Origin of the sequence: Paenibacillus sp. CH40, assembly GCF_024213605.1 — a bacterium.
Classification (GTDB): domain Bacteria; phylum Bacillota; class Bacilli; order Paenibacillales; family Paenibacillaceae; genus Paenibacillus; species Paenibacillus polymyxa_B.
Genome location: NZ_JANAVQ010000001.1, coordinates 980,417 through 1,211,102 on the forward strand (window position 1 = coordinate 980,417; position 230,686 = coordinate 1,211,102).

A 230,686-nucleotide genomic window follows, 5' to 3' on the forward strand; every position below is an offset into this window, starting at 1 on the left:
CGGCTTGTTAATGCTCATGCATGCGCGTGGCGGCTTGGCCGTAGGTGCTGGGCAAGAACGTAAACGCAAAAAAAGTGGTCCGGACAAGCTGACTTTTGAGGAAATCGGTGGGCAGGAAAGCGCTAAGCAGGAGCTGCGTGAGGCCCTGGACTTTTTGAATCGACATGATGAAATTTCCAAGTTTGGTATCCGTCCATTAAAAGGCGTTCTACTCACAGGCCCTCCGGGAACAGGGAAAACACTGATGGCGAAAGCAGCCGCACACTATACTAATTCTGTATTTGTTGCAGCCTCAGGTAGTGAATTTGTTGAAATGTACGTTGGTGTTGGCGCGGGTCGTGTTCGTGAGTTGTTTCGGGAGGCACGTACTCGTGCAGCCAAGGAAAAGAAGGAAAATGCGATTGTTTTTATTGACGAGATCGACGTAATTGGTGGTAAACGTGAGGGTGGACAGCAACGAGAATATGATCAGACTTTGAATCAGTTGCTGACAGAAATGGATGGCATTTATTCGGCAGATACACCGCGGATTTTGATCATTGCAGCAACAAACCGTAAAGAAATGCTGGACAGTGCCTTAACACGTCCAGGGCGTTTTGACCGTCATATTCAAGTGGATTTGCCTGATAAGAAGGGCCGTCTTCATATTCTTAAAATTCATGCCAAAAACAAACCGATTCAGGAAGATGCGAATCTGGACAAAATTGCTGAGGAATCTTACGGGTTTTCCGGCGCACAGCTGGAGAGCGTGATGAATGAAGCGGCAATCTATGCGATGAGACAGGATCAGAAAATGATTGCGCAGAAGCATCTGTCGATGGCAATTGATAAAGTGATGATGGGTGAAAAGACAGACCGGGAATCGACGTTGGAAGAGAAAAAACGTGTAGCGATTCATGAACTAGGACATGCTATTATGGCCGAAATTGTTCGTCCCGGTAGCGTAAGCCAGGTAGCACTTAGCCCACGTGGGAAAGCGCTTGGCTATGTGCGCCACAATCCACAGCAAGAGCATTATTTATACACCAAGCAGTTCCTGGAGGAGCAGATCATGATCTCGCTCGCAGGGGCCACGGCGGAAGAAATGTACTATGGCGGTCGCAGTACCGGCTCAAGTAATGATTTTGAGCAGGCGCTGAACATCGTCCATACGATGATGACTTCCGGTTTGACTTCACTTGGCATTATTAACATGGAAATGGTAACCAAAGAAGAACTTATGCGGGAAAATGGCGAGATTATGGCAGACCTGCATACCCGGACTTTGGAGTTGCTGGAAAAGCATCGTCCTGTGTTCGACAACTCACTTGACATCCTGATGAAGGAAGAAACTCTGTCTGGAGACCAATTTAGATGTCAATTTAGTGAAAATGCTTTATTACCAGCATAATTTTTTATGCTGGTTATTTTTTTTTACTTTTAGTCCGTGCTAAGATATTATTATCTATTGGGACATAAACATGTATTTTTCGACAAAGAAGGATACAATATATGAGAGTGACCAGGAAAGGGTGGAGTAAAGAATCATGCAATTTAAAAAAATCGGCGTCATCGGCGGCGGCACCATGGGACAGGGGATTTCTGAAATGCTCGCGTCCAAAGGAATCGATGTGCTGCTGGTAGAGCAGACACCAGAGAAACTAGACTACGCCTACAATATGATTGAAACGAGTCTGGACAAACAACTGGAAAAATGGGCAATTACTCAAGCTGAGAAAAAATTGATCTTATCCCGTATTCAAAAAGTAATCCATTTGGCGGAGCTCGGAAGCTGCGATATGGTCATTGAGACTATTACAGAGAATCTGGACGAGAAGAAAGCAGTGTTCCAAGAGCTAGACTATGTGTGTCCAAGCAATATTATTCTTGCAAGTAATACATCCACGCTGAGCCTGACCGAGCTTGCTAGCTCGACCAAGTATCCTGAGCGTGTTATTGGTATGCACTTTATTTATCCAGTATCCCGTATTGATCTTGTAGAAATTATTCGTGGTTTGAAAACTTCGGACGATACATTTGAACACACTAAAATGTTCGTGGAAGAAATAGTGGAGAAAAAAGGAGTCATGATTTATGAATCTCCTGGATTCGTAACAAGCCGGATTATCTGTCTGCTGATTAACGAAGCGGCCCATGTACTTCAAGAGGGCGTGGCTTCCGCTGAAGATATTGATGATGCTATGCGAATCGGCTATAACTTCCAAAGCGGTCCTTTGGAAATGGCTGACCGCTTTGGTCTAGATTCCGTTTTGGCTGCTCTGGAGCGTATGTTCCGTGAATTCGGCGAATTGAAATATCGTCCGTCCATCGTACTGAAGAAAATGGTGCGTGCAGGTAATCTGGGCGTGAAATCGGGCGAAGGCTTCTTTATGTACGACAAGGATGGTGACCGGATATGAAAATTCTCGTAATCAATGCAGGGAGTTCTTCCCTGAAATACCAATTGTATGATATGACGGACGAGTCCGTTCTGGCAAAAGGATTGGTAGAGCGCATCGGTATGGATTCCTCCATTCTTACGCATAAGCCAACCAATAAAGAAGAATACACCGAAGTTAGCGAAATTTTGGAACATACTACAGCCATCCGTAAAGTGCTGAACGCACTCACAGATGCTGAACATGGTGTAATCTCCAGTACTAGTGAAATTCAGGCTGTAGGCCACCGTGTGGTTCATGGAGGCGAAATCTTCAAACAGTCTGCAGTTGTAACGCCTGAAGCGAAGAGTGAAATCCGCCGCTTGTTTGACCTGGCACCACTGCATAACCCTGCTTCCATGATGGGGATTAAAGCGGCTGAATTGAATATGCCAGATGTACCGCAGGTTGTGGTATTTGATACCTCGTTCCATCAAACCATGCCTGAAAAAGCTTATATGTACGCCATTCCAAGAGTGTTGTACAATAAGTATAAGGTTCGTCGTTACGGTGCCCACGGCACTTCCCATGATTTTGTAAGTAAGGAAGCCGCCAAATTCCTTGGTCGTCCTTTGGAAGACCTGAAGATTATCACTTGTCATATCGGTAATGGTGGTAGTGTAACAGCAGTTCAAGGCGGTTTGTCTGTTGATACTTCCATGGGTATGACTCCACTGGAAGGTCTTATGATGGGTACTCGTAGTGGTGATTTGGACCCAGCAATCGTACCTTATGTTATGAACAAAGAAGAATTGACTGTCAATGAAGTCAATTCCATGCTGAACAAGCATAGTGGACTTTTAGCTATCTCCGGTATCAGCAGTGACATGCGTGAAATCACAGAAGGTATGGAAAAAGGCGAAGCTAATTCTACATTGGCATTCGAAATGTATGAATACCGTCTGCGCAAATACATTGGATCGTATGCTGCCGCAATGAACGGGGTAGACGTAATTGCATTTACAGCAGGTGTAGGCGAGAACTCCATCGTTCTGCGTAAGAGAGTGTTGGAGCAATTGACATTCCTCGGTATCGAGCTGGATGAATCGTTGAATGCTATTCGTTCTGGCGAGCCTCGCCGGATTACAACTGCAAATTCAAAGGTAGAAGTACTGATCATTCCAACGAACGAAGAACTGGTTATTGCCCGTGACACGTTCCGTCTGGTTCAGTAGTTCTGTTCGAAAGTATAAACTTTATGCATGCGGACTTACGTTTGAGTTCCGCATGCACCAAACAGCGAGAGCAAACAGCCTGACCCAGGGGGAAGGGCTGTTTGATTTTCGGTTAAGAGGAGAGAGACGGTCATGACGAATAAAAGTACGATTGCCCAAGTGGGCCGCCATGTAGGGGAAACGGTTACAATCGGCGCTTGGGTAAACAATAAACGATCTAGTGGTAAAATTCAGTTCCTGCAACTGCGCGATGGTAGCGGGTATATTCAAGGGGTTATCGTGAAAAGCGAAGTGTCCGAGGATATTTGGAATGACGCTAAATCCTTGACTCAAGAGAGCTCCCTTTACGTTACTGGAGTGGTGCGTGAAGAACCGCGTAGCCAATCGGGCTTTGAATTAACGGTTACAGGCATTGAAATTATTCATTTGACCGAAAACTACCCGATTACACCCAAAGAGCATGGGGTAGATTTCCTGATGGATCATCGTCACTTGTGGCTGCGTTCCGCCAAGCAACGTGCTGTTCTGATCGTACGGGCGGAAATTATCCGTGCTGTACAGGAATTCTTTAACGGCAACGGTTTTACGAAGGTGGACCCACCCATTTTGACTCCTTCCTCTGCAGAAGGCACAACAGAATTGTTCCACATTAAATATTTTGATGAAGATGCGTATTTGACACAAAGCGGGCAGTTGTATATGGAAGCCGCGGCAATGGCGCTGGGCAAAGTATATTCCTTTGGTCCAACTTTCCGTGCGGAAAAGTCTAAAACACGTCGTCACCTGATTGAGTTCTGGATGATCGAGCCTGAGATGGCTTTTGTGGATCATGAAGAATCCTTGCGCGTTCAGGAGCAGTTTGTAAGTCATATCGTGCAATCTGTTCTGAAAAACTGTGCGAAGGAGCTTGAAACAATCGGACGCGATGTTTCGAAGCTGGAGCAAATTCAAGGCGAATTCCCACGTATTACGTATGATGAGGCGATTGCCTTCCTTCAAGGTGAAGGTTTCGATATTCCATGGGGAGAAGACTTTGGTGCTCCTCATGAAACGGCGATTGCTGAAAGATATAACAAGCCTGTGTTCATTACACATTGGCCGACTCACATTAAGGCATTCTATATGAAACCAGACCCGACCCGTCCAGAGGTTGTTTTGTGTGCCGATATGATCGCTCCTGAAGGCTACGGCGAAATTATCGGGGGTTCCCAACGGATTGATGATCCAGCATTGATGGAAGAACGTTTTAACGAGCATAACTTGGCTCGTGAAGCCTACCAATGGTATATGGATCTGCGCACCTATGGTACCGTTCCGCATTCCGGCTTTGGACTGGGCCTGGAGCGTACAGTAGCATGGATTTGTGGACTCGATCATGTACGTGAAACGATTCCGTTCCCACGTATGCTGTATCGTTTGTATCCGTAACCGATGACCGGATCATTCGACAAGACATCAGCGGCAGAATGGGCGGAGGGAGTAGCCTTTGCTATGGAAGCCGGAATGGTCCAGATTCCCTACGCCCTGCTCAAGCATTATCGGACACTTCGGCTGACGGATGGTGAAATGCTGCTACTGATGCAGTTGCTTGCCTTTAAACAAGCGGAACGTAATGAATTTCCGACATGGGAACAATTGCAGTCACGTATCGGATGCACTGCGAACGAAATCGCACTCTATTTCAGTAAGCTCATGAAAGAAGGATTTTTGAGAATCGATTCCGTAGAAGACCGCAGCTCATCCGTACAATTCGAACGTTACAATTTGACGGGGCTGTACCGTAAGTTGGCAGAATGTATGATCGCTGAGCGTAATGAGCAGCACGATGAAGATGACATTTTGTTTGCCGGAAAGCCGGATTTACTGAATGGAATATCAGAATCCCCGCTTACAGAAGAACGGAATTTGTTCACGATTTTTGAGAAAGAATTCGGGCGCCCATTGTCACCGATGGAATACGAGACGATCACCAGCTGGGTGGATCAGGATCGGTATCCCGAGGAGCTGATTTTGCTGGCTTTGAAGGAAGCGGTATTTGCAGGGAAAGTACATTTCCGGTATATAGACCGTATTTTGCTGGAGTGGAGCCGAAACCGTGTTCGTAATGCACAGGATGCCAAAGAATACGCCCAGCGATTCCGTGGTGGCGGACGCAATTGATATATCGGTCTAAATAGGCTTTAATGATAGAGGACACACCATTCCGTCAGGAGGGTGTGTCCTTTTTTAAATATTTTTTTTCGAAATATGCAGGGGAAGGAAATTTCCTGGCGTCTATAGTATTGGGAAGGGGGAGAGCGTCATTGATATAGAGAGAATCATTGAACGAATACGGTCCGGTGACCGGCAGGCGTTCCGTGAGATCGTAGAGCTGTACAGCAAGCATGTATTTCATATCGCCTATTCGGTACTGCATGACAGCAAGGAAGCCGAAGATGCCGCGCAGGAGGCGTTCGTTCAGGTGTACAAGTCTCTCCCCCAATACCGGAACGAAGGATTTAAAACGTGGCTGAGCCGAATTGCGCTCCACAAAGCGCTGGATATTAAGCGCAAACAGGACAGACGACCCGCAGAGCTTATAGACGTGGCACAATCCCTTGTACAGCTCCCTTCCCGGGATGAGGATGTGCTGGCCCGTCTCATCCGCGAGGAGCAAACTGTAGAACTATCGCAAAAAATTGCCCAGTTGCCCCAGCAACATCGGGATATTATTCAAGCCTATTATATGCAGGGCAAAACTTACGATCAAATTGCAGAAGAGACGCAGGTAGCTTTAAAAACAGTAGAGTCGAGACTCTATCGGGCGCGGCTATGGATTCGAAATCACTGGAAGGAGGAGGAATGGCAATGACTGACCAACAAGATAAACCGTGGATTGAAGGGAAATCGAATGACTGGCATGCTTACATTGCAGGAACTTGCACGATAGAAGAATCTGCCCGGCTGGAAAAGCTACTGCTGGAAGACGAACAGGCGCTGATGTTATATCTTGTTGCACTGGAGCAACTGGAGTCAACTTTAAAAGATTATTCTGCCTGGATGGATACGGAGCGCTTCACAGATCAGGTAATGGCCGTTCTTCCCGAGATAGAAGCTGAACCGAGTCAAGTTATGTTCAAAAAACGCCGCTGGTTTGAAAAACCTGTGTTTCATTATGTTGTCGCCGCAAGTCTAACGTTGATCTTGTTGTCCAGTGGAGCCTTTGACAAAATGATGCCGCAAACAGACGGAAAGCCGATTCCTCCAAAAGAACGCGTTTCTTACAGTGAAGAGGTCATGCGAGCTACAACAACCTGGCTCGATAAATTAAAGCCCTAAATCATCGGATAAAGGCTGAGATGAAAAAACTCAAAAATAGCAACCTTCAATTGGGAACTTTATCAAAATCCCATAAATAGAAAGGAAGTGTAGCGATGCCTTATACGGAAAGAAGCAAGCTCTTGGCATTTCTATTGAACATCATTCCCGGTGTGGGACACTATTACTGGACCCGAAAAGCCAATGTGTTTGTATACACCATTTTGTTTTTCGGATGTTTGGCAGGAGGATTATTTCTTGCATTCGTAGTAAGAGACGAATCGCCTTTATTATTCGGTATGTTTGTTGCCGCCCTTTTTTGGGGACTCAGCATGCTGCATATCATGATTAGCTTGTTGCGTTATGATCCTCGTGCAGTCGCTGCTCCATACCCCCCTCATGCAGGGCCCAATCCATATGATTTTTACTCGCAAAATGGACCTTATGGACAGGCTGGTTTAACAGGGGAGGTACCGGAGGGGGCAACACACGCAGATACGGATGTACCGGGAGCAGGAATGGGATATGGCCCGGGCTATAATAACCATTATCAACAAGGACACTATGGTATGGCAGGATCACCTGCTTTTCAAAGAGGATCGGAGAATGAGCGCTTTTTTACGATTTTGCTGTCGTTCATTCCTGGATTGGGACACCTCCATTTGGGGCTGATGCAGCGTGGTTTGTCTTTTTTACTGTCCTTCTTTGGCTTTGGTGCGATTCTTATCTTTATTACTAGCATTACTAACGAATCCGGATTTTTGGCCTTTGCGGGCGTGTTGCCGATTATTTGGCTGTATTGCATGTTTGATGCGGTGCAGCATGTACATCGCAAACAAGCTGGAGAAATTCTTCAGGACCGGACTTTGTTTGAGGAACTGGAGCATGGAAGAATCGAGGGACGCCGAAGTAAAATGCTGGCTACCATTTTATCGGTATTTCCCGGTGCCGGACATATGTATATAGGTTTGCAAAAGCGTGGACTCCAACTCATGCTTTTGTTTTTAGGAGGCATCTATGTACTGGACGTGCTGCATCTTTCACTCTTTTTGTTCCTGCTTCCGGTGGTTTGGTTTTACAGTTTTTTTGATGCATTGCAGCAAGTAAGCCGTTATGGACGGGAGCCGCTGATCGACAAACCTGTGATCGGTATGTTTGCACAATATCACCGCTGGGTAGGCTTGGGGTTACTATTGCTGGGCGCCTATTACATCTTAATCAACGTACTAGTTCCTACTCTGGATCGTCTGTTTCCAAACGGAGAGATTTATAATTTGGTTGACATGTATCTACGGACGATTATCGTATCCTTATTGTTGATCGGCGGTGGTATTTGGATGATGATCGGGAATTCCAAATCTAAACGAGTAAAGGAGAAGCAATAGAATGGATACTGAATTTTCAAAGAGTGAGGCTCCCTTAAAGGGAGTCCATCATCCTCATAGCGATGGAGGAGGTGCCACAGGTATATTGGGTACATCATCTAACAAAAATAGCTCCTCTAAAGCGTCAAACACTCCGGCAGGGGTGTGGAAAGTTGGAAGGCTGTCAATGGGACTTTTCCTTGTCCTGCTGGGGGGCGTAACGTTTGCCTCCAAGTTTTGGGGAGCGGGCATTCTGGACCAGGCGTTAACCTGGTGGCCTGTCGTTTTTGTTTTGCTGGGATTGGAAATTTTAATGTATACTGCTTGGAAAGGGACGCGTGAGCGCATTGGTTATGATTTGTTCAGTATGTTTATTACGGCGGTATTGGTTTTTTGCTGTATCGGATTTGCCTTGGTCAGTTCATTGGGAATCACTCCACAAGTCAGAGAAATAATGAGTTCGGTTCAGGAAACAAGGGTTCTCCCAGACTGGCATGAAAAACTACCTGCCGGAGTGAACAAGGTGATTGTACAGGGGGAAGATCCTTATGCGGTCAAAATTGACGCAACCACCTCACCGGAAGTGCATGTGTTCGGAAGTTATGTATACACAGGCAAAGAGGACGAATTAAAAGGACAAGATTTATATCAAACCAAGCAAATCGGCGATACCTTGTATGTATTACTGGGTCAAATTCCGACACGTTTTATGCAGACTCAGCAGCAGCTTGATGTTACGATTGCTGTACCTGAGGGAACTACGGTTACTGTGCGCGATAGCCGAGGAAATATAATTGAAAAATAGGGAGATCTTCCGGCTCCAACTTTACATTTCGTATCATTCACGCGATACTGGAAGGGAAGCCTGAGATGTCATCCATGTCGCTAGCTAATGGTGTATTTGCTTATCAGGCGAAACTTGATGATGTGCAATCGAATAGCGATTGTGATCGGAAATGAGGGAGAAAAATGATTTCGTTGAATCCTGATACGCTTACAGGGCGTGAAAATTATAAGCTGTTGACCGGAAGTATCATCCCAAGGCCGGTAGCCTTTGTAACGACTTTGAGCAGCGAAGGGGTGCTGAATGGTGCGCCGTTCAGTTATTTTTCCATCGTAGCCTCTGAACCGCCACTGCTGTCTGTATCCGTACAACGTGTCGATGGAGTATCCAAAGATACAGCACGTAATGCGATGGAGCATAAAGCATTTGTCGTACATATCACAGACGAGGACAATGTGGGAGCGGTGAATGTGACGGCTTCCCGTCTGTTGCCGCAGGAGAGTGAGGTTGCACTGGCAGGCCTTACCCCAGTCAAAAGTACAAAAATCGAAGTTCCCGGTGTGGCAGAAGCGAAAATACGCATGGAATGTATTCTGGAACAAGTTATACCGTTGGGAGGCAAGGAGGACTCACCTGCCTGTGATCTGTTAATCGGACGCGTAGTGCAGTATCATTTGTCCGAGGAAGCATACCAAAATACGTATGTGATTGCTAAGGAGTTGCGTCCAGTAAGTCGGTTGGCTGGGAACAACTATGCGAAGCTAGGAGAGCAATTCACGCTGGAGCGTCCCCAATAGGGGGCGTTTTTTTACAGCATGCCTAAGATTTTATGTGGCTAGTAGAATAGAATACCCTAATTATAAAAAAGAGAACGTTCCTGTGCTATCGCTTAGGCTCCGTTCTCGATATTCAATGGCCACTTTTACAAATAATGATAAGCATCTTTGATATTTATGAGTTTATTTACTTCAAAGTTTTCAGTAGCAGGGAGCGATAGGTCGTTTCAAACAAAAATTCAAACGCCTCCAAATGCTTTTTAGCCTCAAATACATCACGGCCCCACGCATAAATGCCGTGGTTACGCAATAAAATTCCAGGCACCTGATCATTCAGCACACCGGGCACCAGCTTGGCAATCGAGGCAATATCTGCGTAATTAGGCAGCACAGGAATATCAATCGCAGCATTTTCGTCCCAAATGTTAAAAGCCTTGATCAGCTCAATACCTTGGATAGGTACAGCGCCTTGCTCACCGTAATATTCGGAAATCAGATTATTAAACACGGTATGCACATGAAAAACGGCTCCGCAGCCTGTCAGGCGGTAAATTTCGCAATGTATAAGCGTCTCTGCGCTTGGCTTGAGGTTTGTCGCTTCTGCCGCTTTTCCGTACTGGTCTACGAACAGAAAATCTTCCGGAGTACGCTTGGTTTTATCCTTACCGCTGGCGGTGACTGCAAAATAAAATTGTTCGGGATGAAAGTCACCGATTCGGATCGACAAATTGCCGCTCGTGCCTGGGAACCAGTTGCGAGATGCGAATAGTTCTTTGACATCAGCGAGTTCTTCCAGTGCGCGGCGTTTTTCTTCCAATGAAATGTCTGCCAAGTTAAAACTCATTTACAGCACCCCTTGCTCCTGTTTTTGCTTTAAATCCTCGATAATGTCATCAAATGTTTCAAAGGGTACATGTGGTACGCCAAGCTCTTGACACTTTAAAGTCAGATGCGAACGGGAGTACACAAGATCGGCAATTTTAGCTCCTTCAAAATCGGTCAGGCTGTCGCCGATCAAAATCCGTTCGTATTGTCCGGAAGGATATTGACGAATCACAGTCGTTTTACACATGCCACAATCATTTGTACACGGTTCCTCACATGGATGCGGCCACGTAATCTGGATGCGCTCCCCGGAAAAATCCGCTCCGTTGCAATAGACGTGGTCGTGTGGAATGTCAAAAGGTTTTAGCAATGGATCAATAAAAAAATCAATGCCGCCACTGGTGACGAAAAATTGAATCTGCTGCTCTCGTACATAGTCCAAAAAGCGTGCAAAGCCCTCGCGTATACCAGCTTGTCCAAGTACATATGAGATAATTTCGTCCTTTTGCTCCGAAGGCATCAGGGCGAACATGGCACCTACGCCTTCACGAATGGATGTATGCCCATTTAAGATTTGATGCATGATGGGCTCACAGCCTGTAGGCTGAAAATGCTTCATAATGGCGACAATATTGTCGCTGTTCGTAATTGTCCCGTCAAAATCGCAAAAAATGACGGGCTTCTTTGCTGTGCTCATCGTTCGCCTCCCCATGTGTCGAGCGCAGATTGCAGCTCGGGGTGAGTACGGGCGTATTCTGCCAGCGGGACATTCTGCTGTACCGCTTCAATCGCCTGCACAAAGGCGCGCCCACCAGCTTCTGTACCCAGCGGATGTCCGTGAATGCCGCCCCCAGCGTTGACAACAACGTCAGTACCAAAATCACGTACAATGAGCGGCACGAGGCCCGGGTGAATCCCTGCGGAAGGGACAGGCATGCTGGCCTTCAGCGGTAGATCAGGGTTGATCAGCTCATCGCGGATTGCCATGTTTTCGTCACGCGGTATCGTCACTGAGCCGTAGGGAGAAGGGAAGAGCACGAGGTCAGCGCCAGCCAGCCGCATAAGCTGACCGAGCAGGACGGACGCCGATATACCATAATGCGGCGATGGATAAGCAGCACCCGCTAACGAAGGATGGGCTGCAATCGGCACCGAGACGGCGGGATCGCTGCTAAGTTCATGCAGCACATCATAACCGTAGGCCAACACGTTAAACAGTAACGCGTTGGCACCCGTATCAATGGCCTTGAGAGCTTGCGTCTTAAGATGCGAGGTTGGCCCCGTTAAATTAGCGGCATACAGCAGCTTTTTACCGGTTTCACGCTCAGCCGCTTCAGCGGCTTTGATGCAGGCTTCGACACGTTTTTCAATCGGCGTCAGCGCGTTTTCAAATAAGATCTCGTCGTCCTTGATCAGATCAACACCACCGAGAGCCTGCCGGGTAAACTGTTCACGAAGTTCGTCCAAATTGAGGCCAATTACAGATTTGAAAATGCTCATGAGCAGGGGGCGATCATACACGCCAAGCTGCTCGCGCAAGCCGCTGATACCGAATTTCGGTCCTGGAAAAGCAGAGCGGAATGCTTCCGAGAAACCCAGCTTCGTTAGCTTAATTCGGCCGTCCATTGAAATTTTGCCGAAGACCGTGACCAGCAGAGCGGGAATGTCTCGGCTGAAGTTGACATCCGGGTAAGCGATGGTCAGGTCCGCGTACCGTTCACCGGGACCTCCATCGTGAATATCCACAGAATGAACCGAGCCAAGATGCTTTTGCATCGCGTCTCGTTTGGCTTGCGGGAGCTCAGTCCAGCTGCCCACCGTCATGCCGATGGCAATAGATTGGCCCTTTTGGTTAAAATCGGCTTTGTCATCGTATACCCGGTAGGTCGCCAAGCAATAGCTCATTCAATTCCCTCCTTGAGTACAGCTCCCATCTCGCGGGATCGTTCAGCGCACCGCTGCACCGCCGCAATCACCGTTTCGTAGAAGTCACCTTTGTCCAGCATTTCCAATGCAGCTACCGTAGAGCCATTAGGAGACATAATTTTGTGGCGAAGGGCAGAAGGCTCCTCTCCGGTTTGCTGCACCATACGTGCCGCTCCAAGCGCGGTTTGCACCGTTAGTTCGTGCGCTTGCTCAGGGGTCAAGCCACCACGGATTCCTCCGGCAATCATGGCTTCCATCAGGTAGTAGACATACGCAGGGCCGCTTCCAGATATCCCGGTCAAAACATCCATTTTCTCTTCTTCTATAACCGTTACCGTACCTACAGATTCGAACATTGTAAGCACGTTTTTACGCTGGTTTTCGCTGATCTCCTTGGAAAAGCTAATACCTGTGGCTCCCAGCCCAATTGAGCTGGATGTATTGGGCATCGTCCGTGCGATCGGCTGCTTGCGACCCAGCAACGTTTGCATCGTACGAATAGACAATCCGGCGATTACCGAAATGATCAGCTGCTCATCAGACAGAAGTGGGCCGAGCTGTCCAAGTGCTTGTGCAGCATCCTTGGGCTTCATGGCAAGCACAATGACCGGAGAACGACGCAGAAGCTCGGTTTTGGCGGCATCCACGGTTTGGAACAAGACTCCATATTGCTTTTGAAGTTCCTCAAGGCGAGCCTGATTACTGCGGTTGATGACGGTAATACCACTAGGAATGACGACAGAACGAGCCGTCATTCCGCGAATAATAGCCTCTGCCATTGATCCTGCCCCGAAAAATGTAATTTGCTCATTAATTAAAACCTTTGTTTGTGATTCACACATAGATTCATAACCTCCAAGGATACAGATTGATTTAAGTTATTATTCCCTGATTTGTCCAGTACCGTACACGCGATATTTGGTTGAAGTCAAGGCAGGCAATCCCATTGGACCGCGGGCATGTAATTTTTGTGTGCTGATTCCGATCTCGGCACCAAACCCAAATTCGAAGCCATCCGTGAAGCGAGTGGATGCATTGTGGTACACGGCTGCCGCGTCCACTTCTTGCAGAAAACGCTCGACATGGGCTTTGTCCTCGGTGACAATACACTCTGAATGCATCGTACCGTAACGGGCAATATGCTCCAGTACTTCGTCCAGATTGTCCACGACCTTTACGTTCATAATGTAATCATTATACTCGGTGCCATAATCCTCTTCTGTAGCAGGAACAGCCCAAGGAACCAATTCTCGTGTGCGTGCACAGCCGCGTAGCTCAACCCCCGCATCACGAAAGCGTTTTGCCAATCCTGTTAAATGTGCTTTAGCATAATCCGAGTGTACGAGCAATGTTTCCATCGAGTTACACACGGACGGTCTTTGCACCTTGGCATTCAGTGTAATCGCTTCGGCCATTGCGGTATCCGCTGTAGCATCCAAAAAGGTATGGCATACACCAGCTCCGGTTTCGATGACAGGTACGGTAGCGTTCTGAACAACATTTTGAATGAGTGAACGCCCGCCGCGTGGAATAATTACATCCAGCAAGCCGTTCAAGGTGAGCATTTCGTTGACCGAGGCACGGTCTGAATCTTCAATAAGTTGAAGCGCCTCGCGTGGCACAGCTGTTGCGTCTAGTGCCTGCTGGAGTACTTCGATAATCTTGCGGTTGGAGAATAGGGCGGCCGAACCACCGCGTAGCACAACCGGATTGCCTGTTTTCAAGCACAGGCCCGCGGCATCCACGGTTACATTTGGACGCGCTTCATATATGATGCCGATGACACCCAGCGGTACACGTATCTTCTCAATTCGCAGGCCGTTTGGACGTTCAATTTGCTCAAGGGTGTCGCCGACCGGGTCAGGCAGTGCCACAATTTGGCGTAATCCTTCGGCAATAGCTCCGATTCGGTCCTCGGTCAGCTTGAGGCGGTCGAGCAGAGATTCTGATGTTCCCTGTTCCCGTCCACGTTTCAGGTCATTATGGTTTGCTGCAATCAGCTCTTCAGTATGATTTACTAGAGCTTCAGCCATAGCAAGCAATGCTTCGTTTTTCTGTGCTGTAGTCAGGCGGTTCATGACCCCGGCACTTTTTTTAGCAAGATTCGCTTTGGTTCGTACTTCGCTAAACTGGTTCTCCTCGGTTGCAGCTGTGTTAGTCGTTAAATCACTCATGTTACGGCCTCCCTACATACATAATGTAATCCATTCATCCCTGTGGATCACCTCAAGCCGGTGAATGGGACCAATTTTGCCCACAACCTCGCCGCTGGGTAATCCTTGTACATTTCGGAGCTGTTCATCGTCATAATTGACGATGCCGCGTCCTAACACTTTATTTTCCGGTCCGAGCACCTCAACGACATCTCCGGCATGAAAGCTGCCCTCGACACGACGTACGCCAACCGGAAGTAGACTGTGTCCTCCGTGAACCAACGCTTCCTCAGCCCCTTCATCTACATGCACCGCGCCCAGAGGGGTGGACATAAATCCAAGCCACTGTTTTTTCATCGGAAGTGAAGAGAGGTGGGTGTCAAAATAAGTTCCCGGTCCGTGTCCTTCGACGGCTGCGTCTAGATCACCATTCGCGCTTACGCGTCCCACATATACAGGTACACCGCCGCGTGTAGCGACTTTGGCAGCTTCGATCTTGGATCGCATGCCGCCAGTACCTACAGATGATCCAGAACCTCCAGCTAATGCATAAATCTCCTCTGTAATTTCTTCGATACGTTCAAAACGTACGGCATTCGGATGTTTGCGCGGATCTGCAGTATATACGCCATCGGTGTCCGTAATGATAATCAGATGCTGAGCTTTGACCAGATTGGCAACCAGCGCAGACAGCATATCGTTATCGCCGAATTTCAATTCGTCAATCGATACAGTATCATTTTCGTTAAAGATCGGGATAACCTGCTGACGCAGCAATTCTTCTACGGTCATTCCGGCATTATTCATCCGTTTGCGGCTCAAAAAGTCACTACGGGTTAGCAGAACCTGCGCGATCACTAGGTCAAAATCTTTAAAAGCCTGCTCATAGGCCTGCATGAGAAGAGCTTGGCCAACAGCTGCTGCCGCCTGCTTTTCATGCAGTAGCTTAGGGCGAAACGGGTACCCAATCTCCCTGAATCCGGCGGCTACTGCGCCTGATGTAACCAGCAGCACTTCATGACCTTTTGCACGAAGCAAGCTGATTTCCCGGGCAAAATAAGCGATGGCTTCCCGATTCAAGCCACCTTCCACTCCAGTCAGAGAGCTGCTTCCGATTTTAATGACGATTCGTGTTGACAAGACGTCCACTTCCTTAATTTTACTCTTTTTAATGCAAAAAAACTTCCATCCTTTGTATGCAAAGGACGAAAGTTTGTGCTTCCGCGGTACCACCTTCATTGATGATTCATGATCATCCCACTTGAAACCTGTTAACGGCAGGGACCGCCTGATTGCGCAGGGCGCTCGGGGATAGGAGTTGGGAGAGAGTCCAGGTAAATTCTTGCAGCCTATCGGAATTTACTCTCTGAACAGGACCGAGTCTCTCTTAATAGTCCCTTCAACGCGCTAAATGATATTGGATACAGAATACCACGAAAAGACCAGGTTTGGCAAAGAAGTTGTAGCTGGAAAATACGGCTTAACCAAACAGGTTTAGCTTGCCAATTCGATCAGCCGCCTCGGTCAGTCGAGCTTCTGAGCTCAGCAGCCCCGCTCGCACATATCCTTCGCCGCCGCTCCCGAAGCCGATCCCTGGAGCGACAGCCACCTTGGCTTCCCGCAACAGCAGATCGGCAAAAGAAGCCGAAGTATAGCCCTGCGGCACAGGCAGCCAACTGAAAAAGGAGCCGCTTGGGCGCGTCGCCTTCCAGCCTATTTGCCCAAGTGCATCATAAAAAGCGTTACGGCGTGATTCATAGCGGGCTACCAGCTCGCCTACGCAGATCTGCGAGGCCGTCAGGGCTGTCGCCGCTGCTGCCTGAATGCCGCCAAACAAGCTTACATAAATATGATCCTGTAGCAGATTAATCATCGAGATGATTTCGGCATTACCGAGCGCGAAACCAACACGCCAGCCCGCCATATTGTACGTTTTGGACAAGGTATAGAACTCAATCCCCACGTCTTTAGCACCCTCTGCCTGGAGGAAGCTCACCGGACGTTCGCCATCAAATCCAATAGCACCATAGGCGAAATCACTGGCAACCACAATACCGTTACGTTGCGCGAATTCAACCGTATCCTCGTAAAAAGAAAGTGGAGCCGTTGCCGAGGTTGGATTATTCGGATAGTTAAGGAACATTAACTTGGCGCGGCGGCGTTCTTCCTCGAAAATGGCTTCATAATCGGGCAGAAAACGGTTCTCCTCCTTTAATGGGAGAAAAGACATTTCCGCTTTAGCCAAGGCTACGCCAGACCAGTAGTCCGGGTAGCCGGGATCAGGTACGAGACACACATCGCCGGGATTGAGTAAGACTTGCGGCAGCTGAACCAAACCTGTTTTTCCGCCAAACAGGATGGCGACCTCGGTTTCAGGGTTGAGCATCACACCGTAATCCTCCTGATAGCGCTGGGCAACGGCTTCCTTGAGAAAGCTGTAACCGCGAAATGGCGAATATTTATGATACAGCGGGTTATCCGCTGATTCCTGCAAAGCTTTTACAATATGAGAAGGAGTGGGGGTGTCCGGGTTCCCTTGTCCGAGATTAATGACATCATGTCCCGCCGCAATTTCACGGTTTACATTTTGTACAAGTGTGGCAAAAAATTGAGTAGGTAACTGTTTCATGACGTCAGCGGAGGGAATAGAAAAATGAGTCATCAATACACACGACCTTTTGGAATAGTTTAAGAAATAATCTATCACGATTTTACCGAGTTGTATAGGGGGAATTAAGCTTGCATAGTTGCGTAATCCAGACTGATCGGGCTATGATGGGGGAAAATACCGGATAATGGGTCGCGGGAAGCTCCGGCTCACAAGGAGGATGAAGGATTTTGACGTATCAGGAAGCCCAGCCGTTCAGTGTTGCACTCATACAAGCTCATATAGAGATAGGAAATCCCCCGGAAAACCGCAGTCATATCCGAGCTTTAATGGAACAAGCGATGAAAACCGAACTAAAGCCGGATCTGATTGTCCTGCCGGAAATGTGGAATACGGGCTATGCCTTGGATCGCATTCATGAGCTGGCGGACAAGGAAGGGACGGAGACTCGGGCATGGATAGCAGCATTCGCCGCCACCCATCAAGTGAACGTAGTAGCTGGGTCAATCGCAGAGAAAAAGAGCGACGGTCATGTGTATAATACGATGCTCGTTTTTGACCGCACAGGCAGAGAGGTTGCTTCGTATTCCAAAATTCATCTATTCCGACTTATGGATGAAGAAAAATATTTGCAGCCTGGCGAAGAAAAGGTTTTATTCGCACTGGATGGCGGTATTCAGGCAGGTGCGTCAATCTGCTATGATATCCGTTTTCCTGAACTAGCCCGCAGTTTGGCCTTGTCGGGCGCAAATTTGCTGATCGTACCCGCGGAATGGCCTCATCCCCGGCTTCATCACTGGCGTACCTTGTTGACCGCACGTGCTATAGAAAATCAGATGTATGTCATTGCTTGTAATCGGGTAGGTCGTAGCGGAGATACTGATTTCTTCGGGCATTCGCTTATTATTGATCCATGGGGAGAAATCATTGCTGAGGGCGGAGAGCAGGAGGAGATTCTCACAGGAACAATTGAGTCTGTCTTGGTGCAGGACGTGCGTGGTCGTATTCCGGTGTTTGAAGATCGGCGTCCCTCACTGTATGACCGATAATCAGTGCAGAAAAGATTACTCCATGCTTAAGGAACGCATTGATTTTTTGTGTAAAAAGAAAAACTTGTCCCGTAAAGAGCTGGTAGACGGGCTGGTGACACCCCCACATTTTGCGAATATACTGGCTGACCGTTACCCGTTTGCAGAGGATCTGGCCGAGCAAATTGCTGGGCGTTTAGGTGTAAACCCATCCTACCTCTTGCGTGCAGCGGCAGAGGATGAGGGGACGCTGGCTACAGCGGATAAGATTTTCACAGAGCTGTCCAAGCTGGCTAATCCTGCCACGGAAAGCTATGTGGATCAGCTGAAGGATCGCAACGATTCGCTTGTGGTGGAAATGACGACTTATTTGATGAAGGCCGTATATTACCAGCAATTAAATGACCCAACGGCCTATGAATATTTACATCAGACAAAATTAAGCTTCAGTTTAAGCTGAGTGTAACGAAAAACAACGGCGATACATTTAATGTAACCACGCAAAAGGATGTTTTTTCTTCCCAACTATCCAAACTGCAGCAGGGAAGTATTATAGAGGTCATTTATTCACCTCAAGATCCTTCAAAATTAGTCTTTAAAACACAAGTGAGTGAAGCCGAGGTACAGCAAGCATTTGGTTCTTCTCGATAATAAAAAAGTTTTCCGATATCTGTTTCAGATACAGCCCATAGGTGTATTATAATAGTATCCCGACACCAGGAGGTTGATAACGATGGATAACCAAAGTAGATCCGAACTGGCGAATAGGGATGGCCTGTCACGGCCGAGAGGCTTAAATAGACAGGTTGTCGGAAACAATTATGAAATGGGCTATGATCAGGATAAAAGTCCACCAGATTTAGGGAGACCCTGATCACAAAAAGGCGAGGACAGGCACTTTGGGATCACACAGCACATTGGAACTGAGGTAGGACACTCTTGGGAGACCAAGGCTAGAGACCTTAAGGAAAGAAGTGATGCGAGATGGATAAAGTGGAGTTTCCGAGCAAGCGTAAAGTAATCAGGCGAGGCTGACATGAAATTCAAATGAACATGAAATGTGGTTCGTTGAAGACAGATGGAAGCAACATCGCAACCGTGTAATCGAACCTGTAAAGTAAATGAAGTATTGAAAGTATAGGGGTGAAGCCCCGGGACCGCCTTCTTCTCTGGCTTTGGCTAGGGAGGAAGACGGTCCTTTTCACATTGGAAGCTACTTTTGAGAAAGTTGCTCGACCGTTTCTCGGAAGGTATCAATAAAGGCTTCGGCAGCTTTGGACAAATAACGTCCGTTTCGGTAAGCAATGGCCAGGGTACGGCTAGGGGTAGGTTCGGCGAGTGGCAATAATGCTGGAACAAACTCGCTGCTGGCGGCCCGGGCGATAAAACGGGGGACGAGTGTCACTCCCATACCTGTCGCTACGAGCGATTGGAGCGTCTCCATATTAGTGCTCTCAAACACCACATTAGGTTCAAAGCCCGCTTGATGACACAAATCCATCGTCAGCTTGCGAAAGCCTTGCCCTTTTTTCAGCACGACAAAAGGCTCATCTTTCAGTTCTTCCATATGCACAGGCTGCGGATGGCCTCCTTTTTTACGCAGGGCTAGGGGGTGACCTGGAGGAACGGCAAGATCAATCCACTCTTCACCGATGGGCACATAGGAAAGTGTAGGTTCAACTAATGGAAGAGATAGCAGGCTGAGATCTGTATCCCCACTGGCAGTTTTTTTCTCCAGATTCATGGATGAATCCTCGACTAACACGATTTCAATGTCCGGATGAGCCTTCTTGAATACAGGCAGCACATGCGGCAGCAAATGAGAACCTGTGATAGGCATACTGCCAACCACAACCTTCCCTTTTCGCAGTTGAGAAATGTCGTCCATTTCCTGCCGGAGCTGCTCGACTGCATCGACTATTTTTTTTGCCTTTTCTACAAAGCTTGCTCCTGCATGTGTTAATTCCACCGTGCTGGTGTTGCGTTGAAATAAAAGTACCCCAAGTTCTTTTTCCAGTTTGGATAATTGTTGGCTCAAAGAGGGCTGAGCAATATGCAGTTTTTCTGCTGCACGTGAGAAGTTTTTTTCCGCTGCAATTTGCAGGGTGTACTGAAGCTGTCTGAATTCCATCGAATTTTGCGCCCCTTGTCTTATAAGTTTTACCTATTACATCATAGACTGATTATACAATAATAAAATGAAATTCCCAATCTTAACGAATCTCATGTGTCACAAGTTTTATATAGATGAAGCGTTTTTATACAAATAGAGTCTTTTAATACAGATAAGCAATCCATTTAACATTCTCCTGATAAAATGTGATTAATCTTAGTTCTGGTTGTACAAAAAAGTATCTGGGAGGAAAATGAATGCTAAAATGTTGGGGGATACATACGAAAAAATCGGTGGCTGCACTCGTAGCGACTATGATGCTAGCAGTAAGCGGTGGGACGGCGATGGCAGTCGAAAAGGACACGTCGATTAAAAACGTAATTATTTTGATTCCAGACGGTATGGCTAATGACGCCACTGCACTGGCTAGATGGTACAAAGGCTCCTCCTTAACTTTAGACAGTATGGCAAGCGGCATGGTGCGTACGCATTCTGCGGATGCTCCAATTGCTGATTCTGCTCCAGCGGGTACTGCTTTTGCAACAGGATATAAATCACATACTGGGTATGTAGGTGTCCTTCCTGATGAAGCGACAATGCCTGGACAACAACCCATTGCAGCGGGTGACGCCAAAAAGCCTGTAGCTTCCATTCTTGAGGCTTCCAAGCTGGCAGGAAAATCGACCGGAGTTATTGCGACTTCCGAGATTATGCATGCGACACCAGCTGATTTTACCGCACATTATCCTGATCGTAAAAATTATGATGCACTCAGCATGCAGCAAGCCTACAACGGGGTTGACGTAGTGTTAGGTGGAGGCGGCAAGTTTTTGGAGGCAGCAGGGCGTAAAGATGGCCAAGATTTGGTAGCCCAAATTAAAGACCAGGGTTATGACTTTGTCACGACACCTGAAGGGTTGAAAAAATCGACCTCCAGCAAGCTCTGGGGCAGCTTTTCTCCCGAAGCCCTTGCGTACAACCTGGATCGCGATGCATCCAAGGAACCTAGTCTGGCGGAAATGACATCGAAAGCAATTGATGTGTTGTCCAAAAACGATAAAGGCTTCTTCTTAATGGTAGAAGGCAGTAAAGTGGATTGGGCCGCCCATGCAAATGATCCAACCGGAATTATCAGTGACGTGCTTTCATTTGACGATGCAGTGAAAGTTGCTGTGGATTACGCCAAACAAAACCAAAATACAGTCGTCGTAGCAGTGACAGACCACGGAAATGGTGGATTGACGATTGGTAGCAGCGATACAACTAGCAATTATGATAAAACACCTTTAGCTTCTTTTATAGACCCGCTGAAAAAAGCGAAGCTGACGGGTGAAGGCTTGGAAGCCAAGCTGAATGCAGATCGCAGCAATATTAAAGAGGTGCTTTCCACATATTTTGGCATCACCGATTTGACAGACGAAGAAGTAAAAACCATTAAAGATGCCAAAGAAGGCAGCATGAACTATGCTGTCGGACCGATCATCAGCAAACGTGCGAATATTGGCTGGACTACAGGCGGACATACAGGAGGCGATGTCGTGTTGTACACGTATGCGCCGAACGGAGACCGTCCAACCGGTGTAATCGACAATACAGATGTCAATAAATATATGACACGTGTACTCGGACTGGATTTGGATACGGTCAGCAAGCAGCTGTTTGTTCCTGCAAAAGCCGCTTTTGAAGCTAAAGGAGCCAAGTTTACTGCGGATACGAAAGTCATTACAGTGACCAAAGGCAGTAACAAGCTGGAGCTTCCAGTATACAAAAATATAGCTACGCTGAATGGCAAAAATACCAAGCTCAACGGTGTAGTTGTATTTAACGGCGTTGATTATTTTGTACCCCAGCAGGCGATTGATTTGATTCAGTAGTAGGCAGAACCATCGACAAGGGCTGTTTCTTCCTTTAGAGGAAGAGACAGCTTTTTTGTGTGTTGATATAAATGTGTATTTTTTGGGGCAGAAGTTGGAGGTGGTTTTTATAAGATGGGATTTTTTGTGAAACTAATCACGTTACAACCTCTCCGATATTGCTAGAATAATACATGTACGGTACAAGCCGCTGATGATGTGAAGTCCGGATGGACGAGGGAAGAAGGGATGAGTCACGGACGAATTATTACTGCGTCTAGCTGACGGCAAGGAATGGACGCATACGGAAATGATGGAGCTGCTGACACGTCTGGATGATGAGCCGACGCTGCGGGCTCAACTGAGACACCTGGCAGCTCGCACCAAATTGGAGCGCTATGGCAAAGGTGTTTTTTTACGGGGATTAATTGAATTCTCCAGTATATGTCGTCAGGACTGCATGTACTGTGGGCTGCGCGCTTCGAATAAACAGGCAGATCGTTACCGTTTGCAGCCAGAAGAAATTCTGGCCTGTTGTGCGGAGGGGTATGAACTCGGTTATCGGACTTTTGTGCTGCAAAGTGGGGAAGATTACTGGTTTACAGCAGCCCGGCTGACGAAATTGATTCGGGAAATTAAAAGCCGTTTTGCGGATGTGGCGGTTACACTGTCCATCGGTGAACGGGATGATGAAACTTATGAGCAATTATACGAGGCTGGCGCGGACCGTTTTTTGCTGCGGCATGAGACAGCTTCTCCCCATTTGTACGCCAAGCTGCATCCGACGATGACGATGGAAAGCAGGCGCAGCCGTCTGCTGGCTTTGCAACGAATCGGTTTTCAGATCGGGGCCGGATGTATGGTGGGGTTACCAGGACAAACGAATAGTGAATTAGCAGACGATTTGGTCTATTTACACAGCCTGTCACCTGATATGATCGGGATTGGTCCCTTTTTACCGCATAGCAACACGCCGCTTCGGGATGCCAGTCAGGGGAGTATGGAAAAGGCACTCGATATTATTTCGTTATCCCGATTGGTCGTTCCAGATGCACTTATTCCGGCGTCTACGGCAATGGGAACGATTCATCCCCAAGGCAGGGAGAAGGCGCTTCAGGCGGGAGCGAATGTGGTGATGCCCAATTTGTCGCCACTGGCGGTGAGACCTAAGTACGCGATTTATGAGAATAAAATATGTTTGGGCGATGAGTCTGCCCAATGTCGACATTGCCTGGAACTGCGGATTCGCGGAGCGGGATTTGAAGTCGATATGGGGCGCGGCGATAGTTTGAGGGCGCAACGACAGCTTATGAGACAGGAAACTTTGTGAGGCCATAACGGAAACATTGCAGTAACCATAAATAAGGAGATGGGTATACGTGAGTGGAGTACGAGAGAAAGTGTCGGCGGATTTTATTAATGAAGCAGAGATTATGGCGGCAGTGGAGCAGGGGAAACAAGAGGCAACAGATCGACACCGTATTTTAGAAATTTTAGAAAAGGGGAGAGCCTGCCGGGGATTGAGTGCGAGTGAAGCGGCGGCTCTTTTGCATGTGGATGATCCTGAATTATTGGAAGAGATGTTCAAATCTTCGAGAGCAGTCAAAGAACAAATTTATGGCAACCGGATTGTGCTGTTCGCCCCTTTATATGTAAGCAACCACTGCGTGAATAACTGTGAATATTGTGGTTATAAACATACCAATGACAGCTTTACTCGTAGCCGTCTGACACCGGAGGAATTGGTGGAGGAGGTTAGAGTGCTTCAAGAACTGGGACACAAGCGGCTCGTGCTGGAAGCGGGGGAAGACCCAGTCCATTGTCCCATTGACTATATCGTCGATTGTCTGCGTCAGATCTATGAGGTCAAGGTAGATAACGGCAGCATACGGCGGATCAATGTGAATATTGCATCCACAACCGAGGAGGACTATCGGAAGCTGGCAGAGGTAGGCATTGGTACGTATATTTTATTTCAGGAAACGTATCATCGGGAAAGCTATCGTAAATTCCACCTACAGGGACCAAAGCGGGACTTTGATTGGCACACCACCGCAATGGACAGAGCCATGCGTGCGGGTATAGATGATGTGGGGATCGGTGTGTTGTACGGCTTGTATGATTTCCGCTATGAGACCGTAGCGATGCTGAAACATGCCGAACACTTGGAAGAAGCCTTTGGCTGTGGCCCTCATACGGTTTCAGTTCCACGATTGCGTCCGGCTGAAAATGTAGATCTGGAGCGATATCCGTACCTGGTCAACGATGAGGATTTTATGAAAATTGTATCCGTTCTTCGACTGGCTGTCCCTTATGCTGGTATGATCCTGTCCACTCGTGAGGAGCCGGAATATAGAGACCGCGTCATTGGTTTAGGCGTGTCGCAGATTAGTGCAGGTTCAGCTACAGGTGTAGGGGCATATGCAAAACAGGAAACTGATGATAAGCCTCAATTTGAGGTGGGGGATCATCGCTCACCATCGGAAATTATTAAAAGTTTGTGCCGTGGCGGATATATGCCGAGCTACTGCACAGCTTGCTACCGTGAGGGGCGAACAGGGGATCGCTTCATGGAGCTTGCCAAATCAGGACAAATTCATAATGTGTGCCAGCCGAATTCGCTGCTGACCTTCCAAGAATATCTGCTGGATTATGGGGATGAGGAGGCGCGTGAACTGGGAGCTGCCGCTCTGCGAGAGAATCTGGAGCGTATACCACGTGAATCGACGCGCCGTTTGACGCTTGACAGACTGGAACGACTGGAAGCAGGCGAACGTGATTTGTATTTTTAGCAATTTATATTATTCGTAGTATCATTTCACGCTATGAAAATTCTCATGATTTATAATAGAACTTGAAAATGAAAAGCAGTCGCGTTGGAATCAGCGCGACTGCTTTTGTGTGTCTGGAAAAAAATATTAATGATGTGATGAGGTCTTTTAGGAATAACTGCCGGCTTCTACAGCTTGCTCCCATGCCAGCATAGCAGATGGGAAGCATTCAATAGCACGGGGAAAGACCCCCTGTACATAAGCGATGAAAATACCATAGTTCACAATCGGCACCCCGGCAGCTTTTGTTTCCGACATTCGATGAAGCATCGTACGCCGATTGAGCATGCATGCACCGCAATGAATAACCAGTGCGTATTCGCTCAGATCATCAGGGAAGCTGGAGCCGGATGCATGCTCGATGATGAGACGTTTGCCTATCGTTTGGCGGAGCCAGCGGGGAATTTTCACTCGACCAATATCGTCAGATTGGCATTGGTGAGTGCAGGCTTCGGCAATGAGAACACGGTCTCCATCCTTGAGGCGATCAATAGCTCTTGCACCTCGTACCAGTTCGTCCAGATCGCCTTTATGACGGGCAAACAGGATGGAAAAAGAGGTAAGAGGCACATCCTTGGGTGTGTCGGCCGCTACTTTCATAAAAACCTGTGAATCGGTAATGACCAAGCGAGGCTTACGTCCCAATCTCTCCAGCGTCAATCGTAGTTCATGTTCTTTGGTCACTACAGCGATGGCATCACTCTCTAGTGTATCGCGGATTGTTTGCTGCTGTGGCAGGATCAATCGGCCTTTTGGTGCAGCTTTGTCGATGGGAACGACCAGCACAACAACATCGCCGGGTGACAACAGGTCACCGACGATACGGAAACGATCCTCGTTTTGAGGGAGCGTATTAGTAATAGCCTTTTTCAGTTCCGTGTCTCCCCAAAGCAAAGATACACTGAAAGGAATCAGGGTGAGATCCAGTTCAGTTGCCAGCTTTGTAGCCGTTTTATCTGAATCAGTAAGGGTATCTATTTTATTCAATACCCCAATAACAGGAATCTTTTTGTTGCGGAGCTTTTCGAGTAGTTCATGCTCGAATGGTCCGACACCAACGGTGGCGTCGATAACGAGCAGGGCTAAGTCTGTACTATTAAGTATTTCGAGCGTTTTGTTGCGGCGCAGCTCTCCGATCTCACCCTCATCGTCCAGTCCGGCGGTATCCACCAGAACAATGGGACCCGCAGGGAGCAGCTCCATTGGTTTGAAAACGGGGTCCGTGGTCGTACCACCTACAGGAGATACCACAGCGGCGGGCTGACCAGTCAGGGTGTTCAGAATGCTGGATTTGCCTGCGTTGCGGCGACCGAGCAGGACGATATGAGGTCGATTGCTACGAGGGGTATCATTCATTCCCATGGTGAGTTCCTTCTTCCTGTCCCGGAATTCCGGGCTTGGTTACTGTATAGGGATGGCATAATTGCTCAATCCGCGAACGGCTCAGTAGGCCGCGATCTTCTGCAATATCTTCTGGTGTGCGGCCTTGCACAATGGCTGCAGATGCAATGGAGGCAGCTTCATCATAGCCAAGCTCCGCGACCAGCGCAGAAGCCATCACGGCTGAGTCACGCAGATTTGTAATACAGCGTTCCTCATGCACGATCAGGCCGCGTACACATCGTTCCTCGAATAGTCGAACCGCGCTGTTCAGAATATGTAGCGATTCCAGCAGCGATTCGGCAATCAGCGGCAGGAATGCGTTTAGCTCCAACTGACCGGAGGCAGCGGCCATAGTGATAGCCGCATCTTCGGCTATCACACGCATGGCTGTGAGTCCTGCCATTTCAGCTATTACCGGATTGACCTTGCCAGGCATAATAGAGGATCCCGCCTGAACTGGAGGCAGCGTGTATTCGCCAAAACCACCGAAAGGACCAGAGGCCAGTAGGCGAAAATCGCCAGATATTTTGTACAGATTCACGGCGGCTGATTTGAGTAGACCGGACACCTCCACAAAGACATCCATATTTTGAATCGGGTCCATTGGGTGGTCACTGCGACTCAGTCCAAAGCCAGTCTCATCCGCCAGCTTTTCGACCATCCGATAGCTGTATGCGCGGGGCGCGTTCATACCTGTGCCAATCGCCGTGCCCCCAATAGGGATTTCCCGCAGCCGCTCTTCAGCTTTATAGAGACGCCAGCGGTCGCGCGCTATAGCCTTTGCGTAGGCACCAAAGCCCTGCCCGGCCATCATGGGCAGGGCATCCATTAGCTGAGTGCGGCCTAGCTTGAGCAAGTCGGCATATTCTGTTTCTTTGTGCTGTAAAGCATCCTGTAACGAAGACATCGTGTCACATAAAGGCCGAAGCAGCCGTATCGCTGCAATTCGTAGCGCTGTCGGATAGACATCATTCGTAGACTGGCAGCAGTTCACATCATCCAGCGGATGTAAAATCTCATACTGCCCTGGTCTGCCTCCTAGCTGTACGATGGCCAAATTAGCAATGACCTCATTTACATTCATATGGGTACTGGTGCCTGCGCCGCCTTGCATGGCATCCACAGTAAACATATGTTGATGCCTCCCGGCGAGTATTTCGTCGCAGGCATTTACAATGGCAGAGGCCCGTTGGGCAGGAATTCGTTTCTGCTCACCATTCACTTGAGCGGCTACTTTTTTTACCAACACAAGAGCGTGAATCAGGTTTTGGTTCACAGGCCTGCCACTGACCGAAAAATTGTTCATCGCGCGTGCGGTGTGAATGCCGTAAAAGGCATCTGCGGGAATTTCCATCTCTCCTAGCGCATCCCGCTCGGTTCGCGTATTTGTAGGCAGAGAAAGACCTTCAGTCATAGACCCGTTGCTGGAATGCGTGTCATATGCAGTAGCTGACGTGCACTTGCAGCGCGTTTTTCCTCAACACGGGCGTGAACCAGATCTGGTTCGACCAGCTTGAGGGCTTGTGTTGGACATTTACCAATACAGGCCGGACCGCCGTCCACGCCTTCGCACAAATCACATTTGCTGGCAATCATGCGTTCTTTGGGTTGCAAACGACCTGACATATTGGTATACAATCCGTCCTGCACCACAGGCTGCCCGTTTCGATACTCGGGTACCATGGTAATCGCACCGTAAGGGCAGGCGATCATGCAGGTTTTACAGCCAATGCAGCTTTCGCTATTAATGAGAATGCAGCCATCTGCATTCGTAATGGAGCCGTTCGGACAAGCGTTGGCGCATGGGGCATCCTCACAGTGACGACACTGAACGGGTGCAGTGACTCCAAATGATTTGATAACCTTCAGACGAGGGTGAAAATGAAACTCATCATCTGGCGAGATAAAAGGGTTCTCCGCTGAATGTGCGATGACACATGCGATTTCACAGGTACGACAGCCGATACACTGATCGGGATCAGCTAAAACAAAACGGTTCATACAATTCGACTCCTCTCTAACTAACGACAAATATAATGTATACAGCATAAAAATAACTTAACGTATTAATGAATGGAGTAACCCGTATCCCCTTTGGTGGAAATAGTGCTACTGCGGCTTTGCTTGCCGGGCCCCCGTTGTTGGAAGGTCGTGTGCAGCAGATGATGCGATACATGACTCAGCGGCTCACCTAGAAATTCATCATAAAGTTTGATGATGTGAGGGTTCTCATGCGATTTTCGTACCTGGTGTGCAGCATCATGTCCATAGATGGAGGATTTACGTGCCCGATAAGCTTCAATTCGATGCTTTTCTAACATGAGCTTGGGTTGTCCCCCTCCGCTGATACATCCAGCAGGGCAGCCCATCACCTCAATAAAATGATAATCACATTCGCCCGCCTGGACACGATCCAATAGCTGATAGGCATGTTGTAGCCCGGCGACGACCGCTACCTTGAGCTGCAGCTTGCCTACCTGAACCTCAGCAACTCGAATGCCTTCCTCACCACGAACAAAATCGAGTTGGAGCTTCGGCAGTTTTTCATTTGTCAGCAGCTCGTAACCTGTCCGGATGGCAGCTTCCATGACTCCTCCGGTGACTCCAAAAATGGAGCCTGCACCTGAATATTGTCCTAACGGTGAATCGAATTCTTCATCAGGCAGGTTCGCAAAATCAATTCCGCGCTGCTTGATCCAGTATGCAAGTTCACGCGTGGTCAGTACCTCATCCACATCACGGTAACCGTCAGATTCCATTTCGGGACGATCGCACTCAAATTGTTTACAGGTACATGGCATGATGGCAACACTGTATATATTCGCAGGTTCCACCTCGTCTAGTTGTGCGCCATAAGATTTGATTAGCGCTCCCAACATTTGCATCGGAGATTTGCAGCTGGATAGATGGTCTAGCAGATCGGGATATTCTATTTCTGCAAATCGGACCCATGCTGGACAGCAGGATGTGAACATGGGTAAGGGACCGCCTTCGGTCACGCGACGAATTAATTCAGTGCCTTCCTCCATGATGGTCACGTCAGCTCCAAAGTTGGTGTCGTATACTCGATCGAAGCCAAGGCGGCGCAAAGCAGCAGCCATTTTCCCAGGCGTCAAGGTGCCGAACGGCATTCCGAATTCCTCCGCGAGTGAAACACGAATGGCAGGAGCACATTGGACGATCCGAAACTGTCCAGGTTTGGTCATCATATCGGCTACCTTATTCAAGTTGTAGCTATAATAGGCAGCGAATAGCGGCTCTCTGATGTCGGCAGGCATATCGCGTTCTTGGATACGTTCCAGCCGTCTAGCGGCGCCTTCCTGTGAAGATGAACCTGCCCAGTCAGATGCGTATACGCTGCATATTTGTACACATTGACCGCAAATAACACATCGGTCTGCATTAACGGTTTGCGGTTCTCCGGGCAGTCCCTCTATGGCATCTACTGGACAAACCCCAGCACAACGTCTGCATCCCGTGCAGAGCGTAGGGTCAATATGAATGACAGGGTCTGTGCAATCAGTCGTCTTCATACAAGGAGGTGAAGAGATCTTGTCTATTGTGGTTGACATGTTTTTCTACCTTTCTGCGGCTGATTTTGACCTTATAGGCGTGGGAAAAAGACTTCCCGCCGAGGCTCTGGAGGTGAGTCGGATATACCTTTGGCCAGCCGTAGGACATGATTCGGGCAGGCCTCTACACATGCAGGCTGTCCGTTCTCTGTTTCCGCGCACAGATCGCATTTGCTTGCCGCGGTGCGGGGAAGGGCGACTCGATTTGCACGGTGAGTCAGGCCGGACTGCGTTACAACGTGTCCGGCCCGGTAGACCGGAGACACCTCAATTGCCCCGAAGGGGCAGGCCAAAACACAGGAGGTACAGCCGATACATCGTTCCTCATCTATCATAACGACGCCGTCCTCCTGACGAATGGCCTGTACCGGACAGGCATGTGCGCAGGGGGCATTTTCGCAATGCCGGCATTGCACCGGCACATACATCTCCCCTGTACGTACAACATACACCTTGGGTACAACAGGTACGCTGACGGTTCCGACCGAAGCTCCTATACCGTTAGCCTGACTGTGAACGGCGAAGCACGCCAGTTCACAGGCTTTGCAGCCGATGCACTGCCCGGCGTCTGCGACTACAAAAGAAGAAGCAACAGCTCTTGTTCTACTGGCTGCTCCCATTCTACTCGTCGAAGCTGACCGGTTATCTGTCGGACGGTGCATCATATTCCCTGTGCCGCTCATCTCGTCACCTTATCAGCCAAAACAGCTTCCTGGACGTTCATCTGTCTGCGAATCCGTTGGTACGATTCATGTACATCACGTTCGGCCTGCGCTTGGTCGGCGATCCGTTCCAGACGGATGGCACAGTATTTTAATTCCGGGGTTTTGGATACCGGATCGAGAAAATCAGCGGTCAGCTCGTTGCATGCTCCAACCCACCAGTGATAGGTCATGTAAGTCGCACCTTGTTGCACACGGTCACTGATTTGTGCCCGTGCCATGATGCGTCCCCGACGGGAGGATATGGCAACAATTTCGCCATCCAGAATATTCAGATCTGCTCCGTCTTCTGGGCTAATCTGAATAAAGCCAGGCTCATCAGACAACTGGCGCAGCGCGCGGCAATTGCCTGTCATAGTTCGCACGGAATAGTGACCTACCTCACGGACTGTGGACAAGACAAGCGGGTATTTTGCATCCGGTTGTTCTTGTGGCGGACGCCATTCGCAGGCGAATAATCTGCCTTTGCCACTAGGTGTCGAAAATTGATTTCCTTTATACAAATACGGTGTACCTGGATGATCCTCGCTAGGGCAAGGCCATTGAACGCCGCCTTGCTGCTCCATTTTTTGGTAGCTGGCACCCGAGAATAATGGGCTGAGGCTGCGCATTTCATCCCAAATTTCCTCTGTGTTTGCATAGGACATAGGGTAGCCCATGGCGGTAGCAACCTCGCTAATAATGGCCCAGTCTGGCTTAACATCACCCTGTGGCTCAACGGCTTTACGGATGCGCTGAAAGCCCCGATCTGCCGAAGAATATACACCGTCATGCTCGCCCCAAGCAGTAGAAGGGAGGATGACATCGGCGTGCAGCGCTGTTTTGTTCATGAAAATATCCTGAACCACGACAAATTCCAATTGGTCTAGGGCTTCACGCAACTCGGCGGCGTTCGGATCACTTTGTACAGGGTCCTCTCCGAAAATGTAATAAGCTTTCAGCTTGTTCTCCTTCAGGATGAGGTGCGGTACCTCTGTAAGTGGATAGCCTTTTTTACGCGGCAGCTCAACACCCCATGCTTTTTCAAACTTTTTGCGGACTGTGTTGTCTGTTACATCCTGATAGCCAGGATACACATTCGGCAAAGCGCCCATATCACAGGAACCCTGTACATTGTTTTGTCCGCGTACTGGTCCGATACCCACATTCGGCTTGCCCAGATTTCCCGTCAACAGTGCAAGAGAAGCGAGCCCCTTTACCACATCAACGGCCTGTGAAAATTGACATACGCCCATTCCGTACAAAATTGTAGCAGTAGGGGCCTTTGCATATTCCCTCATAGCCGCGCGGATATCGGCCGCCTTGACCCCCGTAATGCCTTCCGCATATTCGGGAGTATATTTTTTAATGCTGTCTACGTATTCGGCAAAGCCTTCTGTGTTTGCTTCCACATATCGTTTGTCGTACAGTCCTTCATGCACAAGTACATGACCAAAAGCGTTCACCAAAGCCATGTTTGAACCGCCCTTTAGGGGTAGCCACATATTCGAAATACGAGCTGTTTCGGTCATGCGCGGATCGCATACAATAATCTTGGCGCCTCTTTGCTTGGCAGCTACAATGCGTCTTGCGACGATCGGATGTGTTTCGGGTGCATTATATCCAAACACGAAAATGAGATCAGAGTGTTCAATTTCAGGAATAGAGTTGGACATAGCTCCATCTCCGAGCGAGTAAGTCAAACCTGCCACAGAAGGGCCGTGGCATACACGAGCGCAATGGTCAATATTGTTCGTGCCAATGACCGCCCGCATGAACTTTTGCATGACATAATTGGCTTCATTTCCCGGACCGCGTGCGGAGCCCGTTCCCATAATGGAGTCGGGTCCGTATTTTTCCTTAATTGCTGACAGCCGTTCGGCAGTATATTGAATGGCTTCCTTCCACTCCACTTCCTCCATAACTCCATTTTTGCGAATCATGGGCTTGCGCAAGCGTGCAGTCAGAATTTGTGGGTCATTCAAAAAATCCCATCCATAGTGTCCTTTCAGACACAACGTTCCTTCATTCGTACGACCACCAGCCGGCTCTGCGCCAATTACCTGTCCTTTTTCCACCAGCAAATGAAGCTGACAACCGCTCCCGCAGTAGGGACATACGGTCAATACCTTGTCTGCCATAAGTGCAGCACCTCTTTTATATGAAATAGATGAAACTCGTAACATAAAAAAAGCCAATACAAAAATGCCGCTTTACGCTGCATCCTGTACTGGCTTATCCGCGAGCGAGGAGACAAGCTCCTTCCCGCTAATCCAACCGGTGTATGTGTTGTAGTTCTAGAGAAATGATAATGTGTCCGTCTCCATGGACGGAGGGGCAGACCTCCCAAGTATAAGTGAAGGGACTGCCGAGTGTTTTTTCGGCTTCGTTCATAAACTCCTTTTCCAGATAGGGACGAAGGACGTTCCAATACTCCCTGACCTTGTCCTCGGCCCCTTCATGAACGAGAATTTCGGACAAATTAGACAATGTACCTCGAATTTCTACCGTAATCCGGAGCGGCGAATCCAGTGAAACCTTGACGTTGTCCGGTCCTTTTCCACGGTAGTGCTTGACAATACATACGGCCAACTTCCTGATGCGCTCACGGTATTCCAATTCGGTATTCAACATCTGGACACTCCGCTTCGAATCAAAATAAAGGCGTACTTGCCGCGCATGCCAGACAGCCTGTGTAGCTGGTTTTAGAACAAAACGTAACCGTCCCGACCCAAGTGGTCTGCCCAGCACGGCGTATCACCCTTCTATGGTAGAACAGGTTGACCCGGAAAGATGTGAAATTCATTACACTGAACCAAAAATTTACATAGATTAGACCGCTCTTGAAGTAGCTATACCTCTATGGTTTGTATGATGCTTCTCATTCCGTCGTATTGTTTGTACAGCTCCAATACAAAAGCAGTTGAATGACATACTATGGGCTGAGATTAGTAAATGGCATTCTCAAAGCCCTCTATACTGAAATAGCTCAGTGCGAATCTCAGAGATTTATAGTAAATTATTCATTTATATGATTTGCAATATCAATTTATTATTATTACATTGGACGGAAATGCTAGTCGAACTCCAGAAGGCATAGATATGGTATCCAAGATGGTGGTAAAGTACGGGTTCAAGATGTAGAATCTATGCGATATTCAGTTTGTAGAAGAGCAACGTCAAGGTCGCCAAATGAAGACTTAGTAGGAATTACTGCAACGTGTGGCTGAACATGAAGCCGCAAGTCAAGCCACGTTAGAATAAAGAGAAGAGGTCCGTGCTAAAATGCATGGACCTCTTCAAACCTGTAATAATTGATTTTTTATGAAACTTTACTGTTTAACCAGAACGGATAAATCGCCTTCAAAAACTTGCTCCTCTTTCTTGTTGAAAGTCGACAGCAATACAGTAACGAGTCCTGTTCCATTCCTCATCTCTTTTACTCCAATCACTTCAACAATGGTGTACAATTCGTCGCCTGGATATACTGGTTTAATAAATTTAATATTATTCATAGCAGTTCCAGCAATAACCTCATCACCGTAACTGCCTGTTTCAACCCAAAGCTTAAAAGAAACAGCTAATGTTTGAATTCCTGAAGCGATAATTCCATTAAATCTGCCTTGTAATGCTTTCTCTTCATCTAAATGCATATATTGCGGGTCAAACTCCCTTGCAAATCTGGTAATTTCCTCTTTAGTTAATTTTAAAGACTTGGTTTTAAATACTTGTCCGATATAAAATTCATGAAACCGCATTATTACACCTCTTGATTAAATTATTTGCTTATTTATAGAGTAGCATAATATCACCAATCAAGTTAAACTGCCCGTTAGCTTAATGACGTATTGTCCGTCTACAACTTTATATTCACCGAACAATATTTCCCTTTAAAACTCGTAGCGTTATAGCAGCAAATTAATTTAAGATACAAGTATGAAAAGCCTCTGATAATTCAGCGGATTTTTGTAGTCTCACTCAGCAAGTAACCCTCCGTACTTTTGTACAGTCAGATCAATGTAAGTGTCTGCTTTTTGAAGGATTATATTTCCATTAACATAAGTCTCACCGGTAACAGTTTGGCAGGGTTATTTGACTTCAATGCAGAGTGACTCTTTGGAACTGCTTATTTTATATACTTCGACATTCGATGCAAATAAATAAAAATTATTGACAACTGTTAAATTATGGACAACAATAGAATGCAATAATATATAAATATTGGTACTTCTGTATGGAGGGTGGTTTATCTATGAAAGTTACACCCACGATTAGAGCAGAATTAGACAGATTCCTACAACAAGAAGGATTGAGTTTAACACAATTTGGTCATATTGCGGATATGAATAGGGGAGCAGTAAGTGCTATCGTGACAGGAAACAAGCCTTTGTCTGTTAACCAACTGGATCGAATTACTGAGGCTATGGGTTTACCGGAAGGTCACTTTTATGACTTGTTCATAGAAAACTACATCATCGACCATCCTCCGAATATGAGACGAATCGAGCCATTTTTGTTTCGCTGTGCGGAGTTGGACAAGTTGGATGCAATCCGTCGAGTGGTGGGAGCCATCATGGACAATCTACTGTATTCACCCAAGCTATTTGAAATTGCAGAAGAATTGTTGGCGCAGGGAAGACATGCGGCTGCATTGCTGCTCTATGAGGGGGTAGCTGAAGCGGAGAAATATCAACATTCAGAACGATTGGCAGTCTGTCAATATCGTATATTCACGATTCAGATTGGTGACGACCAAAGCCGCAACCACAAGGCAGCTATACTATTTGAGCCTTATGTCGAGCGCCTAGATGATTTAGAACAACTTGACGCATTGAAGGATTTGGCTAATGTGTACAGGTCTTTGCGTAAATGGGACAAGGTTGATGAAATAGCGAGGGTGATGAGAGCTAAGGCTGAAATCCAATACAATTGGAAACATCAACAGAAGAACCAAGAACGCAATGAGGCTGCTAAGAAACTAAGTCGTCCGATGTTTGTGTACATCACGTATGCCGACTTACTATGTGCGAGTGTCTGTGATGCCCGAGGCGATTACCAACAAGCTCTACAATATACATACGCCTATGCGGACTTGGATTGGGTCAGAGAGACTGATGATGATACCCTCTATTGGGTAGAAATGTATCAAGATTGGGCACGATGCAATATTTATGTAAATAAGCTCCTGTCAGGAGATGTCAGCGTGCTCTCAGATTATGTTGAATACATAGCCGAAACAGCAGATACCATGGAAGGTGAGAAACTTTCAAAGCTGTTAAACGTTATGATAGCTGCTAATCAATATAATTTGGATGTTGATGATGTACTTTCAAGGTTTAAAAAAGAGATTGATACCTTTACTCAGCTCCCGACATCTACCGATATGTACAGCCAACAAGTAGTACCCGACTACATTGCATGGTTTGGTTACGAAATGGCCTACTATTATTTAAACAGAGAAAGGTACAGTGATGGTTTTAAACAATTGTTATTTGCAATGGTAAAGTCACATATAATAAATAATGAGACTTACTTTATAAATTGTATTGGCCTGTTTATGCGTTTCCAAGTCTATGCGACTCCTGAAATCAAAACAGAGTTCTCCAATCTAATTGAAAAGGTGTGGATAGGTAATGTTGAGAAAAATGGGACTGTTAATTGTTGCGAGTAGCTTTTTAGTTTTCATGACTGTACCTGGTATCCAGATCCTTGTGCAAGTTGGAGGTTCCTAAACGTCAGTACAGCAATCCCCGCTAACCTTAACTGGTGGGCGGGGATTTTTTTGTTGAAGGAATTACCACACCGTTCACCGAATGAATTATCGAGGTGATCAGCATGAACCATACATATAAAGTGTTAAAGTCGGATATGGAACTATTTGCAGCTGCATTAAGCCAGGTAAGAGTATATGTTGTTCAGTCGTTGGGCGAGGGTTGATAGATATTGTGGATTACGGTGGAGCAGAGAAGATTACACCGGAGTCGGTTAAGATTAACGGAACATTTTTCATGAGGAATCAGTTTGAATTTAGAGTAGATGTCAAGAAGGGCTCGACTGGTATTTGACCAGTATGAGCCCTTTTTCACCCCAATAAAAAATAAATATGCATATATATAGATTATATTTAAAGATTAGCAAGTTTATGTTTAGACATGTCATGAGGAATATATCACCTTATTAACTGTTCAATAGATTGCATATTACTAGGGGGATTAAAATGAATAGAATTTTTATGAAAACATTTTTATTTTGTGTCTTATTGTTTTTATTAGCGATACCTGTGGCTATGGCTGCTGATGAAAGCAATTTAAATACTGTTGAGGGTATGCAAGGGACAACACCGCCATCAGGTACAACAGTAACAGGCTCAAACACCTATACAAATTTTTCACCAGAAAAAGCAATTGACAGAGATTTAAATACACGTTGGCTATCAGCAGGATATTCAGGCACTTTTCAATTGGATTTTCCGGAAAATGTTAGTTTGAATTTCATTCAAATTGCAGCGCTTGCAGCACCTGAATCAAATTATTCCTTCACTGTTTACGGAAAGCAGGACGGAACTTGGAAAGCAATAAGTCCGAATGTGAGTAAACATGTTTATAATAAACCGACTATTACTGATCCTATAGCAGTAACTCAAGGCAGTTATTCTGGGTTGAAAATTGAAATTAATGGTGGATCTTCTTGGGTTGCTATATCTGAATTAACACTTGGAACAGCTGATGAAATAAAAGTTAACAACCTTGAGGCAATACCTGGAGATAGTCAGGTTACTCTAAAATGGTATCAAATTAAAAACGCAGAAAGCTACACAGTAAAATACGGAACAGAGCCAGGGAAATATACTGAAACCGCAACAGCTACTAAAGATGTATATGGAAACTTCGTTATTCCGGGACTGACCAATGGAATAAAATACTACTTTGTAGTAAATGCTAAGGTGAATGGCGTTGATTCTGAATACTCCAATGAAGCATCTGCCATTCCACAAGGAGAAGGCGGTCAACCTGATCCAGAGCCAACTACTGGAGATCGTGCAATTCTGGTGGTCACTATGACAACTGGCTTAGAAAAAGAATTTGACCTAAGCATGAAAGAGGTCAATGACTTTATCTCCTGGTACGAAGGCAAACAGGCTGGTTCTGGTTCGGCTTCATACGCCATTAACAAGCACGATAACAATAAAGGTCCATTCAGCAGCCGTAAAGATTATATGCTGTTTGATCGTATCCTTACGTTTGAAGTAAGTGAATACTCTAAATAAATCAAAAAGCTCAGCTGACCTTAATGGGTCGGCTGAGCTTTTTTTTGTTAAGAAGCCCTTCCTTTAATCAAGACCTCGCATAGCCTATGGAGTAGGAGTACCCTAAAATAAAGGAGGCGTTACGTGTGGGGGAAATGAAAAGAAACTACGAGGGAATCACCGGAAGAGTTTGGACATCGATAGCTGCTGTCTTGGCACTGTTCATATTGCTGGTAATCATCTTGAAATTAATTCATTTATAAAGATTCTTAAGCTCTACCGAGGGATTTAATTTCTAAAGCATAGCCCCATTAGTTCCTGAGGAACCTATAAGGTTCGCCGTTTGGCCCATTCCCGACCTTAAAGAAGTTGGTGAAACAACGTTTTAGACACACAAAAGGAACCTCAGCGGCTTTTCCGGAGAAGGTAGGGTAATAACCCCTTAACGAAGCCTGATCCACGTCGGAGCGGCTGAAATAAAGTAGACTGATTCATGAGGGTCGCCTCTTTTTGGAATGGTTGGTTTGTGCTTACCATTAGCTGAAAAGGCGACTCTTTTTATCCTATTTTTGGTTAATCAACAAGCCTGACTTTGCTTCAAGATCTTCTATAATTTCCAGTGCAACAAAATATCCGAAAAATAATGTTAAAATATCCTCGTATCGTTTTCCTGATCCTCTTGCTCTACTTAATAATATATTTTGACTTTCTTGTATTTTTTTTTTATGGAATGATAGAGAAACAACGGATGAATTGGAAGCGATCAAATCCATCATTAGAATTGACAACTTTTTCTGAAACTCTTCAATCGGAAAGTCATTATTTTCTTTCGAATACAGCTGCATCGTTTCAGGTGGATCTTTAAATGAAGTTTGATATTGAGTATTGAAAACACCTTCATTAGCTATTTTGTCAACAATTAATTTACCAAAAACGATCCCTGATGCGAATGCTTGCCCAGGAATTCTTCCTATACCAAGATCACCATTAAATTGAGCTTCTCCAGTAGCAAAAACACGATTCAAGTTTATAGCCTCAGCATTAGCATTGATTTCGATTCCTCCTGAAGAATAGTGCATCGTTGGTGTAATTTTAATTCTTTTATTTTTAACTATTTTAGGACTAAATCCATATGTTTTGAATTTTTCATTTAATACATTTTCATCAGCATGGCTCATATCTAAGTACATATCCTTTTTTTGTTTGATGCATTCTAGTTGGAATTTTAAAATCTCATCAATCATTTCGTGGTAATCATCCCGAGCAATTGCATCACAAATATATTCATCTTCTAATAATTGAACTCCTTCCTCATCTATTATTTTCCCTTGACTCAAAGATACAACCCCGCCCAATAAAATTTGTCTTCCGTTATATATAGACCAAGGATGACACATTACTGTAGACATCCCCTTTAATCTCGCACCTATTTTCTTAGCTAAGATTAGCGTTTCACCAGTTGAACCGGGCGAATTATCATTGAAACAGAATTGTCCTGCATATCCCCCCGTAGCTAATACCAAATAATTAGTATATATTCTGATAAATTGATCTGATTGTGTGTCATAAAATATTGCGATAATTCCGTGATCGTACTTTTCCAAATGTATCAAAATTTTATTACACATCGGTTGTTCAATATGTTGTAATAAACAATTGATTAATTTCTTTCCCCCATGTGATTTAATCATACATTCAGGCATGATACCAAAGGATGTTTTCTCATAAGTAATACCCAATTCTTCGAAGAAATTTATAATTATGTTGGAATTCCTATATAGCGATTCAATTACGGATCGATCTGCTCCACATTTATCAATAGTAAGATTAATAATATGATTAATTTCATTCTCTGAGGGAACACGTGTATTTGCTGCTGAAAGAAAGGAGTTGCTTTGTTTGGGTGCACTCTTTTTTGTTACAATCGTGTACTTGATATTGTTTTTTGACAAATAATAAGCAGCAGTAAGCCCTGAGATCCCCGTACCGACAATCAAAATTGGAGTGTAGTGTTCAACGGATATTCCATTTTGTTTCATCATTCCAACTCCTTTTTAGGATGTGAATGTTATCTTCGGCTGAATCTCGTAGTCGGTTTTCTATTTTTTTGCAACAAAACGCATCAGGATAATATTTATAAAATTCTTACTTTCTTGTTAATTACCTGTGATTTATATCAAATTATATAACTATATTTCGTTTTATACTTTATATAGTTATTAAGAGCTAACAAAATCAAATACAAACAGTTTTGCAAAAGTAGAGGAAAAAAAGAACCATTATAGCAATCGCTAAGATGATTCTTATTACGATTTACAATATCCTTGTTACCGACGAGGAATGGAATCTAAATAAAATATTTCCCTGATTGTACAAGTTTATTCCTTATTTTGTCAACAATATCTGAAAATATATAACTGATTCAGCTTTCACAGTATGAATATTCACACAAATTCTTATTGTAATAATTGGCAGTACCTTAGAAAAGGCGACAGAGTTCATCGTATTCATCCATTTGTATAACCCTTTTTTAACCTTCGACTTTTAGTCGAAGGTTTTTACTAATTAAGAGCTGATAGAGAAACAGTGCAATGAACCGCCTATATTCACCTTCTCCAGCCTTATAGCCTTAACCTATCACTTCTATAGATATCATATCTTAGACCAATCAAACATCCCGTGGTATATTGTTGACATTCAAGAGAGAGCCGTTAGCTTCTCTCCACTAGGTTCGAAAAACACAGGGGTGAATAATGATGAGTAAAAAGACCATGTTCGAGAAAATTTGGGATAACCATGTCATCTATCAGGAAGCGGGTAAGCCGAGTATTTTGTACATTGATCTTCACCTCGTACATGAGGTAACATCGCCACAGGCGTTTGAAGGATTACGTCTTAGCGGCCGTCAGGTGCGTCGTCCAGAGCTTACGTTTGCAACGATGGACCATAACGTACCGACTAAGGACCGTTACAATATTACGGACCCGATTTCCAAGCAGCAGATCGATACATTAACTCAAAATTGCCGTGATTTCGGTGTCACACTGTATGATCTGGATACGGTTGATCAAGGTGTCGTTCACGTTATGGGACCTGAACTTGGTCTGACTCATCCGGGCAAAACGATTGTTTGTGGTGATAGCCATACCTCCACACATGGGGCGTTCGGAGCGCTCGCTTTTGGTATCGGAACCAGTGAGGTAGAGCACGTAATGGCAACACAATGTCTCCAGCAAGCCAAAGCCAAAACGATGGAAGTTCGCTTTGTAGGCCGCCGCAAACCTGGTGTGACAGCAAAAGACATGATTTTGGGTGTCATCGCCAAATACGGTACAGATTTCGCTACAGGTTATGTTATTGAGTACACAGGTGAATCTATCCGCGAATTGAGCATGGAAGAGCGCATGACTGTGTGTAACATGTCCATTGAAGGCGGAGCCAGAGCAGGAATGATTGCACCGGACGAAACCACCTTCAACTACTTGCGTGGACGTCAACATGTAGCACAAGGAGCTGCTTTTGAGCAAGCGGTTGCTGAGTGGAAAGAGCTTGTCACAGATGAAGGTGCTGAGTTTGATGTCGTGCTGGAGTTTGACGTAGATGCTTTGATTCCGCAAGTAACCTGGGGCACCAGCCCGGGAATGGGTACAGATATTTCCTCAACCGTACCGATTCCGGCAGAACTGCCAACCGAAAACGAACGTAAAGCGGCTGAAAAAGCGCTTGAATATATGGATTTGAAGCCAGGTACTCCGATCACGGATATTGCGATTGATTATGTGTTTATCGGCTCCTGCACCAACGGGCGAATTGAAGATTTGCGTGCAGCCGCTGAAGTTGCCAAAGGTTACAAGGTTTCTGACAAAGTAACGGCCATCGTCGTACCAGGTTCGGGTCGTGTGAAAATTCAGGCTGAAGAAGAAGGACTGGACGTCATTTTTAAAGAAGCAGGATTTGAGTGGCGTGAAGCGGGATGCAGTATGTGTCTTGCGATGAATCCAGATGTACTGCAACCGGGACAGCGTTGTGCTTCAACTTCTAATCGTAACTTTGAAGGTCGTCAGGGACGCGGAGGACGGACTCATCTGGTATCTCCAGCAATGGCAGCCGCTGCGGCGATTCATGGACATTTTGTTGATGTACGGGATTGGAAATTCAAGCAGGAAGAAGTAGTCCGCTAGGATACAGAGGAGGAATTACGATGGAAGCTTTCACAACATTAAAAGGAATTGTAGCCCCTGTGGATCGGGTGAACGTGGACACAGATGCTATCATACCTAAGCAGTTTTTGAAACGAATTGAACGTACGGGCTTTGGACAGTTTCTGTTCTACGAGTGGCGGTTTGATGAAGCCGGCAATGTCAATCCTGAATTTGAACCCAACAAGCCTCGTTATGCAGGAGCGTCTGTGCTGATCTCTCGCGCTAACTTTGGCTGCGGCTCCTCACGTGAGCATGCGCCCTGGGCGATTATGGACTATGGGTTTCGTTGCGTAATTGCACCGTCTTATGCAGATATCTTCTATAATAACTGTTTCAAAAACGGTATATTGCCGATCAAGCTATCTGAAGAGCAAGTAGAGGAATTGTTTCAGCGTACGGCGCAGCATGATAACTACCAATTGAACGTAGACCTGAATGAAAAAACAATCACTGACGACTATGGTCTGAAAATTGAATTCGATCTGGATGAACATCGCCGTCAATTCTTGCTACAAGGCTTGGACGATATTGGCCTGACACTCCAGCATGAATCTGAAATTCTGGCGTATGAACAAAGACGCGCTGCGAAACAAGGCGCATAAGGTTAATTCCCAGTTCAGTATCAATACGAAGCCATATAGCTTGCTCATTTGTTAGACAGAAAGCCCGTACTGGCAATTCTTTTGCCTGCGGGCTTTTATTATGCTCAAACAATAAATTGGAAAATAAGGGGTTGACGGTTCGACTCAGCATGGTATTGTAAATGTAAATGGGTTGAAGGACTGTGCCTGTGAGAAATACCCAAAAATACATATATAAGTTAGGGGAATGAGGATGAAGAAATATGGTTGGGTGATACTAGCGGCTATCTTGATTTGGTTATGGCCGTCCTCCCCTCATGTGAATGCGGCTGGAGCAGATTTGTTTTTGGATGGCAAAAGAGTGGAAGCGCCTGCGGATGCCAAACCTGAAATGGTCAATGGAAAAATCATGGTACCGCTCCGGGTGGTTGGGGAGCAGCTGGGGTATCAGTTCAAGTGGGAACCACAAGCCTATAAAATCTCAATCCAAAAAAACAGTACCGATATGTCTATGTATGTAGGCCGTACATCGGCTGATGTGAATGGAAAAACAGTAAGTCTGGATGCGCCTCCTGTACTTCGGGGCAATTCGACCATGGTTCCATTGCGTTTTGTTGGGGAGCAAATGGGGCTGAAAGTAGATTGGAATAATAAAAGTAAATCCGTAAATCTCAGTCAGAAGGCTGCAACTCAACAAGCGAATAAACAGTCTCAATCCCAACCATCGTCGCAAACGTCAACACAGAGTACAACTAGCACCAATAAAACGTCTTCAGCAACAGCGACGACAATAACCCCAGTTGAAGCAGACAAGCATACTGAAGCTACATCTTCACTATCCAAGCAGCAGAATACAGAACAGACCGCAGCGAATGCGTTGCTTGTACAAAATATTACTTTTGAGGGTGAAACGTTAAAGATTTCTTTGAACAAAGATATTACCCCTAAAGTATCCAAAATGACGGGGAATGATCGTATTGTTGTAGATTTACCCGGGGCTTCACTGGCGACTGATTTTCTTCAGCCGTTCCCGATTCGCGCCGATGGCACGCGGGCGTTGACGAATAGTGACAGTGAGGATGTGCAGGAAATTAGATTTGCTCCCACAGATGGACAAAATGGGGGCGTACGCATTGTCATTGCTTTAAATCAAGCACGTGATTACGATCTTTCAACCAATGGCCTAGGCGATATCACCCTTCAATTGCGTGAGCATAGTGTGAATCCAGTAGCGGTAACACCAACGAATGTCGAAGGACGACGAATCGTCGTCATTGATCCCGGACATGGTGGCAAGGACCCTGGAGCAGGTAGTGTGACTGGGCGACATGAAAAGGAATTTACATTGGCGGTAGCCTTAAAGGTCGAGCAGCTTCTGCAAAATGATCCTGACATTCAAATCGTATTGACTCGCAATGGAGATACGTATCCCACGCTGGATGAACGACCACAACTCGCTAATAGTCAACAGGCAAGCGTGTTTGTATCCATTCATGGTAATAGTATGCTAGCTTCAGATAAAGGGAAAACCAATGGCTCTGAAACCTATTATGCACGCCAGGACAGTTTGGCACTGGCAAAGACGATGCATAAATATCTTGTAGCGGCTACCGGATTTAAGGATAATGGCATCAGGGTGGCAAACCATGTGGTGACGAGAAAATCACAAATGCCCGCTGTATTGCTGGAATGTGGCTATCTTAGTAATCTATCCAATGAAGCAGCCATGTTCACAGAAGAAACACAGGAGAAGATCGCTGAAGGTATTGTCGATGGGTTGAAGGAGTATCTCGGAACAGGCTCAGAAGCAACTGAATCACTTAACTAAGGATGTTTACAATAAAAGCTACTTTCCACCTTTTAATGAAAATTCATGGGGGTGAAAAGTAGCTTTTTTAGTTTTTTTGGCTGTGACTTTTGACGGAAAGCGAATGATCTATATTTTTAGTCAGAATTCGACAAAAATAGTTCTTTGGCACGTATATTTCTGTTATGATGGAATATATTCGCAACTTTTGGTGTGAGATAACGTCTAAAAGGTTGTCTGATATTACATAAGCGCGTATATCAGGTCGCCGCACCGGAGCATGTGGCAAAAAAATTATGAATGGAAGGGTGACGAATGAAGAAATTTGGTTTTTTGTTGTTATTATTTGTCTTCATGTGGGCGGTTCCGGGTTATGGACATGCGGCTTCGAGTGGAACACAAATCTATCTCGACGATCAACAGTTAAGTGTCCCTAGTGGTGCTAAGGCACAAGTAATTGGCGGAAGTACAATGGTCCCGCTACGCGTAATTTCTGAAAATTTGGGATATGACGTGACATGGAAGCAGCAGGCGCGAACCATAACGATTGAGAAAGACAGTACCTCGATCCGAATGATAATCGGAAGTAAGACGGCGACTGTCAATGGAAGCGACATTAGTCTGGATGCTTCGCCTCTGCTGCGTTCCAATTATGCCCTTGTACCGCTTCGTTTTATCGGCGAGCAAATGGGACTGGACGTAAAATGGGACAGCAGCTCCAAGTCCGTAAAATTATATACCCGCAGTAGCGGGTCTGGAAACGGGGAATTTACACCTCCCAAGTCTGGAAATAACAGTACAGGTACTGGAAGTGTTACTGCGCCAACGAATAATGCAAACTCAGGTGTTACACAGGTGCAGGGAGTTAGTTTCAGCCAAAACCGTTTAACCATCACAACAGCCAGTGCCGTCAAGCCGAAAGCGTTTACGATGACAGGCCCTGATCGGGTAGTTGTGGATTTGCCAGCGACTGCGTTTGCTGACAATTTTGGAGACCAGCAGAAGCTGGATAGCAACTTAAATGGTTCATTGGACATTGAGAATGAAGCGGATGTGTCCGGTATCCGGTATGCTTTGTTCCAAAAGGAACCTTCAACGGTACGCGTTGTTATTGATTTGAAACATGCCATGAATTATACCGCATATAATGATGGATCGAATCGTGTTATCGTCGATTTGGCTTCCAAGGATTCAGTGAATACCACGCCAGACGCAACGTTACCAGATGGCTCACAGCCGGATGACACGCAGACATCACCAACTAACAGCAATGGTAAAAAGGTCGTTGTTATTGATGCTGGTCATGGAGCAAAAGATTCAGGTGCAGTTGGTGTTTCGAGAAAAAATTATGAAAAGACCTTCAACCTAGCTATGGCTCTGAAAGTAGAAAGCATATTAAAGCAGAACCCCAATCTTGAGGTTGTGCTGACACGCAGTGATGATACATTCTTGGAGCTTAAACAGCGCGTAAAAGTAGCTGAAAACCTTAATGCTAACGTGTTCGTGTCCATTCATGCTAACAGCAGCGGTAGCTCAGCTTCCAACGGTACAGAGACGTATTACCAGCGTAGTGCAAGCAAAGCGTTCGCTAACGTTATGCATAAGTACTTTGCTCCTGCGACGGGTCTGACAGACCGAGGCATTCGTTATGGCAATTTCCATGTAATTCGGGAAACGACTATGCCAGCCGTATTGCTTGAAGTAGGATATCTGAGTAATGCAAAAGAGGAAGCCACACTGTTTGATGAAGATTTTCAAAACCGGGTAGCTCAAGGGATTGCAGATGGAATCACAGAGTATCTCGGCGTAAAATAAATCTTCAACAAATCGCTTGTCAACGTCAAGCAAGGAGGGGGACATATGAACAAGAAAATCGTAATTGCAGGTCTGCTGACACTGTTTGCCATTGCAGGTGCAGGGTGTGCCTCTAAGCAAACATCGGCTCCTGCGACTCCATCTCAGGAAACACAAACTTCTAATGCACAAAATAGTACACCTGAACAGACGACCCCTGATCCATCGGCTCAGTCTGCTGAGAATAACGGGGCGAGTCAAACACCTGCATCTCCGTCAACAGAGCCTACAAAGACCAAGACGGACACGGAAAATTCAGGAGATCGACAAACACAGCAGATTACGGTGTACTATACGGATACACAAGAGAACGGCTTGAAAGAACAGAAAAAGGAAATTACCTATCCAAGCGAGCTGGAAAAATTGCAAAAAGCGTTTGAAGCTCTGCAAAAGAGTGGGGATTCTGCTCTAATCCCGTTGTGGTCCGAGAAAATTTCCGTGCATAAGATCAAATTGGATAACGGTGCATTGACTTTTGATATTTCCCTGCCGGACGAGGCTCGATTGGGAGCTGGCGGCGAGGAATTGGCTATCGATGCCTTGAAGAAAACGATGTTCCAATTCAAGGAAGTTAAAACGCTGGATTTGCTCGTAGATGGGCAATCTCTGGAGTCCTTAATGGGACATGTAGATTTGGATCATCCCATGAGTCGCTAACCGATCAGACGGTATGAAAATTTCTTGGGGATTTACACACTTTTCACGTGCAATCTGTGACAGATAATGATAATATAGGAGTGTATTTCTCGCCTATGCAGGCAGTCATGCACAAATAGTATTCGTTTCTTTCCGGATGATTATTTAGAGTGACCGTCTTGATGCGGGCTATCCCGTATCAAGACGTTTTTTTTGGTAGGAGGTAGGATTTCCGTGAATGCAGCAACCGCACGTCATATATTGGACACCATCGGTACGATGTTTCCGGATGCCCATTGTGAGTTGAACCATGACAATGCTTTTGAATTAACGATCGCCGTGTTATTGTCTGCTCAATGCTCCGATCAGATGGTCAATAAAGTAACGGCAGACCTGTTTCAAAAATACAAGTCACCTGAGGATTATTTGGCTGTTCCTCTTGAGGAACTGGAGCAGGATATTCGCAGAATCGGCTTGTACCGAAACAAGGCCAAGCATATTCATAACCTCTGTCGTATTTTAATAGACCAGTACGGGGGAGAGATACCTTCAGAGCACGATCAACTGGTTAAGCTACCCGGTGTCGGCCGCAAGACGGCTAACGTCGTAGTATCTACTGCTTTTAATGTACCAGCTATTGCGGTAGATACGCATGTAGAGCGTATTTCCAAACGGCTCGGTTTTGCAGGGTGGGATGATTCAGTGCTTGAGGTGGAAAAAAAGCTGATGAAGAGGGTACCTAGGGATGAATGGTCTTTGACCCACCACAGGCTTATTTTTTTCGGACGCTACCATTGCAAAGCTCAAAATCCTCAATGTCAGGTATGTCCGTTGCTTGATGTGTGCAGGGAAGGCAAGAAACGTATGAAAACGTCTCTTATCAGGAAAGATAAGGAACGTAGAGCTTAAAGACCCACAGAGGTAACAAAGGGTTTAACCATTTATGTGTAGAAAAGGATGAAGAGTATGAAGTGCATTTCGGTATATACAGACAATTTTGAAGCGTTCTCTGATATTTTTGAGCAAATTGTAACAACAGAATTTGCTGAAAACGAAGAGCGCGAGCTTGAGGGAATCACGGTTAGTCATTCCGGTGATGTACCTGAGCATTATCTGGAGCGTATGTCACAAAAGCCAGAAGTGGTCGTAATGAAGGACAAATCCCGTGGGATTACGATTTTACAGCATGGTCAAGTATTTGAAATTTTGCTGCCAGTGCTTGAGACTGCAGCCAATTAAGTTCCATTAGCGGACGACATGCGTTGCATGTTCCGGTGTAGGCGGCTCGGCTGGTTTATCCAGCCCGAAGGCGCATTATACATGAACCTTGCAGACCATCCTGATATGGCTAGAGCCTATTCCAATGAAGTGTGCATACGTTTTGCACCTTGAATTATGGTATCGCGTTCCCCGTGTTCCAAAAGGTGAATGTACGTGATGAGTAGGCTCACCCGTTGTATACATATCTTGCTTCGTCGTTGTCCTTTAAGTGGGCTTTGATGAAATGCATTCGGTTGCCAAAATACTTATTCCTAATGATCCGTTTTGGACAGAATAAAATGAACTTATTATTATCATGTACAAAAACAGCGTTCCCCTAAAGCCAGGTACTGGCGGGGAGCGCTGTTTAGTTTTTTTGATGTGATGATTCTCACAACGGCTTAGGAATGCTACAATATAGCTATTTGGTGCAGACAAGTGATAAGGAGTGGAACCGTAGCTTATGATGCAAACGATTACAGGAGATGCGGGAAAGTGGTTGGATACGATAGAACAGATACAGAATACATTACGTAAAGCCGGGGACGAAGCGGGAGCGAAGGCGACAGGTGATCTGCTGGAAAAAGCATATGTGCAGGAGCTGACCATTGCCTTTTGTGGACATTTTTCAGCGGGTAAATCGAGCTTGATTAACAGCCTATGTGGTAAAACCGTGCTGCCATCTGGACCGGTGCCTACGAGCGCTAATGTAGTGTCCATACGTTATGGGCGTCCGAGAGCACTTATTCATCCAGCCAAATCAGCGGAAAATCCAGAGCCGGAAATCGTGGAGGCCTCCCTGTCCGAGCTTGCTGAGTATTGTAAAAATGGTGGAGCCTATGAATCGGTTCAAGTGTGGGAGGATGTTCCCATATTATCTAGCGGAGGAGTGTTGCTGGATACACCAGGCGTAGATTCCACAGACCACGGACATGCGCTGGCGACACATTCTGCTTTACATTGGGCAGATATTGTTTTTTATGTGATGGATTACAACCATGTCCAATCTGAAAATAATTTGTCCTTTGCCAAAAGTTTGTCGGATTGGGGCAAGCCGTTATATTTGATTATCAATCAAATCGATAAACACCGGGAGCGAGAGCTTTCATTTACACGTTATCGTAATGAGGTGGAGACTAGCTTTCATGCCTGGCAGGTTCATTATACGGATATCCTCTTTACTTCCTTGAAGGAGCAGAATCATCCATGGAACCAGTGGAAACAGTTGACGCACCTGATCCCGAAATTGCTGGAGCGAAAAACAGAGCTTTTGGCATACAGTTTAGTGTCCTCTATGCACCATTTGGTAGAGCAACATGTGGAGACTGTGCAGGCAGCTGAAGAAGAGGAACTGAACACACTGCTAAAAGAAGCAGGTGGAGAAGAAGCCATTTTGCGCCTGGATATAGAGCAGAAAAGCTTGCAGCAAGAAGATGAACACTGGAAGATGCTTCCGGAGCAGGAGCGTAAACGACTGCGTCAAGAGCTGGATCATCTACTGGAACACGCACATTTGACGCCAGCGGAGCTACGTGAAGCGGCAAGCGAATACTTAGAGAGCCGCAAGCCGGGCTTCAAAACAGGACTATGGTTTGCAGGAGGAAAGACTGAGCGAGAAAAGGAAAGCCGTTTGGAACGGCTGACAGGAATGCTGACTGATCAGGTGGAGGGACAATTGCTTCCTCATGTGCGGGAGCTACTGAGGTCTTGGGGTGACGGTCAGGGTTTGTGGTCCGCTGCGATGGAGCAGGAGCTGGATGACATCCGCCCTGTAACGGATCGGCAACTGGTAGAGCAAACGGTGAAGGAAAATGCGTTGTCGCCGGAGTATACGTTGAACTATTGCAAGGATCTACGTGCTGCTGTGACCGCCGATTGCCGCCGCAAGGCGCTTACGCTAGTAGACCGCCTGTTGGCCCAGCTTGCAGTGCGAGCTGAAGCCCGCCGCGCGGCTCTCGCGGATGCTCGCACTGCGCTGCTGGCGCAGGCGGAGGCGGCGAGCCGCTACAGCACCCGCGTGCAAGCTTCGGCTTCGCACGCCAGCCTGCTGCGCAGCTTGCTGCCGCAGGCATCCGCGCCAAGCGGGTTGCCCCGTGCGGACGCGCCTGCACCTGCGTCCGATACCTCCGCTGCTGCCTCGCAAGCTGCGACGCCAACGGGCGTTGCGCGTCCTGGTATCGCTGGCTCGCGGAACGCATCGGCGCAGCCGCTAGCAGGAACGGCGACAGCACAGCCTGCCGCCGGAGGCCGCCGCACGCGGCTGGATGCAGTAGCGGCCCGTTTGAAGGCTGCCGCTACCCTGGTAAGCCCATACCCTGCCATGCAAACGGCGGTACGGGATTTACATGCCCGCGCCGCTGCGCTGGAGGGTGGGCAGTTTACGCTGGCGCTGTTCGGAGCGTTCAGCGCTGGGAAATCTAGCTTCGCCAACGCTTTGCTGGGTGAAGCTGTGTTGCCCGTATCGCCGCATCCGACGACAGCGGCGATTAACCGCATAATGGCGCCTGCAAGTGCTGAGCGCCATGCCACGGCTGACGTCCATATGAAATCAGTGGACGCGCTGCGGGAAGATCTTAAATACTCATTTCGGCTATTAGGATTGGGGGAACCAGCGGCAGCGGGCTGGCAAGAAGCCGTTCATGCTTTATCTCCGGAAGGCATCCATCCTGCGGGTAGGCCTCATTATAGTTTTTTGAAGGCTGCCGCAGCGGGATGGGAAGAAGCTGAAAGCTTGCTGGGACAACAGCTTCAAGTGGATTTAGAGCAGTATCGGGATTTTGTTGCGTCTGAGCACAAATCATGCTTTGTGGAGCATATCGACCTTTATTATGATTGCGCTCTGACCCGTCAGGGCATCGTGCTAGTGGATACGCCTGGAGCGGATTCTGTGAATGCACGGCACACAGGCGTGACCTTCAACTATATGAAGCATGCGGACGCTCTTGTATTTGTCACCTATTATAACCATGCTTTTACGCAAGGCGACCGACAGTTCCTGAACCAACTAGGTCGAGTTAAAGAGACCTTGGCGCTCGATCAGACCTTTTTTATTGTGAATGCATCAGATCTGGCTTCTTCTGAAGAAGAACTTCATTCTGTTACCCGGCATGTACAGGAACAACTACAGGCGAATGGAATCCGAAAGCCACGCATTTATCCGCTTTCCAGTATGCTGGCGTTGGAAGCTGCCGAACAAGGAGAGGCTTCATTGCGTTCAGCTTCACGTTTTGATGCATTTGAAGATGATTTCTCGGCATTTGCAGCCGAAGAGCTGGCAGGTCTGTCCATTGCTTCTGCTATGCAGGAACTGAGCCGGCTGCGGAACCGCATAGAGCAACATGCAGCCGATGCCCGGTATAGCGTGGAAGAACGTGAGATCCGATTCGAGCGATTAACTCGCATCCGTGGGGAATTGGAGCATACGCTCCTAGACCTGACTGACAGCAACGGTGCATCTGTGTTATCGGGCGAAACCGATGAACTGCTGTATCATGTACGTCAAAGGCTATCCTATCGGACTGGAGAATTTATGGCAGAGGCGTTTCATCCATCTGTTCTGCGTGAAGGAGTAGGTGATCTTCGTTCGGCTTTTGCATCTTGTGGTCGTGAGCTGATGCGTTTAATCGAACTGGAGCTGTCTCAGGAATTACTGGCAACCACACTTCGGCTAGAAAAAACGGGACAAATTTTGGTGCACAAGGCTATACAACAATGCGTAGAACACATGAACCATCAATTGCCAGGACTAGATTGCACAATTCCTGAATCCAGAAAATGGGCTGTTCCCGAGCTAAATGAAATTTCCTTGCAAGAGTCCATTCATTGGAAGGATTATTGGAATAGCTTTAAAAATCCAAAGCTATTCTTTGAAGGAACTGGTCGAGCGAATCTACAAACCAAACTGGAGCCGATATTACGCGAGCGAATCGGGGGAGCTGTGGATCAGCAACGAGAACGAATGTCTTCTTTTTACGTTACGCTGATGCAGGAGGAACAAATGTGGCAGAAAGCTCAGCTTCGAGAGCAAATGCTGGAGACGACTCGTGGCATGGAGCATGCGCTTATGGGCGGTGAGCAGCCACAGGTTTGGGAAGAGCTTGCTGGCAAGATTGCGGCTTTGGAGTAAAGATAAATAAGTACACCATTTATTTAAGTTCAGGACACCGGGTTGTGGGACAACCCGGTGTTTTATGCATGCTCCAAAAAGAAAGCAATACTGAGTAAATAGCCATATTCAATAATAAGAAAGCGATTTAATTTGTCTAATCACCCACCAATTGATAACCTGCCTGAATACGGCTCGTTATCCTCTTTGCCGCCTTGGAACGCGAATGGTAAACTTCACTAAGCCATATAACAACGTCGTGCAACTAATGGAGGGACATTGACATGGAAGTGCTCGGGCAACTGCAAGTTTTTTTTCGCGAGAGGAGACACTATCTGTTTCTTTCTATTTTATGCCTTGCGATAGCGACGGCCCTGGGACTGGTGTATCCGAACCTGCTCCAAAGGCTTATTGATAACGCTATCATCCCTGGTGACTTCGGGAAAGTACCGGCGCTGGCTCTGACTGTGCTGGGAGTAGTCATCATCAAAGGGTTCATGCAATTTTTACATGGTTTTTTTGGTGGACGGCTAGGTAACTATCTGGCGTACCGACTCCGCAATGCTTGTTACGAAAAGTTACAATTTTTGTCCTTCAGATATTATGACACTGCCAAAACGGGTGATCTCATGTCCCGACTGACTGGTGATTTGGAGGCAATTCGTAACTTTATTGGGTTTGGTTTTGCCCAACTCCTCAATGTGCTACTGATGGTCGTATTCGGCTCTATGATGATGCTGTATATTAACTGGCAGCTCACCCTCATTACGATGATCAGCATGCCATTGCTGCTCTTCGTCACATTCAAGTTTGAATCCCGGATTCATCCCACCTTTCAGGAAATGCGGATTGCCCTTAGCGCCTTGACGACAGCGGTCCAAGAAAATATAACAGGTGTGCGAACCGTCAAATCTTTTGCCCGCGAATCCTATGAAGTTGAGAAATTTTCAGTACGTAATGAACAATACAAGAGTAATCAAATTCAGGCTGCTTCCTTATGGAGTCGGTTTTTCCCCGCTATGGAACTGATTGCTTCTGTCAGTGTGGTCCTTCTGTTGGGCATGGGGGGGTATCTGGTTATTCAGAAGTCAATGACCTTGGGGCAACTCGTCGCTTTCTTTAGCTTAATTTGGTATATTATCGGCCCCATCTGGAGCATTGGCTTTCATATCAATAACTATACGCAGTCCAAAGCTTCTGGTGAAAGGGTCTTGGAACTGCTAAATCAGTCCATAGATGTAACCGATGAAGCCGGAGCACTTACACTCGATGCCGATCAGGTGGAAGGACATGTTACGTTTGAACATGTTACCTTTGCTTACGGAAATAAGCTTCCTGCTGTTGTTGACATCAATTTAGACGCACCGCCAGGATCAGTCATTGGAATTTTAGGAGGAACGGGGTCAGGGAAGTCTACCATTATTCAATTACTCATGCGCGCTTATAATGTGAATGCAGGAAGTATCAAGTTGGATGGCAAGGATATACGTCACTTAAAGATTCGCGATTTGCGTGCTCAAATTTCTTCCGTGTTTCAGGAGACGTTTTTGTTTTCGTCCTCTATACGCAACAATATTTCATATGGTTTAAGTCATGTCAGTATGGATGACATCATACGCGTTTCCAAACTGGCTCAGGCGCATGAATTCATAACTGAACTACCGCTGGGATATGACACTGTCGTCGGAGAACGTGGATTGGGACTGTCCGGAGGACAGAAACAACGGATCGCCATCGCGCGCGCACTACTCAAAAATCCGAAGATTCTGGTTCTGGATGATGCTACCAGTGCGGTCGATATGGAAACAGAGCATGAAATACAGACCGGTTTTCAAGAGGTTATGCGTGGTCGAACAACATTCATAATCGCTCATCGAATCTCTTCGCTTCGTCATGCTAATGAAATTGTTGTGCTTGAGGAAGGACGAATCGTTCAGCGTGGAACACATGAACAGCTCATTGCTACTCCAGGTCCATATCAGGATGTGTATCATATTCAATACGCCGATTACATAGCTCAGGCTCCAGACGGTGTATCCGAAGGGCAGGTGAGACCATGAATATACCCGCAGAAAAAGTCAAACCGTTAAAAAAACCAACGAATGAGCGCTTTGTCTATCAAGATGATGATGTCATTGACAAACCGTTTAACTGGTCAGAATTCAAACGTTTGTTGGCATACATGAAGCCTTATGCCCGTCAGATTTTGCCGATCCTTCTCGTCATGATGATTCTCGGCACCATTACCAAACTGACGGTTCCTTATTTGATCAGTCTGGCCATTGATAAAGCAATTGCTCCCGCATGGCCTGCACTGCCCAGCGTAAAGTTGCTGTTGCTCATCACGGGTGCCGTGCTCTTGTTATATTTAATTCAATGGGCAGCCAGCACGTACCGCATTAAATTCACCAATATTATCGGTCAACGGGTTATTTACGATTTGCGTGAAGATTTGTTCAAGCATATTCAAAAGCTATCTTTTAACTTTTTTGATAAGAGACCGGCAGGTTCTGTATTAGTGCGCGTGACGAATGACATTAACTCGCTACAGGATCTATTTACGAACGGTGCAGTGAATGTCCTGATTGACTGCGTACAGCTTATCGGAATTATTGTCATTTTGCTGCTTATTAACTGGAAGCTCGGTTTAGCGGTAATTGTCACTGTTCCGATCATGTTTTTGATCTCGACCAAGCTGCGCGTACGCATCCGCCGCGCTTGGCAAGAAGTGCGTATGAAGAACTCGCGTATCAACTCTCATTTGAATGAGTCTATTCAGGGGATTCGTGTGACACAAGCATATACGCAGGAGCAGGAAAACATGGCTTATTTCGACGACATGAACAGCTCTAGCAAAAAATCGTGGGATAAGGCTTCTGCCATGAATCAGGTCTTTGGCCCACTTATTGATATTACCGGAGGATTTGGTACGCTTGTGCTATTCTGGTTTGGAGCGCATTTAATTCAGACAGACCAACTTACGGTGGGACTACTGGTTGCGTTTGCCAACTATGTTGGAAACTTTTGGGAGCCGATTAATCGGCTGGGCCAAATGTATAATCAGTTACTGGTTGCGATGGCTTCGTCAGAACGAATTTTTGAGTTTATGGATGAACAGCCGAATATTGCAAACAAACCGGGAGCAATAGCCTTGCCGCCCATTCGGGGAGACATCCAATTTGAAAAGGTCATTTTTGAGTATGAAAAGGGACGTCAGGCGCTTAAAGGTATTAATCTTTCTGTCGAGGCGGGTCAATCTATAGCGCTTGTGGGTCATACCGGATCAGGTAAAAGTACAATTATTAATCTGCTAAGCCGTTTTTATGACATTACGTCAGGGCGGCTTACGATTGACGGTCATGATGTGCGTGATGTCACGGTGGAGAGCTTGCGAAGCCAGATTAGCATCGTACTTCAGGATACATTTATTTTTTCGGGGACGATCCGTGATAATATTCGATTTGGCCGTTTGGATGCAACGGATGAGGAAATTGAAGCGGCTGCGAAGGCGGTCAATGCTCATGAATTCATTGTTCACTTGCCAGCTGGCTATGAAACAGAGGTAGAGGAGCGGGGGGGGATGCTGTCCATGGGCCAGCGACAGCTCTTATCCTTTGCTCGAGCCTTGCTGGCTAATCCGCGAATTCTTATCCTAGATGAGGCCACAGCTAGTATTGATACAGAAACGGAGTTGAAAATTCAGGAGGCTCTTCAGGTTTTACTAGAAGGCAGAACTTCTTTTATGGTCGCTCACCGTTTGTCCACCATCCGTAATGCTGATCATATCGTTGTACTGGATCATGGGGAAATCCAAGAAAGTGGTAATCATGAACAATTGATGAAAAAACATGGAATATATCGGGGGCTGGTGGAAGCACAGTTCAGATTTTTGTAAAAAAAAGATCAAAAAATCGCGTTTTTTGTAAATTTTAATGCCGAGCACTATTGCATTCTTGGAGCTAAACCCTGAAAATAAAGATGAAAAGAGATCAGAGCAATTTCGTCAGAGGGGGAAGAGTTCAAGATGTGGGGTGCTCCTTTTTCTGCCAAGGCTAAGAAGATGCTGCTGCTGGGTAGCGGCGAATTGGGAAAAGAAGTCATTATTGAAGCTCAGCGGCTTGGCGTGGAATGTATTGCTGTAGATCGCTATGAACTGGCTCCAGCAATGCAGGTGGCCCATCGCTCTCACTGTCTGGATATGCAGGATGCTGAGGCGTTGAAGGCACTAATTCGTAAGGAAAAGCCCGACATAATTGTACCTGAAATCGAAGCTATTGCTACGGGTGCTTTGGAAGAATTAGAGCAAGAAGGATTTCACGTAGTACCAACGGCCCGTGCCGCCCGTCTTACGATGGACCGGGAAGGTATCCGCAGGCTGGCTGCCGAGAAATTAGAGCTTCCGACTGCTGCCTATCGTTTTGCAGATAACTTTGAGCAGTTGCGGTCGGCGGTTCATGAGCTGGGCACGCCATGCGTGGTCAAGCCCTTGATGAGTTCGTCGGGTAAAGGGCAGTCTGTATGCCGGGCAATCGAAGATGCAGAATCCTGCTGGAATACGGCGCTGGAAGGCGCGCGTGCCAAAACAACACGTGTCATTGTTGAAGCTTTTGTCCCGTTTGAGAGCGAAATTACCTTATTGACCGTCAGATCGGTTTTGGGTACGACTTTTTGCCCACCGATTGGCCACATTCAGAAAGATGGGGATTATGTCGAATCCTGGCAGCCTCATGGCATGACGGACAAGCAGCTTTCGGAAGCGGAAGACATTGCCCGTAGGATAACGGATGAACTGGGTGGTTACGGATTATTTGGCGTAGAGCTATTTTTAACAGCTGATGGCGTCATATTCAGTGAAGTATCCCCTCGTCCGCATGATACAGGAATGGTGACCATGATTACGCAGGATTTGTCGGAATTTGCGCTTCACGTGCGGGCCATTCTCGGATTCCCGGTGCCATCCGTCACGCTGCTTACACCAGGAGCTTCAGCTACTTTGAAGGCAGAAGTGACTACGCGGGATTTTGTAATAAGCGGTCTGCATGATGCATTATTGCTACCCCGGACACAGGTGCGAGTGTTCGGGAAGCCTGAAACCAAGCCGGGACGCCGGATGGCTGTAGCGCTTAGCGCTGCAGAAGATGTGGAAACAGCACGGAAGACGGCCAAAGAAGCTGCTAATATGCTGAAAGTGGAGGTAAATCATGTCTAACAATGTGATGATTCCAGTACTGACAATTCGTTCCGTAGAGCTTGGCGATTGCGAAGCCGTAACTGGACTACTAAGAGAAGTCGGATATCCGATGACTTGTGGTGTAATGAAAGAAGTTATGGGAACAGCGCGGGAGGACAGTCAAGCGAATATGATGGTTGCAGAAATGGATGGTCGTGTTGTCGGAGTAATCGGCATGCATACGGCTCAAAGCTTGGCTTATCCTGATCCTGCCGTACAAATCACCATGCTGGTCGTGAGCGGGGAGTATCGCGGCGAGGGCATTGGCAAGCGCTTGGTGGCTTGTGGTGAGGAGTGGGGACGTGCGCAAGGATGCTATCATTTATTCATTACCGGAGCGAATAACCGCATCAAACAAGTAGAGGCCCGAGCTTTCTACAACCGAATCGGCTTTGAAAAGCAAGGCTACCGTTTCAGCAAAAAGCTTAGATAATCAGCCTATAACAAGACAATCTAATACTTAAAGCCTCACTACTTTTAACTCAGTTCCGCATGGTCTATTCCGAGCGGGGCTATTTTTTTTCCAACTTTTATACCATTGATCCTGCTATAAAACATGATATACTGCTAGAGTAAAGATTACAAAGTTGTAACCAGAATCGTTCACACCAAGGCATTTATACAACAAGGAGATGACGAAATGAAGAATATGTTGAAAAAAACACTGGTGATGGGAAGTCTTAGCGCCATTTTATCCGCAGGATTCATCGTTCCGGCATCAGCTTCACCAGCTGACGATTTGACTGCCCAACTGCAACAATGGTTTCAAAATAACGGATATACCGTCAATATGTCCAACGGGACGACTACGATAACAAAGACCGTAATTAAGGATGTTTCTGAAAAGGACAAGGCTAAAAACAAAACAGCAAATCCTTCATCCGGCAAACAAACAACAACCAAACAGGGTGGCCAAAAGGCTTCGCAGTCTGGTACCAAGCAACAGACTCAAAAACAAAACACAAACTCAGGCGCTGGTCAGTCTGCAGGTACGGATGCACAACTCAGCAAGTCCCAATTTGCAGCTGAGGTTGTAAAACTTGTAAATAACGAGCGCAGCCAAAAAGGTCTCAAGCCCCTCGCATCGAATGCGAAGCTTACAGAAGTAGCCTTAGTCAAGGCGAAGGATATGAGTACGAACAATTACTTTTCCCATACATCACCGACCTATGGTTCACCATTTGATATGATGAAAAAATTCGGTGTAACTTATACGTATGCGGGTGAGAATATTGCTATGGGACAACAAACACCACAAGAAGTGATGAAAGCCTGGATGAACAGTCAGGGACATCGTGAGAATATTTTGAAGGCAGAGTTTACACAAATCGGTGTGGCTTACTACAATGGGTATTGGGTACAAGAGTTCACACGTAACTAAGTTGATAGTAAATACGTTCCCAACGTTATGTCGCTGCTACGAAAAGATAGTGACGTGACGTTAATCTAGAGACCCGCTGACACGTTCAGCGGGTCTTTTGGTGTCTCTTAATCCTCCAGTGGTATAACCACTGCTTTATACCAGAAAAGACATAAGGGACGTTTTTATAGTATGATAGCAGCAAGTTGAATGGATAGCAGACTACTTATGGAAAGCCAGGTGAACAAATGAGCTACGAAATCGTGCATGAAGGTGCCTTTGCTATGCTCAAGGTGCAGTTGAAACCCGGGGAAATGATTAAAGCAGAAATGGGAGCGATGGTTTCCATGTCTTCCAGTGTAGATATAAAGGGGACGGTAGACGGTGGACTGTTACGTGGTTTAGGCAGAATGCTGAGCGGAGAAAAATTCTTTTTTCAAGAACTGAGGGCAGCCCGGGGACCGGCTGAGGTGTTGTTAGCCCCTGCTAGTATAGGTGATGTACAAGCGGTGGAACTGGATGGCACGTATAGGCTGTTCGTCCAAAAGGACGGTTTTCTGGCTTGCACAGAAGGCATTGAGGTTAGCACCAAAATGCAAAACCTGATGAAAGGTTTATTTTCCGGTGAAGGTTTTTTTATCGTAGAAATCAGTGGTCGAGGTACGGTATTCCTGTCCTCTTATGGAGCCATTCATCCCATTTATATTGCACCAGGAGAAGAGCGTATTATTGATAATGCTCATCTGGTGGCATGGCCGGATTATATGGATTATAAAATTGAAAAAGCATCTAAAGGCTGGTTGTCCAGCGTAACGAGTGGAGAAGCACTTGTATGCCGCTTTCGCGGTGAAGGAACGGTACTGATTCAAAGTCGAAATCCGGGCAGTTTTGGACAATGGATCAAAAGTTTTATCCCTGATAGCAAATAGTTTGATTCGTCTGATTAGAGATGAGAAGATCAACTGTTCGCACAAGAAAGTATAATATAAGGATGGTCATTTGCCATCCTTTTTTGCATGTTCATGGGAAATTATATGTGACTCTAAACATTTATTGAGCTTTTATTCCGAACGGTTTATTTGCAAAATGATATGAGAAGCTTTATGTTTATTTCACTAAGCTATCAGGAGGGAACACGAGTGAATTCATCAAAATGGATTTGGCGGTCTGTCGGTTCCGTTTCCATTGCCGCCACATTGCTATTATTGTACGGATTTATTACAGCAGTACAAAGTATCACGGCTCCAGAGCCAATGGTTAGCAATCAACCTGTACATTCCGGTTCATCGCAGACACAAACTGCGCCATCCGCTACTAATCAGACGGGAGAGTTTCGGGTAGCTGCCATTGGAGATTCGCTAGCCAAAGGTACAGGGGATGACTCCGGAAGTGGTTTTGTGCGTCGGTCGGTGAGCTTGTTAAATAATCAGGAAGGCCATAAGGCTCAGCTCATAAATAATCTGGGAATTAATGGACTGACGACTCAAGGACTATTGACCAAGCTGGATGAGCCTGGTGTTTCTTATGTGTTGAAAAAGGCTAACGTCATTATTGTCTCGATTGGCGGAAATGATTTATTTCAGGGAGCTCAGGCTGCCCAAACTGGCAAAGAGCCGCCTACACTTAGTGGTTTGCGTAAAGCTGTGCCTGATGCCGCCAAACGTCTGCAAAAAGTGCTGACAAAGGTAGGGAAGATCAATCCGAATGCTAAAATTATCTATGTCGGATTATATAATCCATTCAGTGATCTGCAGGAAATGAAAATTCCCGGTAATCTTGTAGTAACAGAATGGAATCTGGCTGCCATGGCAATTACCAACCAAAACAGCAATATGACTCTGGTTCCAACTTTCGATTTATTCCAGCAAAATTTGCCCGTCTATTTATCATCCGATCATTTTCATCCAAACGGACAGGGCTATCAGGCAATCGCTGAACGTATCGCGCAAGGGTTTGCAGTTGCAAACACGAAGGATGCCGATAAAGTGGATAACGAACAACAGTCTACAAGTAGCCAACCCGCTGAAGTGAAAAAGGGAGGAAACAAGCAATGAGCATCCAATCTGCTGACAAGACCGGGGCTGGAATAACCGAAAAATCGACATCAAGGGATGCATTGTCCAGTTTCCATTCCGCCAATCAGGTTGGCAGCGGAGGCAGAGACAGAAGCAATACCGAAACAGTTCTCTCTGTTCAGCACGTTAAGAAACGTATCAAACGCAAAATGATCATTCATGATGTCACATTCGACGTTCGTGCGGGTGAAATTTTCGGATTTCTTGGTCCTAATGGGGCTGGAAAAACGACGACTATTCGTATGCTGGTCGATTTAATTAAGCCTACGGAAGGGACGATTACCGTCTGTGGTCATAATGTAAATCGTGACCCTGAGCAGGCTTTACGGCATATTGGTTCTATTGTGGAAAATCCAGAGGTGTACAGCTACCTGACAGGGTGGGAGAATTTAGAGCATTTTGCCCGTATGCAGCCTGGTGTAGACGAGCAGCGTATCCGCGAAGTCGTTGAGCTGGTTCGGCTCGATCGCCGTATCCACGATAAAGTAAGTACGTATTCTCTGGGAATGCGCCAGCGCCTAGGTATAGCCCAAGCCTTGCTAGGTAGACCGAAATTACTCATTTTGGATGAACCGACGAACGGGTTAGACCCCAAGGGGATCAAGGAAATGAGAACTTTTATCCGTTTGCTAGCGGCAGAAGGCATGGCTGTATTTGTTTCCAGCCATTTGCTCAGCGAAATCCAGCTGCTATGTGATCGGGTGGCAATTATAAGTCGGGGAAAGGTGCTAGCTGTAGGTGGTGTGCGGGAACTGGTTGAAACGCACTCGCACATGGCCGTATGGCAACTGGAGCCTCGTGATCAGGGTCTCGCGATATTGCAAAATTCTCCCCATGTGCAAATGATTACGAACGCCGATGAATTAATTGATGACAGCATTGTTGCAGGCAGCGGAGCCGATGCAATTTTTACAGAAATGGATGAAGAGCATATTGCGGAGCTGGTGACACAAATGACGGCTTCCGGTATTTCCGTTAAAGGTGTAACCAAAATCAACCCTACACTGGAGCAGCTATTCCTGAAAATGACGGAAGGTGAGATACTTGAATAACATTTTACCGCTCGTACAAAATGAAACGCTCAAAATTATTAAGAAGAAACGATTTTATGTCATTTTACTTGTTTTACTTGTGCTTGTGCCGATTTTTACGTACGCTCAGATGAAAGTGGCAGAAAACAATCGCGAAAAATTCGGCAATGATTGGCGGCTTGAACTGCGTCAGGCAATTACCGATAATCAAAACTCGCTGGGAAGTGACCGGGTTCCCGAGGAATGGAAGACCTATCGTCGGGTCTTTGTGCAGCAGATGCAATATTATTTGGAGAATGATGTGAATCCCAATGAGCCGAGTGGCGTCACCTTTACCAGAGAGTTTATGGATAATTCCATAAATCTGTTCGTTCCGCTGTTGATTATGGCCATTGCCTCCGACTTGGTTTCTGGAGAACGGACGACAGGCACGATAAAAATGTTGCTGACTCGCCCAGTCAGGCGGTGGAAAATACTGCTGAGCAAGCTACTGACATTGTATATGTTCGTCTCGCTCATCATTTTGGCTGTATTTGTAATTAGCTATCTTATATCAGGCTTGTTTTTTGGTTTTCGCGGTTTTAATGTTCCGGTATTTACCGGATTTCAAATTGTTGGATCGACGGTGGATTTGTCTGCTGTACATGCGATTCCACAATGGCATTATCTGATGCTGCAAGCCGGATTGATCTGGTTTGTCAGTCTTGTGGTAGCTTCGTTAGCCTTTATGGTATCTGTCCTGGTACGAAGTACGGCGGCAAGTATCGTGGTCATGATGGCTGCGCTTATTTCGGGCACTATTTTGACAAACATGGCTTCATCTTGGCAGAGTGCTAAATATTTATTTATGGTTAACCTCCAATTAACCGATTATTTATCTGGAAGCCCCGCCCCGATTGAGGGAATGACCTTACCCTTTTCTTTAGCTGTACTGGGCATTTGGGGGGCTGCGGCATTGATTGTTTCATTCGCCGTCTTTACGAAACGGGATATATTGAATTAAAATGGACAAGGTAAAAGAAAACATCTGTTTGCATTTTTGGTGAAAATCATCAAGAATAAGGCAAAACACGGTTACGATTAGACAAAGGGGGAGCATGAATGGTCGACAAAATCGACTTGTCTGCGGGAGTGTCCGGCACACAAAGCGGAGCTTCAGAATATGGCGCGGACGACATTCAAGTGCTCGAAGGGCTTGTGGCAGTTCGCAAACGGCCGGGCATGTACATCGGGAGCACCAGTTCTTCGGGACTGCATCATTTGGTATGGGAAATTGTAGACAACGCGGTGGATGAACATCTCGCCAAGTTTTGCTCTCGCATTGACATTACAATGCATAAGGACGGTTCCGTTACAGTATCAGACAACGGGCGCGGTATTCCTACAGGAATGCACAAAACGGGAATTCCTACGCCTCAGGTTGTATTCACCATTTTGCACGCCGGAGGTAAGTTTGGCGGTTCGGGATATAAAAAGTCCGGGGGTCTGCACGGTGTAGGTGCGTCTGTAACGAACGCTCTTTCGGAATGGCTTGAAGTGGAAATTTACCGGGACGGCAAGATTCACCGTCAGCGGTTTGAATATTGGCAGGACAAGAAGGGCGTGGAGCATGTCGGGGAACCGACCACAGGCCTTGAAGTGCTGGGCAATACTAACAAGACGGGCTCGAAAATTACATTTAAACCGGATATTCGTGTTTTTCAGGCAGGCATTCATTTTAACTACGATACGTTGGCTGAGCGTCTTCAGGAAATTGCTTTTCTAAATTCGGGCCTTCGTATTCAACTTAAAGACGAACGCAGCGGAAAGTCAGATGAGTATTTTTATGAGGGTGGCGCAAGTCAGTTTGTTGCTTTTCTGAATGAGGGCAAGGATGTGCTGCATGATGTTATTCACTTTAATGCCGAGAAAGAAGACATTGAAGTAGAGATTGCCATCCAGTACAATGCGGGTTATACAGAGACGATTGCTTCGTTCGTTAACTCCATTCCGACACGTGGCGGAGGTACGCATGAAACGGGATTCAAAACCGCTTACACTCGTGTCATGAACGACTATGCGCGCAAAACGGTGATGTTGAAAGAAAAGGATAAAAACTTGGAGGGCAACGATCTACGTGAGGGCATGATGGCTGTAATCAGTGTCAAAATGGCTGAAGTTGAATTTGTCGGCCAGACAAAGGATCAGCTGGGTAGCGCTTCGGCACGGAGTACAGTGGATGCCATCGTATCTGAGCAGATGCAGCGTTTTTTGGAAGAAAATCCGCAGATAGCACAAACTTTGATCAAGAAGGCAGTTCAAGCATCCAGAGCGCGTGAAGCTGCACGTAAAGCTCGAGATGAGATGCGTTCCGGTAAAAAGCGCAGTGAAAGTTCCAATTTGAATGGTAAACTGTCGCCTGCGCAGTCCAAGGATTTTACACGTAATGAGTTGTTTATTGTGGAAGGCGATTCGGCTGGAGGATCAGCCAAGCAGGGACGGGATTCTAAAATTCAGGCCATATTGCCGCTTAAGGGCAAGCCGATGAATCCGGAAAAATCCAAACTGGCGGATATTATGAAGAATGATGAGTACCGTGCTATTACAGCAGCTATTGGTGCGGGGGTAGGAACAGAGTTTTCGCTGGAAGACAGCAATTATTCCAAAATCATCATTATGACCGATGCAGATACAGACGGTGCACACATTCAAGTGCTGTTGTTGACGTTCTTTTATAGGTACATGAAAGAGCTTATTGATGCAGGACGCATATTTATTGCTCAACCGCCATTGTATAAAATAACTCGAAAGTCGGGTAAGCTCGAAACGGTGCGTTATGCTTGGACTGACGAGCAGCTTGATAATTATTTAAAAGAATTTGGACGAAATTTTGAGCTTCAGCGCTATAAAGGACTTGGGGAAATGAACCCTGATCAGTTATGGGAAACAACGATGAATCCCGATTCACGCACCTTGTTACGCGTTCAGATAGAGGATGCAGCCAAGGCTGAACGCAGGGTGTCCACTTTGATGGGTGATAAGGTGGATCCGCGCAAGCGCTGGATCGTGGAAAACGTAGATTTCACGGAATACGTAGAGTAGTGCTATCAAAAGAGGTGTATACATGAGCTTATCGGAGCAGTTTTTGCCAGCTTTTCTGGAGGAAGTGGTCGGTGACCGCTTTGGCCGATATTCCAAATATATTATTCAGGATCGGGCGATACCCGACGTACGGGACGGATTAAAACCCGTACAACGTCGTATTCTGTATGCAATGTACGATTCGGGCAATACGCCGGATAAAGCATATCGTAAATCAGCCAAAACCGTTGGGGACGTTATGGGTAATTACCACCCCCACGGTGACTCGTCGATTTACGACGGCATGGTACGGATGGCGCAGCCTTGGAAAATGAGTCACGTGCTTGTGGATGGTCACGGTAACTGGGGCTCTCAGGATGATGATCCGGCGGCAGCTATGCGTTATACGGAGGCTCGCTTGTCTCCGATCGCAATGGAAATGCTGCGCGATATTGAAAAGCGTACGGTTTTGTTCAAGGACAATTTTGATAACTCGGCCAAAGAGCCTGTTGTGTTGCCGTCTCGTTATCCAAATTTGTTGGTGAACGGTTCCAGTGGGATCTCTGCGGGATTTGCGACAGAGATTCCTACACATAGTTTACGCGAAGTTATTGATGCCAGCATTGCGGTGATGGAAAAGCCCGAGATTGAGCTGGAAGAGATTATGACCTTTATTAAAGGTCCTGATTTCCCGACGGGCGGACTCATTATGGGTGGCGAAGGCATCAAGGACGCTTATCGCACGGGAAAAGGACGCATTTATATTCGTTCCAAAACGGAAATTCAGTCTTTGCGCGGAGGCAAGCAGCAGCTGGTCATTACCGAAATCCCATACCAGATCGTCAAATCAAGGCTCGTAACCGCCATGGAAAATATCCGTCTGGAGAAAAAGGTGGAAGGGATTGCCGAGGTTCGTGACGAAAGTGGACGAAATGGTTTGCGCATCGTTGTGGAACTGAAGAAGGAAGCCGATGCGGAAGGGATTTTAGCTTATTTGCTGAAAAAAACCGACCTACAGGTGGCATATAACTTCAACATGGTAGCCATTGTGAACAAGGCGCCACATCAGCTTGGGCTGAAGTCCATTTTGGAAGCGTATATCGCCCATCAACGCGAAGTTGTCACTCACCGTATCCAGTATGAACTGGAAAAGGCAGAGGATCGTGCCCATGTGCTGGAAGGTTTGGTCAAAGCACTGAACATTCTGGATGAGGTCATCGCAGCCATTAAAGCTTCCAAAAATCGTCAGGACGCACAAAATAATTTGCAATGGATGTTTGGTTTTAGCGAACGGCAGGCAGATTCTATTTTGACCTTGCAGTTGTACCGTCTCACCAATCTGGAAATCACAACGCTTGAAAAAGAACTGGGTGATATCCAGAAAAAAATCGCGCAATATCGTTCTATTCTGGAAAGTGATCGCAAGCTGATCAGCCTGATTCGCAAGGAACTGTTGGAAATTCGCGAAAAGTACGGCATTGACCGTCGTTCAGATATCCAGGGCGAGGTAGAAGAGATTAAGGTGAACCTGGAAGTCATGGTGGGAGCAGAGGATGTGTTGCTGACACTCTCAAAAGATGGCTATGTGAAACGTACAAGTATGTTGTCATTCACTCGTTCAGGCGGGGAACGTTCAAGTTCCGGTGTTAAAGAAGGGGATTACGTTACCCAATTGCTTGATGTGAATACGCTGGATGTATTGCTCGTCTTCACCCAGCGCGGACAATATTTTTTACTGCCTGTACATCAGGTGCCAGAGTATAAGTGGAAAGAGCCGGGCACACCAATTGTCAACGTCATTCCGTTATCGAAGGAAGATCGTATCGTAAGTGTTATTCCGCTCAAAAACATCGAGGAAATAGGAAAAAGCCTAGTATTTGTAACAAAGAAGGGCCAAGTAAAGCGTACAGAATTAAAAGAATATGCTACAAAACGTTCTAGTGCCGTAGCCGCCTGCAAAGTAGCAGGGGACGATGAGGTATTATCGGTAACGTTAAGCGAGGGTACCCGGGATATTATGCTGATTACCCGCGCGGGTATGAGTATACGCTTCAAGGAGCAAGAGGTTAATGCGATGGGTCGCGTCTCGGCTGGTGTCAAAGGTATACAGCTAGCGGAAGGCGATGAAATTATCGCGGCGTTATGGGTAGAAGAGGATGAAGGAGAAGTGTTGGTGCTGACCGAGTCTGGTTATGGTAAGCGTACGCTTCTGTTGGACTATCCTACACAGGGAAGAGGCGGCAAAGGTATCACTACCTTTGAGTTCAAGGAAGGCAAACGAGTACGTTCGAATGGAACTCGAATCGTGGCTGCCTTCTATTGCCGTGAAGCTGTTCAATTATTTGCAATCACAGCAGAAGGACAAACGATGTCCTTCCTTTCGGAAAAGGCTCCTTTGACCGACCGAAAGGATACAGGTAAGCTGCTGGCTCCAGTGGAGAAGAAGGACGAAATTGTGAATGTGCTGCTGCGTAGTGAGCCGCAAGCTTCTCAGTCCATAGAATAATAGGAAAGTCAAGCGCTTATTAGCTCGAAAAAGAGAGGTCCTCTCGTGCCATTCCGGCACGAATGAGGACCTTTTTGCCGTCATGCTGTCGAACTCTGACCAGTCTTCAAAACCGAGGTGAGACTTCCTTCCCCTTTTCATTTCGTGCTCCAAAAACGGCAGGAAACCAGGGCTGAATGGCGAAAATTTAATGTGATGAAATACAATCCGGACGGTGGCCCATACGGTAACTTTGATGCTTTTACTGACCCTGTTATTTAAAGGAGTGAGGCAAAATGCAAACGACCGAATTTGCTAAAATCTGGTCCAGAATGGCTAAGGATTATAAGGTTCATATGGAGCAGCAGCTGGCTCCATCACTAACCGAAGCTCAACTTACGGTGCTGGAGGTTTTGAACGAATACGGCCGTATGAAACCGTCTCAACTAATCCCATATCTCGCCACCACACCAGCCGCGGTTACGATGCTGCTGGATCGGATGGAACGGAATCGACTGGTCACCCGTTTCAGAGACGTAAAAGACCGTAGAATTGTATGGATTGTCATTTCGGATCAAGGGAGAGAAGAAGTAGAGCGTGGATTACGAATACGGGATGATTTTCTGGGTTCTGCACTAAACCGAATTTCTCAGCACAATCAAAATTTGCTGGTTTATTTGTTGGGGAAAATTACAACGAAGGCGAAGACTTCAGTAATGACAAGTGAGGCTGAGGGAGTAAAGGAACCAATAGAGCGAGCAGAATAACTAGAATGGTGGCTACTTGAAAAGTAGCTGTACGCAGCAGATTATCATTTTAAGGTAAGTAGGAGTGCGCGGATGTAAATACCTATCGTGGTATTCATACCGCGCCTTTTTTGTGTTGAAGTATAGGTGATATTTGGGTGAATGTTGACATTTACATAAGAGATGATAAAATAATAGTTATTAATAAATAACAATTCGCCTATAAATAGTTGCTTGTTTATGTATATGGATTGTGAATTGGGTATTAGAAAGAAGGATGGTTTCAGTGAGTGACAGAGAGGAAGACAGACTTGAGGTGTACCGGATTATTCAATCGGTAAGGGAGGTTAACAAAACGATATTTTATGCCTTCTGGAATGAGGAGCAGCATTTGGATCTGACGGCCATTCAGCATATGGCTTTGGCAATTCTGAATAAACGCCCCAACATCGGGTTATCCGAGTTGGCAGACATAGCGCATGTGGGAAGCAGCTCTATGAGTGGGGTGGTTGACCGCTTGACCAAGGCGGGATATATTGCTCGCGGACGGCATGAGCATGACCGTAGATCCTTAGTGTTGACGCTTACGCCGGAAGGAAAAGATATCATGCAAAAAGTAGACGCCATGTGGATGGAGCGAGTCTTGCCCATTCTGGACATCCCGAAGGAGCAGCTAGAGATGGTCCTGGATATCCATAAACAAATGATCATGAAATTAACACCGAAGGGAATGAATCAACTTGAGCAGTCCTCAAATGACACTACCAGGTAATGTACGCAGAGCACCCATTGTGGCCGCTCTGTTGATTGGCGCGATTGTAGCGATATTAAATCAGACGTTGATCAGTGTGGCTTTACCGAAAATGATGAGTGATCTGAATATAGATGCCAATATAGCTCAGTGGCTCAGCACGGGCTTTATGCTCGTGAATGGGGTATTGATCCCGGTGACCGCGTTCTTGATTGCCCGTTTCTCCACTCGTAAATTGTTTATTAGCGCGATGACTATTTTTTCAATCGGGACGCTGTTATGTGCTATAGCACCAAGCTTCAGCATATTGCTGATCGGTCGGCTTATTCAGGCCGCGGGGGCTGGTATCATGATGCCCTTAATGATGGTCGTTATCTTGAACATCTACCCAATAGAGCGTCGTGGCCGGGCGATGGGAACCCTGGGGATTGCGATGGGTTTTGCTCCAGCCATTGGGCCCACCTTATCCGGTTATATAGTACAGCATTATGACTGGCGGGTATTGTTCTGGATCATCCTGCCGATATCAGTAATTTCAATTGTGATCGGGTTTATTTTTCTGAAAAATGTAACGGAGCAGTCCAAGCCAAAGCTGGACATTCCCGGCATCATTTTGTCTACGCTCGGTTTCGGTGGACTGTTATACGGCTTTAGTGATGCAGGATCATCAGGTTGGGGAAGTATTCCAGTCCTGTCTACGCTTATCGTTGGGACAATTGCGCTTATTTTGTTTATTGTTCGCCAACTGAAGGCAGATGAGCCTATGCTGGAGTTCCGTATCTTTAAATACGATGTGTACAGCTTGACGACAATCATTAATGTGATTGTGACGATGGCTTTGTACGCCGGTATGATATTGCTTCCGATTTATTTGCAAAATATTCGGGGTTTTACACCGCTCCAGTCCGGTATGCTGATGTTACCAGGAGCGATTCTAATGGGGCTCATGTCTCCTGTAACGGGGGCTATTTTTGACCGAATTGGAGCACGCTGGTTGTCTGTAATTGGCTTGCTGATTATGGCTATAACGACTTGGGAATTTACGCGGTTAACCGAAACAACCACCTATATGACACTGTTAATTAATTATACGGTGCGGATGTTCGGGATGTCGTTGCTGATGATGCCGATCCAAACGGCCGGGTTGAATCAGCTTCCGCAACGATTGAATGCACATGGTACGGCGATGAGTAATACGCTGCGTATGATTTCCGGCTCGATTGGGACGGCAATTCTGGTGACAGTGATGTCCACACAAAGCAGCAACCGCTTGACATCGATTGTTACATCTGAGGGACTAAGCGTGACGGATAAAGCGGGGATGCTGGCTGCAGGTAATCAAGCTACGATTTATGGGATTAACTCGGCTTTTATCATTGCAACAGCGTTGAGTGTGGCCGCTCTGATTTTAGCATTTTTCATCAAAAATACGAATGCACAAAACGCCCATCCCCGTCAACAGCTGGTAAACAGCAAGAAGGGGCAGTCCGTGGCTTCCTCGTCATAAAAGAATGAGATGACGCATTAATTTAATTTTCTGCAAAAAAAGAACCTGGAATGCATGTTTGTTCACATGCGTTGCAGGTTCTTTGTGCAAATGGGGTTGAAGATCAATATTCAGATAGGGCAGGGCTTTCCGGTTCAAATTTCAGACGTAATCATATTCTCATAAAGCGACCTGGGCCATTCATTCCATGGAAATTGGACTGGAGGTAACGAGTGAAATCTCATATCTTCTTTGCTAACCGGATGCGGTGCTCCAGCCAGTAAAGACCAGAGCGCCAGCTGTTGACCGGGTCGGCTCAGATGACCGCCATATTTTTGGTCACCGTAGAGGGGACAGCCGATCGCCTGCATTTGCACACGAATTTGGTGTGAGCGTCCGGTGTGCAACTTAATCTGCACGAGACTGAGTCCATCTGCTTGTCCGATCACGCCGTACTCCAAAATGGCTTCTTTCGCACCAGCTGTGCCAGGTCGAACCGCTTGAACCGTGTTGGTTCGGCTATCCTTTAGCAAGTAATGGGTTAGACGGCCCTGTGGGTCCGTCGGAACGCCATTCAGAACTGCGGTATACAGTTTGTGAAAATGACGACTTCGTACCGACTCTGACAGGCGAGAAGCAGCTTTGGACGTCTTAGCAAAAATCATGGCCCCACCTACAGGCCGATCCAGTCTGTGAACTAAGCCCAAAAAAACGTTACCAGGCTTATTGTGTCTGATTTTTAGATCTTCCTTGAGCAAAGACAACAGATCAGGATCACCACTGGCATCCTCTTGTGTTGGAACATTGACAGGCTTTACAACTGCCAAAACATGATTGTCCTCATATAGGACAGGAATATTTGGCTGTGCATGCTCATGCCGGGTAAGTTCATTTTGAGTCATAAGAGGAATTTAAGCCTCCCAGCGTCCGAGAATACCACAAGGCAAATTCAATCCCGAGCGTGTGATCGGCAATCCGATTTCACCAGCGCTAATTTGACCGCCGTACTTTTGTTGCATGGTCATGCTCAGCATGTTGCGCAATACAGTAGGCGAAATGCCTGTAGTATAGGAGTTAATCAGCATGAACAGCGGTTGATCCGAAATGATGCTCATGCAGGATTCGAGAAACGGGTATAAGCTTTCTTCAAGCTTCCAAGTTTCTCCGTTCGGTCCGCGTCCGTAAGAAGGAGGGTCCATGATAATGGCATCATAACGGTTGCCCCGACGTTGTTCCCGTTGCACGAACTTGAATACGTCATCCGTAATGAAGCGTACCGGACGGTCAGCCAGACCAGACAATTGAACGTTTTCCTTTGCCCACTGTACCATGCCTTTGGCGGCATCCACGTGAACTACACTGGCTCCAGCATACGCAGCAGCAGTAGTGGCTCCTCCCGTGTATGCAAACAGGTTCAGTACGGAAATCGGTCTGCCTGCGCCTTTGATTTTATCCATCATCCAGCTCCAGTTCGCTGCTTGCTCCGGAAAAAGACCGGTATGCTTGAAGCTGGTCGGTTTAATGTGGAATTTAAGCGGTCCATAGCTAATTGTCCAGCGCTCGGGGATAGGTTTTTTCATATCCCAGTTGCCGCCACCGGAGGAACTACGGTGATAATGCCCATGAACATTACGCCATTCGGCTGTTTCCTGGGCCAAAGGCCATATGATTTGCGGATCGGGACGACGCAGGACAATATCACCCCAACGTTCCAGTTTTTCACCACCGCCTGTATCCATTACTTCATAGTCTTTCCATTCTTGTGCTACATACATGTACAATCCATCCTTCAGCAGTCAATTCAGGATTCAGGCAGCAAGCTGCACAGAAATCCCCATATGGAGTCTATTGTACAACAAACCTCAGCAACAATCGAATGATTACATAAATAAGTAAGTAGTCAAATGGTCTAAAATATTTTTTCTTGGATGTACTTGTAATTATAGCGCTTCCATATTAGAATGAAATCAATCCCACTTGTACGTACAACAATCCGTTTTTTATTATAATAATGAAAAACGGATTGGATTGTACGTACATAATATTTTTTATCAACACAGCTGAAATTCTACTTAATTAAACAAGCCTCTAATTTAATGTGCTTATCCATAGAGTTTATCAGCCAACAGTCGCATGTAATGCGGCTGTTTTGCGTATATCTCCCCAAGATTAAAGCTAGTTTTTGAAATTAATATTTGACAATGAGAATCATTATCAAATATTATTTGAGTAACAGGGAGTGAAAGCATCCCATATTTCAAATAAAGGTGAGGGATGAACTTGGGTAAAATCATGATTGCTTATGCCAGTTTGACCGGTAATACAGAGGAAATTGCGGAATTGATCGCCGAGGGCGTTCGTCAGGCAGGGCATGAGGCGGAGTTGAAGGCATCGTATGATTGCAGCGCGCAAGAACTGCTCGCATATGACGGGTTCCTACTGGGTGTATATACATGGGGAGATGGTGAGCTTCCTGATGAATTTTTGGATTTTTACGAGGAACTAGACGAACTTGATTTGTCTGGTAAAAAGACCGCAGTATTTGGCAGTGGAGATACATCTTATACGCAATTCTGTGGCGCAGTGGACTTGGTAGAGGAAAAAGTCAAAGAACGCGGTGCATCGGTCATTCAAGAGAGTCTGAAGATTGAATTCAATCCATTGGATGATGACAAGGAGAATTGCCGAGCTTACGGAAGACAATTTGCACAGGCTGGTATTGAAGTGTCCTGAGAAGAGAGTGAGGGATAGGTATGCGCAATAGCGATAGCTTAAGCAGCTTTCCTCTTCTGCACGACTATCATCTGGAGGAGATGTGGAGAACTCCACAGCCAATCCGTCAATCACAGAGGAAAAGAGGGCGTGAGGGCTGGAATTGGCGGCAACGGGTTCAATATGCAGTAGGGCATGCGCTCAACGAATACTTTGGAATGGAAGTAAAGGTACGGCGGGAAGTCCCTGTCCAGTATGTGCTGGAGAAATGGTGGCCCAAGCAGTCAGACAGCTTTGAATCTTTGTTCCATTATTGGGATGTCAAAAATAAAGTGTCAGGTGAGTTGTCAAAAATTTGTGGCTTAAATAATGACTTGATGGTGCCTGTGATGCTGTATGAACAATTTTGTACGTCTGTGCCTGAGTTAGAGGTCAATATTTCGCTTATTGTTCAGGCTGCTTGGCAACTATCAGCAGAAGCAGATTCCCTGCTCATTCAAAAGTACATCGTTGACTATAATCCTAACGTTGTCAGTACATTCCAACATATGACAAATGTATTTTGTTATTATGCATTTGGAGCTCTTCCTCAGCTTATTGAGGTATACTGTCTGCTGGAAGGCAAGAAGGTCCGTTTCATTCCGGGACCTGCTTCTTTACAGCAATCTCTGGATTACGTACGGCTATTACGGGATTCCCAAGAGGATGTACATGGGACGGCAGAACGCTGCCGTTGCGGGGGGTGCATAGGGGAGCAAGTTTCTCAGGGAAACAGAATGAATAAGAACACGAAGGAAGGGCAGGAGGCGAAAAACTGCAAACAACGGTCAGCTGTACCTACGCCTTTCTCTTAACGTTACTGTGTAACCCTTTAATTGTAAACTATCCCTTTTCGTGAAAGAACCTTGGAAACAAGGTTCTTTTTTATGAAAAAAAATTATGAAAAAACTGAAAATTTATGTTGCCTGAATAGATAAATATATCTATAATATTTCAATGTACAATAGTTATATGAAAATATTTAAATATAAAAGGCGGTTTGTGGACCATGGATCCGATTGTCCTATGTACATAAGATAGTCCTGTCTTTTGCATGGAATGATGCCATGTGTTTATTTACGTTCTCTATTTGGTTTAATGGCCTAATATTTCAATTTTAAAATATTAGCGTTGAATAATAAAAATTTTTTGGACAACAGGGGTGGAAGAAGTGAGTAAGAAAACTGTATTGCCAATCCTCATTGTACTGCTCATTCTGAGTGGTGGAGCTATTGGCTACTATTATTGGTATCAAGCAACACACTTTGTTAAAAGTGACGATGCGCGCATTCAAGCCGATCAATATAAGGTAATGCCGCAAATCTCTGGAGAAATTAGCCACATTGATGTGGAAGAAGGAGATGTTGTTCAGCGTAATGAACCGATTGCCGAGCAGGATGTATCGGGGCTGGATGCGAGCATGATCAGCAAGTCCGTACTGCGCGCGCCGATCAACGGAACCGTCATTAAGATTTATTCGAAAGAGCATGAAATCGGATCGCCGGGTAGTGCTGTTGCAACTATGGTGGATATGAACAGCTTGTACGTATCTACGAATATTGAAGAAACTGATATTAACCGTATTAAACCAGGACAGCTTGTTGATATTACGCTTGATGCAGCAGGTGATCAGGTGATTCAGGGTAAAGTTCGTAAAGTGGGCGAAGCCTCCAACGCCGTGTTCTCACTCGTTCCTGCAGTGAACACAAGTGGTAACTTTAACAAGGTGACTCAGCGTGTGCCTGTAGAGATTGCTGTGAACAAGCCGAAGGATCTGAGGCTTATTCCTGGAACGAACGTGGAAGTAAAAATTCATACACCTTAAAAAGGAGGGGTCCATGTGGCTGCCAATGATATTGCTGCTGCTCCTTCGACAGATTCTTCCAAAGAACGCTGGCTTGCCTTTTTCGCTATCGTTTTAGGCGCCTTTGTCGCCATTCTGAACAACAGTCTGATCAATGTCGCCATTCCTAGATTGACGACAGATTTAGGATCTACGACGACACGTATTCAGTGGGTTATTACAGGTTACACGCTTGCATCTGGTGTAATCGTACCGATTACCGGATATATGGAGCAGCGCCTCGGATACAAAAAGTTTTTGATTCTTGCGCTCAGCGTATTTTCGCTGGGAACGGGAATATGTATTTTTGCATGGAGTGATTCTTCCCTGATCGCAGCACGGGTGCTGGCTGGTCTGGGCGGTGGTGTTATTATGCCGCTGAGTATGACGATTATTTACAAAATTATGCCGCGTGAACAAATCGGTATGTCCCTTGGTATATGGGGGATCGCTGCAATGGCAGCGCCGGCTGTAGGGCCTACGCTCAGCGGATATTTAATTGAGTGGTTTAACTGGCGATTCTTGTTTATTGTCAGTGTGCCAGTTGCTTTATTTGCAATTTTAATGGTTATTCTTCTAATCAAAGAACCGCCTAAAGTAGAGCCGAAGCCGTTTGATCTACCGGGCTTTTTGCTGGCGGCAACTTGTGCGGGAACACTCTTGTACGCATTGACAAACGGCCAGCGTGATGGCTGGACTTCTTTTGGAATTGTATCCCTGCTTTTTATTGCTTTCTGGGCACTTGTTTTTCTGATCTATGTAGAAAGCGGCAAGGATAATGCTGTAATTGAAATCTCATTATTCAAGAATTCAAAGTATACGATTAGTGTTATTGCCTCTAGTCTGGTCATGATGGGGATGTACGGAGGAACGTTCCTAACACCGTTGTTTTTGCAAAATATCCAGCGTGTGTCACCGATTGATACCGGTATTATCCTCATTCCACAGGCCATTGCCATGGCGGCTATGATGCCTATTGCCGGGAAGCTGTTCGATAAGTTCGGCATTGTGCCTTTGGGACTTGTGGGCCTGACGCTAACCAGCTTTATGACCTATCATCTTCACCAGCTTACGCCAGATACTTCGCATGCCTGGTTGGAAACCGTAATGGCATTACGGGGTCTGGGAATTGGTATTTGCATGATGCCATTATCCACGGTCGGCATGAATGCCGTTCATCCGAGCAAGGTAGCCAATGCGTCTACAGCGTCCAATCTGGTACGTACTGTGGCTGCATCTATGGCGATTGCGGTGCTAACCGCCATTATGCAAAGCCGTTCGGCTGCTCATGCCCAGCAAATTTCGGAGTCTATTACACCAGACTCGGCTCATGCGCTACAAGCGACATTGGGCAGCTCATGGATGTCATCCATAAGTAGTTTAATAACACTGGATGCTACATCAAGAGGAATTGGGGATACGTTCCTCATTTCATCCATACCGCTGTTTTGCACAATTCCACTCATCTTTTTGTTTATTCAGAGGAAGAAAGCAAAGACACAGCCGGAAACTTAATAAGTGAAGTACAAAATATCGACTGGATGACTTACATTATTTCCACGGACAGAAAGAAAGGGAATTATCATGAAAATATTGAGAGTAGAAAGTACATTAGCGGCTTTAGTGCTCGGCGGCGCAGTGCTGGCAGGCTGCTCCAGTAATAGCGGGGCGGCTCAGGACATGGTCGTTCCGGTTAAAATCAGCCAAGCACAGCAAGGCATCATCGGACAGGGAAATATTTATACAGGAACGGTAACACCTTCGGAGACGGTGAACATTGTGCCTAAAGTGGGCGGTAAAGTGGTTGAGCTGCCTGTGGATATTGGCTCCGAGGTTAAAAAGGGCCAAGTACTGTTCAAGCTTGATGATAAAGACATGCGGAATAATGTTGCGAAAGCCCGCGCCGCAGCAGCTGCGGCAGCAGCCGGAGTAAGTACCGCTCAAGCATCCCACGAATCTACGATGGTTCAAGCAAACTCGGGCTTAGTGCAGTCCAAGAGCGGCGTGATTCAATCCCAAAGTGCAATCAATCAGGCACAGGGGGCTATTAATCAAGCCACTACAGCCGTAGAACAAGCAACACATGGTGTCTCCTCGGCAGCCAATACGGTGAAACAAACGCAGCAAGCTTTGGCAGATGCACAGAAGAATGTAACACGTACACAAAGTCTATTTGATGCAGGTGCGAGCACTCAAGCACAATTAGAACAAGCCAAAACAGCAGTTGTGAATGCGGAAGCGGCTTACAATAATGCACAAAATGCGCAGGCTAATGCACAAGATCAGTTGGTAGCTGCGCAGAAGGCCTTGACTACAGCTCGCAACAGCTATGATTCAGCAAAAAATAGCTACAGTAATGCCAATAGTGGCTACAGCAATGCGCAAAACCAACTCAAAGTATCTCAAAATACTGCGGTCATCGAGTCCAGCCAACAATCTCTTAAGCAGGCTCAGCTGAATGTAAACATTGCTCAGGATGCATTGGATGACACCGTTGTTACATCACCGATTAATGGTATTGTGGGTACGAAAAATGCAGAAGTGGGCGAAATGGTATCCGCTCAATCTCCTGCGTTGGTCATTGCGAATCTGAGTACGGTCAATACATTAATCTATGTTCCAGCGGAACAGATCAACAATGTAAAAGTAGGTGACAAGGTACAGGTTCGTGTTGCAGCGTCCAACATTGTAACAACAGGTACAGTTAAAAATGTAAGCCCGTTGGATGCAAGTGGAAAAGGCTATCCTGTAAAAATCTCAGTTGCGAATCCAGACACAAAATTGAAATCCGGCATGTTGGCTGATATCAGCTTTGTCGCTGCCAATGCACAAGAAGGCATTGTGGTTCCTACTGCGGCAGTTCAAAAGGATCAAGGTAAAGAATATGTATATGTTGTAAACGGAGACCATGCGAAACGTAAGGAAGTGAAGACTGTTCAGACGGCAGGTTCACAAACACTCGTTACCAGTGGCTTGAGCAATGAGGAGAATGTGATTGTGAATAATCTGGCATTGCTGTCCGATAACTCACCGATTACAATTAGCCAATAATTTGGTTCTAGAATTACTACTATATAATAGTAGTAATGTATTACAGACATATGCGCAAGACAGCCTGCTTAGTGGGCTGTCTTGTTTTGATTTCATTGAGCACATTTTACATAGGATTGATGTCGATATAGGACTATTTTTGACGAACATTGGTAGAATAGGATAGACTAAATTGGAAATAGATAGTTTTCAAGTTTTATTACATTCTCAGATAAGTGATCGGAGGAATTGTAAGATGGAAGTAAAATTGGTAGTAGATTTTGAAGCTTATGAGAGTGGCCAAACGATGGCTAAATTGCTTGAGGAACTGGCAGCCAAGCCGGAGAGCGCGGAAGTTACGGATCTGATCATTGGAGATTGGGGTGGAGCCTATGAGAGCTCACCAGATGATTTCATCCCAGTGTTAGTGAAGCTTAAAGATCATTTTCCTAAGTTACGCAAGCTGTTTATTGGTGATATGGAATATGATGAGTGTGAGGTTTCATGGATTAACCAGACGAATCTATCCCCATTATTAGAAGCGTTTCCAGCGTTGGAGTCCTTTCATATCAAAGGAAGCCAGGACCTGAGTCTGGAACCACTTCGTCATAACCACCTTCAGGAATTGGTTATTATTTGTGGCGGCCTGCCTGTGAGCGTTCTTCAGCAAATACACAATGCAGAACTGCCTGAACTGCGCAAGCTGGAACTGTATTTGGGTGTCGATAACTATGGTTTTGACGGTAACCTGAAAGATGTTTTGCCGTTTTTGAATAGCAATCCTTTTCCCAAACTTACATACTTGGGACTGAAAGATAGTGAAATACAGGATGAAATTGCAATTGCAGCAGCTAATGCCCCTGTGATTGGACAACTGGAAGTGCTGGATCTCTCACAAGGTACGTTGTCTGATAAAGGTGCAGAAGCGCTGCTGGCTAGTGAAAGTATAAAAGGACTGAAGCATCTGGATTTGAGCTATCATTATATGTCTAGTGAAATGATGCAACGTTGGAAAAGCTCGGGTCTATCTGTGAACGTGGAAGATCAACAAGAAGCGGATGAGGAAGATGATTGGCGTTATCCATCACTGACTGAGTAATTTGTACAAATGGACTTAAAACGGACTGTTTTCAAAAATTAAAATGATCTAAAGTGAGGCGGCTCTATGGTTAGAATGTCAGACTGTAATGTCAGCGAGCCGTTTATCTTGTTCGGTAATCCGGGGAATCGTCGAACTACCGGACTACAGGAGGCGCGAAGCAGATTAATGCTCCCACCCGCTCTGGAGGTCTCCTATAAGAATGTGCTGGAAGCTATTCGGCAGAAACAAGGTCTGAGCGAGCTGATGGCGCGAATAGCCGCGCGAGCTACGCATGATAGCGTGAATGGCAGTTCCTTTGTGCAAGAGAGCATTGATCAGTTACTGGCGGGGCAGATGAACAGTGGTCCGATGCTTCGTCTGGATGCACCGGGCGAAAGCTTTGAGGTAGAGCGTGAGTTGATTGCTCTGGGCGCCTCGGATGGTGAGGGAGACGATTCTCTGTTGCCATGGCCCGAATGGACACAAGGCACAAGTATATCGGCGGCAGAAGCGCGACGTCTACAGGAGCAGCACGGTCGTATTTGGCACCCGGCACAATGGTTCCGGGGCTATTGCCGTCTGCTGGCCTGGCTGCGGGATGAAGTGTCTCTGCTCTGGCCCTCATCATACTGGATGAACGATCCGGCAGAAGTGGCCGTGATGTTCGACAAACGGCGTTGCAGCGCCGATTTAAGCAAGGCAGATATAAGAGTCCCGCCAGTGCTTGCATCTTCAGGTGGTGCATTTCATGATGTTGTCGATCTGCACGCGGCAATCAAGGAGAGCGGGTTTCACCGCGTATTTGTGAAAATATTTTGTGGGTCTGGTGCTTCTGGTGTCATGGCCTATCAGGTACATCCCCATACACACGCGGAACTGGCGGTGACCACGATTGGAACGGAAATCATACGCGGACAGCGCGTGTATTATAATGCCGGACGACTGCGTCGTTATACGGATAAGCAGGACATTCATGCTATCCTTAACTGGCTATGCCTGGAAGGGGTACATGTGGAGCGCTGGATTCCCAAAGCGACCCTGAACGGGCGTGTTTATGATGTGCGCCAACTCGTGTGCGGATCAGAAGCTTGCCATGCGGTTTTACGTTTGAGCCACAGCCCCATTACGAATTTGCATTTGCGTAATGAGCGGCTCTCGCTGAAGGAAGCCGGATTACCACAGAATACGGTGGAATCGATCCAGCTTACGGCGAAAGCCGCTATGAGTGTTTTTCCAGCCTCCATGGTTGCTGGACTGGATGTGCTGGTTCCGGCTCATGGCGGTCGTCCCTATGTATTGGATGTTAATCCGTTCGGTGATTTGCTGTACCGGGTTGAGCATCAGGGTTGGAATCCGTATGAATGGGAAATGCAGCACCTCGCTAATAGGAGCGTGGGTACGGAAAGGAAAGACAGATATGATTAATATGAACCAAATTGTCGGCTCTCATGATATTGTCATGATTACGCTTGATACTCTGCGTTATGATGTAGCAAAGCTGGAGGAAGAGAACTGTCCGAATTTATGCGGCTCCGGGTCGTGGGAAAAGCGTCATACACCGGGTAGCTTTACCTATGCTGCACATCATGCTTTTTTTGGCGGATTTTTGCCGACTCCAGCGAATACGGATAAGACTTCACATATCCGTTTGTTTCACACAAAGGATACGGGACTGCGTACGCATCCACATACCTGGCTGTTCGATGCCCCGGATATTGTGTCCGGGCTAGAGGGTGAAGGTTATCGCACCATCTGTATCGGCGGCGTTATTTTTTTCACGAAGAAAAATAAGCTTGCCAAAGTGCTGCCAGGATATTTCCAAGAAAGCTACTGGCGTATGAACTTTGGCGTTACCAACCCCCGTTCGACGGAGCATCAGGTGAATCATGCTCTGAAACTGTTGGGGAATACAGACCCGTCACAGCGCTTGTTTTTGTTTCTGAATGTATCAGCGATCCATGGGCCTAATCATTATTTTGTGAAGGGCTCAGCTAAAGATTCAGTGGAGTCTCAACGAGCAGCCTTGCGGTATGTGGATGGTGAACTTGGACGTTTGTTTGATGCTTTACGAAATCGGGGCAAGACGTTTTGCATGGTTTTTTCCGATCATGGTACAGCTTATGGGGAAGACGGCTATGAAGGACATCGTCTGGCGCATGAGGTAGTCTGGAATGTGCCTTACCGCGAATTTATATTATAAAGCAAATAGAAATATAGATTGCACTAGTAAAATATTAAGAAATCAATCCAGCGCGAGGAAGGAGCAGAAATGAAAGCCATGAATCTGAATCACTCACATCCAACGGGTGCGGTAGCCCCGGCGATAGACACAAACTTAGCACCGTCTAGGTTTCAGTGGCCTGAAACTCCTGCTGAATGGGCACGCACGATCCGTGAAGCTCCCTATCGCTCCTATCTGTACTCTTACCCGCATAAAACGGCCTATCGTTCGTTTGATACACCGCTCTCATTGCAGGAGCTGTGGGAGAAGGAGGAGTTAGAAAGCTATTTTTTGTATATGCATATTCCGTTTTGCGCGGCTCGCTGTGGATTTTGTAACCTCTTCACTTTGCCGGACAAGCGTCTGGATGTACATAAGGAGTATGTGGATGCGCTAGAAAGACAAGCCAAGCAATGGGCACCCATTATGGGCCGTCGGCCTTTTTCGCGTTTTGCGATCGGCGGCGGTACACCAACCTTACTGGAGGCTCCTTTGGTGGAGCGTTTGTTTGACATAGCGGAAAATATAATGGGACTGGACCCTAAACGAGCTTCTATTTCGGTGGAAACCTCTCCCGATACTGTGACTGAGGATAGGTTGGAGGTGCTCAAGCGCCGCGGGACAGATCGTGTCAGCATGGGAATTCAGAGCTTTGTGGAATCAGAAAGTGCCGCCATTTACCGACCTCAGAAGCCCAAACTTGTTAGAGAAGCACTTGAGCGGCTGGTGGAATACAACTTTCCTTTGCTGAACGTGGATCTGATCTATGGCCTGCCTGGTCAAACGGTGGAAACCTGGCTGTATTCTTTAGAGGAAGCACTGTCTTACTCGCCAGGAGAGATTTTTCTTTATCCGCTATATATTCGAGAAAATACGATTTTAAAGCCAGGCTATACCGGGCTGGATCATGATATTCGTCTTAGCTTATATGAAGTGGCGCGCGAACGGCTCAAACAGGCAGGATATGTACAATATTCCATGCGCCGTTTTGCAAAAAATGATGGTTTATCCAGCAAAGAGCTTTTGCCCTACAGTTGTCAGGAGGAAGGTATGGCTGGTCTGGGGTGTGGTGCGCGATCCTATACACGTAATGTTCACTATGCCAGCCGGTACGGTGTTAGTGCAGCAGCTACGCGTAGTATTATCGCAGATTATGTTGCTGCGGAACGTCATGATCTGGCTGACTACGGCTTTATTTTAAATGTGGATGAGAGTAAGCGACGCTTTATCTTAAAGGCGCTTCTTCATCGGGAAGGTTTGGAGCTATCGGCCTATGCAGAGCGCTTCGGTGTATCCCTATCGGACGATTTTACGGGAATGTCATTGCTGCTGGAATCCGGTATGGCTGTCGTCGTGGAGGGTAGGCTGCGACTTACAGAGCAAGGAATGGCCTATTCCGATGCGATTGGGGACTGGATGATCTCCACGTCAGTACGTGAGCGCATGGAAGGATATGTAGGCGCATGAGAGCGACCTTATATTATCGTGGTTCGTTGACCTCGTGCAACTATGCCTGCCCATACTGTCCGTTCAGTAAAAACGTTGATAGTCGGGAAACGTTGAACAAGGATCGGGCCCAGTTGGAACGTTTTGCCGATTGGGTACGAGAACAGGGCGCTCTGGGGCATCGTCTCTCTATTTTTTTTAATCCGTATGGAGAAGCCTTGATTCATTCCTGGTATCGCAAGACCATGATTGAGTTTTCCCACATGGCGCATGTGGAAAAAGTGGCGGTACAGACGAATCTATCGACTAAGCTGGATTGGACGCAAGAACTGAACCCGGAGACTGCTGCGCTGTGGGCTACATATCACCCTGGAGAGACGAAAGAGCAAGTTTTTATATCGCAGGCTATGAAGCTATATGAACTTGGCATTTCCTATAGTGTCGGTACCGTCGGGTTAAGACAGGCATTTCCGGCTATTCGTTCCTTGCGATCGCAACTTCCAAGGGATGTTTATTTGTGGATCAACGCCTACAAGGATCGTCCACATTATTATACAGATGCTGAGGTTACTGAATTAACTGCGATAGACCCCTATTTTCAATGGAATTTAAAGGATTATAGCAGTCAGGGGCGGGCATGTCGCGCTGGTGAAGATGTATTTTATGTCCAGGGTGACGGAAGAGTAAAACACTGCTATCAGGATCGAAGGGTGCTAGGATACTTATACAGGGATGGTCTTGAGGGTCTGAGTGGCAAACGTCCGTGCCGTATGAAAGAATGCGGCTGCTATATCGGCTATATTCATATGGAGGAGCAGCCGTTTCGGGAAATGTACGGTAGTGGCTTACTCGAAAGGGTGCCGCAAAGGTAGATGAATTCAAACTTCTAATGGTAGCTAAAATACTGTAGTGTGGTATACCGATTTGACTAATGCAAATGAGCCCATCACCGATTGCTTGGAAGTTGATTTATTTCCAATTGGCATCGGGATGGGCTTTTGCTTAACGCCCCCCAAAGATATGACTCATCATAACACAATCGTATGCGGCTTAATGTCTGGGTCATGATTAGCGATCACTTCTATACAGTTAGGTTCATTACTCATATGTTTGACCCACTTCAACGATTCAATGGCCTGTTGTTTATTAACAAGTACACCCTGAAGAATCATTTCCTCCCAAGACTTTTTTGCATATCCTGTATCGCTAGTTAAGAGAACAAATTTCCCGTTATTTTTTACAATAGTAGCTGACAAACCATGGGAATGACCAGGAGTGTGCACAAAAATTAAAGATTCATCACCAAATAAGTCAAATGACTGATGTTGTGGACCATATTCTGATGGTTTAAAAGAGAAGGTCCTGATCGGGACTCCTTCCCACATATGTTGTAAGTAGCGATGTTTGCTTTTGGGCGCGGCTTCCCATTCAATGTCACTAGTCAAAATATTCTTAGCTTTGCTTACCAGTTTAATACCGCTCGCATGATCAATATCGAGATGGCTTAAAATGACATAATCTAAATTCTTTATTTTCACACCCAAATTCTGAAGTTGTTCATCAATTGCCTGACCTTCTGGAAGAATAGCTTTATTAATTTGGTAATGAATTCTACCCATGTATTTACGCTGATCTTTACGTACATCGGTGTGCCAACCGGTATCAATTAATATGAGGCCCTTAGGATGTTCGATTAAATAAGCGGAAACAGGCAGCTTATTCTGATATTTTTTTGACCTGAAAATCCCTGTAAAAGCAATAGGGTTGAGTGTGTTTTGGTTAAATGGCAGAGCCATGTCAGTTTGAACTTGGCCGCAGTGCAGTACATGAATTTTAATCGTTTCAGACATTATAATAACCTCAGCTTTCGTCAGGAATTTGAATTTCATTAACCGGTTGTTGAATTTAATTTCCTATTAAACCCCTTGACACGATTATGATGTCAAGGGGTTCCATAAATCGAGCATATGATCAATAATTTGTTCCCTGGTAATATCTCTGGAAAGGTCGCTTAATAATTCAATATTGATCAATTTGCTTACAATATCCTGTATACTCATAGACATGAACTGTCTAGCTGCGATTTCAAAGTTCATTTTACGTACTTCGCCTTTTTCATATCTTCTCTGCAAAAAACCTGCGAACCATTGGAGCCGCTCATGAAGTAAATTTGAAAGGTGAATGGTTTCAGAAAGCTCCATCACATCACTTTCTCTGAACAAAATACGCATGAGTTCTATGTCCCCCGTAAACAATTCATTTCCCAATTCATATATCTTTTTCAATGCTTCCTTTAATGGAAGGGATTCTAAATCTGAATTAGATGAATTAAGTTTTCCTAGTTGTTCTTCGAATCCTTCTTGAATAAGAACAGTCAGCAATTCTCTTTTCCCACCAGGAAAATAATGATACAAAATGCCATCTGCCATATTTAATGCTCTATGAATGCTTCTTACTGTAGTTTTATGATAGCCTTCCCTAAAAAACAGTATTTTAGCTTGTTGCAGAATTTTTCGACGTGTTTCTGCAGCTTGGATCTGTCGAGAGTTTTTTGGAGTATGCACTACATACATCATCTTCTTTCATATTCATTAACCGTCCGTTGAATGAAATATATAATAATTAAATTAAAGTGTCAACCGCATTAAGTGCCTGATCAATAAATAAGGATGTGGCTGGGCCTTTACTGGAGCTACGTACTTCACACTATATTTCCACATTTCGAAGAAGCTATAACAAAAAACAGTGTCAAAAAAGAACCGACCCTTGCATCAAGCAAAGGTCGGTTCTGATGTTGTATAGCGTGCTTAGCACGACTAATCTATGCGAAATGCAGAGTTAGTTCTGGACAATGGCTGTAATTTCTTCGTCCAGATCCAGTCTGACCTGCTCGCGATAGGCACGGATATTGTACTCGGAATGCAGGTATCTCAGGATGGCCTCAATCATGTTGGCTTCCACCAGATACTGACTGCGGCCCTGTACATGGACTTCTGCTGAATATCCTGTATCCTCTTCCCAGCTTAATTCTACTGTTACATCAGTGGGCTGGACACCTTTGCGTTCAGCCATATGCAAGCAAATAGCGTTGACAATCTCATCCATACTCAAAATCATAGCTTAGTAACGTCCTCTGCGGGAATCATCTGGTCTGCGACGATTTTTAATAGCACGGTAGATACCTACTCCGGCCATGATCAGGACGTAAATGGCGAGAACGTTAACGGCCAGACCAAGCAAGCTTCCCAATGCGCCCATGTTGCCGAACAATCCGCCGAAGAGCATACCTGCCAAACCGCCCAGCATCATACCTTTCAGGAATCCGCCGCCACCGCCAAGGAATCCACCAGTTCTGCTTGTATTACCGGCAGTTGCCCCTGACTTGGTTCCGCTATCTGACTTATTGATGCCACTGCTGTCATTCGCCTTGCTTGGTGTAGATTGGTATGATTTAGGCCCGGATTTAAACCCGCCGCCTCGCCTTGCATCAGCTGTAGATGGTGCGATCATAGCAATGAGTAGGGTAAAAGCCATCATCAGCATCATCATATTTTTCAAAGTAAATGTTTTTTTCATGTAAATATATCCCCCTTAGTAAATTTTTTTATAGGTCAAACAACCGCTAACCAGTAATACGAATGGCATGGAAAAGGGTTTCAAAGAATTTTAATTTTTAAAAATTAAATAATAACGTCCCATAAATCCTATGCATGGATTGGTAAAAGCATTCAGCTTTGCGGCTTAAGTAAAAACGGATTAGAATCCGTACTGACATCACCGGCAAGCAGCATGCGCAGAACCATTTGGCACCATTCCAGACCTGCTTTAGCATTCAAAAGTCCTTTTTGTACTAAAATATAGTCACCAAAGTTCTTACTGCCAAAATGTAAATTCTCTGCGGGAATGTCGTTCAGAATATCCTCAAGATGCTGGATTTTCTGAATAAAATGACGTTTGCGTTCTTCCAGCATACGATTGGCACTACTTTTGTCCGTCAACCAAAGACAGAACAGTCGAAGACTTAATTCATCCCGTGTAACCGGAGCAGCTAACGCTTCCTGGGACCATTGCTGAAGCATATGGATTCCCTTGTCGGTAATGGTATACATTTTCTTATCAGGCTTGTCGGACTGCTGAATCCAACGAGAGGCTAGCAGTTCCTTGCTCTCCATACGGGCCAGTAGCGGATAGATCTGACTGTGCTTAGCCTGCCAAAAAGGCTGAATACGCAACATCAGATCATAGCCGGAGGATTCCTCTCTTGCGAGAAGCCCCAACAGACCATACGATAGTAAATTCATAGATCTTATCTCCTTCATCCATCATAGTAACGGTTGTAACAGCACTGCGGCAGGTATTCTGCAGCTTCATGAAAAGTGTACACTGAAACTGTATGGTTTGACAACTTTCAGACAGGTCGTTCACAGGTTAGCCAAAATTGGCTCCTGTCATTCTCCACGTATATGCGCTTTTTTTCATAAAAAAGGGTAGTTTAGGCTCGTATGTACGAGCTTAAACTACCCTGGTAACTTTCTGCCGAAGCGTATCCTGTTTACTGTTCATTCCCGTCAACGACAAGCGTTAACGCTCCTGTATCTGGATGAATAACCATGCCGTGAACGGGGGCATTAGGGGGGAGAAGCGGGTGATTCTTAATAAGCTTCACGGTAGTTCTTACCCCTTCTTCAATGTTGTCAAATCCTTTTAACCATTTATTTAGCTTAATGCCTGAATTTTCTAATGTGTTCAGCACTTCCTGAGAAATTCCGCGATCGAGCATTTCATTGACCATGTGGTCTGCATTTAATGCAGCCATACCGCATTCATAATGGCCCACGACGACGACTTCGTCTGCTCCCAGCTCATACAGGGCGACTAGCACACTGCGCATTACGCTTCCAAAGGGCTGTGAAATAATCGCACCCGCATTTTTGATGATTTTCACATCACCGTTGCGCAGGTTCATAGCTTTTGGGAGTAATTCCGTTAGCCGTGTATCCATACAGGTGATAATGACCATTTTTTTATTGGGGAACTTGCCCGTTCTATAGGCCTCGTATTCTTTGTTTTCTACGAAAACACGATTGTACTCTAAAATTTCTTTGATGTGATCCACGATTGTTCCCTCCAGATTCTAATAAAGTTTGATATGTACAGTCCAACGTTTGTTTTAGGTCTTAGGAGCTGGTCGTACATGTTGTGTGTTGATTATACTTTTTAATATAAGTATCATCAAGTATAGGTATTGTAAAGTTTTAACCATTTTAAGTTAAAGAGGTGACCTCAAATATGACGCAACAGACGTTGGATCAATTGACGGCTTTAAAGGAGCTTGCACACAAAATTAGTAGTTATGGCGAAGCAGTAGGTCTGCTGCACTGGGATTTACGGACTGGCGCTCCGCGCAAGGGCGTTGATATTCGGTCGGAGACGTTGGGTATGCTGTCCACTGAAATGTTCAAGCTGATGATCTCGGATGAAATGGGACAATTGCTGCAATTTTTTGCTGTAGAAGACAAGCTGAAGCAACTGGAGGACAATGATCGCAGATTGGTGGAGGAATGCCGTAAAAATTATGAACTGAATCGTTCGGTTCCGGCAGACCGATACCGGGATTATAGCATTCTTGCAGCACAGGCAGAGAGCAAGTGGGAGGACGCAAAGGAACATAGCGATTTTGCCGGATTTGAACCGTACTTGTCTAAAATCGTAGACATGAAGCGTGAGTTTATCGGCTACTGGGGTGTTAAGGATACAGAGTATGACACGCTTTTGGATCAATATGAGCCGGGGATGACGGTTGAAAAGCTGGATGCTGTGTTTGATCGTCTCAAAAAGCGCCTTGTGCCCCTATTGTCTAAAATTCAGGCTTCATCGAACCAGCCGGATAAGAGCTTTTTAGATGGTGTGTTTGATGTGAAGCAGCAGGAGAAGTTCAGCCTATTCATTTTAGGACAGATGGGGTATGACTTTGACGCAGGTCGTTTGGATGAGAGTGTACATCCTTTCGCAACAGGATTAAATCCAGGTGATGTGCGTATAACAACTCATTATCTGCAAGATGATGTAACCAGTGCTATTTTCAGTTCGTTGCATGAAGGAGGTCATGCGCTGTACGAACAAAATATTGCTCCAGAGCTGGCAGGATCACTACTGTCTGGAGGAACCTCTATGGGGATTCATGAATCCCAGTCCCGCTTGTGGGAGAATAAAATCGGACGCAGTCGTGCTTTCTGGGATCGGTATTACGATGATTTGCAAAAGCATTTTCCTGATCGTTTGGCAAAGGTTACGGCAGAGCAATTCTACCGGGCAGTCAACCGTGTGGAAAATTCACTGATTCGTATTGAAGCGGATGAGCTAACATATAATTTACATATCATTATCCGTTATGAAATTGAAAAAATGCTGTTTAATGAAAAGCTGGATGTGAAGCGTCTCCCCGAGGTGTGGAATGCGAAATACAAGGAATACTTGGGACTTGTTCCACCGAATGACGGACTGGGCGTACTTCAAGACGTTCACTGGTCCGGCGGTGATTTTGGTTATTTTGCTTCCTACTCGCTTGGCAATATGTATGCAGCGCAAATTTTGGCGACATTACGCAAAGAGTTGCCAAATCTGGATGAATTAATTGCTGCTGGAGAGCTTGAGCCGATCAAGCAATGGCTGACCGAACGTATTTACCGTTACGGCAAGAGTCGGACGCCGTCCGAGTTGATTGTAGCCATTACAGGTGAGGAGCTGAACCCGGATTATCTCGCCGACTATCTGGAAGAGAAATATACCTCCATATACAAGCTGTAAATCATATAGCATCTACCCCGCGTTCCCGGGCGAACGTGGGGTTTTTTTTTGCAATTAACCAATATATCGACAACGGCATAACAATATATGAAGTCAACCGAAGTAAAAAGGTGGGGAGGGAATAAGGATGAAAAACGGCGCTCGTTTCAAAGCTGTGGTGGCTGCGGCACTACTCGGATTACTGTTGCTCAGTGGGTGCACCCCCAAAGGAGGGGAGCAGACGATTGAGATCAGATTAGGCGAGGTAGCCCGTACGGTCTTTTATGCGCCGCAGTATGTAGCCTTGAGCCAGGGTATGTTTGCTCAGGAGGGACTGGATGTCCAGCTGGCAACGATTCCCGGGGGTGACAAGGCAATGACGGCGTTGTTGTCCAATCAGGCGGATATCGCGCTCATCGGCGCGGAAACATCTATTTATGTGTATCAGCAAGGAGCAGAGGACCCTATCATTAATTTTGCCCAACTGACACAGACGGATGGAACCTTTTTGTTTGCCCGTCAAACGCAGGATAGCTTTGAATGGGAAAAGCTGAAAGGGCAAAATTTTTTAGGGCAACGCAAGGGCGGAATGCCGCAAATGTCACTTGAATTTACGCTTCGCAAACACGGCATTGATCCTCACAAGGATCTGAAGCTGATTCAAAATATTGATTTTGCTAATGTTGCCTCTGCTTTCGGCTCCGGTACAGGGGATTATGTGCAGCTGTTTGAGCCGCAGGCATCTATTTTTGAAAAGGAAGGTCGTGGGCGGGTTGTTGCCTCTATCGGTGTGGAGAGCGGCGAGTTGCCGTATACGGTATATATGGCTAAGCAAAGCTACCTGAACACAAATAGCGAGGCTGCACAGAAATTTACAAATGCTGTATATCGGGCACAACAGTGGATTGCTACGCATTCACCTGAACAGATTGCCGAAGCAATCACGCCCTATTTTAAAGATACAGATTTAGCTGTTTTAACGAGTAGTATCAAGCGATATAAGGAACAGAGTACCTATGCTTTGAACCCGATGATTGAAGAAAAGGAATGGAAGAACTTACAGGATGTCATGACCTCGGCAGGGGAGCTTAAAAGTCCGGTTGCACTAGATAAGCTAGTGAACCCAAGCTTTGCACAACGAGCGATTTCGTCAAGCTCTACCGGGAATACTGAACCGCCTGTGAAAAAGAGCACAACTGAATCTACGCATGCAGGCGTCGGTGCCGGAGGTTCGTCATGATGGAGGAACGGAGTGGCCTAACTTTGGACGCGACCATCCCGATGGTGAGACTGGAGCAAGTGACGCATGTCTATGTAACGGATCGTGAAGCTTCGCTGGCGGTTGAGAATATTGATTTTTCCGTAGAGACAGGGGAGTTTGTCAGCTTGGTTGGTCCAAGCGGCTGCGGCAAAACGACGATCCTGTCCATGATCGCGGGGCTACTGCGTCCAGCGGCAGGCCAAGTTATGTTGCAAGGTCAGCCGGTAAGTGGTCCGAGTCCAGAGGTCGGTTACATGTTGCAGCAGGATTATCTGTTCCCGTGGCGGACGATAATGGATAACGCATTGTTGGGTCTGGAACTAGGCAACAGAGTAGATGAAGCTGCGCGTGAGCGGACACGGCTGTTACTGGAAGGCATGGGTCTGGAAGGGAAGGAGCATCTGCATCCATCCCAGTTGTCTGGGGGAATGCGCCAGCGCGTGGCGCTGGTACGGACGCTGGCGACCAATCCGGGACTGCTGCTGCTGGATGAACCGTTCTCCGCGCTGGATTATCAAACCAAGCTACAGCTGGAAGATCTGATTGCGGAAACCTTGCGCGAGCGGAGGAAGACGGCTATTTTAGTCACACATGATTTGGCCGAGGCCATTGCGGTCAGTGACCGGATTATAGTGATGGGTCGAAATCCGGGTCATATCCGACGTACCTTCGAGGTTCCGGATTGCATCCGAGGGGCTCAGCCTTTTTATGCACGCGAGCAGCCGGGTTTTAATGAGCTTTTTCATGAAATATGGGGTGAACTGGAGGCTTCGGGAGCAAAGGAGTGAGTTAACGTATGAAGGACGAAGCGGATCAGCTTGAGCAACGTTGGATTCAAGGACTACATCAGGCGTATTTACGCAGCAGGCGTTCGCAACGATGGTTAGTGACAGGTGTGCAGACAGCTATTTTACTGCTTTTGTTTGTGCTATGGGAATTTGCAGGCCGTTTGAAGTGGATTGATGTACTACTGTTCAGCTATCCGAGCAAAATTTTTACCCAGATCGGCAAGGATGCGGTCAGTGGTGAATTATGGGGACATGTAGGTGTCACCGTGGGAGAGACGATGGCGGGTTTTTTACTCGGTACACTGTTAGGTACGTTGCTGGCTGTACTTATTTGGTGGTCACCGTTTTTGTCGAGGGTGCTTGATCCCTATATGGTCGTGTTCAACAGTATGCCTAAGGTGGCGCTAGGTCCAATTTTTATCGTCATGTTTGGGGCGGGATTTACTGCTATCCTAATGACAACCCTCTCCATTACGGTCATCATTACGACACTAGTCGTATACAACAGCTTTCAGGAAGTCGATTCGAATCTAATCAAAGTGGTTCGCACGTTTGGCGGATCACGCCGTGATACGTTTCAAAAGGTGATTTTACCTGCATCCTTTCCTGCAATCGTCTCTACGCTGAAAGTGAATGTCGGTATGGCATGGGTTGGTGTGATTGTTGGTGAATTTCTGGTGGCTAAAAACGGCTTAGGCTATTTGATTATCTATGGTTTTCAGGTGTTCAATTTCACGCTGGTTATGTCCAGTCTGTTGATCATTGCTGTCGTAGCTACACTGATGTATCAGGCAGTCGTGTATGTGGAGCATCGTCTGCTTTCGGGTCGTCCTCATCGCTAATAATAAAATTTCTGAACATTTGTGTAAAACGTGAAAATAAAGTACCATGAAAAATGAAAATACTTAAAATTTATGAAAATGAACATTTTGCATCGATCCGAATGAATTCGAATTATGCAAAACACTGAAACAGATTTCATCTAGAGAGGACAGAATTTTTTCATGGGCTTTCGTACGATTAAAACGGCTATTGCCGCATTAATGGCCGTACTTATTGCGGAGGGTTTTGGCATTCATGGAGCCACCTCAGCAGGGCTTTTAGCGATTTTGGGGGTGGATGTCACACGCAAGAGAAGTCTCCGTACCATTTCGGCGAGATTTTTTGCATCCGTCGTGGGGCTTCTTTTTGCTTGTGTTTTGTTTGTGGTATTCGGATTCCATGATTGGGTACTGGCATTATATATTTTAACGGCGTTTCCAGTCATTGTACGGGTGGGGTTTAAAGAAGGGATCGTCACCGGTTCGGTTGTTGTTTTTCGCGTATTCAGCGGCGGCGTGATTGATATGGAGGTACTGCTGACCCAGCTAGCTCTGCTAGTGATTGGACTGGGTTCCGCGATGATTGTCAATTTAGCCTATATGCCGGGTTCTGATAATACAATGCAGCAAATTCGGCAGGAGGTGGATCGGACATTTTCTGTTATATTCAGAAATATGGCCAATACGCTGCGTAGTCCAGCATACATATGGGATGGCAAGGAAGTTATTGAAGCGAACAGCGTGATAGCCAAAGGGGTTACTGAGGCGGGGCGTTCCTTGGAAAATCAGATGCTTCGTCCCCAAGAGGGCTGGAATGTGTATTTTTATATGCGAAAAGAACAGCTGGATTCGATCCAAAACATGATGCAGTTGATCGCACAAATGTATCAGCATATGCCGCAGGCCAAGCTTCTGGCCGAGCTGTTCGACCAGCTTAGCAATGACGTTTTGGCTGGACATTATACGGGACAGACCGAGAAGCTGCTAGAGCAGGTTCGTGAAGAATTTAAAGCCATGGAGCTTCCCGCAACCCGGGAGGAATTTGAGATTCGCTCGGCATTATTGCAGCTCACACATGAGCTTCATCAGTATTTGAAAATTGCGAAAAAGGACAAGGCCCCTACTCCAGTGAAAAACTAGAGTAAAGGCCTTGAGCGGCTACTATCCATGACGGACAGTAGCCTTTTCTTGTTCAGTAATGGTAGAAGTCGGAAGATTCAAAGTCCGTTTGTGCCGAATTCGGTCTGTGATCCATAAGACAGCGGTGATCAGGCAAGGGTACAGCATAGCCCATCCGACAAAGGGGAAAACGATCGCCGTAGAAATGAACGATATCCAACTAATGGAAACGCCCCAGCGACTACCACGCAGAAGCTTAATTCCTGCTGCACAACCTCCGAGATAGGTCAGAATAAAGGTGGCGTTCGGGAACTGGATCAGGTTAGTGAGTGAAACAGCGCCACTACCGTACAACACCATAATGATCACGAAGCAGACGCTAAGAAAAGCAATGCCTCCGATAGGGGTATGGAAACGTTGGGATAACCTGCCCATCCAGCGAAAGGCCTGTCCTTGCCGGGATAAAGCATAAGCGACACGTGAAGCGGCACCAACATAAGCAATAATAGTAGCGGTACAAATAAAGATACCCGTCAAGCCTGCAATTATCGCGCCCCATGGCCCGATAGCTCGACTAATCACCCATACGAGCGAAGCATCCGAATCCCCTGCAAGGTAACTTTGTGTGCCCACAGTAGCCAGCGCAGTTAAGAAATAAAGTAAACCGACAATGACGGCTGCAATGGTCACACCTCTAACGGCCGCCCGCTGGGGATTTGTGAATTCCTCTGACATATGGGACACGGCCTCCCAACCGATAAAGCACCAAAACAGAATCGCGGCCGCTTGACCGACGGAGAGCCAGCCATGTGGAACAAACGGGGTGAAGTGGACTGTTTTCATCTGAGGAAGTGCTGCGGCAATGGCGAATATAAGGACGGCAACGATAGCTATGACGACTGCGATCTGAATACGTCCCGCGACCTTCATGCCGATCCAGTTAATGATCAGGCCCACCGCCAGCATAGCAGCGGCTAACATCATGCGGCTTTCCTCTCCCCACCCCATGGCTGCGGTCATATAGCCGGCTCCGGTGAGTGCGGCAACAGGTGCCCCAATCGGAACCGACATGAGAAAAAACCACCCGATATAAGCACCGGCACGTGGTGAAAAGGCCAACGTGACAAAGTGCGATACCCCTCCCGCATTCGGAAATTTGGCGGATAGAAGACCCATGGAAAGTGCCATTGGCAAGATGAGCAGGGTCATAAAACCCCATGCCAGCAGCGATGCCGGCCCTGCCATTTGGGCTGCAAGACCAGGCACAATCAATATCCCCGAACCCAGTACAGCTCCGATATAGAGAGCAATGGCCTGTGGAAGACCAATGGTGGATTGAAGTTTACTTTCATTTGTCATGCAGAAAAGCCTTCTTTCTCTTGTTATTTTCTCCAGCTTATCAGATAATCAATCTATCGGAAAAACGGAATATAACGATTGCTTGCATCGGAAAAACCGATTGAAGGAGCGGATTATGGAATCGCGGCATTTGTTTACCTTTTTAAATGTAGTTGAGGCAGGCAGTTTTACGCGAGCAGCGCGTATACTGGATTATGCACAGTCGAGTATCACTGCTCAAATTCAAGCGCTAGAGACAGAGTTGGGTACGCCGCTTTTTGATCGCATTGGCAAAAAAATCATGCTTACGGATGCCGGACGACGTCTGCTGCCCTATGCGCAGGAAATTTCCAAGATGCATGCTATGGCTAAGGATGCACTTCGTTCAGAAACAGAATTGGCGGGCACGCTGAAAATAGGAGCACCAGAGTCTCTGGCCGCTTTTCGTCTACCGAGTCTAATCCGTGAATACAGGGAACGGTATCCGAAGGTTAAAATTGTCCTTAAACCCGGCGAATGCTGGGAATTACGCGATTTGATCCGTTCTGGTGAGCTGGATTTGGCTTTTTTGCTTCAGCCTGAGACGGAGGATAGAGAATTGAATGTCACCACGCTTATTCACGAGCCGATGGCCTTGGTAGCGCCACTTAAGCATTCGCTGGTTACCTATAGCCGGGTAGAGCCTGCCGACTTGAAGGACGAAACCATTTTGCATACGGAGGCAGGATGTACGTACCGTATCCTTTTTGAGCAGTATTTGAATAAACACGGAATTTTTTCAGACCCTAGCCTGGAATTTTGGAGTATTGAAGCCATCAAGCAGTGTGTCATGGCTGGATTGGGTATAGCGCTGCTTCCGCTGGTAACGGTACAAAATGAGCTGCGAGAAGGTAAAATGGCGCGTTTAGCCTGGGATGACAGTGAACAGCAGGTGGCTACTCAGGTCGCTTATCACACGAAAAAGTGGAAATCTCCGGCTCTTAGCGAATTTTTACAGATCGTTGAGCAGCATGTAACACATTGGCGTGCATGAGTTCAAGCCATCGCGGCATATGCTTATACAAATAATATTTTTTCCTTTTCGCCTATTCACTCAACATTCGCCCACAACCTGCATACATATGTATGGAATGATTGATTGTATGGAGGAGGTTCAAGAATGGCATTAAGTCATAAAAATCGTAGAGAGATTATTACCAAAGCGATCTGTGGTAAAGGTCGCAGATTCTCTACCGTAACCCATACCGTAACTCCGCCGAATAATCCGACGAGCATTTTAGGGGCATGGATTATTAACCACCAGTATGAAGCTGTGGCGGCGGGGGACGGCATTGAGGTCGTCGGGACGTATGATATCAATATTTGGTACTCATACGATAAAAACTCGCAGACCGATGTGGCCAAGGAAACGGTGTCGTACGTAGAAAATGTGCCGCTCTCGTATCTTGATCCGAAGCACCGGGCGTCTACAGTGGAAGTATCCGCCGAAGCTACACAGGAGCCGAGTTGCGTCGAGGCCAGTGTGTCTTCTGGAGGTGGCAGCGTAATGATCCGGGTCGAGCGGGAATTTGCGGTGGAGCTGGTGGCGGAAACGAAGATTGTTGTAGAAGTATTCCCGAATGGTAGCAGCGATGATTTTGAAAAAGACTTTGATTTTGGAGCGGAAGAGGGGGACTATGAGGAGCTCGACCCCGACCTCATTGACGACGAGCTCTGACAGAAGTAACCAAAAAGAGGGCCGCTTTACTCTTTGCGCCGGCTGATTCTGCGCAGGGGGCAAAGGCCCTCCTTTTTTATTGTTTGGGTTGAAATTGGGTGAAATCCGTACGTAGTCCGTAGGGGGGAACATGATGCAGCAGCCGGGACAGGCGCTCATACGCTTCAGACAGATGCCAAATGATGAAAAAAAGCGTAGACTGGAGCGTTCAGGCATAGCGGTGCAGTGGATGGATAGCAGCCTTGCAGATTTTGCGATAGGCTACGCGGTGCAAATCCATCAACTGCGAGTGTTGGAAATTCGTAGACGTGCCATCGAGGGACCTTCCAAAGTCCGCGCACACGATCTATCTGAGCTGGATCAACGTTCACTGCTCTATGTCCGGATGGAGCGGCTGGCTGTACGTGCGTTGTACACACTGGGTTTGGACAGTGGTGAGGTGGTACTGACGCCGCTGGGGGAGCGCAGCTGTCAGGTGCGCGAAGTCTCGGCACAGCCATGGCTGAATGATAGACGTTTGGCCACGCTATATGAAATTGCTGCGCGCGAAGGGGATATTGAGGGTGAGAATCTTTCAGCGGAACGAGGCAGAGATCGACTACTCATCGGAATGGACCCTGAATTTGTGCTGGTTCGTATGCCAGAGGGACGGGTCGTTCCGGCATCAAGATATTTGGGTCGTCTCGGCATAGTCGGCTGCGATGCTGTTACCCGCCGGGGACGAACACTGTATCCAGTCGCTGAGCTTCGTCCTGCGCCAAGTGGAGATCCGGCCCGTCTGCTGAAGCATCTGCGTCAAGCTTTTGCAACCGCAGCCCGGCGCATTGCTGACCGCACACTCATCTGGCAGGCGGGGGGGATGCCGCAACCGGGTTTTCCGCTGGGCGGACATCTGCATTTTAGCGGGGTTTCGCTAAACGGTGCCTTGCTCCGGGCACTGGATAACTATTTGGCACTGCCTTTGGCGCTACTGGAAGACAAGCGTGCGGTCCGGCGCAGACCGCATTATGGCAATTTGGGTGATTTTCGCCGTCAGTCGTATGGAGGCTTTGAATATCGTACACTGCCCAGTTTTCTTATTTCGCCACAGCTGGCGAAAGGTGTGATTGGAATGGCGTTTCTCATTGCTTCTCAATATCCGCGTTTGCAACGTAGGCCGCTGGGTCAGGAGGAGGTTCACAGAGCCTTTTATGAAGGAAATCAATCTGTGCTTAAGGAGTATATGGAACCTCTTATTTTGGATATGGTTTCACTGGAAATATACTCGCAATATGAAGCTTATGTAGCGCCATTGCTGGACAGCCTCCGCAAGGGGAAACAGTGGGATGAATCACGGGATTTGCGCCCATATTGGAAGCTTACGTAAAATCAAGTGTCGTCACCAGGAACGGTTTCATGTTATCGACTGTCATTTTTGATATAATGAGAGATAATTATAAGTTTAAACGGAACAAAGTGTGGGGGTTAGTGAACGGTATGTCCAAATATACACCGATGATTGAGCAGTATTTATCCATAAAAGAGCAGGCTAAAGATGCATTTTTGTTTTTCCGTCTGGGAGATTTTTACGAGATGTTTTTCGATGATGCAATTCTTGCATCCAAGGAGCTGGAAATTACACTTACGGGTCGTGAGGGTGGCGCCACGGAAAAAATTCCGATGTGCGGCGTGCCTTATCATTCAGCTGAAAATTACATACAGCGCCTCATTGAGAAGGGTTATAAGGTGGCCATCTGTGAGCAAATGGAGGAAGCCTCAGCTACGAAGGGGATGGTGCGGCGGGATATTGTCCGCGTTGTGACCCCGGGAACGGTAATGGAAGGCAAGGTGCTGGGTGACAAATCCAACAACTACATGGTATGTGTCACAGAGACGGACGGAATGCTGGCGCTTGCGGCGTGCGACTTGTCAACAGGTGAATTGTATGTGACCTCTGTGCCTGATTCAAAAGAATGGCTACTAGATGAAATTAACATTTATGAGCCTTCCGAAATGTTGGGGGATGGTCATCTGCTGGATTTTGTGACATCCCGTATGTCCCCCGTTGGACGGCGTGTTGTGTATACAGCTTGGGACAAATCCAAGGATGATCTGGTTCGGGATCAATTTGGGGAAGCCACGTGGGCAAGGCTTACGGAGGAACGCAGACGGTGCGTATCGCGCTTGATTTCCTATTTGAATGAAACACAAAAAAGATCGTTAGGCCAATTGACCCAAATCTCGGTATATGAGCCAAACCATTTTATGATTCTGGATCCATTTACCCGCAGGAATCTGGAACTGGTGGAGACGGTACGGGAACGCTCCAAGAAAGGCTCGCTGCTGTGGCTGTTGGACCGCACAGAGACTTCCATGGGAGCGCGTCTGTTGCGTCGTTGGATTGACAAGCCACTGTTGAGCAGCAGTCTTATTGAGGAACGCTTGGAGGCGGTGGACAAGCTATACCACCAGTTTATTTTCCGAGAGGATGTACGTGCTCAGCTTAAAGAGATTTACGATCTGGAGCGTCTAGTTGGGCGGATCGCCTTTGGTAGTGCTAATGCACGTGATCTGATCGCCCTCAAGCTGTCGCTGGCCCAAATTCCTTCTTTACGCGAGCTGTGCGCTGGATCTCCTTCGAAGACGCTGAGACGGATTGCACAAACGCTGGATAGCTGTACAGACCTGTGTGCGTTGATTGAGGAAGCGGTGGCGGATGAACCGCCAATTTCCGTAAGGGATGGAGGCCTTATTAAGGAAGGCTACCATCAGCGTCTGGACGAACTGCGCGAGGCGAGTGTGAACGGTAAACGTTGGATCGCTGAGCTAGAGGCCAAGGAACGTGCAGCAACCGGCATTCGGTCACTTAAAATTGGATACAACAAAGTATTTGGTTATTATATCGAGGTGACCAAATCCAATTTGGCTTCATTACCAGAAGGTCGATATGAACGCAAACAGACGTTGGCGAATGCGGAACGGTATATCACACCGGAGTTGAAGGAAAAGGAATCTCTAATTCTGGAAGCCGAGGATAAAATGGTTGATCTGGAGTACACGCTTTTTACCGAGCTTCGCAGTAAACTAAACGCTGAAATTCCCCGTTTGCAAAAGCTGGCAGAGCAAGTGGCTGAAATTGACGTGTATCAGTCGCTGGCATCGGTTAGTGCGGAACGGGGATTCGTGAAACCTGAGCTGACTACAGGATATGATTTCGTAGTGGAGCAGGGGCGCCATCCCGTGGTGGAAGCCGTAATGAAAGATGGCGGTTTTATCGCCAACAGCACGGTGTTGGAGGAAGGCGATGCGCATATTCTACTTATCACCGGGCCGAACATGGCTGGGAAAAGTACGTATATGCGTCAGGTTGCGCTTATTGCAATTATGGCTCAAATTGGCTGCTTTGTCCCAGCTGCACGTGCCAAGGTGCCAATGCTGGATCGCATTTTTACACGGATCGGCGCGGCGGATGATCTCATCGGCGGGCAGAGTACGTTTATGGTCGAAATGGCAGATATCCAAGTGATGACGGACAAGGCAACTCCGCGAAGCTTGATCATTATTGATGAACTGGGACGAGGTACGTCCACTAGTGAAGGGATGGCAATTGCACAGGCAGTCATCGAATTTGTCCATGACACGATCGGCTGTAAGGCGCTGGTATCCACGCATTTCCATGAGCTGGCGCATTTGGAGCAAGGCCTGTCTTCGCTGCGAAATTACTCTATGGCCGTGCAGGAAAGCGGCGACAAGGTGAATTTCCTACGCAAGCTCATACCGGGAGCGGCTAGCAGTAGCTATGGCATTTATTGTGCTCGGCTTGCAGGCTTGCCCAATAACATTATTGAGCGAGCGAATGGACTGCTGAATGGTTTTGAACAGGCAGCAGCTCAAGTAACGGCAGGTACCGAGATAGTAGTAGGAGGGAAGGAAGGGACTGATCTTCGTACAGTTTCAGGGACGGAAGATATTTCTTCTTTGACCGAATATAATTCAGGCCAGACATTGCGAGAAAGCGGAGAAACTGCATCATCAACTCAGTCTTTATCACAGCAGGCCACCCTTGTAAAAGAAGATACTCTGCAGACTGTGGAGGATTCCAGCAGGTTGGAGCAAGGAGCAACCGAAGTGGTACAGCTGTCCATTTTCGGAGAGCAGGAGCTTGCCGCCTCCAAGCCCCATGCAGAGACAGTAGAGGCTAATCCGATTGTGCGCCAAATTTTGCGCAAGGTGAAAAATGCTGATGTCATGAATATGACTCCTTTACAGGCAATGCAGCTGTTAAATGATCTTAAAAACAAGGCCAATGGCCTGTAGTTAAAATAAGTGACATTTATTCCTATTTTTCATCACACTTTGAAGTCAGGAGGAGGTTAAAAGGATGTCTAAAATTCGGGTACTGGATGAACATATTGCGAACCAGATTGCTGCCGGTGAGGTCGTGGAACGTCCAGCCTCCGTCGTGAAGGAGCTGGTGGAAAATGCGATTGATGCAGGCGGTACGCGGGTGGACGTATGGGTAGAAGAGGGCGGTCTGCAAAGTATCCGGGTGACGGATAATGGAAGTGGCATTGAGCCTGAGGATGTGGAGACGGCATTCTATCGGCACGCGACAAGCAAAATTGGACATGGTCGCGACCTGTTTCAGATCACAAGTCTCGGCTTTCGGGGAGAGGCGTTGCCAAGTATAGCGGCTGTATCGAAAGTAGAGCTGCTTACAGCAGCCGGAGATGACGGGCGTGCCCGTAAATTGGTGATTGAGGGCGGCAAGCTGGTGCTTCACGAGGATGCCGCTAGCAGGCAAGGGACGGATTTTACCGTACGGGAGCTGTTCTATAATACACCTGCACGGCTGAAATATATGAAAACAATCCAGACCGAGCTGGGACACATTTCGGATGTATTGTACCGAATGGCGCTTTCGCACCCTGAGGTTGCCTTCACATTGCGGCATAATGGCAATACATTGTTGCAAACGCTGGGTAATGGTGATTTGCTCCAGGTGATTGCCGCTATTTATGGAACTTCTGCGGCGAAGTCCATGCTGCTGCTGGAAGGAGAGAGCCTCGATTACCGAATTAGCGGCTATATCAGCCGCCCAGAGTGGACCAGATCGAATCGGAATGCGATATCGACGGTAGTGAATGGACGTTTTGTGCGTAGCTACGGGCTTAATCAGGCGTTGCTCAAGGCATATCATACCTTATTGCCGATCAATCGTTTTCCGCTGGCTGTGATCCAACTGGAAATGCATCCTTCTTTGGTGGATGTTAACGTTCATCCTGCCAAGCTGGAGGTAAGGTTCAGCAAAGAAGCTGAACTGTTTCAGTTGGTCGAGGATTCGGTAAAAGCTGTTTTAGGGCAGCAAGTGCTGATTCCGAAGGCAGTCAAGCGCGAGATCGGTGGCAAGGACAGTGGCTCGTTTGTGCAGGAGCAGTTTCACTTCTCAAAGGGAAATGCTACGGAAGGGGATGCTCCTTCCGGCAAAGACCGGGGGGGAGCACTGCCACTTTCCGTGACCTCGCCGGAGAACCAGGTACCGGGCCAATCCAATTACTTGAACAGAAACGAAGAGAATAACAGAGGTAGCCAGGAGCGTGAGCAACGTCCGAGCAGGGGTAGCCTCTCAGCCATTGGACGGGCAAACAACCTTTCAGGTAAAAGTATTAGTGATGATGAACTGGATGCAGATTTTGTGGAAGAAAACAACGGGAGTGAAGTTAGAGGGGACGTGCCGCTCCCTGATGGAGCGACTGTACAGTCGCCCGAAGGAGATAATGCTGCAATAGGCACATCTTCTTTATACAGTGAAGGGATAAAGGAAACGGCTGCTTCTGCTGCTTACCCATCTTCTGTGCCGCCGATTGTAGGACACGCTACGGATTCCCGTCATTTCACGGATCAGAAGCCTCGCCAGCAACGTCTGAATGTAGAGCAATTGGCAGTGGTGTCGGGAGAAGTTCCAGAGTTGCCCACTTTTCCTGAACTGAATTTAATCGGTCAGCACCACGGGACATATCTGATTGCACAGAACGACCAGGGCTTGTATTTAATTGATCAACATGCCGCACATGAACGAGTCAATTATGAATTTTATTATGAAAAATTCGGTAATCCCGAGTCAGTATCGCAGGAATTGCTACTGCCAATTACACTGGATTTTACGCCTTCCGAGACAGAAAAGTTGAAAACAAGGCTGCACTGGTTTGAGCAGGCGGGGGTGTATTTGGAGCATTTTGGCGGTCAAACTTTCCGTGTCAGCTCTTACCCGTACTGGCTTCCCCAAGGGGAAGAAGCGGATGTTATTGAGGAAATGGCCGGATGGGTGCTCGAGGAAAGAGCCATTGATCTTGCAAAGCTGCGGGAAGCAGCCTCGATCATGTGCTCCTGCCGGGCTTCGATTAAGGCAAACCAGAAGCTGACTGACCGACAGGCTAGCGTGCTGCTAGAGCGTTTGGCAGCGTGCAAACAACCATATACTTGCCCTCATGGGCGACCTATTGTGGTTTCCTTTTCCACATATGATTTAGAGAAGCTGTTTAAAAGAGTAATGTAAGGGAGTATATATATGTTACAGGATCGGGAAAACCGTGAAGAAGAGCGGTCGAGGCTACGGGAGAAGAAAGTCGAATTACTGGTCACGACAGGGGATTCCCCCTCGGCTGAGGTTGTGGAGCGAGCGAAGCTGCTTGCAGCCGAGTTAGAGGTGTTGTATGCCCCTCGTCGTGGCATATCGGTAGCTAAGCTAATCGCGGCTCACAGAGTCCGCCAAGCATTGGTTCTGGTGCAGGGCGGAGTGAGGCTGATTAGTCCAGAACAATCACCGATGGTTTTTCACCCGAGTATGGGCTTCATTCGCGCCAAACGGGTATTAAAGGGTGAACCTGACCCGATGTTGACGGCTACCCGGATCGTCCCGGGTGATACTGTGCTGGATTGCACCGCAGGACTTGGTACGGATTCTCTTCTATTTTCAATTGGAACGGGAAGCTCTGGACAAGTCACGGCTGTGGAGAGTTCTTTCCCCGTCTATGCTTTAATCAAGGATGGAATGAGGCATTACCGTTCCGGCAACGCTGAAGTAGATCAGGCCTTTTCCAACATTGATGTTCGTTTTGGTCATCATTTGGACTATTTGCGTAGTTTGCCGGATCGCAGTATAGATATTATTTACTTTGACCCTATGTTCCGTGATCCATTGCTCGATTCCAGCGCAATCGGTCCATTGAGAGGGTTGGCTAACCCAGACGCGTTGAGTGAGGAAAGTATTATTCATGCGAAACGGATTGCACGAAAAACAATTGTATTAAAAGAAAAACGGGGTAGCGGGGAATTTGCCCGCCTCGGCTTCCGTGTGGAGCAGCGGGGCACAACGAAAACAGTGTACGGAGTGATTGATATTGACAGTGGCACCTAAGCCTAAATTACTTGTTCTTGTTGGCCCGACTGCGGTTGGCAAGACGAAACTAAGCATCGAGATGGCTCGACAATTTGACGCGGAAATTATTTCCGGGGATTCCATGCAGGTATACCGTCATATGGACGTTGGAACTGCCAAAATTTCCGAACAGGAAATGGAAGGAATCAAGCACCATTTAATTGATATTCATGAGCCTGAATACCCATATTCAGTAGCCCAATTTCAGGAAGACTGTCGTCGTCTCATACCTGATATTCAATCTAGAGGAAAGCTACCGTTTATCGTAGGCGGAACAGGTTTATATGTAGAATCAGTCTGCTATGAATACCAGTTTTCCGAGGTGGGGGCTGACGAAGCTTTTCGTCAGGAACAGCTTGACTATGCCGAACAGTTTGGAGCTGACGCGCTTCATGCGCGACTACAGGCGGTTGATCCCGAAAGTGCACTTCGTCTGCATCCTAATGATCGTCGTCGTGTCGTTCGGGCACTGGAAATTTACCATGTTAGCGGAACGACACTTAGCTCTCAACTTGCCAGTCAAAAAAAGGAATCTCCCTACCAACTCTGCATCGTAGGTTTGACAATGGATAGGCAAATGCTATATAAACGTATTGAAGACCGAATTGACGGGATGCTCGATCAAGGGCTTGTTGCTGAGGTAACCTCCTTAATGGAACGGGGAGTGCGAAGCGATGCCATCTCCATGCAAGGTCTAGGCTATAAAGAGATATCCTCCTACCTGCGGGGAGAGGTGTCTTTGGAAGAGGCGGTGACTTGGCTAAAACGGGATACGCGTCATTTTGCGAAGCGACAGCTCTCGTGGTTTCGCCATATGAAGGATATCCAGTGGGTAGATGTCACTGATTTCGGAAATTTTTCTGCTCATGCAGCCCGAATACACGAAATTATAGCAGGAAAGTTCCGGACAGACCTTGAATATACTTCAAAACAATCCAAATGATTATTGGGGGTACGGCTAAAATGAACAAGTCCATTAATATCCAAGATACGTTTCTGAATCAATTGCGCAAGGATTCTATACCTGTAACGGTATACCTCATCAATGGATTTCAAGTGCGAGGGACGATTAAAGCATTTGACAATTTTACGATTGTTATCGACTCGGATGGAAAGCAACAGCTGATTTACAAGCATGCCATCTCCACCTTTACACCGCAACGCAATGTATCGCTTGTACAGCAACAGGATAACGCTAGCGATAACTGATTACGGCTTGACGGTCGCCCGGGTTCATGAAACTTTTCAGGCGTCCGTCTCGTCTAACTGTATAGGAATGTGACCGGGAGCAACCTGATCAGGGTTGTTCTTTTCATTCCGTTTACTTTCATGCTGCCGACAGCAAGCTTTTGGCTTATGTTAGGTATCATATGATTATTCGCGAAAGGGAGTCAGGGGAATGCCAAACGATTCATTGTCCAGATCCGGCAATCGCAATAGAAACACATCTAAAGAGAAGCCGAAGGGCAAGAAAAAGAAAATAACAGGTAAGCGAGTGGGGTGGACGCTATTTATTACAGCGGCCTTAGCCATATTCTGTGCACTTGGCGGGTATTTATTTGTCATGATAAATGGTGAAAAAATTTACGAAGCCAACAAGGACAAAATTACAGTGAACGAGACATCGAAGGTTTATGACCGCAACGGTGTGCTCATGGGTGAGTTGTCTGTGCAAAAAAGCGATCCTGTTAAAAGTGAAGAAATACCAGACCTGCTCAAAAAAGCATTTATCGCAACCGAGGATAAGCGTTTTATGGAGCATCAAGGGGTTGATATTTGGTCTATCGGCCGGGCAGCCGTTAAGGATATCGTGGCTCGTTCGGCAGTGGAGGGCGGCAGTACGCTGACTCAGCAGTTGGCCAAAAACTTGTTTTTGACACGTGACAAAACCTTTTTCCGTAAAGCGACCGAGGTATCCATCGCAATGGCGCTGGAGCGGAGGTTGACTAAAGATGAGATTATTACCCTTTATCTGAACCGGATTTGGTTTGGACGCTCGTATTCTGGAATTAAAGCAGCGTCGGAAGGCTATTTTGGGCAAACGAACTTAAAAGATTTAAAGTTGTGGCAGATTGCTACACTGGCAGCTATACCAAAAGGGCCATCCAAGTATAATCCGATCAGTAACCCGGAGAACTCAAAGGCACGACGTGCGGTGGTTCTCCAGCTGATGTTTGAGCAGGGGATGATTGGAAAGCAAGAGATGGAAGAGGCCAAAGCTGTAAATTACAATTATAAACAACCAGAAAAAGTTCAAAAGTATCAAAATTTTATGGAATACGTCATGGATGAGGCAGAGGATGCACTGCCAGGAGTTAGCGGCAATGATTTGATTATTGGTGGTTATAAGATTCATACGACAATGGATGCCCAGGCCCAAAATGCGCTGGATCAGGCGATGGCAGATGATGACATGTTCGAAAAAAGTCCTGACGATCAGCCTGTTCAAGCCTCGATGGTCATTATTAACAACCAAACAGGTGGAATTGCCGCGATGGCACCCGGACGGGATTATAAAAAGGGAACCTTCAATCGTGCGACACAGAGCCGCAGACAGCCTGGATCGGCTTTCAAGCCGATTGTAGCCTATGCGCCAGCTCTTGAATCCGGTAAATTTACGATGGATACCCCTTTGAGTAACGAACGCCAGAGTTTTAACGGATACAGTCCGAAAAACTTGCATGGTTACTCGTCGACCATCAGCATGCTCGATGCCATTACGAAGTCTGAAAATATTCCGCCTGTATGGTTGCTGAACCAAATCGGTGTGGAAAAAGGGGTTCAATTTGCCGAGAGCGTAGGCATTCCGATGGACAAAAATGATCACTCACTTGCTATCGCATTGGGTGGATTAAGCAAAGGAACGAATACCCTTGAAATGGCGCAGGCCTACAGCGCTTTTGCCAATAAAGGACAATTCCAAAAGGCTTATTCCATTAAACAAATTAATAATAGTGATGATCAGGTAGTTTATACTCATGAAGAGGAATCTAAATCTGTAATGAGTGAAAAAACGGCTTATGAAATGACACAAATGATGCAAAATGTAGTCAATAGCGGCACAGGTCGCAAAGCACGTATTGACTGGCCTGTAGCTGGTAAAACGGGTACGACCCAAAGTGGAATTAGCGGTAACAGTGGTAACCGGGACATCTGGTTTGTCGGTTATACGCCAGAATATACCGGAGCAGTATGGATGGGTTATGATAAGCCGGACAGCAAACATATGCTCAGAAACTACAGTGGGCAGTCGGCAGCCTTTTTCGGAAGAGTCATGGGTGAAGCTCTCAAGGGACACCCGGTTACGCAATTCAGCGAGCCGAAGGGATATGAACCACCAGTTGAGCAGAAGCCAGAAGAGCCGGTTCAGGCTACCGCTCCAAGCGGGCTGAGCGGGTCTTATAGTCAGGACACCCAAATTGTATCGTTGTCCTGGACTGCGGCGACGGGGGATAATGTACAATACCGTGTGTATCGCAAAGGGACTTCTGATGCAGGCTTTGCAACAATCATGGAGGCCATGAAGGGCACGAGTGGTGAAGATACGTCTCCTATAGCTGGAAACACGTATGAATATTATGTAGTGGCTTATGGAGCGGATGGTAAAGAATCCGAGGCTTCTAATACGATCCGTGTGGAAATTCCGGCAGAGACTACTCCGGTTGATCCACAACAAGGAACTGATCCAAACGAGAATGGAACCTTACCGGATAATGGCGGGGCTACAGACGGACAAAACGGTACAGATCAGGGAAATACCGCTCCTGGCGGTATCAACAACAATAATGGCTCAGGTCAGGTTCCGGCATCTCCTGGAGATACTGGTGGGAATGGTGCTGGAGGCACAGGCAACAATAATAGCAATTCCGGCAATGGAAACGATATAAATCAGGAAAATGGTCAGACTACTACACCGGATGCAGGTATTTCTGATGAAGATACTATGGTAAATCCAGAAAATACGGATGCATCTACGACTGAAGTCACAACGGATGGAACTCAAGAAGGCAATTCTAACGGTCATTCGAACTCCAATCGTGGACGTCACAATCGGGATTAGCAAGTATTGCTTTATGTAAGTTGAATTTGCTTCAAATCAAAGGTATTTTCGGACCGTTTCACGGTCTGAGAATACCTTTTTTTGCTTTGGTAAAGGGGGTCTTTTTGAGTGTACAGTTTAAATATGGTAAGCTGGTTTTACCAATGTTGGAGAGGAACATCATTTATGAAGCGCAAATTCGGAGACCGGGCCAACTGGCGCAGAATCACCAATCGCAAGTTTGCTTGCCGGTATGTAGAAAGTGACGCGTTTACAGGATATGTGACCCTGTATACAATTTTGAGTCTCAAGGAGCCGTTATGGAAAAGTTACGGTGGTCATACGTTTTGCATAGCCGATAAAGGGTATTCCTGGCTACAATATTATCCAAAAGGTGAGCACTATGTGGTGACTGCTATGTTTGACAACCGGGAGCAAATCGTTGAATGGTACATTGATACCTGCCGAAATCAGGGTGTGACCGATCAAGGAGTCCCATGGTTTGACGATTTGTATTTGGATGTTGTGGTGCTTAAAAACGGTGAAATCTTCCTAGTGGATGAGGATGAATTGGAGGAGGCGTTACAACGGGGGCATATCTCAACGCAAGAGGCAGAATTGGCTAACCGTACAGCGGCTGATGTGTTACATCAGATAGATGCCCACGTGTTCCCCTATTTTAAAATGTCGCTGAAACACCGGGCAGAATGGTTTCACAACGGTGATTTCAAGAGAGAACGGTGAAAGTTTTGCAGTGGATTAAAGACACTGGGCCCAAACGTCCTGAGTTGAAAAGCGAGCAGAGTCGCCTTAAGAAAATATCTATGGTATCCAAGCGTATTGTACTTTGTTTGATGATTTTCATTTTGGTCGGATTGGTATGGGCAGGTATCCGAGTGTGGGACATGAATACGGCCGCCTCTACCACTCCGCTCAAGCAAGTGCAAATTGGTATCGTACTAGGTGCTTCTATGTGGGGGGCTGAGCCCAGTCCTGGATTGAAGGAAAGGCTGGAAGAAGCCTTGCGCTTATACCGCAACGGGACGGTACAGCGTCTAATTGTAAGTGGGGGACTGGATAAACCAGATTTTCCGTATACGGAGGCTGAGGGCATGCAACGCTATTTGGTAGATAGGGGGGTCCCTGTACAGCATATTGTGTTGGAAAACCATGCGACCAGTACTTACGAAAATCTGCTCTATAGCCAGCGCATCATGAATGAATATGGATGGACCTCCACCGTGATCATCACACATAGCTATCATGGCCCTCGGGCGATGGAGATTGCTCAATTCTTGAAATTTGATCATCCTCAGATGGCACTGACGGAATCCAAAGTGCTGAATATGCCAATTCATCAATCAAGAGAAGTATTGGCATACGCTAAATGGACGCTGCAACGGTGGTGGATCAGCGTTCAAACTTGGGTTGCCTGAATTAAAGAAAAGGCTTTGTGCACGTTCCCGTTGCTTTTATGCTAATAAGGACATGCCAGACCGAATACATTAGTAGGGTAAGCTGTGCCTGAAGAAATGTTGAGGTGATGGATGCATGAACGGACGGGGAATCGCCGCGGGCAAGCGGTCGGAGGAGAGACCTTCCAGACAAATTAATGTCGTGCTGCGTAGCCCGGAGCCGATAGCTTCGGTGACTGTGGACGAGACGGAAGCAGTGGCTTCAACCAAGTCACAGGCGCTACCGCAGTATCTCAGTCTTTATCAGGAAATTCAGAAAGAACTCGATCATCTCGTCGGCTTGGATAACATCAAAGACCTGGTATTTGAGGTATATGCCTTTTTGCAAATCGCCCATATGCGCACGGATGCGGGATTATTGAGCAATGCACACGTATATCACATGATTTTCAAAGGAAATCCAGGTACAGGGAAAACGACAGTAGCCCGCATTATCGCTAAAATGCTGCAAAAAATGGGTGTACTGAGCAAAGGTCATCTGATTGAGGTAGAGAGGGCTGATCTGGTCGGTGAGTATATTGGCCATACGGCACAAAAAACGCGAGATCTGGTAAAGAAATCTCTTGGCGGCGTGTTGTTCATTGATGAGGCTTACAGTTTGGCACGCGGAGGGGAAAAGGATTTTGGAAAAGAAGCGATTGATACCTTGGTAAAGTCCATGGAAGACCAAAAAAATCAATTTATTTTGATTCTCGCTGGATACTCGGGGGAAATGGACTTTTTTCTACGAACAAATCCTGGTCTTCCTTCTCGCTTTCCAATCCAGTTGGATTTTCCTGATTATACTGTGGATCAGCTTATCCAAATTTCCGAGATGATGGCCAAGGAGCGGGATTATATTCTCATGCCTCAGTCCATAATTAAAATGAAGGAGCATTTGCTAAACGAGCGTAATGACAGTCTTCATGCATTTAGTAATGCACGATATGTTCGTAACGTGATTGAAAAAGCGATTCGGCACCAAGCTGTCAGGTTGCTCAATCAGTACCGGAGCGGGCAACCTGGCAAACAGGAATTGATGACGCTGCGTCCAGAGGATTTGAAAATGGACAAAAGATAGGCGATAATAGGAATCTGAATCATATCGAATGGTATGACATCGAGCGGGGGCCGGCCTGAACATCAGGTCGGTCTCTGTTCGAGAGTTGACATGAAAATAAAGGAGCAAACAATATGGCGAACTCCACTCATGATACACAAACCGAAATGCAGGACAAGGCGGTACTGGTTAGTCTAATTACGGATGAAGTCAAACGATCTGGCATCAATACGGAATACTCGTTGGATGAGCTGGTGAAACTGGCTGAGACAGCGGGAGTTGAAGTATTGAGCGTCCTGACACAGAATAAGGAAGCTAAGGATTCAAAATGGTTTATTGGCAAAGGAAAAGTAGAGGAATTGCGCGCAGTTGCTGAAGAATTGGGAGCGAATACAGCTATTTTTGATCAGGAGCTCTCGGGGGCCCAAGTACGGAATCTGGAAGAAAGTCTGGATCTCAAAATTATTGACCGGACACAATTGATTCTGGACATTTTTGCACAACGTGCAAAAACACGGGAAGGTATTATTCAGGTTGAACTGGCGCAGTTGTCATATTTACTCCCACGTTTGTCTGGACATGGAAAAAATCTCTCGCGTCTCGGTGGTGGAATCGGGACACGTGGTCCTGGTGAAAGCAAGCTGGAGACAGACCGCCGTCATATTCGTGATCGAATCAGTGATCTGAAACGCCAACTGGAGGAAGTGACCCGCCACCGGTATTTGCACAGGGAGCGCAGACAAAAGAGCGGCATTGTTCAGGTTGCACTTGTTGGCTATACCAATGCGGGCAAATCGACGCTGTTGAAGCAACTGACAGCAGCCGATGTATATATTGAGAATCAACTGTTTGCGACGCTGGATCCTACCTCCAGAACAATGGAGCTACCGAGTGGAAAAGAAGTTATTCTTACGGATACGGTCGGTTTTATCCAAAATCTCCCTCATGATTTGGTTGCTTCCTTCCGGGCTACTTTGGAGGAGGCGAATGAGGCTCATCTCATTTTGCATGTCGTAGACGCGTCTTCGGATATGCGAGACGAACAGATGAAAGTTGTAGAGACGATCTTACAACAGCTAGGGGCTGCGGACAAGCCTCAGATCGTATTATTTAACAAAAAAGATGCCTGTACCCCTGAGCAACTGGAAATGCTTCCTTCTGGGGAGGGCTATTTGAAAATTAGCGCTTTTGATGAAGGCGATTTGCTGCGCATTCGTGAACTGATTCAAGAGCATCTGAGCGGTGATACGCTGAGATTCCGCATTCCTGCGGAACGTGGGGATTTAACCTCGGTGCTTTATCGAATCGGAGATGTACTGCTGACAGAGTATGATGGAAATGATGTCATTTATGAGGTTGAAATTCAAAGAGGCGAGTACGAAAAGTATGGTCATGCACTCAGCGAGTTCACAGAAGGTTAACATGTAATGATGTTTTTGGGTCAATAAAATGATAATGCTCATCGTTCAAAGTGAACAATAATATAACATGAATAGCCTAAGGCTGCGTAAGAGAGAGGGTCAAGAAGGTAAATGGTAGTTTTTAGTCCAGAAATTCAGCAAATTCAGGAAACGGCAGAACATAAAATACAAGAACGTATACAGCACATAGATCATATGGTAGATTCAAATCAGTGGAAGGTAATTCAGGCATTCCAGCGGAAGCAAGTGAGTGATTTTCATTTTGCGGGTTCTACGGGATATGCTTACAATGACCGGGGACGTGAGGTGTTGGAAGAAGTCTATGCGGATGTGTTCGGTGCGGAGGCAGCGTTGGTGCGTCCGCATTTTGCCTCGGGTACTCATACAATTGCCACTGCTTTATTTGGTGTGCTGCGTCCAGGGGATGAACTGTTATACATTACCGGGAGGCCTTATGATACCCTGCACAAAGTGATTGGTAAGCCCGGCGACGGAACAGGATCATTGCAAGATTTTGGCGTTACTTATGGAGAAACCGCACTGACAGCGGAAGGTAAAGTGGACTGGGAAGCGGTGGAGGTTGCTATCCATGCCAAGACCAAAGTGATCGGTATTCAGCGTTCACGCGGTTATGATTGGAGAGCTTCGTTTAGTGTAGCAGATATTGAAGAAATGACAGCACGTGTGAAGGAAATAAAACCTGACGTCATTGTCTTTGTTGACAATTGCTACGGTGAATTTACCGAGAAGCTGGAACCTACTCAGGTCGGTGTCGATTTGATGGCAGGTTCGTTGATTAAAAATCCCGGTGGTGGCATTGCAGAAACGGGTGGATATATCTGCGGCAAACAAAAGTATGTAGAGCTGGCATCCTACCGATTAACTGCACCTGGAATCGGTGGAGAAGTAGGTGCCATGTTAGGTACTACACGAGGCATATTTCAGGGACTATTCCTTGCCCCAACACTGGTTGGGCAAGCGGTTAAAGGGAGTGTATTCGCAGCTGCGGTCTTTGAGGAGATGGGATTTGAGACCAAACCTGCCTGGCATGAAGAGCGTACGGATTTGATTCAGGCTATTTCTTTTAGCGGACCAGAACATCTAATTGCTTTTGTACAGGGTATTCAGCGTGCGGCTGCCGTGGATAGCCATGTGGTGCCGGAGCCGTGGGATATGCCTGGTTATGAGCATCCAGTTATCATGGCAGCAGGTACGTTTATACAAGGGGGAAGTTTGGAACTATCTGCAGATGCTCCGATTCGTGAGCCTTATATTGGTTACATGCAAGGGGGCTTAACCTACTCTCATGTTAAATTTGGAGTGCTTATGGCTCTGCAAACGATGAAAGAACGTAAATTATTGTGAGTTTTTCTAACATGTCATTGACACTTTGCATCAGCTAAATGTACAATAAGGTGAATAATAGATCACTGGAAGGTTGATGACAAATGGGCGACGAAATTCGCAGAAATATGGCCTTATTTCCAATAGGTATTGTCATGAAGCTAACGGACTTGTCAGCACGTCAGATTCGTTATTATGAACAGCATAACTTGATAGTTCCTGCCCGTACATCGGGAAACCAACGTCTTTTTTCTTTTAATGACGTAGAGCGTCTGCTTGAAATTAAGGCGTTGATCGAGAAGGGTGTTAACATTGCGGGAATTAAACAAGTCATGAATCCGGTTACCAAGGAATCGGAGGAAGCTACGGTTATTACTGCAGATACGGAAGTCAAACGCCGTGAAATGTCCGATACTCAGCTTCATCGCTTACTGAAACAACAACTTGTTGCAGGCAAAAGACCAGGACAGGTATCCCTAATCCAAGGCGAATTATCACGGTTCTTCAATAAGAGATAATGCTTTGACCTACCTCTTGGTACAAGGTCGCCTTACTTTAAAATCAGGTCTCATCATTTAAGTATTTATAGAACAACAGATTCGTATATAGTCGTTACAGAAAGGGAGAGGTTAGAGTGAGTTATAGCAGAGAAGATATCCTTCGGATTGCGAAAGAGGAAAATGTTCGTTTTATTCGTTTGCAATTTACAGATTTGCTGGGCACTATTAAGAACGTTGAAATTCCGGTTAGTCAACTGGAAAAGGCATTGGATAATAAAATGATGTTTGACGGTTCTTCCATAGAAGGTTATGTGCGTATTGAAGAATCTGATATGTATTTATATCCGGATTTGGACACTTGGGTGGTATTCCCTTGGGTAACCTCGGATCGTGTAGCTCGTTTAATCTGCGATATTTATAAGCCGGATGGAGTTCCGTTTGCAGGTGACCCGCGGGGCATCTTGAAACGTGTACTTAAGGAAGCAGAAGAGTTGGGATACACTTCGATGAATGTCGGACCAGAGCCTGAATTCTTCTTGTTCAAAACGGATGAAAAAGGCGAGCCAACTACAGAACTAAATGACCAAGGCGGGTATTTTGACCTGGCTCCGATGGATCTGGGTGAAAACTGCCGTCGTGAAATTGTACTTAAGCTTGAAGAGATGGGCTTCGAAATTGAAGCATCTCATCATGAAGTTGCACCTGGTCAGCATGAAATTGACTTTAAATATGCAGATGCGATTAAAGCTGCCGACCAGATTCAAACGTTCAAGCTCGTTGTTAAGACGATTGCTCGTCAGCATGGTTTGCATGCTACCTTTATGCCAAAACCTTTGTTTGGTGTAAATGGTTCCGGTATGCACTGCAATCAATCGTTGTTTAAGGACAATGAAAACGTATTTTATGATGAAACGGACGAACTCGGATTAAGCCAGACGGCCCGCCACTATATGGCTGGTATTCTTAAACATGCACGTGCAATGGCAGCGATCACGAATCCAACGGTAAATTCCTACAAACGTCTCGTACCAGGTTATGAAGCGCCTTGTTATGTGGCTTGGTCTGCAAGCAATCGCAGTCCAATGATTCGGATTCCTGCGTCCCGTGGTCTGAGCACTCGCGTCGAAGTTCGTAACCCTGACCCGGCAGCGAATCCTTATTTGGCCTTGGCAGTGATGCTGAGAGCAGGTTTGGATGGTATCAAACGTCAGTTGGCTCTGCCGGCTCCGATTGATCGTAACATTTACGTGATGTCTGAGGAAGAGCGGATTGAAGAAGGCATTCCAAGTCTGCCAGCAGACTTGAAAGAAGCTTTGTCTGAGCTTATTCGGAGCGAAGTTATCTCTGACGCACTGGGCGATCATGCTCTGGCCTACTTCTATGAGCTTAAGGAAATTGAATGGGATATGTACAGAACACAGGTTCATCAATGGGAACGCGATCAATATCTGACTCTTTACTAAAATGGGAAATCCCTTGGCGCTCTAAGCGTTGAGGGATTTTTTTGTTTGTGGTAGGTAAAAAAATTTATTAAGTTTATTTATAATTGCCCCCTAATTGCCCTCAAAAATTTTATTATCAGAATAAATTTTCAGTAACAGACTCATAGTTCTCCATGCTATTCATCTCTATTTTTTGGAGATGTGTGCATAAAGGTTGGCTGTTATTTTGATGCTACTATGTCCAAGTCTCTCCTGTACATACTTCATTGTAGCCCTAGCTTCAAGTAGCAATAGCGCATGATGTTATATATGCGTTTGCCCGAACAGAAAGCATAACGGCAATCGCTTTCAAGGGGGAAATTTTTAAACTAACGCTGAATGCAAAATATGTGTTGGATGTCTTGAAAGTCTTTGAAAACGAAGTGACTACACTCGGGTATACTAGTTCCTCTAAGTCGCTCGCTCTCCAGAGTGACGAGTCGAGTTTCTACATTGTTCTTCCTTATAGGGTGACTGGTTAGATGAGTAAATACAATGGGAGAAAAATGATCTTTACACTTATTACAGCGGCAGGCCGGTCTAAGATTAAGGAAGTTCGATTAGTGGAAACTATGGATAAGAGACAGATTTCTGTTTTTGAAAATATGCTAAATGATATTTTAGGAGCTTCAGCTAAACAGCAAGTGTCTTTTGGATAAGGGTATTTTGAGGATTGAAAACAGATAGTAGAATTTACAGGAATATAACTAAAAGTCCACATGTTAAAAAGAAGAACCCAAAGAGTATCGAAACAGAGCCTCTAAATTTCATGTCATCAATGTAAGCATCACTTGGTTCAGAGTCACCTTTGATCTTCCAGGCTTCGTTTGCACGCCATCCCCAAGTGGGATTTCGTTTACTTAAAATACCAAGTGAGAAAAAAATAATCGCAATAAAAATAAGCATGAATCCCATTTGATCAGCCCCTTTAAGTAAACTATACCAAAAAAGAACGACAGATGGAAAGTATCGTCTCTCAAGGACAGATAGAAGAAAAATAAGAGGGCTTTGCCCTCCATGGGATGGTTCAATTTTAATCTGAGTAGGCAACAGCATTAAAACTTTCTATTCCTATTCGGGTAGCATCTGCTGTGCAAAATAGATATAAGGTATACACCAATTCATTTGAAGGTGGTAGAGGGATATTGTAATCGGAAGATGGTGACGACCTGTACAGCGTTTGGGTTTGCTTCGGAGACGCTTACAGAGTAAAGGGCGTAAGCAACAAGCGAATCGAAATTGCCTCTAACAATGGAAAAAGAAATAACGGAGTCGAATGGTGGAGGGGTAGGAAATGCAAGCTCAGCTATCCCGGATAATTGTACACGCATGTTTTCCCCTGCGCCCGTTACATCTAAGCCAAGCTCAGCAATGGCAACGGGTGTATTGGCTGGCAAGGGAATAGAGATTGTATTACCGTAACTTGCGTTTTGAGATGTTCGAGCATCTAACAATCTAGTCATTATCTCATCTCCCTTTTTGGGTAAAGGATTTGCAAGCTGGAAATATAAAAATACAGACAGTGTAGGATTTGGACCGGTTGATTGAACTGGGTATTAAGCTTCAGAAGGATGAGCTGTAATAATGCTAACACGATAGGATCAGACCTATGCCTATTTTCCTGAAATGAAGTCAAAAGCCCAATCTTTTTGGTTAATTGCACAATAAGCTACTTTGACTAGACTTTGGAGGTGACCATTAATTATGTTTCGACATTATTGTTGGCAGAAGAATATGCATCGGAGAAAATTTAGAAGATGTGTAGTTAAAAAAGTCAAAGTGTTACCGAAAGTTATTGTTAAAGGGATCCGAGGACCTCAAGGACCTCAAGGACCTCAGGGACCTCAGGGACCGCAGGGACTGCCGGGTCCACAGGGAGTTCCAGGCGCTCAAGGCCAGCAAGGGCTACAAGGTTTTCAAGGAATTGTCGGACCAACAGGACCAGCAGGAGCAGTAGGACCAGCAGGACCAGTGGGACCGGCAGGAGCGGTAGGTCCAGCAGGTCCAGCGGGGGCGGTAGGACCAGCAGGAGCAACGGGGGCAGCAGGGCCTGCAGGCGCCGGGATAACAGACTTCTTAAGTGTTTTCCGAGCAGATCCTGGTACGGGAACTGACACAGTTCCGGGTAACTCACCAATTACCTTTACAGGAGTTTTAGCTAATGTTGGTGGTGCATTTACTTTCACTCCTCCATCTACAACGATAACAATCAACGAAACGGGGAGCTATCTAATAGATTTTACAATTCATAACCAAGGTGATGCTAACTTTAACCTTACCGTAAATGGAATCCCTGTTACCCCTGTTCCCTTCACGGGTAACGGTGGCGGACCAATTTCGGCAGAAGTCATTATTACTGTAGGAGTCGTTCCTACAACTATTCAATTGGTAAATGCAAGTGCAACCCCAGCCCAACTTCATAACTTTACCAATACCACTCTTACTATATTAAAGTTGACTGTTTAAGCCATTCTTAATGATATATAGAACATTATATGTAGCCGCCTTAGAAAAGACTGTACGATTTCCATCGTCAGTTTGTCTAATTACACTCATAGTAAGCAGACGCATTTATGAGGGGATTGTGTAGCATGGCAAGAGAACGTAGTGGCAGTAATAAGAACCATTAAACACTACCACTACTCCAAAGCCTATCTTCAAAGTTGAAATGGATAACATTGTAAAAAATATGATATTATTCAGACATAGAAATATGAATGCTAAGAAGGTCGGGAAACTTCTCCTACCTTCTTTTTTGTTGTGACAAATCGGAACTATTGCTTTGATCTGTCAGGTACGACAACTCATGAGCGGCAATCAATATAAATTTTCTTTTTTGATTAGGCGCGAAAAATGGGAAGCTACAGAAGAACGGGCCGAGGTCGATTGGCCTAAAGTTGAGCATTGCATAAGGAAGCCTTTAACCTTGTATTGGTAGAAGGACTGACGGAGGAAGAATACAAGAATGTAGACGAAGAGGGCATTAAGGAGTTGGATGGCCTCTTAGAACGATTTCTATAAGGAGTTGTTTCCACCTGATGAAGTTTATGAGCCTACGACGAAGAAGACCAAGAGGTTCCTGAGGATGATCGGAAAATAAACTGGATAGAACTTTGGGCTCTATGCGTGAGTAATGGTATTTCTGATTCAGAATGGACTAATATGACCATTCCAAAGATTAGAGCGCTCATGAAGGCCAAGAACAGAAACCGGGAATTCGAAATCATTCTCCACGCTGGTAAGGTGGAAAATAAAAAGCCGAAGAAGGTCAAGTCGCTATCTGATCTTGGTTTCTTCGCAAAGTAAATTAAGAAGCATCCGCAAACATGAAGTGACCCCTGTCAAGTAAACAGCTATCAAAAAGCAATAATTAAGCAGCCTGAGAAGGAGTCAGCTTGTTTAGTTTCTTTTGAAAGCGTTCATGGTTGTAGAAATGGATATACTTTTGAACGGCATGCTCCACCTGTTGAGCTAATGGAAGGAGTGGAGATAGAAACACTCGGTTTTAAAATGACTGAAGAAGTTCTCTATAGATGCCTTGTCCCTGCAGTTCCTTTTTCGGGACATGTCGGCCTGTATTCCGTCTCGCTTGAGCAGGTTGGTATATTGGCGAGAGGTATATTGAAATTCTTGGTCGCTATACAGTAGAACACCTCGAGCATCCTGTCGCTTCCTTACCTTTTTCACCGTATCTAACACCAGGCTCAAATCGTTTCTGCGGCTGATCTGTTAGGCAACAATTACGTTGTTAAAAAGATCCTGAATCGCGGAAGGGTAGAGTCTCTGTCCATTGAACATGAGGTAAATGATGTCTATTACCCACTTCTTATTCGGCAGGTCAGCCTTAAACTCCCAGTTCAGATGATTGCCAGAAATGACCTAGGGTTCTTTCTTGGCATAGTAGGGTCTTTTCCTACGAATGATCGCCTTGGTCCCCAGTTCACCCATAAGTCTCCGTACGCATTTATGATTCATATGTATGCTGTAGATTTGATTCAATTAAACCTTTATCCTGCGGTAACCGTGTATTCCCTTCAGTTCCTCGTCACATGCCATGATTTTTAGCTTCATTGCTTCATCTTCCCGCTGTTTGGGTGAAACAACATCTTCCATGTTATCCACTTATAAAAACCACTTTTGGACACTCGGTCCAGTTTACATAGTAGTACGAAGCTATGTCCCTTATTAAGCAATTCTTGGATCACCGCAAACTTTTTACTCTTGGGTACAGCCTCCATTCCTCCTTTGACATCTGCAAGAGCTTTTTAGCATTTCATTTTCTGCTTCGAGGCGTTTCAGCTTGACCTCCGGATCTTCGGGGTGTGTTCGAGGTCTGCCGATGCCAGGCCCTTTTGCTTTGTCTCGTTTTTCCTCTAGATCTTTCATTCCCTCGGCTTTGAAGTGTCTCGCCCATCGGCGAACCAGCGAAGCGTCAATCTCCATTTCTCGTGCCACGTTTTTATATCCGATTCCCTTTTTGAGGTACAGATCCACTGTCTTTTTCTTGAAGCTCACATCGTAAGTTTTTCTTATTTCTCCCATAGAAAAATCCCCTCCATAGTAGACAGATTAGATGGGTTGCTCTTTTCTGTCTACTATGAGAGGAACATATCACACTTGGAGAGGTTTTTACTTTTGTACGAATGAAAGGAGCCAATTGGGGGCCAGTGCAAGCCTATTATATGTATATCTCAGATTGCGAAAATGACATGAGAAAAGGAAATAATATGATGAAACGAATCGGAGTTTTTTTATTGATATCACTGCTGGCAGCACTCGCTAATTTATCCGTATGTGGTTTCCATATAAGCGGATTGGTTTTACTTTTTTCATTGATCTTACTGGCATACATGTATGTGCTTATAAATGAACAGATTCATTTTGCTCAATACGCAAAGTCCTCTATGGAAAGATTTAATCGTGACGTAGAATAATTTTCTTCTTGTAACTATAATAAGTGGTTTCAACAATGTTCCTAACTACCTCGGCTTGTTTAGAAATTACAATTTTCTCCGGGATATATACCTCCACCAGGGCCTAATAGTTTTGTCTGGCAGTTGAAATCATTTTACAGGTAAGACAGGTCGAAGAATTAAGGTTGATTCATTCGGACTTGTGGCTTATGCCTTAACAGGCAAGAGACCATTTCTTTAGGTCGAAGAGGTTCGGGTGGTAGCTTAATGCTCTTGGGTCGTAGAAGTCCTGTAGGTGGGGGTAGCAGTTCATGTTCAACATAATTGTTTACGACAATATCTTCCAATGGTAATATGAGAACGAATAAACCGTTAGCGGAGGCATTTAGATGAATAAAAAGATGTATATGTTTATAGGTGCTTTACTTGGAGTACTGCTAGTTACTTCTGGTGGAGCTGCGGCAGATCAAGTAAAATCACTAGTGGGGAAGACTGTTGCAGGGGAATACAATGTGAGAGTAAATGGAACAACATTGTCTGAAAACGCTATTGCCGTCGATGGTACAGCGTATGTACCTTTGCGTTCGATCTCAGAATCTTTGGGGGCGAACCTAGCGGTGAAGGGGAAAACTATTGAAATTGCAACAGGAACTCCTTCTTCTAATGTGGTTGTTAAAGAGCAGTCACAAGCAATAGCTTTGAAAGATAACCCATATACCAATTGGTCCAAGGAACTAATTGTAAAGCACATTGGAACTGTGGAGGAATTGATCGAAATACTTAATAATAATATTAAAAAACATGAAAAGTCATTGACTGATATCGATAGAAAAATAGGTACGGCGGGCCACGATCAAAGACTTATTGAGCGAATTGAAAAAAGCGCCACTAAGACAAAAAAGGAATTACAAGAATCCAAAGACAGTTTATTAGAGCATAAAAAAGAGCTAGAACAACTTAAAGCAGCATTAGCTACTAAATAAATATGTAGTAATCTAGTAGCAAACAAAAATTATATACTGTATACACAAAAGCCCTCTTAAACAGAGGGCTTTTACTCTTATATAAGGGAATTAGTATTAGACTGCACTCAAACAAAATAAACGGCAGCTATGGACGAGAAAATAAAATCCTAGACTGCCGTTTTTTTATTGAACTATTGTGTCCCTTTAGTCAATCTCTTCCCTTTTCATAAAGGTTGTTGTGCAAAGCTTTCTGTCGTTGAAATCATGTCTTACTCCAAGTCACTTTGTAAAATTCTAATCCTCACCGAGTTCAACCGTTTTCGTAGCGACACGGTCATGAAATTCCCGATCATGCTCCACGAATACAATGGTCGGCGTGTACTCAAGCAGCAGCTCTTCAATTTGCATCCGGGAAATCACGTCGACAAAGTTGAGCGGTTCGTCCCAAATATGCAGATGAGCCTCCTCACATAGGCTCCTCGCCATCAGAACCTTCTTCTTCTGACCGCCGCTAAACGCCGATATATCCTTCTCAAACTGGATGCGGGCGAAATCTAGCTTACGCAACACGGCCTTAAATAAGCTTTCGTCAATTCTGTGCTCTGCTGCATAATCGGAAAGCGTTCCTCGCAGATGAGAAGTATTCTGGGATACATAGGAAACGCGAAGCTGCGGCTCCCGCTGAAACGTTCCTGTATAGTGTAGCGCCTCATCGTTGAGCAGGCGGAGTAAGCTAGACTTACCTGAACCATTTGGACCTGAAATTGCAATCCGATCTCCTGATTCGATCGTCAGACTAACGTTCTTGCAAACCGCTCTTTCCCCATAGTAAATCGTGACGTGATCCAACATCGCCAGTTCCGATTTGGGATACACGAGCTGAGAGATCGCAAGGCTTTCTGACTGTTCGATATTTCGGAGCAGTTTCGATTTTTCCTCTAAAGCTGCGTGTTGCCGCTGTTCGATGGATTTCGAGCGTTTCATCATTTTTGCTGCCTTATGCCCGACGTATCCCTTGTCAAGCTTGGAACCGGAATTTCGTGTGCCGTTTTTTGATTTTTCGGTCTCGAAAGACCAGCCGCTAGTACGTTTAGCAGAAGCTGATAAACGTTGTATATCTTTGTACAGCTTTTCGTTTTGTGCCATTTCAAACGTATCCTGGCGAGTTTTGTTCGTCCACCAGCTCGAGAAGTTGCCTTTTTGGATTTCGATATTCGTTTTGTTGATCGATAGAATATGATCTACGCAGCGGTCGAGAAAAGCCCGGTCGTGTGAAACAAGAATAAAACCGCGCTTCGTATTCAGATAATCGGCGACAAGCTTGCGTGCGTGCAAGTCGAGATGATTGGTCGGCTCGTCGATGAGCAGAAATCGATTGTCTTGGATGAATAGCACGGCCAGCAATACCTTCGTCTGTTCTCCTTGGGACAGCGATTCGAATGGCCGGTACAACATGTCTTCTGAAACCTTAAGAAAGTTCAGTTCGCGCATCAACTTCCAGTTCTCATAGTTTGGCACGATCTCCTCGACGACGTCTAAGGTCAAATACTCAGGGTGTTCGACGGGAAACGGAAAATAATCAAAGGCGACTGGTGTGGAGATCGTACCGCTGTATTCGTACTTCCCCTGAAGCAGGTTTAAGAACGTAGTTTTCCCCCGACCGTTTCTCCCCGTAAAGCCCAACTTCCAGTCTGTATCAATTTGAAAATGAACATTTTCAAATATGGGGTCATAGCTGCCTGGATAGGCAAAAGTAAGATTGGTCACCTGAATGGCGGGCATGGCAATCATCCTTTCGTTTGGAAATAAAAAAGAGCCGCAAGAAAGGTGCTTTCTTGCGGCTCTAATCCATACGAGGAAATACGACCCCATTCCAAGGGGCCGTATGACTGTCCGGAGAGGGAGCGCAAACGAAACGCAGAGCTTTCTTGCAGAGATGAAATAAAACGACCACAGCCGATCGCTGAGTCCGTTCTTTTCGTGATCTCGAAGCAAGAAAGTCCTACATATATCCGTTCAACTCCCATCATCAAATTACATTCAGTTTATCACAATGGTAATTTAACTACAACCTGCGTAGTCCCGTTTAGGCTGAAGCCTCACGTAGGTCGACATGCTATTTAGATTGATTAATGTTATTCAACTATCCTGTTCGTTCGTATTAGGTTAATAACATATGGGTTTTTAAAATCCGTAGCGTTATAGCAGCAGAAGCAATCTAAGATATAAGTATGAAAGCCTCTGATAACTCAGGGGCTTATTTTGCGTACAAAGAAAGGTGAGATCAGTAATGGATATACTTACAATACACGGAGTAAGAGGATTTATTGATGGAAACGGCACGCCGCAATTGAATTTGGAGGATGTGGCTCGCGGATTAGGATTTACAGACAAATCCAAAAGTGCAGAGTATGTCAAATGGGATAGAGTGAGGCAGTATATATCGGATTTGAAGTTTTCGACAGAAGTGTCGAAAGATACTTTTATTCCTGAAAACATCTTTTATCGACTGGCAATGAAGGCAAGAAACGAAGTAGCCGAAGCATTTCAGGCCAAGGTAGCTGATGAAATATTGCCGTCGATCAGGAAGCATGGAATATATGCTACGGATAATGTGATTGACAATATCCTCAATAATCCTGACTTTGGAATTGAACTGTTGACTAAGCTCAAGGAAGAACGTGCTGCCAGAGTACAGGCGGAAAGGACAAATGCAATCCTAATGCATGTAAACAAAACGTATACGGCTACGGAGATTGCCAAGGAACTCGGATTTAAGTCAGCAATTGCGCTTAACCATGATTTAGGCAATCGAAAGATTCAATTCAGACAGAATGATACATGGCTACTGTACAGCAGATACGCAGATTGTGGTTATGTTGAAATCAAACAAGAAGTTCTTGATAACGGAAAAGTGATCTATCACCGTAGATTTACTCAGTTAGGTCGTGAATGGCTTTTGAAAATTTATAATAAGGAACAATCAAAGGCATCTGTAAGTTAAAGGTGTCTTTTTTGCTGTCCAAGGAGGTGATGAAACCCGTGGCAAAAATAAAATCCACATTGGATATACAAATGGATCTAACAAGGCCAGTTGAAGAATTGACTGAGGTCATTTCTGCTGTCATTGCTTCGCAGCCAGCACGCCGGAAAGAAATACTTATAGGTTTGGATATAGCAGTAGGAAGTGCTTTAGCAGAAATACAGGCCCAAGAAGAAAAAGATCAGAAAACAGATGATGATAGCTCAGGAAAAGTTTCCTGAACAGAGAGACGGGGGAACACGATGGATATTACAGTTATTTTTTCGTTAATTGCTGCGATTAGTGGGATTATTTTAGGTTGGGCCGGGCGCAGCAGGTCAATGCGGCAAGACATCATTCAAGAGGCGGGAGCGGAAGCTTTGCAGCGTGCGGATGTTGATTACATCAAGCGCGGCATTCCATTAGGCTTGATAATAATACACATATGAAAAACTTACTTACTGCAATTGATGCTATCATACCTTTTCTAATTGATAGAAACTGGAGCGTTGTTTACTGCCCTCCAACATTAGGGGATTTTATCTGTTCTGATAATCCTGTCAGCTTACATTGGGTAGAAGATAAAGATCGAGGGATATATTCTTCTCCAGGGTATGGACTTATGGGAACAAAAGTGAGCATTCCATTAAGTAGCAGAGTGATGCTTTTAGGACGCTTTGAGCAAGTTCACCCTGTTTCTGGAATTATTCCTTCAAGAAGAACGCTCGCAATTTTAAATAGCTACACAGGTATGTTTTGCGATAGGTTTATATTTTCATGTAAAAATGACTTTTTTTTGGTATACTGCAAAGAATAAGATAGGGAATATAAGGGATTTCAAACAGATAGTAAAAGAAGAAGCTGAATCCAAATAAGGAATATGAGGAAGAGGAAGTGGAATTGTTTATGAATATAGCTGGGTTAATTTTAAATATGTTAGGTACTGTGATAATGGCAATTGATGTGTTATGTGTAGATCCGCAAGCAGGAACATACGCTGATTTAACAAATGGAAAGAAGAAGGCATATAAAAGTAGAAAATTTGCAATTGTAGGATTGTTATTTATATTTCTGGGTTTCTTACTTCAATTTTTTGTTGAAGTATCAAAATAGAAGAGGTAAGCGAGAGATTCTGTCAGATAAGTAGTATTGAGTCTCTCGTTGAAGGATTGTCTAAACATTTACCCAATCATTATTTGAGGTGAACAGCATGAAACATACATATAAAGTATTAAAGTCGGATATAACTATTTGCAGCTGCTAAGCCAGGTAAAGGTGTACGTTGTTCAGTCGTTGGGCGAGGATTGGGTATCGGTTATAGACTATGGAGGGACAGTAGAAAAGTTTTCTCCCGATACGATTAAGATTGCCGGAGTGTATTATATTCGAAATCAGTTTGAATTTAGAGTAGACAAAAAGCCCTGCTAACCTTAATTGGTCGGCTGGGCTTTTGATAGACACTGAGTATGGCAACATTGAATACATAAAGCGCCTTGGATTTAACTCCAAGACGCTCCCTGCTTGTAATAACGGTTAGTTAATGTCTGATGGGTACTGACCAGTAGTACCCCAAGCTTCGCCTTCAACTTTGTTACCGTTGGCTCGGAATTGAATTACGTATTCCCCTGAAGGCATCCCATTAGGGAATGAATTAAGATTAGTCCACGTTAATGTGTCTCCTTTGCCAACAGTTTTATAGACATATTCTCTCCCGTTACTCTGCAAACTCCAAGTGAGTTTTGATGTTCCTTCATTCCGAACTTTAATCTTTACATGTCCATAACCTTTTTTAATAGTTGTTGAATTTATCGTTAAATAACGGAAAAAGATTCTATCTGCCAAAGTTTGATAGAATCTTTTTTTGCAGGACAAATTCCCCCTAACTTCGACACTCATGGAATGACAACAGGATTGGGGAAAGAATTCGATCTGAGCATGAAAGAGGTCAATGAATTTATCACATGGTACGAAAGCAAGCAGGATGGATCTGGATCGGCTTGATATGCCATCAATGAGCACGATAACAATAAAGGACCATTCAGCAACCGCAAGGATTACATGCTATACGATCGTATTCTGACGTTTGAAGTAAGTGAATACTTTAAATAAATCGAAAAGCTCTGTTACCTTAATTGGTCTGCAGAGCTTTTAACTGTTCACGGCTTTTAGAATATATCCAGGTATTCTTTCTGGAATTTGATGAAATCTTGCACACTGTCGTGATAGGTAAATCTACCGCCATTTTTATCAATAATCCAGTTGATCTTCTCGTCATTTAACAAGATTCCATACATGCAGTGATTAAGCAGTTCAATTTGCTTTTCATCCCTAATTCGGATCAAATGTTTTTCTTGTTCGACAATGAGGTACCATTTCGTTTCTGTTTCATCTACATCCGCATCTACATACAGTATTGATACCGACAAGGGGAATGGCCAGTCAAACCAATGTCCTCGCTTGTCTTCTCTATAACCTTCAAATGCCATGGTTATTTCCCCCTACTTGGATAATTTATATCTAACGTGCTGCGATTGTACGCTTAATTGGAAACTGTTTTACGGAAGTGACAGCTATCCTCAGCCTTTGGCATCTTGGCACCAATCTTGTGAATGACCTGCTGTTTGAGGCTGGTACTAGCTGGAATACGTCTGTTTAGGCTGGGTTAACGGAGTTGTGAACTCCGGATTTTATTGTAAATTTCTCATTTGCTCAGGTTTTTAAAGACAATGCTGGTTCAAGGAAACATTTGCGGCAGCCCTTTTTGACATTGGACGACACAGGCTTTTAGGAATACACACATTAAGTTTACTGCTAGTTCTTGTCTTATCCTACTGGCTCAGGAATATCGCCCCCATATTCTTTCCATGGCTTCACGTACACCATCGTAAACTTCTGCAAAAGTTCAGTGTCGCTTTGGCAACCGTCTAATCCGCTATTGTTGCGCAATAGTTGTATCCTCTTTTATCGTTCATTGTTCTGATCTGTATAGTATACGGAAAACGACAGGTAACAAAGAAGTTGAGCGCTTTGTTACCCGATATCAAAACGCTACTACCAATACTCTACAGTTATTCTACTGAGCAATGACGTGGGCCCAACATGAAGGAACTGGATTTGAAAACAGGTAGCAGTGTAGTGGACATAAAGGCGCGTCTGCTGGCTTTGGAAGAGGGGGACAACAAGAGCGATATACGCTCTATATTGTAATCATAGAGGGCTGGAATGGTGACCCAAAGATCATTATATTTTCTCGTATGGAAATAGGCGCTGTATTAAACCTCCAATGAAATGGAGCTTATTATTTGTACTCGGAATATAATTTGCGCATAACACATCAGGAGGCTGCACTCATGTCTTGAATGTATCTTATTTCTGGAGTGGTTTGTTTCTTATATTTAAAATTGTAATTCATGGATTGTTGCATTCGTATATATAATTACATCTTTTCCCATTCTAGATAAGGTGGTAGAATGAAAAAAATAGGTATGGAGGCATTTTATTTGAAGTGTGATAAATATAATTGGGGACAATTTAAAGAGGGAGCGTATCATTGGCCCTATAAACTACGTTAACCCTCATTTCTGGAGGGTCAAAATTGAAAATCCCTTATTCACAGTCTGTTTTACACCATAACCAAATTTTAATGTGGCTTTGTGTTCTTTCGTTTTTTAGTGTGTTAAATGAAATGGTTCTTAATATCTCTTTACCTGATATTGCTGATGAATTCAATAAAACACCAGCCGTTACAAATTGGGTAAATACTGCCTTTATGCTAAGTTTTTCTATAGGAACCGCTGTATACGGAAAGCTATCTGATCAGTTAGGTATTAAAAGGTTGCTCCTGTTTGGAATCATAGTGAATTGCATAGGATCATTAATTGGATTTATGGGACATACTTTTTTTCCAACACTTATCTTGGGGCGATTTATACAAGGGATTGGTGCAGCTGCATTTCCTTCACTTGTGATGGTCGTAGTTGCTCGCTATATCCCAAAAGAAAACAGGGGCAAGGCATATGGCCTCATCGGGTCTATCGTAGCAATCGGTGAAGGGATAGGACCGGCTATTGGTGGGATGATTGCTCATTATATTCATTGGTCTCATTTACTGCTTCTTCCTGTTCTAACGTTTGTCACTGTTCCCTTTCTGATAAAATTATTGAAAAAGGAAGTCATATCAAAGGGTTCACTTGACATTGCAGGAATCGTGCTTATATCTCTAGGCATTGTAATGTTTATGTTGTATACAACGTTTTACAGAATTTCTTTTCTGGTGATAAGTATTCTTTTTTTCTTGATCTTTTTAAAACACATCAGACAAGTAACCAATCCTTTTGTTGATCCTTCATTGGGGAAAAATACTGCATTTATGATAGGAATCCTTTGTGGCGGACTTATGTTTGGTACCGTAGCTGGATTTGTTTCTATGGTCCCTTATATGATGAAAGACGTTCATCACTTAAGTACCGCAATGATTGGCAGTGGAATTATTTTTCCTGGAACGATGAGTGTTATTTTCTTTGGTTTCCTTGGAGGAGCACTTGTTGATAAGAAAGGTTCCTTACATGTGCTAGCAGTCGGCGTTGCATTTCTTGCCGTCAGCTTTTTGATAGCAGCTTTCTTTATTGAAATGACACCTTGGCTGATGTCTATTATTATAGTCTTTGTTTTCGGTGGTCTTTCTTTTATTAAAACAGTAATATCCACTATTGTTTCAAGTAGTTTAAGACAAGAAGAAGCTGGCGCAGGAATGAGCTTGCTTAATTTTATAAGCTTTTTATCAGAAGGAACAGGGATTTCAGTTGTAGGAGGCTTATTATCAATACGTTTTATTCATCAAAAATTTATACCAATCATTAATTTTCCATCTGCTTATTTATATAGCAATATGTTATTGATTTTTACAGTGGTCATTATAATTAGCGGGATTTTAACTGTTATTGTATATAGACGTTCAGTTTCAGATTCCTGATAAGAGCAGAAAAGGATTACATGCTGAAAATGATCGCATCCTCACGTTTGAAGTAAGTGGATACTCTAAATAAATCAAAAGCTCTGCTAACCTTAATTGGTTGGCAGAGCTTTGTTTGCTGATCAGTTTGATTTTAGGCTAATTTGAATGCTTAAACTTATAATACCAAAAAATCGCTTTTTCATGGGCTGTGGAAAAGTTAGAATATAGCATAGTATCAACTCCGCCGATTACAAAGTTATTTTTAGCATAGAATCGACAAGCTAAAACATTCACATCCTGTGTTTCAAGCATAAGACCAACAAGGTTATTCTGCTTAGCCCACTCGGTTGCTTTACTCAATAAGGCTGCTCCGATTCCCTTGTGTCTCCAGTCTTTAGCGACGGCAATATCCTCAATTAGAGCATAGCCATTCCAATTAGTACAAAGTTTAATTTGCCCAACACAGTCGTTCTCATCATAATATAAAAAAATAGATTTTCCTTGTTCATCAATATAACTGATGTCAACGTCATCATTCTCATACTGTTTAAAATATGGTTCGGGGAAACTTTCTTCTATATATGTCCAATTATCGTTCTCGTATTTAGGTATAATCCTTCCTGACACAATAAAGCCGTTATTCTCATTTGACTTCTTAAAATCTCCCATATTCGAAAGTGACATTTTAATTATCATGGCTTGTCTCCTCCTGGTTTAATTTCTCTATGCACACTATTCTAAAAGAGAACCACCATTTCCTGTCTGTTAGATTTATAAAAAGAGCAGAATTGTAGCGACTGTTCAACTATGTGTGATAATTCTACGATCTCGTCCGCTTGCTTCAACGATTCATAGCAGTAGTTAGGTGTACCGTTTAACACAAAAAAAGCAGGAAGAATCCTTCCTGCTTTTGCTTGAAAACGATTATTAACGTCTACGTTGTCTATCATTCACGCTAAACAGATTAACAGCCAGTGCGTTACCTCTTGCACGCGCAACGGCTCTTTGATTCGAACGGATGTTTGATCTTCTTCTTCTCAAATCACGTCTGCAATGTCTTCTGCTCATATGATCACCTCCCTTCAAGGAAATGAAGGTACGGATGAATCTTAGTGGTGTTTATGCTTACGCTTGGAAATTTTGATATTCAAGGCATTGGTTGCTAGTGCATTTCCGCTTCCTGTTTTAGCAGCTGCGGCTTGAAAGACTTTAACGACCAGATATCTGTTTTTCCCGATGCGATGCTTATACGTTTTAACTCTATTTCTGATCATCTGCATATCTCCTTTGCTTAGGTCTGCTATATACTATGTCAATTGTGATAGTAATGTATCAGCATAAATCTATTAAAAGCAAAAAGAAGCTGGTACCTATATTCCTAATGGTTAACAAAAAACTCATGCGAACCTGTCTTCGCCATTTCAACTTTACGTTGCAGGAGAATGTTACAGGCAGGTCGGCATGAGTCTAATAGTGTAGATAAATAATATGCAGTTTAGTATGGGAATTATTTACTTTTGAGAGTGTTAAGTTTTTTCTCGTAGTACGCCTCTTGAGCAAGAATATGATTCAGTTGTTCAGAGAGCTGTTTATATTCTTGGCTGTTTTCTGGGTAATTGTTTCTTTCGGAAATTACAGCTTCGAGTTGCTTTTCTAAATACCTGAAATGGATAAGTATTTGTATGTACTGAATACGATCGTAGGTTGTTATGTGGGATTTCTCTTCTGCATACAAATGATCCATTGTTGGTACTACACAGCTTATGGCGATAAATATCACAACAAACGCTGAAATTATAATTTTTTTCATTTAATTCCTCCTACAGAGCTATGAGTAATTAATATACCATATTTATCTAAAACAAAGAAAGATCTATGAGTTTTGCCCATAACAGTATAGCTGCTCAAGATCAGTGGGTGATTATTTGAGATGAGAAGGCTGATTTTATAGTAGAAACAATAGGAATAGATTGCTGAAATGAAAAAATAGTTGTGAAATACATAATAACAATACAAAACCGGCTTGCCCTAGGCAGCCGGTTTTGTATTAGTGGTTAGAATAACGGGGAAGAAAGAACGAGAAATCAGTGGAAGTCCCGGAAGAGTCCTACAACCTTGCCCAAAATGCTGACGTGTGTCAGGCGAAGCGGTTCAAAGGCTGGGTTTTCAGGTTGAAGCCGGATATGATCTTTTTCTTTGTAGAAGGTTTTAACTGTAGCTTCGTCTTCATCTGTCATAGCTACAACAATATCGCCATTATCAGCGGTCTGCTGTTGACGTACGATTACATAGTCTCCGTTAGCAATCCCAGCCTCAATCATGCTTTCGCCTACAACAGATAACATGAATATTTTATCCTCACCAACAAAGTGTTGGGGAAGAGGAAAGTAATCTTCAATATTTTCTGTCGCCGTAATAGGAAGGCCAGCAGTTACTTTGCCGACGACGGGGACACGACTAATGGAGTAATTAATCAAGTTGCTGTTATCCGATTCGTCTTGACCGAGTAACTCAATAGCCCGTGGTTTTGTAGGATCGCGTCGAATGAGTCCTTTTTTCTCTAAACGATCCAAATGACCGTGAACCGTAGAACTGGAGGCCAATCCGACAGCCTCGCCTATTTCGCGTACAGAAGGGGGGTATCCCTTTAGACGCACTTCATTGCGGATAAATTCAAGAATGGCCTGCTGGCGGCTCGAAATCTTAGACATACCGTATCAACCCCATTTAGTAACGTTTGGGAAAATTATAGCATAGAACCTCCGTTCGTACAAACATAAGTTCTAAATAATCCCTAAAAATAATCGCGAACTTTTGTTCTCTTTTCTATTGAACAAAACAAATGTTCGTGTTATATTGTGAAAACATAAGAACAAACGTTTGGAGGTCGCAGCCAATGATGAAATATAGCACTTATCAAAGTATTTTTCCGATGAATTCAGAAAATTTGCAGGAGACCCGAAAAGAGGGTAGAGCGCATTTTATGCAAATTATTACTAATACTCTTTTACTTAAGCTTCTTATTTTAGTGATTGTTGCTTGGATTGCAGGGGCAGGTGTACTTACGGTTTTCGCGGCACCCTCAGCTTCCAAGGGAGAAGTGACTAAACTGACCGTACAACCTGGAGATACGTTGTGGGAGATTGCCGCAAATCATAAACCGGAACGAATGGATACACGGGTATATATAGAAGGAATTGTGCGGATTAACGGTTTAGAGGATCGGGGAGTACAGGTAGGTCAGGTACTCAAGCTTCCTAACTTCTGACCTATAGACTATTAGAGCTTGTCAGGGAGCGTAATGCGGGAGCCTTGACAAGCTCTTTTCTACATGTCAAAGTGTATTATATCTTTGCTTTTATGGAGGGGACACAATTTGGATATAGACAGCTTGGTACAGCGCATCAATGAATTAGCGCGCAAAGCAAAATCCGAGGGTTTGACGGAAGAGGAAGCCACAGAGCGCGCCAATCTTCGGGAAATTTATTTAGGTAACATTCGCCGTAATTTTCGGCAGCAGCTTGAAACAATTGAATTTGTGGACGATGATACATCGAAGGGAAATGACGGGCTGAAGCATTAATGTTGTTAAAGCGCCCAAGCCTGCAATTTGCCTTTTGTTTTAGGTACCGTTCTCGGTATCTATATAGATCAGCTTTGAGGCAATTGTTTTATTGTAATATATCTGGGAAGGAATTGAGAGATGGCCCGATCATTTGAAAGAAAAGTACGCAAAAACACAGCGCATTTAAATAAATCGCGCAAAAAGCAAGGCATTCAAACCATTAACGGCGCAGGTTCTGCAATGGATATTTTCCGTGGTCGTAACATTACTGTGCCAATTATGCTGGCTGGTCTTTCTGTATTGTACATGCTTATGAGTTACTTTTTGACTAAGACTGGCATGCGAGGGATGGATTGGCTTGTATTCGGCCTATACTTGATGCTGGCTGTTATCTTTTTCATCCGTCGTCCTTATTTGAAAGTGGGAAAGGATACTCTCTATATGCTGAAAGGTGGTAGAGAACGTCCAATGACGGCTGGGGACATGAAAGCCATCAAGATTGAAAAGGGTTACGTAACCGTTGAAAGAAAAGGTAAGGGCGGTAATTTCATTTTCACAAAATCATTAGGTCGCTATGACACGGATGCCATTGCAGAGCGACTTGAGAAGTTTGCGCTATCCAATCAGATACAGGTGGACAAGAAATAACTGATTTAGCCTGTAGCTCTTTAACAAAGGCCGTATGATGTTATTTCATATAACATGCTGCGGCCGCTTGCTTAATATGGGCACACATAACGATTCAAATATTTAACCGAGCAAATAGGTGTACATATACTGTGGAAAGAGAGTGGATAATTCAGATGACGATTCAGGCGGTAATGTTTGATCTTGATGATACCCTTTTATGGGATGAACGTAGTGTAGAAGAGGCATTTGATGCAGCGTGCCAAACAGGCTCCCGTGAAGCAGGCGTTGATCCGAAAACTCTGGAGGAAGCGGTACGTAAGGAAGCACGCGCTTTGTATGAATCCTATGAAACCTTTAGTTTTACTCAAATGATCGGCATTAACCCGTTTGAAGGATTGTGGGCGAATTTTACAGCAGGTGAGCAACCTGAATTCCGCCAATTGGAACAGTTGGCCCCTGTTTATCGAAAGGAATCATGGCGCAGAGGACTCCAGCAACTAGGGATAGATAATGAGAAGTTGGCGGAAAAGCTGGCTACCCAATTTGCTTCGGAAAGACGCGCGCGTCCACATGTATATGAAGAAACGTTTGAGATTCTAGAACAATTGAAGGGACATTACAAACTGTTATTGCTGACAAATGGCTCCCCTGATCTACAACAGGAGAAACTGGATGGAGTTCCTCAATTAGCTCCTTTTTTTGATCATGTTGTCATTTCAGGTTCATTTGGTCGAGGCAAGCCTGATCCGTCTATATTCCAGCATGCTTTGGGGCTTCTTGGTATTGAGCCTGAACATGCTTTAATGGTAGGAGATAAGCTGACGACTGATATTCAAGGAGCGTTGGCAGCAGGTGTACACTCGGTGTGGGTGAACCGGAACGCTAAAACCAATACCACAGAGATCAAGCCGAAGTTCGAAATCAAGCATCTGTCTGAATTGGACGGAATTATTCAAACGTTAAAGTAAGAAATCCATAATCTTTAGAAACGAGTATTAAAAAAACTCCCTTCGCTCGATTGTTACAGAGCAGAGGGAGTTTTTTTATTCACACAAGGATAAATTCGTAATTATGCTTTAATGAAGGTTGGGTCTTCATACGGCTCGGCAATCCAGCCATTTTCTTCGATGAACAAGCGGATTGCGACGATCTTTTGATTCTCCATTAAAGTGAAGAAGTGAGGTATATTTTCAGGTACGGAGATAACGTCCCCCGGTGAAAGCTCTACGTGAAAATAGCCGATCTCTTCAGGGCCTTTAATGATGAAGATGCCTTTACCAGCGACAATGGCACGGATTTCATCCTCGGTGTGGGTGTGAATTTGCTCAAACTTGGCCAGCAGCTCGTCCAAATTCGGCGTTGCTTCAGATAAAGTGATAACGTCCCATATTTTATATCCGCGACGTGCGGCTAAATCCTTGATTTCGGGTTCAAATGTTTGGAGAACAGCGGCCTTTTGATCATCTGTTAAGGTAAAGTTCTCTTGCAGCTCCCCGGACAATTTGGAAGTATCCCAATGTTCATACAATATCTCGTGACTCTCCAGAAATTCACGTACTTGTTCTTCACCGCTAATTCGCTCGTTTGTATTACGTATTAAGATTTCGGCCATATGCTTATTCCCTCTTTTCCACTTGGATTAATGCTGTATAAAGAATACCATGTCTTGAAACGTTGTACAATACAGGATTTCAACATTTTATAATGCAAATGACTATAGCTAAAGGGTTAGGGTTAAGTACGTTCTGTAATGCTACAAACTATAAAAATGGATTAGAGCAGTCGTTTTTACAAAGAACAACCTGTATAAAACGTATGTTTTTACTTCAATCTATCTAAATGATACGGTTTCTGCTAAACTAGGATTTAACGTTTTGCGGGGGTGAAGAAATTTGGATAAAGTTAGCTTGCAGGATGCATTACAACGAAGAATACTCCTTCTTGATGGGGCCATGGGCACCATGATTCAACAGGAAGACCTTTCCCCCGATGATTTTGGTGGGGAAGAGCTGGAGGGCTGTAATGAAATGCTGGTCTTAACGAGACCAGATGTCATTCAAGGGATTCATGAAGCTTACTTGAAGGCTGGAGCAGACCTAATTGAAACGAATACATTTGGAGCAACATCCGTCGTTTTGGCGGATTACGATATACCAGAACGTGCCCGTGAAATTAATCTGGTGGCGGCCAAACTAGCGCGTAACGCGGTGGATAAATACAGCACTGCGGACAAGCCTCGTTTTGTAGTAGGAGCTATGGGCCCAACCACGAAAACCTTGTCTGTCACAGGTGGTGTTACATTTGCTGAGCTGATTGAAAGCTATCAAGAGCAGGCTTTGGCGCTTATTGAAGGCGGCGTGGATGTGCTCCTTTTGGAGACCTCACAGGATACGCTTAACGTCAAGGCTGGAAGCATCGGAATTCGGCAGGCTTTTGAGCAGACAGGTATCGAGCTTCCGCTAATGATTTCAGGCACGATTGAGCCAATGGGAACGACGTTGGCCGGACAAAATATCGAATCCTTTTGCATATCACTTGAACACTTACATCCAATTTCGATTGGATTGAATTGTGCTACAGGTCCAGAGTTTATGCGTGATCATATTCGCTCTCTGTCTGAAATGTCCTCTGCAGCTATTAGCTGTTATCCAAATGCGGGCTTGCCCGATGAAAATGGCCAATACCATGAATCGCCTGATTCATTAGCACGTAAAATGGCTGCTTTCGCTGAAAAAGGCTGGCTGAATATTGCTGGGGGTTGTTGTGGTACCACGCCTGAGCACATTCGAGTTATGAGTGAAAGTATGGCGCAGTTTGAGCCGCGTCCGCTGGTAGGTCATCATCCTCCTGCCGTATCAGGCATTGAGCCTGTATACATTGAACAGGACAATCGTCCGTATATGGTTGGTGAGCGAACGAACGTTCTGGGCTCCCGCAAATTCAAGCGTTTGATCGTGGAAGGCAAATATGAAGAGGCATCTGAAATTGCCCGCGCTCAGGTAAAAAGCGGAGCGCATGTCATTGATATTTGTGTGCAGGACCCGGATCGCGATGAAATGACGGATATGGAAGCGTTTTTGAAACTGGTTGTAAACAAGGTAAAAGTACCTTTGGTGATTGATACCACGGATATTAAAGTCATTGATAAAGCACTTCAATATTCGCAAGGTAAGGCGATTATTAACTCCATTAATTTGGAGGATGGTGAAGAGAAATTTGAGAAAATGGCTCCTCTTATTCATAAGTACGGCGCCGCTGTTGTTGTTGGAACAATTGATGAACGCGGACAGGCTATTTCACGTGAGGATAAGCTTGAGGTAGCTAAACGTTCTTATGATCTGTTGGTGAACCGTTACGGTTTGGCAGCGGAGGATCTAATTTTTGATACACTCGTATTTCCAGTAGGAACAGGTGATGAGCAATATATCGGTTCAGCTAAAGAAACGATTGAGGGCATTCGCATTATTAAAGAAGCGCTTCCCGGGGTACATACCATCCTGGGCATCAGTAACGTATCTTTTGGTTTGCCGGAAGCGGGTCGTGAAGTGCTCAATTCCGTCTATTTATATGAATGCACCAAAGCAGGTCTGGACTATGCGATTGTAAACACTGAGAAGCTTGAACGTTATGCATCCATTCCAGAGCATGAGCGGAAACTTGCGGAAGACTTGATCTATAAAACAAATGACGATACTTTATCCGCTTTTGTAGCAGCTTTCCGTAACAAGAAAGTGGAGAAAAAAGAAAAGATATCAAACCTTTCGCTCGAAGAACGACTGGCTTCCTATGTAGTCGAGGGAAGTAAAGAGGGACTCATTCCGGATCTGGAGCAGGCGCTCGTGAAATATTCTTCGCTGGAGATTATTAACGGCCCGCTGATGAAGGGGATGGAGGAAGTAGGACGACTGTTTAACAATAACGAACTGATTGTTGCAGAGGTGCTGCAAAGCGCTGAAGTGATGAAGGCGTCCGTAGCCTATTTAGAGCCGTTCATGGAGAAGAATGAATCCTCAGTAAAAGGTAAGATTTTGTTGGCTACAGTCAAAGGTGATGTGCATGACATTGGTAAGAATCTGGTGGAGATTATTCTATCCAACAATGGTTACCATATCGTGAATCTGGGTATAAAAGTACCACCAGAACGCATTATTGAAGCTTACCGTGAAGAAAAGGCCGATATGATTGGCTTATCCGGACTGCTTGTTAAATCGGCACAACAAATGGTGCTGACCGCACAGGATTTGAAAAATGCGAATATCGATATTCCAATAATGGTTGGTGGAGCTGCTTTAACACGTAAGTTCACTAAAAATCGTATCCGTCCTGAGTATGATGGTCTGGTTGCCTATGCAAAGGATGCTATGGATGGTCTGGATATTGCCAATAAGCTTATGAATCCTGAGTCCCGCAAAAAAATGGCTGAGGACATGGAGGCTGAGCGGGAGGCGGAAGCGGCAATCGTCGTGGAAGCCAAGCCGCTCCCTAAGCTCACTCGAGCTGTGCGCTCTAATATTGCTCAGGATTTGCCCGTTTATATTCCACCAGATACGGATCGCCATGTACTGCGCAACTATCCACTGAATTATATTTTGCCTTACGTGAATATGCAGATGCTAATGGGGCATCATCTTGGTTTAAAAGGCAATGTTGAACAGCTGCTGGCTTCGGAAGATCCGAAAGCGATTCAGTTGAAGGAAACCGTGGACAGCATCATGTTTGAAGCTGTGACAGACGGAATCATCCAGGCACATGCTATGTATCGTTTCTTTCCAGCGCAGTCCCAAGGAGATCAAATTCTGATCTATGATCCCTCGGATGTGAGCAAGGTACTGCACACATTTACATTCCCGCGCCAGCAGGTAGAGCCTTATCTATGTCTGGCTGATTTCTTGAAATCAGTGGAATCCGGAGTTATGGACTATGTAGGTTTCATGGTCGTTACAGCTGGTCATGGGATTCAGCAGATATCTACCCAGTGGAAAGATAAAGGAGATTATCTGCGCTCGCATGCACTTCAAGCGGTAGCACTCGAAGTAGCAGAAGGGTTAGCGGAACGGCTTCACCATATTATCAGGGATAGCTGGGGGTTCCCGGACCCTGCCGATATGACAATGAAACAGCGACACGGTGCCAGATATCAAGGCATTCGGGTATCCTTTGGCTATCCGGCATGTCCAGATCTAGAGGATCAGGGGCCGTTGTTCCAGTTGTTAAAACCTGAGGATATTGGCGTTGAGCTGACGGAAGGGTTTATGATGGAACCGGAGGCTTCTGTATCAGCCATGGTGTTCAGCCACCCTCAGGCGCAGTATTTTAACGTCGAAAAGGTTTAACACCTTTATCAGATGGGATAGCAAATACCCTCCGAGCTTCGGAGGTTTTTTGCTGGTCAGCAGGAAGAAGGTTAATGTTATGGAATTTTATTTTCTCGGTACAAATGCAGGGGTGCCTACGATTCAGCGAAATGTAACGTCCATCGCTCTTCGTTTGCTGGAAGAACGAAGAAGCATGTGGCTGTTCGACTGCGGCGAAGGCACTCAACAAGAGGTATTGCGTTCGCCGCTCAAACTAAGCAGACTTGAAAAAATATTTATCACCCATTTGCATGGGGATCATCTTTTTGGTCTGCCGGGACTGCTGTCGAGCAGAGCGTATCAAGGGGGAACGACACCACTGACGGTATATGGGCCACCTGGAATCCAGCAATATATCGAGCTATCTTTAGGGATCAGCCAATCGCGTATCAATTACCAACTACATATTGTGGAGCATACGGGCGGGGTTCTGTTTGATGACGGACAATTCCGGGTAGAGTCAGCTTTGCTGGATCATCGGATTGACAGCTATGGCTACCGAGTTGTAGAGATGGATAAGCCCGGTAAGCTTAATCAAGAGCTGTTGGAGCGATATGGTATTAAGCCCGGCCCGGTGTACGGTAAGTTAAAGCGTGGGGAAAGCGTGGAGGTAGAGGGTGGAGTTATTTTGCATCCTCAGGATGTACTGGGTTCGCCGAAAAAAGGGCGTATCATCACGATTTTAGGGGATACGAGACCTTGTCCGAATACGGTAGTGCTGGCTCAAGATGCAACTGTCGTCGTTCATGAAGCCACTTTTCTGCATGAACTGGCAGATACAGCTTACGAGTATCATCATAGTACAGCGCTTCAGGCAGCGGAAGCTGCAAAAGCCGCAGGTGCGGGTCAGTTAATCATGACGCATTTTAGTTCTAGGTATAAAGATCAGGAGCAGCTTCAGCCATTGCTGGAGGAAGCGCAAAGCATATTTCCTAATTCATTGCTTGCGGAGCAGCATGTGTTGTTAACGGTACCCGATATCGGTTAGTAAACGCTTGGAGAAGATATGTGCATGGGTGCCGGGGCTTGCCTCGGTGCCTTTGTTTTTCACCGAAATTATTTTCCGGGAAAGCGCAGGATGCGACAAGAGATGAGAACCCGTGCTGGGTGGCGGGGATGAATTTGTTCTACCACATATGGAGGCGTGTCCTATTCGAGTTTCTATATATCGAATTTAAAGGATTATATTTCTTAAGCATGACCAGGAAATACAGGAGATTTCCTTTGAGGAAATAGCGCCTTCGATGGATTTCGACGAAGAAGTGAACTTATGTCATGGGAAAGCGACGGGTTTTAGCGAGGAATGGCACTATTTTGGACGGTTTACCAGCAATTCATGGACTTCATACGCATTTTTGACTTAAGATAGATGAGATGAATAGAGACGGCCGATTATTTTATGACCTGAATAATTAAGGTGGTTAAATAAGAAGGAGAACATCGTTCATGGGATGAATTATAATTTTTAATGCTATGATGTGAATGGATTTGAAGTGGGGGAGGGGATTGCGATAAAATCGTTACTAATTGATCTGGATGGAACACTTTATCATGGAAATCGGATGATCAAGGGTGCGGATCTGTTCATATCCCAATTGCGTACAGACCAGATACCTTATGCTTATGTTACAAACAATGCTTCACGTACACCCGATTCGGTGGCTGAGCATTTGGTTGGTATGGGAATTGAAGCGACCAGCCATGAAGTATATACTTCGGCGTTAGCAGCTGCACAATATGTTGCACAGCAAAGTCCTGGAGCTCGTGTATATTGTATTGGTGAATCAGGATTACGCGATGCACTCACAGGAGCCGGTTTGCAGCTTGTTGAGAACCATCCTGATTATGTGGTGCAGGGGATAGATCGTCAATTTACATATGATGCGCTGGCCGCTGCCATGCGCTGGATTCGGGAAGGAGCAACTTTTATTTTGACAAACCCGGATCTCCAATTGCCTTCACATGATGGGCTAACGCCAGGTGCAGGTACGATTGGAGCTGCAATTGAAGCGGCTTCACAGGTAAAGCCTATTGTCATCGGCAAGCCTTCAAGCGTATTGATGAACTATGCGCTGAACCGCTTAAACATTAGGGCGGATGAAGCTCTGGTTGTGGGCGATAATATGCTTACAGATATTGCGGCAGGTGCAGCAGCAGGTTGTAAAACAGCTCTGATCCTGTCGGGCGTGACGACCCGCGCTAATATGGACGAGCATGTGCGTACCGTTGGAGTGAAACCTGACCTGATGTTTGACAATCTCGCTGAACTGCAGGACTGGATGAAAGAAGAGCTGAAATAATAGAAAGTATATGTCTTACAAAACTTGCGAGAATTAAAAGCTATGTAGCTACGAAAGGAAAGATGTTGTTATGCCGGAACTTCCTGAAATGGAAAACTACAGAATCTTATTATCAAAACAAATTTTGGACATTCCGATTACTGGAGTTACGGTTAGCCGTGAAAAGTCCATTAATACTGAAGTGGAAACGTTTGAGAAGCAATTGCTGGGAACGACCGTTGTATATTTAGAGCGTCGAGGCAAGCATTTGATTTTTCATTTAAACACGGGCGGGCGGCTCGTACTTCATCTGATGCTCGGAGGACTGTTATATCTGGGAACGGAGGAGCAGCGTCCAGATCGTACAGTTCAAATCGAATTAGATTTTAGTGGAGTAAAGCTTTATTTTATCGGACTGCGCTTAGGTTATCTGCACCTGCTAACGGCTAAAGAAACAGAAGAAGCTTTGTCAGACCTGGGACCTGATCCGTTAGACCGTCGCATGACGTTGGAAAAGTTTACAGCACGGCTGAAGGGCCGCCGGGGGATTTTGAAAACAACGCTGGTGAATCAGCAGATTTTTTCGGGCATTGGCAATTGTTATTCGGACGAAATTGCTTATATCGCCGGATTTACACCGGGTTCCAAAGTACAAAACATTGTGCAGTCGCCAGAAAAAGTGGAAAAGCTATATCATGCCACTCAATCCGTACTACGTGAAGCTACAGCGGAAGGCGGGTACATGGAAATGCCTCTAATGGAGGGGGACACGCTAACAGGTGGATTTGATCATCAGTGTCGAGTATATGACCGCGAAGGAGAAGAGTCTCCAAGTGGCGGAAAAATTGTAAGGGTTGAACTGGCGGGGAAAAAAGCATTTTATTGCCCGGTACAGCAGCATGATGCCTAAATTGCTCATCGGCTCCCATGTGAGTACGCGTGGTGGCTTTTCCAAAGCCGCTATGCGTGCGCGAGAGCAGGGGGGACGTTCATTTCAATATTTCCCGAAAAATCCTCGTAGTCTTAGGCTGAAGGAATGGAGTGCTACTGATGCTGCTGCTTGCAACGCTTACTGTTTAGAGCACCAGCTTCAATCCATTGCTCATTCACCATATCCCGTTAATCCGGCTCATGGGTCCGAGCGTGGTCAGGAACTTTATGAGCTGACGATTGCTTCATTACGCAATGATCTGGATATTGCTGAAGCCTGTGGGTCAAAAGGGATTGTCGTTCATTTTGGTCATATGCATTCGTTAGACCCTCTAGAGGGCTATCGTAACATCATTAACTGTTTTAATGATGTGCTGGAAGGCTGGCAGGGAAATGCTAAAATATTGATCGAAAATCAGGCGGGAGATCATGGACCCATGGGAACCACGCTTGAGGAAATGGTGCAGATCCGTCAGCTGTGCCGGTATCCTGACAGTATCGGCTTTTGCTTAGACACTTGTCATGCATATGCAGCGGGATTGTGGAACGGTGGAATGGACGAGGCTTTGATCGAAAAAGGGAATCGTCTCGGCTATTGGTCAGCTCTGTGTGGAGTTCATTTGAACGATTCTAAATACCCATATGGCTCTAAAAAAGACAGACATGCCCGTGTGGGACAAGGCTACATTGGTACTGAGGGCATGCGTTGGATGACAGAACAGGAGGCTGTAAGAGGTATTCCTATCGTTTTGGAGAGTGAGACGGGACCTGATGGGACACATCAGGAGGATATTCAAATGATTCTAAGCTGGGAGTAAATTGGTCTGATTGATAATAACTATCTTTGAGGCTTGTGAGCTTGCATATATGGAAAAAGGAGGAGAAGTTGATGTATTTGTTTATGGACGATTATCGGCCTTGTCCTCCGGGCTTTAAGCTGGCAAGAGATGCGGATGAGTGTCTGCTGCTGCTTCATGAATACCCTATTTCGATACTATCGCTAGATTATGATTTGGGTCCAGGTCAGCCTACGGGAAAGGATGTGGCTGCTGCTATCGCAGAGAAACGGTTATATCCACGTGAAATTTACTTGCATTCGTCCAGTCCAGAGGGGCGGCGAGCCATGTATGAGCTACTCTATGCGAATAAGCCAGAGGGAGTCACCGTACATAACGGGCCCATACCCGAAGAGCGTATGCGAGAGATCAGAAAAGGGTCTGAACGATGAAAGAGATCGGACAAAAAGAGGCGCGCCGTGCCATATGGGAGGGATGCAAGCTGGCTTTGTTTGTGTACACTCCCATGTGCGGAACATGCGCGGCTGCCCGTAAAATGCTGGAGGTAGCAGAGCATTTGCTCCCTGAAGAAGCAGTGGTGCAGAGCAACATTAACTATATTCCTGAACTGGTACAGGAGTACCGGATATCCAGCGTTCCCGCGCTTCTTATATATAATGGTGAAAACAAAAATCCTGAAATTATCTACAAAATGGAATCTGTAGAACACTTGCTGAGCAAAATAAGGAGCGTGATGGAATGATATCCATGAAGAGCATTACGTTGCAGCGGGAAGAAAGACGGATTTTGGACGATGTAAGCCTGGACATACGAGAAGGTGAACATTGGGCTATTCTGGGTCGCAATGGTTCCGGTAAAACAACATTGCTGGAAATGATGACAGGATATATGTTTCCAAGTCATGGAACGGTTGAAGTGCTTGGGCAAATGTATGGTCAATGTGATGTGCGGGAAGTTCGCAAACAAATCGGATATATCAGCCAGACCTTGTTGGAAAAGCTGGCGCTAAAAGATCCCGTTTGGGAAGTGGTCGCTACAGGTGCGTATGCTTTTTTGCGCTTTTATCAGGAAATTCCGACAGAGGCAAAAGAAAAGGCCATATCTTTGCTGGAGGGTATGAATTTAGGCGACTTGATTCATCACCCACTGGGGACGTTATCTCAAGGAGAACGTAAAAAGGTGATGCTGGCCCGCTCACTGATGGCAGAACCTCGTCTGCTAATTATGGACGAGCCTTGTGCCGGGTTGGATCTATTTGAGCGGGAAAAAATGCTGGTCGAGATTGATCGGCTCCGCAAGCGAGACTTATCAGTGGTTTATGTGACTCACCACATTGAGGAGATTGTCCCCCTCTTTACGCATGTTGCATTGATTCGTGATGGTAAGGTCGCAGCAGCTGGACCGAAAAAAGAAGTTTTAACGAAAGAATTGATTATGCACACATATGAAATTCCGGTTGAGCTGGATTGGGATGGAGAACGTCCCTGGATTCGGGTGTGCACTGGAGGGTAATGTTATTTTGGAGGAACTATATATGAGTACAGATGAACAAAGTGAATCTACTTTGTCATCATCAAGATTTGTTTGTACGGCCAATCACGGTTTTGCACCCTATGCTCAAGAGGAGCTTAGAAGATTATTTGGCTCTGTAAAAAGCACGATGCTTTTACCTGGTGAAATTTTTCTGGCTACATTACCTGCGGAAGAAATTGAGGCAGTGAGGACAATTACAGCTCAGCCGCCGATGTTTTTACGTCACTTGTTTCCTGTTCATTTTCAGGAAGAAGGAACGGACCTGGTTCAGGTGCAGGAACGGCTGGTTGCATTCATCCGTAACCGCAAGGAACTGATGGATCAACGTGTTTCTTTACAAGTGCGCAAAGGATCTAATAGCAGTTGGACTGAAAGCGCAGGTGCGCTCAAGCAGGCTTTGAGTGAACAAATAAGTGATTTACCTATGGAGCAGACAGTACAAGGCGCCGATCTTATTGTGTCCGTTTTTGCAGATACAGATACGTGGTATGCAGGTGTATCACGTCCTGAGGATAACCTATCGGATTGGAGCGGAGGCGCGGTTCGTTTTCAAAAAGAAGATGGACAAATTTCTCGTGCCAAATTCAAGCTATTGGAAGCAGAAGCAACGTTCGGCATAGATTTTGGCGCTTTCCGTCAGGGACTGGATATTGGGGCAGCACCGGGTGGATGGACTTCCTTCTTACTGGAGCGGGGACTGAAAGTTACAGCGGTTGATCCGGCAAAGATGGAGCCATCACTGATGAAGTACGCCAATCTGACTTTTTTGCGTAAAAATGCAAGTGAAGTCAAATTTAAAGAGAATTCGTTCGATCTGCTGGTTTGTGATATGAGCTGGAGTCCTAAGCAAATGGCAAGGCTCGTTACTGATTTACTATATAGTTTGCGAAGTGGTGGTACTGCTATCGTTACGGTCAAGCTAATGCATAAAAAGCCCTTGGCGCTCATTCATGATGTAATTGCTTCATTTGAGGAGTCCGGCATGCAGATTCAGCGAGCTAAGCAGCTATTCCATAACCGAGATGAAATTACCCTGTACATGATCAAGTATGGAAAATAATACTTTACAATAGATACAGGTGTGCTATATAATAAATCCAAATTGTTCCTTAAAAATAATAATCATGTTTAAATCAAGGGAAAGCATCCCGCGAAAACGGTTTTCATGGCGACATGGAAATTTGATTTTGCGGCAGCTTTCCCTTTTTTGCGTTGTCTGCTTTAGAAAGGAGGTAGGAGAATAATGAAGCAACCATCACAGTTGGAATTCGGATCCATTGTCGGTGAGCGTTACCGTATTGTTCGCACATTGGGTTCGGGAGGAATGAGCCGCGTGTTCATGGCAGAGGATTTAAAACTGCCAGGCAAGCAATGGGCGGTGAAGGAGTCGGTTGCCGGGCCACAAGTGATGAAGCTTGTACGTACGGAGGCAGAGATGCTGATTTCGCTAAGTCATCCACGTTTACCGAGAATTGTTGATTTTTTTGAGCATCCTCGATCTGGTGCGGTATACCTGGTCATGGATTACATCGAAGGAATTACGCTGGAAGCATACATGAAGGGCTATGAAGGCTATATTCCACAGGAGCAAATCGTCCCATTCGCTTTGCAGGTACTGGATGTGTTGGATTATTTGCATACCCGTCAACCGCCAGTCATTTACCGGGATCTGAAACCGACGAATATTATGCTGACACCGGAAATGGAATTTATACTGATTGATTTTGGAATAGCGAGGAGCTATAAGGCTGAACTGGATCAAGATACGGTAAAGCTGGGCACAGTGGGCTTCGCTGCCCCGGAGCAATATGGAGCAGGTCAGACGGATGCTCGTTCAGACTTATACAGTTTGGGAGCGCTGCTATTGTATCTATGTACAGGAGGCAAATATAGCGAGTGGACTGCGGGAGTAGAAGGGTATATTCGCGGAGAATTACCCCGCCAATTGATCCCGGTGATTCGAAAACTGCTGCGTCAGCATCCTGAGGAACGATTTCAATCTGCCGGGGAGGTCATTGGAGAACTGCGGCACAGTGCGGATTTTCAGCCTGCTCAACAAGGAATATCCGTTAATGATGCCTCAATGGATTATGCAGGTACAAGGGTAGTGGCTGTACTGGGTGTATCTGCCGGCTCCGGTGCTACTCATACAGCAATTGCGGTGAGCCACTATCTGGCTCGAAGGTCCCGCTCCGTAGCTTTGGTTGAGCTGCACAGCACAGCCAAAGCATTTGCCCGACTTCAAGAAGTCGTAGAAGGCACATCCGTTGGACAATCGAGTTCAAGTCGGCGTTTTGAAGTTGATGGAGTACACTACTGGCGGCAAACATCTCGTGCGGATGTCATTTCTTTGTTGGGTGGTTCCTATAGATTTATCGTACTGGACCTGGGGAGTGGGCAGGACAATGAACGACTGGAAGAATTCTTGAGAGCCGATTATCCGCTTGTCGTTGGCTCAGGGGCCGAATGGAGAGTTCAGGACATAGCAGGGCTAGCCCGATCTCTTCAGCGCCACCCGCAGCACAAATGGAATTACTGCTTGCCATTGGCACCCTCCGAAGCGGTCCGCAGGCTTCGTAAGGAGCTGGATCACGATAAAGTGTTTGCTCTACCGTTCCACTCAGACCCCTTCGAACAAGATGATGAGATGGATCAGGTGCTGGACGAGCTGTTTCGCGGAGTCATTCCAGATACCCGAAAAAAACGTTTCGGATTCCTTAAACGACAGCGCTAAATAGAACGGTATATATCAAAAAGAGGCAGGGGAGAAGTTGTGTGTCCAAGCTAAGAAAAAGTAGTAAACAAAAGCTATACGCCGGATGTATTGGTGCAGGGATTGTTGGCATTATCTTTGCTGGCTACCTTATGGTTAATATCCATCAGATGAATGAGGTCAGGAAACAGGCTGAAGTAGAGGCAGAACTGAAATGGAAAGTGTATGAACAGGAGCAACGAACCGCGAAAAAAGGTTGGGCGGTTGTCCATGACATTTCTCCAGGTGAACAGATTGCAACTAATGATTTGAAGGCAATTAAAGTTCCCGGTTCTCAGGCCCCATCAAATTTGCTGACAGATAAAAGTGAGGTTTCTGGTACCACAGCCAAAATTGAGCTAAAAAAGGGATCTGTGCTTACATCGGCCATGATTACTGCTGATGAGCCCACACCTAAAGATTTACGCAACCGTGAGCTAAAGGTGGTAGTATTGCCCAACAGCCTCAAGTCGGGTGACGAAGTGGATATCCGCATTCAATTTCCAACAGGGCAGGATTACATTCTATTATCTAAGAAGAAGATTTCTCGACTGGAAGGTCCAATTGTCTGGGTCACTTTGAATGAGCAGGAAATATTATCACTTTCGAGTGCGATTGTTGATGCTTATTTGCATAAAGCATCTATCTATGCCCTGACATATGTCGATCCCCAATTTCAGCCCAAGGCAATCCCGACCTATCCGCCTAATGCGCAGGTGTTAGCGTTAATGAATAGTGATCCGAATTTGATACGCGTTGCTGAACAAAAGCTGTCCAAGCAGCTGCGGGATTCGCTTGAAAATGCAATTAATGCGTCAAACAATGTGATTTCAACACCCGTGGAAAGAAGTCTGAGTGAGGAAATTGTAGCCCAGCATGCGGGTGCTACTATAGAAAACCCAGCAAGCGGGATTGATGCTACAAGAAATGAATATGAGAACGAGCAGGATCATCAAGAACAAACAAAGATTCTGACGCAGGGCGGAAGCTCTGATCCGTATGCCAAATAAATGAGAGAAAAGGAACGGAAGTATGAAAACATGGATATTTGCCGGGCTTTGTGACAAAAGCGATACCTTGTTATACATCAGCAGCATATTAGCAGCTTCCGGCCAACAGGTACTGCTTGTGGATGCTACGCTGCGGGGACATTATCGGTATAGCATAGGGATGCTCGACAAACCACTTCCCATTACGCAGTTTAGTGGTTTTGATGTAGCAATTGGATTTACATCATGGGAAGACCTGCATATCGGTATGAGGACTGATCAAAAGACGGAGCAGGCTTATGACATTGTTATTTTGGATGTAGAGTTACCTGATTTTTGTCCAATTTCTGTTTGGAAAGGGGCAGAACTGCGAGTTTGGGTCAGTGATTATAGCCGTATGCTAATGCACAACGGACAGAATTGGCTAGAGCATTTATTCAGTCAACCCGAATTCCCCAAAGGTCTTGTATTTCACAAGCTATTTTTACAGGCTGTGGATTGTGGTGTGGAGGAGCCGTATCTGTGGGAATACATGAACCATTTCCCGGCTTCTTGGCAGCAAGAGCCATATGTTCTGCCATGGGATGAGGGGCTGCTTGCTCTGAAACTGGAAAATGAGCATAAAAAACACCTACTGCTAAAACCGCTATCCAGAATGTATAAGAAAGAATTATGCCGTTGTATTGGGGAATGGATGAGTTGGGAATTAAAAGTGAGTCGTCGTGCACTAAAGCGTGCGGAAAGGAGTAAAGCATGAGTACCATTTTGTTTTGGAGCCCCATTAAGGGGGCTAGTGGAAGTAGCTCTTTGGCGGCAGCAATAGCAATTACCATAGGCAATCTATATAGAGGAAGACTATTATTGACTCATTTGGGTCGTAGATATACCGGTATTGAATCAGGATTACCTATACAAGAGTATGGTATGGACGATCCAACCCTACAGCTTCAGGAAGGGGGCTGGGATGCTGCCGCACGTTTAGTTCTGCGAGGGACACTGTCTAAAGAAAATATTCGTAATTATACGACACCTGTACTCGAACATACTTTGGATGTACTTGAGGGAACCTCCAGCTTTGGAGCTGCACCGCCGTTACTATCCCCAGGGCTTGTACGGGCAGTAATAGATACAGCGAATCAATATTATGATTTAACGCTGATTGATGCAGGAAGTGGAGTAGGGTGGGGGGCTGTACAGCATGAAGCATGTGCACGAGCCAAACTGGCCGTTCTTTCACTCACTCAGAATATGCGAGAATTAGATGCTTATTTTGAATCTGTGTCTCCGTTATCTACCTACTCATCGTTACCCTTATTAATAGTACTTGGGAAATATGATGTGCATTCTCAAGTGAATGAAACGAATATTCGCAGGAGATATGGCTACAAAGGCGCTTTGTATACTGTCCCTTATAGCACCGGATTTATGGACGCATGGAACCGCAGGGATGTGATCGGCCATGTGCAGCGTGAGGTACGAAGTGGAAAAGAGCAGCACCGCAAGCTTTTTATGCCCGTAGGATGGGGCCAGAGTATACGGCATATCAGCAAAGCTATTCTGGAGGCGGCAGAGTCCGATCTTCGGCTCAAGGCTTTGGAGAGGGGCGCTTAAATGCTGTCCACTCAAATGATCAACGGATTCATTCTTACCTGTATAGTACTGATATGCATCGTACTAATTATTGTTAAATACCGAGGGAATCTTCACTCGCGACATTCAACCCTTCGGGTAGAAAAAAAGAAAGAAGATGCCACATTCGAAACATTAATAGAGTATATCAAAAATGCACTTCATGAACTGAGTCATAGCCAGATGGCGGATGCCGGATTGCATGAAGAGGAATATAGACGGCGTATCCATCAAAGGGCGGAACTACGCAGGGCGTTAAAGGACTGTGCCAATGGCAGCATTGGAGATAAACGTTTTGTTAAAAATCTGATGGCTGAGCTTCTGATTAACGGTTACGGCTTGAACGAGAAAATCGTCGATACTGTTATGCCATTCTCCAGACCTGAGTTGTTTAGCATACAGGATCAATTCGAAATTATATTTTACCAATACCAGCAGAAGTTTGGCGCTGATGCACTATCACGTTTATTGGATACTTATGACTTGGCCGAAATGAGGTATTCACAGCAGGGTGAAGAAGATGGAAGTTATCTCGTTACCGCAGAGGATATCCGTTATATCTATGACTGTGAGTACCGCCCTCTTTCCTTTTTGGAGAAAGTGGATATTATTGTCCAGCGGATTTATCAGCATTACAAAGGCTTTTCCGTCATTGATGATATTCGTGACCAGCGGATCGACGGTGTAAGTGGGGGCGTCAGTGGTATGCCGGAAGGTGGGATTCCTGCATCATCAGACTGGCCTTCGGATGGGTATGTATTTGAACAAACATCTGCGCCTACTGCCAATGGTTATGAGAGCGTATGGATTTTTTATAAAGGTAAAACGATCCATCTTTCGTTCCTTTCCTTCGGATCTGAGCGTGAACTTAAAAGGGTGTGCCAAAATATTTACAAATACAATTACCCGGGACAGCTTTCCGAAGCGAATGGTTATAAGGTCAACGAAATGAAGGATGGGTCGCGGGTAGTGGTAGTGCGTCCTCCTTTCTCAGAATCGTGGGCTTTCTTTGTTCGTAAATTCGATATTCAAAGTGCATCACTGGAACAGTTAATTAAGGGACAAAATGCTGATTTTCCAATCCAGTTACTTTCTTATTTAATGAAAGGTAGCCGGATTACTGCTATTACAGGCGCGCAGGGTTCAGGTAAGACGACGTTGTTAATGGCGATGGTCAAGCATATTTATGCTTCGTATACGCTTCGTGTTCAGGAAATGGCCTTTGAACTGCATCTGCGCAGCATTTACAGTCGCCGTAACATTCTTACCTTTCGAGAAACGGACCATATTTCAGGACAACAAGGGCTTGACTTGCAGAAAAAAACAGATGGAACCGTCAATATCCTAGGCGAAGTAGCAAGTGATGAAGTAGCTGCTTGGATGATTCAAATGTCGCAGGTTGCCAGTCTGTTCACCATTTTTACTCATCATGCCAAAACATTTCGTGATCTCGTGTTTTCACTTCGTAATTCATTGCTCAAAACAGGAGTATTTCAGCATGAAGGCATCGCTGAGGAACAGGTAGTTCATGTCATTAACTTTGATGTGCATCTCAAACGTGATGCGGAGGGGCGACGCTACATCGAACGGATCACAGAATGTGTGCCGCGTGACCCGGATCATACGGATGCAGGCTCCAATGCTTCATCGAGCTACAGTTATCGCCACGTTATGGAATATCGGAACGGAAGCTATATACCGATGGAGCCCTTAACAGCCAAAAGTGCAAAAGAAATGTGTGAGCAGATGAATGTAAAGGATGCCAGAGATTTCTGCAGTTTTTTGACCCGCTATTGGGAGGAAGACTATGAGTCTTAAAGAAATTTCATTATGGATTTTACTTATATCAGGTGGGAGCTTTGCGCTTCTATATATAGTTTTGTGGGGGTTGCATAAGCGCAATAGTCATGCAGTTCGCAGAGGACGAATTTATTCTGTGCAGGAAGGACGTAAGGGAAAAGCGGTACTGCAACGTGAGCTGCAAGCCTTACTGCATAAGTTGTACACGCTATGTATGAAGGTCCCTTTCTTATCTGGATACATCACGAGTGTACGTAAGCGACTAGCTGGTCAGCATGCCTACGATGAGTACAAGCTTCGCCTACAGACTATGAAGATGACACTGTTCATCTGGGGGGCTTTTGCTTGCAGTGGCGTTGTACTGGTCATGATGAAGCCAGGAATAGAGTTTGCTATATTGGCCGCTTTATGCGGAGTGGTAATCAACAGTCTTATTTTGGATATGGCCATTAGCCGGATGGAAAAAAGGGTACTTGCACAGATGATCGAATTATTCGCCAATGTACGTCATTATTACCATCAGCACGGTATGGTGGAGGAAGCCATATCCGAAGCGGCCGATTTGGCGGAGGCAGAGGCTGGGAGACACGCACGACTCATCCATGAGGCGCTAACAGATGTTGATCCGCACGAAGCATTGGAAAGATACTATGAGTCGGCTCCTAATCGATTTTTAAAAGCTTTTGCCGGTATCTCGTATATGGTAATGGAGTTTGGTGACCGGGTTGAGGAGGGGGGTTCCATTTATTTGAAGGGGCTCGGCAGTCTCGCACGCGAAATCCAGTTGGAGTTGCTACGAAGAAATAAACTGGACTATCTGTTAAAAAGTCTAAACGTGATCGCACTGGCACCTGTTTTCTTTACCACCCCAATCGAGACATGGGCGAGATCCAGCTTTCCATCCATGGATGAGTTTTATCAGGGAAAATTGGGTTATATCACGAAATTGTCCGTTTACATTGTGATAATCGTATCTTATTTTCTGTTACAGAAGCTTCAACAGACCGATGAGACAGGATATCGTGCGGGTAGAGGCCGGAGGGTTTGGGAGCAGAAGCTATACCGTTTTCCCATCATTCGTAATGTGGTGGATTCTTTAATTCCGCGTCAGCATATGTCTTCTTATTTCCAAATAACCCGTCTATTAAAAGAAAGTGGTGCGGAGATAAAGCTGGAGTGGCTCTACATACGCAGAATGGCTCTTTTTATCGTAGGTTTGGTGTTCAGTATTAGTACGATATTTTTTTTACATGAAGCTGAGAAAACGCATATCCTTCACGCCCCGGTACAATCGGGTCAAATGTTTGGACGTTTAAGTCCGATGGAGCAAAAAGAAGCTTTGAAGCAGAGTGGGATTGATCGCAAAATCATGCATTTGCTGAACATGAGAGCGGACAGCACATACGAACGAACGTACGCTGCTTTAGAACATAATGCCAATGGAACTGTTACTCCTGAACAGCTATCCACAAATACTCGGCGTATTCTCCAAAAGCTGAAAGATTGGAATGATGAATACATCAAGTGGTGGGAAGTGCTGATTAGTTTGATTGTTGGGTATGCAGCCTATCAAATGCCTATGCTTTTATTATATTTGCAACGAAAAATGCGTCGGTTGGACATGAGGCACGAGGTGTATCAATTTCAAACAGTTATTTCCATTTTGCGGGTTATGGAACGAATGTCTGTCGAGGAAATATTGGAGTGGCTGAACAGATTTTCAGTTATATTCAAAAGACCTCTGCAAAAATGTTTGCTTCATTATGAACATGGGCCAGAGGCAGCTCTCGACTTGCTAAAAGAAGAGGCACCTTTGCCGGAATTTCAACGTCTAGTGGACAAGCTCCATTTGTCTTTGGGTAAAATTACGATTCGAGAGGCCTTTGATGATTTGGAATCCCATATGTCCTACTATTTCGAACAGAGAAAACAGGAGTATGAAAAAATAATAGACAGCAAGGCTATCTGGGGAAGGATGATTGGTTTTGCCCCGATGTATGGTCTTATCTTTTTATATTTGGTGATTCCGTTGATCGGCATGAGCTTTGTTCAAATGGATAACTATTATGAGCAAATACAAAAAATTCAGTAAGAAAGTTCTATTATGACTAATACAAAATAACAAGCTGAGGAGAGAAAAATAATGAATAACGCATCAACAGCTTTAAAGGTAGCCGCTGGGATATTTTTGACCATCGCTCTAATTACGATTGTAGTTATACTGTTTATTTCAGCCCAGGAGGCGACTAAAACGGCACAAAACAATTTTGCTGATATCCAGACCGAATTGTCTCAAGCCTCTTTTACGGTATATGACGGCACAACGATTAGTGGTTCCCAGGTGACCAATGCGCTACGGAAGTTTCAGGGGAAGGACCAATTCGGCATTCAGATTAAAACCGGTAAAAATATGGCAGGCCAGTGGTACGGTAATGCTCTGAACATTAGCCCAGACAGTGAACAGTATGGCGCTGTGAATGGTGGCAGTGATAAGACTGGGAAAATCACGAATACGCTTAATGAGAAAGAGAATGAATACGTAAATCCAAGTGGCAAATTCAAGGCTGAAATCGTCAAGGACAAATCGAACGTTGTCCGTGGGTTGTTGTTTACCCAGTCCTAAGGAATACAGCAAAGATAATAATCATAAGGGGGATGAGAGTATGTCTGATCACGCTGCAAGTATGCTGCTGCTTGGTGTGTCAGTTATTCTGTTCATAACCGCATGTGTAACGGCAGCAGACTTGTCCAGCCAGCTGGATGGTGCACTGGAATTAAGATCACAGCAAGAGGAGCATTCTGAAGGGCGAATAGCCCGTACTGTTGGGGTGGGATTGCCGGAACGGATTAAAGGAACTCAGGTCATACAGGCAATTCGCATGAACTTACAGGAGGGGATTTCGATTCAAGTCGACGGGACAGAGTACGATGTGTATTCTGAACCGTTTGAGCCTGATGTATCTACCCTGGATGCTTCCTCTTTATATTCCATGTATCCAAAGCGTAATGGGAATGGGGACATAACATCTGTACGTTTTGAGAAATTGGGGGAAGACTGAAGTGGTTCAAACAATATCCAAGTTGTTGGGGGCGCTGCTCGCTGTATTGCTTTTGTACATCGTACCCGCAGCTCAAGGTGCTGAACGGCAGGATGATATATCCGGGTTAAATACATATCATTCAACTGTACGTTTTGTTGATATGGTAAGAACCAAAGGTTACATTACACCGACGATGTATAACGATTTTATGCGTGATCTGGAACTGACAGGCAATACGTACGAAGTTGACTTGGAGCATATGCACAAAAAGTATGTACCGGACTATGCAGATGCCGCGAAGCCAGACAGTTTTCTGGACAACTATGAAACTGTATATGATGGGTACTATAATCCGCAAATCTTGCCTGTACTGTTTCCTGGCAATCAGCAGCCAAAATCAGATCAGACACGTCGGTATACCTTGATGGCCGGGGATTATTTTACGGTCCGGTTACATAATACGAATCGGACTCCTGCGGACTTGTACAAATCATGGCTTATCGGTGGGGAAAATAGCGGCAAGCCGGCAGTTACAGCTACTTACGGGGGCATGGTTCTGAATGAAGATTACTGATTTTGCAGTCATATTTATCCTTTTGTTCTTGCCCTTTGGTGTAGTTAGTGACTTACGGGTGCAGAATCAGCGTGAAGTGCAGCAGCTAGAAATGAAATATACGTCGGCTCTTCGTACCGCAGTTCAGGATGCAGGGGTCGTGCTCTCACAGAATGAACGTCAGGAACGCGAGGCCGGATACGGATCGGATAAGTTTTTTCGTGTAGATAAAGAAGCAGCGCTGAACACGTTCCTGCATACCCTTTTTCTTAATGTAGGCATTGATGAGGATATAGTAGCACAGCGTGCATTATTGGATTACATACCAGCCATTGTAATTCTGGATTATGACGGTTATTATGCGTTCACTTCAGAAGCCTATACAGACGAGCATGGACAAGCTGCTATTGGCCACAAATGGAGCGAAAAAAAGCCATATGCCTATGTTGATTCAGTAGGTAACAGTGTGGGGTTCACCTTGGATAATTATGTGCACGCATACGATGCGCGGAATCACAGGTGGGTGGAGGACTTTCAAAAGGAACTTCAGGATCAGACTCCTATATCTTTACTGAATAATTCAGAAACTTTTGAGCAAATACGTCGTTCCACCATTGTTGGCAGCGTCCAAGAGGACCTGGCACGAATTATTAATGTCCATAACGAAAAAGCTGCACGTAACGGCATATCCTATACATTCACACTACCGATCATTCCGCAAGAGGAGTGGTACAACACGGTAGATGATGTGGGTCTGATCGCGTTTATCCAAGGCATTCCGGTCGGAGACAGGTATTACAATAACTATGGATTTGGTGGTGGGAGAGTCGTCAGAAAGCAAGACATTATCGGTGGCATAGAACTAGATACTGGAATGAAATATTTTTATAGAGATTCATGTCCAGCTCCCTTTAAAGCTAGTGAACGTTTTACGGATGAGAAGTCTGCAGCAGCTGCGGGATACTTTGAGTACAAATGTTATAACGGCTTAAAATAATCACCCTCATGGGTGGTTTTTGTTTTTTTAGGCAGATCCATACCAAAAAACCTTAAAATTCACTGTTTTCAATATTCCGATATGGTTGCAGAATGTGCTACAATAAAGCTTTGAAAGAAACGAAATGCATATGAAATAAGAACAGTCGGCAACGCCGATGACAATAAGGAGCCAAAAACAGCTTATGAGTTTATTGACTGTAGAAAATGTATCCCACAACTTTGGGGACCGCGCATTATTTAAAAATGTTTCCTTTCGATTGCTTGCGGGGGAACGTGTAGGTTTGGTAGGAGCTAACGGTGTTGGTAAATCGACACTCATGAACATTCTCACTGGAAAATTGCTTAAGGATGAGGGTAAAGTGGAATGGACTCCACGTGTACGTTACGGTTATTTGGATCAGCACACCAAGCTGACACCGGGCAAAACGGTACGTGATGTATTAAAAGACGCCTTTCTTCCTTTGTTGGAATTGGAAAAGGAAATGATGCAGATTACTGACAAAATGGGGGATGCTTCTCCTGAAGAGTTGGAAGTGTTGCTGGAACAGATGGGTGAAATTCAGGAGCAACTGGATATGGGGGATTTTTACCTCATTGATGTGAAGGTTGAAGAAATGGCGAATGGACTAGGTCTGTCGGCCATAGGACTGGATCGGGATGTATCTGCACTTAGCGGCGGGCAACGAACAAAAGTGCTTCTTGCCAAGTTGCTGTTGGAAAAGCCGAATGTCCTGCTGTTGGATGAGCCTACCAACTATTTGGATGTAGAGCATATTGAATGGCTTACGCGCTATTTGAAGGATTATCCCTATGCTTTTATCCTTATTTCACATGATACTGAGTTTATGAACCAGGTCGTTAATGTTATTTACCATCTTGAATTTGCCAAGATGACCCGTTATTCAGCTAACTATGAAAAGTTTCTTGAAATGGCGGATCTGAACAAAGCTCAGCATATTGATGCTTATGAGAAGCAACAGGACTTTATTAAGAAACAGGAAGATTTTATTCAGCGTAATAAAGCGCGTGCTTCTACCTCAGGCCGAGCAAAGAGCCGTGAAAAGCAGCTTGATCGGATCGAACGTATTGATAAGCCTGAAGAAGCCGCAAAACCAACCTTTCAATTCAAAGAGGCACGTGCAAGCGGAAAGACGGTATTTGAGGGTATTGATTTTGAGATTGGTTATACACATGCCCTTTTGCCTAAGATGTCCATGACGATTGAACGTGGCGAAAAAATTGCAATTGTCGGCTACAACGGTGTCGGTAAATCGACATTGCTCAAAACCATATTGGGAAAAATTCCGCCAATCAGTGGAAAAACCTATCAAGGTGATTTTTTGCAGCCCGCTTATTTTGAGCAGGAAGTAAAGGCAGAGAAAATTACACCGATTGACGATGTGTGGAATGAATTTCCGCATTTGAACCAGCATGAAGTACGAGCGCATTTGGCGCGCTGCGGTTTGAAAAATGAGCATATCACACGTCCGCTATCTGCGCTTAGTGGTGGAGAACAGGCTAAAGTCCGTCTTTGCAAACTGTTAATGCGTGAAAGCAACTGGGTATTGTTCGATGAGCCTACCAACCACTTGGATGTAAAAGCAAAGGATGAGCTGAAACGTGCCTTGAAGGAATACAAAGGGACGGTATTGCTTGTATCTCACGAACCGGACTTTTACGAGGATTGGGTAACCAAAACGTGGAATGTGGAAGAGTGGTCAAGTAAAGTTAACTAAAATCAGTTAAATCCAGTTCTGCATATTTCACACGAAGTGGGGTTTGCAGAATTAGGAAAATATGCTAAGCTATCTATAGCTTATACAATAAAATAGTCACACTAGGGGAGCCGCCGATGCGGCTGAGACGGAATAAATGGATTTCGGACCCTTTGCACCTGATCTGGGTTATGCCAGCGTAGGGAAGTGAGCGCCGTACAAACAAGGCAACACCATCTTTATTTTGTTTGTGCGTGGGACGATACACGTATACGGATATCATGGTCCGTTCGATTATTGGACGTTCGTTAAACCACTTCCTTGGGGAAGTGGTTTTTTTGCGTTTCGTTCATTTTAAGTTGTTCGAGCTTCCGTAGACGGATTCACATACAATCCCCTTTCATTACTGCTGGTAGACGTGGCTGCTAAGCTTAGATCCTTTAATCCAATGTGAGGTGAAGACAAAATCGAATTACACGCAATTTCGATGGAAAAGGGCACTTTTGCACAAGCCGCCCGAGTGGCTGCTATGATTTGTCCGTATGTTCATTATGTACACGCACGTTTAAAACAGAATGGTGCCTCTGCATTGCTTTCTTTGACTCGCAGCATGGTGGAGCAGGAAGTTCCTTTGCAACAAATTGTAGTAAATGATCGTGTGGATGTAGCTTTACTTACTTTGGTTGGAACCGTCCAGCTACCAGCTAATGGATTACGTGTTGTGGATGTGAAAAGCCTACTTTCAAAGAGTACACGCTGTGGAGTGTCTGTGCATTCCTTGGAGGAGGCGCAGACTGCCGAGCAGGCAGGAGCAGACTATGTACTTTATGGTCACGTATATGAGACCCATTGTAAGCCCGGTATTGTACCGCGGGGTTTAGCTCAGCTTGAACATATTTGCAGGCTGTCGAACATTCCGGTGATCGCGCTGGGCGGCATACAACCGCACCATATCCCGGAGCTTTATATGGCCGGAGCAAGCGGAATTGCGGTGATGTCTGGTATATGGGAGGCTGAGTCGCCCGTTGCAGCTGCGATGGAATATAGGCGAATGGCAGATCTTGTAGTTCACAGCCTGTAGCGAGAAAACGAGAGTAGAGGCAAGCTGAAAGCAGAATGTTTATGGAGAGGAGACACGGAACAAATGCTAAAGATACACACAGAGGCAAGAGCGATAGGACATGCTGAATGCTTGGTCATAGGTGGAGGTGTCATCGGCAGTTCCATTGCTTATCATGTGGCCAAGGAGGGAAGAAGTACGATCATGCTGGAACGATTGATCCCGGGTGAGGGAGCCTCAGGAGCAGCAGTTGGAATGCTGGCAGCGGAAAGTGAAGAGTTCACCGACTCTGAGCTGGCACGATTTGCTCGCAAAAGTCGAGATGCATTCCCTGAGCTTGTCTGTGATCTGGAGCGTTTGTCGGGTATTTCGGTGGAATTCCGTACAGAAGGATTTGTGACCCCTTTCCGTACGGAAACCGAAGGCCAAAAACGCTGGAAAGCTGCTAAAACGCGAGAGGATGATTGTCCTATCTGGTGGGATGCGAGGGAATTGGCCCGACGAATTCCAGGTTTGGATGAACAAGCGATCGGAGCAATATATCGTTCAAAGGAGACACAAGTGGCTCCTGTCCAGCTTTGTCGTGCTTATGCAGGTGCTGCTGCGGTGCTGGGAGCAACGGTATGGTCTGGTACACGGGCAGAGCAACTGATCATTCAGGATGGTCGAGTTTGCGGTGTCCGAACAGATAGCGGCTTTTTTTCCTGCGATCAGGTCATTATTGCTGGAGGCTTGGATAGCATGAAATTACTGGCGCAGGTTGGGTTTGAATATCCACTTTATCCGGTCAAGGGCGAAGCGGTAGCGGTCTCCTTGAAGGATCACCCATTAGAATACACCATTTATGCTGATGATATTTACCTCGTGCCTAAACAGAATAACGAGCTTTGGATTGGGGCAACGAGCCTTCCGCATCAATATGACGAACAAGTGACCGTAGGAGGCTTGGAGGGCTTGCTGGCACGTGCCTCTGCCTGGCTGCCGCGCGTCCGTGAAGCTTCTTTTATACGCACTTGGGCAGGCTTACGTCCGCAGGCTGCATCAGGTCACCCTTTTATAGGCACTGTTCCTGGGGTCGAGGGCGTATATGCTGCAGTCGGGCATTATCGCAACGGTGTCCTGCTGAGTGATGCTACCGGGCGTGCGATGGCAGCTATGCTTAATGGGGCTGGTGCAGCAGAACTTGGGATAAGTAGTTTTTCTTCTGAGCTCCTCAAGGAGAAAAGCTTATGAAGCTGACGATTAACGGCCAGAGCATGACCTTTTCTAATCGAATCACTCATGTGAATCAATTGCTACATGAGCTTGATGTAAAGGTGAAAACCGTAGTGGTGGAGCTGAACCGGCATATATTGAGCCGTGAAGATCATGATGAAGCGGTACTGAAGGATGGAGATTGCCTAGAGATTGTACATTTTGTGGGAGGCGGTTGATTATGTTAACCATTGGAAAAGCATCTTTTACCTCGAGGTTGTTGTTGGGAACAGGAAAATTCTCTGATCTGGATATCCAATCCCAAGCCGTAGAGGCTGCTGAGACGGAAATATTGACGTTTGCTGTACGGAGATTGAACTTGGAGGAACGGGATAAGCAGCATTTTCTCGATATGCTGGATTTGAGCCGGTATACACTTCTTCCCAACACAGCAGGGGCTACAACAGCAGAGGAGGCGATTCGTATTGCCCAATTGGCAAAAGCCTCCGGCCTGTGCGATATGATAAAGGTGGAAGTCATTGGGGATAGCAAGACACTGCTACCTGACCCTTTTGAAACGTTGAAAGCTAGTGAAAAGCTGTTAGAAGAAGGCTTTATCGTGCTGCCCTACATATCGGACGATGTGATTCTTGCGAAGAGGTTACAAGAGCTTGGAGTACACGCCGTTATGCCTGGAGCTTCGCCGATTGGTACAGGACATGGTTTGCTCAATCCGTTCTCATTAGAGCTAATTATTGAACAAGCGGAGGTTCCGGTTATTGTCGATGCGGGTATTCGCTCACCCGGTGACGCAGCAATGGCGATGCAGTTGGGGGCAGATGCTGTTTTGTTGAACACAGCCGTATCAGGAGCGAAGGACCCAGTAAAAATGGCTGAGGCCATGAAACTGGCTGTTCGTGCTGGAAGATATGGTTTTGAGGCGGGGATGATTCCTGTAAAACGTTATGCTTCAGCAAGCAGTCCGACAGAAGGCATGGTTCAGGCATGAAGGTAACTGACAAATCTGGTGCAGGAGGAACACATCCAAGTGACCGTTATTCCAGACAGGAAAGATTCGCGCCCTTTGGACCGACAGGACAACGCCGGCTTGCTTCTTCCCACGTACTAATCATAGGTGCCGGAGCGTTAGGTACAGGTATTGCGGAAACGCTCGTTCGTGGGGGCGTAGGTACAGTGAGCCTCGTAGACCGGGATTATGTGGAATGGAGCAATTTGCAGCGCCAGCAGCTTTTTCAGGAAAGTGATGCTGCGCAAAGATATCCCAAAGCAGTAGCTGCTCAGCGAAGATTAAAGGATATTAATTCTGAAACGGTTATACATGCACATGTACTGGATGTTGGGGTGGAAGAGCTGGAAGAGTTGATCCAGGGGGTAGATCTCATGATGGATGCAACCGATAATTTCGATACCCGACTTCTTATGAACGACATGGCACTCAAGCATCGGATACCTTGGATTTATGGGGGATGTGTGGGCAGCTATGGTGTAACCTATACCATCTTACCGGGTCAAACGCCTTGTCTTCACTGTCTGCTGGAAACTGTACCGTTTGGTGGTGAAACCTGTGATACTGCCGGGATTATTCCGCAGGCCGTACAGATGGTCACGGCTAACCAAACTACGGAAGCTTTCAAACTTCTTGGTGGATATCCAGAAGATTTGAGAGGAAAGCTGCTTTCGTTTGATTTGTGGAACAATGAGTATGTTACGATAGCAGTAGATAGCCTTAAAAAGGCGAATTGTCCTTCTTGCGGCAGCCAACCAACGTATCCCTATTTGTCGGCCTCTCATCGGCAGAAAACAGATATTTTGTGCGGTAGGGATACCGTTCAAATTAGACCAGCAAACCCAACACATCTGAATCTTGCAGAAACAGCAGATAGATTTGCTTCTTTGGGAGAAGGAAAAGTAGAGCGGAATCCGTTTTTGGTTTCCTTTAGTACAAGCGAGCATCGCTTGGTTGTTTTTGCAGATGGCAGAGCGTTGATTCATGGGACAAAGGACGTGGCAAAAGCAAGAAGTCTGTATCATCGCTATTTGGGTTAAACTATAAAAGCAGAAAGCCATTCTTTGGAGAATGATTTTCTGCTTTTTTGTTACAATAATATTAATATGCTTTAATGGCTTATAACAAACTTGTTCGTATCCAATATGTAATGCTATGTCCAAACCAGGTGGGTGAAAAGATGAGCCCGTTAATTCTACTTGTGAATGTAAATGAAGCGTCTCCCGTATTTGTTTATCCATTGGAGCAGGCAGGTTATCAGGTGGTTCATGTTAGCAATACGACAGATGCAAGCTCTTATGTAGCCCATAATCCTGTGGATTTGCTACTGCTCAATATAGAAGATGAACCGACGGATTCACATGGCTTGCTCCGCACATTGCAGCAATACCATCCTCATATTCCGCTATTTGTTATGACTTCATCAGATGAGGAGGACCATATTGTTTCCTGCTTTGAACAAGGAGCACATGATGTGATCGTTCTGCCCTTTTATCCTAGAGTTTTTCAGGCTAGGGTGGCTAATTTATTGCGGATTTTTGGTATTGAACGTGATGTGAAAAGGGCAATCGAGGCGGGTGACTTACATATAGATAATGCAAGCAGAATGGTGAGCAGAGGGGGGCAAAAGCTGGAATTAACTCCGAAAGAATTTGATCTTTTGCTTCATCTGGCGATACATCTTAACCAAGTTTGTAGCAGACAGCAAATTCTGAAGGATGTTTGGAAACATGATTATATCGTTGATACGAACGTAGTAGACGTCTATATCAGACATTTGAGGGTTAAAGTAGATAAAGGATATAAGTTTAAAATGATCCGTACGGAACGAGGGATTGGCTATTCACTCAGAACACCAACCGTATCAGAATAGCATAAGGCATATAAAAAAAAGCCGGAACTTTTCGTCCCGGCTCGCATATTTCATAATGAGTTTCAAACTACAGCACGCGGCGTGCTTTAATGTATGTTCTTTTCCAGTTGCCAGAGTTCAAATCGGAGATAGTCACGCCAGGTCCGCCGTAAGTGTGTAGAATTTTACCCCCGCCCATATAGACTGCTACGTGGGTAATGTTGCGACCCGTGGCACGGCTACCGCTTGAAAAGAACACTAAGTCCCCTTTTTTCAAATTGGACTTGGATACGGCATGTCCAACTTTGGACTGTTGAACAGAAGTACGCGGCAAATTCACTCCGTATTTCTTGAATATGTGCTTCATGAAAGAAGAACAGTCAAAATTGCGCGTCGTGCTTGTGGAAGCTCCAAACTTATAGGGAGTGCCCATATATTTTTCACCGTAGTTAATTACTTTTTGGCCAACAGAAGTAGTAGTGGCAGCCTGTGCCGTATTTGTTCCCTCAATTGCAAAAGTACCAAAGCCGATAGTGGCTGCGACTCCTGCGATAATTACCTTTTTTATGATTTTCTGCATATTCATGTTGTAAGTACCTCCAGAAATTGATTTGTGCAATATTTTGCTGAGTTGCTAACTAACTGACAGCGTTGAGTATAACAGTTTTGAAGCCGCCTAATAGTTGGAAAAGAACTCTCAAATGCTTGAGGGACAAGACTTACACAGTGATTATTAAAAAACGATTAAAAATTACAATTTGTTAAAAATATATCGATTCATAGATCTCTACAAACGGAAAAACCCTTATTAATCAAGGGTTTTGAGTGAAAAAACAATTTAAACAATGGTTACAACAATGTCATAATTAATCCTTGCTTTGAATAACGAGTAGTAGACCGCTTTTGATGGAAATCGTACCTTTTGGAGCCGTTAGCTTATTACTGACAGCACGTGATTGTCCCATTTTGAGGGTGGCATTATGTAGCGGATACATAAATCCTTCCAGTTGTATGCCTGTTACTTCGGCAGTCATAGGAAGCAGCGATGTATATGTATAACCCATAGGCTGGATCTCAAGCGTTGATCCGGTGAGCTCAATATAATTATGTGCGTCCATAATAGCGCAGCTAATATGATGCTGCATTGCGCGTACCAATATTTGAACATTAGCCAATGTGTGGTCCATCCGGGTGCCAGTCACACCAAGCAGCAGTACATGATCTGCCTGTTCGTCCATAGCGATTTCCAAAGCAAGCTCAGTATCTGTTAAGTCTTTAAGTACTGGATCGCACGCAATCATACGTTGGCTTGCTGATTCTACCTTTTCTTTTTCCTCTAGTGTGATCGAATCAAAATCTCCTACAGAGATATGTGGTGTAATACCGTGCTCGATCAGGAAAAGAGCACCTTTATCTGCACCTATAATAAAATCATCGGGTTGTATTTGATGTAAATCTTCTTCATTAAGACGACCACCTGAAAATACAATCGCTCGTTTTTTTGTCATAATCAACATCCCTTCTTTCTGATACGATCCTTTATATACCATCGTTTTTAAGTATACCGCGTTAAATATGGCTTGCACAATTTTGGAGGACATGGCTACAATGAAACAGAAAAAAAGGAAGTGTAACGTGTAATAGGAAGGAGAACGAAATGATTAACGTTTTGTTTGTGTGTTTGGGCAATATTTGCCGCTCTCCGATGGGGGAGGCAATACTGAGACATAAAGCGCAGGAACGGGGATTGGGCGCAGAAATCGGGGTGGACTCGGCCGGGACAGGCGACTGGCACATCGGAAATCCCCCGCATGAGGGAACACTAAAGCAACTTAAACTGCATGGAATCAGCGAACAAGGCATACAGGCGCGGCAAATAACGGGCCGTGATTTTGACGCGTTTGATTATATTGTGTGCATGGATGACTCTAATGAACGAAACATGCGAAAGATTGCAGGTGGAGCGGAGGCTGATATTCTAAAATTTATGGATTTGCTTCCTCAAGAAAAATTAAGAGAAGTACCCGACCCATATTTTACAGGGAATTTTGAAGAGACCTATCGATTAATGGACGCAGGGTGCGACGCCTTGCTGGACAAGATCGTAGAAGAAAAGCTATAATGTGAACGACAGATGACGGCAATAATTGCCGTTTTCCGTTATACTTTTTTGAAAGCGCAACCAAATTGCATTAAAAAATGAGGAAGGAGCTTAATGACCTAGTAGGTCAATGCTCCATTCCCTATAGAAGAATTTTTACTCAGGCGCGATCCAAAAAATACATTAGCGCGTCAGGCAACTCGTTTTGCCAAAAGCCCCACAGATGTTTGCCATCCTTTTCACGGTAAGAAACTTCAGCGTTCCGTTCGCGCAGCAAATCTGCACATTGACGGTTAAGCTCTACAAAGTTGTAAATGCCAGTATCACTCTCAAATGCATCTTCCTGAAGGCCAACCGTCATCCACACCCGCAAATGAGACAGATCTTTCTCACGGGCGATGATTTCCTGCGAAGCTTCATAGTAAGCACCTGAGAGGCTGATAATGCGGTTGAACAGCTGAGGATACATCAAAGCCAAATGCAGAGACACACTGCCTCCCAGTGAATCCCCCGCCAAAATGCGGGACGCTGCATCTTTTCTTATAGGATACTTTTGCTCCACATAGGGAATAATCTCTTCTGCAAAACAGGCGATATACGCCTCAAAACGATTGCCAAAGGGAGCGTACTCCTGAGTTCTGATTTTGGTATTCACTTCCACACCTACAATAATGAAGGGTTCGACGCCCTCATCTAGAATGAGGCGGTTGGCGTGAGTTGCAATGCGGCCAAAATTGAAAAATTCTTCTCCGTCCTGACAGTATACGACCGGGTAGCTCAATATTTCATTATAGCCGGGCGGCAAATATATCCGGAGAGTTCTGGTCTCGCTAAGAAAGCGGCTGTTTACTTCGTCTTTAAGGATGGTTCGTTTTAAATACCGAGAATCCGTCATTTTTCGTCACCTTTCTTGGGTATTATTTTGCATTCGGGATCACAATAAGTTAAGATTACCCTGATTGCAATAGATGTTTAAAATTTCAATCATGTACTAAGCTGTTATAGTAAAAAACATACCCTGTTACACACACAAAAATGTGGTAAACTCAAAAAAAATAACTAAATCTTTGACGCGAGCGATATAACAGGTGTATAATAATCCTATAACAGCGGAACTTGATATTCAAATTTTTTTGTTGAGGTGAAGAAAATGAGCAAGGTTCCTTATGAAGTTTACACAGAGGAAGTTGAGGCGCTGTCCGTACTTTCTCCGGATGGTGAAATTATCAATAAAGATATGTTGCCTAAACTTACAGATGATCAATTGAAAGAAATTATGTATCGAATGGTATTTACACGTACTTGGGATGACCGTGCCGTTAACTTAGGTCGTCAAGGACGTCTCGGTTTCTACGCTCCGGTATCCGGACAAGAAGCAACCATGATTGGTAGCGAATATGCGCTCCAAAAAGAAGACTTTATTGCTCCAGGCTACCGCGATATTCCGCAAATCGTTTGGCATGGCCTGCCATTATACCAAGCTTTCTTGTATTCCCGTGGTCATCAACACGGTGGCCAAGTGCCGGACGGTGTTAATGTACTGATGCCGCAAATCATCATTGGCGCGCAAATTTTGCATGCTATGGGTATTGCTATGGGTTACAAACTGAAAAAGCAAAAACAAGTCGCCATTACATATACAGGTGACGGCGGTTCTTCCGAAGGTGATTTCTACGAAGGCCTGAACTATGCTGGTGTATACAAGTTGCCAGTTATTTTCTTTGTGCAAAACAATGGTTACGCGATCACGACTCCATTTTCAAAACAAACGGCTGCTCTTTCGATTGCTCATAAAGCAGTAGCTGCTGGTATTAAAGGCGTGAAAATTGATGGCATGGACGTGCTTGCAGTTATTAAAGCCGTTCAAGAAGCTGCAGAGCGTGGACGTAATGGTGAAGGTGCTACTTTGATTGAAGCCGTAACGTACCGTTTCCGTCCGCATTCCCTTTCTGATGATGCAACAAAATATCGTTCTAAAGAAGAAGAGGGCGAATGGAATGCGAAAGATCCAATTGCCCGCTTTGCGAAATACCTTGAGAAAAAAGGTCTTTGGACTGAAGAAGATACAGCTCGCGTAAAAGAAGAAGCTAAGGCAAAAGTGAACGAAGAGATCAAAAAAGCCGAGAAAACAGAGAAAATGACAATTCCTGGCCTGATCGATAGCATGTTCGAAACAACGCCTAAGCACTTGGAAGAACAAAAAGCTGATTTTAAATAATTGAACTTGAAAGAGACCGGGCGGTAACCCGATCCGGTCTGCTTTTCGATTGACCTGAACTGAAATTGATCTGTCAATGTTTAAGGAGGAAATGAAGCAAATGGCACAAATGAACATGAAAGAAGCGATTCGTGACGCACTGCGCGTAGAGTTGAAACGCGACCCTAACGTCCTGCTTTTCGGTGAAGACGTAGGTCATGTAGGTGGCGTATTCCGCGCTACAGAAGGTCTGCAAAAAGAATTTGGCGAAGAACGTGTATTCGATACTCCGCTGGCGGAATCCGCAATCGGGGGTCTTGCTGTGGGTCTGGGTATCCAAGGCTTCCGCCCTGTAGCTGAAATCCAGTTCGTAGGCTTTATCTTTGAAGCACTCGATCAAATGGCAATTCAAGCATCCCGTATGCGCTACCGTTCCGGTGGACGTTACAATTCTCCAATCGTATTCCGTACACCTTTTGGTGGCGGTGTTAAGGCAGCCGAGCTGCATACAGATTCCTTGGAAGGTCTTCTGGCTCAAACACCTGGTATCAAGGTTGTTGTTCCTTCCAACCCTTACGATGCAAAAGGTCTTATGATCGCGTCTATTCGCGACAATGATCCAGTATTTTTCATGGAGCATTTGAACTTGTATCATGCATTCCGCGCTGAAGTTCCTGAGAATGATTACACAGTTGAACTGGGCAAAGCTAACGTAGTTCGTGAAGGTTCCGATGTGACGATCATTACTTACGGTATGATGGTACACACTTCGGTTAAAGCTGCTGATGAGCTGGAAAAAACAAAAGGTATCAAAGTGGAAATCATTGATTTGCGTACCATTAGCCCGATTGACATTGATACCGTTGTTGCTTCTATTCAAAAAACCAACCGTGCTATCGTGGTTCAAGAAGCGCAAAAGAGCTCCGGTGTAGCTGCTGAAGTTATTGCACAAATTAACGAAAAAGCAATCCTGCATCTGGAAGCACCTGTTCTGCGTGTAGCAGGCCCGGATACCGTTTATCCTTTTGCTCAAATTGAAGATACTTGGTTGCCAACGCCAACACGTATCATTGATGCGGTTAATAAAGTATTGGAATTTTAATTAAAGCACACCGTAAATTTGGGAGGTTTTAAACGTGGCTAAATTTGAATATAAATTCCCGGAGCTAGGTGAAGGTCTTCACGAAGGCGAAATCATCAAGATGCACATCAAGCCCGGCGACAAAGTAACAGATGAAGATATCATCATGGAAGTACAAAACGATAAGGCTGTAGTTGAAGTTCCTTGTCCGGTTAATGGTACAGTACAAGAAGTATTTGCCAAAGACGGTGACATCTTTAACGTAGGTCAAGTCGTAGCTGTAATTGATGCAGAAGGTGAACTTCCTGAACAAGAAGAAGCACCAGAAGCACCAGCTACTAGCCCTGAGCCAAGTGCTGCTGCACAAAGCGGAGCTGCAGGTACAGCTAGATTTGAATATAAATTCCCAGAGCTGGGTGAAGGTCTTCACGAAGGCGAAATCATCAAGATGCACATCAAGCCCGGCGACAAAGTAACAGATGAAGATATCATCATGGAAGTACAAAACGATAAGGCTGTAGTTGAAGTTCCTTGTCCGGTCAATGGCACAGTACAAGAGGTATTTGCCAAAGACGGCGACATCTTTAACGTAGGTCAAGTCGTAGCTGTAATCTCTGCAGAAGGTGAACTTCCTGAACAAGAAGAAGCACCAGCTGCTGCTAAACAAGAACAGGATGCTGCACAAGGCGGAGCTAACACTAAACCAGCTGCAACTCCTGCTGCTTCTAACAAAGATGTACTAGCTACACCTAGCGTCCGCAAATTTGCTCGTGAGCAAGGTGTAAACATCGCTCAAGTGAGTGGCTCCGGCAAAAATGGTAAAATCACCAAAGAAGATGTAGAAGCTTTCAAAAATGGTGGAGGCCAAGCGGCTGCACCAGTAGCGAAAGAAGCTGCAAAAGCACAAGAGCCTGCTAAGAAAGAGGCGAAAGCTGCAGCAGCATCCGCACCAGTAGCAGATCCACGTGCTGAGGAAGAGCGCGTACCATTTAAAGGTATCCGCAAGGCTATTTCCAATGCTATGGTTAAATCGGCTTATACGGCTCCGCACGTTACGATTATGGATGAAGTAGACGTAACTGAACTGGTTGCTTTCCGTACTCGTATCAAACCAATTGCTGAGAAGAAAGGCACAAAAGTAACATACCTGCCATTCATCGTAAAAGCTTTGGTTGCTGCTTCCCGTCAATTCCCGGCTCTGAATGCCACAATCGACGAAGAAGCAAACGAAATTGTCTACAAAAAATACTACAACATCGGTATCGCTACAGATACAGACAACGGCTTGATCGTTCCTGTTATCAAAGATGCTGATCGTAAGAGTATCTGGATGATTGCTGATTCCATTCGTGATCTAGCTGTGCGCGGTCGTGATGGAAAATTGGCTGCGAACGAAATGAGAGGAAGTACAATTTCCATCACTAACATCGGTTCTGCAGGCGGTATGTTCTTTACTCCAATCATTAACTTCCCTGAAGTTGCGATTTTGGGTACTGGCCGCATCAGTGAAAAAGCAGTCGTGAAAAACGGTGAAATTGTAGCCGCTCCAGTAATGGCTCTTTCCTTGAGCTTTGACCACCGTATTATTGACGGTGCAACTGCTCAAAACTTCATGAACTATATCAAACAGCTGCTCGCTAACCCTGAGTTGCTTGTTATGGAGGTGTAATCAATGGTAGTAGGAGACGCTTCTCTGGATATTGACACATTGGTTATCGGTGCGGGTCCTGGCGGCTATGTAGCTGCCATCCGTGCCGCACAATTGGGACAAAGCGTATTGATCGTTGACAAATCTGAGCTGGGCGGTGTCTGTCTGAACCGTGGATGTATTCCATCCAAAGCTTTGATCTCTGCAGCTCACCAATACGAAGCAGCTAAACATGGCGAGTCCTTCGGTATTACGGCTGAAAATGTAAAAGTAGACTTTGCTAAAACACAAGAATTCAAAAACGGTGTTGTTAAAAAAATGACAGGCGGCGTAAGCGGCTTGCTCAAAGGCAACAAAGTTGAAGTTTTCAATGGCGAGTGCATGTTCATCAACGAAAACGAAGCGCGTGTATTCAACGAACATGAATCACCACGTTACCGTTTTAAAAATGCAATTATCGCAACAGGTTCCCGTCCAATCGAACTGAAACCATTCCCATTTGGCGGACGCATTCTGTCTTCTACAGAAGCATTGAACCTGCCTGAAATTCCAAAAAGCCTGATCGTAATCGGTGGTGGATACATTGGTGCAGAGCTTGGACAAATGTACTCCAAATTCGGTTCCAAAGTAACGATCATTGAAGGTATGGATACAGTGCTTCCTGGTTTCGACAAAGATATGACTTCGATCGTTGCGAAAAGCATGAAGAAAACTGGCATCGAAATCTTCACTGGCGCTAAAGCGGAAAGTGCAGAGCAAACAGATAAAGACGTAACGGTGAAATTCTCCGTTAACGGCGATAGCAAAGAAGTAACTGCTGATTATCTGCTTGTAACTGTTGGACGTCGTCCAAACACAGACGGTGAACTGGGTCTGGATCTGATCGGCGTAGAACTGGATGAGCGCGGAATGGTGAAAGTTGATCACCAAGGACGTACTAGCATTCCTCACATCTTTGCAATCGGCGATATCGTAGGTGGTCTTGCTCTGGCACACAAAGCTTCTTACGAAGGTAAAGTTGCTGCTGAAGCAATCGCAGGCGAGCCGTCTGTAGTAGATTACAAATGTATGCCAGCTGTCGTTTTCACAGATCCAGAATGCTCCAGCGTAGGCTACACAGAGACAGAAGCCAAAGAAAAAGGCTACAATGTCAAAGTTGGCAAGTTCTCTTATGGAGCAAACGGTCGTGCGGTTTCCCTGAACGCTGCTGAAGGTTTTGTGAAAATCGTAGCTGACGCTGACACAGGTCTGGTACTGGGTACGCAAATCGTAGGTCTGGAAGCTTCCAACCTTATTGCTGAGCTGGGTCTGGCTATTGAAATGGGTGCTACACTCGAAGATATCTCCTTGACTATTCATGCTCACCCTACATTGGGCGAAATCGTTATGGAAGCAGCGGAAGTCGTGCTGGGTCATCCGATCCATGCATTGGCACCACGTCGCTAATACCATTTTTCATTATCTCGTTTTTGGTTTTCATACATGACAAAGAGAGGCAAGGAGCGCTATATCTGCGCTCTTTGTCTCTTTTTTTTCAAACTTTAGGATTTTCAGGACTACTATGAAAATTCACACAGTACATGGTCAACGAAGCACCGTACATGATAAACTAAATATAGATATTGGTGCAGAAAAAGAATTTTAAAGATTAGAATCTGGCGATGCCAGGTTTTTATTCATGCTCAAAGGAGAGGAATAACGTGCGCAACTATTTGGAACTGCTGGAGGATATTTTAGAGAATGGAGTAAAAAAAGAGGATCGTACAGGAACGGGTACACTATCTGTTTTCGGAAGACAACTCCGTTTTGATCTGGCCAAGGGCTTTCCCTTGGTGACCACCAAAAGAGTTCATTTGAAATCCGTTATTCATGAGCTGTTATGGTTTTTGCGGGGAGATACCAACATTTCTTATCTCAAGGAGAACGGAGTTACCATTTGGGATGAGTGGGCGGACGAGCAGGGGAATCTGGGGCCTGTATATGGATCGCAATGGCGCTCGTGGGAAACAACAGATGGGCAACATATTGATCAAATTGCGAATGTCATAGAGGCTATTAAAAACAATCCAGACTCTCGTCGACACATCGTCAGTGCTTGGAATGTGGCAGAAATCGAATCCATGAAGTTGCCGCCGTGTCACTTTGTATTTCAGTTCTATGTAGCTGGAGGAAAGCTTTCCTGTATGCTAACAATGCGTTCTGTGGATACCTTTCTAGGGCTGCCGTTCAACATCGCGAGTTATGCATTGCTTACGCATATGGTTGCACAGCAGTGTGGTTTGGAGCCCGGCGAATTTATATGGTCAGGCGGCGATGTGCATATTTATTCAAATCATATGCAACAAGTGCATACACAGCTGGAACGTGATCCTTATCCGTTGCCTCAGTTAAAAATTCTGCGCAAACCGGATTCGATTTTTGATTATACCTATGACGATTTTGCTTTTGAAAATTACGAGTATCATCCAGGGATTAAGGCGCCTGTCGCCATCTGATTAGAGGAGGTGGAAAAATGGGCATTTCAATGATATGGGCTATGGCACAAAATGGTGTGATTGGCCGGGATAACAAACTTCCCTGGCGCCTCCCTAGAGACATGGTCTTTTTCAAAGAGCAGACGATTAATAAAACGGTACTCATGGGGCGCAAGACGTGGGAATCCTTTGGAGGAAAAAGCCTGCCAAACCGACGTAACGTCGTCTTAACTCGAGATCAGTGTTATCAGGTGGAAGGTGCGGAAGTGATTCATTCACTGGAAGAAGGGCTCCAATTAGCAAAGCAGGAGGAGCTAATGGTCATTGGAGGAGCAGAAATTTATGCACTGTTTTGGCCACATGCCGATCGGCTGATTGTGACTCGGATTGAGGAGACTTTTGAAGGCGACACAACGTTCCCCGAGCTGGATTGGAACGGTTGGAATATAGTTAGTGAGACTCCGGGTATCAAGGATGACAGAAATCCATATGAGTACCGTTTTGTTGTTTACGAGAAAACGGAATAAGAATAGACTGTAGCCGACCCCACTCATTTGAAAAATTAATAAACCATATAAAAAATCCTTTTGGTGTTGATGCAAAAAGTTGCATAAGTTTTCATTACTTTTACGCTGTATTGTGATACAATAAATCAAATTCAACGAGAACAGACCCTTTCATAATACAACAGACAAATTCGAATTTGACTTAAATTCTGAATGGATGATCGGGGTTCATAAGCGAAGAGATGGGGGAACGTAACATGTCTACACCAACTGGATTTATGGAATACACACGACAGCTTCCTACAGACCGGGACCCGGCAGAGCGTATAAAGGATTGGGAAGAATTCCATAAGCATATGTCTGAAGAAGAGCTGCGTACCCAAGGGGCGCGTTGTATGGACTGCGGAACTCCTTATTGTCATACGGGGATGGATATCATGGGAGCAACTTTAGGCTGCCCGGTTCATAATCTCATTCCGGAATGGAACAATCTCGTATATCGTGGTTTGTGGAAGGAAGCGCTAGAGCGGCTGCACAAAACGAATAACTTCCCGGAATTTACAGGTCGTGTCTGTCCTGCGCCATGTGAAGGTTCGTGTACAGTCGGTCTGATCGGACAGTCTGTTACAATTAAAACCATTGAGGAAGCTATTATCGAAAAGGGTTTTGAGGAAGGCTGGGTTGTCCCTAATCCGCCAGAAAAGCGTACAGGCAAACGAGTGGCTGTTGTCGGTTCGGGTCCGGCAGGTTTGGCTGCAGCTGCACAGCTTAACAAAGCAGGGCACAGCGTGACTGTGTATGAGCGTGCAGATCGTGTGGGTGGATTATTGATGTATGGCATACCGTCCATGAAATTGGATAAAAAGGTTGTTCAGCGGCGTGTGGACTTGCTGGAGGCTGAAGGTATTCAATTCATCACAAATACGGAAATCGGTAAAGATATCCCTACCGATCAGTTAATTGCTGAATATGATGCTGTTGTCCTATGCGGTGGTTCTACGAAGCCAAGAGAATTCAATATTGAAGGTAGCGATTTGAAGGGTGTTCATTATGCGATGGATTATCTGAATGGTACCATCAAAAGTTACTTGGACTCCAATCTGGAAGATGGCAACTATTTGTCTTCCCAAGGTAAGGACGTTATTGTAATCGGTGGCGGTGATACGGGTTCGGACTGTGTAGCTACTTCTTTGCGTCATGGTTGTCGGAGTGTCACTCAATTTGGCACACACACCAAAGCGCCTATGGAGCGTGACCCGATTGCCAATCCTTGGCCACAATTTCCAAATGTGTATTCTCTCGATTATGCACAGGAAGAAGCTAAGGCGTTGTTCGGAGAAGATCCACGTGAGTTCTCCATCATGACGACCAAATTTGTAGGTGATGAGAACGGTAATCTGAAAGAGCTGCACACCATTCAAATTCAACGGATTGTTGATGAAACAGGGCGCAAAATCTATCAACCGATTCCAGGTACGGAGCGCGTATTCCCTGCACAAATCGCTCTTATTGCCATTGGATTTGATGGTCCTGAGCAAACGATTGTAGAGCAAATCGGTTTGGAGACGGATCGTCGTTCCAACGTTAAAGCACGTTATGGAAAATATGTTACTAATGTGGATAAGGTTTTTGCTGCAGGTGATATGCGTCGCGGACAAAGTCTTGTCGTGTGGGCTATTAATGAAGGTCGAGAAGCTGCACGAGAAGTTGATAAATACCTCATGGGCGCTACCGTTTTGGTGTAATTATAAATTTCATGTTACGGATCAGTCAAAGCTCCATCTTCGGATGGGGCTTTATTGTATTTCAAGCTGAGTCTGCCAGAAGCGAAAAATGAATAATTGATTATTGAGCTGTGAAACATTGTGAAATATATGTTATATAATATAACTTAAATTTAATCGTATCACCATATATTTCTTATCTAAATTGATCATAACATAAAAAGGGGTGTTTAGTGTAGATTTTTTTATAGAAAAAAGGATTATTTCACAAGAAAATTAGATAAAAGCCGATTTTTGTGTAATATAAATTAACATATACATAACTTTTGTTGACTGTATAAAATCATGACCTGAGAGAACCATGGTATCTATGGTATAATACACGTATATTGTTGAAGCGTTTGACTAAATGAATTTACAAAGGAGCTTTCGTCGGGAGAAGGCTCCTTTTGCATGAGGCCGGGATACCTGTGTTTTCATTAACATTCCATGTATATGTATGATTCATGGAGGAGAAACAGAAGGCCGTCAGGAAGGAATGGAGTATGAATGAAGACGTTGATTATTGCTGAGAAACCAGATATGGGACGGACGATTGCCGCCGTTATGGAGCCGCGGGCGAAAAATAACCGTACCTATTTGGAAGGGGAGAAATACATTGTAACCTGGGCGATCGGACATTTGCTGGGTTTGGCTGAGCCGGATGCATACGATGCTAAGTACAAACGATGGAATATAAAGGATCTTCCTATTATCCCTGAGCAGTTCAAAATTGTACCGAATCCGAAAACAAAGGATCAGCTGAAAATAATTGGTGAACTGGCTAAACGCTGCAATGCCATCGTAAATGCTTGTGATGCTGGACGGGAAGGGCAATATATTTTTGCGTTGATTCAACAGCAATTGAAGTTGCATCAGCCAGTTAAGCGACTGTGGATTTCAGATTTGACAGCGGAGAGTATTGCGACAGGCTTTGAACGATTGCGAGATGCTTCAGAGTTTGAATTTCTGACTCAAGCTGCAAGGGCACGAAGTGAAGCGGATTGGCTGATCGGAATGAATGCTTCCAGAGCGTTCACAACACGTCATAATACACTGCTGTCAGTAGGACGGGTGCAGACTCCCGTGCTGGCACTGATTCATGACCGGGAAAAGGAAATTGAGGCATTTCAGTCTCAAACCTTCTATGATGTGTGGGCTGAATTTAAGCAAGATCAGATCAAGTACAAAGGTGCGTGGCAGGGGGATAGGCTGACGAAGCCAGAGGAAGCTGAGGAGATCGCTGCAACCGTTCGCGGAAAAACGGGTAAAATCACCAAATATGACACGAAGCAGACAAAAGAGTATCCTTTTAAATTGTACGATTTAACGCTGCTTCAACGCGAGGCGAATGCCAAGTACGGTTATTCGGCCAAAAAAACACTAGATGTGGCACAAGCGCTTTATGAGCGTCACAAGGTCATTTCTTATCCGCGTACCAATTCTAACTATGTGACAGAGCAAAATATAGACGGCATGCACAAGGCGCTACGGATGCTGGGGACAGGTCCTTATGCTGATCTGGTACAACAAGCCAACCCCAACTTGGTCCATAAACAGAATAAATCGGTCTGCAATCCATCTCGTGTTGAGGATCACCATGCTATTCTGCCAACGTTAAAAAGACCAGGTACGCTAAGCAAGGAGGAGCAAAATGTATATGACCTGGTTATTCGTAGGTTTTTGTCGCATTTTTTTCCGCCTGCTGAATATAAAATGCATACCGTAATGACGCAAGTGGACAAGCATCTGTTTAAAACAAATATCAAAGAGCTTCTTTCCTTGGGATGGAAAGTGGTTTTAAGTAAGGTTGACCAGGATAAAGGTAAAAAGAGCAAATCATCGAAAAAAGAGGATGAAGAGGAAACGGACGAGTGGACGGACAAGAAGTTTGAGATTGATGCGGGGCGTCCGGTGGAGTGTGTTCGCGCTGAGATGAAAGAAAAGGCAACTCAGCCCCCCAAAAGCTACACGGAGGGTACATTGCTCAAGGCGATGGAAAGCGCGGGCAAACAGATGGAGAATGAGGAATTACGTGAGGTCATGAAGGATGCCGGCTTAGGCACACCTGCCACACGGGCCGCCACAATTGAACGATTGAAAAAGGTTGGCTATATTGAAATGAAGGGCAAAAAGATTCTCATTACGGAAAAGGGAAAGATGGCTATTGATCTGATCCGTCATGCCGGGGTTGATCTATTAGCCTCGCCCGAGATGACAGGTCAATGGGAACGTCGTCTACATCAAATTTCCAAGGGTGAGGCGGCTCAGGAGAAATTTATGGATAACGTTAAAAGATTTACGTTGTCCATCATTGACAAGGTGAGGCAGCAGCCACCAGCTCCGGCAGATGCCTTTGGCGAGGAAGCAAGGGGGAAGCGTGCAGCTGGAAAAGAAGGCGCACGTAGCGCACGTGCGAGTGGACGCACCGTCGCCAAGGGGGTGGGGCGTGCTACATCAGGACGCGGTGGTAACGCTGGAAGCGCAACGATGGAGCAAGCAGCACTACCAGCAAGTCGTGCTGCGGGAACAGCAGGTTCCGTTGCACGCAGCTCTTCCGACGGACCCTCAGGCATTTCAGTGAGCCAAAGGCAAGCTTTGGGTAGCTGCCCATGCTCTAATTGTGGCGGAAGCATTATTGAAGGGCGTAAAGGGTATGGGTGCAGCCACTACAAGCAGGGCTGTGGTTTTGTCGTCTGGAAGGAATATGCTGGCAAGCAGATTACCGAAACGATGCTCAAGTCTCTGTTGACAAAGGGACAGACGCAATTGTTGTCTTTTAAGCGTAAAGATGGATCGACCGTCAAAGCGCGAATTATTCTGAATGAACCAGGTACAGGACAACTTAGCGTTCGAGAGGAATCCTGAGACAGGGTTTAGACCACTATTTTGGCTGAATCAAAGGTTGAATAACAATTTAAATACAAAAAAGGGACCCTATCCGAGGGTCCTTTTTTGTTGATGTAATTGTATGCTTTCGTGGATAACCCGTGGTACTTCCGTCAGCTTCTGTATCGTATACATCACGGAGTTCACGTTTTTTTGCAATTCAACCATATTGTAAATCCATTCCTTAGGCTGCTTGAGATAGACAGCATGAATACCTGCGGCAAGGGCTGGAGATACATCAGTGCGCAGAGAATTCCCGATCATCCAGGTGATGCTTCGGTCCAAGCGATTCATCTGGATGATTTCTTCCAGTGCCTCAACATTTTTATGCTGACGAATGTAGATGCGGTCATCAAAGTAGGTAGCCAGTTTCATTTGTTCAATCTTTCTTTCTTGAATGATCTGCTCACCACCAGTATAAAGATGAAGGGAATGCCCTGCTTTTTGGAGGGAGTTCAGCGTTTCGACCATACCTGGATACGGTTCGATTTCCTGTTCGTATACACTTCGGCCAAGAGAGCGAAGCTCCTGCTCTTCCCGTGAATCGAGACGGCGTCCGAATTGTTCCGAGAAAAATTGGTACGTATCTATCAGAGATTGTGGGAAATGCTCGCTGGCAAAGCCCACCTGATGAACTCCAGTCACATCAATTTCGATTTGTTTTTCACGAATCGTATTTTTCGTTAGGTTATGAGTTGCAAACCATTCCTGAAGCAAATCGAAAAAGTGGTTGAGGATAAGGTCAAAATACTTGTTGCAGTGGACTAAGGTGTCATCAAGATCAAATAAAATGTGCTGCTTCGGATACGACATGATGCATACTCCTTCCAAGCCAAAGCTTTAACGCTGCTTCGGTTATAACTAAAAGTACAATTCAAATTACAATCCAATATAGGATTCCAAAAATACCTGTAAATCAGCCGCGCCATCGGGACGGATGCTGAATTTTTCCTTATGATAACGTCCGATGTGAATACGGAGCAGACCAGCCACTCGTAAAATCATCATATCAGACATGAGTGTATCTTCCAAACGGCTCAAATCGTGGCGCATGTCTTCGAGAGACTTAGGACCTTGAGCTACATAACGTAGAATTCGCAGCCGCTGCGGATCATTGACCGCTCGAGTGAGCCGTAGCAGAAGCGTAGGCGGTTCTTCCTCGCTCTCCTCGGGGATATCTACCGGATACTGGATCAGAAGTGTGCGGGTATAAAAACAGTATGAATTAATCGGGCGATTATGGACAACCGGAAATAGAACTACTGTATCCAGGTCTTCCACGTGTGGCACGACTAGTCCAGCTGTCGCATATTCAACCAGTGCTTCCGGTTCCATCTTACTCAGCAGCATGCGCTTTTCCGCAGCGTCTTCTTCTGCCAACACACGTAGTTCGCCTTCCAAGGCCCGAAAATAATCACGATCCCACAATCTGAGGAGTGGTGCGTATACCTTGCGAATGCGTAAAGATTCTTCAAAGGTTAAAAAAGGGATATGCGGAACGAGCAGCTCAAACATATCTTTATCTGGACCGTGGTCCAAATAAGAGATATAATCAGATATTTCATCCGATTCCGGTCGAAGTAACGCCCAGGCATAGAGTGCGTCATAATCGCTAAAAGGGCAATCCTGAGCTGTAGCAAGCTCAGTACGAACTTCATGTTGTAGTCGTGCATCTACCTTGTCGATCCATTCATGGCCCAAGTCCATATCTTGGACCCACTTTTTAGTCACATAGGCCATGAAGCTGCCGAGCAATTCATAAATTGGAGAAGTGTCTATTTTAATTTGATAACCCATGGAACCAATGCCTCCTATTCTGTCTTCTAGCCCAGAGCGGTGAACGTAATTAAGCCCGTCCATAAGCAAAACATGAGCATTTTAATAATTGCTCACTTATTTATTATGGCTTGTTCTGCCAGGGATTGTCCACTATAATATGAAATAGTGCGTTGTGACGTGAATGGGTTCGGATTGAACATACGAGGCTCCTTAACCGAAGGAGTCGGATACATACCAGACAAGCTCTTTCCGTAAAATCGTCATCTCAGATGGCGATTTTTTTCTTCTATTCTTTAATACACTAATTACACCTGAATTTGTATATGTGATTTGTCGGTTTTGCAGGACGGCATGGAATACATAGTGATAAGAATTATTATTGATTATGGAATCAAATGCAAATCATTTCTTAACATTGATTTTAATTATTTTATTTGTTCGATCAGGAGGAGCTAGGATGTCGTCGTTACGGGTTCATTATTTTATTTTAATTGCTGTTATTATTGTTGCCGGATTATGCCAAGGTTTATTATTACCTATTCTGTCTATCTCGTTGGAACAAATGGGAGTTTCATCTTCACTAAACGGAATGAATGCGGCTGCCCTGTATATTGGTTCATTCGCAATGACGTTGGTGGCAGAACGGACATTGGGGTGGTTAGGGTTCAAAAAGCTGATGGCCGGAGGGCTTGTGCTAGTGCTCGTTACGCTGCTGCTATTCCCGCTAATCCCTGATATTCGGGTATGGTTCATACTGCGTCTGCTAGTAGGTATTGGTGACAGTGCATTGCACTACTCTGCGCAGCTATGGATATTGCTGGTGACTCCAGCAGAGAAGCGAGGCCGCAACATTTCCTTTTATGGTATGTCATACGGTCTGGGTTTTGCATTAGGACCATTGGGAATATGGCTACTCGATTATGGAATGCTGGTTCCATTCGCTGCGTTGGCCTTATTATGTTTGCTTGTTTTGTTATTGGTGTTAATAAAGCTGCCGGACTCCAGACCGGAGAAGCTGGAGTCCGAGGCGCGTCCCACTCAAAGATTTCGTCGCAGCTACAGCTGGGCATGGTACGCTCTTTTACCTGCATTTCTATACGGCTATATGGAAGCGAGCCTGAACAGTAACTTTCCAGTCTATGGCCTGCGTATTGGCTTTCATACCGATGAAATCGCCGCCTTGCTGCCGTTCGTCAGTTTGGGAGGGTTAGTGCTGCAGCTACCGCTAGGGATATTGAGTGACCGTTGGGGACGTAAAAAGGTGCTAATGAGCGTAGGTATAGCAGGGGGAATGACCTTTATGTTGCTACCTTGGAGCGGCAATCATTTTATGTTCACTTTGATATTGCTGACTCTAGCAGGTGGTTTAGTAGGCTCCTTTTTCTCCCTCGGTTTGGCCTATGCCGCTGATCTACTGCCCAAATCATTTTTAGCAGCCGCGAATGTACTGGCATCCTTTCATTTTAATCTGGGAAGTGTGATCGGACCTAATATTAGCGGAGGGTTGCTGGACTTTGGAACTCAAGGCAGCATGTTTCTTGTCCTTGGAGGTAGTTACGTTGTTTTCGGATTGTTAGGTTTGTTTTCCAGAAAAAAAGTAACAGCGGTTTAAAACTGCGGTTTGCATGGTATTTGTTTCACATTTACTATAAAATATAAACAGTATTGATGGCGCGCAAAGGGGAATCACTTAGATGATTAAAATTCGGAAGCTGACCAAGCAAGTGGGGCCTGAACGGACCCAGCTACTTCGAGGAATTGATGCTGAAATTCATCAGGGCGAATTCATTGCCATAGTGGGGCCAAGTGGAAGCGGCAAAACAACGCTGCTTCGCTGTCTTGCTTTACAAGAGCCATGGGATGAAGGCAGTTTAATTGTAGGTGGCAATGATGTGCTGAAATCCGGGTGGACGGGCAAGAAGAAAATAAAGCGGGAATGGGCATACCTGGAGCAAAACCCGCATCTAAATATGAATCGAACCGCTCTTAAAAATGTGCTCATTGGCAGATCCGGTCAAACTCCAATGTGGAGAATGGTGACGGGGATGGTGCGTTCCGACGATTATATGGGAGCGATGGACGTACTGGAGGATCTGGGTCTGCTGGATAAGGCGCATGATAAATGTGACAAGCTCAGCGGTGGCGAGCGGCAGCGGGTAGCGACTGCGCGTGCTCTCGTGCACGGAGCTAAAGTTATTTTAGCTGATGAGCCTGTAAATGGACTTGATCCAGCTTCGGCAGCGCATGTATTGGAGACCTTTCGCAAGCTGTGTTCTGACGAGCGGGTGACGATCATGACTGTATTGCCGCTGGAAATGGCTGAACGCTTTGCTTCCCGTATATGGGGGTTGAATGATGGTGAATTGGTGTTTGATATTCAGGGAAGACGATTGACACAAGCAGAAAAGAACAAATTGTGAAGGGGACGGCAAGAGAAGTGAATATAATGCTGTTAAGAATGGTGGCTGGCTGCTGTTCCTTGCTGCTCCTTGCTGGATTTTTAAGCGGCTGTAATGTTATTAGCGATCCCATTTCGCTGATGGAGACACCGACGATGTCTGACGAGAAACAGCAGTTGAATGGTGCAGTGAATACGCAGCTAGGGGCGGTACAGCCTTTAAGGCCGAATGACCCAGATGACCCGACGCCAATTCGGACGGGTGATCTGAACAATGATGGCACAGACGAAGCAGTGCTCTTTTATGAAACACCAGATGAGAGCGTAAAAATACATGGTGCCTTGTTTGAAGATCAGGGCGGAACGTGGGTAAAGAAGCTGACGTTTGATGGGGAAGGCACTGTGCTGGAGTCATTTAAGCTCGTGGATTTAACGAATGATGGAACACTCGATATTGTAGCGGGTTTTTCCAGCGGAGATAGTGGCGATGGCGGCGATCAGAAGGGACTCATCGTGTATTCCTATACCGGAGGAACTCTGGAGAAAATATATGCTACAGGTTATACGGACTTCGTCGTAGATGATTTTAACCATAACAAGATGGACTTGAACGGGGATAATTTGAATGATTTGACGATTATCACGCTGCGACGTAATGAATTCTTTACTGTTAAAACGTTTCAATTCAGTGGGGGAACCTTTAAGGAAATCGGATCGTTGGATTTGGACAGTCAGGTCTTAAGTGTCTATAATGTCGTTGCTGGCAAGGTAGCCGAGGGTAGGCAGGGGATTATTATAGACACCAAAATTGCCCAGACCACTACCGTTTCCAATGTTATTGTGATGGATCACGGCAAGCTCAGGAAGCTTAATCTTATGGATGTCACCTTCAAGGATGCGACCATCGCCAGTGGTGATGTGGATGGTGACGGCATTCTGGAATTTGGTAATTTGGAGAAGCCTAAAGGTTGGAGTAACAAGCCGCTGGATGAGGTTCCCTATTTTGTGTCGTTCTATCAGTGGGACGGGGCGAAAGGGACGATTTTTAAGCAGCAGCAGTATCGTGATTCTAATGAACAGGTCTACTTCAGATTACCGAAAGAGCTGCATGGCAAGGTGACTATTGATCCGAAAGTTTCGAAGAAGGACAGCTATTTGCGCTTCATTTTGGATGATACAGACAAAACGATAGCGGAAATTAAATTTTTCTCGTTGTCACAATGGGAACGAAATAACGAAGGTTATAGCCAACTGTGGAGAACAAATGCGCAGGTCATTGGCATTAAGCGATCCAGTGAGCTGGAACCGCGTAAAACCATTAAAAACAAGTTGGGGGAAAGGCAGGTAGAGTAGAGTGAGTAAAGTTTTAATCATGGAAGACGAGGAATCCATTCGCAGCTTTATCGTCATTAACTTGAAGCGTAACGGTTTTGAGGTGTTGGAGGCGTCGGAAGGGCATGAGGCTCTGAATATTTTGAACACGGTGCGGGATATTGATATTGCACTGCTCGACGTAATGGTACCTGGTATGGATGGTTTTGAGGTCTGTCGGAGAATCCGGGAAACGAATGAGCGCATCGGCATTATTTTTCTCACAGCGAAGGTACAGGAGCAGGATAAGGTGTATGCCTTGTCTGTAGGGGCCGATGATCATGTGAGCAAGCCTTTTAGCCCGACGGAGCTGATTGCACGTATTCAATCGTTATTGCGTCGGGTGAATGTACATCGTGAAACAGCAGCCAAAGTATCCTTCCAATCCGGACCGTTCACGCTAGATTTGATTGCTAAGCAATTTAAGAAGAGCGGGCAGCTGATCGAGCTGACACCGACTGAGTTTTCCTTGATTCAATTTTTTCTCGAAAAAGAAAACACGCCGCTCAGCCGAGATGTTCTACTTGACCACGTATGGGGCAAGGAATATATGGGCGATCCGAAAATTGTGGATGTGAACATCCGACGTCTGCGGCAGAAAATTGAAAACAATCCTTCCGAGCCAGCTTTTTTACAAACAGTCTGGGGACATGGATATAAATGGAAAGGTCAGTCTCAATGATCAAAAAGGGGATTCGCCGACAGATTGTGCTTCACTATTTTTTCGTAGTGTTCTTGGCGCTTCTGTTAGTAGAAGTCATTTTTATGTTTGCACTCCGGTCGTACTATTACGACTCCATTTATAAACATATCGAAAGCCGTATCGAATCGGTAAGTGAATTTGCACCCAAATTCAAAGAGCCGGAACAGTCTTTGCAATCGTATTTGTTAAATACATTTTCTTTGCCCTTCACTGAACTGCAATTGCTCGATGAACAGGGAAATGTAATTGATAACTCGACGAATTTTGCAGCAGATCTAAGTGTGCAAACAAGTGATGTCACACAAGCATTAGCTGGAGATACAGGCAAATGGATCGGAAAGCAACCGAGTACGGGGCAGCAGGTGATGGCGGTATCTCAAAAACTGGACAATATCGTCGGAGACCAGGTGTATGTTATTCGGTATACGACTTCGCTGGAATTGGTAAATGATAAGCTGTTTACGATTACGCTGTTTTCTCTTGGCATCATGGCAGCTGTACTGGTTATTGTATTTGTAGTCAGCACAGGGCTCGCGAATTCCATTGTTAGACCGATTAATAATATCCGTGATGTATCTGCTCAGATGGCTCAGGGGAGGTTTGATGCACGCATTGAAGGCGATTATCGTTATGAGTTGGGTGAACTGGCTTCGACTCTGAACTATATGGCACAGGAAATTGTCAGAACAAATCAAATCAAGGATGATTTTATTTCATCCATATCTCATGAATTGCGTACTCCACTTACATCTATTAAGGGTTGGAGTGAAACGTTAAATTCTGGCGGATATGACCCGGAAGAGACGAAAATCGGGATGAAGATTATTTCCAAGGAGACCGATCGGCTGATTGGCTTGGTGGAGGAAATTCTCGATTTTTCCAAGCTGGAGCAAAATGCCATGAAGCTTGTGATGGGAACGGTGGATCTACGGGAGCTTTTACAGGAAATTATGCTGAACGTATGGGCCAAGGCAGAAATGAAGCAGATAAAACTTCAGCTGGATTCGGAGGAAACGGCATATCTCGTCCATGGAGACGGTAACCGTCTAAAACAGGTGTTTTTGAACATTGTGGATAATGCTATCAAGTTTTCGCATGAAAGTTCGATTATTTTTCTGTCTCTACAACGGATTGATGGCAATATCGAGATATCCGTACAAGATACAGGGATTGGAATTAGTGCTGAAAACCTTGCCAGAGTCAGAGACCGCTTTTTCCAGGTAGACCACCAAAACGGTGGTACTGGACTGGGATTGGCAATCTCGCAACAGTTTATCGAGCGCCATCATGGTCAGATGCTCATCAGAAGTGAACTGGGGGCTGGAACTACCATTACGGTTTCATTACCTGCTCTGCAAGCAGAGCAATCCGTGGAACCATCACAACTTACTGAAGGACAGATTTAAAGCCTACTTATAGGTGTAATTAGAAAAACAGCCAGTCCTCTCAAATCGGGAGGGCTGGCTGTTTTTAATTTGGAGTAACGTTATGAGGTAAAACCTTCGGCACGCAAGCGTGTATTGCGCTCGTAAGCTTCTTTCAGCATACGTGTAGTTTGCGGTCGTACTGCCGTTTTACCAAATACCGTTTCATTGGGTCCGATGACCATAATTTCGCCCGGGTTACCTTTAATGACAGCACCATCGCGAATCACAGCACCTTCACCGATAATCGCATGTTCAATATGGACGTTACGTCCAATGCGTGTGTCAGGCATAACGATACTTTCTTTAATGGCTGAACCTTTACCTACCTCGACACCACTAAATACAACGGAGCGTTCTATCCGGCCCTCTACTTGGCAGGAATCATGCAACAAGCTGCCCAATGGTTGTGTTTGACAGTTAGGTACCTTTTGTGCGCTCAACCTTGTGCGACGTTCACGTGTATACATCGGCCAGTCCTTGCGTTGAAGGTCGATCGCACAATCTTCGTGTAACAAATCCATGTGTGAATCCCATAGGCTTTTAACGGTACCTACGTCCTTCCAGTAGCCCTGGAATTCATAAACGTACAAGGATTCTTGGTCCGCCAACATTTTAGGTATGATATCTTTACCAAAATCATGGCTGGATTGAGCATCCTGTGCGTCTTCTAACAGGTAATTTCTTAAGTAATCCCATTTGAAAAGGTAAATCCCCATGGAGGCCAAATTACTTTCCGGTTTTTCCGGCTTCTCTGCAAATTCTGTGACACGCAGATCTTCATCGGCACTCATAACACCAAAACGGTGTGCTTCATCCCAAGGTACCTCCATGACAGAAATGGTAGCCGCAGCACCTTTTTCCTTATGGTAGTTCAGCATTTCACGATAATTCATATAGTAGATATGATCACCGGATAAAATAAGCACATGCTCCGGATTTTGGCTGTCAATATATTCGATATTCTTATGAATAGCATCTGCCGTTCCTAAGTATTCAGCGTTACCTGTGTTATAAGATGGAAGCAGGGTAATTCCCTTGTCATCTGTTTTTGTAAGACCCCATGGTGTTCCATCCCCGATATGTTCGTGCAAGGATTCTGCCTCATATTGCGTCAAGACACCTACAGTATCAATGTCTGAATTTACGCAGTTACTGAGAGGAAAATCGATGATCCGGTAATGACCGCCAAAAGGTACGGCGGGTTTTGCAATCGTTGAAGTAAGGGGAGCAAGACGGCGTCCCTCTCCGCCTGCCAGCAGCATGGCAATGCATTCTTTATTAAACATTTCGTTTCCCTCCCGGTTTAGTTGTCAGTGTAGTACATACATAAACGGTATGGGGTACTCTTGAAACCATAAGGTATATAAGATTCCCCCAAAACTAAGGTTTATTTTTTTCCTAGTCATTTTTCTGTTCAATGTGGCTAGAATGGGGTAATAACTCAAGTCAGCTTTGACCCAAAAGCGAATGCATTACCGATTCATACATTTTTACCTACAAAACATATAAGGGTGGTGACGTGATGACAGACCAAACTCTTCCGCAACAGGCTATTTCATCAGAAGATATTTATTTGTTTCATGAAGGAACGCTTTATCACAGCTACCGATCTTTGGGTTCCCACCTTACTGTGGAGAACGGAGAACAGGGCGTCCGCTTTACGGTCTGGGCTCCTCATGCTCTCCATGTCGGGCTTGCTACAGATCGCAACAACTGGAATGGGGAACAGGATTCCTTATATAGGGTTCCCAAATCCGGTTTTTGGAGTCGTTTTTTTCCGGGGATATCCCAAGGAATTTTTTACAAATACGACATTACGGGTGCAAATGGTGAACGATTTCTGAAAGCAGACCCTTACGCGGTACGTGCTGAAGTGAGACCGGCAACGGCTTCTGTGGTAGCTTCTATAGATGGTTATGCTTGGAACGATGCGATTTGGCGCCGAAAACGTAGAGCACCTTATGGAAAGCCTCTGCACATATACGAGCTTCATCTGGGCACTTGGAAGCAAAAAGAAGATGGTACGTTTTATACATACAGGGAAATAGCTGAGCTTCTTGTGCCTTATGTGACCGATATGGGGTATACACATATTGAGCTGATGCCGCTGAGTGAACATCCGTATGATCTTTCCTGGGGCTACCAGCTTACCGGATATTTTGCACTCACAAGCCGGTATGGAGAACCGCATGATTTTATGTATTTGGTGGATCGTTGCCATCAGGCGGGAATCGGAGTGCTGATGGATTGGGTGCCAGCCCATTTTGCCAAGGATGCTCATGGACTAAGGCTGTTTGACGGATCGCCCCTGTTCGAATACGCGGATCCGCTGATTGCGGAAAAGCCCGGCTGGGGAACGCTGACGTTTGATTACAGCAAGCCGGAGGTGCGTTCTTTCCTGATATCTAATGCGCTATTCTGGATGGATGTGTACCATATTGACGGCCTGCGCGTAGATGCTGTGACAAGTATGCTACGGCTGGATTTTGAAAAGCAGGACGGTCAATATCGTTTTAACTCTAAAGGAGGCATTGAAAATGAGGAGGCTATTGCCTTCCTTCAACAACTGAATGAAACAGTATTCCGCTATTATCCGTATGCTCTGATGATGGCAGAGGAGTCCAGTGCCTGGCCGATGGTGACTTCCCCGGTAAGCGATGGAGGACTCGGTTTTAATTACAAGTGGAATATGGGCTGGATGAACGATACGCTTGATTATATCGAAACGGATTTCGATCAAAGGCCAGAGCGCCATAATTTGCTGACATTCCCCATAGCTTATGCGTACAGCGAGAATTTTACACTGCCGTTGTCGCACGATGAGGTTGTTCATGGTAAGAAGTCGCTGCTTGATAAAATGCCAGGTAGCTATGAGCAAAAATTTGCCGGGCTTCGAGCGCTTCTCGGTTACCAAATCACCTCACCGGGCAAAAAGCTCTTATTTATGGGAGGGGAATTCGGCCAATTTATCGAATGGAAGGATGAAGAGCAGCTTGACTGGTTTCTGCTGGATTATGACAGTCACCGTTCGCTGCACGCTTATACGAAAGCGCTGAATCATTTGTATATTCAGGAAAAGGCGTTATGGGAACTGGATCATTCGTGGGATGGATATCAGTGGATTGAAGCGGAGGACCGTGGGCAGAGCGTAATTACGTATTTACGTAAAAGTAAAAAGCCGGGAGATACACTGGTCGTGCTAATTAACTTTCAGCCCGTGCCCAGAGAGAACTATCGAATTGGGCTGGAAAAGGCCGGGAGTTATATCGAACTGCTGAACAGTGATCATAAGGACTTTGGGGGAAGTGGCCAGCTAAATACTGGAGTGATACGGACCGCTTCCATTCCTTGCCACGGACAGCTTCACAGCTTGGAGGTGACCATACCACCCCTAAGCATCGTTATACTCAAGAAAGCGCCTCGGAGGTCTAAAAAAGCAGATTAAACACATAAGGAGGAAGCACATATGAACATTTTGTTTGCGGCAGCAGAAGCACATCCATTTATTAAAACAGGCGGGTTGGCTGATGTTATTGGCGCACTGCCGAAGGCACTTCGTCAGGCGGGTTGCGACGTCCGAATCATTTTACCTAAATATGCGGGGATTCCCGATACTTATAAAAAGTCTCTGCGTCCGGTAGCGGTGAAGCAAGTAGCCGTAGGCTGGCGTAATCAATATTGCGGAATAGAGGAACTGACATTAGACGGAATCAAGGTTTATTTTATAGACAATGAGTATTACTTCGGTCGTGACGGTATTTACGGTTATATGGATGATGGCGAACGTTTTTCCTTTTTTAACCGGGCGATTTTAGAAATGCTGCCTGAACTGAACTTTCGGCCGGATATTTTGCATTGTCATGATTGGCATACGGCAATGGTTCCGCTGCTTCTGAATGCCGATTATCGACATTTGCCCTTCTACAGCGATATTCGCACAGTGTTTACGATACATAATCTGCTGTATCAAGGGGATTTTCCGTATGAGGTCTTAACTGAGCTGCTCAACCTGGATGGAAGCTATTTCACCCCCGAGGGTGTGGAGTATCATGGCAGATTGAATTTTATGAAAGGTGGGCTTACGTACTCGGATCATGTCACGACCGTGAGTCCAACCTATGCAGAGGAGATTCAAACAGAATTTTACGGATACGGGCTGGAGGGTCTGCTTCGTAAATTGGGAGATCAGGGTCGCTTAACAGGGATTGTGAACGGAATTGACACCAAAAGCTACAATCCTGCCACGGACAATCGTATTTATTCGAAGTACCGCACGAGTCTGACAAAGAAAAAGGAAAACAAAATTGGCCTGCAAAAGGAGTTGGGTCTGCCGGTGCGGCCAGACGTACCTATGATTGCCATGGTAACCCGGCTTGTAGATATGAAGGGGCTAGATCTGGTAACGAGAGTGCTTGACGAAATCCTGTATTATGATGATATCCAGTTTGTCGTGCTGGGAACAGGGGATCCGGCTTTTGAGCATTGGTTTCGTGAGGCAGCGGGACGCTATCCACTGAAAATGTCGGCGCAGCTCGCTTTTAGCGAACCTCTGTCACGAAAAATATATGCGGCAAGTGATATGTATCTTATGCCCTCAAGGTTTGAGCCTTGCGGGATCAGCCAACTGCTGGCGCTTCGTTATGGAAGTATCCCTATTGTGCGAGAAACAGGGGGTCTTAACGATACTGTGCAGGCTTACAATGAGTCCACAGGGGAAGGAAACGGATTTAGTTTCACGAACTACAATGCACATGATATGCTGAACACTATTCGTCGTGCTGTTCATTTTTATCGCCAATCTGAGCATTGGTCGAAGCTTACACAGACGGCTTTTGCAGGAGAATATAGTTGGGATGTTTCAGCTAAAGCGTATATGGATATTTACCATTTGCTAACAAAGACGGACTGAACAGAGTAGGAACACCATAGTCATGTTAATGAAAAAGGGAATCCCTTTAGCCAGTGTTTGGCTGAGGAATTCCCTTTTTGCTATGATCAGTCGCCCCCGCCACCACAGCTGCTTCCACATGAAGAGCCGCTGCTACACGAAGAATGACTACCAGAATCGCCTGAATCATGGTGAGAAGAGCCTCCATGATGAGAACTGTCATGGGAGGAATGATGGTGCGAGTGATGTGTATCCCAGTTCGAGCAACCGCTTGCCGAGCTACAGCCGGATGAGCTAGCTAATACGGCATTACCTGTAGCATCCGGGTGCATGTGTACGGCAAATTGTTCAGGTTGATACCATGAATACCACACAACAGCTAATAATAAATAGTCGACCTGTAAATAGTTGACCTTAGGCAATTGCTTACCCTCAGGATCATCCACCGCTTTATTCACCCGCTCGCGCAGATGTTGTACAATCTTATGAACCGCTTGTTGGGTCTGATGTGAAATGGCTGTATTCTCCTGCGTATTCCAGCGGTCACCTGCTGGCTGCGCCGAAGTTGCGAGTTTATAATAGCGCGAAAGCTCGTCGTTCGGTAATGGATGATTAAAAAAAGTACCCCACAAACTAGCGCTATAGCGGTTCCAGCCAAAGCATTCCACATACAACCAGTCAAACCACGCCCGCTCCTCAGGCATCGGCTTAGAGCCGCCGGAATGGGGCGCATGGTGAAGCATACGACCAAAAAAAGCTTCCGAGAATTGCTGATATTCGCGGGTAAACATCAACATTTCGTGCCATAATTCATCCACATCACTACTGAACATAGGCACTCTATTCATAATCGCGCATAGCATAAAATATCGTTTTAGCTCATGCCAGCGCCAATCATATTCTTGCTTCGTCAGCTCTGGGTGGGCTTCCATTACACGACTCCTTACGCTATGAGCATAGGAGGCGGGAATGGATTGCTCCAGTAGCTGCATCAGCTCTGTAATCTCTGGATGACGCTCCTGTGTAAGGGACGAAGGAGAAGGGGAACTGAGGAAAAAAGCATTCCGGCGCCGTGTCTTTCTGTTTCCCCGGTTCCTGCGTATTGCACGGAATATAAACCAAAAAATGATGAGGTCCACCACAATAAACAACGTCCAAAAACTGCTCATACTATCCATGATGGCTGACTACTCCTTTCTGAAAGAACACGGAATTAATATTTAACTTTCGTTATTCAGCAGAGAGAATTCTTTTTTTATTTGGGCTAGCAGTTCAGGATTCGTGATTACATCGCAAGCAGTCCATGCCAAGGTTCTCGCAGCCAGCAGCATTCCCTCCATGGCCCGGTCCTGCATCGCCAAATCGCGGAATTCTGGTGTATGCAAGGCATGCTTCTCGTCAATAACTTGAATGTACGGATGGATAGCAGGGCAATGAAGCGATACATTTCCGATATCCATGGAGCCGTGATCTTCACCTTCCGTTATATCTTCTTGCGAAATGCCAGCCTGCACCAAATTTGCGGTAAAGGCATCGGAAAGTACGCGGTTTGTGACCATTTCATTATAAGAAGTCTCATAATTGGAGGTCTTCAAACGACACCCGGCCTGTAAAGCAGCTCCTTCAGCAATTTGAATAACACGGCTAGTCAGCGGGTTCAGTTCTTGACGAGTAGCGGCTCTCACATAAAATTGGGCTGAGGCGTAATCAGGAATAATATTGGCTGCTTGCCCACCCTGGTTAATGATCCCATGGATACGCACTGTACTTTTTACTTGTTGACGGAACGCATTGATGCCATTGAACGTTTGAATCACAGCGTCCAGCGCGTTAATGCCTTCGTGCGGGCTGGCAGCCGCGTGAGCAGATTGACCAAAAAATTCGAATTGTACAGCATCAATCGCCAGTGATTTGCCTGATTTTTCGTAATGGTCATAAGGATGCGTCATAAGTGCTATGTCGCAATCATCAAACAACCCGGCAGCGGCCATCGGGACCTTTGCACCGCGTGTTTCTTCGGCAGGTGTGCCATATACCCGTACTTCTCCACCAGTTTCGTCGATGATCGACTTGAGGCCGACGGCAGCACCTGTACTCATCATACATATCAAATGGTGCCCACAGGCGTGTCCTAGACCTTTCAGAGCGTCATATTCTGCCAGAAAAGCGACAACCGGTCCGGGTTTTGCAGATTTGTAAGTTGCAATAAAGGCTGTTTCTATGCCCAATACGGGTGCCTGGACCTCAAAACCGTGAAAAACCAGTTCTTCTTTTAAACGGGCAGCGGCCAGAAATTCCTCGTTTCCAAGTTCAGGATTTGCGCCAATATATAACGAAATGTCCTTAAACCGTGGGGCATGCTGCTCAATTGTCTTTTGAATGGTCTGCTTAAAATCCATGCTGAAAACTCCTTTATATAAACTGTAATGTAGGTACTGCGTTAGGTATGCTGAAATTGTACTATAACATTCATTGCATAATCATGCATATTCATTTATAATGACACAATCTTATTTATTATAAAGAATTTAAGGAGAGAAAAAAAGATTGAAAAAGGCATATCGTTTTACCGCCCTGGTTTTGTCGGCGGTTATCTTGCTGTTGACTGGTCTTCCCATGCTCACTGCATACGGAACGGAAGCAAAGCCACAGAAAAAACTTGTAGTGGGCATGAGTGCCGACTTTCCGCCGTATGAGTTTCATAAAGTCATTAACGGTAAGGATACCATTGTTGGGTTCGATGTGGATATCGCCAAGGAAATCGCCAAAGATTTGGATGCGGAGATGGTCCCTGAGGACATGAGTTTTGACTCTTTGCTGCCTGCTTTGCAAAGTGGTCGTGTAGACTTGGTACTGTCCGGTATGACACCGACGGATGAGCGGAGAAAGAGCATTGATTTTTCAGATGTATATTATCGCTCCAAGCAAGTCATTATGGTACGCCCAGAGGATAAAGACAAATATCCTACGATGGATACTTTGAAAGGCGAGAAGATTGGGGCACAAAAAGGGAGTATTCAGGAAGAAATTGCTCAAAAAGTACCCAATGCCACTGTAACCTCACTGGACAAAATATCTGATCTGGTACTCCAGCTGCGGACCCAGCGTATCAACGCTGTTGTGATCGAAGATACGGTTGCTAAAGGATACACGTTAGATGGTACCGTAACACTTGCCAAGGCCGTGCCTGAGGATGCCGGAGCAGAAACAGCTGTAGGTATACGCAAGGGGAACGCAGAATTGCTTGCCTCTGTAAATAAAACGTTGGCTCGCCTGAAAGCGGACGGGTCGATTGAGAAGTTTTCCACAGAAGCGAGCGCGCTCTCTGCAGATCGACAGGTTTCTTCTAATAACATCGTAGATATTTTTTGGAAATACCGCAGTTTTTACGCTACGGGTATCGGCTACACTCTGTTGCTGTCTGCACTCGGAGTACTGTTTGGATTTATCATTGGTCTGATCGTATCCTTGCTGCGGATGAGTGGTATACGCATCATTGAGTGGTTAGGTACCACTTATGTGGAGATCCTGCGTGGCACACCTATGCTGGTACAACTTATGATCATTCACTACGGAGTTGCTTTGACGCTGGGTGTCAATTTTACCCCACTCCAGTCTGGTATAATCACATTGTCTCTGAATAGTTCAGCATATCTGGCTGAAATTTTCCGGGCAGGTATCCAGGCAGTAGACCGTGGACAGATGGAGGCTGCCCGTTCGTTGGGTATGGGACGCGGTAAAGCTATGCGTCATGTCATTTTGCCGCAAGCGTTTAAATCTATTTTGCCTGCTATCGGTAATGAGTTTATTACGATCATTAAAGAATCATCCATTATTTCGACCATTGGGATGGTGGATATTATGTATCAGGCCCAGGTCATTAAGAACATCACCTACGAAGGATTAAGTCCGTTCGTAATCGCAGCCGCTATTTATTTTGTAATGACATTCAGCTTGTCTAAGCTGCTGGGTTTATGGGAAAGGAAGTTGAGAGCCAGTGATCACCGTTAAACAACTGCGTAAATCGTTCGGTAAGAATGAAATTTTAAAAGGCATTGATATAGATATCGCCAAAGGTGAAGTCGTCGTCATCATCGGCCCCAGTGGTTCGGGGAAGAGTACGTTTTTGCGTTGTATGAATCTGTTGGAACAGCCTACAGACGGAGAGATTTTGTTTGAGGGCGAGCCAATTACAGCTCGTGGCCATAATATTAATGTAACCCGGGAGAAGATGGGGATGGTGTTCCAGCATTTTAATCTGTTCCCGCATAAAACAGTGTTGCAGAACCTGACACTTGCCCCAACACAGGTTAGAAGACAGTCAGGGAAGGAAGCGGAAAAAATTTCGCTAGAACTCTTGCGTACCGTAGGGCTTGAGGATAAGAAGAATACCTATCCGAACCAGCTATCTGGCGGTCAGAAGCAACGTATTGCGATTGCGCGTGCTTTGGCCATGCAGCCGCACGTAATGCTGTTCGATGAGCCGACTTCTGCATTGGACCCTGAAATGGTTGGAGAGGTTCTGGATGTAATGAAGAAGCTCGCCGAAGGCGGCATGACAATGGTAATCGTGACGCATGAAATGGGCTTTGCCCGCGAGGTAGGCGATCGAATCATCTTTATGGATAACGGTCAAATTGTGGAGCAAGGTACACCAGAGCAGGTATTTGGTACTCCAAGCCATGATCGCACCCGTGATTTTCTTGCCAAAGTATTGTAAGGAAGTGCTGATATAATCTATAAAAAAAGCCCTCCGTTTGACGGAGGGCTTTTTTTCTTTTTGTCACCATTTCCCCATACTTTCGTAACAAATATCGATTTCTTGATGACAAAATTGTAACGAGTATAGTATGATGTTCAAGGTTCCCAACATTTTCATGCGGATAAGGTTACAAAATTGTGATATTATGCAGTAAGCCAAAACTTACCGGGACAGCATGCGGTTATGACAAACGCTGAATGCTGGGTCCAAACTATGGGAAGTGCGGGGGACGTAACAACGGCAGTCATTCCGATACGTCATAAAGACGATGTGGAATATGCCTAGGGGTGAATTGCACAAGCATAGGGCTTCTCCTGAGTCCGAATCCGACAGCTAACTTCGCAGGCATAACAGAGGAGGTACATATCTTTGAAACATCTAAAACATATTGGTAAAACGATGAAATTTGCGGTGCTTGCCGCAGCTATTGCAGGGTTGGCACAGACAGCTGGAGTAGCGGATGCTGCTTCGCTTCACACTGCCAAAGAGGGCGATACCTTCTTTTTGCTTGCTCAACGTTATGGAGTATCGGTAGACGAGCTAACGAAGGCGAACCCAAACATTGCTTCCAACAATATATATGCAGGTCTGCAAATTAAGGTGCCTGGCGAAAAAAGTGTGAAGGCAGCTTCGGATTCGAAGCCGCAGCTTCTTACGGAGAAAGCACCAGCGAATGAGGGGCCAACGATTGAAGCGTGGGGCAAAACATTCAACTATAGCAAAATAGTTGACGTTAAGGCTTCAGCGTATTCTGCCGCAGCCGACGAGAATGGTAAATGGGGAGCAGTGGACTACTACGGCAATCCGCTTAAACTAGGTACGATTGCGGTAGACCCGAACGTCATTCCGATGGGCACGAAAGTGCTGGTTACAGGCTATTCCCACCCAGGTTTGCCGGATCATTCTTTTGTAGCTGTCGCTCGCGATCAGGGTAGCGCCATTACAGGAAAGCGGATTGATATCTTTATTCCTGGCAACAAATCATTTGTGAACGACTTTGGATTTCAAAATGTGAAGCTGTACGTTATTGATAAATAGCATTGTACGTATATACGGTTTAATTAAACATAATATATATTATGTAAACTTAATGTCTGTATCCTACCGCATATAACTAGGTCGGACTCTTATCAGGTCTTATCCATAAAAAAGGCTGTCTTGACGAGCAGAAAACTTCTGCTGGTAAGACAGCCTTTTTACGTTGCTTTAGCTTGCAGCTCAATCATAAACATATGGTTATTTCCGTTCCGATGTGTGGAGTAGCCGGGGGACTGTCACAAATTTGTATCCCTTAGCTTTTAGAGAGTGAATTAGGCCCGGCAGAGCTTGGACAGTGCCTTGCAAGTTGGAACTTTGACCTCCACCTGCGTGCATTAAAATAATAGAGCCAGGCCCGGTAGCTGGGATCACATTGCGCTGAATTTGTGTTTTACTTAATCCCTTCCAATCGAGAGAGTCTACATTCCAATTGACAATCATATAGCCATGACGACGTGCCCATTGGATTTGAGGCTCCGTGATTTCACCGTAGGGTGGACGAATCAACTTGGGGCGAAAACCTGCGCTTGCTTGTAAAATACGTTCTGTTTTTGTAATCTGGTTGCGAAAGCGTTCTGGTGTGGCCTTCCTAAAATCTGGATGAGTATAGGAATGGTTTCCTATAGCATGGCCTTCACGGATAATACGGCGTATGATCCCCGGATGCTTTTCCGCACGGTGACCGACGATGAAAAAGGTGGCTTTGATGCCATTGGCGTGTAATACGTCCAAAACTTGTGGCGTATACCTAGAATCGGGCACATCATCAAAGGTTAGGGCAATTTGGCGGGTGTGTGGGCCGCACATTTTAAAAATGTCTGCATGTTTTTTACGCAGCATTGCTAATGTAGGAGTTGCTCGATCTGTGCTCTGAAGTACAGAAGAAGCAACAGCTGCTTCCTTGGGATGGGGCGTTCCGGTGTTGGGAGGCGCATCCGCGTGAACGGGTAAACTTGAGAATGCTAGTAACAGTGCCAAGCATGGCAACACTCCCCTGTACGGCATATGTATCCCCCCCTTTCCGTGCAGTGGTACCAAGTGGTGCTCTCGACTATTATGTACCTGTCTTATTAAAAATATGCTGGTAACCAATGTTCGGCTCATAAACGACTGAAAAAGAAGTCCACGATGAAACGATTATCAATGAAGATGATGGAGCTAATCGTACATATTCTCTTAAACATGACCGAAAACAGGAGCATTTTCGCAAGTTTTAGCCTTACAACGAATTCGGTATACTGTGACAGCTGGTGTATAATGGGGATGCAATTCATAATTATACAGACATGGAATTGAAGGAAGGATGGATAAAAGTGACCGACTTGTTTACTCCTTATCAATTAAAGGGGCTTTCTTTAAAAAATCGGATTGTCATGCCCCCGATGTGCCAATACAGCGTGGAGGCCAAGGACGGAAATCCAACGGATTGGCATCATGTCCATTATGTGAGCCGGGCAGTAGGAGGCACTGGACTTATTATTGTGGAAATGACAGCGGTCCATCCAGATGGACGTATTACGGATCGTGATTTGGGTATTTGGAGTGACGAACATATTCCTGCATATCGTAAGATTGTAGAGGAAGTCCACAAGTATGGTGCCAAGATTGGTATTCAACTAGGCCACGCTGGACGCAAGGCTGAAGATGCTGAGCAACCTGTGGGTCCGTCCACGATTCCTTTTAGCGAACGCTTTAAAAAGCCGCACGCCTTAAAGACAGCTGAAGTCAGGGAATTGGTCCAGGCATACAAAGAAGGCGCGCGCCGCGCGGTGGAAGCCGGTTTTGATACGGTTGAGATACATGGCGCTCACGGCTATCTGATCCATCAATTTCATTCGCCTTTAACAAATACCAGAGAAGATGAATATGGGCAGGATTTGTCACTGTTCGGTGTTGAGGTCATACATGCTGTTAAAGAGGTTCTTCCTGCTGATATGCCTGTGCTTATGCGGATATCTGCCAAAGAATACGTCGAGGATGGATATAATGTGGAATACATAACAGGCGTAGGGGAACGATATCGTGATGCAGGTGTGGATATTTTCCATATTTCTTCTGGTGGTGAGGGTCCGATTGGTTCTGGCGGAGGCCCGTCTGCGCGTGCCGGCTATCAGGTGGATTTGGCTCATACCATCCGTGAAAAGCTGAATGTACCTGTGATTGCTGTTGGCTTACTGGATGATTATGAGGACGCCCGCCGGGTTGTTCAGCAGAAAGAAGCTGATCTGGTAGCAATAGGGCGTGCCATGCTGCGTGATCCCTATTGGGCGCTGCATGCATCGCGGGAGCTAAAAGTACAGGCCGACATCCCAGAGCCTTACTTGCGCGGTTTTTAGATATTTTTGAAACCCTCTTTGCAAAGCTTGCGTAAACATGTGTACAGAGCTTAAAATTTAAGCATTCAACTCTAGGAGGAACTTCACATGTCTATTTTCAAACGATTAAGAGATCTTACGATGTCCAACATTAACGCCATTATCGACAAGGCAGAAGATCCAATTAAAATGACGGATCAATACATTCGTGATATGCAAGAGGACCTGGAAGATGCAGAGAAAGCGGTAGCCGCTCAAATTGCTATTGAAAAGAGGTTCAAACAGCAATACGAAGAACAGGCTGCTTTGGTAAAGAAACGTGAAGAACAGGCACATACCGCTGCAAAAGCACAAAATGTAGATCTGGCCCGTCGTGCGCTGGAAGAAAAGAAATCTGCTGAACAAAAAATGAACGAGTTCAAAGCTGGTTACGAACAGAACAAAGCTGCAGCCGATAATCTTCGTGGCAAGCTGGATGAAATGCGCAGACAGCTGACAGAAATGAAAAACAAGCGCGAAACACTGGTTGCCCGTTATAATGCAGCTAAAGCGCAAACCGAAATTAACAAAGCTATGAACGGTTTTAGCTCTGATACGGCAACTGCCGGATTGAAGCGTATGGAAGAAAAAATGCTGCAAGCAGAAGCACGTGCCGAAGCGAGCAACGAAATGTCCTCTAAGGAAAAATCGTTGGATGAGGAGTTCAAAGAGCTGGATAAGAAAAGCGCCGTGGACGATGAGCTTGCCGCTTTGTTAAAGCAATACGAAAATAAATAAGAACATTTTAGCAATGCCACCAAGTGTGATTGCTCAGGAAGCGAAGGAGAAACGTTTTCTCCTTCGCTTTTCCCTGCCTGGAGGCGCAAAACATTATATGAAGGTCAAGAAGATGTGGAGGATGGTATGAAATGCATTTTTTAGAAACGATGAAAGCAATGCTTGTATGGACTGGTGCGGGGGCTATTTTGATCTTCGTATTAATGTATGTCGACTCTTTATTTACGAAGTATAAGGATTTTGCCGAAGTGAAAGCTGGAAATATGGCCGTAACGGTACGAATGATTATGAAGCTGGTTGCACAAGGCTATATTTTGTCAGGGTCTATCGCTACAGCTAATAATTTGCTCGAAGCGCTTGTGTATTCTGTGATCGCCTTTGTCATCCTGCTTGTTTTGGAAGTTATTGTACGTCTGCTGTTGCGGTACTGGGCTCAGTTTGACCTGGATAAAGGTACACAGGAAGGTAAAATTGGTTTCGGTCTGTTTTCAGGAGCGCTGCATCTAGTTGGCGCCTTGATCATTACAGCATGCTTCTAGGCTAAGAAAGGCAGGAATATAACCATGGGTGTGTGGAAACGAATTTCAAATCTATTTGCTAAGCCGGAGCCGCCAAAAGCAGAGAAAAGCATGCTTCACTTAAATCCAGGTGATATCTGTGAAGTGTCGCTTGTTACCTATGAAGTGGTAGGTCGTGTACATAATCGTGCCCGAAATGCCGTTGTTTTGACGCTTCAGGATGGTAATCAAGTCAGTTATCTTCATATTGAGGAACGGGAAACACTGCAATTCGGACTATATCAGGCCATCGACGGCAGACTTGACAACCCCGAGGAAGTGCCGACCATTTTAGAGCTGGATGATACAACGTATCATTTGGAGGAGCAATATTCTGGGCAAGTTACCGTCATGGGCCGTGCTCCTTTCCGACAGGGTGGAGAGCAGCATGTTTGGCAGTACCAGTCTGATGATTATCATCTGTTGCGGGTAGAGTGGCAGGACGGTCGCTTTATGCTTTATGAAGGAGAAGAAGTGATTACCGGAGACGTCAAGGTTATTCGGGCAAGCTAGGAGAGGGTTACACATGAGCAAACGCACCTGGCAGTATGCATTAAAGATCATGGTGGCGCTGAGCTTGTTCGTATCCGTTTTAAGCGGCTGCGGCGCGCCAAATGTAAAAGATACGTATCCGCTGGAATCGGTTAGTGGCAGCGGAAACTCGACCTCGTATGTATACCGGGCAGCTGGTAAGACAGTCCCGGAAGTAGCGGAGGAATTGAAAGAACAGCGTACACCGGAACAAATGTCACCGCAGAGCAATGAGCGGATGTTTCTGGTATATAGCGATGAGTGGTACCATTTGCAGCAAGATCCAGCTAAGAAGGAAGATACACTCATTGAAATTGACAGTAAAAAGTATGTCGAACAAAATTACAGTTCAAGCTTTCTAAAAGGATACTTAACCGCAACTGTGCTGGATGCTCTGTTTGATTCGTTGCGTGGTTCAGGCTCCTATCGGGGCTACTCCAGCAGAGATGTATACCGACCTTCTCAGGGCCAATATCGTGCTCCTACGGTGCAGGAGAAAAAAGCGATCCCGCCGATTACGGTGGAGCGGAAAGGTTCGGTTACCCGTAGAGGAAAGAACTCGGATTCCAGTGTTGGATCAAGCGGAAGTCTGTTCGACAGAGGGTCCAGCAGTTCACCGAGCAGAGGCTCGATTTCACGTGACCGTAGCGACAGCGGTGGTTCCAGCATATTTGATTCGCCGCGTAGATCTTATAGTAAGCCCAAAACACGTAGCGGTTCAGGTAAAATCAGCCGACGAAGTCGACGATGACGGGTATCGTCAATTTATTTGAAAACAAAAGATTCGCGGAACTGTGGTACTGATGCACAGTTCCTTTTTTTATTTTTAGAGATGACGTTGGTGATCATCTAGCGGCACAGCCATCAAGTAGAAGTGGACAGATAAGGGAAAGCAGCCGCAACCTACACCTTTATGGATATAATAATGTAGAGATAATCAAAACTCTGTTTGATTGAAGGGATTGAAAATTAAATGGTACTATCTATTTCTTGGCCAGATCTTTCACAAAGACCATTTAATCTAATGGTGGAACGAAAAATGGAGTGTTCTCCGATTGTCCTGTATCAGGCGTGGACGAAGCAGTTTGACAGTTGGTTTGCAGCCCCAGGATCAGTATTAATGGAGGCTGAATTGAACACGACCTTCTTTTTCGAAACGCATTTTGAAGGGAAGCGTCATCCACATTACGGAAGATTTCTAAGACTTGAGCAAAACAGACTTATCGAGCTGACTTGGGTTACTGGCGAAGGCGGCACCAAGGGAGCTGAAACAGTGGTCACCGTTGAGCTTAAACCTCGCGGTAATGGCACGCATCTTTACTTAACGCATGCAGGTTTTCCAGATGAGAATTCAAGGAACCAACATGAGCAGGCTTGGCCGCTTGTAATTGAGCAGCTCGACAAAAGGATGATGCCAGATAGATAATTCAGAAGGTTACAGGCTAAAATTGCAACAAGAGGACGATTTTAAAATCGTTCTTTTCATATTTTTTGACGACAAAAATAATATTTACCTTACATAAAAACAAATATTACCAGTTTACTAGATTATTTCATTGCCACATCTATTAGTAAAATATACAATTACAACAGGCGAAATAAGAGGATGGTGTATCTGTGTTATCTGCTTTTTTATATATATTACTTGGTGTATTCGATGCTTTGGCCGCTGTTATTTTGGTCTTAAAGCTTTATATGCTTCCCGTGAGGCAATATCGCACAAAAATATTATTCTATGCAATGGGCATAGCTTTGTTTTCCTTTCTAATGAGGGAAGTTATAGGCTTGCCTAAATTAGATTTGCCGCTTCAGTATTTGTTAATGGTTATCTTTTTTAGATACGGTTTAGGGATCAAAACCCATCTAGCAGCTTTTTCTGCTGGTTCTGGTCTAACAGCCTACATTAACCTACAACTTTTTGTATTTCTGTTTGCAAATTTTTTCGGAGTAGCAGAACCAGGTGTTATTAATGATACTTCTGGCTCTTCTATTTACGTTATTCAGTTATCTTCTATTATTATTGCGTACTTTATTTCTTTTGTGATGGGAAAATATAACTTTGGATTCTCGTTTATAATTCAGCCTCCACATGATTTTTTAAGAGCTGAAAATTACTTATCGTCTCTAAATAAGCTGTTGATTCTAGGTGCTCTAATATCAGCTGCCACCATTTTTATTACTTTGTATATGCTCTATAGCTCAAATACCATAGGATTACTATCCATTTCATTGCTTACTTTCGGTTTGTCGTATTTCTTTTCAGAGAGAGGAGATTACGAGGGTGCTAGAAGCGCTATCAAGGTACATCGCAACGGAAATAAAAAAAGCTGATCCTGATGGCCCAACAAGTGTAGAAGTGATGGAGTATGCGCTTGGTATAAAAATTACCGAAGTGTCGTCGATACTAATGGTTGTGGTTATCGCTTGGATGACTGGGCATTTTTTGGGATCGTTATTCGCTCTGGTTACTATCATGTTTGTAAGAAGATTTTCAGGAGGGGCACACTTCAGTAATCTTACATTTTGTGTCTGTTTTACAACGGCAATATGTGTAACTATACCCTTCGTCTCTTTAAATTTATCAACAATTTTGATTATTAATGCTTGTTCAATATTAGTGTTTTTAGTTTATGCACCCAATCATTTTATTTATATTCATAAGACCAATAACCACAAATATTATAAAACTGTATGTGTTTTGGTATGCGCAGTGAATTTTTTTATACAGTCCCACATAATATGTTTAGCTTTAGCTATTCAAGCATTCAGCATTCTTCCTTTATGGAAAGGAGGTGAACGAAAATGGATAAGAGATTGGCGAGAGCTTTAAATATAAGACTGGGAAAATACGCTAACGAATCTACCAAAAATGAAAAAACAGTATTTGGTGCTAAACCGATACCGGCTGAGCTTAAGAAAAAAGAAAAGAACTGATGAAGTACCGCGTTTTCAATTTGGGGCATTGCTTTTATACGATCGGGCTAACCGCACAGACTTGCAAGGAAGCTTTTCAGCTATCACGACTTGGTTTTGTGAGATCGAGTCTAACGCATTTGGAGGTACGATTCGAAGAATCTGACTTCACTTGCTCTATGTCTCATAATAAGCTTAAAGCACTTAAAAAGTTATAGAAATGACCCGTAGAATTCACGGGTTATTTTTATTGCCATACATACTTAGACACCCCCCGATTTGCCAGATAACAGTTTTAGCGTTATAACAGAAAGAGGGCATTTTAGAAGAACGGAGTGAGATTATGAATCATACATCATTAAACGCAGAAAAATTCCAGCGTAAAGCAGTTCAGGTGGAAGAGGCGCAAAGCAGGATAGCTAGCCATGTTAAACAGGGTGAAAGGGAAGACGTAGAGCTGGAGCAGGCGCATGGACGCTATTTGGCGGTGGATTTGACCGCACCACACCCGTATCCCCGTTTTCGTCGCTCAGGTATGGACGGTTATGCGATCCTTGGATCGGACACTGAAGTGTGCTCGTCCGGTCAGGAAATCTGGTTACATGTGATTGATGAAATTCCATGTGGCACCGTATCGGACAAGCGGGTGGAGACTGGAATGGCTGCCCGCATCATGACAGGAGCGCAATTACCTGAAGGAGCGGACACGGTTGTCATGCTGGAAGCAACACAGCTGCGTGAGGAAAATGGACAGACATATGTCGGCTTAAAGAAGCGTATGGAGATTGGCAAAAATGTGACACAGATTGGTCATGAGATTCAGGAAGGTCAGCTTTTGCTTAGTAAGGGAACCTGCCTGGGAGCAGGGCACATCTCGGTACTGGCTACTTTTGGAGTACATCAGGTACCTGTTTACAGAAAGCCTAGGGTGGCCGTTTTTTCTACAGGATCGGAATTACTTGCAGTGGATGAGCCGTTACAACCGGGGAAAATTCGAAACAGTAATACATATATGCTGGCTTCTCAAATTAGAGAGGCAGGAGGAGAGCCGTTCATTTTACAAGCCATTCATGATGATTTGAGCCTTGCCCGTACCTCTGTACGTGAAGCGATAGCTGCCTATGATATCGTGGTCACGAGTGGAGGAGTATCGGTGGGGGATTTTGATATTATGGGTGACCTGGTACGACAGGAAGATGTGAATATGCTGTTCAACAAGGTTACGATGCGTCCAGGAAGTGTGACCACAGCCGCAGTGATTGACGGCAAGCTGTTATTTGCGCTTTCAGGCAACCCCGGTGCGTGCTTTGTAGGCTGTGAGCTGTTTGTACGGCCGACGATCCAAATGATGTTATCTTCGGCACATCCATATTTACAAACCTGGACGGCGAAGTTAGGCGCAGATTATACGAAGGTAAACAACTATACACGCTTTGTACGCAGCTCTCTGGAGATACGTGGTGGGCAAGTATACGCGATTCCTGCGCGAGTAGATGAATCCAGTGTCATGGTGACCATTAAGGACAGCGACTGTCTGATCGTAATTCCTCCTACAACAGAAGGATTATGCGAAGGTGAAGAGGTGCGAGTACTGGTATTACAAGGTGGACAGGTAACGTGAATACGAAACATCCATTTGTATGTCAAATCGTCGGATTCAAAAATACGGGGAAAACGACCTTTCTCGGAGGGTTGATTCGTTATGTGCAGAAGTCAGGTCTACGCGTAGCAGTGATCAAGCATGATGGACATGAATTTGAAATGGATCATGAGGGTACAGATACGTACAAGCACCGACAGGTGGGTGCTGAAGGCGTAGCTATTGTTTCGGCTGGAAGAACAGCCATTTTAGAGGAGCATAGTCAGCCTGTCACCAGTCTGATCCGGCATTTTCAGGCCTATGATTGTGTGTTGCTGGAAGGCTTCAAGCAGGAGGATTATCCAAAGCTGGTCATGGTGCGGGAACAATCGGATGCTCAGCTTACCGATAAGCTGACAAATGTGCAGGGGATAGCGGTTTGGGAGCATCAAATGGATTGGGCTCAAGGTCACTACTCAGATGAAATGATACAGATATTTCCTGCCGAGGCCAACGGACCCGCAGGCCGCTGGCTACTCGAACAGATTCAAAAGCAGATAGAAGGAATGAGGAATAAGCAGGGGTGAGACATCAATCGGCTGAGTCGGTTAGAGTCTCTACCCGCCGTTCGATCGCCTGGGACATGGTTTTGTCAGTCAGGTGGGCATACACTTCTGTTGTTTCTGTCGAAGCGTGCCCCAGTTGTTCCTTTGTTTTGTAAATATCATTTTGTAAATAATAATCAGTAGCAAAGGAATGACGAAGCTTATGCACGGTAAGGTAAGGCTTGCCGAAACGCTTGGCGTACTTGATGATCATTGCCTGAATCGCTCTTTTGGTCATCCGTTTGTCTTCTGTACTGCCGTTAGGACGTGCGACAAAGAGAGCTTTTTCTTTTTTTGGGGCGCGGTAACGGGTATGTCTCAGGGACAAATAAAGTATGAGATCATCTTTGGATTGCTCGCGGAAATACACCGGCGTTTTAAAGGTTTCGTCGTTATTGCCTTTGCGGTACACATATAATAATTTATTGTTTATGTCTAAATCATCTAGATTCAGATTGACGATTTCAGATACGCGCAGGCCTGAGTTCAAAATGAGGCTGGCGATGCAGGCATCCCGTTCCTTATTTAGTTCATAGGAGTATAACGCCTGCTTGTTATCGGCCAAATCCTGACCATAGCCTTCATAAATATAACCGATGAATTCAAGCAGTTCTTCCTCTTCCAGTATTTTACCTTTAAGCTTGGCCGCCGTATCCTTGGGTTTATGTATACGCTTGATTTCGACCTTGGCCATAATGTTGCGTTTGAGCAATGGATAAAAATTTTCATCCTCAGCGATCTGACTCAAATAATGAAAAAGCGAACGCAGGGACGATAGCTTACGTGAAATGGTAATACGGGAGTTGGAGCCTTCGCGCTTCGTAGACAGGAATAATCGAAAGCCTGTAATACTGTCCATATGAAGTGTCTCCAATTCTTCCAGTGTAACTTGGGCATTTGTTTCTCCAGTAGACAAGCCTTCCGAGCGAAGCCATGAAAAGAAAGCTTCGTAATCCCGCACATATTCTAGTAATGTGGAAGGGGACAGGTCGGGCAGCTTGTAATCCATAAATTGCTGCACGTACCATGGTAATCCCGGCATTTTTTCATCTAGTTTGCGCCGGTCGATGATCTTTTGTATATTCATTGGGTTCCACCTCGTCCGGTCATAATATATATGTATTTTAGCATATTTTGCACAGCACTGGATGGGATGTAATTCGAAGTTAAAGAACAGATTGAACCGCCAAGAGAGGTGAAAGTATGGGGTATAATATCAAATCGGAACTGAAGCTGTCTATTAAGAGTGTACCGGAGTCGCAAAAGGACATTATTGTACAGCTCATGCAATTTTATTTATACGATTTTACAGCCTATCTTCGAATTGATGTCACTGAGAAGGGTACATTCCCGGCTTATCCAGACTTGTATCAATATTGGACGAGCGGTGAACAGAAGCTACCTTTTCTGATTTGGAGACAGGATATTCCTGTGGGCTTTGCACTCGTTGACCGAATGTCCAGCAATCGAGAAGCTGACTACTACATGGCTGAGTTCTTTGTACTTCGTCCTTATCGGCATAATGGGGTTGGGACTTGGGCGGCTCATGAGCTGTTTGGACGTTTTAACGGACGTTGGAAGGTGACCCAAATGAGCACCAATAGGCCGGCACAATCCTTTTGGCGTAAGGTGATTGGAAGCTATACGAAAGGTGAGTACAGGGAACAAACACATCCGGTAAGAGGGAATATAAGTCAGTTTTTCAATACCTGAAAAATTCACAATAGAAAAATCAGTAATAAAAAAGAGTCGGGGAGAGTATCCTATCGGCTCTTTTTTGTTGTCAATTCAAGTCTTCTATCCATCTATAGATCATTCCAATTAGAACCTGCATTGACACTAGAAAAACGCAGGTATACAGTTATTAACATAATTCATATATATCAGATTGGAATTATCGACAATGGAACATCGGCTCCCAAAATGCAATGTAATCATAACATCATCTATCAGATCGGAGAGTGTTTTTCGTGAAACGAACAAGTCGATTTGCAAAAATGGCAGCTTTAACCCTGTCGATGGTGCTAGTCTTATCAGCATGCTCGGGTAATAGCGGAGCCAATTCTACGAATACCGATGCAAATGCAGCAGTAGACGGGCAAGCTGCAGAAGGCGGAGATCTTACCTATGCCCTGGCAACATCGCCGGATTCACTGGACCCACATAAGAGTGGATTGGCAGTAGCATCTCGGGTATATCGTGCGATATTCGATAATTTGGTGGTAAAGCTGCCGGATAATACGATTAAGCCTTGGCTGGCAACCGAATGGAGCGTTTCCGAGGATGGCAAAAGCTATACATTCAAGCTGCGCAAGGACATTAAGTTCCATGACGGAACTCCGTTCAATGCGGAAGCTGTTAAATTTAGCTATGATCGGATTATTGATCCGCAAGCCGTAGTAGGTAATGCCGCTAACTTGCTGGCTCCCTATGAGTCCTCACAGGTGATTGACGAATACACGATTAAATTGAATCTGAAACGACCATCGCAAGCATTTTTGAGCAATTTAAGTGTTCCGGCTGTAGCCATTGTTTCTCCGGCAGGAGTTAAAAAATATGGAGATCAATTCGGTAAGCATCCTGTGGGTACAGGCCCTTTTAAGTTTGTAAAATGGGACGAAAATGCAGAAATCAAAATCGAACGTAACCCGGATTACAAATGGGCACCGGAAACTATTGAAAATCAGGGAGCGCCGTATTTGGACAGCGTGACCTTTAAAATTGTTCCGGAGGAGGCAACCCGGATCGGCAGTGTGCAGAGTGGGCAGGCTTTGGCCGCTGAAACCGTCCCACCGCAGAATATTTTAACGTTGAAGAGTGACCCTAATTTCCAATTGTTGCAGGTCAATACTCTAGGCTTGCCATACACGCTGTTCATTAACCAAAAGAAGACACCGTGGAATGAATTGAAGGCGAGGCAGGCATTGCAATATGGTATTGATGTGGAGACGATCGTCAAAACACTGTATCTAGGAACTTATGAACAGGCTTGGTCGCCACTTACTCCAGGTATTTTTGGATATGATAAATCACTGGAAAACGGCTTACAGCCTGATCTTAACAAGGCCAATCAGTTACTGGATGAGTTGGGATGGGTTAAGGGAGCGGATGGTTTCCGGGTGAAGGATGGACAACGCCTGACGCTGCATTATGTAGACGGCACTCCGAACCGTGAAAAACGGAACGACATTGCAGCCATTATTCAGCAGCAGCTGAAGAAAATCGGTATTGATGTGAAGATTGAAATAACCAAGGATATTGCAACAGTTGTATATACGAACGGAAACTATGATTTCTACGGAAATAGCCAGGTCAATGTGGACCCGAACGCATTATATGCTTTTTACCATACCGCGGCACCAAATCAGCGGCCTACACTGCCTAACTTCTCCAATCCAGAAGTCGACAAGCTGTTGGAGCAGGGAGCTATTGAAAAGGATGATGCCAATCGGGAGGAGATTTACAAAAAGGTGCAACAGCTAATCCGCGATCAGGCCGTCATCATTCCTATTTATGTTTTCCCTTATACGGTTGGAGCCGCCAAGTCTGTCCAGGGTCTCAAATTCGATGTAGTGGGTTATCCGCTCTTTAACGATGTGCGTATTCAAAAATAGTATTGCTAAATAGTATCTGGGGACCATTCAGACGGGAAGGAGTGTGGGCTATGATCAGAGCTGTTGCAGCAAGACTGGTTACTTCTTTGTTGGTCATTCTGGGTTCCTATATTTTGGTATTCAGTATTTTGTATCTGCTTCCGGGGGACCCGGTGGATTCGATTCTTGACCCTTCAACGGCCACGCCAGAGATGATCGCCAATTTGCGTCATAAGCTGGGAGTGGATCAGCCTTTTCATGTTCAGTTTTTAAACTATTTCGGAAATCTGCTACAAGGTGATTTTGGAAAATCACTGCTCAATGCTGATCCGGTGCTGCCTAAAATATGGGTCAATCTTCCGCCTACACTGGCGCTGACGCTTGCCGGTTCTGCTATTTCGGTCATTATCGGTGTCCTGCTTGGAGTGCTGTCAGCCATTCATCGGGATAAGCCGATTGATATCATCGCACGAATCGTTGGATTGTTCGGCATTTCTATGCCCACATTCTGGTCAGGCATTCTGCTGTTGCTTATTTTCTCTATTCACTTGGGATGGCTGCCTGCTATGGGCTCGGATGGTTGGAAAACCCTTGTGCTTCCGTCTCTCACTTTGGGCATTGTCGGTGCAGGGTTCATTGTCAGAATGGTGCGCAACAGTATGCTGGAGGTCATTAATGAGCAGTTCATCGTAACGCTCCGTTCCAAGGGTTTGTCTGAGAAGGTTATTATGTATCGCCATGCGCTACGCAATGCGTTGATTCCAGCGATAACGATGATCGGGATGCTGATGGGAGAAATGCTGGCCGGAGCAGTTGTGAGTGAGACGGTATTTTCGCGGCAAGGCATTGGGCGTTTAATTGCGGATGCAATTATGGCTAAAGACTTGCCAGTTGTGCAGGGAGTTGTATTGTTCTCTGCCATCATGTATGTGATCGTAAATCTGCTGGTGGATATATCGTATACGTTCATTGATCCAAGGGTTAGACGCTCGGCGTAAGCCGGAAGGATTCAGGGAGGAGGAAGACGGTTGAGAGAAACAATGGCTGCCAAAACAATTTGGAAAGAAAGAAAGCTGCGGGTAGCTCGGCAAACTGGAAAGTTGCGGTTCGGTGGAGTGTCGGATGGGTTCGTATATGCGGCGGGACTAATTATTGTGTTCGTAATCGCCTGTGCGGCGTTTCCACAATGGATTGCTTCTTATGCACCCACAGAAATGTTAAGCGACCATATTTTACAAGGCCCAAGTGCTTCTCACTGGTTCGGAACGGACTATTTTGGGCGGGATGTATTCAGTCTGGTTGTTCACGGAAGTCGGGATTCTCTGTTTATTGGCTTTATGTCGGTACTCGTCGGCAGTCTGGTGGGTGGAATTATTGGTGCGCTCTCAGGTTACATTGGCGGTACAGTGGATTCGATACTGATGCGATTTATTGATATTTTGATGACTATTCCTGGCATTCTGCTGGCTTTGGCGATTGCGGCGGCTCTTGGCCCAAGTTTGTTCAATATTGTGCTGGCGGTAGCCATATCTGCTGTCCCCGGTTATGCAAGAGTTATGCGCGGTCAAATTATGAGTATAAAAGAACGTTCTTACGTCACGGCTTCACGTTCCATCGGAGTTACACCCTTCGGGATCTTTTGGCGTCATGTGCTTCCTAATTCCTTGTCCCCTTTGCTCGTGATGGCGACGCTTGGCATCGGTAGCGCTATTTTGGCCGGATCAGGATTAAGCTTTCTGGGACTTGGCACAGTAAAGGAAATTCCGGATTGGGGAACAGTATTGTCTCAAGGACGAGGATATTTGACAGTAGCTTGGTGGATATGTACCTTTCCTGGCCTAGCCATTACGTTATTTGTGTTGTCAGTCAATATTTTGGGTGACAAGCTGAGAGACCAGTTGGACCCGAAAAAGAATGCAAACTAGCATCAGGCAGCCTATTCTTAAGTGCTATAGAAGGAGGGAGTTCGTTTGTCATCATTGCTGGAGATTGAACATTTGTCGGTCGATTTTCACACTAAAAAAGGTTTGCTGCAAGCACTCGACAACGTATCACTAACGATCGGGGCGGGAGAAACGGTCTGCCTCGTCGGTGAATCCGGCAGCGGAAAAACGATTACCTCCAAGGCGATTATGCGGCTAATCGATTATGAAAACGGACGAATTGCCCAAGGACAAATACGGTTGCAGGGCATAGATTTGACCGTTTTGTCGCAGCAGGAATTACGCTCACTTCGTGGCAAAAAGATGGCGATGGTATTTCAGGAGCCGATGTCGGCGTTTGATCCGGTGTACACTATCGGGTATCAACTGATAGAAATCATCATGGAGCATAACCGGAAGACACGAAAGCAAGCATGGACTCATGCGGTTCATTTGCTGAACAGGGTAGGGATTCCTGAACCAGAACTTCGTATGAAGCAGTACCCCGGAGAACTGTCCGGTGGGATGCTACAACGGGCAATGATTGCAATGGCACTTTCATGTGGCCCTGAGCTGCTAATAGCGGATGAACCAACAACGGCGCTGGATGTAACGATTCAGTCACAAATTCTGCAATTGCTTCAGGAATTAAAGGCAGAATTCAACATGTCGATTCTGTTGATTACGCATGATTTGGGTATTGCGGCAGAGGTAGCGGATCGAATTGTTGTGATGTATGCTGGTCGAGTCGTGGAGCAGGCAGCAACGGAAGAACTGTTCGAGCTGCCATTGCACCCTTACACTAGAGGGTTGCTTCGTTCGGTGGCAACACTGGATACAGATCGCAGCAGCAAGCTCTTTTCGATCCCAGGGGCAATTCCCAGCCTGAGTGCATTGCCTTCCGGCTGCTTGTTTCACCCGCGATGTCCGCACGCGACGGATCAATGCAAAAACGAAGCGCCACCGCTGGCAGCCAAGGATGAACGCGAGGTAGCTTGCTGGCATTCCGAGCAATTGGCTACGTCCGGTGATTGGCGTATTACAGAGCTATCTGTGAAAGGGCAGATCACAGCAGATGCTGTTGCAAAGGCAACCGAAGTAAAGGAAGAAGTGACGAACGTATCTGCTGTTGATGGGGCTAAGGTGAGCATTCATGGCATGCAGGTAAAGAACTCCCCTGAATCCAATGAGACTATCATGGAAAATGTCCAGAACAAGCAGGACTTGTTTCGGGTGGATGGACTTCGCAAGTATTATCCGGTGAAAAAAAGCTTTCCCGGTCGGACTGGTACTTCGATCCGGGCGGTGGATGATGTATCGTTTTCAATTCGAAAGGGCGAAACCTTTGGTTTGGTCGGAGAATCCGGCAGTGGTAAGTCTACTTTAGGCCGGATGCTGATGCAGCTGGAACGGCCGACCTCCGGGCAGGTATGGTTCCAGAATCAGGAGCTAACACGTTTAGGAAATTCTGAGTTGCGATCCGTTCGTCGTGATATGCAGATGATTTTTCAAGACCCCTACGGATCTCTTGATCCACGGTGGAGTGTAGGAGATATCATAGGAGAGCCGCTTGCAGTTCATGAAGGGCTGAATGGCAAGGCAAAGCAGGAACGGGTGGAGGAACTCTTGAGCGCTGTTGGATTATCACCTTCGCTAGTTACGCGATTTCCGCATGAATTTTCGGGAGGACAGCGCCAACGAATCGGGATAGCCCGTGCCATTGCTCTGCAACCGCAGTTTATTTTGGCGGATGAGGCAGTGTCGGCTTTGGATGTTTCCGTTCAGGCGCAAATTGTCAATCTGCTTCAGGACTTACAGCGTAAGCTGGATACGACCTATTTGTTTATCGCACACGGATTGCATATAGTCCGCCATATTTCAGATCGGATAGGGGTTATGTACTTGGGAAAACTTGTAGAAATTGCGCCAAGTGATGAGTTGTTCAGGCATCCTGCCCATCCGTATACCCGAGGGCTTGTTGCCTCGATACCTAATCCAAATCCGAAAAACCGCCGGGAGCTAATTACGATACAAGGTGAGATTCCTTCGCCTGCGAAGCCTCCATCCGGCTGTCGTTTTCATACCCGCTGTCCACTAGCGACCTCGCGTTGCCGTGAGGAAGTACCTGAACTGACAGCGATTAGCACAGGACATTATGCCGCTTGTCATTACCCGTCCTAGGTTCAAGACACCCCTTTGATCTACTATCGGCATGATAAGAGAACTACATTCTATAGGCCGTTCATGGTAAGATAAGGATAGAAGTATATAAATTCAATAGGAAAAGAGGGTATTATGCTAGAAAAATGGGTTCAGGAATTAAAAGATGGTGAACAAGAGCTGATTGCATGGAGAAGACATCTACATCAGCATCCCGAGCTTTCTTTTGAAGAAACGAATACGTCTGCATTTATCGCCGATCAATTGCGCTCTTTTGGCATTGAGGTAAGAACGAATGTGGGTGGAAACGGTGTGCTCGGGTTTTTAGAAGGCGGTCAGCCAGGTAGAACGATTGCATTTCGTGCTGATTTTGATGCGCTTCCCATTCAGGATGAAAAGGATGTGCCTTATAAATCGACCGTTCCGGGTGTTATGCATGCCTGCGGACATGATGGTCACACGGCTGCGTTACTTGGAGTGGCACGCGTATTGAGCCATAACCGTGAGGCGTTGAAGGGAAAGCTTGTGTTTATTTTTCAACATGCAGAAGAAAAACCGCCTGGTGGAGCCAAGTTTATGATTGAGGATGGCTGTCTGGATGGGGTAGAGGCGGTATACGGTATTCACCTCGCATCTGAAATTCCGCTTGGTAAAATTGGATTAAAGAGTGGGCCTGCGATGGCGGCTGTCGACGCGTTTACGATCCAGATCAACGGTAAAGGCGGGCATGGCGCACGACCGCATCAGACGGTGGACTCTATTGTTATCGGCAGTCAAATTGTGAACGGGTTGCAGCAGGTGGTTAGTCGCAGGGTGGACCCTATTGAATCAGCAGTGTTAACGATTGGGGTATTTCAAGCTGGAACTGCCTTTAATGTGATTGCAGATAAGGCCAAAATTGAAGGGACTGTACGTACGTTTAATAAGGAAGTGCGTAAGGAAGTCGAGAATGAAATTCGCAGTATCGTCAAGGGGTTGACTGAGGCTTATCATGCCGGATACGAAATTGACTATTTGAATGGCTATCCTTCTTTGGTGAATGCCGAAGCCGAAACGGAACGTGTACGCGAGCTTATTGGCAGACTGTATGGAGCAGACGCTTTTTTGAATTTGAAGCCGGTCATGGGAGCAGAGGATTTTGCTTATTATTTGGAGCAGCGACCGGGAGCATTCATTCATGTGGGTGCACGCAATGAGGATGAACGAACGCATTTTGCTCATCACCATCCTCACTTTGATTTTGATGAGCGAGCATTGCTCGTCTCAGGACATATTTTTTTAGCTCTGGCGCTTGAATACTTGCAATAATATGCATATGTTTATGACTGACGACAGTATTAACGGAAGCAACTGAAGCTGGAACCGCGCATAGCGCGGTTTTTTGTTGTAAATCAAAGTATTTTGACACCCATAAAGAATGAAAATGAAGTAATTAATTCATTATATGAAAAATTCATAATAGAATTAAATAAAAGGTGTTAACTCTGAAGGAAGTCCAAACCTCATATTATAAGCTGAGGAGCAGGAGATAATATTGCATTATCTTGATTTTTCGCACAAGGAAATGAGAAAAAGATGACGAATCTATTGAGCAAGACACCGATGTAAGCGCTAACAAAACGAGTATCGCACCGTATATATTGGTTGAATGGGGGTGAGCCTGAGAAAACATTTGTCAGATTTGTGAGAAGCAACGATAACGATAGGAACGTATTCAGAATCGGCTGATTACTTTGATCTCAAAATGACTCGCATATTCAAATGATATTGAAGAAGGAGGTTGAATTCATTGACTAAGGCAAAAAACAGGTTGAGAATTGCTTGTTTGGCGCTTGTGGTAGCGGGTGCTTCCTGGACAGGAATGATAGCACCGGCTCATGCTGCTCCAAGTGACGATTACAGTTGGAAAAGTGTCGTTACGGGTGGAGGTGGTGGTTTTGTACCTGGCATTATTTTTAATGAAACGGAAAAAGACCTAATCTATGCCCGTACAGATATTGGAGGAGCTTACCGCTGGAATGCTGCCAATGAGAGCTGGGTTCCGCTGACGGATTCTGTGGGCTGGGAGGATTGGAACAAAAATGGTGTCGATGCACTGGCGACCGATCCTATTGATCCGAATCGTGTATATATAGCTACAGGTACGTATACTAATTCATGGGATAAAGAAAACGGGCAGATTATGCGTTCCACCGACAGGGGTAATACGTGGCAGACAACCAAGCTTCCTTTTAAGGTGGGGGGCAATATGCCGGGGCGTTCAATGGGTGAACGTCTGACGATTGATCCAAATAAGAATAATATTTTGTTCTTTGGAGCTCGAAGTGGTAATGGACTATGGAAAAGCTCTGACTTCGGAGCAACTTGGAGCAAGGTGAGCAGTTTCCCGAATCCAGGGACGTATGTACAGGACCCTTCCAATGAATATACCAGCGACATTGTCGGTTTGGCCTGGATTACCTTTGACAAAAAAACAGGCTCTTCCAGTAAAGCAACGCAGACGATCTATGTAGGTGTTGCAGATAAAAAGCAAAGTGTCTATCGCAGTACAGATGGCGGGACAACCTGGTCTGCTATAGCGGGACAGCCTACGGGCTATTTGCCACATCACGGCGTTTTATCAGCGGACGGCAACTTGTATATTTCTTATAGCGATGGAGCTGGTCCATATGACGGAACAAAGGGTGAACTGTGGAAATTGAATACAGCAAGCGGGCAGTGGACTAACATTAGCCCTATTGGTAGCAGCAGCGCGGACAATCATTTTGGATATGGTGGACTGACGGTGGATGCCCAGAAGCCAGGTACACTTATGGTTGCTACCTTGAATGCCTGGTGGCCGGATGAAACAATTTATCGCAGCACGGATAGTGGAGCAACCTGGAGTCCTATTTGGGAATTCGATGGTTATCCGTCTCGCAAGCTGAAATACAATCTGGATATAAGCGGTGCGCCTTGGCTGACTTTCAATGCCAACCCTGCTCCACCGGAAGCATCACCCAAGCTAGGGTGGATGATCGGAGATCTGGAGATAGATCCATTTAATTCAGACCATATGCTGTATGGCACCGGAGCTACGATTTATGGCTCTAAAAACCTGACCAATTGGGATAAAGGAGGAAAGCTGGATATTTCAGTAGCCGCTAAAGGGGTAGAGGAAACAGCCATTTTGGATTTGGTGAGCCCTCCAGTTGGCGCGCCTTTGGTGAGCGCAGTAGGTGATGTCTCTGGTTTCAGGCATGACGATCTGTTCAAGGCTCCAGCTAAAATGCTGGATAATCCGACCTTTACAAGCAGCGAAAGCATCGATTATGCCGAGCTGAATCCTTCTTTTATGGCCCGGGTGGGTAAAGCGGATTATAAAAAAGATTCAAATGCCAAATCCATCGGTTTTTCCAATGATGGCGGAGCCAACTGGTATAAGGCAAATAGCGAGCCTTCCGGTACAGCAGGAGGAGGCAGCATCGCCGTAGCGGCAGATGGGAATGGCTTGCTGTGGAGTACATCGGACAAAGGTGTGTTCTACTCCAAAACTGGCGGCAACGCATGGACAGCAAGCACAGGGATTCCAGCGAATGCAAAGATCGTCTCTGATCGAGTGAACCCTAATAAATATTACGCATTTGCCTCCGGGAAAATATATGTGAGCACCAATGGAGGGGTATCCTTTACGCCATCAGCGGTAACTGGCTTACCGACAGCAGGCAATGCTGATATTGATGCTGTACGAGGAGCAGAAGGAGATGTATGGTTCGCCGGAGGCTCCGAGGATGGAGGGCCATATGGCTTATGGCATTCCAAGGATTCTGGCGCTACGTTCACCAAGCTCTCTAATGTGCAGGAAGCGGATTTTGTAGGCTTTGGTAAGGCAGCGCCGAACCGTACGAATGCAGCGGTATTTATCGTTGGTAAAATTGATGGTACACGTGGATTTTACCGTTCGGACGATGCTGGCGCAAACTGGGCGCGCATTAATGATGACAAGCATCAATATGCTCGAGTGACCAAAATTATTGGGGACCCTCGGGTTTACGGACGTGCTTATCTGGGAACGAATGGCCGCGGCATTCTGGTAGCAGATCGTGTGGGTGGTGATCAGCCATCTACCGGGCAAGCAAGTATTACACCAACGACTGCAACCTATGGAGTAGATAACAGCAATACCGATATTACTGTCAAGCTTACACTTAACGGTAATACGCTAGAAGCGATCAAGCAGGGGAGCGTGGTGCTGAACAAGGGTGAAGATTATACAGTTAGTGAAGAAACAGTCGTTCTTACTAACAAGTATTTATCGAAACTTCCTAAAGGAGAGACCACGCTCAACTTCCATTTTAGTACAGGCACTGATGCGTTGTTCACGATTACGGTGAAAGGGGATACGCCAAGTGAGCCGGGAACAGGCGAGGGCGTTCTGAAGGTGCAAGCCTTCAATGGGAATGTATCCGCCACAAGCAATACAATCAGTTCCAAATTTAAAATAACCAATACGGGAACCTCATCAATTTCCCTAGCAGACATGACATTGCGTTATTATTACACCATTAACGGGGAGAAAGCACAAAATTTCTTCACGGATTGGTCGAGCGTCGGTACAGGGAATGTGATTGCTAGCTTCAAAACATTATCCAATGCGAAGCCAGGGGCAGATTCTTATGCAGAAATCGGGTTTAACTCAGCTGCGAGTTCTTTAGAGCCCGGTCAAAGTGTGGAGTTGCAAACCCGGATATCCAAAGAGGACTGGAGCAGTTACACGCAAACCGATGATTATTCATTTAATCCCACAGCAAACAGTTTACAAGATTCTGCTAAAATAACCGCTTACCTGTCTGGAAGCAAGCAATGGGGAATTGAGCCCTAAACCTTAATAAGGATAATCCTAAGTCAGCCACTCTAATGAGTGAGCTGGCTTTATTTTTGATGACCTTGTTGTCCCGCATTCTTTTTTAGGGAAAAAGCAACGACAAATTGAAAACAGGCAGATAATAGAGATTCAAATTAAAGAGCATAATTATTTCACTATATGAAAAATTCATAATAGAAAAAAAACTCTATCTCGCATACGATATCCACAAAACAAACACACCACTGTAAGTAGAAAAAGGAAATACTAAATGGGAACATATGTTCTTTTGTCTTGAAAAGGAAACGCTCGTGCCCTTAGACAAAAAACGTTTCTAATCCATTTTTTATATTGATCATACACCTCAAACAAGATGACGGGATGCTGAAATTAACAGGGTCATCGTAATGACATTCACAATCGTGGAAAGTAATACTGTTTGTGCGGCAAAATCGGGTTCATTTTTATATTCTTCCGCCAAAATACTTGTATTAACACCGGTAGGCATACCCGATGCAATGAGCAAGGCTTGAGCGGGAATCCCCTTAAGACCCAGCAGCAAGACGAGCATAAAACCGACTATTGGACCAGCAATCAGGCGTAGTACCATACTGATGTACACGGCTGTCCGGCGCAAACGAAAGGGATATTGCACAATTTGTGCTCCCAAAGTAAGCAGAGCCACAGCAACCATCGACTGACTAATATAACTCAAAGGTTCAGCCAGTAAATTAGGCAATGGACTATGCAGCAGATTTAGGAGCAAACCTAGCGCAAGCGCATAGGGAACAGGCATTTTTAAAAAATTAATTAATATTTTTCGAGTATTGGCCTTGCCGTTTTGCACAACAAAAGTGCCGTATGTAAATGTGACAAAGCTTTGAAAGGTCATAATCAGAGCTTGAACGGAAATGGCCAAAGGGTCACCTTTGAACACCAACTGATTGATTGGCAGACCATAATTTCCTGAATTATCTAGCATTACACTATTTGTAAAAGCTCCACGCATTCCGGGACTGTATTTCAGAGATCTGGCGACAGTAGTGCTGATTACGTACAGAATAGCTATGTACAAGGCATAAAAAAGTGAAACCTCACCCATGAGCATTAAAGAAATTTCCGAGTTATAAAGACCCGTAAACACAACTGCGGGGGTGATATAGTAAAAATTGATTTTAGCTAAGGTATACAAATCCAGTCGAAAATAATATTGCATGATACAACCAAAACCGATAAGTACAAAAATAGGTAAAACAACGTCCAAAAGAATGGTGCCGAACATATCTGTTTCATCTTCTTTCTATTATGCGAATGTAAAGGCTGATACTTAAAAATGCATGTGTAATTCTCATTATACTTTGTAAATAGGTTAGGCGTATAATAAAATTTTATTGTGGTTTTTGGCAATCTGGACTGCGGCTATATTGGTGTCTCACACATTAGTTAAAGAAAAGATAAAAAATCAGCTTAGAGAAGCCGTTAATACATCTAGGGACATTTGAGCCCGGTCTTTACTATAAGGAGGAATCGCATCATGAGAAACACTTGGACAGCTTTACTAGCGTGTATACTGGTCTTGGGATTGGCAGCGGGAACCGCTGAAGCCAAGCAGGGACGCGGAAATGATCAGGAGAACAAACAGGAATCAAAGACGTCTGTAAAAGACGGGAATGAAAAGAGCGGGGAAGAGCTAATCAATCCCCATGACTCAGACAATGATCAGTCCAAAAAACAAAAGGACAAAGCATCCGGTAAAAAGGATGAAAACAGTAAAAAAGAAAAACACGCAGAAATCAGAAAAACCGAACCTGTTGCAGTAACGGATGATACGTACGAAGAGTCCAAAGACCATAATGGTCACAAGGGACGCAACGGTTACAAGGGTCTGCTTCACGCGGTAGAAAATACAAAGGATAAGCCGGCAGGAGCGGTTATTGCGAATCTGCTGCTTACGAAATACCCGGACCGTTTGACTCCAGAGCAGGTTGCTGAACTTGAATTGATTCGGAATTCTGGTAAAGCACTGACTGAAGCAGCTGAGCTACTGGCTGAAAACGGAAATGTGACAGATGCCGTATACATGCAGGAGGAGGCGGTACTGGCTAATGTGTCCGACCTGGACAGCTACAAAAAGCTCGGTGAATTCTCGAAGAAGGCTGGACGGCCGTCGGGTATGAAGCTGTTCGTGAATGGTGAAGAATACGATGCCAAACCGATTAACCGCAAGGGGACCACACTTGTTCCGTTTAGAACAGCTTCCGAAGCTTTGGATGCAAAGGTTTCCTGGGATCCGAAAGAAAAGGCTGTTACTGTCACCCGTAACGGCGTGTCCGTCAAATTATTTGTTAACAGTCCGAAAGCATATATTAACGGTCAGCCGTATTCTATCGAGCAGCCAGCATCCATAGTGGATGGGACGACAATGGTACCTGTAAGGGTAATCGGAGAGGCCTTGGGGACAAATGTTAAATGGGAGCCTGAGAGCCAGTCCGTTGTTGTATACGAGCAGCCAACAACAACTACTACATCAACATCATAACGTGTTGTAAACAAACAAAATTTTGTAAAGCAAAAAGGGCCCCTGACTAAATGTCAGGCCTTTTTGTTTTACCTTGCAATTAATGATTTCGTATTCTTTTTAATGGTGAGAAGATAGATAGCCTTCATGATACTACCAAGCTATTCGCATTATGTGCTGGTCATGTGTACAATTAAATAGAGAACACTGAGAAAAGGAAGTGTTATAGATGGATTTAGGATTAACGGGAAAAATAGCCTTTGTTGCAGGTTCCAGTAAAGGACTCGGCAAGGCAAGCGCACGGGAGCTGGCACGCGAGGGTGCGAATGTCGTCATTTCAGGACGGAACGAAGCAGAGCTTCAGCGGACGCAGGCGGAATTACTGGAAACAGCGAGTGGCCGCGTTGAATATGTAGTTTGCGATGTAACAAAACCAGAACATATCTCCCAGGCCATCCGCCGTACAGCTGATTTGTTTGGCACCGTTGATATTTTGGTTAACAATGCGGGTGGGCCTCCTGCCGGTACCTTTGATGATTTTACAGATGAAGTGTGGATGCAGGCCTTTGAACAAAATTTACTTAGTCATATCCGGTTGATCCGTGAGGTGTTACCTTATATGAAAAAACAACAAAACGGTAGGATTTTAAATATTGCTTCTTCCTCAGTTAAACAGCCAATTCCGGGGTTAATCATTTCAAATACGCTACGTACGGGAGTCGCTGGATTGGCGAAAACATTGTCTCTGGAATTAGCTCCTCATAATATTCTGGTACATACTGTAGCACCGGGGAGAATTGCAACCGATCGCGTGCGTAGCTTGGACGAGCATCGAGCTGAGAAAACCCAGCAAACGACAGATCAGGTTCGTAAACAAGCAGAAGAGGGCATTCCATTGGGGCGGTATGGAGAGCCTGAAGAGTTCGGTAAAGTTGTTGCTTTTCTGGCGTCTTCAGCTTCATCCTATTTGACAGGGAGCACCATCCTTGTGGATGGCGGAATGATTAAATCGTTATAAAATAAAGATGCGTGCCAGCTCAGGTTTAATTGGGTGCTGGCACGCTTTTTTAAAATTTATCTAGGGAATAGAAAATCTTCATTCACGGCCTGGAAGCTCACAACCCTCATCGGTACATATACCACCTGCATCTTGTTTGGACGAGCTGCCGCTTATCATGGTGAAAGGTGAGCGTTCATCCCATGCTTTTTGAAGCGCATCATGGAATACTTCCTCCGGCTGGGCACCAGAAACAGCAAATTTTCGATCAAATACAAAGAATGGCACACCCTGAACACCTAACTCAGCGCCTTCGGATTCATCAGCTCTAACTTCGTCGGTAAAACGATCACTGGCTAATATAGCAGCCGCTTCCTTTTGATCCAAACCAACCTCAGTAGCCAGCGCTACCAGCACTTCATGATCCCCTGTATGCTTGCCTTCGATGAATACAGCCTGGAATAAACGCTCGCTCAGCTCCAGCATTTTGCCTTGTGTTTGAGCCCAAAGTGTTAAGCGGTGAGCATCAAGAGAGTTCGTCGGCACCATGGCATGAATATTATAATCAAGACCCGCAGAGCGTGCGTTTTCGTTCATTCGATCATTCATAGCCTGAGCCTCTTGCAGACTGACCCCATATTTAGCGGATAGTTCTTCATTGATCGTTTTACCGCTATCTCTCACAGCATCCGGGTTCAATTCGAAACTCTTGAATGTCAATTTCACCTCATTGCGATGTGGAAATTTCTGTAATACTTGCTCCAAACGGCGTTTGCCAATATAACAGAATGGGCACATATAATCAGACCATACTTCAATATTCATCAGGAAAAAGCCTCCATGTATACGTATTTTATTGAGTAACCGGGAGTGGTGCTCCCCACTTTAGAATGTGTATAAAGGTGGAACTTCATTAGTTACAATAAGAATTATAAAGCTAAAGCATTCAACGTGCAAATAATTAATGCTTGTCAAAAAATTAATGCTATGATATTTTATATGTGTAACCGGTTACACATTGGAGTTGAACCTACACTATGACAACAATTAAAGAAGTCGCCAGCTTTGCAGGTGTTTCCGTAGCGACCGTATCCAGAGTTATTAATGAAACTGGATATGTACATGAGGATACACGGCGAAAGGTAGAGGCTGCTGTGAGGCAGTTAAATTACAAGCCCAATGAAGTTGCACGTTCTTTGTATAAAAAGAAATCCAGATTAATCGGCCTGCTGCTGCCGGATATTACGAACCCTTACTTTCCCTTGTTAGCTCGTGGGGTGGAGGATCGAATGCAGGAAAATGATTTTCGGATTATTTTCGGTAATAGTGATGAAGATCGCCAAAAAGAATTGGATTACATGGATACTTTTGTTCAAAATAATGTCGTTGGTGTTATTTCTTCTACCAATGATCCCGATGCCGACTGTTACGCTAAACTGAAGATCCCGGTCGTTTTTCTCGATCGAACTTCCAGTGACAGCCTCTCCGTATATGCGGATGGAGCCCATGGCGGTTGCTTGGCTGCTCAAGAAATGGTTGCCCGCGGCAGCAAACAAATTACAGTCATGCAAGGCCCTGCACATATTCGTCCAGCACAAGACCGTTTTCGCGGGGCGGTTGAAGAGCTTCAGCAATCCGGAATTGCTTACCATGTGGTCGAGACAACTTCCTTTTCGTTCAAGGAGGCCGAGTCGTGGGCCAAAGAGCTGTTTAGCAAGTACCCGGATACGGACGGAGTTATCGCAAGTAACGATATCGTGGCTACAGCGGTGATGCATGAGGCACATAGATTAGGAAAGAAAATCCCGGATGATGTTCAAATTATCGGGTTTGATGATATACCATTAAGCAGTTTGTTATTCCCGCCTTTGTCAACGATCCGACAACCTGCTTATGAAATGGGCTGGGAAGCAGCAGGACTACTCATTCAGTTGATTGAACAGTCACAAGTAACGAAGTCAAGCGTACCTAATCTTCATTCGAAAGTACTTACCTATTCAAGCATACAATTGCCCGTCAAATTTATAGAACGGGAAACGACGAGAAAGGTGGATTATGATGGCTAAAATTTCGATTATCGGAAGCAGTTCTATGGATCTTGTAGTTACTTCGTCCAAACGTCCCGGTGCTGGTGAAACGGTATTGGGTGAAAGCTTTACAACCGTACCTGGAGGTAAAGGAGCCAATCAGGCAGTAGCCGCAGCACGACTCGGAGCAGACGTTACGATGATTGGACGTGTAGGGGATGACCATTTTGGAGAACAGATTTTACGAAATTTTGAAGAAAATCATGTTCATACTGGCTATGTGAAACCGGTTACACATATGGAAAGCGGTACAGCGCATATTGTATTAGCTGAAGGTGATAACAGTATTGTCGTGGTAAAAGCAGCAAATAATGAAGTGACACCCGCCTATGTGGAAGAAGCGCTTGACGTCATCCGAAGTTCGGATATTGTGCTAATTCAACAGGAAATACCAACAGAAACGGTTGTTTACGTAAGCGAGATTTGTGCGAAATACCAGATACCCTTGTTGCTGAATCCAGCCCCGGCTCGTGAAGTGGAAGAAAGCGTAATTGCGAATGCGACCTACATTACCCCAAACGAGCATGAAGCTGCCATTATGTTTAAGGATATGAGCCTGCAAGAAGCGTTGCGTAAATATCCCAACAAGCTGTTTGTGACTGAGGGCAGCAACGGTGTACGATTCTTCGACGGAGAACAGGAAGTCGTGGTTCCTACTTATAAAGTAGAAGCCGTTGATACAACAGGTGCAGGAGATACGTTTAACGCTGCTTTTGCAGTGGCACTGGCCGAAGGAAAATCGCTGGCCGACAGTGTGAAATTTGCTAATCGTGCTGCGTCATTGTCCGTAACCAAATTTGGAGCCCAAGGTGGAATGCCAACCCGTCGTGAAGTGGAGGAGCAAATATAATATGAAGAAACATGGAATCCTCAACAGTCATATATCCAAAATACTGTCGGATCTCGGCCACACAGACTATATTGTCGTGGCTGATGCCGGCTTACCTGTTCCTGAAGGCGTTACCAAAATTGATTTGGCCCTTAAACTGGGTGTTCCATCCTTTCAGGACGTTGTTGATGTCATTGCAGTAGATATGGTGATCGAAAAAGTAACGCTGGCCGAAGAAATCAAACAAGAAAATGAACAAGCATTGCAGTATATTATGCGCAACTTTGCAGGGGAGCAATTAGAACATCCACAGATTAATAAGCAGGCTGCCGTCATTGAGTTTTGCTCTCATGAACAATTCAAGGAGCTGACCCGTTATGCGAAGGCGGTCATTCGTACAGGAGAGGCTAAGCCATTTGCCAATTGTATTTTGCAAGCAGGAGTTCATTTTGGATAAATCAATGTTGAATAAAAAGGAGGGTACAGCATGCAGATTCAAATGAAAGGAATTCACAAAGCCTTTGGAACCAATCAGGTACTGAGTGGTGTTGACTTTGATCTTCGTCAAGGAGAAGTACATGCCCTTATGGGTGAAAATGGTGCAGGAAAATCAACGCTGATGAATATTTTAATCGGACTGCATCGGCGAGATGAGGGAACGATCATCATTGACGGTCAGGAAACCTATTTTGCCGACCCCAAAGAAGCGGAACAAAAAGGAATTGCTTTTATTCACCAGGAACTGAATGTGTGGCCGGAGATGACCGTGCTGGAAAATCTGTTTATCGGCAAGGAAATGACATCCAAGTGGGGCTTACTAGACAGCTCTAAAATGAAAGCGCTAGCAAATGAGCAATTCAGCAATCTTTCGGTAAACCTTCCATTAAACGGTGAAGCAGGCGAGTGTTCAGTGGGTCAACAGCAGATGATTGAAATAGCCAAAGCACTCATGACGGATGCTAAAGTTATCGTGATGGATGAGCCGACAGCCGCCTTAACCGAACGTGAAATTCAGAAGCTGTTCGAGGTTATTACTTCTTTGAAAAAAGATGGTGTTTCGATCGTGTATATTTCACATCGGATGGAGGAGATATTCGCGATCTGTGATCGGATTACCATCATGCGTGACGGGAAAACGGTGGATACTCAGGCGATTCCCGATACGAATTTTGATGAAGTTGTACGGAAAATGGTAGGTAGAGAGCTGACTGAACGCTATCCGGTAAGAACGCCCGCTTTGGGAGAAGTGGTGCTGGAGGTCAAAAATGCCACGCATAAAGGCTTGTTTGAAAATGTGAATTTTACTGTGCGGTCTGGTGAAATTGTAGGTTTTTCAGGCTTGATGGGCTCGGGACGAACCGAGATCATGAGGGCGTTATTTGGACTGGATGCTTTGGATCGTGGTGAGATCCATGTACGTGGAAAAAAGGTGACTATTCGCAAGCCGGATGACGCGGTGAAACTAGGGATTGGCTTCATTACAGAAGACCGAAAAGATGAGGGCTTGGTTCTGGATTTTTCCATTCGGGAAAATATGGTGCTGCCAAATCTCTTCAGCTTTACCTCAAAAGGATTTATTTCAGGTAAAAAAGAGTTGGATTTTGTTAACACTTTAATTAAGCGCTTACAAATTAAAACCCAATCGGGTGAAACAACGGTTCGCAGTTTGTCAGGTGGTAATCAGCAAAAGGTGGTTATTGCCAAATGGGTAGGTATTGGTCCAAATGTACTCATTCTTGACGAACCGACGAGAGGTGTGGATGTGGGAGCCAAGCGGGAAATCTACCAGTTGATGAACGAGCTGACCGAACGTGGAGTCGCGATTATCATGGTATCCTCGGAACTCCCTGAGGTACTCGGCATGAGCGATCGTATTGTCGTGGTGCACGAGGGAAAGATCAGCGGAGAGCTGAGCAGGGAAGAAGCCACACAAGAAAATATTATGACGCTAGCTACAGGAGGACAGTAATATGACAACTATGAATGAATCAAAAAGCAGCAAAGGCTTTCAAATGTCACAAATCACACAGAAGCTTGGCCCGTTGTTGGGACTCATTATTTTGGTGATTATCGTATCGGTCTTAAATCCCAGCTTTTTGGAACCGCTTAATATTTTGAATTTATTGCGCCAGGTATCCATTAATGCGTTGATTGCGTTCGGCATGACCTTCGTTATTCTCACAGGCGGAATAGATTTGTCAGTCGGCTCCATATTAGCACTATCCAGTGCGTTTGTCGCAAATATGATGCTGGCCGGGTTCGATCCTATTTTGGCGATTATCATCGGCTGTGCATTGGGTGGCGTGATGGGGATGGTCAACGGCTTGATGATTACGAAGGGTAAAATGGCTCCGTTCATCGCTACACTAGCAACCATGACCATTTTCAGAGGATTGACACTCGTTTATACCAATGGTAACCCTATTACAGGACTCGGGGACAGTCTGGTATTTCAATTGTTCGGTCGTGGCTATCAGTTCGGTATTCCGGTTCCAGCGATTACGATGCTCATTACCTTTGCTGTCCTATGGATCATTTTGCATAAAACACCATTCGGACGTAAAACGTATGCCATTGGTGGTAACGAGAAGGCTTCGATTGTATCTGGTATTAAAGTACCGCGTGTAAAAATTTGGATTTACTCTCTGGCTGGAATGCTCTCTGCATTGGCGGGAGCTATCTTGACTTCGCGTTTGAACTCGGCGCAACCGACAGCAGGTACTTCTTATGAATTGGACGCCATTGCGGCTGTCGTATTAGGTGGAACAAGTCTCTCGGGAGGACGCGGACGAATCGTAGGTACGTTAATTGGTGTGCTTATCATCGGTACACTAAACAATGGCTTGAACTTGCTGGGGGTTAACTCATTTTATCAAATGGTAGTAAAAGGGATAGTCATCGCTATTGCTGTATTGATTGACCGTAAAAAATCCGCATAATACACCTAATTTGCGTAGAAGGAGACACAAAAATATGAAAAAGCTTACATTAATCATGACTGCATTGCTGCTCCTGCTCATGACAGGGTGTTCCTTGGAACCGCCCGAATGGGCGAAACCTAAAGCGGCCGCGAACCTGAAGGACATCAAAATCGGCTTGTCGATCTCAACACTGAATAATCCATTCTTCGTATCCCTCAAAGACGGAGTTGTGGCAGAGGCCAAAAAACAAGGAATGCAGGTCATTGTTGTGGATGCACAAAATGATTCGGCGAAACAAAGTAATGACGTGGATGATCTGATTCAACAGGGAGTAAACGCGTTGCTCATTAATCCGACAGATTCGTCGGCCATCTCCACTGTGGTACAATCAGCGAATGCATTGAACATCCCGGTTATTACACTGGATCGTTCTGCTGACAAAGGCGATGTAAAAGCACTCGTCGCTTCAGACAACGTAGAGGGAGGACGAATGGCTGCCAGATATGTGATTGATCAAGTTGGAAAAGGTGCCAAGGTGATTGAGCTGGAAGGTGTTCCAGGAGCATCCGCTACCCGTGAACGCGGAAAAGGATTTCATGAAGTAGCAGATAAGGATCTGAAAGTCATAGCCAAACAATCGGCCGATTTTGATCGGACCAAAGGTTTGAACGTGATGGAAAATCTGCTGCAAGGCAACCCGGACGTTCAGGCAGTATTTGCCCACAATGATGAAATGGCGTTGGGTGCGATCGAAGCAATCCAAAGCTCAGGTAAAAACATTCCAGTCATCGGTTTTGACGGTAACGAGGATGCGCTTAAATCAATTAAGGAAGGGAAACTGACAGCCACCGTAGCTCAGCAACCCGAGCTTATTGGTCAATTGGCGGTGCAGGCAGCCAAGGATGTACTTCAAGGTAAAACCGTGAAAACATCAATTCCCGCTAAGCTGGAGTTAGTGGATCAATCGAAATAAAAAGGGCGCTTGACCCAACATATTAAGCTATTCGGACTGATGCTGTAATGCGCATCAGTTCTTTTTTTTGGCTATTCTACGATGACGATACATACACATAAATGGAAGTTTTTTATTTTTGTATTGTAAGAAGAGACGGTAAAAGATAGAATAACAATTATATGATAATGAGAATCACTATCATATAATGAATTGTATATATCTAAGGAGGACGTATATTGTGCAACAAAGGTACAGATTAAAATGGGAATCCACGCTTTGTCTTGTGGTTCTTCTGATGGTTGTATTGAGTGCATGTGGAAACGCAGCTAGCAACAACCAGACAAATGACAAGACCAGTACTAATGATCCTTCCGGGCAATCCAAAACGGTTGTCATGCGCGAATATACTGATGCCACTGGCAATAAGATCAGTATCCCTGCAAATCCACAGCGAGTTGTCACGACACAATATTTGGATGCTATGCTGGCCTTGGGAGTTAAGCCTGCAGGCGCTGCTTCCCATTTGTTGGAAGGCGACTATTTAAAAGGTAAGATTGACGGAGTTGCGGATATTGGGAACCCGACAAATGTAGAAAAGGTGCTGGAGTTACAACCGGACCTGATCATCACAACAGAATATACCACGCCCGAAGTGAAGGAGCAGCTAGAGAAAATTGCTCCAACCGTAGTCGTTTCGTTTGGAGAAGGCGATGTATTTGAGCAACTGCGGAATGTCGCAGCCGTGCTGGGTAAGGACAAGGAAGCCGAGCAGTGGATCGCTAGTTTCAACAAAAAGGCTGAGGAAGGTCGAAAGAAGCTGGTTGGAAAATTCAAAAAAGATGAAACGGTTACGATTTATATGGCCTACGATAAGAATGTGTTAAGGGTATACGGAGCGCGGAATGTAGGACATGTTATTTACCGTTCACTGGAATTGAATCCTCCTGAGTACATACGCCAGAAGCTGGCGAAGGACCCGAGATTTAATTATGTTTATGATGTTATTTCAATGGAAAAGTTACCTGAACTATCAGGAGACCGAATTATTATGCTGGTTTATGATGAAGCGAGCAAGGACGGAATGCTTAAGCAAATTGAGCAAAGTGCATTGTGGAGAAATCTCCCGGCTGTCAAAAACCACAAAGTGTATTTCATCAAAGCCGATCCGTGGTTTACATACTCACCGCTAGCCGTTGACCAATCACTCGATGAGGCTGTTAAAATGTTTTCCGTTGATCCGAAGTGATCAGTTCAATTGAAATAAGAGAGGAGAAGTCATAACCATGCTTAGACGATTTTTTGAATACTATCGTCCTTACCGGACTTTGTTCATCATTGATTTCTCTTGTGCCTTGCTGGCTGCACTGCTGGAGTTGGCTTTTCCGCTTGCAGTCAACCGGGTGGTCGATGATTTGCTGCCCAGCGGGAACTGGAAATGGATTTTATATGCCTGTCTGGCTCTACTCGGTATTTATGTAATAAGTGCTGCACTGAATTACGTGGTCACCTATTGGGGACACAAGCTGGGCATTAACATCGAATCGGACATGCGTAAAAAGCTGTTTGATCGGGTACAAAAGCAATCTTTTCGTTTTTTTGACAATAACAAAACAGGGCATCTCGTTTCACGTATGACCAACGATCTAATGGATATTGGGGAAATTGCTCACCACGGACCCGAAGATTTGTTCATCGCGTTGATGACACTGGGGGGAGCCTTTGGTATCATGCTCGGTATTAACTGGAAGCTGGCTGTACTGACTTTCATCATTGTACCCCTCATGATTTACTTGTCTCTTTATTTCAGCCGTAAAATGTCTGCTGCTTTCCATCGTATGTTTTCTGATATTGCGGATTATAACGCTCGTATTGAAAATAATGTAAGTGGGATTCGTGTTGTTCAAGCGTTCTCCAACGAAGCACATGAAATGGAACGGTTTGCTGAAAATAATGGGCGTTTCCGTAAAACGAAGCTGATCGCGTACCGGATTATGGCCTGGAATTCCTCGATTAGTTTTATACTAATGAAGCTGGTTTCATTGTTTGTGCTAGTATGTGGAACATGGTTTGTTATTGAAGGACAGATGACCTACGGGGAATTTATCGCATTTGTAATGCTGTCTAATGTATTCCTGGGGCCGATTAAACAAATTAATTCTGTCATCGAAACGTATCCGAAAGGGATTGCTGGCTTCCGACGGTACCTGGATTTGCTGGAAAGTGAATCGGATGTAGAAGATCTGCCTGGGGCCAAGGCGGTTAGCCATCTTAATGGAGATATTCAATTTGCAGGTGTAACGTTTGGTTACGAAAACAAAGATAAGGTATTACGCAAAGTGGACCTATCTATCCATGCGGGTGAAACCG

212 protein-coding genes, 3 pseudogenes and 2 riboswitches (2 of these 217 cut by a window edge) are annotated in these 230,686 nt (G+C 45.4%); of the genes and pseudogenes, 161 read left to right on the top strand and 54 right to left on the bottom strand.

Annotation, left to right across the window (positions count from 1 at the left end):
* The 10 genes from NLX73_RS04265 to NLX73_RS04310 form a co-directional block, all read left to right on the top strand.
* A protein-coding gene (locus tag NLX73_RS04265) for an AAA family ATPase (RefSeq protein ID WP_254325422.1) crosses the window boundary here: on the top strand, window positions 1-1,390 show its 3' portion. 113 nt of this gene lie to the left of the window's left edge; 1,390 of the gene's 1,503 nt are visible here — the last part of the coding sequence; the start codon falls outside the window, past its left edge; it ends in the stop codon at window positions 1,388-1,390.
* A gap of 136 nt (window positions 1,391-1,526) precedes the next feature.
* Window positions 1,527-2,399, top strand: a complete 873-nt coding sequence (locus NLX73_RS04270; RefSeq protein WP_254325423.1) for a 3-hydroxyacyl-CoA dehydrogenase family protein — start codon at window positions 1,527-1,529, stop codon at window positions 2,397-2,399.
* Complete coding sequence (locus tag NLX73_RS04275; RefSeq protein ID WP_013310675.1) at window positions 2,396-3,592, top strand: acetate/propionate family kinase; 1,197 nt, start codon at window positions 2,396-2,398, stop codon at window positions 3,590-3,592. Before NLX73_RS04270 ends, NLX73_RS04275 begins: the two co-directional genes overlap by 4 nt.
* A 132-nt stretch (window positions 3,593-3,724) precedes the next feature.
* Complete coding sequence (gene asnS, locus NLX73_RS04280; protein WP_013310674.1) at window positions 3,725-5,020, top strand: asparagine--tRNA ligase; 1,296 nt, start codon at window positions 3,725-3,727, stop codon at window positions 5,018-5,020.
* 3 nt (window positions 5,021-5,023) lie between these two features.
* Entirely contained in the window at window positions 5,024-5,752 is a 729-nt protein-coding gene (locus NLX73_RS04285; RefSeq protein WP_069289808.1) for a DnaD domain-containing protein, read from the top strand.
* Between the two features lie 202 nt (window positions 5,753-5,954).
* Window positions 5,955-6,443 (top strand): RNA polymerase sigma factor, encoded by a 489-nt coding sequence (locus NLX73_RS04290; RefSeq protein WP_061829179.1) that lies wholly within the window; start codon window positions 5,955-5,957, stop codon window positions 6,441-6,443.
* Window positions 6,440-6,910: a hypothetical protein gene (locus NLX73_RS04295; RefSeq protein ID WP_061829178.1), complete on the top strand. Its 471-nt coding sequence runs from the start codon at window positions 6,440-6,442 to the stop codon at window positions 6,908-6,910. Before NLX73_RS04290 ends, NLX73_RS04295 begins: the two co-directional genes overlap by 4 nt.
* A gap of 95 nt (window positions 6,911-7,005) precedes the next feature.
* A complete protein-coding gene (locus tag NLX73_RS04300) occupies window positions 7,006-8,274 on the top strand; it encodes a multi-tm2 domain protein (protein WP_069289806.1) in 1,269 nt (422 codons plus the stop codon).
* Window position 8,275: 1 nt separating this feature from the next.
* Window positions 8,276-9,058, top strand: a complete 783-nt coding sequence (locus tag NLX73_RS04305) for a hypothetical protein (protein WP_165177175.1) — start codon at window positions 8,276-8,278, stop codon at window positions 9,056-9,058.
* A 164-nt stretch (window positions 9,059-9,222) separates the two neighbouring features.
* Window positions 9,223-9,834 carry a flavin reductase family protein gene (locus NLX73_RS04310; RefSeq protein ID WP_061829175.1) on the top strand — a complete coding sequence of 204 codons (612 nt, stop codon included), beginning with the start codon at window positions 9,223-9,225 and terminating at the stop codon, window positions 9,832-9,834.
* A 166-nt stretch (window positions 9,835-10,000) separates the two neighbouring features.
* On the opposite strand, the gene NLX73_RS04315 is transcribed toward NLX73_RS04310, so the two are convergent.
* From NLX73_RS04315 to NLX73_RS04345, 7 genes are all read right to left on the bottom strand, one after another.
* Window positions 10,001-10,657 (bottom strand): methylthioribulose 1-phosphate dehydratase, encoded by a 657-nt coding sequence (locus NLX73_RS04315; protein ID WP_254325424.1) that lies wholly within the window; start codon window positions 10,655-10,657, stop codon window positions 10,001-10,003.
* Window positions 10,658-11,335 (bottom strand): 2-hydroxy-3-keto-5-methylthiopentenyl-1-phosphate phosphatase, encoded by a 678-nt coding sequence (locus tag NLX73_RS04320; protein ID WP_254325425.1) that lies wholly within the window; start codon window positions 11,333-11,335, stop codon window positions 10,658-10,660. It lies immediately after the preceding gene.
* Window positions 11,332-12,543: a 2,3-diketo-5-methylthiopentyl-1-phosphate enolase gene (locus tag NLX73_RS04325; RefSeq protein ID WP_254325426.1), complete on the bottom strand. Its 1,212-nt coding sequence runs from the start codon at window positions 12,541-12,543 to the stop codon at window positions 11,332-11,334. The genes NLX73_RS04320 and NLX73_RS04325 overlap by 4 nt, the downstream gene beginning before the upstream one ends.
* Window positions 12,540-13,406 carry a pyrroline-5-carboxylate reductase gene (gene proC, locus NLX73_RS04330; protein ID WP_254325427.1) on the bottom strand — a complete coding sequence of 289 codons (867 nt, stop codon included), beginning with the start codon at window positions 13,404-13,406 and terminating at the stop codon, window positions 12,540-12,542. The genes NLX73_RS04325 and proC overlap by 4 nt, the downstream gene beginning before the upstream one ends.
* 39 nt (window positions 13,407-13,445) lie before the next feature.
* Window positions 13,446-14,738: a glutamate-5-semialdehyde dehydrogenase gene (locus tag NLX73_RS04335; protein WP_254325428.1), complete on the bottom strand. Its 1,293-nt coding sequence runs from the start codon at window positions 14,736-14,738 to the stop codon at window positions 13,446-13,448.
* A 12-nt stretch (window positions 14,739-14,750) separates the two neighbouring features.
* Entirely contained in the window at window positions 14,751-15,956 is a 1,206-nt protein-coding gene (gene proB / locus NLX73_RS04340) for a glutamate 5-kinase (RefSeq protein ID WP_069289799.1), read from the bottom strand.
* A gap of 241 nt (window positions 15,957-16,197) precedes the next feature.
* Complete coding sequence (locus NLX73_RS04345) at window positions 16,198-17,379, bottom strand: pyridoxal phosphate-dependent aminotransferase (protein WP_254325429.1); 1,182 nt, start codon at window positions 17,377-17,379, stop codon at window positions 16,198-16,200.
* A gap of 176 nt (window positions 17,380-17,555) precedes the next feature.
* Between NLX73_RS04345 and NLX73_RS04350 the strand changes: the two genes are divergently transcribed.
* From NLX73_RS04350 to NLX73_RS04360, 3 genes are all read left to right on the top strand, one after another.
* Complete coding sequence (locus NLX73_RS04350; protein ID WP_069289797.1) at window positions 17,556-18,374, top strand: carbon-nitrogen family hydrolase; 819 nt, start codon at window positions 17,556-17,558, stop codon at window positions 18,372-18,374.
* Window positions 18,375-18,396: 22 nt separating this feature from the next.
* Window positions 18,397-18,813, top strand: coding sequence for a helix-turn-helix domain-containing protein (locus NLX73_RS04355; protein ID WP_254325430.1), 417 nt, complete (start codon window positions 18,397-18,399; stop codon window positions 18,811-18,813).
* Between the two features lie 273 nt (window positions 18,814-19,086).
* Window positions 19,087-19,227, top strand: coding sequence for a hypothetical protein (locus tag NLX73_RS04360; protein ID WP_023989112.1), 141 nt, complete (start codon window positions 19,087-19,089; stop codon window positions 19,225-19,227).
* A 339-nt stretch (window positions 19,228-19,566) separates the two neighbouring features.
* On the opposite strand, the gene NLX73_RS04365 is transcribed toward NLX73_RS04360, so the two are convergent.
* The gene (locus NLX73_RS04365) at window positions 19,567-20,484 is read right to left on the bottom strand and encodes a LysR family transcriptional regulator (protein WP_069289796.1); all 918 of its coding nucleotides are present in this window, start codon (window positions 20,482-20,484) and stop codon (window positions 19,567-19,569) included.
* A gap of 239 nt (window positions 20,485-20,723) precedes the next feature.
* Between NLX73_RS04365 and NLX73_RS04370 the strand changes: the two genes are divergently transcribed.
* The 3 genes from NLX73_RS04370 (at window position 20,724) to hydG (ending at window position 25,111) form a co-directional block, all read left to right on the top strand.
* Window positions 20,724-22,340 (top strand): alkaline phosphatase, encoded by a 1,617-nt coding sequence (locus NLX73_RS04370; RefSeq protein ID WP_069289795.1) that lies wholly within the window; start codon window positions 20,724-20,726, stop codon window positions 22,338-22,340.
* 250 nt (window positions 22,341-22,590) lie between these two features.
* A complete protein-coding gene (hydE, locus tag NLX73_RS04375; RefSeq protein ID WP_302055304.1) occupies window positions 22,591-23,649 on the top strand; it encodes a [FeFe] hydrogenase H-cluster radical SAM maturase HydE in 1,059 nt (352 codons plus the stop codon).
* A 49-nt stretch (window positions 23,650-23,698) separates the two neighbouring features.
* Complete coding sequence (gene hydG, locus NLX73_RS04380; RefSeq protein WP_013310651.1) at window positions 23,699-25,111, top strand: [FeFe] hydrogenase H-cluster radical SAM maturase HydG; 1,413 nt, start codon at window positions 23,699-23,701, stop codon at window positions 25,109-25,111.
* Window positions 25,112-25,258: 147 nt separating this feature from the next.
* On the opposite strand, the gene hydF is transcribed toward hydG, so the two are convergent.
* The 8 genes from hydF to NLX73_RS04430 all read right to left on the bottom strand — a co-directional run bounded on the left by hydF (window position 25,259) and on the right by NLX73_RS04430 (window position 34,564).
* The gene (gene hydF / locus NLX73_RS04385; protein ID WP_254325432.1) at window positions 25,259-26,512 is read right to left on the bottom strand and encodes a [FeFe] hydrogenase H-cluster maturation GTPase HydF; all 1,254 of its coding nucleotides are present in this window, start codon (window positions 26,510-26,512) and stop codon (window positions 25,259-25,261) included.
* On the bottom strand, window positions 26,499-27,887 hold the full coding sequence (locus tag NLX73_RS04390) for an aspartate ammonia-lyase (protein ID WP_254325692.1): 1,389 nt from the start codon (window positions 27,885-27,887) through the stop codon (window positions 26,499-26,501). Before NLX73_RS04390 ends, hydF begins: the two co-directional genes overlap by 14 nt.
* A gap of 56 nt (window positions 27,888-27,943) precedes the next feature.
* Window positions 27,944-28,534, bottom strand: a complete 591-nt coding sequence (locus NLX73_RS04395) for a 4Fe-4S dicluster domain-containing protein (RefSeq protein ID WP_013310648.1) — start codon at window positions 28,532-28,534, stop codon at window positions 27,944-27,946.
* 65 nt (window positions 28,535-28,599) lie between these two features.
* Window positions 28,600-30,105, bottom strand: a complete 1,506-nt coding sequence (locus NLX73_RS04400) for a [FeFe] hydrogenase, group A (RefSeq protein WP_254325433.1) — start codon at window positions 30,103-30,105, stop codon at window positions 28,600-28,602.
* Window positions 30,106-30,137: 32 nt separating this feature from the next.
* The gene (locus NLX73_RS24900) at window positions 30,138-30,788 is read right to left on the bottom strand and encodes a 4Fe-4S dicluster domain-containing protein (RefSeq protein ID WP_302055261.1); all 651 of its coding nucleotides are present in this window, start codon (window positions 30,786-30,788) and stop codon (window positions 30,138-30,140) included.
* A complete protein-coding gene (gene fdhF, locus NLX73_RS04420; protein WP_254325434.1) occupies window positions 30,785-32,947 on the bottom strand; it encodes a formate dehydrogenase subunit alpha in 2,163 nt (720 codons plus the stop codon). Before fdhF ends, NLX73_RS24900 begins: the two co-directional genes overlap by 4 nt.
* 127 nt (window positions 32,948-33,074) lie before the next feature.
* Window positions 33,075-33,557 carry a DUF2294 domain-containing protein gene (locus NLX73_RS04425; RefSeq protein ID WP_238807852.1) on the bottom strand — a complete coding sequence of 161 codons (483 nt, stop codon included), beginning with the start codon at window positions 33,555-33,557 and terminating at the stop codon, window positions 33,075-33,077.
* Window positions 33,558-34,138: 581 nt separating this feature from the next.
* Window positions 34,139-34,564, bottom strand: coding sequence for a MaoC family dehydratase (locus NLX73_RS04430; protein WP_254325435.1), 426 nt, complete (start codon window positions 34,562-34,564; stop codon window positions 34,139-34,141).
* 494 nt (window positions 34,565-35,058) lie between these two features.
* On the opposite strand from NLX73_RS04430, the gene NLX73_RS04435 reads away from it, so the two are divergent.
* The 3 genes and pseudogenes from NLX73_RS04435 to NLX73_RS04445 all read left to right on the top strand — a co-directional run bounded on the left by NLX73_RS04435 (window position 35,059) and on the right by NLX73_RS04445 (window position 38,073).
* Window positions 35,059-36,477 carry a transcriptional regulator gene (locus NLX73_RS04435; RefSeq protein WP_254325436.1) on the top strand — a complete coding sequence of 473 codons (1,419 nt, stop codon included), beginning with the start codon at window positions 35,059-35,061 and terminating at the stop codon, window positions 36,475-36,477.
* Between the two features lie 164 nt (window positions 36,478-36,641).
* Window positions 36,642-36,871 (top strand): annotated as a pseudogene (locus NLX73_RS04440) (hypothetical protein).
* A gap of 152 nt (window positions 36,872-37,023) precedes the next feature.
* The gene (locus NLX73_RS04445) at window positions 37,024-38,073 is read left to right on the top strand and encodes a fibronectin type III domain-containing protein (protein ID WP_254325437.1); all 1,050 of its coding nucleotides are present in this window, start codon (window positions 37,024-37,026) and stop codon (window positions 38,071-38,073) included.
* Between the two features lie 542 nt (window positions 38,074-38,615).
* On the opposite strand, the gene NLX73_RS04455 is transcribed toward NLX73_RS04445, so the two are convergent.
* Window positions 38,616-40,091, bottom strand: a complete 1,476-nt coding sequence (locus NLX73_RS04455) for an FAD-binding protein (RefSeq protein ID WP_254325438.1) — start codon at window positions 40,089-40,091, stop codon at window positions 38,616-38,618.
* Window positions 40,092-40,808: 717 nt separating this feature from the next.
* On the opposite strand from NLX73_RS04455, the gene leuC reads away from it, so the two are divergent.
* From leuC to NLX73_RS04565, 22 genes are all read left to right on the top strand, one after another.
* Window positions 40,809-42,233 carry a 3-isopropylmalate dehydratase large subunit gene (leuC, locus tag NLX73_RS04460; RefSeq protein ID WP_069289784.1) on the top strand — a complete coding sequence of 475 codons (1,425 nt, stop codon included), beginning with the start codon at window positions 40,809-40,811 and terminating at the stop codon, window positions 42,231-42,233.
* A 20-nt stretch (window positions 42,234-42,253) separates the two neighbouring features.
* On the top strand, window positions 42,254-42,856 hold the full coding sequence (gene leuD / locus NLX73_RS04465; RefSeq protein ID WP_165177130.1) for a 3-isopropylmalate dehydratase small subunit: 603 nt from the start codon (window positions 42,254-42,256) through the stop codon (window positions 42,854-42,856).
* 232 nt (window positions 42,857-43,088) lie between these two features.
* Window positions 43,089-44,663, top strand: coding sequence for an N-acetylmuramoyl-L-alanine amidase (locus NLX73_RS04470; protein ID WP_254325439.1), 1,575 nt, complete (start codon window positions 43,089-43,091; stop codon window positions 44,661-44,663).
* Window positions 44,664-44,957: 294 nt separating this feature from the next.
* The gene (locus NLX73_RS04475) at window positions 44,958-46,457 is read left to right on the top strand and encodes an N-acetylmuramoyl-L-alanine amidase family protein (protein WP_190297475.1); all 1,500 of its coding nucleotides are present in this window, start codon (window positions 44,958-44,960) and stop codon (window positions 46,455-46,457) included.
* A 45-nt stretch (window positions 46,458-46,502) separates the two neighbouring features.
* Complete coding sequence (locus NLX73_RS04480; RefSeq protein ID WP_254325440.1) at window positions 46,503-47,153, top strand: GerMN domain-containing protein; 651 nt, start codon at window positions 46,503-46,505, stop codon at window positions 47,151-47,153.
* Between the two features lie 213 nt (window positions 47,154-47,366).
* Entirely contained in the window at window positions 47,367-48,041 is a 675-nt protein-coding gene (gene nth, locus NLX73_RS04485; RefSeq protein WP_023989081.1) for an endonuclease III, read from the top strand.
* Window positions 48,042-48,098: 57 nt separating this feature from the next.
* The gene (locus tag NLX73_RS04490) at window positions 48,099-48,371 is read left to right on the top strand and encodes a hypothetical protein (protein WP_013310628.1); all 273 of its coding nucleotides are present in this window, start codon (window positions 48,099-48,101) and stop codon (window positions 48,369-48,371) included.
* A 484-nt stretch (window positions 48,372-48,855) separates the two neighbouring features.
* The gene (locus tag NLX73_RS04495) at window positions 48,856-52,518 is read left to right on the top strand and encodes a dynamin family protein (RefSeq protein WP_254325441.1); all 3,663 of its coding nucleotides are present in this window, start codon (window positions 48,856-48,858) and stop codon (window positions 52,516-52,518) included.
* Window positions 52,519-52,781: 263 nt separating this feature from the next.
* Entirely contained in the window at window positions 52,782-54,557 is a 1,776-nt protein-coding gene (locus tag NLX73_RS04500; protein WP_254325442.1) for an ABC transporter ATP-binding protein, read from the top strand.
* Window positions 54,554-56,392 (top strand): ABC transporter ATP-binding protein, encoded by a 1,839-nt coding sequence (locus NLX73_RS04505; RefSeq protein ID WP_061831567.1) that lies wholly within the window; start codon window positions 54,554-54,556, stop codon window positions 56,390-56,392. Before NLX73_RS04500 ends, NLX73_RS04505 begins: the two co-directional genes overlap by 4 nt.
* A gap of 129 nt (window positions 56,393-56,521) precedes the next feature.
* Window positions 56,522-57,706 carry a formate-dependent phosphoribosylglycinamide formyltransferase gene (purT, locus tag NLX73_RS04510; protein ID WP_254325443.1) on the top strand — a complete coding sequence of 395 codons (1,185 nt, stop codon included), beginning with the start codon at window positions 56,522-56,524 and terminating at the stop codon, window positions 57,704-57,706.
* Window positions 57,699-58,160, top strand: coding sequence for a GNAT family N-acetyltransferase (locus NLX73_RS04515; RefSeq protein WP_061831569.1), 462 nt, complete (start codon window positions 57,699-57,701; stop codon window positions 58,158-58,160). Before purT ends, NLX73_RS04515 begins: the two co-directional genes overlap by 8 nt.
* Before the next feature lie 207 nt (window positions 58,161-58,367).
* Entirely contained in the window at window positions 58,368-59,108 is a 741-nt protein-coding gene (locus NLX73_RS04520; protein ID WP_254325444.1) for a CAP domain-containing protein, read from the top strand.
* A gap of 227 nt (window positions 59,109-59,335) precedes the next feature.
* Window positions 59,336-60,016, top strand: a complete 681-nt coding sequence (locus tag NLX73_RS04525) for a TIGR00266 family protein (RefSeq protein WP_061831571.1) — start codon at window positions 59,336-59,338, stop codon at window positions 60,014-60,016.
* A gap of 174 nt (window positions 60,017-60,190) precedes the next feature.
* The gene (locus NLX73_RS04530) at window positions 60,191-61,141 is read left to right on the top strand and encodes a GDSL-type esterase/lipase family protein (protein ID WP_254325445.1); all 951 of its coding nucleotides are present in this window, start codon (window positions 60,191-60,193) and stop codon (window positions 61,139-61,141) included.
* Window positions 61,138-62,214, top strand: a complete 1,077-nt coding sequence (locus tag NLX73_RS04535; RefSeq protein WP_254325446.1) for an ABC transporter ATP-binding protein — start codon at window positions 61,138-61,140, stop codon at window positions 62,212-62,214. Before NLX73_RS04530 ends, NLX73_RS04535 begins: the two co-directional genes overlap by 4 nt.
* Window positions 62,207-63,196 (top strand): ABC transporter permease, encoded by a 990-nt coding sequence (locus tag NLX73_RS04540; RefSeq protein ID WP_039271187.1) that lies wholly within the window; start codon window positions 62,207-62,209, stop codon window positions 63,194-63,196. The genes NLX73_RS04535 and NLX73_RS04540 overlap by 8 nt, the downstream gene beginning before the upstream one ends.
* Window positions 63,197-63,294: 98 nt before the next feature.
* Window positions 63,295-65,274, top strand: coding sequence for a DNA topoisomerase IV subunit B (gene parE, locus NLX73_RS04545; RefSeq protein WP_028540692.1), 1,980 nt, complete (start codon window positions 63,295-63,297; stop codon window positions 65,272-65,274).
* 22 nt (window positions 65,275-65,296) lie between these two features.
* The gene (gene gyrA, locus NLX73_RS04550) at window positions 65,297-67,759 is read left to right on the top strand and encodes a DNA gyrase subunit A (RefSeq protein WP_254325447.1); all 2,463 of its coding nucleotides are present in this window, start codon (window positions 65,297-65,299) and stop codon (window positions 67,757-67,759) included.
* 275 nt (window positions 67,760-68,034) lie between these two features.
* Window positions 68,035-68,505: a MarR family winged helix-turn-helix transcriptional regulator gene (locus NLX73_RS04555; protein ID WP_013310615.1), complete on the top strand. Its 471-nt coding sequence runs from the start codon at window positions 68,035-68,037 to the stop codon at window positions 68,503-68,505.
* 265 nt (window positions 68,506-68,770) lie between these two features.
* Window positions 68,771-69,256, top strand: a complete 486-nt coding sequence (locus tag NLX73_RS04560) for a MarR family winged helix-turn-helix transcriptional regulator (protein ID WP_025722031.1) — start codon at window positions 68,771-68,773, stop codon at window positions 69,254-69,256.
* Complete coding sequence (locus NLX73_RS04565; RefSeq protein WP_254325694.1) at window positions 69,240-70,742, top strand: DHA2 family efflux MFS transporter permease subunit; 1,503 nt, start codon at window positions 69,240-69,242, stop codon at window positions 70,740-70,742. Before NLX73_RS04560 ends, NLX73_RS04565 begins: the two co-directional genes overlap by 17 nt.
* A 134-nt stretch (window positions 70,743-70,876) precedes the next feature.
* Here NLX73_RS04565 and NLX73_RS04570 read toward each other — a convergent pair whose 3' ends face one another.
* Together NLX73_RS04570 and NLX73_RS04575 are read right to left on the bottom strand one after the other, a co-directional pair.
* Window positions 70,877-71,623: an RluA family pseudouridine synthase gene (locus tag NLX73_RS04570; protein ID WP_254325448.1), complete on the bottom strand. Its 747-nt coding sequence runs from the start codon at window positions 71,621-71,623 to the stop codon at window positions 70,877-70,879.
* A 9-nt stretch (window positions 71,624-71,632) separates the two neighbouring features.
* Window positions 71,633-72,496: a class I SAM-dependent methyltransferase gene (locus NLX73_RS04575; protein WP_028540694.1), complete on the bottom strand. Its 864-nt coding sequence runs from the start codon at window positions 72,494-72,496 to the stop codon at window positions 71,633-71,635.
* 499 nt (window positions 72,497-72,995) lie between these two features.
* Here NLX73_RS04575 and NLX73_RS04580 point away from each other — a divergent pair, with 499 nt between their 5' ends.
* From NLX73_RS04580 to NLX73_RS04625, 10 genes are all read left to right on the top strand, one after another.
* Window positions 72,996-73,454 (top strand): flavodoxin, encoded by a 459-nt coding sequence (locus tag NLX73_RS04580; protein ID WP_069289771.1) that lies wholly within the window; start codon window positions 72,996-72,998, stop codon window positions 73,452-73,454.
* 20 nt (window positions 73,455-73,474) lie between these two features.
* Window positions 73,475-74,287, top strand: coding sequence for a hypothetical protein (locus NLX73_RS04585; RefSeq protein WP_254325449.1), 813 nt, complete (start codon window positions 73,475-73,477; stop codon window positions 74,285-74,287).
* Window positions 74,288-74,643: 356 nt separating this feature from the next.
* Window positions 74,644-75,297 carry an HlyD family secretion protein gene (locus NLX73_RS04590; RefSeq protein ID WP_254325450.1) on the top strand — a complete coding sequence of 218 codons (654 nt, stop codon included), beginning with the start codon at window positions 74,644-74,646 and terminating at the stop codon, window positions 75,295-75,297.
* A gap of 15 nt (window positions 75,298-75,312) precedes the next feature.
* Window positions 75,313-76,830 carry a DHA2 family efflux MFS transporter permease subunit gene (locus tag NLX73_RS04595; RefSeq protein ID WP_254325451.1) on the top strand — a complete coding sequence of 506 codons (1,518 nt, stop codon included), beginning with the start codon at window positions 75,313-75,315 and terminating at the stop codon, window positions 76,828-76,830.
* Between the two features lie 69 nt (window positions 76,831-76,899).
* The gene (locus tag NLX73_RS04600; RefSeq protein ID WP_069289769.1) at window positions 76,900-78,366 is read left to right on the top strand and encodes an efflux RND transporter periplasmic adaptor subunit; all 1,467 of its coding nucleotides are present in this window, start codon (window positions 76,900-76,902) and stop codon (window positions 78,364-78,366) included.
* 235 nt (window positions 78,367-78,601) lie between these two features.
* Complete coding sequence (locus NLX73_RS04605) at window positions 78,602-79,444, top strand: STM4015 family protein (protein WP_254325452.1); 843 nt, start codon at window positions 78,602-78,604, stop codon at window positions 79,442-79,444.
* A 66-nt stretch (window positions 79,445-79,510) separates the two neighbouring features.
* The gene (locus tag NLX73_RS04610; RefSeq protein ID WP_254325453.1) at window positions 79,511-80,851 is read left to right on the top strand and encodes an STM4014 family protein; all 1,341 of its coding nucleotides are present in this window, start codon (window positions 79,511-79,513) and stop codon (window positions 80,849-80,851) included.
* A complete protein-coding gene (locus NLX73_RS04615; RefSeq protein ID WP_254325454.1) occupies window positions 80,844-81,626 on the top strand; it encodes an STM4013/SEN3800 family hydrolase in 783 nt (260 codons plus the stop codon). Before NLX73_RS04610 ends, NLX73_RS04615 begins: the two co-directional genes overlap by 8 nt.
* Before the next feature lie 69 nt (window positions 81,627-81,695).
* Window positions 81,696-83,114 (top strand): STM4012 family radical SAM protein, encoded by a 1,419-nt coding sequence (locus tag NLX73_RS04620; protein WP_254325455.1) that lies wholly within the window; start codon window positions 81,696-81,698, stop codon window positions 83,112-83,114.
* The gene (locus NLX73_RS04625; RefSeq protein ID WP_254325456.1) at window positions 83,111-83,965 is read left to right on the top strand and encodes an STM4011 family radical SAM protein; all 855 of its coding nucleotides are present in this window, start codon (window positions 83,111-83,113) and stop codon (window positions 83,963-83,965) included. The genes NLX73_RS04620 and NLX73_RS04625 overlap by 4 nt, the downstream gene beginning before the upstream one ends.
* Before the next feature lie 156 nt (window positions 83,966-84,121).
* Here NLX73_RS04625 and NLX73_RS04630 read toward each other — a convergent pair whose 3' ends face one another.
* The 6 genes from NLX73_RS04630 to NLX73_RS04655 form a co-directional block, all read right to left on the bottom strand.
* Window positions 84,122-84,943 (bottom strand): N-acyl homoserine lactonase family protein, encoded by an 822-nt coding sequence (locus NLX73_RS04630; RefSeq protein ID WP_254325457.1) that lies wholly within the window; start codon window positions 84,941-84,943, stop codon window positions 84,122-84,124.
* An 84-nt stretch (window positions 84,944-85,027) separates the two neighbouring features.
* On the bottom strand, window positions 85,028-85,669 hold the full coding sequence (locus NLX73_RS04635; protein ID WP_143758223.1) for a TetR/AcrR family transcriptional regulator: 642 nt from the start codon (window positions 85,667-85,669) through the stop codon (window positions 85,028-85,030).
* A gap of 262 nt (window positions 85,670-85,931) precedes the next feature.
* Window positions 85,932-86,210, bottom strand: coding sequence for a YxcD family protein (locus NLX73_RS04640; RefSeq protein WP_044647775.1), 279 nt, complete (start codon window positions 86,208-86,210; stop codon window positions 85,932-85,934).
* Between the two features lie 3 nt (window positions 86,211-86,213).
* Window positions 86,214-86,669, bottom strand: a complete 456-nt coding sequence (locus NLX73_RS04645; protein WP_254325458.1) for a hypothetical protein — start codon at window positions 86,667-86,669, stop codon at window positions 86,214-86,216.
* Between the two features lie 152 nt (window positions 86,670-86,821).
* Window positions 86,822-87,394 carry a PadR family transcriptional regulator gene (locus tag NLX73_RS04650; protein WP_254325459.1) on the bottom strand — a complete coding sequence of 191 codons (573 nt, stop codon included), beginning with the start codon at window positions 87,392-87,394 and terminating at the stop codon, window positions 86,822-86,824.
* Window positions 87,395-87,645: 251 nt separating this feature from the next.
* Window positions 87,646-88,209: a beta-class carbonic anhydrase gene (locus NLX73_RS04655; protein ID WP_061831592.1), complete on the bottom strand. Its 564-nt coding sequence runs from the start codon at window positions 88,207-88,209 to the stop codon at window positions 87,646-87,648.
* A gap of 173 nt (window positions 88,210-88,382) precedes the next feature.
* On the opposite strand from NLX73_RS04655, the gene NLX73_RS04660 reads away from it, so the two are divergent.
* The 5 genes from NLX73_RS04660 to NLX73_RS04680 all read left to right on the top strand — a co-directional run bounded on the left by NLX73_RS04660 (window position 88,383) and on the right by NLX73_RS04680 (window position 93,889).
* Complete coding sequence (locus NLX73_RS04660) at window positions 88,383-89,900, top strand: carboxypeptidase M32 (RefSeq protein WP_254325460.1); 1,518 nt, start codon at window positions 88,383-88,385, stop codon at window positions 89,898-89,900.
* Window positions 89,901-90,027: 127 nt separating this feature from the next.
* A complete protein-coding gene (locus tag NLX73_RS04665) occupies window positions 90,028-91,119 on the top strand; it encodes an ABC transporter substrate-binding protein (protein ID WP_254325461.1) in 1,092 nt (363 codons plus the stop codon).
* Window positions 91,116-91,928: an ABC transporter ATP-binding protein gene (locus NLX73_RS04670; RefSeq protein WP_254325462.1), complete on the top strand. Its 813-nt coding sequence runs from the start codon at window positions 91,116-91,118 to the stop codon at window positions 91,926-91,928. The genes NLX73_RS04665 and NLX73_RS04670 overlap by 4 nt, the downstream gene beginning before the upstream one ends.
* A gap of 8 nt (window positions 91,929-91,936) precedes the next feature.
* Entirely contained in the window at window positions 91,937-92,770 is an 834-nt protein-coding gene (locus NLX73_RS04675; RefSeq protein ID WP_254325463.1) for an ABC transporter permease, read from the top strand.
* 162 nt (window positions 92,771-92,932) lie between these two features.
* A complete protein-coding gene (locus NLX73_RS04680) occupies window positions 92,933-93,889 on the top strand; it encodes an aromatic acid exporter family protein (RefSeq protein ID WP_023989050.1) in 957 nt (318 codons plus the stop codon).
* A gap of 21 nt (window positions 93,890-93,910) precedes the next feature.
* Here the strand turns inward: NLX73_RS04680 and NLX73_RS04685 are convergent, their stop codons facing one another.
* Window positions 93,911-95,227 carry an amino acid permease gene (locus tag NLX73_RS04685; protein ID WP_254325464.1) on the bottom strand — a complete coding sequence of 439 codons (1,317 nt, stop codon included), beginning with the start codon at window positions 95,225-95,227 and terminating at the stop codon, window positions 93,911-93,913.
* Window positions 95,228-95,342: 115 nt separating this feature from the next.
* Here NLX73_RS04685 and NLX73_RS04690 point away from each other — a divergent pair, with 115 nt between their 5' ends.
* The 18 genes from NLX73_RS04690 to NLX73_RS04775 all read left to right on the top strand — a co-directional run bounded on the left by NLX73_RS04690 (window position 95,343) and on the right by NLX73_RS04775 (window position 116,298).
* A complete protein-coding gene (locus tag NLX73_RS04690; RefSeq protein ID WP_254325465.1) occupies window positions 95,343-96,239 on the top strand; it encodes a LysR family transcriptional regulator in 897 nt (298 codons plus the stop codon).
* 126 nt (window positions 96,240-96,365) lie between these two features.
* Window positions 96,366-96,923, top strand: coding sequence for an outer spore coat protein CotE (locus tag NLX73_RS04695; RefSeq protein WP_061831597.1), 558 nt, complete (start codon window positions 96,366-96,368; stop codon window positions 96,921-96,923).
* Window positions 96,924-97,053: 130 nt separating this feature from the next.
* A complete protein-coding gene (locus tag NLX73_RS04700) occupies window positions 97,054-98,289 on the top strand; it encodes a putative amidoligase domain-containing protein (protein ID WP_254325466.1) in 1,236 nt (411 codons plus the stop codon).
* Between the two features lie 110 nt (window positions 98,290-98,399).
* A complete protein-coding gene (gene mutS, locus NLX73_RS04705; protein ID WP_254325467.1) occupies window positions 98,400-101,219 on the top strand; it encodes a DNA mismatch repair protein MutS in 2,820 nt (939 codons plus the stop codon).
* Between the two features lie 64 nt (window positions 101,220-101,283).
* A complete protein-coding gene (gene mutL, locus NLX73_RS04710) occupies window positions 101,284-103,458 on the top strand; it encodes a DNA mismatch repair endonuclease MutL (protein WP_254325468.1) in 2,175 nt (724 codons plus the stop codon).
* Window positions 103,459-103,470: 12 nt separating this feature from the next.
* Window positions 103,471-104,319, top strand: a complete 849-nt coding sequence (locus NLX73_RS04715; protein ID WP_254325469.1) for a class I SAM-dependent methyltransferase — start codon at window positions 103,471-103,473, stop codon at window positions 104,317-104,319.
* Complete coding sequence (gene miaA / locus NLX73_RS04720) at window positions 104,303-105,283, top strand: tRNA (adenosine(37)-N6)-dimethylallyltransferase MiaA (RefSeq protein ID WP_069289755.1); 981 nt, start codon at window positions 104,303-104,305, stop codon at window positions 105,281-105,283. The genes NLX73_RS04715 and miaA overlap by 17 nt, the downstream gene beginning before the upstream one ends.
* Before the next feature lie 20 nt (window positions 105,284-105,303).
* Entirely contained in the window at window positions 105,304-105,549 is a 246-nt protein-coding gene (hfq, locus tag NLX73_RS04725) for an RNA chaperone Hfq (protein WP_023989043.1), read from the top strand.
* Window positions 105,550-105,739: 190 nt separating this feature from the next.
* Complete coding sequence (locus NLX73_RS04730; RefSeq protein ID WP_254325470.1) at window positions 105,740-108,400, top strand: PBP1A family penicillin-binding protein; 2,661 nt, start codon at window positions 105,740-105,742, stop codon at window positions 108,398-108,400.
* 165 nt (window positions 108,401-108,565) lie between these two features.
* Window positions 108,566-109,123: a ribonuclease FAU-1 family protein gene (locus NLX73_RS04735; protein ID WP_013310580.1), complete on the top strand. Its 558-nt coding sequence runs from the start codon at window positions 108,566-108,568 to the stop codon at window positions 109,121-109,123.
* On the top strand, window positions 109,120-109,815 hold the full coding sequence (locus NLX73_RS04740) for a YdcF family protein (RefSeq protein WP_254325471.1): 696 nt from the start codon (window positions 109,120-109,122) through the stop codon (window positions 109,813-109,815). The genes NLX73_RS04735 and NLX73_RS04740 overlap by 4 nt, the downstream gene beginning before the upstream one ends.
* 115 nt (window positions 109,816-109,930) lie before the next feature.
* Complete coding sequence (locus NLX73_RS04745; RefSeq protein WP_025718768.1) at window positions 109,931-110,914, top strand: AAA family ATPase; 984 nt, start codon at window positions 109,931-109,933, stop codon at window positions 110,912-110,914.
* A gap of 113 nt (window positions 110,915-111,027) precedes the next feature.
* A complete protein-coding gene (gene hflX, locus NLX73_RS04750; protein ID WP_013310577.1) occupies window positions 111,028-112,314 on the top strand; it encodes a GTPase HflX in 1,287 nt (428 codons plus the stop codon).
* A gap of 111 nt (window positions 112,315-112,425) precedes the next feature.
* Window positions 112,426-113,679, top strand: coding sequence for a methionine gamma-lyase family protein (locus NLX73_RS04755; protein ID WP_254325472.1), 1,254 nt, complete (start codon window positions 112,426-112,428; stop codon window positions 113,677-113,679).
* 83 nt (window positions 113,680-113,762) lie between these two features.
* Window positions 113,763-114,176, top strand: coding sequence for a MerR family transcriptional regulator (locus tag NLX73_RS04760; RefSeq protein ID WP_007430683.1), 414 nt, complete (start codon window positions 113,763-113,765; stop codon window positions 114,174-114,176).
* Between the two features lie 116 nt (window positions 114,177-114,292).
* Window positions 114,293-115,621, top strand: a complete 1,329-nt coding sequence (glnA, locus tag NLX73_RS04765; protein WP_013310575.1) for a type I glutamate--ammonia ligase — start codon at window positions 114,293-114,295, stop codon at window positions 115,619-115,621.
* A 311-nt stretch (window positions 115,622-115,932) separates the two neighbouring features.
* Window positions 115,933-116,121, top strand: coding sequence for a hypothetical protein (locus tag NLX73_RS04770; protein ID WP_367997087.1), 189 nt, complete (start codon window positions 115,933-115,935; stop codon window positions 116,119-116,121).
* On the top strand, window positions 116,122-116,298 hold the full coding sequence (locus NLX73_RS04775) for a hypothetical protein (RefSeq protein ID WP_254325474.1): 177 nt from the start codon (window positions 116,122-116,124) through the stop codon (window positions 116,296-116,298). It begins immediately after the preceding gene.
* Between the two features lie 34 nt (window positions 116,299-116,332).
* Here NLX73_RS04775 and NLX73_RS04780 read toward each other — a convergent pair whose 3' ends face one another.
* On the bottom strand, window positions 116,333-116,695 hold the full coding sequence (locus NLX73_RS04780; protein ID WP_254325475.1) for a DUF6199 family natural product biosynthesis protein: 363 nt from the start codon (window positions 116,693-116,695) through the stop codon (window positions 116,333-116,335).
* A gap of 65 nt (window positions 116,696-116,760) precedes the next feature.
* Window positions 116,761-117,102, bottom strand: a complete 342-nt coding sequence (locus NLX73_RS04785) for a hypothetical protein (protein WP_254325476.1) — start codon at window positions 117,100-117,102, stop codon at window positions 116,761-116,763.
* Between the two features lie 241 nt (window positions 117,103-117,343).
* Here NLX73_RS04785 and NLX73_RS04790 point away from each other — a divergent pair, with 241 nt between their 5' ends.
* Window positions 117,344-118,105 carry a collagen-like protein gene (locus NLX73_RS04790; RefSeq protein WP_254325477.1) on the top strand — a complete coding sequence of 254 codons (762 nt, stop codon included), beginning with the start codon at window positions 117,344-117,346 and terminating at the stop codon, window positions 118,103-118,105.
* A gap of 904 nt (window positions 118,106-119,009) precedes the next feature.
* Here NLX73_RS04790 and NLX73_RS25050 read toward each other — a convergent pair.
* From NLX73_RS25050 to NLX73_RS04795, 5 genes are all read right to left on the bottom strand, one after another.
* Window positions 119,010-119,138, bottom strand: coding sequence for an IS3 family transposase (locus tag NLX73_RS25050; RefSeq protein WP_367997076.1), 129 nt, complete (start codon window positions 119,136-119,138; stop codon window positions 119,010-119,012).
* A complete protein-coding gene (locus NLX73_RS25055) occupies window positions 119,111-119,365 on the bottom strand; it encodes a DDE-type integrase/transposase/recombinase (protein ID WP_367997088.1) in 255 nt (84 codons plus the stop codon). Before NLX73_RS25055 ends, NLX73_RS25050 begins: the two co-directional genes overlap by 28 nt.
* Window positions 119,366-119,518: 153 nt before the next feature.
* Window positions 119,519-119,638 carry an IS3 family transposase gene (locus tag NLX73_RS25060; RefSeq protein ID WP_367997077.1) on the bottom strand — a complete coding sequence of 40 codons (120 nt, stop codon included), beginning with the start codon at window positions 119,636-119,638 and terminating at the stop codon, window positions 119,519-119,521.
* Window positions 119,639-119,761 carry a hypothetical protein gene (locus tag NLX73_RS24905; protein WP_302055263.1) on the bottom strand — a complete coding sequence of 41 codons (123 nt, stop codon included), beginning with the start codon at window positions 119,759-119,761 and terminating at the stop codon, window positions 119,639-119,641.
* Window positions 119,762-119,854: 93 nt separating this feature from the next.
* The gene (locus NLX73_RS04795) at window positions 119,855-120,181 is read right to left on the bottom strand and encodes a transposase (protein WP_254325478.1); all 327 of its coding nucleotides are present in this window, start codon (window positions 120,179-120,181) and stop codon (window positions 119,855-119,857) included.
* 760 nt (window positions 120,182-120,941) lie between these two features.
* Between NLX73_RS04795 and NLX73_RS04800 the strand changes: the two genes are divergently transcribed.
* On the top strand, window positions 120,942-121,535 hold the full coding sequence (locus NLX73_RS04800; RefSeq protein ID WP_254325479.1) for a copper amine oxidase N-terminal domain-containing protein: 594 nt from the start codon (window positions 120,942-120,944) through the stop codon (window positions 121,533-121,535).
* A 276-nt stretch (window positions 121,536-121,811) separates the two neighbouring features.
* On the opposite strand, the gene abc-f is transcribed toward NLX73_RS04800, so the two are convergent.
* Window positions 121,812-123,299, bottom strand: coding sequence for a ribosomal protection-like ABC-F family protein (gene abc-f / locus NLX73_RS04805; RefSeq protein WP_254325480.1), 1,488 nt, complete (start codon window positions 123,297-123,299; stop codon window positions 121,812-121,814).
* Window positions 123,300-123,807: 508 nt separating this feature from the next.
* Between abc-f and NLX73_RS04810 the strand changes: the two genes are divergently transcribed.
* The 7 genes and pseudogenes from NLX73_RS04810 to NLX73_RS04840 form a co-directional block, all read left to right on the top strand.
* A complete protein-coding gene (locus tag NLX73_RS04810; protein ID WP_254325481.1) occupies window positions 123,808-124,521 on the top strand; it encodes a phage antirepressor KilAC domain-containing protein in 714 nt (237 codons plus the stop codon).
* Between the two features lie 29 nt (window positions 124,522-124,550).
* Entirely contained in the window at window positions 124,551-124,781 is a 231-nt protein-coding gene (locus tag NLX73_RS04815; protein ID WP_254325482.1) for a hypothetical protein, read from the top strand.
* Window positions 124,782-124,802: 21 nt separating this feature from the next.
* A complete protein-coding gene (locus NLX73_RS04820; RefSeq protein WP_254325483.1) occupies window positions 124,803-124,988 on the top strand; it encodes a hypothetical protein in 186 nt (61 codons plus the stop codon).
* Window positions 124,985-125,356, top strand: a complete 372-nt coding sequence (locus tag NLX73_RS04825) for a DUF4238 domain-containing protein (protein ID WP_254325484.1) — start codon at window positions 124,985-124,987, stop codon at window positions 125,354-125,356. Before NLX73_RS04820 ends, NLX73_RS04825 begins: the two co-directional genes overlap by 4 nt.
* Before the next feature lie 77 nt (window positions 125,357-125,433).
* Window positions 125,434-125,652: a hypothetical protein gene (locus NLX73_RS04830; RefSeq protein ID WP_254325485.1), complete on the top strand. Its 219-nt coding sequence runs from the start codon at window positions 125,434-125,436 to the stop codon at window positions 125,650-125,652.
* Window positions 125,653-125,749: 97 nt separating this feature from the next.
* A pseudogene (locus NLX73_RS04835) lies at window positions 125,750-125,967 on the top strand (hypothetical protein).
* A gap of 471 nt (window positions 125,968-126,438) precedes the next feature.
* Window positions 126,439-126,648 (top strand): annotated as a pseudogene (locus NLX73_RS04840) (fibronectin type III domain-containing protein); the annotation flags it as partial.
* 56 nt (window positions 126,649-126,704) lie between these two features.
* Here NLX73_RS04840 and NLX73_RS04845 read toward each other — a convergent pair.
* Together NLX73_RS04845 and NLX73_RS24910 are read right to left on the bottom strand one after the other, a co-directional pair.
* Window positions 126,705-127,025 carry a hypothetical protein gene (locus tag NLX73_RS04845; RefSeq protein WP_254325486.1) on the bottom strand — a complete coding sequence of 107 codons (321 nt, stop codon included), beginning with the start codon at window positions 127,023-127,025 and terminating at the stop codon, window positions 126,705-126,707.
* Between the two features lie 337 nt (window positions 127,026-127,362).
* Window positions 127,363-127,485, bottom strand: coding sequence for a hypothetical protein (locus NLX73_RS24910; RefSeq protein ID WP_257785362.1), 123 nt, complete (start codon window positions 127,483-127,485; stop codon window positions 127,363-127,365).
* 649 nt (window positions 127,486-128,134) lie between these two features.
* Between NLX73_RS24910 and tet the strand changes: the two genes are divergently transcribed.
* Window positions 128,135-129,511, top strand: a complete 1,377-nt coding sequence (gene tet / locus NLX73_RS04850; RefSeq protein WP_254325487.1) for a Tet(L)/Tet(K)/Tet(45) family tetracycline efflux MFS transporter — start codon at window positions 128,135-128,137, stop codon at window positions 129,509-129,511.
* 138 nt (window positions 129,512-129,649) lie between these two features.
* On the opposite strand, the gene NLX73_RS04855 is transcribed toward tet, so the two are convergent.
* The 5 genes from NLX73_RS04855 to lexA all read right to left on the bottom strand — a co-directional run bounded on the left by NLX73_RS04855 (window position 129,650) and on the right by lexA (window position 132,204).
* Window positions 129,650-130,189 carry a GNAT family N-acetyltransferase gene (locus tag NLX73_RS04855; protein ID WP_254325488.1) on the bottom strand — a complete coding sequence of 180 codons (540 nt, stop codon included), beginning with the start codon at window positions 130,187-130,189 and terminating at the stop codon, window positions 129,650-129,652.
* Window positions 130,190-130,420: 231 nt separating this feature from the next.
* Window positions 130,421-130,561, bottom strand: a complete 141-nt coding sequence (locus NLX73_RS04860) for a hypothetical protein (protein WP_165177052.1) — start codon at window positions 130,559-130,561, stop codon at window positions 130,421-130,423.
* Window positions 130,562-130,602: 41 nt separating this feature from the next.
* Window positions 130,603-130,767, bottom strand: a complete 165-nt coding sequence (locus tag NLX73_RS04865) for a hypothetical protein (protein WP_016821950.1) — start codon at window positions 130,765-130,767, stop codon at window positions 130,603-130,605.
* A gap of 233 nt (window positions 130,768-131,000) precedes the next feature.
* The gene (locus tag NLX73_RS04870) at window positions 131,001-131,303 is read right to left on the bottom strand and encodes a hypothetical protein (protein WP_254325489.1); all 303 of its coding nucleotides are present in this window, start codon (window positions 131,301-131,303) and stop codon (window positions 131,001-131,003) included.
* A 274-nt stretch (window positions 131,304-131,577) separates the two neighbouring features.
* Window positions 131,578-132,204 carry a transcriptional repressor LexA gene (lexA, locus tag NLX73_RS04875; protein ID WP_013310545.1) on the bottom strand — a complete coding sequence of 209 codons (627 nt, stop codon included), beginning with the start codon at window positions 132,202-132,204 and terminating at the stop codon, window positions 131,578-131,580.
* Window positions 132,205-132,392: 188 nt separating this feature from the next.
* Here lexA and NLX73_RS04880 point away from each other — a divergent pair, with 188 nt between their 5' ends.
* The 4 genes from NLX73_RS04880 to NLX73_RS04895 all read left to right on the top strand — a co-directional run bounded on the left by NLX73_RS04880 (window position 132,393) and on the right by NLX73_RS04895 (window position 134,656).
* Window positions 132,393-132,761, top strand: coding sequence for a LysM peptidoglycan-binding domain-containing protein (locus tag NLX73_RS04880; protein ID WP_250268931.1), 369 nt, complete (start codon window positions 132,393-132,395; stop codon window positions 132,759-132,761).
* A gap of 108 nt (window positions 132,762-132,869) precedes the next feature.
* Window positions 132,870-133,076, top strand: coding sequence for a DUF896 domain-containing protein (locus tag NLX73_RS04885; protein WP_013310543.1), 207 nt, complete (start codon window positions 132,870-132,872; stop codon window positions 133,074-133,076).
* A 120-nt stretch (window positions 133,077-133,196) separates the two neighbouring features.
* Complete coding sequence (locus tag NLX73_RS04890) at window positions 133,197-133,706, top strand: hypothetical protein (protein ID WP_061831521.1); 510 nt, start codon at window positions 133,197-133,199, stop codon at window positions 133,704-133,706.
* A gap of 155 nt (window positions 133,707-133,861) precedes the next feature.
* Window positions 133,862-134,656 (top strand): HAD family hydrolase, encoded by a 795-nt coding sequence (locus NLX73_RS04895; protein WP_196765476.1) that lies wholly within the window; start codon window positions 133,862-133,864, stop codon window positions 134,654-134,656.
* A gap of 101 nt (window positions 134,657-134,757) precedes the next feature.
* On the opposite strand, the gene NLX73_RS04900 is transcribed toward NLX73_RS04895, so the two are convergent.
* On the bottom strand, window positions 134,758-135,300 hold the full coding sequence (locus NLX73_RS04900; protein ID WP_254325490.1) for a 1,2-dihydroxy-3-keto-5-methylthiopentene dioxygenase: 543 nt from the start codon (window positions 135,298-135,300) through the stop codon (window positions 134,758-134,760).
* A gap of 280 nt (window positions 135,301-135,580) precedes the next feature.
* On the opposite strand from NLX73_RS04900, the gene metH reads away from it, so the two are divergent.
* From metH to NLX73_RS05030, 26 genes are all read left to right on the top strand, one after another.
* Window positions 135,581-139,021, top strand: coding sequence for a methionine synthase (gene metH, locus NLX73_RS04905; RefSeq protein WP_069080595.1), 3,441 nt, complete (start codon window positions 135,581-135,583; stop codon window positions 139,019-139,021).
* A gap of 79 nt (window positions 139,022-139,100) precedes the next feature.
* Entirely contained in the window at window positions 139,101-140,030 is a 930-nt protein-coding gene (gene rnz / locus NLX73_RS04910; RefSeq protein ID WP_254325491.1) for a ribonuclease Z, read from the top strand.
* 505 nt (window positions 140,031-140,535) lie between these two features.
* Window positions 140,536-141,342, top strand: a complete 807-nt coding sequence (locus NLX73_RS04915; RefSeq protein WP_254325695.1) for a TIGR01457 family HAD-type hydrolase — start codon at window positions 140,536-140,538, stop codon at window positions 141,340-141,342.
* Between the two features lie 70 nt (window positions 141,343-141,412).
* Window positions 141,413-142,231, top strand: coding sequence for an Fpg/Nei family DNA glycosylase (locus NLX73_RS04920; RefSeq protein ID WP_061831515.1), 819 nt, complete (start codon window positions 141,413-141,415; stop codon window positions 142,229-142,231).
* The gene (locus NLX73_RS04925) at window positions 142,221-143,069 is read left to right on the top strand and encodes a deoxyribonuclease IV (protein WP_254325696.1); all 849 of its coding nucleotides are present in this window, start codon (window positions 142,221-142,223) and stop codon (window positions 143,067-143,069) included. The genes NLX73_RS04920 and NLX73_RS04925 overlap by 11 nt, the downstream gene beginning before the upstream one ends.
* Window positions 143,070-143,140: 71 nt before the next feature.
* On the top strand, window positions 143,141-143,479 hold the full coding sequence (locus NLX73_RS04930) for a cyclic-phosphate processing receiver domain-containing protein (protein WP_235309667.1): 339 nt from the start codon (window positions 143,141-143,143) through the stop codon (window positions 143,477-143,479).
* Window positions 143,476-143,790, top strand: a complete 315-nt coding sequence (locus tag NLX73_RS04935) for a thioredoxin family protein (protein WP_061831513.1) — start codon at window positions 143,476-143,478, stop codon at window positions 143,788-143,790. The genes NLX73_RS04930 and NLX73_RS04935 overlap by 4 nt, the downstream gene beginning before the upstream one ends.
* Window positions 143,787-144,560: an ABC transporter ATP-binding protein gene (locus NLX73_RS04940; protein ID WP_254325492.1), complete on the top strand. Its 774-nt coding sequence runs from the start codon at window positions 143,787-143,789 to the stop codon at window positions 144,558-144,560. Before NLX73_RS04935 ends, NLX73_RS04940 begins: the two co-directional genes overlap by 4 nt.
* A 22-nt stretch (window positions 144,561-144,582) precedes the next feature.
* Window positions 144,583-145,641: a 23S rRNA (cytidine(2498)-2'-O)-methyltransferase RlmM gene (locus NLX73_RS04945; RefSeq protein WP_061831511.1), complete on the top strand. Its 1,059-nt coding sequence runs from the start codon at window positions 144,583-144,585 to the stop codon at window positions 145,639-145,641.
* Window positions 145,642-145,821: 180 nt separating this feature from the next.
* Window positions 145,822-147,315, top strand: coding sequence for a protein kinase domain-containing protein (locus NLX73_RS04950; protein WP_254325697.1), 1,494 nt, complete (start codon window positions 145,822-145,824; stop codon window positions 147,313-147,315).
* 41 nt (window positions 147,316-147,356) lie between these two features.
* Complete coding sequence (locus tag NLX73_RS04955; RefSeq protein WP_254325493.1) at window positions 147,357-148,343, top strand: SAF domain-containing protein; 987 nt, start codon at window positions 147,357-147,359, stop codon at window positions 148,341-148,343.
* Between the two features lie 22 nt (window positions 148,344-148,365).
* Window positions 148,366-149,079 (top strand): hypothetical protein, encoded by a 714-nt coding sequence (locus NLX73_RS04960; protein WP_254325494.1) that lies wholly within the window; start codon window positions 148,366-148,368, stop codon window positions 149,077-149,079.
* On the top strand, window positions 149,076-149,933 hold the full coding sequence (locus NLX73_RS04965; protein ID WP_254325495.1) for a hypothetical protein: 858 nt from the start codon (window positions 149,076-149,078) through the stop codon (window positions 149,931-149,933). Before NLX73_RS04960 ends, NLX73_RS04965 begins: the two co-directional genes overlap by 4 nt.
* Complete coding sequence (locus NLX73_RS04970) at window positions 149,934-151,769, top strand: ATPase, T2SS/T4P/T4SS family (protein WP_254325496.1); 1,836 nt, start codon at window positions 149,934-149,936, stop codon at window positions 151,767-151,769. It abuts the gene before it with no gap.
* Window positions 151,759-153,843, top strand: a complete 2,085-nt coding sequence (locus NLX73_RS04975; protein WP_254325497.1) for a hypothetical protein — start codon at window positions 151,759-151,761, stop codon at window positions 153,841-153,843. Before NLX73_RS04970 ends, NLX73_RS04975 begins: the two co-directional genes overlap by 11 nt.
* Window positions 153,844-153,894: 51 nt before the next feature.
* Entirely contained in the window at window positions 153,895-154,374 is a 480-nt protein-coding gene (locus tag NLX73_RS04980; RefSeq protein ID WP_023988985.1) for a hypothetical protein, read from the top strand.
* A 40-nt stretch (window positions 154,375-154,414) separates the two neighbouring features.
* Window positions 154,415-154,810, top strand: coding sequence for a hypothetical protein (locus tag NLX73_RS04985; RefSeq protein WP_254325498.1), 396 nt, complete (start codon window positions 154,415-154,417; stop codon window positions 154,808-154,810).
* 1 nt (window position 154,811) lies between these two features.
* Window positions 154,812-155,366 carry a hypothetical protein gene (locus NLX73_RS04990; RefSeq protein WP_254325499.1) on the top strand — a complete coding sequence of 185 codons (555 nt, stop codon included), beginning with the start codon at window positions 154,812-154,814 and terminating at the stop codon, window positions 155,364-155,366.
* Complete coding sequence (locus NLX73_RS04995; RefSeq protein ID WP_254325500.1) at window positions 155,353-156,342, top strand: hypothetical protein; 990 nt, start codon at window positions 155,353-155,355, stop codon at window positions 156,340-156,342. The genes NLX73_RS04990 and NLX73_RS04995 overlap by 14 nt, the downstream gene beginning before the upstream one ends.
* A 184-nt stretch (window positions 156,343-156,526) precedes the next feature.
* On the top strand, window positions 156,527-158,080 hold the full coding sequence (locus NLX73_RS05000; protein WP_023988981.1) for an ABC-F family ATP-binding cassette domain-containing protein: 1,554 nt from the start codon (window positions 156,527-156,529) through the stop codon (window positions 158,078-158,080).
* Between the two features lie 93 nt (window positions 158,081-158,173).
* Window positions 158,174-158,282: riboswitch (TPP riboswitch) on the top strand.
* Between the two features lie 264 nt (window positions 158,283-158,546).
* Window positions 158,547-159,140 carry a thiamine phosphate synthase gene (locus NLX73_RS05005; RefSeq protein WP_254325501.1) on the top strand — a complete coding sequence of 198 codons (594 nt, stop codon included), beginning with the start codon at window positions 158,547-158,549 and terminating at the stop codon, window positions 159,138-159,140.
* A 63-nt stretch (window positions 159,141-159,203) separates the two neighbouring features.
* A complete protein-coding gene (gene thiO, locus NLX73_RS05010; RefSeq protein ID WP_254325502.1) occupies window positions 159,204-160,352 on the top strand; it encodes a glycine oxidase ThiO in 1,149 nt (382 codons plus the stop codon).
* Window positions 160,349-160,552, top strand: a complete 204-nt coding sequence (gene thiS, locus NLX73_RS05015) for a sulfur carrier protein ThiS (protein WP_061831499.1) — start codon at window positions 160,349-160,351, stop codon at window positions 160,550-160,552. Before thiO ends, thiS begins: the two co-directional genes overlap by 4 nt.
* 2 nt (window positions 160,553-160,554) lie before the next feature.
* Window positions 160,555-161,322: a thiazole synthase gene (locus NLX73_RS05020; protein WP_025724142.1), complete on the top strand. Its 768-nt coding sequence runs from the start codon at window positions 160,555-160,557 to the stop codon at window positions 161,320-161,322.
* Window positions 161,319-162,380, top strand: a complete 1,062-nt coding sequence (locus tag NLX73_RS05025) for a ThiF family adenylyltransferase (protein ID WP_254325503.1) — start codon at window positions 161,319-161,321, stop codon at window positions 162,378-162,380. The genes NLX73_RS05020 and NLX73_RS05025 overlap by 4 nt, the downstream gene beginning before the upstream one ends.
* Before the next feature lie 140 nt (window positions 162,381-162,520).
* A complete protein-coding gene (locus tag NLX73_RS05030) occupies window positions 162,521-163,213 on the top strand; it encodes a response regulator transcription factor (protein ID WP_254325504.1) in 693 nt (230 codons plus the stop codon).
* Window positions 163,214-163,280: 67 nt separating this feature from the next.
* Here NLX73_RS05030 and NLX73_RS05035 read toward each other — a convergent pair whose 3' ends face one another.
* Together NLX73_RS05035 and NLX73_RS05040 are read right to left on the bottom strand one after the other, a co-directional pair.
* Complete coding sequence (locus tag NLX73_RS05035) at window positions 163,281-163,778, bottom strand: C40 family peptidase (RefSeq protein WP_069011717.1); 498 nt, start codon at window positions 163,776-163,778, stop codon at window positions 163,281-163,283.
* Between the two features lie 280 nt (window positions 163,779-164,058).
* Entirely contained in the window at window positions 164,059-164,700 is a 642-nt protein-coding gene (locus NLX73_RS05040) for a thiamine diphosphokinase (protein ID WP_165177014.1), read from the bottom strand.
* A 149-nt stretch (window positions 164,701-164,849) separates the two neighbouring features.
* Between NLX73_RS05040 and NLX73_RS05045 the strand changes: the two genes are divergently transcribed.
* Window positions 164,850-165,314, top strand: coding sequence for a low molecular weight protein-tyrosine-phosphatase (locus tag NLX73_RS05045; RefSeq protein WP_029517442.1), 465 nt, complete (start codon window positions 164,850-164,852; stop codon window positions 165,312-165,314).
* Window positions 165,315-165,453: 139 nt separating this feature from the next.
* Here NLX73_RS05045 and NLX73_RS05050 read toward each other — a convergent pair whose 3' ends face one another.
* The gene (locus NLX73_RS05050) at window positions 165,454-166,188 is read right to left on the bottom strand and encodes an alpha/beta hydrolase (RefSeq protein ID WP_250268499.1); all 735 of its coding nucleotides are present in this window, start codon (window positions 166,186-166,188) and stop codon (window positions 165,454-165,456) included.
* 255 nt (window positions 166,189-166,443) lie between these two features.
* On the opposite strand from NLX73_RS05050, the gene pdhA reads away from it, so the two are divergent.
* From pdhA to NLX73_RS05095, 8 genes are all read left to right on the top strand, one after another.
* Window positions 166,444-167,511, top strand: coding sequence for a pyruvate dehydrogenase (acetyl-transferring) E1 component subunit alpha (gene pdhA, locus NLX73_RS05055; protein ID WP_013310511.1), 1,068 nt, complete (start codon window positions 166,444-166,446; stop codon window positions 167,509-167,511).
* Between the two features lie 100 nt (window positions 167,512-167,611).
* On the top strand, window positions 167,612-168,592 hold the full coding sequence (locus NLX73_RS05060; protein ID WP_039271308.1) for an alpha-ketoacid dehydrogenase subunit beta: 981 nt from the start codon (window positions 167,612-167,614) through the stop codon (window positions 168,590-168,592).
* Window positions 168,593-168,626: 34 nt separating this feature from the next.
* Complete coding sequence (locus NLX73_RS05070; RefSeq protein WP_367997079.1) at window positions 168,627-170,240, top strand: 2-oxo acid dehydrogenase subunit E2; 1,614 nt, start codon at window positions 168,627-168,629, stop codon at window positions 170,238-170,240.
* 3 nt (window positions 170,241-170,243) lie between these two features.
* Complete coding sequence (gene lpdA / locus NLX73_RS05075; protein WP_254325505.1) at window positions 170,244-171,665, top strand: dihydrolipoyl dehydrogenase; 1,422 nt, start codon at window positions 170,244-170,246, stop codon at window positions 171,663-171,665.
* Between the two features lie 254 nt (window positions 171,666-171,919).
* The gene (gene thyA / locus NLX73_RS05080; RefSeq protein ID WP_013310507.1) at window positions 171,920-172,714 is read left to right on the top strand and encodes a thymidylate synthase; all 795 of its coding nucleotides are present in this window, start codon (window positions 171,920-171,922) and stop codon (window positions 172,712-172,714) included.
* A 17-nt stretch (window positions 172,715-172,731) separates the two neighbouring features.
* On the top strand, window positions 172,732-173,220 hold the full coding sequence (locus NLX73_RS05085; protein WP_254325506.1) for a dihydrofolate reductase: 489 nt from the start codon (window positions 172,732-172,734) through the stop codon (window positions 173,218-173,220).
* 236 nt (window positions 173,221-173,456) lie between these two features.
* Window positions 173,457-174,944, top strand: coding sequence for a glutamate synthase subunit beta (locus tag NLX73_RS05090; protein ID WP_061831490.1), 1,488 nt, complete (start codon window positions 173,457-173,459; stop codon window positions 174,942-174,944).
* A 528-nt stretch (window positions 174,945-175,472) separates the two neighbouring features.
* The gene (locus NLX73_RS05095; RefSeq protein ID WP_254325507.1) at window positions 175,473-177,830 is read left to right on the top strand and encodes a DNA topoisomerase 3; all 2,358 of its coding nucleotides are present in this window, start codon (window positions 175,473-175,475) and stop codon (window positions 177,828-177,830) included.
* A 69-nt stretch (window positions 177,831-177,899) separates the two neighbouring features.
* On the opposite strand, the gene NLX73_RS05100 is transcribed toward NLX73_RS05095, so the two are convergent.
* Together NLX73_RS05100 and NLX73_RS05105 are read right to left on the bottom strand one after the other, a co-directional pair.
* Complete coding sequence (locus NLX73_RS05100) at window positions 177,900-178,664, bottom strand: HAD family hydrolase (RefSeq protein ID WP_254325508.1); 765 nt, start codon at window positions 178,662-178,664, stop codon at window positions 177,900-177,902.
* Window positions 178,665-178,730: 66 nt separating this feature from the next.
* On the bottom strand, window positions 178,731-179,648 hold the full coding sequence (locus NLX73_RS05105) for an ArsR family transcriptional regulator (protein WP_254325509.1): 918 nt from the start codon (window positions 179,646-179,648) through the stop codon (window positions 178,731-178,733).
* A 439-nt stretch (window positions 179,649-180,087) separates the two neighbouring features.
* On the opposite strand from NLX73_RS05105, the gene NLX73_RS05110 reads away from it, so the two are divergent.
* From NLX73_RS05110 to NLX73_RS05130, 5 genes are all read left to right on the top strand, one after another.
* Window positions 180,088-181,242, top strand: a complete 1,155-nt coding sequence (locus NLX73_RS05110; protein WP_254325510.1) for an MFS transporter — start codon at window positions 180,088-180,090, stop codon at window positions 181,240-181,242.
* A gap of 82 nt (window positions 181,243-181,324) precedes the next feature.
* Window positions 181,325-182,050, top strand: a complete 726-nt coding sequence (locus NLX73_RS05115) for a phosphonate ABC transporter ATP-binding protein (protein WP_254325511.1) — start codon at window positions 181,325-181,327, stop codon at window positions 182,048-182,050.
* Complete coding sequence (locus NLX73_RS05120; RefSeq protein WP_367997080.1) at window positions 182,047-183,381, top strand: hypothetical protein; 1,335 nt, start codon at window positions 182,047-182,049, stop codon at window positions 183,379-183,381. The genes NLX73_RS05115 and NLX73_RS05120 overlap by 4 nt, the downstream gene beginning before the upstream one ends.
* 1 nt (window position 183,382) lies before the next feature.
* Window positions 183,383-184,081 (top strand): response regulator transcription factor, encoded by a 699-nt coding sequence (locus tag NLX73_RS05125; RefSeq protein WP_023988960.1) that lies wholly within the window; start codon window positions 183,383-183,385, stop codon window positions 184,079-184,081.
* Complete coding sequence (locus NLX73_RS05130) at window positions 184,078-185,508, top strand: sensor histidine kinase (protein ID WP_023988959.1); 1,431 nt, start codon at window positions 184,078-184,080, stop codon at window positions 185,506-185,508. Before NLX73_RS05125 ends, NLX73_RS05130 begins: the two co-directional genes overlap by 4 nt.
* 80 nt (window positions 185,509-185,588) lie before the next feature.
* On the opposite strand, the gene NLX73_RS05135 is transcribed toward NLX73_RS05130, so the two are convergent.
* Entirely contained in the window at window positions 185,589-186,815 is a 1,227-nt protein-coding gene (locus tag NLX73_RS05135; protein WP_254325512.1) for a glucose-1-phosphate adenylyltransferase, read from the bottom strand.
* Between the two features lie 236 nt (window positions 186,816-187,051).
* On the opposite strand from NLX73_RS05135, the gene glgB reads away from it, so the two are divergent.
* A complete protein-coding gene (gene glgB / locus NLX73_RS05140; RefSeq protein WP_254325513.1) occupies window positions 187,052-188,974 on the top strand; it encodes a 1,4-alpha-glucan branching protein GlgB in 1,923 nt (640 codons plus the stop codon).
* Between the two features lie 21 nt (window positions 188,975-188,995).
* Window positions 188,996-190,438 carry a glycogen synthase GlgA gene (gene glgA, locus NLX73_RS05145; protein WP_254325514.1) on the top strand — a complete coding sequence of 481 codons (1,443 nt, stop codon included), beginning with the start codon at window positions 188,996-188,998 and terminating at the stop codon, window positions 190,436-190,438.
* An 86-nt stretch (window positions 190,439-190,524) separates the two neighbouring features.
* Here glgA and NLX73_RS05150 read toward each other — a convergent pair whose 3' ends face one another.
* Window positions 190,525-191,595 (bottom strand): glycine-rich domain-containing protein, encoded by a 1,071-nt coding sequence (locus NLX73_RS05150; protein WP_254325515.1) that lies wholly within the window; start codon window positions 191,593-191,595, stop codon window positions 190,525-190,527.
* Window positions 191,596-191,637: 42 nt separating this feature from the next.
* On the bottom strand, window positions 191,638-192,816 hold the full coding sequence (locus NLX73_RS05155) for a M20 family metallopeptidase (protein WP_254325516.1): 1,179 nt from the start codon (window positions 192,814-192,816) through the stop codon (window positions 191,638-191,640).
* Window positions 192,817-192,964: 148 nt separating this feature from the next.
* On the opposite strand from NLX73_RS05155, the gene NLX73_RS05160 reads away from it, so the two are divergent.
* From NLX73_RS05160 to NLX73_RS05170, 3 genes are all read left to right on the top strand, one after another.
* On the top strand, window positions 192,965-194,428 hold the full coding sequence (locus NLX73_RS05160; protein WP_165176986.1) for an ABC transporter substrate-binding protein/permease: 1,464 nt from the start codon (window positions 192,965-192,967) through the stop codon (window positions 194,426-194,428).
* Complete coding sequence (locus tag NLX73_RS05165) at window positions 194,415-195,137, top strand: amino acid ABC transporter ATP-binding protein (protein ID WP_061828246.1); 723 nt, start codon at window positions 194,415-194,417, stop codon at window positions 195,135-195,137. Before NLX73_RS05160 ends, NLX73_RS05165 begins: the two co-directional genes overlap by 14 nt.
* Before the next feature lie 230 nt (window positions 195,138-195,367).
* A riboswitch (cyclic di-AMP (ydaO/yuaA leader) is annotated at window positions 195,368-195,542 on the top strand.
* Between the two features lie 6 nt (window positions 195,543-195,548).
* On the top strand, window positions 195,549-196,217 hold the full coding sequence (locus NLX73_RS05170; RefSeq protein ID WP_165176983.1) for a 3D domain-containing protein: 669 nt from the start codon (window positions 195,549-195,551) through the stop codon (window positions 196,215-196,217).
* A gap of 198 nt (window positions 196,218-196,415) precedes the next feature.
* On the opposite strand, the gene NLX73_RS05175 is transcribed toward NLX73_RS05170, so the two are convergent.
* Window positions 196,416-197,222 carry a polysaccharide deacetylase family protein gene (locus NLX73_RS05175; RefSeq protein ID WP_254325517.1) on the bottom strand — a complete coding sequence of 269 codons (807 nt, stop codon included), beginning with the start codon at window positions 197,220-197,222 and terminating at the stop codon, window positions 196,416-196,418.
* 308 nt (window positions 197,223-197,530) lie between these two features.
* On the opposite strand from NLX73_RS05175, the gene NLX73_RS05180 reads away from it, so the two are divergent.
* From NLX73_RS05180 to mobB, 11 genes are all read left to right on the top strand, one after another.
* Window positions 197,531-198,553, top strand: coding sequence for an NADH:flavin oxidoreductase/NADH oxidase (locus NLX73_RS05180; protein ID WP_081330763.1), 1,023 nt, complete (start codon window positions 197,531-197,533; stop codon window positions 198,551-198,553).
* A gap of 87 nt (window positions 198,554-198,640) precedes the next feature.
* Entirely contained in the window at window positions 198,641-199,309 is a 669-nt protein-coding gene (locus NLX73_RS05185; protein ID WP_013310486.1) for a PspA/IM30 family protein, read from the top strand.
* Between the two features lie 131 nt (window positions 199,310-199,440).
* A complete protein-coding gene (locus NLX73_RS05190) occupies window positions 199,441-199,848 on the top strand; it encodes a DUF350 domain-containing protein (RefSeq protein WP_235309699.1) in 408 nt (135 codons plus the stop codon).
* 24 nt (window positions 199,849-199,872) lie between these two features.
* Window positions 199,873-200,379: a DUF4178 domain-containing protein gene (locus tag NLX73_RS05195; RefSeq protein WP_061828250.1), complete on the top strand. Its 507-nt coding sequence runs from the start codon at window positions 199,873-199,875 to the stop codon at window positions 200,377-200,379.
* Between the two features lie 13 nt (window positions 200,380-200,392).
* Window positions 200,393-201,148, top strand: coding sequence for a DUF4247 domain-containing protein (locus NLX73_RS05200; RefSeq protein ID WP_061828251.1), 756 nt, complete (start codon window positions 200,393-200,395; stop codon window positions 201,146-201,148).
* A gap of 222 nt (window positions 201,149-201,370) precedes the next feature.
* Window positions 201,371-201,823, top strand: coding sequence for an SRPBCC family protein (locus NLX73_RS05205; protein ID WP_254325518.1), 453 nt, complete (start codon window positions 201,371-201,373; stop codon window positions 201,821-201,823).
* A gap of 191 nt (window positions 201,824-202,014) precedes the next feature.
* Window positions 202,015-202,728, top strand: coding sequence for a hypothetical protein (locus NLX73_RS05210; protein WP_254325519.1), 714 nt, complete (start codon window positions 202,015-202,017; stop codon window positions 202,726-202,728).
* Window positions 202,679-203,227, top strand: a complete 549-nt coding sequence (locus NLX73_RS05215; RefSeq protein WP_254325520.1) for an accessory gene regulator ArgB-like protein — start codon at window positions 202,679-202,681, stop codon at window positions 203,225-203,227. Before NLX73_RS05210 ends, NLX73_RS05215 begins: the two co-directional genes overlap by 50 nt.
* Window positions 203,200-203,331 (top strand): hypothetical protein, encoded by a 132-nt coding sequence (locus tag NLX73_RS24915; protein WP_257785361.1) that lies wholly within the window; start codon window positions 203,200-203,202, stop codon window positions 203,329-203,331. The genes NLX73_RS05215 and NLX73_RS24915 overlap by 28 nt, the downstream gene beginning before the upstream one ends.
* A gap of 322 nt (window positions 203,332-203,653) precedes the next feature.
* Complete coding sequence (locus tag NLX73_RS05220; protein WP_254325521.1) at window positions 203,654-204,931, top strand: molybdopterin molybdotransferase MoeA; 1,278 nt, start codon at window positions 203,654-203,656, stop codon at window positions 204,929-204,931.
* A complete protein-coding gene (gene mobB, locus NLX73_RS05225) occupies window positions 204,928-205,476 on the top strand; it encodes a molybdopterin-guanine dinucleotide biosynthesis protein B (protein WP_254325522.1) in 549 nt (182 codons plus the stop codon). Before NLX73_RS05220 ends, mobB begins: the two co-directional genes overlap by 4 nt.
* A 4-nt stretch (window positions 205,477-205,480) precedes the next feature.
* On the opposite strand, the gene xerS is transcribed toward mobB, so the two are convergent.
* Window positions 205,481-206,581 carry a tyrosine recombinase XerS gene (gene xerS / locus NLX73_RS05230; protein ID WP_254325523.1) on the bottom strand — a complete coding sequence of 367 codons (1,101 nt, stop codon included), beginning with the start codon at window positions 206,579-206,581 and terminating at the stop codon, window positions 205,481-205,483.
* A gap of 116 nt (window positions 206,582-206,697) precedes the next feature.
* Between xerS and NLX73_RS05235 the strand changes: the two genes are divergently transcribed.
* The 7 genes from NLX73_RS05235 to NLX73_RS05265 all read left to right on the top strand — a co-directional run bounded on the left by NLX73_RS05235 (window position 206,698) and on the right by NLX73_RS05265 (window position 218,030).
* A complete protein-coding gene (locus NLX73_RS05235; protein ID WP_023988942.1) occupies window positions 206,698-207,207 on the top strand; it encodes a GNAT family N-acetyltransferase in 510 nt (169 codons plus the stop codon).
* A 257-nt stretch (window positions 207,208-207,464) separates the two neighbouring features.
* Window positions 207,465-209,108: an ABC transporter substrate-binding protein gene (locus tag NLX73_RS05240; protein ID WP_483311697.1), complete on the top strand. Its 1,644-nt coding sequence runs from the start codon at window positions 207,465-207,467 to the stop codon at window positions 209,106-209,108.
* Window positions 209,109-209,158: 50 nt separating this feature from the next.
* Window positions 209,159-210,085, top strand: a complete 927-nt coding sequence (locus tag NLX73_RS05245; protein WP_254325524.1) for an ABC transporter permease — start codon at window positions 209,159-209,161, stop codon at window positions 210,083-210,085.
* A gap of 30 nt (window positions 210,086-210,115) precedes the next feature.
* Window positions 210,116-211,012 (top strand): ABC transporter permease, encoded by an 897-nt coding sequence (locus NLX73_RS05250; RefSeq protein WP_254325525.1) that lies wholly within the window; start codon window positions 210,116-210,118, stop codon window positions 211,010-211,012.
* 45 nt (window positions 211,013-211,057) lie between these two features.
* Window positions 211,058-213,190, top strand: a complete 2,133-nt coding sequence (locus NLX73_RS05255; RefSeq protein ID WP_254325526.1) for an ABC transporter ATP-binding protein — start codon at window positions 211,058-211,060, stop codon at window positions 213,188-213,190.
* A 114-nt stretch (window positions 213,191-213,304) separates the two neighbouring features.
* Complete coding sequence (locus NLX73_RS05260) at window positions 213,305-214,477, top strand: M20 metallopeptidase family protein (protein WP_250261231.1); 1,173 nt, start codon at window positions 213,305-213,307, stop codon at window positions 214,475-214,477.
* A gap of 481 nt (window positions 214,478-214,958) precedes the next feature.
* Window positions 214,959-218,030, top strand: a complete 3,072-nt coding sequence (locus NLX73_RS05265) for a X2-like carbohydrate binding domain-containing protein (RefSeq protein ID WP_254325527.1) — start codon at window positions 214,959-214,961, stop codon at window positions 218,028-218,030.
* 346 nt (window positions 218,031-218,376) lie between these two features.
* Here NLX73_RS05265 and NLX73_RS05270 read toward each other — a convergent pair whose 3' ends face one another.
* The gene (locus NLX73_RS05270; protein ID WP_254325528.1) at window positions 218,377-219,294 is read right to left on the bottom strand and encodes an AEC family transporter; all 918 of its coding nucleotides are present in this window, start codon (window positions 219,292-219,294) and stop codon (window positions 218,377-218,379) included.
* A 252-nt stretch (window positions 219,295-219,546) separates the two neighbouring features.
* Between NLX73_RS05270 and NLX73_RS05275 the strand changes: the two genes are divergently transcribed.
* Window positions 219,547-220,551 carry a copper amine oxidase N-terminal domain-containing protein gene (locus tag NLX73_RS05275; RefSeq protein ID WP_254325529.1) on the top strand — a complete coding sequence of 335 codons (1,005 nt, stop codon included), beginning with the start codon at window positions 219,547-219,549 and terminating at the stop codon, window positions 220,549-220,551.
* Window positions 220,552-220,759: 208 nt separating this feature from the next.
* Window positions 220,760-221,548, top strand: coding sequence for an SDR family oxidoreductase (locus tag NLX73_RS05280; RefSeq protein WP_165176959.1), 789 nt, complete (start codon window positions 220,760-220,762; stop codon window positions 221,546-221,548).
* A gap of 78 nt (window positions 221,549-221,626) precedes the next feature.
* Here NLX73_RS05280 and NLX73_RS05285 read toward each other — a convergent pair whose 3' ends face one another.
* A complete protein-coding gene (locus tag NLX73_RS05285) occupies window positions 221,627-222,352 on the bottom strand; it encodes a DsbA family oxidoreductase (protein WP_254325530.1) in 726 nt (241 codons plus the stop codon).
* A gap of 212 nt (window positions 222,353-222,564) precedes the next feature.
* Here NLX73_RS05285 and NLX73_RS05290 point away from each other — a divergent pair, with 212 nt between their 5' ends.
* The 8 genes from NLX73_RS05290 to NLX73_RS05325 form a co-directional block, all read left to right on the top strand.
* The gene (locus NLX73_RS05290; protein WP_165176955.1) at window positions 222,565-223,593 is read left to right on the top strand and encodes a LacI family DNA-binding transcriptional regulator; all 1,029 of its coding nucleotides are present in this window, start codon (window positions 222,565-222,567) and stop codon (window positions 223,591-223,593) included.
* A complete protein-coding gene (rbsK, locus tag NLX73_RS05295; protein ID WP_061828264.1) occupies window positions 223,586-224,464 on the top strand; it encodes a ribokinase in 879 nt (292 codons plus the stop codon). Before NLX73_RS05290 ends, rbsK begins: the two co-directional genes overlap by 8 nt.
* 1 nt (window position 224,465) lies before the next feature.
* Window positions 224,466-224,900 carry a D-ribose pyranase gene (rbsD, locus tag NLX73_RS05300; RefSeq protein ID WP_254325531.1) on the top strand — a complete coding sequence of 145 codons (435 nt, stop codon included), beginning with the start codon at window positions 224,466-224,468 and terminating at the stop codon, window positions 224,898-224,900.
* Window positions 224,901-224,930: 30 nt separating this feature from the next.
* Window positions 224,931-226,412, top strand: a complete 1,482-nt coding sequence (locus tag NLX73_RS05305) for a sugar ABC transporter ATP-binding protein (protein ID WP_254325532.1) — start codon at window positions 224,931-224,933, stop codon at window positions 226,410-226,412.
* Window position 226,413: 1 nt separating this feature from the next.
* A complete protein-coding gene (locus NLX73_RS05310) occupies window positions 226,414-227,382 on the top strand; it encodes an ABC transporter permease subunit (protein WP_013310465.1) in 969 nt (322 codons plus the stop codon).
* A gap of 34 nt (window positions 227,383-227,416) precedes the next feature.
* A complete protein-coding gene (gene rbsB, locus NLX73_RS05315; RefSeq protein ID WP_025720638.1) occupies window positions 227,417-228,337 on the top strand; it encodes a ribose ABC transporter substrate-binding protein RbsB in 921 nt (306 codons plus the stop codon).
* Between the two features lie 220 nt (window positions 228,338-228,557).
* Window positions 228,558-229,565, top strand: coding sequence for an ABC transporter substrate-binding protein (locus NLX73_RS05320; RefSeq protein WP_069289655.1), 1,008 nt, complete (start codon window positions 228,558-228,560; stop codon window positions 229,563-229,565).
* A 37-nt stretch (window positions 229,566-229,602) separates the two neighbouring features.
* Window positions 229,603-230,686, top strand: the 5' portion of a protein-coding gene (locus NLX73_RS05325; RefSeq protein ID WP_254325533.1) for an ABC transporter ATP-binding protein. The gene runs 632 nt beyond the window's last position; only the first 1,084 of its 1,716 coding nucleotides appear in the window; the start codon lies at window positions 229,603-229,605; the stop codon falls past the right edge of the window.

Bases quoted from the DNA above. Each gene is read 5' to 3' on its own strand.
- NLX73_RS05150 (WP_254325515.1), bottom strand. From the start codon at position 191,595: ATGGATAGTATGAGCAGTTTTTGGACGTTGTTTATTGTGGTGGACCTC.
- NLX73_RS04400 (WP_254325433.1), bottom strand. From the start codon at position 30,105: ATGTCAACCACAATAGACAAGATCTCTTCACCTCCTTGTATGAAGACG.
- NLX73_RS04665 (WP_254325461.1), top strand. From the start codon at position 90,028: ATGAAAAACGGCGCTCGTTTCAAAGCTGTGGTGGCTGCGGCACTACTC.
- NLX73_RS05235 (WP_023988942.1), top strand. From the start codon at position 206,698: ATGGGGTATAATATCAAATCGGAACTGAAGCTGTCTATTAAGAGTGTA.
- NLX73_RS04935 (WP_061831513.1), top strand. From the start codon at position 143,476: ATGAAAGAGATCGGACAAAAAGAGGCGCGCCGTGCCATATGGGAGGGA.
- NLX73_RS05220 (WP_254325521.1), top strand. From the start codon at position 203,654: ATGAATCATACATCATTAAACGCAGAAAAATTCCAGCGTAAAGCAGTT.
- NLX73_RS04520 (WP_254325444.1), top strand. From the start codon at position 58,368: ATGAAGAATATGTTGAAAAAAACACTGGTGATGGGAAGTCTTAGCGCC.
- NLX73_RS05305 (WP_254325532.1), top strand. From the start codon at position 224,931: ATGCAGATTCAAATGAAAGGAATTCACAAAGCCTTTGGAACCAATCAG.
- NLX73_RS04780 (WP_254325475.1), bottom strand. From the start codon at position 116,695: ATGCTGTTGCCTACTCAGATTAAAATTGAACCATCCCATGGAGGGCAA.
- NLX73_RS24915 (WP_257785361.1), top strand. From the start codon at position 203,200: ATGGATAAGAGATTGGCGAGAGCTTTAAATATAAGACTGGGAAAATAC.
- NLX73_RS05095 (WP_254325507.1), top strand. From the start codon at position 175,473: ATGAAGACGTTGATTATTGCTGAGAAACCAGATATGGGACGGACGATT.
- NLX73_RS04430 (WP_254325435.1), bottom strand. From the start codon at position 34,564: ATGCGGTTTCATGAATTTTATATCGGACAAGTATTTAAAACCAAGTCT.
- NLX73_RS04980 (WP_023988985.1), top strand. From the start codon at position 153,895: ATGAATAACGCATCAACAGCTTTAAAGGTAGCCGCTGGGATATTTTTG.
- NLX73_RS04310 (WP_061829175.1), top strand. From the start codon at position 9,223: ATGATTTCGTTGAATCCTGATACGCTTACAGGGCGTGAAAATTATAAG.
- NLX73_RS24900 (WP_302055261.1), bottom strand. From the start codon at position 30,788: ATGAGCGGCACAGGGAATATGATGCACCGTCCGACAGATAACCGGTCA.
- NLX73_RS05290 (WP_165176955.1), top strand. From the start codon at position 222,565: ATGACAACAATTAAAGAAGTCGCCAGCTTTGCAGGTGTTTCCGTAGCG.
- NLX73_RS04630 (WP_254325457.1), bottom strand. From the start codon at position 84,943: ATGTCTGAAACGATTAAAATTCATGTACTGCACTGCGGCCAAGTTCAA.
- NLX73_RS04370 (WP_069289795.1), top strand. From the start codon at position 20,724: ATGCTAAAATGTTGGGGGATACATACGAAAAAATCGGTGGCTGCACTC.
- NLX73_RS04300 (WP_069289806.1), top strand. From the start codon at position 7,006: ATGCCTTATACGGAAAGAAGCAAGCTCTTGGCATTTCTATTGAACATC.
- NLX73_RS05155 (WP_254325516.1), bottom strand. From the start codon at position 192,816: ATGGATTTTAAGCAGACCATTCAAAAGACAATTGAGCAGCATGCCCCA.
- NLX73_RS05200 (WP_061828251.1), top strand. From the start codon at position 200,393: ATGAGCAAACGCACCTGGCAGTATGCATTAAAGATCATGGTGGCGCTG.
- NLX73_RS04920 (WP_061831515.1), top strand. From the start codon at position 141,413: ATGCCGGAACTTCCTGAAATGGAAAACTACAGAATCTTATTATCAAAA.
- NLX73_RS04360 (WP_023989112.1), top strand. From the start codon at position 19,087: ATGGATAACCAAAGTAGATCCGAACTGGCGAATAGGGATGGCCTGTCA.
- NLX73_RS04650 (WP_254325459.1), bottom strand. From the start codon at position 87,394: ATGAATTTACTATCGTATGGTCTGTTGGGGCTTCTCGCAAGAGAGGAA.
- NLX73_RS04295 (WP_061829178.1), top strand. From the start codon at position 6,440: ATGACTGACCAACAAGATAAACCGTGGATTGAAGGGAAATCGAATGAC.
- NLX73_RS05060 (WP_039271308.1), top strand. From the start codon at position 167,612: ATGGCACAAATGAACATGAAAGAAGCGATTCGTGACGCACTGCGCGTA.
- NLX73_RS05175 (WP_254325517.1), bottom strand. From the start codon at position 197,222: ATGCCGTACAGGGGAGTGTTGCCATGCTTGGCACTGTTACTAGCATTC.
- NLX73_RS04755 (WP_254325472.1), top strand. From the start codon at position 112,426: ATGGTAGTTTTTAGTCCAGAAATTCAGCAAATTCAGGAAACGGCAGAA.
- NLX73_RS05270 (WP_254325528.1), bottom strand. From the start codon at position 219,294: ATGTTCGGCACCATTCTTTTGGACGTTGTTTTACCTATTTTTGTACTT.
- NLX73_RS04700 (WP_254325466.1), top strand. From the start codon at position 97,054: ATGATGCAGCAGCCGGGACAGGCGCTCATACGCTTCAGACAGATGCCA.
- NLX73_RS05025 (WP_254325503.1), top strand. From the start codon at position 161,319: ATGAAGGTAACTGACAAATCTGGTGCAGGAGGAACACATCCAAGTGAC.
- NLX73_RS04305 (WP_165177175.1), top strand. From the start codon at position 8,276: ATGGATACTGAATTTTCAAAGAGTGAGGCTCCCTTAAAGGGAGTCCAT.
- NLX73_RS04620 (WP_254325455.1), top strand. From the start codon at position 81,696: ATGAAAGCCATGAATCTGAATCACTCACATCCAACGGGTGCGGTAGCC.
- NLX73_RS04975 (WP_254325497.1), top strand. From the start codon at position 151,759: ATGAGTCTTAAAGAAATTTCATTATGGATTTTACTTATATCAGGTGGG.
- NLX73_RS04845 (WP_254325486.1), bottom strand. From the start codon at position 127,025: ATGGCATTTGAAGGTTATAGAGAAGACAAGCGAGGACATTGGTTTGAC.
- NLX73_RS04270 (WP_254325423.1), top strand. From the start codon at position 1,527: ATGCAATTTAAAAAAATCGGCGTCATCGGCGGCGGCACCATGGGACAG.
- NLX73_RS04775 (WP_254325474.1), top strand. From the start codon at position 116,122: ATGAGTAAATACAATGGGAGAAAAATGATCTTTACACTTATTACAGCG.
- NLX73_RS04670 (WP_254325462.1), top strand. From the start codon at position 91,116: ATGATGGAGGAACGGAGTGGCCTAACTTTGGACGCGACCATCCCGATG.
- NLX73_RS04995 (WP_254325500.1), top strand. From the start codon at position 155,353: ATGAAGATTACTGATTTTGCAGTCATATTTATCCTTTTGTTCTTGCCC.
- NLX73_RS04445 (WP_254325437.1), top strand. From the start codon at position 37,024: ATGAATAGAATTTTTATGAAAACATTTTTATTTTGTGTCTTATTGTTT.
- NLX73_RS04925 (WP_254325696.1), top strand. From the start codon at position 142,221: ATGATGCCTAAATTGCTCATCGGCTCCCATGTGAGTACGCGTGGTGGC.
- rbsB (WP_025720638.1), top strand. From the start codon at position 227,417: ATGAAAAAGCTTACATTAATCATGACTGCATTGCTGCTCCTGCTCATG.
- glgB (WP_254325513.1), top strand. From the start codon at position 187,052: ATGACAGACCAAACTCTTCCGCAACAGGCTATTTCATCAGAAGATATT.
- NLX73_RS05005 (WP_254325501.1), top strand. From the start codon at position 158,547: ATGGAAAAGGGCACTTTTGCACAAGCCGCCCGAGTGGCTGCTATGATT.
- purT (WP_254325443.1), top strand. From the start codon at position 56,522: ATGTGGGGTGCTCCTTTTTCTGCCAAGGCTAAGAAGATGCTGCTGCTG.
- NLX73_RS05130 (WP_023988959.1), top strand. From the start codon at position 184,078: ATGATCAAAAAGGGGATTCGCCGACAGATTGTGCTTCACTATTTTTTC.
- NLX73_RS04785 (WP_254325476.1), bottom strand. From the start codon at position 117,102: ATGACTAGATTGTTAGATGCTCGAACATCTCAAAACGCAAGTTACGGT.
- NLX73_RS04435 (WP_254325436.1), top strand. From the start codon at position 35,059: ATGAAAGTTACACCCACGATTAGAGCAGAATTAGACAGATTCCTACAA.
- glgA (WP_254325514.1), top strand. From the start codon at position 188,996: ATGAACATTTTGTTTGCGGCAGCAGAAGCACATCCATTTATTAAAACA.
- NLX73_RS04525 (WP_061831571.1), top strand. From the start codon at position 59,336: ATGAGCTACGAAATCGTGCATGAAGGTGCCTTTGCTATGCTCAAGGTG.
- NLX73_RS04680 (WP_023989050.1), top strand. From the start codon at position 92,933: ATGGGCTTTCGTACGATTAAAACGGCTATTGCCGCATTAATGGCCGTA.
- NLX73_RS04605 (WP_254325452.1), top strand. From the start codon at position 78,602: ATGGAAGTAAAATTGGTAGTAGATTTTGAAGCTTATGAGAGTGGCCAA.
- NLX73_RS04820 (WP_254325483.1), top strand. From the start codon at position 124,803: ATGGATATTACAGTTATTTTTTCGTTAATTGCTGCGATTAGTGGGATT.
- gyrA (WP_254325447.1), top strand. From the start codon at position 65,297: ATGAGCTTATCGGAGCAGTTTTTGCCAGCTTTTCTGGAGGAAGTGGTC.
- NLX73_RS05000 (WP_023988981.1), top strand. From the start codon at position 156,527: ATGAGTTTATTGACTGTAGAAAATGTATCCCACAACTTTGGGGACCGC.
- NLX73_RS04505 (WP_061831567.1), top strand. From the start codon at position 54,554: ATGAATATACCCGCAGAAAAAGTCAAACCGTTAAAAAAACCAACGAAT.
- NLX73_RS05285 (WP_254325530.1), bottom strand. From the start codon at position 222,352: ATGAATATTGAAGTATGGTCTGATTATATGTGCCCATTCTGTTATATT.
- NLX73_RS04795 (WP_254325478.1), bottom strand. From the start codon at position 120,181: ATGGGAGAAATAAGAAAAACTTACGATGTGAGCTTCAAGAAAAAGACA.
- NLX73_RS04600 (WP_069289769.1), top strand. From the start codon at position 76,900: ATGAAAATATTGAGAGTAGAAAGTACATTAGCGGCTTTAGTGCTCGGC.
- NLX73_RS04735 (WP_013310580.1), top strand. From the start codon at position 108,566: ATGAAGCGCAAATTCGGAGACCGGGCCAACTGGCGCAGAATCACCAAT.
- thiS (WP_061831499.1), top strand. From the start codon at position 160,349: ATGAAGCTGACGATTAACGGCCAGAGCATGACCTTTTCTAATCGAATC.
- NLX73_RS04895 (WP_196765476.1), top strand. From the start codon at position 133,862: ATGACGATTCAGGCGGTAATGTTTGATCTTGATGATACCCTTTTATGG.
- NLX73_RS04320 (WP_254325425.1), bottom strand. From the start codon at position 11,335: ATGAGCACAGCAAAGAAGCCCGTCATTTTTTGCGATTTTGACGGGACA.
- NLX73_RS04660 (WP_254325460.1), top strand. From the start codon at position 88,383: ATGACGCAACAGACGTTGGATCAATTGACGGCTTTAAAGGAGCTTGCA.
- rbsK (WP_061828264.1), top strand. From the start codon at position 223,586: ATGGCTAAAATTTCGATTATCGGAAGCAGTTCTATGGATCTTGTAGTT.
- xerS (WP_254325523.1), bottom strand. From the start codon at position 206,581: ATGAATATACAAAAGATCATCGACCGGCGCAAACTAGATGAAAAAATG.
- NLX73_RS04790 (WP_254325477.1), top strand. From the start codon at position 117,344: ATGTTTCGACATTATTGTTGGCAGAAGAATATGCATCGGAGAAAATTT.
- rbsD (WP_254325531.1), top strand. From the start codon at position 224,466: ATGAAGAAACATGGAATCCTCAACAGTCATATATCCAAAATACTGTCG.
- NLX73_RS04640 (WP_044647775.1), bottom strand. From the start codon at position 86,210: ATGATTTTGAGTATGGATGAGATTGTCAACGCTATTTGCTTGCATATG.
- NLX73_RS04810 (WP_254325481.1), top strand. From the start codon at position 123,808: ATGGATATACTTACAATACACGGAGTAAGAGGATTTATTGATGGAAAC.
- NLX73_RS04365 (WP_069289796.1), bottom strand. From the start codon at position 20,484: ATGGAATTCAGACAGCTTCAGTACACCCTGCAAATTGCAGCGGAAAAA.
- proC (WP_254325427.1), bottom strand. From the start codon at position 13,406: ATGTGTGAATCACAAACAAAGGTTTTAATTAATGAGCAAATTACATTT.
- NLX73_RS04455 (WP_254325438.1), bottom strand. From the start codon at position 40,091: ATGAAACAAAATGGAATATCCGTTGAACACTACACTCCAATTTTGATT.
- NLX73_RS04760 (WP_007430683.1), top strand. From the start codon at position 113,763: ATGGGCGACGAAATTCGCAGAAATATGGCCTTATTTCCAATAGGTATT.
- NLX73_RS05105 (WP_254325509.1), bottom strand. From the start codon at position 179,648: ATGGGTTATCAAATTAAAATAGACACTTCTCCAATTTATGAATTGCTC.
- NLX73_RS05100 (WP_254325508.1), bottom strand. From the start codon at position 178,664: ATGTCGTATCCGAAGCAGCACATTTTATTTGATCTTGATGACACCTTA.
- NLX73_RS05195 (WP_061828250.1), top strand. From the start codon at position 199,873: ATGGGTGTGTGGAAACGAATTTCAAATCTATTTGCTAAGCCGGAGCCG.
- rnz (WP_254325491.1), top strand. From the start codon at position 139,101: ATGGAATTTTATTTTCTCGGTACAAATGCAGGGGTGCCTACGATTCAG.
- NLX73_RS05030 (WP_254325504.1), top strand. From the start codon at position 162,521: ATGAGCCCGTTAATTCTACTTGTGAATGTAAATGAAGCGTCTCCCGTA.
- pdhA (WP_013310511.1), top strand. From the start codon at position 166,444: ATGAGCAAGGTTCCTTATGAAGTTTACACAGAGGAAGTTGAGGCGCTG.
- NLX73_RS04930 (WP_235309667.1), top strand. From the start codon at position 143,141: ATGTATTTGTTTATGGACGATTATCGGCCTTGTCCTCCGGGCTTTAAG.
- proB (WP_069289799.1), bottom strand. From the start codon at position 15,956: ATGAAGGTGGTACCGCGGAAGCACAAACTTTCGTCCTTTGCATACAAA.
- abc-f (WP_254325480.1), bottom strand. From the start codon at position 123,299: ATGCCCGCCATTCAGGTGACCAATCTTACTTTTGCCTATCCAGGCAGC.
- hflX (WP_013310577.1), top strand. From the start codon at position 111,028: ATGGCGAACTCCACTCATGATACACAAACCGAAATGCAGGACAAGGCG.
- NLX73_RS04715 (WP_254325469.1), top strand. From the start codon at position 103,471: ATGTTACAGGATCGGGAAAACCGTGAAGAAGAGCGGTCGAGGCTACGG.
- thiO (WP_254325502.1), top strand. From the start codon at position 159,204: ATGCTAAAGATACACACAGAGGCAAGAGCGATAGGACATGCTGAATGC.
- NLX73_RS05035 (WP_069011717.1), bottom strand. From the start codon at position 163,778: ATGAATATGCAGAAAATCATAAAAAAGGTAATTATCGCAGGAGTCGCA.
- NLX73_RS04880 (WP_250268931.1), top strand. From the start codon at position 132,393: ATGAAATATAGCACTTATCAAAGTATTTTTCCGATGAATTCAGAAAAT.
- NLX73_RS04565 (WP_254325694.1), top strand. From the start codon at position 69,240: ATGACACTACCAGGTAATGTACGCAGAGCACCCATTGTGGCCGCTCTG.
- NLX73_RS04945 (WP_061831511.1), top strand. From the start codon at position 144,583: ATGAGTACAGATGAACAAAGTGAATCTACTTTGTCATCATCAAGATTT.
- NLX73_RS04855 (WP_254325488.1), bottom strand. From the start codon at position 130,189: ATGATAATTAAAATGTCACTTTCGAATATGGGAGATTTTAAGAAGTCA.
- NLX73_RS05245 (WP_254325524.1), top strand. From the start codon at position 209,159: ATGATCAGAGCTGTTGCAGCAAGACTGGTTACTTCTTTGTTGGTCATT.
- NLX73_RS04395 (WP_013310648.1), bottom strand. From the start codon at position 28,534: ATGAACCGTTTTGTTTTAGCTGATCCCGATCAGTGTATCGGCTGTCGT.
- NLX73_RS05020 (WP_025724142.1), top strand. From the start codon at position 160,555: ATGTTAACCATTGGAAAAGCATCTTTTACCTCGAGGTTGTTGTTGGGA.
- NLX73_RS05280 (WP_165176959.1), top strand. From the start codon at position 220,760: ATGGATTTAGGATTAACGGGAAAAATAGCCTTTGTTGCAGGTTCCAGT.
- NLX73_RS04575 (WP_028540694.1), bottom strand. From the start codon at position 72,496: ATGTATGTAGCACAAGAATGGAAAGACTATGAAGTAATGGATACAGGC.
- NLX73_RS04730 (WP_254325470.1), top strand. From the start codon at position 105,740: ATGCCAAACGATTCATTGTCCAGATCCGGCAATCGCAATAGAAACACA.
- NLX73_RS04530 (WP_254325445.1), top strand. From the start codon at position 60,191: ATGTTTATTTCACTAAGCTATCAGGAGGGAACACGAGTGAATTCATCA.
- NLX73_RS04355 (WP_254325430.1), top strand. From the start codon at position 18,397: ATGCTTAAGGAACGCATTGATTTTTTGTGTAAAAAGAAAAACTTGTCC.
- NLX73_RS04865 (WP_016821950.1), bottom strand. From the start codon at position 130,767: ATGATCAGAAATAGAGTTAAAACGTATAAGCATCGCATCGGGAAAAAC.
- NLX73_RS04800 (WP_254325479.1), top strand. From the start codon at position 120,942: ATGAATAAAAAGATGTATATGTTTATAGGTGCTTTACTTGGAGTACTG.
- NLX73_RS04585 (WP_254325449.1), top strand. From the start codon at position 73,475: ATGCGCAATAGCGATAGCTTAAGCAGCTTTCCTCTTCTGCACGACTAT.
- NLX73_RS04580 (WP_069289771.1), top strand. From the start codon at position 72,996: ATGAACTTGGGTAAAATCATGATTGCTTATGCCAGTTTGACCGGTAAT.
- NLX73_RS04335 (WP_254325428.1), bottom strand. From the start codon at position 14,738: ATGAGTGATTTAACGACTAACACAGCTGCAACCGAGGAGAACCAGTTT.
- NLX73_RS04535 (WP_254325446.1), top strand. From the start codon at position 61,138: ATGAGCATCCAATCTGCTGACAAGACCGGGGCTGGAATAACCGAAAAA.
- NLX73_RS04745 (WP_025718768.1), top strand. From the start codon at position 109,931: ATGAACGGACGGGGAATCGCCGCGGGCAAGCGGTCGGAGGAGAGACCT.
- asnS (WP_013310674.1), top strand. From the start codon at position 3,725: ATGACGAATAAAAGTACGATTGCCCAAGTGGGCCGCCATGTAGGGGAA.
- NLX73_RS04610 (WP_254325453.1), top strand. From the start codon at position 79,511: ATGGTTAGAATGTCAGACTGTAATGTCAGCGAGCCGTTTATCTTGTTC.
- leuD (WP_165177130.1), top strand. From the start codon at position 42,254: ATGGAAGCTTTCACAACATTAAAAGGAATTGTAGCCCCTGTGGATCGG.
- NLX73_RS04635 (WP_143758223.1), bottom strand. From the start codon at position 85,669: ATGATGTATGTAGTGCATACTCCAAAAAACTCTCGACAGATCCAAGCT.
- leuC (WP_069289784.1), top strand. From the start codon at position 40,809: ATGAGTAAAAAGACCATGTTCGAGAAAATTTGGGATAACCATGTCATC.
- NLX73_RS04390 (WP_254325692.1), bottom strand. From the start codon at position 27,887: ATGGAAATTCCCGCAGATGCCTTTTACGGCATTCACACCGCACGCGCG.
- NLX73_RS04495 (WP_254325441.1), top strand. From the start codon at position 48,856: ATGATGCAAACGATTACAGGAGATGCGGGAAAGTGGTTGGATACGATA.
- mutL (WP_254325468.1), top strand. From the start codon at position 101,284: ATGTCTAAAATTCGGGTACTGGATGAACATATTGCGAACCAGATTGCT.
- NLX73_RS04695 (WP_061831597.1), top strand. From the start codon at position 96,366: ATGGCATTAAGTCATAAAAATCGTAGAGAGATTATTACCAAAGCGATC.
- NLX73_RS05050 (WP_250268499.1), bottom strand. From the start codon at position 166,188: ATGACGGATTCTCGGTATTTAAAACGAACCATCCTTAAAGACGAAGTA.
- hfq (WP_023989043.1), top strand. From the start codon at position 105,304: ATGAACAAGTCCATTAATATCCAAGATACGTTTCTGAATCAATTGCGC.
- NLX73_RS04900 (WP_254325490.1), bottom strand. From the start codon at position 135,300: ATGGCCGAAATCTTAATACGTAATACAAACGAGCGAATTAGCGGTGAA.
- fdhF (WP_254325434.1), bottom strand. From the start codon at position 32,947: ATGGCAGACAAGGTATTGACCGTATGTCCCTACTGCGGGAGCGGTTGT.
- NLX73_RS05275 (WP_254325529.1), top strand. From the start codon at position 219,547: ATGAGAAACACTTGGACAGCTTTACTAGCGTGTATACTGGTCTTGGGA.
- NLX73_RS04645 (WP_254325458.1), bottom strand. From the start codon at position 86,669: ATGAAAAAAACATTTACTTTGAAAAATATGATGATGCTGATGATGGCT.
- NLX73_RS05090 (WP_061831490.1), top strand. From the start codon at position 173,457: ATGTCTACACCAACTGGATTTATGGAATACACACGACAGCTTCCTACA.
- NLX73_RS04315 (WP_254325424.1), bottom strand. From the start codon at position 10,657: ATGAGTTTTAACTTGGCAGACATTTCATTGGAAGAAAAACGCCGCGCA.
- mutS (WP_254325467.1), top strand. From the start codon at position 98,400: ATGTCCAAATATACACCGATGATTGAGCAGTATTTATCCATAAAAGAG.
- NLX73_RS05045 (WP_029517442.1), top strand. From the start codon at position 164,850: ATGATTAACGTTTTGTTTGTGTGTTTGGGCAATATTTGCCGCTCTCCG.
- NLX73_RS04870 (WP_254325489.1), bottom strand. From the start codon at position 131,303: ATGAAAAAAATTATAATTTCAGCGTTTGTTGTGATATTTATCGCCATA.
- NLX73_RS04285 (WP_069289808.1), top strand. From the start codon at position 5,024: ATGACCGGATCATTCGACAAGACATCAGCGGCAGAATGGGCGGAGGGA.
- NLX73_RS04490 (WP_013310628.1), top strand. From the start codon at position 48,099: ATGAAGTGCATTTCGGTATATACAGACAATTTTGAAGCGTTCTCTGAT.
- NLX73_RS04275 (WP_013310675.1), top strand. From the start codon at position 2,396: ATGAAAATTCTCGTAATCAATGCAGGGAGTTCTTCCCTGAAATACCAA.
- NLX73_RS04985 (WP_254325498.1), top strand. From the start codon at position 154,415: ATGTCTGATCACGCTGCAAGTATGCTGCTGCTTGGTGTGTCAGTTATT.
- lexA (WP_013310545.1), bottom strand. From the start codon at position 132,204: ATGTCTAAGATTTCGAGCCGCCAGCAGGCCATTCTTGAATTTATCCGC.
- NLX73_RS05205 (WP_254325518.1), top strand. From the start codon at position 201,371: ATGGTACTATCTATTTCTTGGCCAGATCTTTCACAAAGACCATTTAAT.
- NLX73_RS04825 (WP_254325484.1), top strand. From the start codon at position 124,985: ATGAAAAACTTACTTACTGCAATTGATGCTATCATACCTTTTCTAATT.
- NLX73_RS05085 (WP_254325506.1), top strand. From the start codon at position 172,732: ATGGGCATTTCAATGATATGGGCTATGGCACAAAATGGTGTGATTGGC.
- NLX73_RS05040 (WP_165177014.1), bottom strand. From the start codon at position 164,700: ATGACAAAAAAACGAGCGATTGTATTTTCAGGTGGTCGTCTTAATGAA.
- NLX73_RS05260 (WP_250261231.1), top strand. From the start codon at position 213,305: ATGCTAGAAAAATGGGTTCAGGAATTAAAAGATGGTGAACAAGAGCTG.
- NLX73_RS04685 (WP_254325464.1), bottom strand. From the start codon at position 95,227: ATGACAAATGAAAGTAAACTTCAATCCACCATTGGTCTTCCACAGGCC.
- NLX73_RS04475 (WP_190297475.1), top strand. From the start codon at position 44,958: ATGAAGAAATTTGGTTTTTTGTTGTTATTATTTGTCTTCATGTGGGCG.
- NLX73_RS04615 (WP_254325454.1), top strand. From the start codon at position 80,844: ATGATTAATATGAACCAAATTGTCGGCTCTCATGATATTGTCATGATT.
- hydF (WP_254325432.1), bottom strand. From the start codon at position 26,512: ATGGGAATGAATGATACCCCTCGTAGCAATCGACCTCATATCGTCCTG.
- NLX73_RS04970 (WP_254325496.1), top strand. From the start codon at position 149,934: ATGCTGTCCACTCAAATGATCAACGGATTCATTCTTACCTGTATAGTA.
- NLX73_RS04940 (WP_254325492.1), top strand. From the start codon at position 143,787: ATGATATCCATGAAGAGCATTACGTTGCAGCGGGAAGAAAGACGGATT.
- NLX73_RS04500 (WP_254325442.1), top strand. From the start codon at position 52,782: ATGGAAGTGCTCGGGCAACTGCAAGTTTTTTTTCGCGAGAGGAGACAC.
- NLX73_RS04570 (WP_254325448.1), bottom strand. From the start codon at position 71,623: ATGACTCAAAATGAACTTACCCGGCATGAGCATGCACAGCCAAATATT.
- NLX73_RS04965 (WP_254325495.1), top strand. From the start codon at position 149,076: ATGAGTACCATTTTGTTTTGGAGCCCCATTAAGGGGGCTAGTGGAAGT.
- NLX73_RS05310 (WP_013310465.1), top strand. From the start codon at position 226,414: ATGACAACTATGAATGAATCAAAAAGCAGCAAAGGCTTTCAAATGTCA.
- NLX73_RS04815 (WP_254325482.1), top strand. From the start codon at position 124,551: ATGAAACCCGTGGCAAAAATAAAATCCACATTGGATATACAAATGGAT.
- NLX73_RS04480 (WP_254325440.1), top strand. From the start codon at position 46,503: ATGAACAAGAAAATCGTAATTGCAGGTCTGCTGACACTGTTTGCCATT.
- NLX73_RS04325 (WP_254325426.1), bottom strand. From the start codon at position 12,543: ATGAGCTATTGCTTGGCGACCTACCGGGTATACGATGACAAAGCCGAT.
- NLX73_RS05115 (WP_254325511.1), top strand. From the start codon at position 181,325: ATGATTAAAATTCGGAAGCTGACCAAGCAAGTGGGGCCTGAACGGACC.
- NLX73_RS04890 (WP_061831521.1), top strand. From the start codon at position 133,197: ATGGCCCGATCATTTGAAAGAAAAGTACGCAAAAACACAGCGCATTTA.
- parE (WP_028540692.1), top strand. From the start codon at position 63,295: ATGGTCGACAAAATCGACTTGTCTGCGGGAGTGTCCGGCACACAAAGC.
- NLX73_RS04515 (WP_061831569.1), top strand. From the start codon at position 57,699: ATGTCTAACAATGTGATGATTCCAGTACTGACAATTCGTTCCGTAGAG.
- NLX73_RS04470 (WP_254325439.1), top strand. From the start codon at position 43,089: ATGAAGAAATATGGTTGGGTGATACTAGCGGCTATCTTGATTTGGTTA.
- NLX73_RS05185 (WP_013310486.1), top strand. From the start codon at position 198,641: ATGTCTATTTTCAAACGATTAAGAGATCTTACGATGTCCAACATTAAC.
- NLX73_RS04345 (WP_254325429.1), bottom strand. From the start codon at position 17,379: ATGACTCATTTTTCTATTCCCTCCGCTGACGTCATGAAACAGTTACCT.
- NLX73_RS05190 (WP_235309699.1), top strand. From the start codon at position 199,441: ATGCATTTTTTAGAAACGATGAAAGCAATGCTTGTATGGACTGGTGCG.
- NLX73_RS04860 (WP_165177052.1), bottom strand. From the start codon at position 130,561: ATGAGCAGAAGACATTGCAGACGTGATTTGAGAAGAAGAAGATCAAAC.
- NLX73_RS04960 (WP_254325494.1), top strand. From the start codon at position 148,366: ATGAAAACATGGATATTTGCCGGGCTTTGTGACAAAAGCGATACCTTG.
- NLX73_RS04555 (WP_013310615.1), top strand. From the start codon at position 68,035: ATGCAAACGACCGAATTTGCTAAAATCTGGTCCAGAATGGCTAAGGAT.
- NLX73_RS04625 (WP_254325456.1), top strand. From the start codon at position 83,111: ATGAGAGCGACCTTATATTATCGTGGTTCGTTGACCTCGTGCAACTAT.
- NLX73_RS04690 (WP_254325465.1), top strand. From the start codon at position 95,343: ATGGAATCGCGGCATTTGTTTACCTTTTTAAATGTAGTTGAGGCAGGC.
- NLX73_RS05110 (WP_254325510.1), top strand. From the start codon at position 180,088: ATGTCGTCGTTACGGGTTCATTATTTTATTTTAATTGCTGTTATTATT.
- lpdA (WP_254325505.1), top strand. From the start codon at position 170,244: ATGGTAGTAGGAGACGCTTCTCTGGATATTGACACATTGGTTATCGGT.
- NLX73_RS04675 (WP_254325463.1), top strand. From the start codon at position 91,937: ATGAAGGACGAAGCGGATCAGCTTGAGCAACGTTGGATTCAAGGACTA.
- NLX73_RS05135 (WP_254325512.1), bottom strand. From the start codon at position 186,815: ATGTTTAATAAAGAATGCATTGCCATGCTGCTGGCAGGCGGAGAGGGA.